Here is a 230686-nt window from a genome sequence, read left to right on the forward strand (position 1 = left end):
ACTTTAATTGCTTCCATGGCAAGCCTCATTTCCTATAAGGCCTACACCAAGGAATATAAGGAAAACACTGGAAAATACATGAAAACCTTCACGGTTTACAACCTTCTTTTCCTAGTAGTTTTAATTGCAACCTGGTTAGTCTTAAGATAATAATTTAAGATGCGTATTAAAAAAGAAAATAGAAAGAAAGTTAGAAAGAAAGGCAGGCCCGAATTGATTTGGGACTGCCTTTCTTTCTATCACATGTCATCACATTAAAGAATCGCATATTTTCTGGATTTCTTCAGAGAATATGCTTTTCTTTTGCCAAATAAAAGTAAAGTCATGTTTCATCTTAAAGTCTGAAAGCTTGATTTCTTCTAGCTTACCAGACCTTAGCTCCCCTTCAACTGCCGCCTTATAAAGAAAGGAAATTCCAGCATCAAGGTTAAGAAGTTGAATGATGGAGTGCATGTTTTCAACTTGAAGAAAATGTTTAAAGTCCGAGATCTTAAAATTTTCCAAGCTAAGATTTCGCTCCAAGATATTTCTAGTACCAGAGCCTGGTTCACGAATAATTAGGCGTTCCTCAAAAAGATCAGAAAGAATCTTTGGCTTTTTTCTAAATTTATGCTTAGACGAAGCTACAGGGATGAAATCCACATTTTCATAAACCTTATAATCGTACTTATCCTTAGGGAAATAGCCTTCAATCAAGGCAAAGTCTATCTTTCCCTCATCTAAATTATTTAGAAGTTCCTCGGTATTAGCAAAATGTATCTTGAAATTAGTTTCAGGGTTGGCCTTTAAAAAGTTGCTAATAGGCTTGGCAATAGCATATTCGCCAATAGTCATGGTAACTCCAAAGGAAATATCTTTTGTAAAAAAAGGACCTTTAGAATCAAGTTCGTTAGAAATAGTCTTGATTAATTTATCCTCATCGTTTTTTAGTTGTCGCATTTTTTCAAAAAGTAATTCTCCGGCTTCTGTTAAGATAAGCTTCTTCCCTTCCTGTCTAAATAAGCTAACTTTATAGGAATTCTCTAGAAACTTAATGTGCTGTGAAACCGCAGGCTGAGTGATATTGAGCTCATTTGCTGCATGAGTATAGTTCATATATTTGCAAACGGTCAAAAAAGTTGTAACTCTAAAATCTAACATAAGCCCTCCTTATCTCATGAAATGTATTATCAATCATATTATTATTATCAATCATATTATTTATCATAAGAAATTATTATGGTTACATTATAATATATAATTTTATTTTTGCCATTAACTCTAATATAATTTTTTAAGAAGAAAGGCAGATACAAGCTTTCTTAAGTTATATAGCATAATGCGTAAAGCTAAAAAGGAGGAAATTATGAAAATCAAAGATAAATTGTTAGGCTTTTTAATTTGCCTAGTAATTTCAATTCCATCGTGGTTTTTAGGAAAAGAATTTCCAATCATTGGTGGAGCAGTAATAGCAATTTTAATCGGCATGGTAATTGCCTTATTCTGGGACAACAAGGGAACAAAGGCACAGGAAGGTATTAAATTCACATCTAAATACATCCTTCAATTAGCCGTTGTTTTACTTGGTTTCGGCATGGATTTAGGAGTGGTAGTTAAGACAGGAAAGCAGTCTTTTCCAATAATAATCTGCACAATTTCCACATCCCTACTTATCGCCTTCATATTACACAAGGCCCTAAAGGTTAAGGGAAACACAGCAACTCTTGTAGGTGTTGGTTCATCAATTTGTGGTGGTTCTGCCATTGCAGCAACAGCGCCAGTTGTAGATGCTAAGGAAGAGGAAGTGGCACAGGCAATTTCCGTAATCTTTTTCTTTAACGTCCTTGCCGCCTTATTTTTCCCAACCTTAGGAAAACTAATCGGTTTTGATACAACATCAGGAGAGGCCTTTGGTATCTTTGCAGGAACTGCAGTAAATGACACATCTTCTGTAACAGCCACAGCTTCAACTTGGGATAGTATGTGGAATCTTGGCAGTCAGACCCTAGATAAGGCAGTAACAGTAAAACTTACAAGAACTTTAATGATTATTCCAATAACTCTTGTTTTATCACTAATTAGAGCTAAACAGGCTAAGAAAAACGGCGAGCAGACTAATGGCTTTAGCCTAAAGAGAGCCTTCCCAATGTTTATTTTATACTTTGTATTAGCCTCAATTATTACAACTCTTGCCATTCATTTTGGGGTTTCTGCAAATGTATTCGCACCCCTTAAGGAATTAAGTAAATTCTGCATTATCATGGCCATGGCAGCAATTGGCTTAAATAGTAATGTAGTAAAACTTGTTAAGACAGGTGGAAAGCCATTAGTTATTGGTGCAAGTTGTTGGCTAGGTATTACTGTAGTAAGCTTACTTTTACAGAATTTACTTGCTTTAATTTAATGCTTCTAAATTGCAATACATTGTAATATTTCACAAATTAACTAGCCCTCATTGCCGCAAATGCAGCATTTGAGGGCTTTTAAAATTGCACCTAAAATTCCTACAATTTGACCGATGATATAATCTTTGATAAAATGTATACAAATAGACATGTTTGTTTACAACTAAAGATAGGAGATTTTGTATGAAGACATTAGGCAAAAGTATGAAGATTGCGTTGGCTTATGTCGGCGTAATCGTTGGAGCTGGTTTATCATCAGGTCAGGATTTAATGCAGTACTTTGTTTGCTTTGGCAAGCGAGGTTTAATCGGTATATTGATACTTGTGGCTTTAAACATCATTTTCGGACGTATTATAATAGCGCTAGGCTGTTACTATGATTCTAATAGTCATCAAGATGTTCTTGAGCAAGTTGCTCATCCAATTATTAATAAAATAATCGACCTTACACTAATTGTGTCGGGTTTTATAATTTTCTTTGTTATGCTTGCAGGAGCGGGAGCTAACTTGCAGCAGCAGTTTAATTTGCCATCGGCAATCGGCGCCCTTATTTGTGCGCTTCTCGTAATTGTGGTTTCATTTTTGGATTTTGATAAGATTACAGCGGTGTTGGGAATTTTCACACCGATTATTATATTATTAATTATTGCAATAACCGCTTACACATTTATTGGCAAAAGCTACGATTTTGATAGTTTGTCAAATGTGGCAGAAACCGTCGCATCACCAATGCCAAACGTGTATTTTTCAGCCGTTAATTATTACGCCCTTTGTGCTATTACAGGGGTTTCCATGGCCTTCGTATTAGGCGGGTCCTTGGTTAGAATCGGTGTAGCCGAGAAGGGCGGAGCCATTGGTGGAGCCTTGATTGGACTTATCGTTTTATGTGCTTATGGCGTTTTATTTGCAAATGTAGACCTAGTTAAAAGTTCAGACATTCCAATGCTTACTATCGTAGCCCAGATTAATCCAGTGCTTGCCCAGATTTACACCTTTATAATTTTTGCACTGATTTTCAATACGGCCTTTAGTTTAAGTTATGCCCTTGCTAAGCGATTTGCAGGAGATGACATAAAGAAACTAAGAATGATACTTATTGCAGTGGTTGTAGTTGGTTATATTTGTAGTTTTGCTGGCTTTAAGCAGTTGATTTCAATAATGTATCCAATCCTTGGATATATTGGCTTATTACTTCTTTTAGTCTTACTTGTGGCATGGATTCGCGAAAAGCAGAATATCATGAAGGAGAAGAGACTTAGAAGAAAGATGATTAAGCTTGAAGCTAAAAAATATGACGACGATCAGGAATATACAGCTAAGGATAAGAAATTATTTAAGAAGTTAGCAGAAGAGTCCATTATTGATAATGCGGATATTAAGAAAGAAGTTAGAGAAGTGGTTAAAGAAGAACTAGCAGACACTAGTAGTGAGGAGACCAGTCAAAGCGGCAGCAGTAGCCATAAGGGAGGCGACAGCAGAGTCTAGTCAATAAGTAGGAACTTTGGCAAGTCCAGACAATAAATAAAAATATAATAAGTTATAATTCTTCGTAAAAAAGAACTAGGCAAGTATGAAAGGAAATCCAATCATCTTGCCTAGTTCTTTTTATATGGAATGTGTTTTGTAAGTAAAGCATATTCCGAATTAGCAAGTTTAGCTTGTGTGGAACTTGCCAACAGAGGTCTTTAAGTTATCTGAGTAAGAAGAAAGTTCGCTTGAAGATGCGGCACATTCTTCAGATACGGCTGAGTTACCATTTACAACATCAAAGATTGAAGTTGAAAGTTTGTCGATTTCTACCATTAATTCATATTGAGCTTTGCTTTGTTCATTAAGCTTATTAATGATTTTATCTACGCTTTCAGTGTTTGATGTGATGTCATTAAGAGAATCAGCGGCATCATTAACAATGTTTGTACCCTTTGCAATACTTGCAAGTGCTGTTTCAATAAGCTGTGCAATTGATTCTGTAGATTGACTTGTTTCATCTGCGAGCTTTCTTACATTTTCAGCAACAATGGCAAAGCCCTTACCGGCCTCACCGGCTCTAGCGGCTTCAATGCTGGCGTTAAGGGAGAGAAGACTAGTTTCATCTGTAATCTCGTTAAGAGACTTGATAATGTTTCTAATTTCCTCAGAAGCTGTGCTAATGTCAGCCATGGCGCGAACCGCTCTATCCATCTGTTCGCGAGTTTTTTCAACGCTATTTGAAGTTAAACCACTAGAATTTCTAACATCGTCAACGTAATCGTCAACCTTCTTATTTTCCTTTAAGGTAATCTGAATCTTCTTTCTTAAATCCTGTAGGCTGTCGGCCTGGCTAACGGCGCCCTCTGCAAGGGCCTGCGAGATTTTTGAAACCTCTACAGCAGAAGCTGCCACGTGGTCGGCTAAGGAATCCATGCTCTTAAACTCAGTAGAAAGCGAGTCTCTAATGTGGCTGATGTTGTTTTGAATAGGAATGTAGTCACCCATGTAGGTCATACCGCTTTCCGTAACTAAGTCACCATCCGCCATGAGATTTAGATTTTCCTCGATATCCTTTATATATGCTAAAATGTTGTCGCTCATGCTATTTAGCTGATTATATAATCTACCAATTTCGTCTTCTCTGTCATAGCTGATTTCCTCTGAAAGGTGGCCAGCTGCAAGAGAATCAAGATTTGTCTCAAGACTAGCAAGAGGTTCAACCACTCTTATATCAAAGAGTTTCTTAATATTTCTAAAGATTAAGAAGGCCACTATAAAGAAAGCGATTAAAACAAAATACATAAAGTAGGCAATTACATTAACCACCGATTGTGCATCGCTAACCATTTGATTAGTCATTTTGAAAAATGTTTCGCTATCTGCAATTAATGCACTTGAATCCCCAGTTAACTTATAGCTAGCAATATCTGTTTTAATTGTGCCATTCCAATAGTCGTCAACATCGTTTCGGCTAGAAACGAAATTTCCTACATGCATTGCATTTTTAATATTAGTAAGATTCGTATCTACTACGGAAACTCCTGCGGATTCATCGGAACCTGCAAGAACGAGTTTAACAACTCTTTGACTACCCCCTCGAACAATACCACCGTTATTAACAACAGATGTGTATCTTGTGAAAAGATATAGTGCGCAAGCTATAAATAAAAGGAACACCGCAACTAAAATCGAAAGGTTACGGATAGTGCTTTTAATTAAATAACTTATGGTCTGCTTGTTTTCTGTACCATTTTCATTACCCATTTGTTTTCTCCTTTATTAAATTATTACGTTCAAAAACTATAATAATAGTATAATATATTTTTATTAGAATAGGAAAAGAAAAAGGATAAAAGTTTACATTGTTAAAAATATATCAGCGCTATATGTCCTATAAATACAAAAAAGATTGTTAAAAATTCCTAAAAGTATTATAATAAGAGACAGTAGAAAACCTTGAAGGTGGCTAATCATAAGCCGTAATTTATATCCACCTTTATAGACTTATGAGACTTATCTTAAGATTTGCTACGTGTAAAAAGCATCTAAGGGGGTATTTTATATGGTAAGCTTTTTTATTTGTCTATTTATCTTAATTGCTGGCTATTTCACATATGGTAAATTTGTGGAAAGTACATTTGGTCCAGATGATCGTGAAACACCAGCAATCGCTTTAAATGATGGCGTTGACTATGTTGTCATGCCTCTCTGGAAACTGTTCTTAGTACAGCTTCTAAATATCGCAGGACTTGGTCCTATCTTTGGTGCCTTAACTGGTGCTGAATGGGGTCCTGTAGTATTTCTTTGGATTACATTCGGTACAATCTTTGCCGGTGGTGTCCATGATTACTTCTCAGGAATGTTATCAGAACGTAACAGAGGTGCTTCTATTGCAGAAGTTACCGGTATTTACCTTGGTAAGACTATGAAAAATGTAATGAGAGTATTCTCAGTAATCTTACTAGTTATGGTTGGTACAGTATTTGCAGTTGGTCCTGCAGGTTTAATTGTTGTACTATTCAAAAATAATGGAGTCTCAGGAATTCTTACAAGTGCACCTTTCTGGCTTGCAATTATTCTTATCTATTATTTCATCGCAACATTTATTTCAATTGATAAGATTATTGGTCGTATTTATCCTGTATTTGGTATTTGCCTTATTATCATGGCAGTCGGTGTTATTATCGGTACATTTGCAGGTGGATATCAGGTACCAGAAATTTGGTCACACTTTAGAAATATGCATCCATCAGGAACACCAATCTGGTCATTTATGTTTATCACAGTAGCTTGTGGTGCTATTTCAGGATTCCATTCAACTCAGTCTCCTCTTATGGCTCGTTGCTTAAAGAGTGAAAAACAAGGTAGATTTGTATTCTATGGTGCAATGGTAGCTGAAGGCATTATTGCCTTGGTTTGGGCAGCAGCAGGTTGTGCAATTTATGGTAGTGAAGGCCTTGTAGCAGCTGGTGGTGGAAATTCAACAACAGTTTATGCAATTTGTGCAAAGACAATGGGTTCAGTAGGTATTATTTTAGCTATGCTTGGTGTTGTAGCTTGTCCTATTACATCAGGAGATACAGCATTCCGTTCTGCTCGTCTTACAATTGCAGATTGGTTTAAAATTGATCAGAACAAGGTTAAGAATCGTTTCTTTTTATGCCTTCCACTTCTTGGTATAGGAGCTATCCTTGGATTTGGTAATACATTTGGATTCATTGATTACTCAATTATTTGGAGATACTTCAGCTGGACAAATCAGACACTTGCTATGATTGTTCTTTGGTCTGCATCTATGTATCTATTCATAAATAAGAAAAACTACTGGATTACAGTAGTTCCTGCAACATTTATGAGTGCAGTTTCTATTACATATTTTGTAATGGCTCCAGAATGCTTAGGTTTAATTCCTGCTCTAAAAAACAACACATTAGTTGCTTATCCAGCAGGTATTATTGTTGCAATCCTCTTCTTAGGATTATTTATTGCAGCAACAAAGAGAAGATCAAAAGCAGAGCAAAACCAGTAAAGGAGTGGGGTTATGATATTTACACCAAAAGCTCTAGGCTCTTCTAATTTAACAGTTGAGGAGTTGAAAGAGGATAAGAAAAATCTAGTTAAATATGGTCCTTGTGGACTAGGAAAAAAGGCTATATATCTTAATAGCTTCTATCTAGATAGGGTTTATTATGCTGATATGGCAAATGTATCGCGTGTTTATAAAAGAGTTGCAATGAGCAAAGGTGGATTTACGGGAAAGGGCTTATTTGGCTCAATTCCATATCTTGTTGTAGAATTCAAAGATGGTACTAAGAAAGTTTGTAATTTCAAATATGAAGAGCATGTTGATTTAATGCTTGATGCCATAAGCGAGGCTTATCCGAAAATGCCAACACATTCCGTTGAGGCTGAAAAAAGATTAAGAAAGGCTGAAGAAAAAGAACGTGCGCGTTTTGTAAAAAATTTATCTAAGGAAGCTATTCAAACAATTGATATCTTAGATAAAGCAAAGCTTGAACTTGAAAAGGATAGGGAATTAAGCACACGTTTAGCCTATGATGCTAAACAAAAAAGAACTCTTGATTCTATTAATCCAACATACAGAATTTTAGCCGTAGCAGTATTCTTAGCGGCAGCAGTATGTGCCGCCTTCGGAATTCATCTTGTAATGACAAGTGGAATAAAGACTGGTGGAGTTTATGTGCTTTTGGGATTTGCATTTATTTTCTTTGTAATATCATCTCACGTACTACCTACTGGTACTAATAATAAGCGCTATGGCGACAATTGTTACCGCAACACCCTTTCTGAGATGGAAAGTAAGCTTGAGAAAATAAGCAACTTCCCACTGCCTGCAATCTATGCTCACCCAATTGTGTGTGAACGAATGATTCGAGTAATCAGAGAAGGTAGAACAACTACAATAGATGGAGCTATGGAGCTAGTTAAAAAGGATTTAAAAGCTTTAAATCCAAGCGTTACTGTAACACAAAAAGAATACGACGAAGTCGTAGTCGTAAAGCCACTTTTTACAGTAGCGGATTATGCTTAAATAGACAATGAATGATGAAGGTGCTATTTACGCTTGCGTAAGTAGCATCTTTTTTTGTTTTTTAGCCATCGTGGGTGTAGTGTGGTCTGGGGTATTGTATATGTTACGGGGATCATAGTAACGGAAATTCGGCGCGCGAAGCCAGCGCCATCCCCGCCATCATCCCACTACAAATTCGCCTCGCCCCATCTTTTTAATTCCAACAATATAGGAATCATTGACTTAGCCTTTTCAGTTAGGGAATACTCCACTCTTACTGGCATTTCATCAAACTGAAGACGGTTTACCAATCCGTCAGCTTCAAGTTCCTTTAGGGACTGGGCAAGCATAGTGTTGGTGATGCCGTAAACGGAACGTCTAAGCTCGCCGTAGCGCACAGTCTCATTATTATCAATGACACATAAAATCATGATTTTCCATTTTCCGCCAACAATATTTAGTACTTTCTTTAAACCGCAGCCATCGCCTGCAATATCATCACATAGAGGTTCTTTTTTGTTTGCCATAATTAACTCCTTTAATCGCATTACATTTTCATTACTCAGTTTTTTCTTACCAGGTTAATATTTTTTGCGTACTTGATATATTTTTCTTACCACATATAATAAACTTATCTTGTACGAAAAGCAAGATAAAAATAAAAGGTTTGAAAGGAAGCAAGGATGGTTAAAAGAAAGGCAAAAGTAGACGTAAGCCATTGTGTAGCTTGTGGTGTCTGTCAAAAGCAGTGTCCAAGAGGCGCAATTAGCATCTTTAGAGGATGTTATTCAGTGGTTGATATGGCGAAATGTGTAGGTTGTGGTATATGTGCCAAGGTCTGTCCAGCGGACACAATAAGTATAGAAACAGTGGAGGTATCAAATGACAAATAGTAACAATGTAAAGATCAAGAAACCCAAAAGAAAGAAATCGTGGATGGATTATCTTTATATTTGGTCAATTATTTATTTTGCCTTAGGCTTTTTTAACATTTTGTTTGCTTGGCTAGGATTAATTGACTTTATTTTACCCCTCATAGTTGCAATTTTTGCGGGCAATAAATATTTTTGCAACAATTTATGTGGCAGAGGACAATTATTCTGGTTTTTAGGTAACAAATTAAAGCTATCAAGGAAGAAAAAGGCTCCAAAGTTTCTCTCTTCTAATTGGTTTAGATACGGATTTTTGGCCTTCTTTTTAACCATGTTTGCCAATATGGTATTTCAAACATATTTAGTATTTTCAGGAACAGATAGTTTAAGAAAAGCAATTAAGTTATTCTGGACCTTTAAAGTGCCATGGAAATGGGCTTATAATGGTAGTATCTTTCCTGATTGGGTAGCAAAATTTGGTTTCGGTTTTTACAGCCTAATGTTGACATCAACACTAATAGGCCTTATTGTAATGTTACTCTTTAAGGAGAGAACTTGGTGTAGTTTCTGCCCAATGGGAACTATGACTCAAGGAATCTGTAAATTAAAGGCAAAAAGAAAGGAATAATTATGACAATAAATGAACGTGCAGACTTAGCAGCAAGTCTTAAAGCATCAGGAAAATGTAATTGTACACAGGCAGTTTTAGCTGCATTCGAGGATAAATTCGATCTTTCAAATGAGCAGTTAATGACAGTTGGAGCAGGATTTGCTGCAGGTATGGGTTGCATGGAAAGTACATGCGGAGCCCTAATCGGAGCTGTAATGACAGCCGGCCAGCTAACAGGCGCTAAGGGAACACCTAGATATTCTAAGGAAATTTTAGCTAAGTTTAATGAAAAATGCGGAGCTACAATTTGCAAGGATCTTAAGGGAATTACTACAGGTCAGGTAGTCTGTCCATGTAACGATTGCGTAAGAAACGCAGTACTCGCCCTTTCAGAGGTCTGTCCAATCGAAGAATAATTGGCCTTGTGAAAATGTATCGCAAGATTAAAACTTAGACATGAGATATAGCGGCGCGCCTTGTGGTGTGCCGCTTTTTTCCTAGCTTGTTTTACAGCGAGCCACCCCCTCAGAAAAGCTGTCGTTTATCAGGCGAGCCGCCCCCTAAGAAAAAAAGCGAGCCGCCCCTGTAATTAAAAAATAAGATTGCATAATTGACTATCTTTTGGTGTTTATAAATGGTAAGATAATGATAATAAATCGAGATTAACAATACATATTTTTTGAGGAAAAGGTGGGATGAATTATGAAATTATTTCACGCAAGCAGTGAGCTAATTAAGCAACCTGACGTATTTCACGGCAGGAAAAATGCAGATTTTGGCCAAGGCTTTTATCTTAGTCCAGACAGAGACTTTGTAAATAAGTGGGCCGGAGAGAATTTTTATATAAATGAATATAAGTTAGACCTTGAAGGTTTAAAGGTCGTTGAGTTTGAAAGAAACCAAGATTGGTTTGAATACATTTTCAATAATAGACGCCGCAAGGACACGATTGAGGCAGACGTAGTGATTGGTCCTGTGGCAAATGATACGCTATACGATAGCCTAGGCATTATAACTAGTGGTTATCTAAGCAATGAAGAGGCCCTAAGCCTGCTAATGATCGGCCCTGAATATAGGCAGGTGGCTATTAAGACGATTAAGGGAATTAAGCAGCTTCACTGGGTTGATGCCATGAAGATTATTGATGTGACAAAGGAAAAAGAGCTTTTAAAGAAAGAGGAAGAGCAGTATAACGAGGATTTTGCTAAGGCAATGGAAAAATTCGATGTGTAGATTTGTGGGTGTGCTTTCCTAAGGACTTAATTTTTTTAAGTTTCTTAAGGACTTTAGATTATTAGTCACATTTTCAAAAAATACTTTAGAATATTAAATTGTTAAAAATTAGCTTGACACTAATAAGTTAAGTGTATACAATCATAAACATAAAGCAAAGGCGCTTAAGGATAGAGGATATCTTTAAGCGCTTTTTTCGTTTTATTCGGGGAATCTCCGATTAAGACGCTTTCGTCATTTATCTGGCTAATCCAGGTGCTAGATAAGTGAAGAAATTTGCTTTTATGAAAATGCAAACACAAACAATGAGTTTTTTACAGCAAAGGCGCTGTTAGAGTGTGACGTCCACTTTAACAGTGCCTTTTTATATTATTAGGGAAAGTGTGTGTTTGGAAATGGATGAAAATCCGAAGGAGGAAAATTATTTATGAATGAAGTTTTAGAAGCAGTAAACTCACAAGTCTTTGGCGTGTGGTTTTTAATAGGTGCAGCCTTAGTATTCTGGATGCAAGCCGGATTTGCTATGGTTGAAGCAGGTTTTACAAGAGCTAAGAACGCAGGTAACATCATCATGAAGAACATGATGGATTTCTGTATCGGTACAGTAATGTTTATCGTAATTGGTTTTGGTCTATTCCTTGGTGAAGACGCATTATTTGGTTTAGTAGAATTCCAAATTTTGACATTTTCACAAATTATGGAGAATTTGACTGGTCAGGTTTTGTATTTAACTTAGTATTCTGTGCAACAACAGCTACTATCGTTTCTGGTGCAATGGCTGAAAGAACAAGATTTATTTCTTACTGTGCATACTCAGCAGTTATTTCAGGTATCATTTATCCAATCGAAGCTCACTGGACATGGGGCGGCGGTTGGTTAGCTCAAATGGGCTTCCATGATTTTGCAGGTTCTAACTGTATTCACATGGTAGGTGGTATCGGTGCTTTAATCGGTGCTTGGATTCTTGGTGCTCGTATCGGTAAGTTCACAAAGGACTCAAAGGGTAAGATCACTAAGGTAAATGCATTCCCAGGCCACAACATTCCACTTGGTGCACTTGGTGTGTTCATCCTTTGGTTTGGTTGGTATGGCTTTAACGGTGCGGCTGCTACATCAGTAGAACAGCTCGGACACATTTTCGTAACAACAACAATTGCTCCAGCAGTTGCAACAGTTACAACAATGATTTTCACTTGGATTAAGTATGGTAAGCCAGATGTTTCAATGTGTTTAAATGCATCCCTTGCAGGTCTTGTAGCTATTACAGCTGGTTGTGATAGTGTAAATGCATTAGGCGCAATCATCATCGGCGCAGTAGCAGGTTTACTTGTAGTATTTGCAGTATGGCTTCTTGATTATAAGTTAAGAATTGATGATCCTGTAGGTGCTGTAGCAGTTCATATGTGCAACGGTATCTGGGGTACAATCGCAGTTGGTTTATTCTCTGATAGCTCAGTTCCAGGTTATGCTCTTGCTAACTCAGCAGGCGACACAATCTCAGGTTTATTCATGGGCGGCGGATTTGAATTATTAGGAATTCAGTTTATCGGTATGTTTGCTACAATCGCTTGGGCAACAGTAACACTCTTTATCGCCTTCAAGGCAATCGATGCAACTCTTGGACTTAGAGCTTCTGAAGAGGAAGAGCTTACAGGTCTCGATGTTACAGAACATGGCTTAACTTCTGCATATGCAGGCTTCTCTCTCATGGACGTAACTGGTATGGAGATGCTTGAAAATGAAAACACAGACCTCGGAGTTATCGACTACGAGAACGCTTCACAGACATTACGTGACGCATCAATCCCTGTAGTTCGTACTCCTGATTTTGAAAATGAAACAGCAATCCACAAGGTTGTTGTAATCGCAAAGCTTTCTCGTTACGACAAGCTTCGTAAGGCAATGAACGACTTAGGTGTAACAGGTATGACAGTAACTCAGGTTATGGGTTGTGGTATCCAAAAGGGCGCTGGCGAAATGTATCGTGGTGTTGAAATGGATGCAACTCTCCTTCCAAAGGTTAAGCTTGAAATTGTTGTAAGCAAGATTTCAGTAGATGAAGTTATTGAGACAGCTAAGAAGGCCCTTTATACAGGACATATCGGAGATGGTAAGATCTTCGTTTATAACGTAAGTAAGGTCGTTAAGATCAGAACTGGTGAGGAGGACGTTGAGGCTCTCGCTGACGTGGAATAAGAACGGACGCCGCTACGGTCTGGGGAGTGTATCCTCACAGACACGCTCCCGCTTCCTGTCTCTCGTAGCGCTACTAAGCTTCCCGCCCCCACAGTAGTGGGCGCGCCAAGCTAAGTGGCGACGGAGTCAGGACAGTCTGTTCGAATACATCCCCACTCCCTAGCGGCTGTTCTACACCACCGTGAGGAGATCCCCCCCTCGGGCAGGGATGCCCCACCGGGAGTGAGAGACTAACGGACGCCGAAAACGCTTCGCTGTTCGGCTGAGGAAGAATGACCAAACGGTAGGATTTCACCGTATGTAGTAAATTAATCTATTAATCTTTAAAGTAACGAGTTTTCGTTAATCATAAAATACATTTTTACTTTGTTTATGAACCAACATGCCAGTGGGTTCGAGAAAATTAGTTGTTACCCCCTTTGGAGTAACAAAGGGATTATAGGAAAGTCCCAATTGATAAGGGTTGTCGCCTGGCAACCGACTAGATTTGTTATCTATTATTAAATATAGATATAAACTTCATGTCTACATATATCATTTCAAAGCAGATCAAAAAAACTCCAATGTAGACAGAGGAAAACTCCAACGCAGGCATTTCCTTTCTTGGTGCCTGCATTTAAGACACACTACATAATTCCTATAGGAAAAGGACACTGTTTAGGCAGTGTCCTTTTTCTATATTTTAGTTTTGTGGGTTTTGGGGAAATGTGTCTCAATATTGAGGAAAAAAGAAAGACCCGTCCCACCCGCCATGTAATAGGCGGGTGGTTTGTAAAAGTCTCGGTGGGTAGAAAAGCCGCGGGAGGGGTGACTTTCCGGAGATGGGAGTGAAGGGGCGGAGTTAATTTTTCAGGCTATTCTAGCTGCGTTGGTCCTTGGATTTGCAGGGCAAATCCTTAGTACCACTACGCTGCTAGCTAAGCGGGAGCGTGCCTGAAAAATTAAGCTACCGCCCCGAAACGCCCTCCCGGGATTCATCCAAGCCTCCCGTCCTTTTTTACCCTCCGTTTTTTACATACCCTCCCGTGCGCATTTCCCCCCCTAGACATTTTCAAAATATAAGTCATAATAAAGATAACGAATATTAAAGGGGTTGAACAAATGGCATTAGTATATATTATCGAAGACGATGAAAATATTAGGGAAATCGAGGAGTATGCCTTGCAGACTGCGGGTTACACGGTCATGGGCTTTGCCTGCGCCAAGGATTTTTATAGGAAGCTTGCGGAGAGGCAGCCGGACATTTGCCTCGTGGACATCATGCTGCCTGACAAGAGCGGCAACGAGATTGTTAAGGAAATGCGCCGTAATCCCGACACCAAGAAGATGCCTATAATCATGGTCACAGCCAAGACTACGGAGCTGGATTTGGTGAGGGGCATTGAGGACGGCGCGGACGATTACATTAAGAAGCCATTTTCAGTCATGGAGCTCATTTCCAGGGTCAAGGCCTTGCTTCGCAGGTCTGCTCCGGAGGAAGTTAAGGAGCTGGTTTTGGACGATTTGCATCTAAACAATGAGAAGCACGCGGTGAGCATTAATGGTGAAAATGTAGAGCTCACCTTCAAGGAGTATGAATTGCTCTCCCTCCTTTTGCTAAACAAGGGCATCGTGCTTAGCAGGGATACTATTATGGAGCGAATTTGGGGCATCGACTACGAGGGCGAGTCTCGAACCCTAGACATGCACATAAAGACTTTACGAAAGAAGCTGCAGTCCTATGGAAATCGCATCAGAACAGTGCGCAACGTGGGCTATATTCTGGAATGATGAAGACTTGTAAATGTCTTGCAGCAATAATTGAAAAAATCGGACATGATTTAGGACATACTATAAATGGAAAGAAGTGTGATATTTTCATATGAAAACAAAAATTAATATAAGACTTATGATTATCGCGATTATCGCCATTGCCTTTACGGTGCTTGGAACGACGCTTGTTTATTACAATATTTTCCAGGGACAGGTGAAAAATGACTTGGCGGTTACGGCGAAACTTTTGAGGGATACGAACTATTTTGAATCCACTGACGGGGACCTTTCGAGCATGGATTTGTCGGCGGATGTGCAGGAGCTTCGAATCACTTGGGTGGACACGGATGGAACTGTGCTCTACGACAACGATGCTGAGGCTGCGGACCTCTCAAATCACTACGATAGGCCGGAGATTCAGGAGGCCTTTAAAAATGGATATGGCGAGATTACTCGTGTTTCAGACACCATGAACCACAACACCATATATTATGCGCTTTTGCTAGATAATGGCACTGTTTTACGAGTGGCAACAGATGTAAATAGCTTGTTTTCGGTATTTATGTCTGCAACCCCAGTAATAGTCGTGATTATCATGGCTTTGATTATGATTTGCGTCTTGCTTTCACATTTGCTTACAAAGCAGTTGTTGCGACCGGTTGAAAATATGGCCAAGAATTTCAACAATGTCAATTATGAGGCACCTTATAAGGAGCTTGAGCCGCTAACGGAGATTATCAGGGCGCAGCACGACGAGGTTTTATCGGCCGCCAAGGTAAGACAGGATTTTACTGCAAATATTTCTCATGAGCTAAAGACACCGCTAACGGCGATTTCAGGCTATGCGGAGCTTTTAGAGGGGGATTTTGTGGATGAAGAAAAGAGAAAACATTTTTACCACGAAATCAGAAAGAACTCTAATAGATTACTTGCCCTAATCACAGATATTATCAGGCTTTCTGAGCTTGATAGAAGTGATAGAGAACCTTCCTTTGAGGAGCTAAATCTCTACGAGATTGTTAGCGAGTGCGTGGAAAATCTTGAGTTTGGCGCAAAGCAAAGGGGCGTGGAGCTTAGCCTAAAGGGCGAAGCTTGCAGGCTCAGGGGCAACAGCCACATGCTTAGGGAACTCGCAGAAAATCTAATTCAGAACGCTATCCGTTACAACAATCCTGGTGGTAAGGTTGAGGTCGTTGTTACAGCAAATCCTGAAGCTTGCTTGATTGTGAAGGATAACGGCATTGGAATTCCAAAGGAAGACCAGCAGCGAATTTTCGAGAGATTTTATAGAGTTGATAAGAGCCGCTCGAAAGAAACCGGCGGCACAGGACTTGGCCTTTCAATCGTGAAGCATGTGGTGGAAATCCACAACGCTAAGATCGAGCTTGAAAGCGAACCGGGGGTTGGAACGACTATGAAGGTAGTGTTTTAGCGGGTTTGAAGGAATAGTGGAGTTGATGAGATAAGGAGTAGCTAAGTAGATGAGTTAAAGGAGCAGCGGGGCTGCTCCTTTTTTGATGGAGTGGGGGCTCTTTGTTCTGCGGTGGTAGGGTTTTGGATTTCGCCCCTTTTTTCTTGGGAAATGATGCAGGTAATTTGTGAAAAATACCAGTTTGATGTAATTTTGAAATTTTGTTTTTTTGTGGTTACAGTCAATCAGGAAAAATACTAGATTTACCTGTAAATTAGATTCCTTGATTTTTCAGACTTACATGCAATCAGTAAAATTTCATGAGTTGATGGTATGAGAAATCAACTTGCTAAAAAGCGGATTTTAGTTTCCTACATACAAATTTAAAATTTCTTGGAATTACCTGTAAGCTACTGCAATGAATTTAAATTAAGTTAAGTTTTAAAAACTTGGGTCTTACCATCAGTTCTTAAAAACTGTCGTTTTGATGGTATAGGCTGCTGAAATGAAATTTCTAAATACAGGTAATTTATCAAAAATCCCTCGTTGATTGTAACCCTCACGAAAAATCCCAACAACTTCCATTAAAGTTATGGGAACCCCTACAAAAATATGGGATTAATGCTATAATAAGCCTATTAAAGATAAGATTTAACGCAGTGTAAGCAACTCCTGCTTTACACGCAATGAAAGGAACACAATGGAAAAAATAGATGGAATTTGGTACATGAAGGGCAAGGCTTTCAACGATAAGTCAAGAATCAAGTCTTGGCAAGAGGTTGTGGAGTTAGTGAATAAGATAGGTTTTCTCCCATTTTTCGCAAATGAGGTGGAAGGCTTTTCATTAGAAGAGATGGTGGCAGCAGATTTCTGGTGGACCGGCATCGCTAGCGAGGATCCATGGGAATGGCGCGAAATCATCGCCCGTTCAAAGGAAGTTGCCTATGGCAAGTTCTTTGACAAGAGGGCAGGTTTTATCAGTAAGGAATGGCTTCCGATTTTTGCAAATGCGCGAAGAGACGGTTACGATTTCGACTCACGTTACGCTGATGGCAAGGCCAGCCGCAGAGAAAAGATGATCATGGATTTTTACATGCAAGAAGACGACGAGGGCGACATTGTCTGGAAAGAGGACGAGATTCTCTCAACAGAACTCAAGAAACTCGCGGGTTTTGGCAAGGACGGAGCCAAGAATTATCCTGGAATTATTACTTCTTTGCAAATGAATCTCTACCTTGTAATTTCCGACTTTAGAAGAAGAACCAACAAAAAGACAGGAAATGAGTACGGCATGGCAGTTTCCATTATGAAGCCACCAGAAGTTATCTGGGGTTACGATTTAGTAACAAGTGCCTATGGCGAAGATTCAACAAAGTCTTGGGAAAAGATTTATAATCAGGTACTCAAGCTAAACCCAAAGGCAGTAGAGAAAGATATCATAAAGATTATTGGCAAGAAGCCAAGCTAGATGGTCCAAGCTAGATGGTATGGCTAAAATTAAATTAGAAAGAATATAAGCAAGTTTGCAGGCATTGTGATTCCCGCACTTGCATATATAGAGGAAGATTATGTTAGAACTTATAAATATAGGTGAAGCCGATTTTGGTTGTGAAGAAAGAGCTGAAAATGCACCTTTAATGTGCGGCCTTACTTTCAAAGGCGAGCATGGCTACGTGTATAAGGAAATCTTAGATGAAAAAGTAGATGAGCTAGCTCTAGTAAAGGGAATGAAAATTTCTGAGGAAGAGTTGGAGAACTTGCTAAAGGGCTAGAGAGCAAGTTGTGGAAAGCGTGAGACCACGGGGCTTGTGGCCTAGTGGGAGGCGACCAAGAAATCAATAGGAATGCGATGACCGGCAAAGGCTTAACCTATCAAGGTTTTAAGCAAGTTGTGGTCGCAACCAAGAATTTAATATAAGACCGTTAGGTTTAGCTAAGAATTGGGGCTAAAAAAGGCTTCTTTTCTGAAAACTAGGACCTAGCGGTCTTTTTTTGTATGTTAGGTCAATGATTTAGAAAATTTGATTTTGAGTTTTAATCCCTATGGAATGAAAATTTCGCGTTGGGTCAATTGCCCCTAAATTTAAAGGTTGAAATGTAAGTTTGTAGTGACCTAATCCAGACTTTTTTGCTCGTAAGTATTACTTTTCAAAATATGAGCATTATAAATAGTGGGAAAGTAGGACTAAAGCAAGAAAATGAAGTTGCTAGGTCAACTCCCTCCGGCCAAACTCCCCCTCCGTTTCAGTAATAAAAGCAAGTTGTGTGTTCCAGGAAATTTACCATAATCCCAATAGCGAAAAAAACTACCGTTAGGTCAACTCCCTCCGGCAAACTCCCCCTCCGTTTCAGTAATAAAAGCAAGTTGTGTGTTCTAGGAAATTTCCATAATCCTAATAGCGAAAAAAACTACCGTTAGGTCAACTCCCTCCGCCAAACTCCCTCTCCGGAGCCAAAATAAAAGCAAGTTGTGTGTTCCAGGAAATTTTCCATAATCCAAATAGCGAAAAAACCTTCCGTTAGGTCAATTCACCTCCGACCACAGCCAGGAATTCAAAAAAAGCAGCCACCCTCCGGGAGCCCACGCCACAGCAAACAGCGAAGCGCCTTTGTGTCCGACCGCGCCCCGCTCCCGTCCCACAACAACACCTCGCTCCCAATCACTAAAAAAAGCCCCGCAGTCACCTGCGGGGCCTCATCAGCTCTAGCTTACTTTCTCGCTATGAAAGAGTTTAGTTAGTCCATAAGGGCTAGTAAGCCAGTGGTGCTGATTCCATTTTCTTTTAGAAGTTCATCTGGCTTAAAGTCTGAATGGAACTCCTTTGTTAAACCTAAGTTCTTAACCTTCATGTCGCTATCACCGTAGAAGGACGCGATGCGCTGGCCGTAGCCACCGTCAAGATAGCAATCCTCAATAGTAATAACAAGCTTGTGGTCTTCCTTTAGGGAGTCAAGAAGATCAGTATCAAGTCCAGTTAAAAATCTAGGGCTAATAACTGTGATCTCCTTACCAGTCTTTTCCTTGTAAGCCTTAGCTGTTTCAAGGGCAACTGGGACTAAGCAACCAACAGCTACGATAGCGATGTCGCTACCCTTGTTAATCACCTTAGCCTTATTTGTTAAGGAATAATCTGTGTTATCAGCTATGCCATCAGTCGTAAATTTACGTGGGACGCGAATTGCAACTGGATGTGCCTTCTGGCTTGTGGCATATTTAAACATTTGAACGTATTCTTCCTTACTTGTTGGGGCAAGATAAAGAAGATTTGGAACGTGGGCAAAGAACTGGATATCACTAAGTGCGATGTGAGTATCAGAGTTCATGCCGTACACTCCTGGGTTTAAAACTAGGATAGTAGCTGGGTTATTATTTAAACACAAATCGTGTGATAGCTGATCATAAGTTCTCTGAAGGAATGGAGCCATAGTACCAAATACAGCAGTAGCGCCATTTTTAGCAGCACCACTTGCCATAGCCATAGCATTTTCCTCGGCAATACCAACGTCAACGAAACGTCCGCGTTTTGCATAACCCTGTCTTTCTTCACCGATAAATCCAAGGGATGCTGGGGTAGCAGCGTTGAAAATAACGGCTTTATCATCTGTTTCTAATAGCTCTACCAAACTGTCGTGAACTGTTGTGTCCGCTGGCTTAGTAGGCTTATTCTTTGGTGATCCATCTTCTATGTTAAATGGGCCACCAGCGTGCCAACTTTCTCTGTTTTCTTCAGCATAAGAAAGTCCTTTACCTTTAATAGTATGCACGTGTACGACTATTGGATGATCGATGTCCTTAACTTTTTTGAAAACCTCTACGAGGGCAGGAATATTGTGGCCTTCGTCTATGTAAATGTAGTCGAGCCCGAATCCCTTAAAGAAATTGTTAGGTGCCTCGCCCTTAGTGTCACGTAATTTTTTTAGTGTCTTATAAATTCCACCATGATTTTCAGCAATACTTTGATCGTTATCGTTAACTACGATGATAAGATTTTTATCGTACTCACCAGCGTAATCCAAGGCTTCAAGGGCCTCGCCACCGGAAAGTGATCCATCACCGATAATTGCGACAACATTTTCAGTTCCATTATTCACGTCACGGCCTTTTGCAAGTCCGAGTGCGAGTGAAACCGAAGTGGATGTGTGACCGATCTTAAACTGGTCATGGTCGCTCTCATTGGGATTAGTGTAACCAGTCACATCGCAAAAATGCTCTGCATCAAGATAGGCTTCTTTTCTACCAGTTAAAATCTTGTGTGGATAGCTTTGATGAGAGACATCCCATACAAACTTATCTGTTGGCGAATTGAACACGTAGTGTAGTGCAACTGTTAATTCCACCACTCCAAGATTTGGGCCCTTGTGACCACCAATATTGCTGATTCTATTAATGACGGCCGCTCTTGTTTCATCTGCAAGTGTCTGCAAATTTTCTATGCTAATTTTCTTAACATCTTCAGGTCCATTTATATTTTCTAAAAACATAGAAACTCCTTTCGTATATCAAATTATAAGGTCATAAGGCTTTTGCTGCCCTTAAGCCCCTCCCTGCAAAGCTTAGTTCATTTATAGACTTTAAACGGGGTTCGGTCAATAGTTTCAAAAAAAATTTTGGAAAAAATTAATAAAGTTGAGCACAATTTTATATTACACTATTTATGTTATGATAAATAGCGAATATTATTAAGAAAATAAGCACTAAGGAGATTAAGAAAATGTCAAAAAAATTTGCAGTTATAGATACAGAAACAACTTGGAGCGATGAGGTCATGTCCATCGGCGTGGTTATCGCTTCGGAAGAGGATTTTAAGCCCCTTAGCAGCAACTATTGGATCATCACTGAGGCTGCAAAGAAGGGCGGCATGTACTCTAAAACTCTTGAAATTCCTGGTATCCCATCTATCAAGACGGACCGCGAAGGAGCCCTCTCCCAGATGAGAGCTTATTTATATGAAAATGAAGTCACTGACCTTTTGGCCTATAATGCCAATTTTGATAAGCGCCACCTTCCAGAGTTTCGAGATTTCACATGGCGCGACATTTTAAAGCTAGCCGCATACAAACAACACAATCAAGCAATCCCAGAAAACGCCGAGTGTTGCGGCACCGGCCGACTTAAAAGAAACTATAGAGTTGAGTGCATCCTCTCCATGTTTGGCGAGGTGGATTATAGGGAAATGCACAACGCCCTCACAGATTCCGAAGATGAGCTACGAATCATGGGATATTTGGGCAAGAGCGTAGGAGAGTATCCGGAAATTTAGAGCTAGGAGCGGTATATTTACATTTCCTTAATCTTCCAATATAATATAAGTAGATAATTTCGTGATAACAATTGGTCGTTTTGTAGAAATATTGCTTAGTCTAGGATATTTCTAGATTGGAGGCTCTATGGAAAATAATAAGAAGGCAATGTATAAATTAAGTTATGGACTCTTTGTCTGTACAGTAAAGGACGGGGATAAGCTCAATGGCTGTATTACAAATACAGCAATACAGCTAGCTTCCGATCCTAATTTGATTTCCGTTTCCCTAAATAAAGCAAACCTTACGCATGACATTTTAAAAAAGACAAAGGTTTGCAACATCTCAGTTTTAAGCCAAGAGGCGGACTTTGAAACCTTTAAGCATTTCGGTTTCCAGTCCGGTCGCGACGTCAACAAGTTTGCGGACAGCTACGACAAGTCCAATTATGTAATGGCGGATAACGGAATTCCTGTGATTACTAAGGGTGTCAACGCTTGCTTCTTGCTAGAAGTTAAGCAGATGATTGACTTGGGCTCACACACGCTTTTCATCTGCCAGCCAAGTCTTATGACGGTGCTATCAGAGGCGAAGTCCTGCAGTTACGAGTATTATCAGGAAAATATAAAGCCAAAGCCTGAGAAGGTTGGCGAAACTCCAAAGGGAGAAACTATTTGGAAGTGCACAATTTGCGGCTATGAGTATGTGGGCGAGGACATGCCAGATGACTTTATTTGCCCAATTTGTAAGCATCCAAAGGATGATTTTGAAAAATTTGTTAGATAAGCAGGGAAGTAAGTAATTGAGCGGGCTTTGTCCATTTGCTATAATAAATAAAAAAGTGATTGATTGGAGAAAATGCAACGATGAAGGCTTATTACCACCTACCGGGCTTGTTTGAATTTTATGATTTTTATAAGGAGTTTCTCTCTCTCTGGAAAAATCATAGAGAATTCTTTTATGATTGGTGCGAAATTGGCTCCATCTACGGCGCTCCGGCAGATGCCCTATGGGGCGGAGGTCGAGTAGGTTTTGGTGATGCAAATGCAACAAAAGTCGCACAACTTCTAAGAGAATACAACATCAGCGCCCGCCTAACTTTCAGCAATTCCAAGCTTCGTAAGGAACACTTGTCCGATTATGTTTGCAATAAGTTATGTGAGATTTCTGAAGAAAATGGACAAACTACAGAAGCTTGCGATGTCCGAAAAGTTCAAAATTCCCATGAGGATGAGAATGTCCAAAATTCTCGAGAGGCTATAGGCGTTCAAAACGGTGTCATCCTACACTCCGACCTGCTACTTGATTACCTAAAGGAAAAGTATCCTTCCCTTTATTTCGTGTCTTCTACAACTAAGGTCCTAACTGACTTTAAGGACTTAGAGGCAGAAGTTAAAAGAGAAGATTTCAAATTTGTGGTACCAGACTTTAGACTTAATAAGTCCTTTGATAAACTTGGCAAACTAGAGCAGAAGTACAAGGACAAGCTTGAATTCTTGTGTAATGAATGTTGCTATTTTGGTTGCACTGACAGAAAAGCTTGTTATGAAAACGTAAGTCTTAAGGCTCTTGGTGAGACGGAGGAAGATCATATTTGCAAGGCTCCCAATTCTAAGATTGGTTATCGCTTCTCCGATGCCATGAAGAATCCAGGATTTATCAGCCTTGATGACATTCAAAATGTATATATGCCTATGGGCTTTTCTCAATTTAAAATTGAGGGGCGTAGCCTTGGCAGCGCCATAGTTTTAGAGTTTCTATTATATTACATGGTAAAACCAGAATATCAGTTAAGAGTAAGAGAAGAGATGTATTTAGATAGTAGCCTAGATTTATTCTAGGCTACTTTTTTCCAATTAAATTTTATCAAATTATATATCCCACAAATCCCACCAACACTAGATTTCCCCAAAAATCACCTCTGTTAGTTAAAAAATTTAATACTGAAAAATCTCACAATCTTTGTTATACTATTATGCATGTCTAAAAATTAGATGTGATAAATAGATATTATTTAATGAAGGAAGAAGAGTATATGGAATTTACTAATACGATTTGGTCATTACTTCCACCACTTATTGCCATTATCTTGGCATTGATTACAAAAGAAGTATATTCATCACTATTTGTTGGTATTCTTACAGGTGGATTATTATTTGCAGGTTTTAATGTTTCCGTGGCTATGAAGCACATTTTCGTAGACGGAATGATTGGACAGCTATCAGATAGCTGGAACGTAGGTATTCTCGTGTTCCTAGTAATTCTAGGAAGTATGGTAATGCTTATGAATAGAGCCGGAGGTTCCTCAGCCTTTGGTAAATGGGCAGTTAAGCACGTAAAGACTAAGAGAGGTGCGCAGTTTGCTACTATTATTCTTGGTGTATTGATTTTTATCGATGATTATTTTAACTGTCTTACAGTTGGTTCCGTTATGAGACCAGTTACAGATAAGCATGGCATTTCTAGAGAAAAGCTTGCTTACCTTATTGATGCAACAGCAGCTCCTATCTGTATCATCTCCCCAATTTCTTCTTGGGCAGCAGCAGTTACAGGTTTCGTAGATGGAGCTAATGGACTTTCTCTCTTTGTTAGAGCAATTCCTTATAATTTCTATGCTTTACTTACTCTTGTAATGATGATTGTTATTACTAATATGAAGTTTGATTATGGTTCAATGAGTTTAGCTGAGTTAAATCATATGGTTGAGAATAGAAAGAACAAGAAGAAGGATGCAGCAAGTTTAACAGGTGCTGAAGATCAGCCACATCCTCCAATTTCACAAAATGGTAGAGTTATTCACTTGGTTCTTCCAATAGTATCTCTTATTGTATGTTGTGTAATCGGTATGATTTATACTGGTGGTTTCTTTAGTGGCGCAGATTTCGTTACTGCATTTTCAAATTCAGATGCATCTGTAGGCTTAGTTTACGGTTCGGCAGTGGCACTAGTTATTACAATTGTTTTCTTTGTGGCAACTAGAGTGCTTAGCTTTAATGATTGTATGAATGCAATCCCAGAAGGCTTTAAGAGTATGGTGCCTGCGATTTTAGTTTTAACTTTCGCATGGACACTTAAGGCAATGACAGATTCCCTTGGAGCATCAACTTATGTTGGCGGTGTTGTGGCAAATGTAGCAGGTAACGGTGCTGTAATGAGCTTACTTCCAGCGCTTGTTTTCCTTGTGGGAATTTTCCTTGCATTTGCAACAGGTACATCTTGGGGAACTTTCGGAATCTTAATTCCTATCGTAGTAAACCTTTTTGGTGGGGATATAAACAACGAGCTTATGATTATTTCTATTTCAGCTTGTATGGCTGGTGCTGTTTGTGGTGATCATTGTTCACCAATTTCAGATACTACAATCATGGCTTCAGCAGGTGCAGGTTGCGAACATATGCGACACGTAACTACACAGCTTCCATATGTTTTTACAGTTGCAACAGTTTCACTTGTTTCTTATGTAATCGCAGGTTTTGTAAAGAACTGGTTTATAAGCTTATTTGTTTCTATTGTACTTATGATTTTAACTTTAGTTGTAATTAAGAAAATCAGTCAAAAAAAGACTTCTAATTAATTAGTGTACTATTAAAAAATGGTAAAGTGTGAATGCGCACTTTACCATTTTTATATATATGTAATTTTTTATATATACATGAGCTAATGCATGTGCTATAATGATAATTAATCAAGATACGTGAATAATAATTGAATATAGCATATGGAGGTACTGAAGATGCAAAATACTAAGTCAAGTGATTCTGTGAAAGTAAGTAACAGTATTAAAACCAGATTAATGTGCATTATGGTTTCATTGGTTATAATTCCTTTAGTTATAGCTATTGTAATTAGCTATAATTCTGCAACTAATAAATCAAAAAATGATGCACTAGATTTATTACATGCAAATACGAATTTTGTAAAATCTGAGTTTGAGGCAGCAATTAATAATAATTTAGCAGTTATTGAAACTGTTACAACTGCACCGAGTACGGTAGCATTTTTAAAAACCTATAATACGGGCTCACCTATCATTTCAGTAGAAACAATTCAGAAACAGTTAGATAGTATTGATGCCATAATTAATGATGGTAATGCCTGTATTTTAACAGGATTAGATGGAAATCAGATTGCTAGAACTGATGGTGGTAAACTTTCTAATGTAGCAGATAGAGAGTATTTCACAACTTGTGTAAGCACAAAGAAGTATGCATTTTCTGATGTAATGGTAAGTAAGGGTACTGGATCAAGAATATCCGTAATTATAGTACCTGTTCTAGATGCCGCAACAGGTGAAGTAGTTGGTACTATTCAAAGAAATTTTGACCTAAATTATTTTCATGACATTTTAGCAGATAAAATTGAAATGGGTGTTATTGTTGATACAAAGGGTATTGTTGCAGCCGATGCCGCTCAGGAATTAACAGCAGAAGATGAGGAAATTGATAGAAGTAATGCTGAGTTTATGAAATCAAGCAGCTCAAGTGGTCAGTTTGAATCATACGAATCCATTCCTGGACAAAAGAGTGGAAAAGCTTACATTAGTTGGGCAAGAAGTGAGATTACAGGATGGACTGTGGTAGTAGTTGCTAAGGATTCTGATATCATGGCAGAAGCTGTAAAATCTTCTATAATAATTGTAATTGTAGGCGTTTTCTTAATTATAATTTGTGTAATCATTTCATTAATTTCAGCAAATGGATTTGTTAAGCCAATTATAGATATTAATAAATCAGTTTCTACTTTGGCTGATGGTCGATTTGAAGTTATTGATAATTATAGTGGCAAGAAAGATGAAATTGGATTAATTGTTCGTAATTTTAATAGCGTAATTAATAAATTAGATGATATCGTTAGAAAAATTAAGGAAACATCAAATACAGTTACCGACTCTTCAGAAAATCTTGCAGATATGGCAACTCAGATTTCAGGGGCAACTGATAGTGTTGCATATGCAGTGCAAGATATAGCAACAGGAGCAATACAGCAGGCTGAAGAGATTCAGGCTGCGGCTGAAAATGTTAACAGAATCACAGAGGCAGTAAATGGCGTAAAAGACGCAGCTAAGAGTGTTTCAAACGTAACAGTTCAGATGAAAAAAGCATCAGAAATCTCTAGCAAGTCACTTCGTTTCTTATATGATACAAGTACAGCAATGACAGGAAAGATCGACGAAATTGGAAAGACAATTTCAGCTACTAAAGATGCCGTTGCCAATATTAATGAAAGAGTAGATGGAATTGCAGATATTGCAACTCAGACAAATTTACTTTCTCTTAATGCATCAATTGAGGCAGCACGTGCCGGTGAGGCTGGTAAGGGCTTTGCAGTCGTTGCTGAAGAAATTAGAAAACTTGCAGATGATTCTAATTCATTAGCTCAATCAATTAGAGTTGAGATGGATGTTTTACTTAGTCAGTCAGAAGCAGCAGTTAATGCGGCAAATGAAGTAAAGGCCGGAAATGTAGAACAAGAAAGCGCAATCCAGGAAACACTTGAATCAGTTAATGGAATGTTAGAAGATATCTCAACAACTGTTGATGGCGTAAAGAATATTACAGAAGATGCAGAAGTTTGCGTAAATTCTAATAACGAAGTTTCTGAATCAATGACATCATTGTCAGCAATTTCCGAAGAAAATGCATCATCTGCCGAAACAACAGGAGCTTCAGTAGAAGAGCTCTCTGCCACAGTTTCAGATCTTGCAAAATCAGCTAATGATTTGAAAGACGTCGCAGAGCAACTCAATAATGACATTAGTTTCTTTAAGTAGAATCTGTGAAGCTGAGAGACTTAGTTTTAACATGTGACAAGTGAAATATTAGGAGAATAAAATAGAAAGACTCCCTCCCTATCTGGCCTGAAGGCTAGAAAGGGAGGGAGTTTTGTGCTGTTCCGGGGGTGTGCTGTTCCGGGAGTTTTGTAGTGTTCCGGGAATTTTACCACTGCCGGGATGGGCTTGATTTCTCTGTGCTGTTGGAGAGGTGCAGTGTGCCGGGGGGTTGCCACTGCCGGGATGGAGTTTGTTTCCTCCGGCAAGTACCATCTCTCCGGGGAGCTATCTCTTGATTGCCCTAATTCGATAAAATCAGGCAAAAAGGATTAGTTTTTTAGTTTTAAAAAAAGTCGTTTTTTCAAAACTAATCCTTTTTAATATAAAAGTGTTGATTAGGGCAATCAAAACTTGCTTTAAAGGGTCTTATTTCCAGGGGTGTAGGACTAGCGGAAAAAAAGATGCCGAAAGGGATTAAAAAGCAACTTGCTAAATCGGGGAAGCGTTGACCTAACGGGAGTAAAAGAAGCCGCTAGGGTCAATGAATCCCGGAAGAGGCATAGATACTGACTTTCAGGGAGGTAATCAATCCCAATGCAGTAAATAAGCAAGTTGGGGGCGCCCCAGAAGCTTGATTTTACCGAAAGAAATCCAGTTCCGGAAAGAAATAAGCTTAATAAAGCAAGTTGGAATTCTATTTCACTAAACAAAAGCAAATGTTATAATTGACTTTAGTAAGATATGTATAAATCGTAGGAGGCTTCCATGCAAGACATCACAACAAACTACTACAACACAAATGCCAAAGTCTTCATAGAAGGCACCATGGCAGCAGATGTAAGCAACCTTCGGGAAAGATTCTTAAGCTACATTCCTAAAGAAGGCTACATTCTTGATTGGGGATGTGGTAGCGCTAGAGATAGCCTAGCTTTCATAGAGCAGGGTTATAGGGTGGATGCAGTGGATAAATCCAAAGAGCTTTGTGAATTAGCAAGGCTAAATTTAGGACTTGCTGTGGATAATCAAGACTTTTTAGAGTTAGAGGCTGTTGATAAGTACGATGGAATCTGGGCATGCGCTTCTTTACTTCATGCAAGTAGGGAAGAGTTGCCGGAGATTTTTAGAATAGCAAAGAGAGCATTAAAGCCTGATGGGGTTATATATGCCTCTTTTAAATATGGAGATTTTGAGGGCGAAAGAAATGGTAGATTTTTTACAGATGTGACCTTAGAAGCCTTTGAAAAAATTTTACCTGACATTAATAGAGCGAATGATAAATATAAGCTAGAATTAATGGAAAACTGGATAACTTGTGATGTTAGAGAATCAAGAGGGGACGAGAAATGGCTGAATTTGATTTTGAAAAAAGTGGACTAAAAGTAAATCTTAAGGAAGAATATTATAACCATTTGGATATGGAAGCATTTTATCAAATGTTAAAGAATCCCTCTTATTGCTACAAATTCTACTGGTTAGAGGCTTGCGTGAAGTTGATCGCTGAAGATGTGGAAAGAACTACATTTTCAGAAATAATAGATGAGATGATAGCCAACGCTTGGTATACGGTTCTAGAGTATCACATTCACCTAAGCGGCGTGGTGCTAGGCGAGGTTAGAGATGGCCTTGAGAGGGCTGTGCTTTTATTAAAGGAGCTTAGTGATTTGCCCACAAGTGCATCAAAGATTGAGATTAAAAATGCGATTAAGGCCAATGAAACTGCCATGAGGGCGGTTAAGATTCAGCTAACAAAGATGGTGCCTTATAGGGCTTTGGCAGGATTTTTTAATAGATACGAGAAAAATCCAAATTGGGATAGCGTTGGCAGGTTGACGCTCTATATTGAAGAGGTCAACAAACTTAGAGCTTTGCCTTATATAATTGGCAGGGAGACGGGGCTTAACAGGGAAGTTGCTTTCAATTCTTTTTGGATTAAAATGATACAAGACAACACCGTTGCTATCCTTAGTTGGATTCAGTATGAGAAGGTGAAGTGGCTACAAAACAACAATCCGGAGGTGCCAAGTTTAGTTTATAAGCTAGAACCTATGGATGAAAATGTAAGAAAGCTCGCTCATGTACATAAGCTTTGGGATGCAATTATAGATCTAGGTCCTGTGATGGATGTGTTCAAGGATACTGTGATTGAGGATAAGGCTTATGATGTGGATCATTTTATTCCTTGGTCTTTTGTGATGAATGATGAGCTGTGGAATCTAATGCCTATGGATAGCTCGCTAAATTCTGCTAAAAGCAATAAGTTGCCGAAGTGGGATCCATTTTTTAAAAAATTTGCCAAGAATCAATATTTGATGTATCAGTTGGTAAATGATGAGAGCAAGCCAGAGATTAGAAGACTTTTTGAGGGCTGCTTTAGGGACAACTTGCATTCGATTTGGGCAAATCAGGAATTGTATCGCAAGGGAAATACAAAAGATGAGTTTTATGGAATTTTAGAAAAAAATATGCAGCCTGTGTATGATTCTGCCAAGAGGCAGGGCTATCAGGTGTGGTTATAGGTTTAGATGTTTTTTTAGGAGATGCCTATGGATGAATTGTATGAGCGTATAAAAAAGAAGCACTGGAAAGCTGCAATAAAGAGATTTATGCAAAGCTTAATTAAGCTTATACCATTATTTGGAGTTTTAATATTTATTTTGGCTATGGTGCTTTTGTCAGATAATAAAATTGATAGATATGTTAAAAAAACAGCCGAAATTGAGCAACTCATTCAGGAAAATCAACTTAGCGAAGCTAAGGAAAAATTGGATGAAATTGACAATAAATCAAATTATCAGCATAATTTGGAGATTTATATTGAGCTTTTGAATATGGAGGCTCAAGCTGCCGATCCTCTTAAAATCTATGAAGTGTGTAAAAACTTTAATTTCACAAAAACTGCGGAAGGCGACTTAGATGCCGCAATGCGTGAAAGCTACGATAAATACAATGAGCTTTATACTTCAATGAAAAAGCAAGAAGAAGATGAATCAAAAAAGGCTAGCGAGGAAAAAGAAAATGCCCAAAAAAAGATGTGGTATGATCAGTTTGGAGATAAGGCCATAAATGTGGGAATGCCGTCAAAGGCAGTAGACTATTGCAACACAGGCAAACCTACTTTTCATTATTTCTGTACGGAAACCGATAAAGAAACTAAAAAAAAGGTATATGTCAATATTTATTATTGGGCTGATTTAGAAAATAATCAATACAGCACAATTTATATGAAGGTGGTATGTCGTGACAAAAAAATATCGGAAGTAACTCGCTATGGTGGTACAAGATACTGGGGCGAGAACAATACTCCTTTATTTACGGTTCATAAGTGGGATGAAGATAATTACTTCACAAGAAGTCTTGATAAAGAATTAAATGTTTCAAAATATAAAGTTGGCGGTTATAGTCCTAGTAGTAGCGGAAGCAGTAGTGGAAGTTCAGGAAGTAGCGGAGGCACAAGCGGAAGCTCAGGCAAACGAATCTATAATGGAAATAGCTACGATCCCGATGATTACGACAGCCCAGAGGACTTCGCAGATGATGCATGGGGCAATGACTTCGATGATTGGGATGATGCCTATGATTATTGGGAAGACTGGTAGAATTGTGACGATGATGCAATTGAATATAATAGTATAAATCAAAATTGTAGAAGATAGAGAATTATAAAAACGGACACCACTCCCTAAAATATTCATATTGAATATTTTAGGGAGTGGTGTTATTATATATTTAAGGAGGAATACGATGAATATTTATCTTTTAAAATTTGGATTTTATGGTATTAAGAACATTAAGGAGAATATTGAATTAACATTTTATAAGAAGACTGTAGATAAGAGTTTTGACCCTTCTTTGTATAAAGTTAAGTCAATTTATGGTGAGAATGGTTCTGGAAAGACAGCAATTGTAACAGCATTTAGTATATTAAAGAAGTTAATAGTTTTTCCTGATTATTTATCAGATTCTAATGTGCAAGAAAAATTAAGACATATAGTTAATAAAGAAAAAAATGAATTTAGATTGTATGCTGATGTATGTGTATATTCGGAAGAAGTGCCAATAGTTTTCTCTTATGAAATTATGGTGAAGAAAAATCAGGATACAGAGATTTTTGAAATATATTATGAACATTTAAAAGCAAAGAAAGCTACATATGGAAAAGCATTATTCCATGATGTTTTTGTGATAGAAAATGGCGAATTTAACAAGCTTGAGACAGATGAGCACAATAAAGAAATTATAAAAATTAAGACTATGAATTTGCTAGCTAGAGGTTCTGGTATAGCAAAAATTATGGAGTTGATAGAGAATAAAAAAGTAAATTACGAAGCAGAGTTGTTTTATGATGTAATTTTAGTGCAGGGAATCTTTTTACGAACTTTGACATTTTTAAATGATGAGGATGAACATTATTTATTTTATACAAAGAAAAATTTCGAGAGAATTCGTGATATAAAGAATGCTACTAATGAAGGTCTTGATAAAGCTTTTTTCCAAATAAATGAAATTATAAGTTCACAGACAAATAAAGTGAAAAAGAATGCGATTAGTTCGTATGAGAATAAGATTAAGAAATTAACGAGGTTTATTCAGATATTTAAGACATCACTAAAAGATATTATGGTTGAAAAAAAGGAGATGGATGCAGATTACTATCAGGTTTCATTAGTTTTTGATTATGGTAGTTATAGTGTTGATTATGAATTTGAAAGTACTGGAATTAAGAAAATGGTGAAATTGTATGACGCTATTCAATCAGTAACAATGGGATTCATTGTGTTTATAGATGAATTTGATGCTAATATAAATCCTGTATTTTTCGACAAATTAATTGACTATGTTCGAGATTTTGCTGATGGTCAATTGGCATTTACATCACATAATACAAGCTCTATGGAATCATTAAAAGATGGTAAAGATGCAATTAATTTCCTTACAAGTGATAATCAAATCATTAAATGGACTAAAAATGGACATTATTCGCCAGATGTATTATACAGAAATGGAATGATAGAAAAAATTCCTTTTAATATTTATGGTACTGATTTTGTCGGTATTTTTGGAGAATATGATGAGTAAACAGTTGATTTTTTGTGTTGAGACTAATAGCAAAGCTTTAACGGACTCGATATATATAAATGAATATGTAAGAGAATATTATTTGATTAATAATGACATTAAGATAACATTTATAAAGATGGCATCAAAGCAGAAGTATAAATCTAAAGATGTATGTGCTAGTATTAAAAAATGTATATCTATGTTTCAAGGTGAAAGCTTTATTCTAATGTGCATAGATACAGATAATATTAATTCCAATCAAGTTCAGAAAAAGGAATTTTATGATATACAGAAATATTGTGATAATAACGGTTATCATATAATATGGTTTAATCTAGATATTGAAGATGTATTTTATGGACATAGAGTTGAAAAGAAAGATAAAACAAAAGAAGCGGCTAAGTTTCGCAGTAGGCATTTAATAAAAAATGTAAAAGAAGTTGATTTCAAGAAGAAAATAGAAACACAACACGGAAGTAACTTAGCTCTTGTTTTAGATGAGTTGCTTGAAAGAAAAGAATAAAGACCTAAGGGAGGACATATGTTAGTTTATTCTGGCTTAAAGAAAGATTTTCTAAAGTCTGTAGAAGAAGACTCTATAGCAGAAGAAATTGAAGAGACAATTTATAACAAGATGCATAAAAAAACAGCTCGTAATGAATTTCGTTCTTGGGAGAATTCATTAGAATATATGTATAAAGTGCTTAATGATGACACAATTCCAGAAAATTCAGGCATTGCTATAGAATATAATATTCCGCAAACTTCAAAGAGAGTAGATTTTATTATATCAGGATATGGTGAGAAGAAAGATCCTAATGTAATTATTATAGAGTTAAAGCAGTGGGACAAGGTAGATACAGTAAATGGGCAGGATGCTTTAGTTGAGACCTTTACAGGAGGCGCTGTAAGAAAGGTAGTTCATCCATCATATCAGGCTTGGTCATATGCAGCTATGATTTATGATTATAATCAAAATGTGCAGGAAGGTAACATAATTCTTCATCCATGCGCATTTATGCATAATTATAGAAAATCTAATCCAGAAAAATTAGAGGAAAATCAATATAAAGAATACGTTGAGGATGCTCCGATTTTTGGTCGAGGTGAAGTCTATAAATTAAGAGAATTCATCAAAAAATCTGTTAAGACAGGGGATAATAAAGAAGTCCTATATGACATAGATAATGGACGTATAAGACCATCTAAAAGCCTTCAGGATACGATAAATAGTATGTTAAAGGGCAATCAGGAATTTGTTATGCTTGATGAGCAAAAAGTTGTGTATGAGGAAATCTTAAGGGTGGCTAAGCAGTGTATGACAGATTTAAAGAAACGTACGGTGGTTGTAAAGGGTGGCCCAGGCACAGGTAAAACTGTTGTAGCCATTAATTTGCTTGCAAAGCTAACTAATGAAGGTATGTTTGTTCAGTATACATCTAAGAATAGTGCGCCTAGAGAAGTTTATTCTAAGAAACTTACAGGCTTTAAGAAATCAAGCGTTAATAATATGTTTAAGGGTTCAGGATCATATGTAGATGTAGACTCTAATACAATAGATGTTATTCTTTGTGATGAGGCTCATAGACTTAACGAGAAGTCAGGTTTATTCCATAACAAGGGAGAGAATCAGATTAAAGAAATTATTAATGCAAGTTTATGTAGCGTTTTTTTTATAGATGAAAGTCAGAGAGTTACTTTAAGTGATATTGGTTCTATTGGTGAAATCAAGAAATGGGCAGACAAAGAAGATTCTGAAATTCTTGAAATGGAATTGTTGTCTCAGTTTAGATGTAATGGTTCAGATGGCTATCTTGCTTGGCTTGATGATGTGCTAGAAATTAGAGAAACAGCAAATCATGATTTGAAAGATATTGAGTATGATATACAAATCGTTGATGATCCTAATGAAGTAAGAGAAATTATCATAGAAAAGAACTTAAATTCTCACAATAGAGCTCGTATGGTTGCAGGCTATTGTTGGGAATGGCTAAAAGATGGTAAAGCAGATACTAACGTGCATGATATTAAGATTGGCGATTTTGAGATGAGCTGGAATCTATCGGATTCTCAGCCATTTGCCCTTTCAGACACTTCAGTTAATGAAGTAGGTTGTATTCATACTTCACAGGGACTTGAGTTTGATTATGTTGGCGTAATTATTGGTGATGATATGCGTTATGAAAATGGACACATTGTCACAGATTTTACTAAGAGAGCCTCAACTGACCAATCTCTTAAGGGAATAAAAAAGCTTTATAAAGAGAATCCAGAGAAAGCTTTATCTGAGGCAGATGAGATTATAAAAAATACCTACAGAACCCTTATGACAAGAGGAATGAAGGGCTGTTATGTTTATTGTACTGACAAGAACTTAGCTAATTATTTAAGAGAGTGTCTAAAATAGAATAGTAAGCAAGAACTTACATTAACTAATAGTTGATGTAAGTTCTTTATGTTTTTATAAAGGAGTTTAAAATGAACCAAGAAACAATTAACCGTATTAGAAAATTTTCAGAGGACCGCGATTGGGATCAGTTCCACGCACCTGCAAACTTAGCAAAGTCAGTTGTCATTGAGGCAGCAGAGCTTCTAGAATGCTTTCAGTGGGATAATGACAATTACGATTTGCAAAGCGTTAAAGAAGAGCTTGCAGACGTACTTATATGTAGCCAGCAGTTACTAGATAAGTTAGGTCTTGATGCAGATGAAATTGTAAATATGAAGATGACACAGAATGAAGCAAAGTATCCAGTTGAGAAAGCTAAGGGTAAGGCTTTGAAGTATGACCAACTTTAAGAATGACATAATAGAATAACTTAGTTTACAAGAGACCAATTTACTACAATTAGTAAATTGGTTTCTTTTTAATTTCGACATCATCCATTTTAATTTCGTCATTTAGAGGTCAAATGACTAAATTGAATTTAAAATGACCTAATTGAAATTATAAAAGTCCGCTGAGAGCGGACTAATTCTGTAATTTAATTATATATAATTAGTTATGTTAAGATATATAACATTGTTAACGAAGTTAAACAAATTCAACAAATCCCTTGATAGACAACAAAAATAGTTTATATTTAAAACATGAAATGCATTTTAAAAATTAAATTAAAGCGATAGTAAACTTTGAGTTTTAGTTTTTATGTAAGGGTAGTTAAGGAGGTAATTATGGAAAGAGAATGGAATTATGCGAGTCATTCACACTATGTAAGTTTAAAAGGTGGACCAGAACAATATGAAAAGAGCCTTCGTAAGGAAGGTTATGATGTAGGATATTTAGAAGGACGTAATGAAGGATATTTAGATGGACATAATGATGGATATCAAGAAGGGGTAGTTAACCAAGCACAGCATGATACTAAATGTGTTATTGTTGGATTAGCCGTTGCAGCTATAGCGGTAGTAGGAAGAAAAGGTTATTGTTTTTTAAAAGATGAAAACAAAAGAAATGATATAAAACAATTTTTTAAAGATAAGAAGGAACTAGTAGTTAATAAGTTTACAAAGGAGAAAAGCAGTAACGATACAGAAGAATATAAAACAGATAATGAACTAATACAAGAATAATTTACTTCAAAAAAGGGGAAAACACATGACACAAATCAATCCAACATACCTAGCCTTAGGCCAGAAGATCATCAACTACAGAAACGACGCCAACATAAAGCAAGAAGAATTTGCCAAGATGTTAGGCATTAGCAGAACCACACTAAGCTTTATTGAAAATGGTACTCAGGCGCCAAATTTTGATGTGCTTATTAATCTAATCAGAATTACACACATTGATTTCCTAGATATTATTGGCTGCAAGCAGGAGAATTACATAGTATTAGACACTAACATTTTGCTTAATCGCCCTGAAATGCTAAATATAGTTTTAAAGGATTGCGACAAGGTTTACATTCCGGTGCCGGTTATTAAGGAGATTAATTACCAAAAGGATCACGGCAAGGATAAGTATCGTAGAAATGCTTCCCTCTGTGAAGACATTTTATTAAAGAAAAAGTCAGAAAAGCTAGATATTCACACGGATTCTAAGCTCGATGGCACTAACGATGACAAGATTTTTGACGTGGCTTTTAAGTTAGCTAAGAAAAATGCATCAAGTAACGTTTATCTTTTGACTAACGACAAAGATTTTAAATTAAAGGACACTAAGAATCTAGATAATCTAAAGGTTATAAGCTCGGTTCAGTATGGCAGCATATTTTCAGAAAAAGATGGCTTTAATGAGACTTTGTCCCAGAGGTTCTTTATGGCAGTTTTTAAGAAGAATCTAGAGGAAGCCAAGTCCTTAATTAAGGATAAGGAAAATGTAATCAATGTAAATGTAGTGGATGCCAGGTCAGGAAGAACCCCATTAATTGCGGCTTTGCTTAATAAAGATGAGCAAATGGTGAAGTTCTTATTAAGCCTGGATAGGATCGACGTAAACGCTGTGGATGAGAAAAAATACTTGTTTCCGCCGCTTTCCCATGTCATGCAGATGCACAACGAAAGGGATGCCATGAAGTTCGCCAGAATGCTTATTGATAAGGGTGCAAATGTAAATGAGCCCTCACAAAATGAGACTAACGCTTTCAATATGCCCCTTATGATTGCTTGCTGGCACGGACATTTTGAATGTGTAAAGCTCTTGGTGGAGAACGGCGCATTTATAAATCAGCAGGATCAAAAGAATGGCTTTACTGCCCTGATTAAGGCAATTTTTAAAAATTCAGATAAAGAGATAGTCAAGTATTTGCTAGATAAAGGCGCGGACATTGACATTCTAACTTATCAAGACAAAAAGACAGCTCTTGATTACGCCTATGACACCGGCGACAGGGCGTTGATTGATTTATTGAAAGAGAAAAAGGAAGAAAGAGATAATAGAAAAAATGATTAACAGGATTTGTATTTCGACTATTAATCGCTGTAACTTGGCCTGCAAATACTGCCATTTTCACGAGAAGAGCGAGATTAAAGAAGCGCAGATGGACATTTTCAAAATCCTAGACCATGTGAAGGATTATGTGAGGGAAAAGCAAGCTGAAACAAAACAAGTTGAGGAAAGTTTACCAAAGCCGCTGTTTAAGATTGGCTTTGTGGGAAACGGCGAGGCTTTTCTTGAGTGGGACAAGCTTAAGTCCTACATCGCTTACCTTGAGGATTTTCCCGAAATTAGCGCCTACACAATCACCAACGGCACCCTTAATTTGGCGTCTAAAGACTGGGAGTTTTTAGAGAAACACAGGATAAATGTTGGCTTTTCCATCGATGGCTACAAGGAACTCCACAACAAGAATCGCTGCAATTCCTTTGATAAGACTATGGAAAATGTAGAAAACTACCGAAAGGCTACAGGCCATTATCCAACCTTTAATGCCACCGTTGGTAGAGATAGTTTGGAAAATGCAGACAAGGTTATAGAGTTTTTTAAAGCCTTTGGGGTTCGCATTACATTTTCAAGAATGATAGGAAAATATGGCATTAGTCTAGCAGAGTATAGAGATTTTCTTAAAAAAGCTAGCAAAAGTCTAGAGGTTAGAAGCGGCGGCCTTGATTGCACCATGTATGGAGGCAAGTGCGGGGCTGGAACTAATAATTATTTCTTTGCCAATGGAAATGTGTATTTTTGCGGGAATTGCATCGACTTGCCGCCAGTTGCAAAAAGCGATATTTCTTTTTTTGACCTTGAGAAAATGTCTCTAGATTTTGACAGAAACTATTGCTATAAGGAGTCTTTATGAGAGTTGCACTTTACGGCTTGCCCTGCGCGGGAAAGTCTTATATCCTTGATAGAATCGACTTTCTAGAAGTGGTTCGTGGAAGCGAGATGTTAAGAAAACTTAATCCAGATTTTCAGAATCTAAAGGATGAAGAGAAGGAAGATTTAAGAAAAGAACTTACTAGAATTTTGAAAAAAAGAGACAACTTTATTGTGGATGGTCATTATTCTTTTGGGGATAAAATTGCTTTTACCAAGGAAGATGGTGAATTATATGATACATTTTTATATCTCTATATTTCACCTGAGATTATAAGACGTCGTATGGAATTGTCTGATAAAAACAAAAAATACTTGAGATATGATTCCGAGTCGTGGCAAAAGAAGGAAATAGAAGCCCTGCGTAAATACTGCCATCAGCAGGATAAAGACTTCTTTGCTTTAGATAATCCGCCAGATAATTTTTTTGAAAATATTTTACCACTAGTGGAATTTATCAAAGCTATAAAGAATGGTTTTAGCCCTAAAAACTTTGCAAGAAAATGTGCAAAGGAAATTTTAGAAATCGCAAAGTCAGATACCATAACCCTAATGGATGGAGATAAGACCCTTACGAAAGTGGATAGTTCCCATGAGATATTTTCTTATAACACAAAGATTTATGATGGAAATTTCTATACGGGATTTCAAAGCTGTAGACAGGAGAAGGAGTTTTGTGATATGGGGTTTGGAAGGGGAGAAGAAGGACCTGCGTTAGAGGAAACAGACATAGGTGGAACAGGCCTAGAGGGTGAGGCTCTAAAGACAGCTGTTCTGTCACTTCCTTTAAACAAGCAAGTCACATCCCACATCACCCTTGACACCTTCATTTTAACTTCAGGTCATGGTCTTGTTTGGGAAGCATTAGCTAATAAGCTTGGCGTGAAAGCTTATTATGGTTTTGAAATGTGCGCAGAAACAAAATTTTTTATAACAAAATTCCTACAAGAGGCAGGTAAGAAGGTCATTGCCTACGGCGACAGTTTAAACGATTATTATATGCTAAAGCAGGCAGATGATGCATTTTTAATAGCCAAAGAAGACGGAAAGTTAAGCAGATCACTTGCGGATAAGGATTTAGGAGGTATTAATATTGTACGAGCTTGAGAAAACAAAAGAGGTGGAGGAGTTAACTGCCATCACAAAATCCAATTCAGGAATATCAGGGCCTAAGCTTTGCGAGGCTCATTACGAGTTAGGAAAGCGCCTTGGAGAGGCAATTAAGCACGATTTAGAGTTAAAGGAAAATGGTCCAATAAATGCTCAAAACACTACAGTTATTGCGGTGCTTAGAGGTGGCATGTACATTAGCATAGGTCTATATGTGGCTCTTAACTGCCGCTTGGATGTCTATGATCCGAAGCATCCTGAGGACTTTAAAAGACCAGAAACGAAGTATGTAATTTACGCGGATTCGGTGATAAACTCCGGCAAGACCTTAGAAGCCTTGCTTGATGAAAATGTAATCATAGCTTCTATTGTTACAAATGAGAAGGCAGTGAAAAAGTTTGGCGATTATCTTTACACTGCTAGAGTATCGAAGAATTCCTTTAAAGGAAGCGCTATAAAGCAGCAAAAAGGGGATAAAGGGCCGGATACAACAATGCGGTTGTTTAATCAGATATAATTAATAGCTTTCATTCCGTCCATTTAATGCTATAATTAGCTTAATAGATAAATTTTTAGAGAAAAATGCGGACAGGGTAATCCGCTATATAACAGATTTTTCTTAGGGGGGTAGGCTTATGAAGGCTAATTACGAGAATTGGATGCCTAAAAATCTTATTTTTTCCAGCTTTGCAGCGTCCTTGATTTCGGCATATTTAACCTATGAGGGTTATATAAAGGAGATGAAGGCGTTGACTATAATTTTTGCCATAGTGACCTTGATTCTTTTGGGGGCGACTTGCTGGAGCATTTTACTTTATAGGGCATTTTCCTATGACGGCAAAAGACAGCTATCAAGGCAAATCATCGAGGGTACAGCAAGTTACCTAAAGGACATCAAGGGTGACATCTTAGATGTTGGCTGCGGTAGCGGCGCTCTTTCAATTGCAGTGGCGAAGAATAATCCCGAGGCCAATATTGTCGGAGTTGATAGATGGGGTAGGGAATATGCTGCATTTTCAAAAGCATTATGTGAAGAAAATGCAAAAATAGAGGGAGTTTCAAACACTTGCTTTAGTGAAGGCAATGCCGTGAGACTTCTCTATGAGGATGGTCGTTTTGATGCAATCGTTAGCAATTACGTATACCACAACATCACAGGAATTAATAAGCAGGAACTCCTACTTGAAAGCCTACGAACTCTAAAAAAAGGCGGAACTTTTGTGATTCATGATATTATGACAAAGAGGCGATTTGGCAACATGGAGGCTTTTGCAAAGAAGCTAAAGGCCGTGGGATATAAAGACGTAAGGCTTATTAGAACCGACGATGGCTTGTTTATGTCAAAGGCAGAGGCAAGACTTTATGGACTCAGTGGGTCCACAATCTTAATAGGGATAAAGTAACAAATTTTTTGATAAGTTGGAAATTGATACTTAATTGAGATTTGTACAGATGAATTAGAAGAATTTATATCAAAAGGGCTGGATAACAGAAAAATAAAATTTTAGCAATTGAATTATAAATACTTAGGGCATATCAAATATTCGATATGCCCTTATTTATATAACCGTGTTCGCTGTCAAAAATATAAAATCACTAAAAATTTTTTTGAAATTTATTGGTAGGCTTTACCGTATATTTCACTTTAATAAGTCCTCCATCATAGCATCAATATCAGTATAACCTTTATAATTCTCTGGATGAGCTTTCATCATTTTCACCTCATCCATTGCTTCGATAGTTTCTTTATTAGGTATATCCTGCGCTATTACATTCTGCATATACCTAATTAAATCACCCTTTACATTTCCACCATTTCTTACGATAATACTTTTATATTGATTGTATAAATCACGATTTATAGAAAATGAACAAGTTACCAAATCTGCTTTAGCCATAATAGTATCTCCTTCTTATACTTATCTTATTTAGTAAGTTAAGTTTACATCTATTACTTAGCTTTGCCAATAGCTTTACATTGCATGATTTGCAGTCTAAAATTATATACAGGTTTAATGAAACGGAGGAAAAACATGATAAAAATTATTTCTGATAGCACTTGCGATTTATCTGAAGAACTTTTGAATAAATACGACATTGACATTTTGCCACTCCATGTGGTTATGGGTGATAAGGAGTATATTGATGGTGTCAACATAAGCCCTGATGAAATCTATGTGTGGTCCGATGAACATAAGGAAACTCCTAAGACTTCCGCAGTAGGAATTGGGGAGGCAATCAATCTTTTTAGAAAATATATTGATGCCGGAGAGGAAATAATTGCCTTTGCAATTTCTGAGGATATGTCCACAACTGCCAATGTTATGCGTATCGCAGCAGAAGAGTTAGAAAAGGAAGATAAGATACATGTCATAGACTCTATGAATCTTTCAACAGGTGTGGGGCATCTTGTAGTGGAGGCTGCTATTATGGCTAAAAATGGCGAATCTGCCGAAACTATCGTGAATGAAATTGAAAAAATGCGACATCGTGTAAGAGCAAGTTTCGTAATCGACACTCTAGTTTATCTTCAAAGAGGTGGCAGATGCTCAAGCGTAGCAGCTATAGCAGGGGGCTTACTTAAGCTCCATCCAAAGATAATTGTGGAAAATGGAAAGATGATCGCTAGTAAAAAATACAGAGGTAGCATCGATTCTGCAATTTTAAAATATGTAGCAGACCTAGAAGAAGAGCTAGCTAAGGCAAAGAAGGATAGAGTATTTATTACACATTCAGGTTGTGATAAAGAGCTGATTGCTAAGGTAAGGGAGAAACTAGAAGCCCTAAATAGATTTGATGAGATACTTGTCACAAGAGCAGGAAGTGTAATCTCAAGTCATTGTGGTCCAGGAACACTTGGGGTGCTATTTATGGAGGAGGAATAGTCTTAATAAAATCTAAATTATTTTAGTATCCCTTGTGTTCTAAAAATAACGGTACTATTATATATATAGTTAAGTACAATCTAAATGCACACAATAAATTTTACTTTAGAAAGGGAGATAAACCAATATGCAGAATATCGAGAGAGTATGCCAATTTCTAACAGAAGCAAAGACTTATTATTTAGCAACAGTAGAAGGTGATCAGCCAAGAGTGCGTCCTTTTGGAACAGCTTTATTATGTAATGATAAGCTTTATATCCAGACAGGTAAGGTTAAGGACGTTTCAAAGCAGATTGCAGCTAATCCTAAGGTAGAACTTACAGCTTTTAAGGGCGGCGAATGGATTAGAGTTTGTGGAGAATTAGTAAATGACGATTCAAAAGAAGTAAAGGAAGCAATGCTTGAAGCAATGCCTAGTCTTAAGAAAATGTATAGTGCAGATGATGATAACATGCAGATGTTATATTTTAAAAATGCAAAAGCTACATTTTGTTCATTTACTAAAGAACCAGAAACAATTGAATTCTAATCAAAGATAAACAGCAAATGAGGACCTAATTCTAGAAATAGAATAGGTCCTCGAATTTTTTATCCATTGCTATACATAAAAGTAATGCAAGTTTTGCAGTTGGGTTAAATTGTCCTGTTTCAATGGAGCTAATGGTGTTTCTTGAAACACCCACCATCTTTGCAAGTGCGGCCTGAGAAAGCCCAAGCTCAGCTCTTGCCTCTTTAACGTGATTCTTTAATTCTAATTTATCATCCATATTAATGTTCCATAATGAAACGAATTATCGCCAAAACACAAAGTACAAACATTAAGATAGCAAAAAATAAATCGTCTCCCTTTCTAGTTTTATAATAACGGTATGCCATAGATGCACATACTGATCCACAAGTTACAATGATTAAGTCCGTAGTAGGTTGTCCACTCTGGCTTCTTAGGAATGTGAAAAATGCAGTTAACATTGCCATTACACCATATGCATAGCGTAAAGAATGGTCTTTAACAATTTCCTCTCTTTCATCAATATTTTCCCTTTGTGCTTTTTTAAAAATTTCTTCTTTATTCATAAATATCTCCTCCATAATGCCAAGTTTTCTTTGCAAGTTTGATTATAGAACTGCCAAGTTTACTTGTCAATTGTTTTGTATGAAAATATTATTGAATCGGATGTTTGTCTAGAAACTTATTATCCTCAAAAGTTGAAAGGTGAGGATAAAAACTATATAATTAATATATATAAATTCGTGATAATAGAATACTGAAATTTAGAACTTACACTAATTAAGGAGCATTTATGGCAAATTTTAAAATGGGAGATAAGGTGACACTTATTTCGGATAATAGCATTGAAGGTGCTGTAATTGGAATCTTTCAAGATCAAAAAGAAACAAAGTATACAGTTTATACCAAGAATGGTGATAAAACGTATTATGAATCCCAATTAGAGAAGATAGATTTAGAGTCAAAAAAAGATTATGTAGGTTTTAATACCTTTAATGCTAGGATAACTGCGTCTTTAATTAGAAATCCAGTGGTTTCTTCGCTTTATTCGCTTAACAGTGCAAAAATAAATATAATACCACATCAGTTTAGACCTGTTTTAAAATTTATAAATTCAGATAGACCTCGTTTATTAATTGCTGATGGCGTAGGTGTTGGAAAAACAATTGAAGCTGGATTGATTTTAAAAGAACTTGAGGCAAGAAGTAATATCAATTCAGTTTTGATTATATGTCCGCGTCCACTTATAGCTGAACGTAAGTGGGAATTGGAAATGAAAAGATTTGATGAATCATTTGAACCTATAGATGGTGATAAATTTAAGTTTTGCCTTAGTCAAATGGATTTAGAGGGAGAATGGCCGGAAAAATATAGTAAAGCAATTATTCCTTTTTCTTTATTTGATAAAAATAAAGTAGAGGGTTCAGATGAATATAAAAGAAAGACAAAAGCATTATTAGAAGTTGATCCACCTAAATTTGATTTAGTAATAGTTGATGAGGCACATCATATTAGAAATACAGAAACTTATGCTTATAAAGCAGTTGAAACCTTTGTAGATAATGCGGAGGCAGTAGTATTTCTTACAGCTACACCAGTACAGCTTGAAGCAGAGGATTTATATACACTTTTAAAACTTTTAAGACCAGATTATGTGATTGACAAAAATACTTTTCAACAGATGTCAGAACCAAACGTATTTATAAATTCTGCATCAAAAATAATAAGAGCTAGAGGAGATAATTGGCAGGAAGAAGCACTAGAGAATATAAATAAAGCGTGCAATACCGCTTGGGGAAGAAAAATATTTAGTGATAACCCTGATGTAAAGGACATTATATCAAAATTAAAAAGTAATGAAATTAGAATAGAAGATACCGTTAAGTTAATCACAGATGTTGAAAATATGCATACATTTTCAAATGTTATTAATAGAACGAGAAGAAGGGATATTGGACGTTATACAACGAGAGATTCGCAAACAGTTGAAATTCAATTTACATCTGCACAAAAAATGTTACATGATGCAATTTTGGAAATAATACATGAAATGTTATCAATAATACATATGACAGAGAATACTATGTTTATGATGACAACTGTACGACGCCAAGTAGCAAGTTGCTTATTTGGTCTTGTTCCCATGCTTGAAGAGTTATTAAGAAGGCATGAGAATGAATTAATTATTGAATTTGATGAAGACTATGATTCTGTTGATAATTCTTCAATTTTAAGCGACTTAGAAATTAATACAAAAATAAATCAGATTATTACTTTAGCTAAGAATTTACCGGAAGAAGATCCTAAATATGATGCAATGCTACAAATTATCGAAAAGAAACAGCAATCTGAAAAAAATAAGGTAATGATTTTTAGTAGCTTTAGACATACATTGAATTATCTTTATAAGAGATTAATTAGTGATGGCTACAGAGTAGGTTTAATTCATGGCGGAGTAAAAGATGGTGATAGACTAGAATTAAGAGAAAGATTTGATCCATCAATTACAGATATTAGTTCTTCAAACGCTATAGATATTATGTTATTTTCTGAAGTGGGTACAGAAGGATTAGATTACCAATTTTGTGATTGCATGATTAATTATGATTTGCCTTGGAATCCTATGAGAATAGAACAGAGAATTGGTCGTATTGATAGAAATGGTCAAACAAGTGAGAAAGTTAATATTTATAATCTAATAACTCCAGGAACAATTGATGCAGACATATATGATAGATGTTTATTAAGAGTGGGAGTATTTAAAGAATCAATAGGTGATTGTGAAGATATATTAGGTGGTGTTACTAAGGAAATAAATAAAATAGCTACTAATTTTAATATGTCAGACGAAGAAAGAAGAGCCGCCCTACAGCAAATGACAGACAACAGGGTTCGTATTATACAGGAAGAAGAAAAATTAGAAGAAAAACAAAGGGAACTTTTTGGAATAAATATAGATAGTGCAGAATTTGATAAGAAATTAGATAATGCTAAGAATTATTGGCTATCACAAGAAATGATTGAAAATTTAGTAGAGGAATTTTTAAATGAAATTTTAGAAAAGCCAGCAGAGTATCTTTTAGGTGAAAAGAATATAAAAAACCTTAGATTATCACAGGAAGCAAGAAAAGTATTATTAGATGATTTTAAAGGCAGGCATTATAAAAAGAATAAATTAGTAAGAGCATATGAGAAGTATTTAAAAGGTGAAGAGACTTTTTGGAAGGTTACTTTTAGTTCAGAAGCTGGTTTAGAGGATATGAATCTTAATTTGATTAATACAACTCATCCTATGGTTAGACAGGCAGCAGAATTTTTAGACAGCAATAAGAAAACTTTTTGTCGTATTAAAGTAACAACTGATGAAATAAAAGAGGGCGTTTATCATTTTATTCTATATCAATGGGTAATAGTTAGTGACAAGAAAGATATTGAGATTAGAGTTGTATCGGAAAACTCTGATTTAGACAATGCAATAGCTGATTTTTTAAAGAATTGTGAAGATGATAATGAAGAGTATGAAGAATCATTTGATTGGAAAGAATTAGAAGAGAAAAGTCATGATATTTGGAAAAATGAAATAGAGAAAAATAAAGCAAAAACAGAGGAAAGAATTAAGTATAGAGAAACAAGTCTTTATACTAGCACTATGGCACGTATTGCAATGCTTGAGGATCAAAAACTAAATTCTAACAATTCTGGTGAAGTATATTTAAGATTAACAGAAGGAAAAATAAATAAGGCAAAGAATGATTACAAGTTTCTTTATGATGAACTACAAGAAAAGAAGAAAAAAGCAGATATATTTTCGGAAGTATTATGTTATGGAATCTTAAGAGTTGAGAATAGTAAATGATAATGGTTTATGGAGTTGTCTATGGAATTTTATGAGCAATTAAGAAAAGAAAACATATTAGATTTTGGAAGAAAAGCGAGTGATACTCTTTCTTTGGCTGCAAACCAATATAGTGATAGAACTCATTTTCTATTTGAAATTTTACAAAATGCCGAAGATGCAATGGCTAGTAAAATTAAATTCATTTTGTACAAGGATAGATTTGAGATTAGACATGATGGTCGCCCATTTAATGAAAAAGATGTTATTGGTATCTGCGGTATGATGGCTAGTACAAAAACAGAAGATTACATTGATGAAGGCACTAAAATTGGACACTTTGGAATAGGTTTTAAAGCGGTATATGCTTATACAGAAACACCAGTAATTTATTCTTCTAATTATCATTTTAGAATTGAGGAATATGTAAAACCTTATGAGGTGGAAGCAGATCCTAATTTAGATGACTTAGAAACTAAAATTGTGTTGCCTTTTAATAAAGCAAGTGTACCTAAAGAAATTTGTTATGAAGAAATTCATAAAGGTTTAAAGAAGAAAATGAATTCTGATAGCTTATTGATTTTAAAAAATATTAGAGAGATACATATAGTTATAGATGGTACAGAAGAGGAAATTAATGTTGATAAGGAAATGAGACAAAAGGATGGCAGTGGAAATGTTTTCGATATCAATATTCGTACAGAAAATGTAGATGGTAAAAAGAATGAAGAGGATGAAAAGAATTATTTATTATTTACAGATGCGGAAAAAGAAGCTGTAACAATTTTATTTAGTGTAGATGGTAAGGAAATTAAGGAAATAAGAAATAGCTTAATTTATGCTTATTTTCCTACAGCTAAGGAGTCTCATCAAAATTTTATTATTCATGCACCATTTGATACAACACCAGCAAGAGATAACTTAATAGCAGTAACACAAGCAGCAAATAGAAACAAAATGTTTGTAAAAAATTTATCTAGATTAATTCAATTTGCTTTTATTTGGATGAAAGATAATGGATATTTAAATCTAGACGTTTTAAATAAAGTTTATCCAATATATAAGTATGATGAAGAAGATTTGTTTTATGACATTTATGTAAATTGTGTCGATTTTATTCAATCAGGAGAAAGAATTTTACCAACCAATAAAGAAGGTGTATTCAAAAATATAAAAGAAATTTTGGTACCTGAATCGCGTAGCATAGTAGATGTATTTGATGATGAAGATATGCATTCTTTACTTGGAGATAGAGAATTGTATTGGATGGCTAAAGATATAACTAGTAGCAGGTATTCAGATTTTAGAGATTATTTGAATGCAAATTTTAAATTTAGAGTATGTAGTTGGAAAGAATTAGTAGTAAATTTAAATGCTAAATTTTTAAAAACTAAAAATGTATCCTGGTTTGAAAATTTATTTTCATCCATAGAGAATATGTGCTATAAAACAGCTAATAAATCAATTTCAATCGATGCGCTAAGTATCCCTTTTGTCAGAACAAGCGCAGGTGAGCAAATTACAGCACAAAAAGAAGGCAAGTATCAGGTCTATTTAAATAATCCTGAGATAGCTAAATATAGAATTGATAGCAAGTTTCTTGATAATGATATTGTTTACAATTTTTACAATAGAGTGTTACACATTCCTGAATACAATATAGAACGTGAGGTTGTAGATAAAATACTACCTAAATATCTCTCTGGAAGTGTATCTTTTAATACAACTAATCACATAAAGGAAAATATAAACGATTTAGCAACTATAAAAGAGGCTTTAAAAAACAATATTGGACTTAAAGAAAAAATAAAAGAATATTATATTGTAACTGATGGGAATGAGTGGTTTAGACCGGAGGAACTTCATATAAAGTCCACAGATGTTAGAACGGGATATAAGCTTTTATCAGATTTACAAGATATAAAATATTTATCTAATAAATATTTTGATGATACTGTGTTAGAAGTAAATTTGGATGACAATTTTTTTAAAACATTGGGTTGTTTTGAAGGTCTGAAAAAAACAGAAATTGATAGAGAACATTATTTAAGATTAGTAAGACAATATGATGGTGCGGGAAAAATGAGAGAAATACAAACTAAGATTTTGTATAAGAATTATATTTCTAATGATTATTGGAATGTATATTATGATCAATTTGAGTTGCTGTTTAAGAACATGACTAAAAAAAAGTCAAAACTAATATTTGAATTTTTAAATGCCCACACTAATGATTTTTTAATAAAAGATAGGTTGCTTGGAGCTGATGATAGAAATTATGACGGTAGAAATGTTGATGCTATGGAAATATATTCAGCAGTGGGTTTAATTCTTAGTAGAGAAAAATGGATATATAAAGAGGATGAAGATAGAACATATTCACCTGAAGAACTTAATAAAGAAGAAATAGCAGATGAATATTCACGTTATAAAAGAATAATTGATGTATTACCTTTTAAAAAAGATAGCGAATTATTAGTACAGTCATTTAAGGCATTTGGCATTGATATTGAAACGAGTAAGCAATTTATAGAAATGATTATGAATGATAATGGTAGCCAAATAAAAGAAATGTTGCAAACGTATAATAAAGCTAAGGCTAAAAGAGATGCAAAAGCAAAAAAGGAATCCGATTTAAAAAGTTTACTAGGACAAGCAGATAAGTCTCAAAGGGATGTTTATAATGATGATACAGATTTTGAAGTTAGAAGTATTTCAGAACGAGGCTTAAAAAAGCGTGAAGCTAATTTGGAAAAAGAATTTTTGAATTCCATGAAAAATGAGGACTATCTTGGCAGAGGCGTTGTATTTACAAGAAGAGAATCCAATAAAGAAGAAAAACTTTTCTTGGAAAGTGAATATGGGGGATATTGTCAGATATGTAAAACAAGAATAAAGAAGTGGAATGGAGATTCGTATTTTGAAGCTATTAATATAGTAAAAGCAAATGATTTACAAGAGCATATGACTAAGAGTTTTAATTTGGGTTGGAATTCATTAAGTTTATGTCCTAATTGTGCAGCTAAATATAATTATTGTTCTAAGGTTATATCAGGATTATATTATCAAGTTATGCAGACTCAAATTGAAGTGGATTCTGATGAACCGATAGAAATAAAGGTGGAAATCCCTGAGGGAGAAGAAGTTGTTATTAAATATAGTCCAAGACATTTTCTAGCTTTAAAGAGAGCATTTGAAATATATGCAGGAGAGTAAGGTGTTGCTATGGGGTTAGTTTTTTTCACACAAAGGGATATAGATAATTTTGAGGTAAATAATATACCTGAAGAGTTTATTAATTATTTTAATGGGTTATCAAAAGAAAGACAGGAAGAGATAATTTTATCTCGTCCTGATTTAAGTGCTGCTTTAAATTATGCGCCACAAATTAATGAAAGTGAAATTTCTGAAGAAATAGATGTAGAAAATGATGATTCAATTTTTTCAGAAGAAGATTTTCCTGAAATTGAAAAGACTAATTTAGAAGTAAGCATTGATGAAGAACTAGAATTAGAAAATATAATTGAAAATAATCAAGAAGATTTTTCTAATAATCCATATAGTGAAATTGAAGATTTTAAAATGTATGAGGATAAAGAATTAATTCCCTTTGAAACTTTTACAATTGAAAATTCTGTTGATTATTGTTTAATTCATTCTATGAATTTAGAAAAGATTAATCTTAGATATAAAAAAGGTAAGTCTGTTTATGGAGTTGCTCCATTAGTATGTCCTAAATGCAAAAGGCTTTATTTAAAAGAAAAGGATGTAGCTATTGTAAAAGACAATATAGAAAAAATGGGATATGAGGTAAGAATATATTCCTTAGAGGAGACCAATAGATTTATAAATTTGAATCTAAAGCCAGAAGTTTTAAATCAAGATTCTATTATATATGTTGCATCAGAATGGGTAGAAGATAATCCCACATGTTCTGATGATAATACGAAACTAATGAAATTACCTTGTGAATATAAAAAGAATACTGCAAGACTTGAATTTGATGCTTATCTTTGTCCTAAGTGTAGAAAGATATTTGTAAGACGTTCTATAGCTCTAGACATTCAAGATAAGTGTCATAATTTAGGAATTACTCCACCAGAGTTAGTAGTACAAAAGCAAAGATCTTATAAGGAAGATAGAGATAATCAAAAGAACTATATTTTGAATTTTGTTGTTGAGAACGGAAAAGTAAAGAAAAGTACGGTTAAGTATTCTGAGGATGTAATTTGGCTAACTGAAAATGATATTGTTGTTGTATCAGAAGGGGCATATTGTAATCATGAATCACATTTTAATGAAGAATGCATAATTGCATTTTTTATTGTAAGAAAAGGTGATACAAAGAAGAGCTATGCTTTTGAGGCTTCATATTGTAGAGATTGTGAGAAGTTTTATATTAGTCAATTGGATTATGATGCAATCTATAATATTGGACGTCCAGATGTTTCAATAGTAGTTGATGTTTTAGATGGTAGTTATAATATCACATCTGGTGAAGTGTTTAATGAAGAAAAGAAACATTTAGAAGGTCTAGAAAATGAGCTTGAAAATCGTATAGATGATATTAAAAGTGAGAATGATTATGTAAGTCAGTATGCTACATTTTCAGGTGGCTATGATGATTCATTAACATACGCTAAATCTAATAGTAAGAGAAAGTATGAGGGTGAATTAGATTTATTATACAGTTATATGCCAAAGCCTTATAGATATAGAGTTGAGATAGAAAGTGAAGATGGCGATTCGAAAGTTTTTTATTTAGGAGCAAAAGATGTTGTATTAAATGGTGAGAAAAAAGTAATTTCATTTATGAGTCCTTTTGGTAGAGAATTGGTTAATGTGCAAACTCGTAAAGTGGAAAGAAATGGAATAGAGTATTCTATTAAACTTTCAAGAGAGTTTGATATTTATGATGCAAAATTGTATGGCTATAATAATTTGAAAAGTGATGAGGATATTATTTTTAAGAAAGGTATTACTGATCCATATTTAAGAAATGTGTTAGCAATAAGAAAGAAACAAAGAAATCTTGTGGATATTATTGCAACTATACAAGAAAATCAGAATTCTATTGTGGATGAATCTTACTTTAAAAATATTATTGTACAAGGTTGTGCAGGTTCAGGTAAAACAATGGTTTTACTTCACAGACTTTCCTCTTTAATATATAGACATCCAGAAATAGATGCTGATAAATACGTGATATTAACACCTAATGAAACTTTTAATCTGCATATTAGAGGCATAGCAGACGAATTGCAGTTAAGTGGGATTGAGAGAATGTCTATTGAACAGTATTATAAGTACTTTTTAGGAAAATATGACACTGTTTTCTTAGCAATTAAAAAAGTTGATGAGGATATGAAACAATCATCAAAATTCGTTGAATATGTATATTCAGATACATTTTTAAAGGATTTAGACAATGCATATAAAAAGGAGATAGAAAAAAGAAAAAAGAAATTTTTGGACTTACAAGAGATATCTGTCGAGTTTGGAAAAGCAGTAAAAGAGTTAAATGATGAAAATGAATTTACATATGCTTTTAATTTCAGGATGAAAGTAGAAGGATATAAAAACCTTATTGAAATTAATAAGCAAAATATTGAAGATGAGACCTTAAAACTTAGACAGGAAAATATAATTTTAAAGGCTAGGGAAGAAGCCTATCTAAAAGCTAATGAAGAATATGTAACAAGTATTCAAGAATTACCAGATAAAATTAAAAATGTAATTATTGAGAAAATAAATGAGAATCAAATAGAAGAAGAAAAGATTAATAATACAATTGCAGAATTAAACACCAAAGTTGAGAAAGAAAAAAGCGCATTTCTTAATATTGGTAGAGCAAGAAAGATACAGCGTATTCAAGAAAAAATTAATGAAAATCGTAATGAATTAAAGAAATTAGATAATGTAAAAAAACAATATGTAACAATGCTTAATTATGACTATGAATCAAAAACACTAGATGAAATATCAGCTATATGTGTTGTTATGTTAGACGCTTTAAAACTAGTTAAAGACTGTGAAAAGCTAAGTGAAAGGTTAGATAGAAGAATTAAGGAGTTGAACGCTTGTAAAACTAGAATAGAGAAAATATCAAATAAACTAGCTAATCTAAAAGAAAATGAAAAGAGCGAGGAGTTATATGAGAGAATAAATAAGCTATATAAAGAGTCTCTTGATTGGCAGGTTAAGAAAACATTTAATAACATTTTCTTAAAGGCAAGCAGAAAGTTTAGAGAAGAAAACAAAGTAGAATTAAAGGGTGGATTACATAGATATGATTTATATGTACGTTTATATCTATGTAAGAAATACTTTAATAAGACATATGGTAGTTATGAGTTTATCTCTATTGATGAAGGTCAGGACCTTGCTGTAAATGAAATTAAACTTATTATGTCAATGAACAAGAAAAAACCATATTTGAATATATATGGAGATATAAATCAATGTATATTTAAAGAAAGAGGGATAATGGATTGGTCTGAATTAAAAAACAAATATGAAGCAAATATGTTTGTGCTCAATGAAAATTATAGAAATACAAATCAAATTACTAAATTCTGTAATAAGAATTTTGATATGTCAGTACAACAAACTGGTGTTGATGGTGCAGTGGTAAGCGAACTTAATTTAAAACGATTAAAAGATACAATTAAAGCTATGTCATGTGATGATTTTAGAATAGCTATTATAGTTTCTAGAAAGCTTGATAAAAATTATGTTTTTTCAAAGAAAGATTTGAAAGAATTAAATAGAATATCAGAAGAAAGTACAGGTAAGGGTATAATATCATTTATGACAGTTGAACAAGTTAAGGGCATAGAATTTGATAAGGTCTTTGTTCTTCCAACTAAAATGTCTAAGAATGAGAAGTATATTGCTTATACAAGAGCACAATCAGAGTTAGTGATATTAGTAGATGATGAAGTTATGTATTAAAGTTATAAGAGTAATCTAAGGGGGTTAATTATGAAAAGATGTTTATTATTATCAATGGCAACTTTATTCGCTTTATCAGTTTTGGGATGTGGTAGCACTGGTAGTGAAAATAAAGAAATTGAATCAGCCGAAGTTGAAACTGCAACAGAAACAGTTGAAACAACTGCTAAAGAAACTGAATCGCAAAAAGATATAGAGAAATATGAGCTAAATAAAATTGAAGAATTTACAGATGATGCAGCTAAACAAAAATATACATTTACGTTTAAAGATTATTATTTAGATAATGAGGGATATCCTTATGAAGAATATATAGATGATTTACAGGATGTTAATAATACATTTTTTATATGTGAATATACATATTATTGCGAACCATTATATGAATACAAAGAAGAATATTTACCGCTTTATGATATGTGGTATATTTCTGACTATTTTAAAAATAATGATAAGATAAATGTAACATTGAATATTGATGGAACTGAAATAAGATGTAATGCTTTATATTTGTCGGATGATGGAATTATAACAACTCCTTTCCCAGATAAACAGCCTGAATTATTTAGAGATTATAACTTTGTTATATATACAGAAGTTGACAAAGAAATGATAGAGCAAGCTCAAAGTATAACTTTAACTCATAAATATTGGGAAGATATTCTATATACACTAACAATTAAATAAAACTTCTAGGGTGATATTAATTAATTTGATATCGCCCTATTTTATGACATTAATTGAAATTATTAATTTAGAAATAATATCACTAAAATAATCCATGTAGTATAATAGAATATAGTAATCAAGCAAAATACATAAAAGCGAGGAAAAATTAATGATTAACGAATTAAGAAAAGGCTTTGAAACTGCATATATTAACGGCTCTGCTGTTTCTAACGAAAGTTTCAGACCACAATTCGTGTCTAATAATTATAAAGAAGGTAAGAAAGTTATTGCATCTATCGAGAATGAACTTCGAGCTTGTGATAGCTTTCAAATCAGCGTTGCCTTTATAACTAGAAGTGGCATCACTCCTTTATTATCCATATTAAAGGAGCTTGAAGAGAAGAATATTCCCGGTCAGATTTTAACAACGGATTATCTTAACTTTAGTGAACCTAAGGCTCTCGAAACAATTCACCAATTAAAGAATATAGAACTTAAAATGTATCACGTACAGGACGGCAAAGAAGGATTTCACACTAAGGGATACATTTTCAAAAAAGAAGAAATATACAGAATAATCATCGGTAGTGCGAATCTTACAGGTTCGGCTCTTACTAAGAATATTGAGTGGAACACAAAACTTGTCTCGACTAAAGATGGTGAGATGACAAAGCAGATCATTGAGGAGTTTAATGCTTTGTGGAACTCGCAGGATAGCTTAAGCTTTGAGGATTTTATTGAGAATTATAAAGAAAAGTATCAAATCATAAGCAAGCAACGACAGATTGCTAAGGCTGAAGAATTGGTATCTTTGGAAAAATATAAACTTGAGCCTAATAGCATGCAAACTGGCTTTATAACTAATCTAAGAAAGATTTTAGAAAAAGATGAGGCTGATGGAAATAAAAAAACAAGGGCTTTACTTATTTCTGCAACAGGTACAGGTAAGACTTACGCTTCAGCTTTTGCCATGCGTGAGTTAGGTTTTAAGAAGGTTTTATTCTTGGTGCATCGTGAGCAGATTTTAAAGCAGGCAAGGAATTCTTATAAAAAAGTTTTGCCAAGTACGGTATCTACAGGGCTTTTGTCAGGTAATCATAAGGATTACCATGCCGATTATTTGTTTTCAACTGTTCAGACAATGAGTAGAGATGAAATTTTGAATAAATTCGACATCAATAGGTTTGATTGTATTGTGATTGATGAGACCCATAAGGCAGGTGCCCCAACTTATCAAAAAATTATGGAATATTTTAAACCACGTCTTTTTCTTGGAATGACAGCATCTCCAGAAAGAACGGATGGCTTTGATATATATAAGCTTTTTGATCATAATATTGCTTACGAGATTCGCCTTAATCAAGCCTTAGAAGAGGATTTATTATGTCCATTTCATTACTTTGGAATTTCAGATTTATCTATTGATGGAGAATTGATTGATGATAACACTGCCTTTAGTAAACTCACATCAAAGTCTAGAGTGGACCACATTTTAGAACAGGCAAATTATTATGGACATTCTGGAGAAAGGGTTAAAGGGCTTATCTTTTGTTCTAGAAATGAAGAGGCTAAACAGCTTTCTGTAGAATTTAATAGCCGAGGTTTAAACACTGTTGCACTTTCAGGTGAGAATTCAGAAGAGGAACGTGAGGCAGCAGTTGCAAGACTTGAGATGGATAATTTTGAAGAAAATGGACATAAGGCCTTAGACTACATTTTTACTGTAGATATCTTTAACGAGGGTGTTGATATTCCTGAGGTTAATCAGGTTATTATGCTTCGTCCAACACAGTCAGCGATTATTTTTGTGCAGCAATTAGGAAGAGGCTTAAGAAAAGCTGACAACAAGGAATATGTTGTTGTTCTTGATTTTATTGGAAATTATCAGAATAACTTCCTGATTCCAATTGCCCTTTCTGGAGATAGAAGCTATAACAAGGATACAATTCGTAAGTATGTAAGAGAAGGTTCAAGGGTGATTCCTGGTTGTTCAACAATACATTTTGACGAAATAACTAGAAAGCAAATTTATGAATCTATCGATAAGATGACAACAAAAAAGAAGATGCTTCAGGAGAAGTATTATCAGATGAAATATAAGCTTGGTAGGATTCCTTCTGTGTTAGATTTTTATGAACATGGTGAAGTTGATCCTATGCTTTTTATAAAATATTCTGGTTCTTATTATGAATTCGTTAAGAGCGTTGATAAGGATTATGTCATTAATCTTAATAAGGAGCAAGTGGATACAATTAGCTTTATATCTAATTTAATAGTTGATGGAAAGAGAATTCATGAGCTTTTAATGTTAAAGGCAATAATTGAAAAGGGAAATATTGAAAAGTCCGATTTTATCAAAAATCTGGAAGCCCAAAATGAAAAGTTTAAAGAAGCAGATTATGAATCAGCTTTAAGAATTATTACAGGGGAGTTTTTATCTGGTTCAGATAAGAAAAATTTTAAAGATGTTGATTTTGTTGATATGAAGACTTTCAATAAGGATTACCTAAAACGAGAAACTGCTTTTTATAATATTTTACATGATTTGTATTTTAAAAATGAGCTGGAAAATCTCATAGAATACGGCTTTAGACGATATGAGGATATTTATAAGAATCATGATGATAACAATTTAGTTCTCTATGAAAAATATTCCAGAAAAGATGTATGTCGTCTTATGAACTGGGATAAGGATGAGAGTTCAACTATGTATGGATATAGAATTAAGCATAATACTTGCCCTATTTTTATAACTTATGAGAAAAAAGATGATATCTCAGAAAGTACAAAATACGAGGATCAATTTATTAATCAACGTATATTTAGTTGGATGACAAGAAGTAGGGTGACTCTTGAAAAGGATGAAGCACAGAGTATAATCAACTATAAAGATAATAATCTTAAAATTTGTCTCTTTATTAAGAAGAGTGATGGCGAGGGTTCAGACTTTTATTATATGGGAAATGTAAAGCCAATTGATTGGCAACAAAAGACCATTAAGAATGACAAAGGTCAAGATTTGCCTATAGTGAATTTCTTGTTTAGCCTTGATAGAGAGGTTCGTGAGGATATATATGAATATTTGATTAGCTAATTAGCTTTGAATAAAAAGGACAGAATAAAATTAACTATAAAAACGGGAGGACATATGAAAACAATACGAGTTGTGGCAGCAGTCATAAAGGATAAAAACGCTAACGGTGATCCAATCATTTTTGCAACTCAAAGAGGTTACGGCGATTTAAAGGGCGGCTGGGAATTTCCTGGCGGTAAGATTGAGGAGGGTGAGACTCCTAAGGAAGCCCTTCGTAGAGAAATTATGGAAGAATTGGACACTAAGATTAAGGTGGGCGATTTAATCGATACAATCGAATACGACTACCCAACTTTCCATCTTTCAATGGATTGTTTCTGGTCTGAGATCGAAGAGGGAGACTTAGTTCTTAAGGAACATGAAGCCGCAAAGTGGCTAACTAGTAAGCATTTAGATGAGGTTGCATGGCTACCTGCTGATGTAACACTTATTGAAAAAATAAGACATGAATTAACAGCTTAAAAACATATTTTTTATTGTGACTTTGATTAATGAAATCGTATATAAACTAAGTTCATTAATCTTATAGTTAATAAAAAATTAAGAGAGGGGACATTTACTTATGAGAAACAAAAAAATTACAGGACTATTATTATGTGGAGCGTTAATAACTCTAGCAGCTTGTGGAAAAAATGACGCTAAAAGGGATGATAAGGTGGATAATTCATCTACTAATGTAAGTGTTGAAAGTACAGCCTCCGTAGAGGATGCAAAGACAAGCCAATCTAATGAGTCTGAAACTAAAGAGAAGGAATTAAATTCAGCATATAAGAAAATAGTGGATGATACATATACTTTTATTTCTGAATTTGATGGCTCGCAAACGATATCTGATGGACAAAATGGAATTGCTGAAATTGTAGGGAATGAAAGAGCCTATGGTAAAAGCGTTGATGACATAAAATCAGAAATTGGTTATATACTAGTTGATATTAATTCAGATGGTGTAGATGAATTGATTTTTGCAGAAAAGAATGATCTTCAGGAAAATAGTAGGATTCTTGCTATATATACATTAAAGAATAATAAAGCTGTTTTATTAGCTGATGGGGGAATTAGAGATTCTTATTATCTATTAAATGACAATACGATTTTTAATACAGGGTCAGGTGGAGCATCCTATACAATTTGGGGCTTATATGAGATTAATAGTAGTAATGATGCCTTAGAAGCAACGGACTTTTACTTTACAGAATACAATGATGCTAAGAATGACTGGTATTGGTATCACAATACCACAGGGGAATATGATAAAGATGCAAGTGAATGTCTATCCCTTGCTAGTGATAAAAATTCTCCAATCCAACAGAAGAATGAGGAGTGCTTTAATAAGGCTAAGAAGTTGGAATTGAAGTATTTTGATTGCTATAGTAAGTAGATTAGAAAAAGTGATATTGATATAAGCAGTAAAAAGTACTAATGATTATATATAATCATTAGTGCTTTTTTGTTATACATATTTATGAGGTGATAGTTATTCTAGATTGAAAAATAATAAATGTAATATATAATAAAGATTACATATTGGCGATATATAGTCAGATTAAGGAGGTTATATGTATTCTGTTACAAGTAAGATCGAATTAATAAGTCAACCAAGAGGTGGATATGCTAATATTAAAGATTTTGATGTTATAAAATTAGAAGATAATAAAGAATTGGCAATAAAAGAAAGTATAGCACCACAAACTGTCGGATTAGTTGTGGATTATATGACTCGTTTTATGATGGGGGCTAAGGCAGAAGATGCTTTTAAGATTTCGTTATTAGGAGCTAAAAATGCAGAAAAAAGTGAGATGCTAAAAGATGTGTTAATAGATCTAGATGTAGATTATGGCATAATTAAATTAGCTATAAGTTTTGTAAAAAGCATAAAGGGATTAGATGATAAATCAATAAATTATGCATGTATGTTAGCAACTTTTGATTCTTATTATAGAACATCTTTAAGTATTGCAGAAAGGTCTACTCAGTTTTTTGAAATTGAATTAGATAAGGATACTATAAATAATATTAGAATAATGGTTGAAAGAAGTATTAGTTTTTATAATACATATGGACCAGTAGTAAAAGACGGATTTACATTTGAACCTCAGTGGTATTTAGATTTATCTGACAAAGATAAAGAAGATCTTAAAAATCAATTAGTTTATAGAGTTATGAAAGAAGGAGAATTTGGAGGATATACACTTGAAGTTAGTTCTGGTGATGGCGATTTTTTAACAAATGATACTTTATGGGATTTTAAGGTTTCAAAATACAAGCCTAAGGCAAAAAATACAATGCAATTATTAATGTATTGGATAATGGGACAGCATTCCGGACAAGAAATATATAAAAATATTACGAAAATTGGCTTATACAATCCAAGATTAAATGTGATCTATAGATTGGATATAAATAAAATCCCTACAGAAGTAATAAAATCAATTGAGAGAAATATATTATGTTATCCTGAATGTCGAATAAAGGGAAAATATATATTTGATGGATTTTGTGAATGTAATAGTTCATATTATGGTTTTAAAACTGGATATGAAGATAGAAATGGATTTTGGGAAGTTTGTTGTAAATGTAATAAACGTGTTGAAAATAGTTACGAAGAGTACAAGTTTAAATCTAAAAATTAATATTTTAAATATTTTTTTATTGCAGATTTTACAGTTCGTTTAATCACTTGTTCTTTCCCTTAAATTTATGTTACGCTAATCACGTTAACAACAAGGAGGAAGAAGAAATGATTAGAAGAGCGCAATCTAAAGATTTAGAGACAATTCTAGATTTACTTTTACAAGTAAATTTAGTTCATCACAAGGGAAGACCAGATATCTTTAACGTAGGAACTAAGTATACTAAAGAACAGTTAGAGGAATTAATAAAGAACGATTTAAATCCTATTTTTGTTGCAGAGGAAGAAGGAAAGGTATTAGGTTATGCTTTCTGTCAGACACAGCAGCATATTGGAGATAACATATTAACTGATATAAAGTCTCTTTATGTTGATGATTTATGCGTAGATGAGAAGGCAAGAGGAAAGCATGTTGGAACAAAGCTTATCGACTATGTTAAGAGCTTTGCCAAGGATAATGGATACTACAATGTAACTCTAAATGTTTGGGCTTGTAATGAAAGCGCAATGAAGTTTTATGAGAAGAATGGATTTGAGTGCTTAAAGCTAGGCATGGAAATGAAGTTGTAAAGTTTAAGGGAGTTGCCAGTATGAACTGGCAACTCCCTTTCTGCATCACAGGGGGCTGTTCAAACTGGCAACTCCCTTTCTTGGGAATTTCTGAGGTTTTCTTGAAAATTCCGGCGACTTTTTGAGGAATTTCAGCCTTGCCTACAGGCAACAGCCAAGAAATCTAATTTTGATGGTATGAAGCTAACTAAATTAATTTAATATCGTACAGGTAAAGCTTAAGAATTCCTTTTTTGCTTGTATGCCTTGATTTGGCATAGCCTTCCCTGATTAAGCAAGTTACAGGCAATTCCCAGAAATTTATCATCTACCGGTATTGTAAGTTTTAAGGCAAGTAGGAGATTACCGGTAAAAACCAAGAAATCAAATATTACCTGCAACTTGTTGCAAACATTTAACTAGCTTCATACAGGTAATTATAAGAATTCTTCTGTGTGCCTGTATCAACTGTTGAATATCCGGATTTTTTCCCAAATCCTGTAATTTCACATACCATCAAAACACGGGAAAGTTCATCTTACCCGCAAAATCTCAGAATTCCAGTATGAAACCAAGTCCCAAAAGGCACCAAAGTCCCGTGCTATACCAAAATTAAACCCCAAAGTGCACCAAAGTCCCAGGCTATACCAAAACCAAACTCCCAAAGGGCGCCAAAGTTCCGGGAAAGTCCAACTTACCCCAACTCTCCATGCTTCTCGTAATTAGTCACACGAGTAGCCTTATTCTTCTCATCCACAAATACTACCTTTGGCTTATGTTCCTTAGCTTCTTCAGCGCTATAGCTTGCATAGCACATAATGATTACGTTATCGCCAACCGATACCTGTCTTGCTGCTGCCCCGTTAAGGCAAATCATGCCTGAACCTGGCTCGCCAGCAATAGTGTAAGTTTCAAATCTGTTTCCGTTTTGTACATCAACGATTTGTACCATTTCATATTCTAAGATTCCAGCAGCTTCAAGAAGCTCGCTATCAATAGTGATACTTCCAACGTAGTTTAATTCTGCTTGTGTAACTACAGCACGATGAATCTTTCCCTTTAGCATTGTTAAATTCATAAATTACTCCTTAATGTAACCGTTTTTACTATATTTCTATATTATCGCAGCTCGAAGCTTATCGTGGTTCAAAGCTTATCGCAGGTCAATGCTTATTGCTGCCATCGACCAAGCCATAAAAGTCGTTCACGTTCATGGCAGCAAAAGCCGTCAATCTGCTTTTTTTCTAAGCAAAGAAATTATCAATAAGTCTTGTCTTGCCAATATAAACTGCAATAGCGCAAAGGACTTCTCCTGTGATTTGTTTTACTGGCTGAAGTTCCTTAGTATCAACTATCTCTACATAGTCGATTTTAGCAAGAGGCTCGCTATTAATAATATCTGTAATAGCTTTCTTAATCTTGTCTGCGTCAAGCTCTCCTGATAAAAGAAGAGACTTTCCAGAAGTTAAAGCTTTGTTAAGAATAAGAGCTGCCTTTCTTTCCTCAGGATTTAAGTAAGTGTTTCTTGAACTCTTAGCAAGTCCATCATCTTCACGAATAATAGGGCAACCAATGATTTCGATGTTGTAGTTTAAGTCACGAACCATGCGCTTTACGATACAAAGCTGCTGTGCATCCTTTTGTCCAAAGTAAGCTCTGTTAGCTTCTGAAATGTTGAAAAGTTTAGTAACAACTGTGCACACACCGTTAAAGTGAATAGGACGAGTTTTACCGCAAAGATTTTCTGATAATACGTCTACTCCTACGTGAGAGTGGAAGCCATCAAGATACATTTCTTCTGGGCTTGGATTAAAGATTAAGTCAACTCCAAGACCTTCGCATAATTTACAGTCTGCAGCAAAATCTCTAGGATAGCTTTCTAAATCTTCGCCAACACCAAACTGAATAGGATTAACAAAATCACTTACTATAACAATGTCATTGTCCTCTCTAGCCTTCTTAATAAGACTTGCATGTCCTTCATGAAGATAACCCATTGTAGGAACAAGACCAATAGATAGACCTTGCTTTTTCCATTCTCTTACATGCTCTTTAACTTCTTTAACTGTCTTTGTAATTATCATTTTCCTAATTCTCCTCGATTTCCTTTAATATTTCCTCGTCTATTGCAAATGTATGCTCTTCACTAGGATATACTCCTGCCTTTACTTCCTCGTCATATTTAATAAAGGCATTCTTCATTTCCTCACCAACATTAGCAAAGTGCTTAACAAACTTAGGCTTAAGTCCATCAAACATATTTAACATATCCTGGTAAACTAAAACCTGACCGTCACAGCCAGCCCCAGCACCGATTCCAATAGTTGGAATGTGAAGCTTTTTAGATACAATGCTTGCAAGCTTTGCAGGTACACACTCTAAGACAACCATGAAAGCACCGGCCTTTTCTACTGCAAGGGCATCCTCAATTAACTGTTTTGCCTGATTAAGATTTTTTCCCTGTACCTTAAAGCCACCAAAGCTATTAATAGACTGTGGTGTAAGACCAATGTGGGCACAAACTGGAATATCTGCCTTAGTAATGGCCTCGATTTGCTCGCAAACCTTAGCACCACCTTCAAGCTTTACAGCCTGTGCATGACCTTCCTTAACTAAACGACCTGCGTTTAAAACTGCATCATAAATTGATGTCTGATAAGAAAGGAAAGGCATATCTGCTATTAAAAATGTATTGTCTAAGCCACGTGATACTGCTCTTGTATGATGTATCATGTCCTCCATAGTTACTGAAAGAGTATCCTTATAACCAAGAATTGTCATGCCAAGGGAATCTCCAATTAAAATGCAGTCGATACCGGCTTTTTCCATAATGCATGCTGTTGTGTAATCATAGCAGGTAAGCATACTAATTTTTCTTCCCTCTTGTTTAGCCTTAGCTAGGCTTGTTACTGTTCTTTTCATTTAAAGCTCCTTTATCTAGTTATTTATCTAAAAGCGAATTCATAATTGAATAATCTCTATCCGGATGTTTCTTACTTGCAATTAAAACTAATTGCTTTGAGAGGGCCTTGTAAGCCTCTTTATAGCTATCCTTTTGGGAAAGGCAGTCAAGGTGGGATGTTACTGTCTTATAATCATTTCTTTCAATAGGGCCAGTTAATGCATTTTCACAACCCTTATTAATTATGCTAGAAAGATTACTCTCTAAAATGTTAGATAAAGCCTGGTTGGCATTCTCCCTTGAAAAGCCACAATCAAGTAAAAGATTAGTTGCCATATCCACAAGGCCTATCATTAAGTTAGAGGCAAACACAGCGCTAGTGTGGTATTTAACCTTGTCCTTAGAATCGATGAACTGATAGCTGTTATGACAAGACTTAATGAGTTCCTCGATAATTTCCTTTTTTTCAAGTCCTAAAGGATTAGTAAGATTTCCTTCAATTGTAAAAAACGCTTTGGATAAATCCTGGTATGATGTGTATTTATCTGATATTGCCAGGAATGGATGAATCGAAAAAGTAAAGGCTCCTTTAGCCTCTAGTTCCGATAAGATTTCGTGATTAAAAGCTCCACTACAGTGACAAAAAATCTTTCCAGCAACAGGGTATTGGGAGATTTCTTGGGAGACAGTAGCTAATGCACTATCTGGCACTGTAAGGAAAATAATATCACTTTCACCTACAAGATTTTTAATGTTAGTAAATTGCTTAGAGTCCGTAAACTCTGCTGCCTTTAATGATGATGATAAGTTTTGACTATAATAGCCGGATAAAAAATGCTGGTTAAGTTTGAGATATTTTCCGAGAGAAAAACCAACTTTACCAGCACCAATAAAACCTATATTCATATAATCACCGCCTTTCGTACCCTTGCCTAAAAAGCTCATAGATTAGGTCTTGCATAGGATCAAAATTAAAGTGATATTTACTTATAATCAAAATAAAAATTTATCGGTACAGCTTCTTTCGAATACCATCCAATAGCAGACTATAGCACGAGTATGTGGGAGAGTCAATTATTGTTCATAATTTTAAGCAAACTGTATATCTTCTCATATATATCATTAGATGAAAAACAATACTAATTATGTTATAATATTTGTAACTGTAACGTGAACAAAGTGAGGAGAAAATGGATAAATACAAATTTCATGTGAATAAGTATAGTGTTTCCATGATTATAATTGGAATTATACTTAATTGTATGGGTAGAATTATAGCCACTAATCTATATTTGCCATTTTATATGGATGCTTATGGCACTTATTTAGTGAGTATAGTCTTAGGTCCTCTTGCCGGGGCATTGGCTGGTTTGGCTATGAATTTAATATTTGCAATAGGAAATCTCAGTGACTTATTATATGCCATTGTAAGTGTTGCTGGGGGAATTGTTGTGGGTAAAATGTTATACGATAGGGATAAGTCTAATTATCTTTTTACAGTAGTTGTAACTGGTTTGGCAGCTAGTTTTACAACCGTTCTTTTCTCCACACCTATAAATATGTACTTAAAAGACGGCATGACCGGTAATATCTGGGGAGATGCCTTGGTTGAAATGACTTCTTTTAGAATTAATGTTAAGGTGATTTGTTGTATTTTAGGTGAATCTATTGTCAATCTTCCAGATAAGTTAATCACTTTAATGTTTATGGTCACTGCAGTAGAGGCCTTTAAAAAAGAAGGAATTGTGCTAAATTTAGGACAGGATGAAGAATTTTTAGAGCAGAATAGTAAACGTAAGGCAGAGATAAGACATAAATATGAAGTAAAAAGATACGAAAGAGCTTTAAAGAAGAATAATTTAAAGAAGAATAAGAAAAAGTTAATAATAATCCTTATAATTCCACTATTGGCTTCCTATATGGCGGTGGGCTCTAACTTTGCAAAAAAAGTAGTTACTGCAAACTTAGTTGATAGCATAACTATAGATGCAGGAAGTTCTAGTACAGCGGTTAAGAATAATATTAATACTAATATAAATGTTAATTATACTGGCATGTGTTATGGTATTGAAAATGGCTTAAATACAGCGCAAATCAATGATATAGCACAAACTGGAGACGGCTATATTTATGTAGGAACTTATTCTGGCTTATATAGATATGATGGAATAAACTATTCCCTTTATGATTTAGATGATCGAATTTCTAATGTAAAAAAACTAATGATAGATAATCTAGATAGGCTTTGGATAGCAACTAATGATAGCGGTTTAGCTTATTATAATTACGAAAAAGATGAACTTAGATTTTTTACTACTGATGAGGGCTTATGTTCAGATTCCATAAGAGACATGTGTGATGATGGCAATGGACATTTATATGTGGCAACCGCCTCTTATTTAACAAAGATAAGTCTTGTATATAACAAGGAAAAAGTAACTAATTCTACAGATGATACATTTGTAATTACCAATATGGACAAAATCGAAGAGACTAGCTATGCGGATAGTATTTGCTCTTTTGGATCTGAAAAAATTTGCGGAGTCAATAAGGATGGAGAAGTCTTTGTTCTTGATTCCGATAATTTAGTGAGCCTATATTCTTCATCAAATCCAGAATATACATACATTTCTATTGAATATTCCTCTAATGAAAATTGCTTCTATATAGGCACTAGTTCTAATATTATTGAAAAGGCAAGGTTTGTAAATAACCAATTTACAACCTTTGAGTACATTAGTACAGGGGATTTAACTAATATCAATTACATAAACTATAGCACTGCCTTTGAAGGCTGCTTTATTAGTGCAGAAAATGGAATCGGCTACTTATCAGAAAGCAGTGTCTTTGAGGATTTATCTAGATCTGATTTTAATCATTCTGTAAGAGGAATGATAGTAGATAAACAAAATAATATTTGGTTTGCTTCTGCTACACAAGGAGTTTTAAAGTTATCTCTAAATCCTTTTGTAGATGTTTGCTCCTCAAAGGATGTAAGTACAGGTACGGTTAATTGTTGTTATGTAGATGGTAAATCTATTTATTTAGCTACAGATACTGGAATTATTACAGTGGATTCTAATGGAAATGTTATTGAAAACGAGAAGTTTGATATTTTTGATGGCATTAGGGTTAGACACATTTTAAAAGATAGTCATAAGACTTTGTGGGTAAGCTGTAATGGTGATTTAGGTCTTATAGCCATAAAGGATGATGGAAGCGTTATAAATTATAATTCAGAGGATTCTGGTGTTTTAGGTGAATATTTTAGATTTACTATGGAGCTATCTGATGGGAGAATCCTAGCGGCTTCTGATTTAGGTATTAGTTTTATAGAAGATGGAAGAGTTGTAAAAACCCTTGGAAGTGAAGATGGAATTGAAGTTACCAAAATTCTTTCTGCCTTTGAGGAGGTTACAGGAGATGAGGTTACAGGAGAGCAAGAATCTCGAATTTATATTGGAACAGATGGAGCGGGGGTCTATGAAATTAGAGAGGATACAATAGTTAATCACATTAGTAGGGAGGATGGACTTGCCTCTCAGATTATATTAAAGATAGTGGATTGCTATGATGGTCGTTTATATGTTACAAGTAATGACATTTATTATCACAAGAATACAGGGGAGATTAGAAGATTGAATAATTTCCCATATTCGAATAATTATGACATTTACATAGACAAGAATAGAAATGCTTATGTTAGTTCTAGCTGTGGTATGTTTGTAGTTAATGAACAGGATTTATTAGCTAATGAAGAGACTTACACCTATACCCTGCTAGATTATAAACGAGGTCTTGATACAAGTCTTGTTGCTAATTCCTTTAATTATATAAAAAACAACAAATTATATATTTGCTGTAATGATGGAGCTAGGGTTTTAAATTTAGACAGTTATGGAGATTTAGATACACATTTTACCATAACCATAAGTAAACTTAGCCAAGGAGACAATGAGGTTAGATTAGTTAATGGCGTTTACAGTATTCCAGCGGGAGTAGGGCAGATTTCTATTACCCCTTGTATATTAAATTACACAGTTTCTGATCCTTTAGTTTATGTTGAATTAGAGGGCATTGATGATAGTGGTGCTTATTATAGACAATCATCCATGGAAACCCTTAATTATGGATTTATTCCTTATGGATTACATAAACTAAGAATTAGGGTGGTTAGTGATTCCCTTGAAACTAGTTATAAAGAGGCGGTTTTCTTGCTTTATAAAAATGCTAAATTATATGAACGTTTCTATTATAAGGTTTACTTAAGTGTTAATACCTTGATGTTAGTTGCTATTCTTGCCTGGATTCTTTCAAAGATGGGCAATATGGCAGTTATTAATAGACAATATAATCAGATTCGTGAGGCTAAGGAAGAGGCGGAGCATGCTAATCAGACTAAATCTAGATTCTTAGCTCAGATGTCTCATGAAATAAGAACTCCAATTAATGCTATTTTGGGAATGGATGAAATGATTTTAAGAGAAAGTAATGAGGCAGATATTAGGGCTTATGCAGCGGATATTAACACTGCAAGTAATACCTTGTTATCCCTAATCAATGATATTCTAGATTCTTCTAAAATCGATTCTGGAAAAATGGAAATAGCGCCTATAGAATATGAACTTTCTAGTCTTATTTATGAACTTGTCAATATGATAAGCTGGAAGGCTCAGGCTAAGGATTTAAGCTTTACTGTAGAGGCAGATCCTAATCTTCCAAAGAAATTATATGGAGATGATGTAAGAATTAGACAAGTAATAACTAATATATTAACTAATGCCGTTAAGTATACAGATACTGGCGGAGTTTGGTTAAGAGTTAGCGGTAAGAATTTAGGGGATAAGTTAATACTTCACGTTGAGGTTGAAGATACTGGTATTGGTATTGAAGAGGAAAATATATCTAAGCTTTTTGTGGAATTTGAAAGACTAGACATGGGTAGAAACAGAAACGTAGAGGGCACAGGGCTTGGTATGAATATCACAATAAAGCTACTAGAGTTAATGGGCTCAAAGCTAGAGGTTAAAAGTATTTATGGCAAGGGTTCTAAATTCTTCTTTGACCTAGAACAGCCAATTGTAGATCACGATCCTATGGGAGATATTAATAAAACTAGAGTTATTGATAAGAAGGAGAGTACAGATAAGTTCTTTGTTGCTGAAAATGCCAGTGTTTTAGTGGTAGATGATAATGCCATGAATAGAAAGGTATTTAAGAGCTTACTTAAGAAAACCAAGATTCAAATTAGTGAGGCTTCTAGCGGTAAGGAATCAATTACAATGGCAAAGGCTTCAGATTATGACATTATTTTTATGGATCATATGATGCCAGGCATGGATGGAATCGAGGCAAAAAATCATATAAGAGAGCTTCCTAATTGTCAGAAGACTCCTATATTTGCCTTAACAGCTAATGCCATGGCAGGAGCTAAGGAAGAGTACTTATCCTTGGGCTTTGATGGTTTTTTATCTAAGCCTATTAGTATTGATAAATTACTAAAGACCTTAGAGGAATATTTGCCAAAGGATACTATTCATTATCTAACAGAAGAGGAACAAGAAGAAGAGGATATTATTCCAAGGGATAATCTTTCAGAGGAAATGCCAGCGGTGGAGGGACTTGATTGGGATTATGCCTATTTACATTTGCCAGAAAAAGAGATGCTTATGGAATCTATTGATTCCTTTTATGAGTTAATAGAAACTCAGGCTAAAAAGCTAGAGGACTTTTTTGATAGGCTCTTGTTAGCAGAGACTACAAGCACTCAGACAGAAAAGACAGACATCAATTTAAATGCCTTTACAGATTATAGGATACAGGTTCATGCTATGAAGAGCGCCGCCGCCATTATTGGTATTGTGCCACTTTCAGGTATGGCTAAGATTCTAGAGTTTGCAGCAAAGGATGGCAAGTTAAGCATAATTAAAGGTATGCATAAGATTTTCATAGAAGAATGGCTTTCTTATAGGGATAAGTTATCTTTAGTGGCAAACATTAATGAGCTGACAGGGGAACTAAAAAAAGGAGATTTAGCCATGCTTAATACTATGCTTGATATGTTAAATCAGGCTATGGAAAGTCTTGATATAGATACAGCAGATGAAATTATGTCTAAGGTTAAAAATTTTAGTTTTGGGGATGAAGTGGATGCTTTAATGCCAAAGTTGATGGTGGCAGTTAAAGATCTTGATGAGGACGCAGTACAAGAGATTGCAAAGGAAATGAAAAGCTTCTTGTAGAAAGGACATTTATGAAGAAAATTTTATTTATTTCAAAGACCAATAATGATTCTAAAAAGTTAAACGATTACCTTCAAAAATATTTTAGGATACAGTTATGCCTAGATAATTTTTCTAGCGTGGAGTCCATGCTTACGTTAGTTGAGCCAGATTTTATAATTTGCCTGCTTCAAGATATGACAGATGATGATATAAGAAAACTAGGAGTAATACCAAAGAATTATCCCCGAATCCCGCTGATGACAGTAGGCTCTGAAGAGAAAATTAAAAGCTATGAACACATTTGCAAAAACATGCAAAACTATAGGTTTGAAAGAGAAGTTGATGGAGAGCTAATACTTAGAAGTATTTGTAACATTTTAAAAATCAAGGTAGAAAATGTGCTAAAAGCAGGTACAGATGAAAAAAAGGAGGTATTAATCGTAGATGATGATGCCATGACTCTTCGTTCTATTAAAAAAATGCTAGACGATTACTATTCTGTATCTATTGCTAATTCAGGTATGAAGGCTATGACCTCAATTGGAAAAAAGAGACCAGATTTAATTCTCTTAGATTATGAAATGCCGGTATGCGATGGTAAACAAACTCTTGAAATGATTAAGGCGGATGATGATATTAAGGATATTCCAGTAGTTTTTTTAACAGGTGTTAATGATAGAGAACACATAGAGGCGGTTTTAAAGCTTTTGCCTAGTGGTTATTTATTAAAGCCAGTAAGTCAGACAAAGCTAGTATCTACTATAAAAAACATTATTGGATAGGAGTTTAGTATGGAGAAAAGGGGCAAAAGAAATAAATATTGGGAACAGGTAAAAATACCTGTGGTTATGATTCTGGTTGCTATTTTCATTAATTTGGGTGGAAAGCTAGTGGCTCTAAATCTTAATATTCCGCTGTATTTAGATACAGCGGGAACGATTCTTTGTGCCCTTTTATGCGGATATCTTCCAAGTATTTTTGTGGCTCTAGTTACAAACTTTATCTCTATGGTAATGAATGAAAAATCTATATATTATGATGCAATTAATATCTTAATTGCTCTTTCTACTGTGTTTATAACTAGATCCGGAATGAAAAAAAGCATTAAAAGTCACATGGTATTAATTGCTACGTATACTTTCTTAGGGGGTATTTGTGGTGGACTTATCAGCATTTTCCTAAATAATATGTCAGTTAACGTTTACAATAGCTTTATTATTAATTATTTCCAGAGCAAGGGCATGCCTTTTGAAACAGGTTGGTATATTTCAAATCTTTTTTATGAGCTTATTGATAAGACCATTTCTTTTTCTATAGTGTTACTAATATTTAATTTAGTGCCTCAAAGACTTTATTATAAATTTGCTTTATGTCTGTGGCTTCAAAGACCGATGCCATTACAACCTATTATCGATTACGAGAAGACTAAGATGTTTAAGTCTACTATTAGAAAAAAAACTGTATCAGTAATTATCTTATTCTCTACCTTTATAGCTATTGTTTCTGTATTTATTTATATGACTTTGTTTGAGGGCTATTTAGTTAATAATAATACAGAATTAGCAATTAATACTAGTAAAGTTGCTTCACTTTTAATAGATGGAGATAAGGTAGAGGACTATCTTGATAGTATTTCAAAGGATAACGATTATTATCGTACAGAGGAGGATTTAATTAGTCTTATTGATAATACTAGTAATTGCAAATATATTTATGTATATCAGTTCAAATCCGATGGCTGTCATGTAGTTTTTGATTTAGATAGTCAGACAGAAACCACTCAAACTCTAGGCTCAGTTGTTACCTTTGACCCGAATTTTTTACCAAATATCAATGACTTTTTAAATGGTGATGAGATTGAGCCCGTATTATCTAAGGTAAGTGGGAACTACACTATTACAGCTTATAGTCCAATTTATGATTCTAATGGAAAATGTGTTAGCTACGTAGCAGTAGACATAGTACTTGAAAATTATCCAAAACAAATCATGATTTACTTTAGTAGGTATTTAAGCGTGTTCATTGGAATTGTTATATTCTTTATTAGTTTTGGTATATGGATTTCAAATTATAATATTGTCATTCCTATTGACTCTATGACCTTAAGACTTAATTCCTTTGAATATAAGGATGAATATGACAGACAACAAAATGTGGAGAAGTTTAAGAAACTAGACATTAAAACTGGGGATGAAATTCAGGGCTTATATGAAAACATTCTTTCTCTTGCTAAGGAAAATGCTAAGTATTCTATGGAAAATAAAATGAAAATGGAAAATATTGAGCTAGCTAAAGAAAACATGGCTATCATATTGACTACCATTATAAAGTATCGTAATTATTCTTCCGTGGAAAGAGTTGAAACAAGAAAGAGATATGTGGAAATCGTACTTAATAAAATGCTAGAATTAGGTTACTATAAGGATATTTTAAATAAGAGTCTTGTTAATGATATTGTTATATGTTCTCCTTACTTTAATATAGGTAAAATCGGGATTCCAGAGGATATCTTATCTAAGGAGGGAAATTTAAGCCAGTTAGAAGAAGAGTTTATAAAAACTCATACAGTAATTGGCTATAATATTATGTCAGAGATTATGGAAAAATTACCAGATGCCAGCTTTTTGGCAGAGGCTAAAAATATTACTCATTATCATCATGAAAACTGGGATGGTAGTGGCTATCCAGATGGTTTAAAGGCAGAAAAGATTCCTATTTCTGCTAGAGTTATGGCAGTAGCAATTTATTATGATAAGTTAATTATTGGACATGAATCAGAGGATTTAGAATTCCATAAGGCTTTTTTTGAATTAAATAGACAGGCTTCACATATGTTTGATCCTTTAGTTGTAGATGCTTTTATTCAGGCTAAGGAGGATATAATTCAAGTATCAAAGGAAAGCGTAGATAAAACATAATGCTCTTCTTTTGCATATTTTGATGTGTTAGAATGAAGTTTGAAAGAATAGTAGAAATCCTTAAGGAGGACTTTTTTTGAAAAATATAATTATTGTGGGTTCTGGTTGGAGAGCATTTTTTTACTACAGAGTAATTAAGGCTTTGCCAGAGAAGTTTAATTTTCTTGCAATGCTTACAAGGTCAGAAGAGACAGCGAGCAGACTATCAAAGGAGCATGGCATTAAGGTTACAACTTCTAAAGAGGAGTGTATAAAGCTTTCTCCTGATTTAGTAGTGGTTGCAAGCTCTAAATCAAATATTGTAGAAACCGCTATGGAGTGGGCAGGACTAGGCTTTGAGGTATTAATGGAGACACCAGCTGGAATTAATGAAGAGCAGTTTAGTGCCTTAATAGATTTTCCTTTTAAGGATAAGATTCAGGTAGCGGAGCAGTATCATAGATATCCAAGATTTCAGGCTATGAAAAAACTATTAGATAGACATATAATCGGGGATTTAATCGATATGTATTTCTCTTTTTGTCACGATTATCATGGAGTTAGCATGATCAGATTTTTTATGGGAGATTTAAAAAATGTAAAAATAATTTCTTCTGTTAGCTACCCTTTTAAGATGCTAGAAACAGGAGCAAGAGCAGGCATAACCTACGCAGGTGACTTAAAGGAATATAAAAGAAACATCACTATTCTAGAACTTGAAAAAAATCGACATGTAATCTACGACTTTAGTGGTGTTCAATATCACACAGAAATTAAGTCATCTAGAGTAAGTATTCAGGGTAATTTAGGTGAAATGCTAGATGATAGATTCTCTTATGCAAGGGAAATTGCTAAGGGAGAGAAGCTAGATTCTAAGGATGTAGATTCTAAGGAGTTAGATTCTAAGGAGTTAGATTCTAAGAAGGTAAAATATAGCTTAAGCTCATCTATTTCTTCAGGTGCAATTGGTAAGGATAGTCTTTATGACTATAGCCCAGAGGGAAAACATAAATTTTCCTATGAAAGCGATAATCTAGTCTATCATTATGATGACAATAAGGATTTAGTTTCCATTAGTTTTAAGGGAGAAGAGCTTTGGACTAACGATTATTTATCTTGTGGTTTTAATAATGATGAAATTGGAATCGCAGATTTCTTATCTGGCAAGGCAAAATATAGCGTGGACCAGGCAGTAGAAGATGCAAGACTTGCAAATGAATTTGCATAATCAAAGTGATGCGCATCCTCGCGGAGCGTTTAACTCAGTTGGGGTACAGCTCCGACTGAGTTAAAAAAAGGGTCAGGTTAAAAGAAATTCCAAATTGGAAGTCTAATAACTTGACCCATTAATTTTTGGTTATTATTAAGTTTTATTTTTAAAAAATAATTTTTTATTTATCAATCTATGCAACTCCAGTAGTGCTAGCCTCTGTTTCTTCAGTACTATCCTCTTCCTTAATGCTTGAAGCACTGACGCTTAAGATGATAGCTTCTGGGTTTGTGTGTACTGTAAGTTTAGGATTCTTGCAAATATCAAGATCCTTAACCTTAAGGACTTCACCGAACTTAAGCTTTGAAGCATCAATTGTGATCTTATCTACTAAATCAGCAGGTAGAGCACTGTAAGAAACTTCTGTTAAATCTTCCTGAAGTACGCCAGATTGTACTTTATCTCTGTTTTCAATAACTATTTCTGCTACGGACTTAACAACTTCGTCCTTTAAAAGTTCCTGTAATGAAATCTCATTAATTACACCCTTGAAAGGATCGTAGTCGATAGATTTAATTAGAGCAAGGTGCTTCTCACCATCAATATCAAGTGTTACTTTAGAACCCTTGTTATTAGTTCTTAAGAATTTAGCTAACTCTAATTTATCCACTTTAAATAAAAGTGAGTCTTTTATCTCTTTTCCAAAAAGGCTTCCTACTACAAAACCTTCACGTCTAAGCTTTTTAGCTTTGTCGGCGATATCTCTGCGTTGTGTTTTTAAAGTATCCATTTGTCTTTTACCTCCAAAAACTCCTCGCTTAGCAGCCTTCAAATTCCGCAAAAAAGAATTAGGTATTGTTAAGTGATATTTTTTATTATTTAGTTTTAGTAAAACGTCTTACTGGTTCACATTATACACCCATGTTTTTTCTTTTGGCACGAATACATTAAAAACTTTATACTTTTTTTATAATTGAACTTAGCAAAGGGGATTGGGAATGTCCGTTTTAGGTTAAATTCTAGCTTTCACTATATTTAAAATTCTCATGTATTAGGTTAGAATATATGGGAGGAATCTAGTGTTTATGCTAGATATTAACTTAGGGAGAGTTTTATGAAAAAGAAAAATTTACTAGTTTTATTATGGCTATCTTTATTGCTTTTATTTACACCTGCTTGTCAGGCAAGCAATAGTGTGGATGGTCAAACAACAAGTTCTAGTCAGATTAGTTCTGAAAATGTATCTGATAGCACAAGTGAAGAAATCTTAAGTTCTGGGGAGAACATACAGGATAATTCTTCTTATGCTACAGGGCTTGATGCCTTTGATTTGGCAAATGTACCGGCTTATTCAGGTAGTCCTTATTGTGAGATTAACGGCAATTGTCCATTTTTTACAAATGAAGAAATGACTGCAGAGTGCTTTGAAAGTTACGGAGAGCTTGATAGCCTCGGAAGATGTCAGACTTGTATAGCATCAATTGGCACAGATTTAATGCCAACTGAGAAGCGTGGCAACATTGGTAACGTGCATCCAACAGGCTGGCACTTGGTTAAGTATGCTGGAATTGATGGTAATTACTTATATAATAGATGCCACCTCATCGGCTATCAGCTTACTGGTGAAAATGCAAACACAAGAAATCTAATTACAGGCACTCGTTATTTAAATGTGGACGGGATGCTCACCTTTGAAAATAAAACTGCAGACTATATTGAGTCTACAGGTAATCATGTAATGTATCGAGTAACACCTATATTTGAAGGGGATAACCTTCTTGCCTCTGGTGTGCTTATGGAGGCTAAGTCTGTGGAAGATTCAGGCGCAGGCCTTAGTTTTTGCGTATTTTGCTATAACGTGCAACCAGGCATAACAATAGATTATGCAACTGGTGATTCTAGTGGCCCAGAGTTTACGGGGAGTGGTTCTAGTAACTCAGGCAGCAGCTCTAGTAGTTCTAGTAACTCTAGTAGCGGCTCTAGTAGTTCTGGTAGCTCTAGTTCAAAATCAGCAGGCAGCACATATAATAGTTCAGGCAGTTCCTCAAGCTCAGCTTCTTCTGGGGCTGTGGCAGCAGGATCAAGTCCCTCAAGCTCGTATGTACTAAATACAAATACTAAGAAGTTCCACCGTCCAAGTTGTGGTTCAGTAAGTACAATTAAAGATTCAAACCGCCAAGATTATACAGGTCAAAGACAAGATTTGATAAATCAAGGCTATGAACCATGTAAGAAGTGCAATCCGTAAAGAATTCATTTATACCATATTTTTCATAAAATGTGAGAAAATCATAAAAATTGGCTCATAAAATGTGAGAAAAGTTTTAAATTTGCCTCATAAAATGTGAGAAAAGTTTTAAAATTGCCTCATAAAATGTGAAAGGAAATTTGAAGTACCTAAATCTTTATGCTAAAATAGCCTTGGAGGTGCTTTTATGTATTATAAAAGAAAAATTGATAATTTCCTTGAAAACTGGAAGGCAGATCCAGCTCATAAGCCTCTCATAGTAAAAGGGGCAAGACAGATAGGCAAAACAGAGTCTATTATGCATTTTGCTAAAGACAATTACGAGAATGTTGTATATATAAATTTTGTTCTAGATAAAAAGTTTTCAAATATTATAGTAGATGGTTATGATGTAGCAAGTGTAATTAAGAATATTACATTGGTCGACCCATCTATTAAATTTGTGCCTGGTAAGACTATTATTATTTTTGATGAAATTCAAGAGAACCCAGATGTTGCAACAACACTTAAGTCTTTTAAGATAGATGGTAATTATGATGTAATATGTAGCGGTTCTATGTTGGGAATTAATTATAAGAAGATACATAGTAATAGCGTTGGTGCTAAGACGGATTACGAGATGTATTCCATGGATTTTGAAGAATTTTTATGGGCAAAAGCTTATAATCAGGAGCAGATTGATTCTATTTTGAATCATATGATTGTTAATAAGCCTTTTAATGACAATGAAATGAAAATTTTTAAGGACTTATTTTTAGAGTATTGCGTGCTTGGTGGAATGCCTGATGTTGTAAAACAGTATATTGAAACAGGAACATTTTCAGGAACATTAGATATACAAAATCAAATTAGACTTGATTATGAAGAAGATGTTCGAAAATATGCCGAAGGTCTCGACCAAACTAAAATAATAAGCGTATATAGAAGTGTTCCAGCTCAGCTTGCAAAGGAGAATAAGAAGTTTCAATTTAACAAGATTGAGAAAAATGCAAGATCGAGAGAATATACGGGATGTATCGAATGGTTAGTTGATGCAGGAGTTATAATGGAATGCAATTGTTTACAATTTCCAGAATTACCTTTAAAGGGAAATATTGAAGAGAATAAGTACAAGTTGTATTACCCAGATACAGGACTTTTAGTATCGTCATTAGATGAAGAAGCTCAAGAAGATCTTAGAGTTAATAAAAATTTAGGTGTTTATAAAGGAGCACTTTATGAAAATTTTGTAGCTGAAGCATTTGTAAAACAAGGACTTGGACTTTTTTATTATAAAAAGGAAAATTCTTCATTGGAAGAAGATTTCTTTGTAAGAACACAAAATAATCTTGTTCCTGTTGAGGTAAAGGCTGGTGATGCCAAATCAAGATCTTTATCCTCATTAATAAAAAATAAAAACTATAGTGATATATCTTATGGAATAAAACTTGGTGATTTTAATGTGGGACATGCTAATGATGTATATACATTCCCATATTTTTGCGCATTTAAGATTAAGGAGTTTTTAAAAAATATAGATTCTAAAAAATAGAAGTAATTAGTTTTTTTAGGAGTTTAGTTTTGAAAAAATCAGACATTAAAATCATAAAGTCGAAGAGAAAAACATTTTCACTAGAAATGAAAAATGATTTAAGTCTAGTTGCTAGAGTGCCAATTGGAGCTAGTTCTAAGGCAATCAACGACTTTATAACAAGAAGTGATTCTTGGATAAAAAAGACAGAAGAAAAAATTAAAGAAAACAAATCTGAATTTGGAGACGCAGCTAAATTATCGAATAGAGAGTTAAGAGATCTTTACAAGGTGGCAAAGGAAGAGTTGCCCTTAAGGGTGGCTTATTACGCCAAGCTTATGAAGGTTTCTTATTATAGAATCACTATCAGAGCTCAACGTACAAGATGGGGCAGTTGCACAACAAAGGGCAATTTGAATTTTAACTGTCTGCTTATGCTTACTCCAAAGTGGGTGCAGGATTATGTGGTGGTGCATGAACTTTGCCACAGATTGCATATGAATCATTCTAAGGAGTTCTGGGCTGAGGTTGAGGGCGTTATGCCTAATTATAAGGAAGCAAAGAAGTGGTTGGCAGATAATGGAGGAAGCTTAATAGAGCGATTGCCGTAAATTTAATAAAGATATTGATGGCAGCTGCGCATGAATTTGCGTAGCTGTTTTGTGTGTGATGTGGGTTTGGGACTTTTGACTTTTAGGAGGGATATCACTGCTAATAGGCACAGAAGAATTCTTCTGTATGGCCCGGTAGCGTAGAATTTCCGGCTCCTGAGCCTCACTTTTTGACTTTATTGTTTAATAAAGCAAGTTATAGCCACTGTTTTTGAAGTCTTGAAAAAATTGCTTGTGACTTTTTTGAAATGAGGTATCTAGAAAGGCACAAAACCCTGTCTATAAATGGGGAAAGGCTGGCTCTTCTTTTAAATTCTTGTGGCTAAAATTAGATTTCTTCTTGCTTTATAGGCACATCGCGTCTTTTTACTCTAATTTTACCTGTGGCTATAAGAGACCTAATTTGAATTCTTAGCTACATTCCCCCAAAAATAAAGCTCCGGAAGAGAGCAAAAGCCCCAAATTAGTGAGAATCCAATGAGAATCCCCACAAATCAAGAGTCCAGGAAATCCCAAGAATTTCCGCAGACTCCTTACATTCCCCCCCCACACTTTAGCAAGCTACATCAATAACTTGATTTTTATTTTTAGTATGATAGAATACCCTACGTAGACAAGGGAGTCGTTAGCGAATAGCTTGCGACTCTTTTTTATTTGAAGGGATGATGTTGCTTAGAGGCTGCTTCAAAGAAACTTTTTAAAAAGCAGAAGAGAAGTAACACTTAGGAGACTTTATGAATATTTTTGATATTATGGGGCCAATCATGGTTGGACCTTCAAGTTCACATACAGCAGGAGCTGCAAGAATAGGTTATGTTTCAAGGCAGCTCTTAGGAGAAGATTTAAAGAAAGCAGAAATTTTACTTCATGGTTCCTTTGCCAAAACAGGTAAGGGACATGGAACTGATAAGGCTATTGTTGCTGGACTTATGGGTATGATGCCAGATGATGAGAGAATTCCAGATAGCTTTGACATTGCCAAAAGTCAAGGAATCGAGTTAAGCGTTGGTGAGGCTTTACTAAAGACAGAATATGCCAATGCTTGCTTACTAAATCTTGAGTCAGTAAATGGCAGAAGCTTAAGCATTATGGCTGCATCTCTTGGAGGCGGTAGAATTTCCATAGAGCAGATTGATGGGATCGATACACATTTTTCAGGCGATTATCCAACACTTATAGTCCACAATCTGGATCAGCCGGGTCATGTAGCTGAGGTAACTTCAACCCTTGCACACAAAAGTGTTAACATAGCAACGCTTAATCTTTACAGAGATAAGCGAGGCGGATACGCAGTTATGATTATTGAAACTGATCAGGATATTCCAGAGACAGCTATTAAATGGATTGAGCATTTAGAAGGCGTTATAAAGGTAACTTATATTAATATCGAGAAACAGAAAGAGGCTTAATATGGCTTATACAAGTATTGTTGAATTAATTGATAATAGCACAGATGTGGAAGAACTTATTGATAGAATCATTGCTAATGATGCCAATGAACGTGGCATTAGCTGTGAAGCTTCTTTTGAGCAAATGAAAATTTTATGGGAGGCTATGCTTGCTTCTGTAAATAATTATGACGGTTATTTAAGGTCCAATAGTGGTTTGTCTGGTGGCGATGCCAAGAAATATGAGGATTTTAGAAGAAATGGTGGTGGGGTAGTAGGAGATTTACTTGCTAATCTTATTACAAATGCTCTAAAGGTTTCAGAATCTAATGCTTGTATGAAGAGAATTGTTGCGGCACCAACTGCCGGATCTTGCGGCGTAATTCCAGCAGTTTTGATTACTCTTTACAATCATAGAAAGGCCAATTTAGCTAGCTTTCAGCCAATCCTTATTAAGAATGAAAATGTATCAAAGGACGATTACAATTTCACTCTTGATGATAAAATCGTACGAAGCCTTTATCTGGCTGCAGCAGTGGGGGAAGTAATTGCTTATAGAGCTTCAATTGCTGGTGCTGAAGGTGGTTGTCAAGCAGAGATAGGAGCAGCAAGTTCAATGGCAGCTTGTGCTTTTGCTTATCTTAATGCAGGAAATATCCAGCAGATCATGCATGCCGGTGCCCTTTCTCTTAAGGCTTTACTCGGACTTGCTTGTGATCCAGTGGGCGGTTATGTTGAAGTTCCATGTATTAAGAGAAATGTTACTGGTGCTGCAAATGCAGTAACTTCTGCAGAGCTTGCTCTTGCAGGAATTGAAAGTAGAATTCCTTTTGATGAAGTTATAGATGCAATGGGTGAGATTGGCCGAAAGATGGACATCTCCCTAAGAGAAACAAGTACTGGTGGTCTTGCAATGACACCAACAGGAAGACAGTATTTACCAAAGCAGGATTAAAAAAGATGGTCAAAGCGCTTAGCACTTTGGCCATCTTTTACTATAATCTCTATTTTTTATCACAATTATCACTATCCTAGTGCCACATCAAGCACCATCATTAGGCCGAATCCTATTGCAAAAGCAAGAGTGGACCAGTTTGAGTGCTCCCCTTCGGAAGCTTCAGGTAAGAGTTCTTCTACAACTACGTAAATCATTGCGCCAGCTGCGAAGGAAAGCAGATAAGGTAGAATTGGAACCATAAGATTAGTAAGTAAAATTGTAATGATTGTTCCAATAGGTTCTACTACACCTGAACCAAAACCATAAAGGAAAGCCTTGGATTTGCTCTTTAATTCATGTCTTAAAGGAAGGGAAATAATTGCGCCTTCTGGGAAGTTCTGAATTGCAATACCAATTGCTAGGGCAAGAGCACCTGAAAGAGTAATAGCGCTAGCGCCTGAAATATAGGCGGCAAGGGCTACACCAACGGCCATGCCTTCTGGAAAATTATGCAAAGTAACTGCAAATACAAGCATTGTACTTTTTGGTAAGTTTGCATGTAAACCCTCAGGTTTATCACTGTTTGCGTGAAGGTGAGGAATAATAAAATCGATTAAAAGTAAGAATAAGATACCTAACATGAAACCTGTTAATGCTGGGGCAAATGCAAGCTTACCCATTGGTTTACATTGCTCCATAGCAGGAATTAACAAAGACCAAACCGAGGCTGCCATCATAACACCCGCTGCAAAACCTGACAATATCTTTTGAATAAGTGGGTTCATGCTATCGCTCTTAAATAGGAATACCATTGCAGCACCAAGTGTAGTTCCAAGAAATGGAATTAAGATGCCAATAGTTAGTATGTCCATATTATTTGCTATCATATTGTTCACCGCTTTCATTTAATATATATGATTACAATACAATAGTATATAAAAAAAATCAATGCACATTTATCTTATAAACAAATAGCTATTGAGAATTTTTCGCAAATCTTGTAGAATTGGAAAGATATTATTTTTATTTTAAGGAGATTTGTAATGAGAATAGCTGTAACATATTCAAATGGCAACGTTTTCCCACATTTTGGTAAGACAGAAGAATTCAAGGTTTATGAAGTTGAAGATAAAAAGATTCTTTCAAGCGAAGTAATTAGCTCAAATGGCGAAGGTCATGGTGCACTTGCTGGCCTACTTAAGAATCAGAATGTTAATGTTCTTATTTGTGGCGGCCTTGGTGGCGGTGCTCTTAATGCTTTAGAAGAAGCTGGTATTGAGGTTATTGCTGGTGCAGAAGGTAATACAGATGCAGCAGTTGAGAGCTACTTAAAGGGCGAATTAGTTTCAACAGGTGTTAATTGTGATCACCATGATCATGAGAATGCTAGTGAAGAACATGCATGTGGTGGTTGTGGACATCATTCTGAAAATGATAATGAAGAAAGCGGGTGCAACTGTGGTGATTCTGAGGAAGAATGCAGCGGTTCATGTGGAAGCTGTTCAGGATGTTCTGGTGAACCAGAAGTTATCTATGAAGGTAAGAATGCTGGTAAGACTGTAAGAGTACATTACAAGGGTACATTAAATGATGGTACACAGTTTGATTCATCTTATGATAGAGGAGAACCTCTTGAGTTCTTAGCTGGTGTTGGTATGATGATTAAGGGCTTTGATAAGGCTGTAGTTGATATGGAAGTTGGAGACAAGGTTTCAATTCATCTTTCACCAGAAGAAGCTTATGGTATGCCAAGCGAAAGCAACATCATTAAGTTAAAGATTGCAGACCTTCCAGGTTCTGAAGAATTAGAGGTTGGTAATCAGGCTTATTTACAGAATGCATACGGCGGAGCTGTAGCTGTTAGAGTAACAGAGAAGACTGAGGAAGAAATTACATTTGATGCTAACCATGAATTAGCAGGTAAGGAACTTAACTTCGATATCGAATTAGTTAGCGTTAAGGAAGACTAATCAGGAATTTGTCTGCAGTAGGAACATCAGCCATTAGAATTTTGCTTCGCAAAATTAGGCTGACGCTAAGTAGCAAACACGGAGTGTTTGCTACATCTGAAGCAGACCCGAATCCGGCGCGCAAGACTCGCGAGCGAGTCTTGACTTTCATATATTAAAAAAGCACTCAAGAAATTGATATGTACCCAGAATCCTGGACATATATCAAATTTACTTGAGTGCTTTTTATTTATTCTTATCTATAGCTTACAAGTTCTGGCTTATCTATTACAAGGTAATATCGCTCCATAGTGCTTAATTTATCGCAATCTTCCCAGGTGTAATAATATTTTTTTAGGGCTTGATCCAATCTTTGATAAATTCCAAAACATTCAGGATCTAAGCCGATTTCTCGAATTAATCGTGCCTTATTTACTTTAAACATAAATAAATAGTTAATATAGCTGTAACCCATAATGCCAAGAATTTTTCTTAGAAGCTTTTTTCTTTTTGGGCTATTTTCAATCTCTGCATTAGTCATGTCTTTTAGATAATAATTATAGGAGTTAAGCCTTTTAACGTTTTCTTTTTGATAGTTAATGCGTCGAAGTTCATAGGCGGCACGAAAATCATTTTTCTTTTTAATTTCGGCCTTTTCTTTGTTGTAAGCATCAAGGTAAGCTTTATTGTAGGAGTTAGCATTAGTTGCATCATCCGCCGCATCTGGTAAAGAAAACATCCAGTCATCATCATCGTCGTCATCATCAAAAATGCTATTTGAACCTAGATTATGAGTACGTCTAAATTCCTTTTCAAAATCTTCTTCATAGAAAGCTCTCTCTTTTCTATCTATGTGACCATCACGATTATAATCATAACCAGCACGTTTCATTTTATCTTCTTGAATTTCAAAAAAGGTATCCCAAAAGCCCATAGGACCTCCTATCCTGCAATTTCTCTTGCAACAAAGACGCCACTAGCGGATGCATGTGATAATGAGTGAGTAATTCCGCTACCATCACCGATTACATAAAGTCCCTTGTAGTTTGTTTCTAAATGTTCATCCACGGATACTTCCATGTTGTAGAACTTAACCTCAACTCCGTAGAGGAGAGTGTCATCATTTGCAGTACCAGGAGCTACCTTATCAAGAGCGTAAATCATTTCAATAATGCCATCTAAGATTCGTTTTGGAAGCACAAGACTTAAATCGCCTGGGCTTGCATTAAGGGTTGGTGTTGTAAAGGACTCATCTATGTCTGATTGAGAACTTCTGTGTCCCCTAATTAAATCGCCAAATCGCTGAACGATTACGCCACCACCTAGCATGTTGCTTAGCCTTGCGATACTTTCGCCATAGCCGTTGGAATCTTTGAATGGATCAGTAAAATGTTTAGCTACAAGTAGGGCAAAATTAGTATTATTAGTTTGTTTTTTAGGATCCTCGTAGCTGTGACCGTTAACAGTAACAATGCCGTTAGTGTTTTCATTTACCACAGCGCCCCTTGGATTCATGCAAAATGTACGAACTAAATCTTCGTACTTTTGAGTACGATAGACAATTTTGCTTTCATATAATTCATCAGTAATGTGGCTAAAAACCTCAGCTGGAAGCTCAACTCTAACACCTAAATCCACACGATTAGATAGTGTGCTGATGTTTAGCTCCTTACATACCTTTTCCATCCACTTACTGCCGCTTCGACCTACGCTTATGATACATTTTCCACAAGTATAGGAAGCCTTAGGACAGACAATTTCGTAACCGTTCTCTAGAGCTTTAACTGTTTTGACAGCTGTATCAAAGTAGAAGTCTACCTTGTCCTTTAAATAATCGTAAAGATGTCCAAGAACAACGTAGTTAATATCTGTTCCTAGGTGTCTAACAGAGGCATCAAGAAGATGAAGTCCGTTTTGAATGCAGAGCTTCTTAAAACCTGTGCCTGCAGTAGAGTAGAGCTTTGTGCCCTCTCCGCCGTACTCAAGATTAATCTTGTCCACGTATTCCATAAGCTCTAGGGCCTTGTTTTTACCGATGTATTTGTAAAGAGTGCCACCAAAGTCGTTAGTGATGTTATATTTTCCATCTGAAAATGCGCCAGCCCCTCCAAATCCACTCATAATAGAGCAGCTATTGCAGTGGATGCAGGACTTAATTTTGTCCCCATCAATAGGGCAGTGCCTCTTTGATAGTTCGTGGCCTTCTTCAAAAACTGCCACTTTTAAGTTAGGAGATAGTTTAGTTAATTCGTAGGCTGAGTAAATACCACCAGGACCAGCTCCAATAATGATTACATCGTAATTCATACAATCACTTCCTTCCTTTGGCTTTAAACATGTGAAATAGCCATTTGCATAAGATGTAAGGGCGTATTTCAATACTATCTAAATTATATCATAGATTTTTGGAAATAATAAGATTTTAACCCTTTAGTAGGTTCAAATAAAAAACCCCGACTAGAAATCTCTAGCCGGGGCCGTGAAAAGAAAAAAGTTAATATGATAATCTTAAAGAGCTGTGTAACCACCATCAACTGGTAAGATAAGTCCATTAACATATGAGCTGCACTGAGATGAAAGGAAAATTGCTGCTGTATCAAGCTCGCCTTCCTTACCATATCTTGATAAAGGAATCATTGTTTTAGCGTATTCCTGGAAGTATTCTGAATCAAGAGTCTCTTTTGTAAGAGGAGTTTCAAAGTAACCTGGACAAATAGCATTTACATTAATGCCCTTCTCACCCCATTCAGCGGCAAGTGCACGAGTTAAGTTGACTACGCCACCCTTTGCTGCATGATATGGTGAGGCTGGTGCAATTTTGTTACCAACTAAGCCATACATTGATGAGATGTTGATGATTCGTCCATACTTAGCAGGTAACATTGCTTTCTTAGCAACAGCTCTTGCCATCTTGAAAGAGCCAAATAAATCGATGTTAAATTCTCCTTCAAACTGTTCGTCTGTAATTTCTTCGGCGGGTGCAACTGCGCCTGTACCTGCATTGTTTATAAGAATGTCGATACGACCAAATTCCTTGCAAACCTGGTCAACGGCTGCTTCTACTTTACTTGTGTCTGTGATATCGCAAGGGATTGCAAGTGTCTTAACACCGTATTCTTCAGCAATTTCCTTAGCTACCTGATCGATTAATTCCTTACGACGTGCTAGAGCAACAATATTAGCCCCTTGGTTTGCGAGAGCCTTTGCAAGTTGTACTCCTAAACCAGTTGAGCAACCTGTTACAATGGCAACTTGACCTGTGAGGTCGAAATAATTTGTCTTCATAAATTCCTATGCCTCCTATTTAATTAGTAAACTATAAATATTGATTATATTATACTATATATTATTTAAATTTGCTGATAAAATTTATTAAATAAAGTACATTTTGTTACTTATTTCCTATACTTATAAATAGCAAGTACTAATTCTGCTTTACAAGGCAATAATATAGTGTTAGACTAGCAATAAAATGTTTTTTAAACTTTTTGCAAAAATTTGCATCATAGTATATAATGTTTTTATACTTTTCGTATACAACAAAATACAATATTAGGAGCGATGGGGTTTATGAAGGGATTTTTTATTTCTGTACTTAACGGCCTAAAGACTAAGTTAGGGGCGAGTGCCTTAAGCCATACTATTGCAGGCGTCGCAGGATCCAAAGTGGCGATTGCTTCAGCATTAGTTATTACCACAAGTGTGGTGGCTGTAGGTGGCACTGTTGCAGCAATTACAGTAAACAACCAAGCTAGAAAAACAAAAGCAAGTACAAGTGAAGTTGCAGCAGAAATGGATAGCAAGGACTTATTAAATGTTGTATTGCCTTATTCTACAGACGATGCTGATACAACTTTTAATGATGAAGTTTTTGTTTCAAAAGAAGAAATTAATGATGAAGCAATTCTTGATATGATTCAGGATACTTCTCAGCCCGTTAAGATTATTTCTTACGAAGATTTGGAAATCGTAGAAGATGATTCTACTAATGCTCAACCAGCAGGTGAGGTTGTTGAACAAACTGCCTCTAATTCTACTAACATTTATGAAACTAGCGGTATTGTAAAAGGTATCGATGTTTCTAAATGGCAGGGAGATATTAACTGGTCACAGGTAGCAGCCTCTGGTGTTAAATTTGCAATTATAAAATGTGCAGGTCGTTCAACATCCGCTGAAGGTGGCTTGTATGAGGATTCAAAGTTTGAGAAGAACATTCAGGGCGCTATAGCTAATGGAATACAAGTTGGTGTTTATTTCTTCTCACAGGCTTTAACAGTAGAAGAGGCTTTTGAAGAGGCTTCAATGACTGTGCAGTTAATTAGTAAGTATCAAATTACATATCCGGTTGCCTTTGACTGGGAATCAGCAAGTGGTTATAGAGTATCGGGAAGACTTGGTAGACAACAGTTAACTGACATTTGTAATACCTTTGCTAGTGTAGTTTCAAGCTACGGATATACTCCAATGATTTATTTTAATCGTAATGATTGGAGAAATGCAGTTAATACATCGGAACTTACAAGTAAATATAAGACTTGGTTAGCAACATATTTTAGTGACTATTATTACACATCTACAGCTTGGGATTATGGTAATTCTGTACCTGAGTATCCAGATATTCCTTATGATATTTGGCAGTATGGTGTTACTGATACTGTTCCAGGTATTAATGGTTGGTGTGATATGGATATTGCTTTCTTTAGCTATGGAAATTATCAGGTTCAGGGTATGCAAGATCCTTATATAAGTTTACGAACGGAAAACTTTAGTTTATATGAAGGCTGTGACATTAATGGAAATAGCTTGCCGGCAAATAATGACGGTGGCGATTACGCAGCTTATTTAAGAGAGAATGCAACAGGTAAAAACTGTATCGGATATGATGCTAATCTATCTATGGTAATTACGAATTCTTTTGGAAATGAGGTAGATTACTGGACAGCGATTCATTCTCCTGGACGCTACACAGTTACTTATAGCTTTGTAGATCCTAGGAATGGATATATAACAAAAGCGGCAACTTTAGTCGTCACGACTAAACCTACAGAGCCTGAAACAACGACAGAGAGCCCATCTGAGAACGAAAGTGAAGGTCAGTCTGAAACAGGTAGTGAATCTGGTTCTACGGATGTAGAGACCACTAGTAGCGAGGACGGCAGTACAGAAAGTGGAAGCACTGAAGCAGAAAGCCCAGCAGCCGGCAGTACAGAGGGCACAAGCACAGAGGGTAATACTAGCGGTTAACATATTAAGCGTTAGTTAAGCAACTAAAGTTCATAAAATTTTGAGGCGGTAAACAAATGAGTTTACCGCCTCTTTTTTTGATTATTATTTGTCAAGACTCGCTCGCGAGTCTTGCGCGCCGGATTCGGGTCTGCTTCAGCAGACAAATTCCTGTCCGAATCCGTGCGCATCCTCGCGGAGCGTTTAACTCAGTCGGAGATTGTACTCCGACTGAGTTAAAATTAGTAGTCATCTGATAAAATCACCTTTCTCTTATCAGACATTTCTTGCAGCTGTTCAATGATTACCTCTTTGTTAATGGATTCTAGCTCTTCTGCTTTCTTTATGAGGTAAGCTAACTTTTCATCATTGTTTGTTTCTATATATAAACTTGCTAGGTCATAGTAATTTGACTTAATATCTGTTCCTAGTTCAATTCCTGTTTCTAAATAAATAGCCGCTTTATCCTTAAAACCTAGATTTATTAATTCGTGTCCTATAGTGGATAGATTTTTAATAAGTGTGGTGTAATTGTCATCATAACTTGATAATTCTGTTAAATTAGCGGCTCCGTACTCTATTTTCAAATCAGTATTAGAAATAGAGGAGAGATTAAGTATCTTTTTCTCTCTTAAACTTTCAAGTTCCTCAAATCTTCTCATTAAAGTTTTATTTTCAGACACCGCTAGGTCAAATTGGACATCCCCCTCATTTAATTGTGGAAGATTATTAGGAATTGTTATATAATTTAACTTGCTTATGTCTTGTTTTCGGGTAAGATTCGCTTTTGATTCCTTATCCCAAAAGGCTTTGGTACGCTGTTCTTGTTTATTAGAACCGCGTCTAAGTAAAAAATTAAAGATTACAATCATTACGAAGATGTATGGTAGTAATAATTTCATAAATGTCACCTCGGAGGTAGTATGATAAATTTTAATAATAAGAAAAATAAAAAAATCCTAGTAATTGTCGTAGTAATACTCGTTCTTGCAATGATTATTCCTATGCTTTACTCGTTGATTCCTTAAAAGGTCATCGCATCATTTTTTTAAGTATAGCATACAAATATATTAACAATCAACGATAAGTGGAGGGAACATGGATTTAGGAAGAATTAAGAGTTCTATTTTTGATAGATCTGTTTTTAAGCTTATAAAAGACCGTCAGAGTAAGGAAATCAAAAGAGCTTACTTAGGTCAGCAAGCAGCAACTAAAAAATTAGATAATGCAAATGTAGTAACAAGTCTTAGCTCTAAGCCAATGGCGGTTTATGACGTGGCCAATAAGTTGGCGGCAAGCGGTGCTAAGCTAGATTATGTAACTGTGAATATAGTAATGGATGCTGCATCTAGAGAGATTAGATTAAAGGAAATCATTAATGATCTTGAGGAGCAGTGCAGACATTTTAATATAACTATTGCCCAGACAGATGTCAGGGTGAGTGCACGAGCGATTAAACCAATAGTGACAGTCTTTGGTTTAGGTCATGCACAAGTAGAAACTGATGATAGTTTAAAACTTACTGAAAGCTATAAACCAAAACCAGAGGATGTAATTGTGGCTATTGGTGTTATAGGACTAAGTGGTATCAGACGTGTGATTAAGGAGAAGGAAGAGGAAATCCTTAAAAGATATACAAGAGACGTTCTTGATAAGGCTCTAGCTAGATTAGAGGAATTAGATACAACTAGTATTTCTGATTTAGTATATGAAGAGTTTAGAAAAGAAGGTATCAAGGGAAATGTATACTCTTTATCTGAGGGTGGCGTTATTGACTGCCTTTGGAATATTGCCGAGAAGAATCACATTGGATTTGAAGTTGATATCAGAAAAATTCCTGTAAGGCAAGAGATAATCGAGATTTGTGAAATGTTTTCTATTAACCCATATGAGATGGAATCCATCGGAAGTTTGTTAGTGACATATTCAGGAAATTGTGGTATAGTAAATATATTAAACGAAAAGAATGTGAAAGCTTTTGAAGTTGGTTGCTTTAAAAGCGATAACAAAAAAATATTAAGAAGCCTTTCAGATGAAAGATTTGTTGAAATGCCAGGACAGGATGAAATTTATAAAGTGATTAATAACTAGATTATCTAGTTTTTAAAGTTATAAGAGAAGGATGTAAATTATGAGAGACAAGATTTTAAATATGCTAGAAAAGAATGGTCGAATTGACATTCATGACATGGCAATTATGTTAGGTTTATCAGATGCAGAGGTTGCAAATGAAATCGCAGACATGGAAAAAGAACATGTTATTTGTGGTTACAATACTTTGATCAACTGGGATAAGACAGATGATGAGAAGGTTACAGCTCTTATTGAGGTTAAGGTTACACCTCAAAGAGGCTTAGGTTTTGATAGTATTGCAGAAAGAATCTATAACTACGAAGAAGTAACAAGCGTTTACTTAATGTCAGGTGGTTTTGATTTTACTGTAATTATAGAAGGTAAGTCTATGAAATCGGTGGCACAGTTTGTTCATGCGAAGCTCGCCCCTATGGAATCAATTCTTAGTACTTCAACACATTTTGTATTAAAGAAGTACAAGGATTATGGAACAGTATTTGAGGCAGAGAATAAGGACGAAAGGATGTTAGTGACACCATGAGAAACCCACTTTCAAACAAGATAATGGGCATCCAGCCATCAGGAATTAGAAAGTTCTTTGATATTGTTAGTGAGATGCCGGATGCAATTTCATTAGGCGTAGGCGAGCCTGATTTTGATACTCCTTGGAATGTAAGAGAAGAGGGTATCTATGCATTAGAGAAAGGTAGAACCTTTTACACATCTAATGCAGGTCTTAAGGAACTAAGAATCGAGATTTGTAGCTACCTTAAGAGAAAATATAACTTATTATACGATCCAATTAATGAGACTATGGTCACAGTTGGTGGTAGTGAAGCTATTGATGTGGCACTTAGATGTATGGTGGATCCAGGAGATGAAGTTTTAATTCCACAGCCAAGTTATGTATCATACTTACCTTGTGCTGTTATGGCAGATGCAAAGCCAGTAATTATCAATCTTAAGGCAGAGAATGACTTCAAATTAACTCCTGAAGAGTTAGAGGAAAATATTACTAATAAAACAAAAATTTTAGTTTTACCATTCCCTAATAACCCAACAGGTGCTATAATGAATAGAGATGAATTAGCGAAACTTGTCCCATTAATAATTAAACATGACTTATTTGTAATTTCAGATGAGATTTATTCTGAGCTTACATACGGAAAAGAAAGACATGTTTCTATTGCAGAATTCCCTGGAATGAAGGAAAGAACAATAGTTATTAATGGATTTTCAAAGGCTTTTGCCATGACTGGTTGGAGACTTGGCTATGCATGTGGACCAACACCTATTATTAATCAGATGATTAAATTACATCAGTTTGCTATTATGTGTGCGCCTACTAATAGTCAGTTCGCAGCTGTGGAAGCTTTGAAGAATTGTGATGAGGATGTAGACAAGATGGTGGAGGCTTACGATCAGAGACGTAGGTATCTTGTGAATGCATTTAAGGAGATGGGATTGGAATGTTTTGAACCATTTGGGGCGTTCTATATATTTCCTTCAATCAAAAAGTTCGGTATGACATCAGATGAATTTGCAACTAAGCTTCTTATGAAGAAGAAATTAGCAGTAGTGCCAGGTACAGCCTTTGGAGACTGTGGTGAAGGTTTCCTTAGAATATCTTATGCATACTCAATAGACAACTTAAAAGAAGGCTTAGGAAGAATTAAAGAATTTATTTCAGAATTAGAGTCTAAGTAAGTTAGGGTCTGAGCTTGGATGAATGATTTACTTGGATTTATTTTGAAATAAAGTAACAAGAGAATCAAATTAATCCGAAGGAGGATATATATATGGCTGATATTAACGTAGATTACATCAACCCTTTTCTTATGGCAGCAGTAAGCATTTTTAAGGATGCCTGTCAGATGGAGCTTAAGGTAGGAAAACCATATGTAAAGACAACCGAGTTTGAGGGTGATTCAGTTATTATTATGATTGGTGTCACAGGGGAAATGAGAGGTCAGGTGCTTATTGCTCTTACATATCAGAAGGCTTTAACAGTAGCTTCAAAGATGATGATGGGCATGCCAGTATCTGAACTTGATGATATGTCTACAAGTGCGATTTCAGAGCTTGGTAATATGATTATGGGTAATGCAGCAACAATTCTTTCTACAAAGGGTATTGGTATTGATATTACACCACCAACTCTATGTAGAGGTGCAATGAAACTTACTCAGAATTATACAAAGAATATATGTATTCCACTCAGCTATGATAACGATACAGCCATGGAACTTGATATTGCTGTAAAGACAGAATAACTTAGATTTCAATTAGTTTATTTTAAAGCCAAAGTTAGTAAAATAGCTTTGGCTTTTTTGTTATTTGCGAGTATAATTTCATGTGGGAATAAATTTTAAGGAGTTTTTAATGTTAAATATAGTACTACATGAACCAGAAATGCCTGCAAATACAGGAAATATTGGAAGAACTTGCGTGGCTATTGGTGCCCGCTTGCATTTAATAGAGCCTCTTGGCTTTATTATCAATGATAAAACTTTAAAAAGAGCCGGTCTTGATTATTGGGACAAGCTTGATGTCACAGTTTATAGAGATTATCAGGATTTTCTAGATAAGAATCCTAATGCTAAGATCTATATGGCAACTACAAAGGCACATAAGACATATACACAGGTAAAGTATGAGGAAGATGCCTATATTATGTTTGGTAAGGAAAGCGCTGGAATTCCAGAGGAAATCTTAGTTGATAATGAGGACACTTGCGTAAGAATTCCAATGTTTGGGGATATTAGATCTTTAAACCTTTCTAATTCAGTTGCTATTGTTGCCTATGAGGCCATGAGACAGCAGGGATTTACTGATTTGAGTTTAGAGGGCGAACTTCATAGACTTCATTGGAAAGAATAATTGAGGCGGCCTTTAAGTTGTGATACAATTATTTATATATTTAAAAAATGCTTCGGAGGCCGTATGAAACATATTTTTATTGATCTTGAAATGAATAATGTGGCTAAGGAACATAAAGACTTTATTAAGATTAGCAGACAGGAAACCATTGAAATTGGTGCTGTTAAATTAGATGATAAATATGAGCTTGAGGACGAATTCAAAGAATACGTAAAGCCTCAGTATAATACCATTATAGAGCCGAAATTTGTGCATTTAACTGGCATTACTACTGCTGACGTTTCGGGCGCAGATACATTTGCTAATGTACTAAGAAGATTTATAAAGTGGTGTGGTTCCGATTATAAGATTTATTCGTGGAGTGATTGTGACAAGGCTCAATTACTCCACGAAATAAAAGCCAAAGGATTAGTTGAGTTTGACACAGATCCAGGACTTAACTACATGTATGACAACTGGATAGATTATCAGAATGAATTTAAGAAGGAGCTCCATTTAAGCCATATCATGTCCTTATCAAAGGCTGTGGATTTAAGTGGCCTTGCCTTCCAAGGTAAAGCCCATGATGGTTTAATTGATGCTAGAAATACCGCGCTTTTATTTAGAGCTTCGAGAAATTCAGAGGATTATGCGAAGATGCGAAAGGCCTTTACTGAAGCCTTTACACCTACAGTATTTACAATGGCAGATTTAATTGATTTTAGTCAGCTTAAATTTGACGATGAGGATAGCAGTTCTCAGACAAACAATTCAATAACGAATAGTAATGAATAATGGCGCAATTTTGTGCCATTATTTTTTTAGCCTTATACTATACACTTGTATCTATCAATCTATTTGCATAAAAACAATTATAGATATATAATAAACTTAGTCTTTTGAGAGAATTTAATAGAATTAAATAGAGGCGATTAGGAGCATTAATATGGGAATCGTGAAGTTTAAAGCAGGTGATGTGATTCATGATGTAGGCGATAGCATTTCCACAATGGAGATTGTAACTAAGGGGAGTATTAAGGTTACGGATTGTAATGAAGGTAATTTCGTCATTAAGGCCGGCAGTATTATTGGCATTGGTGAAGAAATTGCAAAATGCTACAAATTCCGCTACGTAGCCCAAACTGAGGGCAGTTACTATTCTTACAATTACAGCAGTCTAGCAGATGTGGAAAGGGTTTTAGATGCTAACGAAAAGATATTGCCTATCTTAGCAAGAACTGCTATTGATGCGGTTTTACTTTCTGCAAATGTAGTAACTAAGCAGTATGAGAGAGTTAGCACGGAATACACACAGCTTATGGACAATTTAAAAGAATACCCTAAAATCTGTAAGCAGCTAGGGCAGGAGCCAAGAGATTTTACGGATTTGGGAAAGATTGCTGCACTAGCAAAGGAAGTTAATGCTAATAGTTGGCAATATGATTTTATATACGCTCTAGCAAGGCATAAAGAGGAGCTAAACGATAGCTTTTTTAGCCTTGATCCTAAGTTAGCAAAGGGTGTTATCTTAATGGCGGATGAACTTTTAATTAAGTTTTCTCATGAGATGGAGGATTTAAACCTCTATAATGAGGCGCTTGTTAGACATGCTCTAAGTTTTAGACAGGAATTTGTCCTACTTCGTTCTCGATTTGAAGAGAGTAAGCGAAACGAGGCCGAGGATATTGAAAATGCACCAGCAATTAAAAATGCCCTAGACACAATCCTTCACTATTCTGGCCTAGATGCTGAGATTGCTGGACGTTTTAAGGCAAATGTAAATAACTATAAAGAAATTGAAAATAAATTCGAATCTTCAGATCACATAAGAAAATTAAGAAAAGATATTGGAAGAGATTATCTTGATTTATATAAGGCTGTGCTTCTAAACAGCTTAATTACCGATATGCCAGTGGAAGCAAGAATGTTTTTATACTTTGGCTTTGTGGACGAAGACTTAGCAGGAGAGGATAATACAAAAACTCTTTATAAATTTGCTAAGCTTTGGGAGGCAGATGAGAAGGGCAAGTATTTAACCGCCTATGACTGGCTTGTAAAGGTATATAACGGTGAAGTGCCACCTTCAAGAAACGACTTTGATTTGGACTTTGAAGGGGACTTAAAAGAGAAAAAGAGAAGCGGAGATATTGATGAGAAGGAGTATAATAGGCTTTTAACTAGTAATGAAGCTAAGTTAGACTTTGAGATTAGAAATATGTTTGCTTCTGGTAATAGAGTAACTTATGGAAGAGTTACAACTTATATTCCTATTTTTGATAAGGCAAATATAATAAAGCCCCTAGATTTAGCCTATGTGGACGTGGCTACAATTACTAAGGCAATAAATAAGGTTAGAGAGACGGATTATAGCGTCTTTTATAGGGAAAGAGTATATGCCAATGCAGACCTTGGCATAACTAAATTCTTTGTGGACCAAGAGATTATTCCTTATGTAATACTTATGCCAAACCTAGGCAGTAGAGGCTTTTTGTGGCAGGACATTGAAGGCAGGAAAAGGGATACTCCTGGCAGAATGCTAATATCCATCTTTCATATGGTGGATTTAGAGGATACAGTTTTAAAACTTTGTGGAGAATTTAGATGGGAACTATGTAAAACCGTTCAGGGCGTTTATTGGAATAACGTTCAGGACCCATCGCTTACTTCGGAGTATTGTGACTATCTTCAGTTTTATAAAAAGAATTCTAGTCTTTCCTCTGACCATAAGGAGAAGGTTAGAACTGCCCTTAAAAAACATAATAATAATTACCGAGAGGTTTTTATAGCAGACTATCTTTCTTATATGAAGTATGAAAGAAATGGCTCTCTTAGATTAAATAAGGTGGCAAGAGGCATAATTGCCAACTATTGCACATTTTCAAAGGAAATAAGAACGGGCCTAATGTCGAACCCTCAATATGCAGAGAGCATGAAGAGGTTTGCAATTGCACATAAAGATAAAGTAAGTCAGGTAGATAACCTTATTAGAAAACTAGATTCTAAGGGGCTTGAGATACCGACGGAGGTTTATGAACAAAGAGATTATCTAAACTTTTAAGAATGTAAAGGAGACTGATTTATGAAATTAGCCATTGTAGGTAACGGAAAAATTGTAACGGAGTGTTTATTTGCATTGCAGGATGTGCCAGAAGTAGAAGTGGTCTCTATTTGGGGCAGACCAACAAGTCTTGATAGAACTAAGTCCTTAGCCGATGATTACGGTATTATGGAGGTTTATACAGATTATGAGAAGATGTTAACAGAAACTAATGCAGATACAGTTTATATTGGAATTATTAATAGTATGCATTACGACTACGCTAAGCTTGCCTTAATTGCTGGTAAAAATGTAATTATGGAAAAGCCTTTTACAGCTACCGCAGAGCAGGCAAAGGATTTAGCTTCGATTGCACTAGATCACCATTTATTTATCTTTGAGGCAATGACAGTATTTCATAATGAGACTTATGCAAAGGCAGTAGAGACACTACCTTGGCTTGGAAGAATCAGAATGGTTCAGTGTAATTTTTCACAGTATTCTTCAAGATATCAAAAATATAAGGAAGGGTATCCATCACCATCCTTTACACTTGAGGCTTACGGTGGCGCACTAATGGACATTAATGTTTATAACATTAATTTTGTTGTTGGTTTATTTGGCCAGCCAGAAGATGTTTTATATGTAGCTAATAAGGGTTTTAACGGCATTGATGTGTCCGGTACACTTTTACTAGTTTATAAGGATTTTGTGGCTGAACTTGTAGCATGTAAGGATTCAGATAGCGAATCATTTCTTATGGTTCAAGGTGAGGAGGGATATTTCAAGGTTCCGGATAAAGCAAATACTTTAGGTGGTCTAGACATTTTCATAGGACATGGGGAAAATATCGCGAAGGAAGAGTTTAGACCTAAGCCAGTTCATCACAGAATGGTTCAGGAATTTAAAGACTTTATTAAGGCAATTGAAGAGGATGACTACGATAAGGTTAATAAGTCTTTATCCCATTCTATTTCAGTTTGCGACATTTTAGAGCGTGCGGCTGAGTCTGCAGGCTTAAGATATGGGGAATAAGTATAAGTAAAAATGTATTGGTGGATGAGTAGGGAAAAATAGAAGCGTGAAAGTGTGATAATTATGGAGAGAGTAAAAAGAACACATGCGCTATTAGGGATAGCTATTTTTCTTCTTGTTAGTATTTATGGAGCTACTAGAGTTTATGCAACAGAGGGTGAGACTATAATTATTGATATGGAGTCAAGCGCCTCTGAGACGACTGGGGAGTCGACCTATGCAGAATCTAGTGCGGCAGAGACATCAAACATTCAAGAATCAAGCTCAACTACAGGGGAAACAGGAAGTAAAAATAATGGCAAAATCAATATTAATGGCGTTTGGTACAACTCATTTGCTGAGTTTTATGAAGCTAGTGGATACATTTATATTGAGAAAAGCGATTTAATCAATGTACTAAAGAATCAATATGCAAATGGCGGAACGGTTAATGAAAGCTATTTTTATGTGGATAGCGCGGGGGAAAATTTAGTTTCATATCTAGTTAATAGGTCTGGACTTTACAGCTCTTTTGCTAGTATTGCATATAAGTACACAATTAGAACAACAGCCGGAAATGCAACGGTTGGCGGCTATCAGGTTATGTGCTTTGAGACTGACACCACAACTCAAATGTATCTAACAGATAGCGAAAGAAGCGCCGTTGACGAGAAGGCTAATGCGATTCTATCAAGCTGTAGAGCGGGTTCTAATACGGAGACTGTTAAAAATGTATTTAACTGGTTTAAGAATAATGTTAGTTATGATTATTCTTGCACTAGGGGAAATGCCTATGATGCCTTGATTACAAATAACTGCGTCTGTGCAGGTTATGCATCGGCTTTCCAGTATATTATGGAAAAAGCGGGTATTCCTTGCTACATTGTAACAGGTCTTACAAATACAGGAGTTGGTCATGCTTGGAATGCAGTTTATGTAAATAATAGCTGGTATTATGTGGATTGTACCTATGGTGCCGGTTATAAGAGTGATAGTTGGTTGTTATTTGGAACTAATATGTTATCAGATATTTACGGAATTGGCATTTCTTCAAATAGTTACGACTCAGCTCATGCAGGAACTGCAGCAGATGTAGAAGCAGCAGAGAACAAGTATTATTCAGGACATTTAGGAGGTGTGACTACAACTAGTTCCATGGCAACTATTGTGCTTGGTAGTGATACAAATGCTAGCACCATTTCAGACACCACAACTGGAAATGTGGCAGCAGACCAGGAAGCAGTAGCTACTGAGGCAGAGCTTGTAGTAACTAATGATGCAAGTGATGAAAAGTTATTAGCACAGGAAGAAAGGCTTGAATTAGAGCTAAATGATAGTTTGGTAGACCTTAAGTATAAAAGTGGCAATGCAACTACAGCTAAGGGAAAGTATGCCAAGAAAAAAAGTGCTAGCTATAACAAGCAGGCAGCAGTATCTGCCCTTATAGGTCTTTTAATATGTCTTGCATTAGGAATTGGACTGATAATCAAGAGAATTACTCAAGATAAGCTTTTCTTTAAGAGATTAAGATATAAAAGAATCCATAAGGAAAAGTAGATGTAACTAATGTAGAGGTAATAAATTTTAGCTAATTAGATAAAGGAATAATCCCATGCTAGCCATTGCTAACATGGGATCTTTTTAAGTCCTTTTTTTAAAATATGCATTGAATCTTCATGTATTTCTCTAACGGTTCTTGTAATGATCTTAGAAATTGTAATCATTACATCGATTTCATCTTGGTTCCAAAGGCGTTTTTCCTTTGAATTAGCCCCTAGAAATCCTATAACCCTATCTTTATCATCAAAGATAAGAACCTGTAAAAATGATGATGTATGCTTCTTTAAAAACTCTGTTCTAAGAGGCTCATTAATCTTTTTGACATCTGAGCAAAAGAAGATACATTTTTCATCGAAATTCTTAACAAAGTCTTTCTTGCTTAAAGAAAAATCTGTCTCTACTGTCATGCCTCGACTAGTATCTCTTGAATAGCAGTAGGAAGTAAGTAATCCCTTTCCATCTGGATAAAAGCAGTTAGCATAAGCACAGTCGGTTTTAAAGAAATTAACAATAAGTCTTGAAGTCTCCTCAATCTTATATTTAGGATCTATATTTTTATTGTTGATTTCTGTAATTGCTGTAATAAGAGGCAAGTAGTTAGTTGTTGAACTAGTTCTTGTCTCAGTATTAGTAAAAGCATCTCTATTATCTCTGTTATCGTAGAGATAATTAATGCTTGTTATGTCCATATACTTATGGGCTTCCATGCTTGTGTCATAAATCTTATAGGTATTCTTGCCGGAATTCTTAGCGGCATAAGCTGCCACATCCGCATGGTTATATAGCTTTTGAAATGGCATTGGCTCTGTTGTAATAGCAATACCAGCACTAGCTGATATTCCAAAACGGTTGCCACCATATAGCAATACATTTTTAATAAAGCCATTAACACTAGCAATCAATTCTATAATGTTAGTCATAGAATGACAACAGACTAAAAACTCGTCTCCGCCAATTCGAGAAATAAGGCTATTCTTATTAAAATTATCTGTTAAAATCTGGGAAATGTCACGTAAGACCTCATCCCCCACTAAGTGTCCGTGCGTATCATTGACTAATTTGAAATTGTCTAGATCAATCATAATTAAGGCTGTGATTGAATCCTTAGATGTATTAGCTAAAATGTCATCTAATTGCTTCTCAATTCCTGACCTGTTATAAAGGCCTGTAAGTGAGTCAGCATCTGCCCTCATTATGAATTCAATGTTGCGGCAAAAGCCTAAAATTTCATTATTCTCTTGTAAATAAAATGTCTTTACGCAAAATGTCTCGTATTTGTCCTCATGTGTAAGTAGCGATAAATTTTGTGATACTATATGCCTCTGGCTACAAGTGTCCTTTAAAAGTTTTTCAAAACCCTCTTTTGAATCTCCCTCTACCAATGGATTAGTACTTATGGTCTCTACAAAATGCTCGTAGTGTCGCTTGGCGTGAAGTCTATTATTGTAATTACCAGTAAATTCTAAGGTATCATTCGCTAAATCGTAGATGAACAGTGAGTTTGCTGACATCCTTGCTAGAACTTCGAACTTATCCATAAACTAAACCTCTTTAATTGTTTCATCAACTGTATGCAATTTTACAATGAAAAAAATTTTACGTCAAATAGTAAATATAGATTGTGTATAATATTTCTGTCTCTTTTAGGCTATATGTGTGGGGATTTTGACTTGTGTTTTTTATAAAAACAATATAATAAAAATTAAGCTGATTTAGGGCAATAAAAAAACAAGCTGCTTACGTCCGCACTGTAAGTAACTTGCTTTTTTATCTAATGTTTAAATGAGGGGGAGGATTAGCTTATCTAATAAGCTAATCGTTGTAAGATGGTTTAAAAATGTGAGGGGGGAGGTAAACCATCTTACCAAAAAATAAATTTTTTTATGAAAAAGATTTATATAGGAAAGTTCACGTTGTTAGAAGACGAAAATGAGGGGGGAGTGTGTCTTCTAACCTCTCCTAATTAACCACTAAGTCAAGCGCTTGCTTAACTTATGCTTATATAATAATGTCCTAATGTGACGACTTTTTGTATTAAATCGTAACATTCTGTGAAAAATATAAAGAGAAAAGAAATTTCTAATAGTAGAAATAGTCTAGTAATTTAATACTTTCGCATTAGTTTTTGTGAAATAAAAACTAAAAAAATAGGACTTGCGAACTATTTTTTTAAAGCCTATCCTTTATTAGGGTGATGAATATTTATAAATATAGGGATAATATATATTCATAATCGAAACAGGATAGGCGTGAATAAAAGATGGAGTGGGAATCCATCTGAAATTGAAGAAAAGAGTTTAGAAACAATGGTATCGTTGTAGTTTTAGGGAGGTTAACGATATGGGTAGAGATGAACAGGCACAGGTAAATTGGAGAGTAGAAGATATTAAGAAGATGTTATATGAACTTAGAATTCCAGCTACAGAAAGCAATATTGATAAGGCATATAACACGGTTCTTAAACATAGAAAGCTTATACAAGCAAGAATTAAGGAGAAGAATTTTAGCGCATGAATCGTGCAACAAAGATAGTACAAACAAGTATAATTGGAATAATAGTTAATGTCATTTTAGCAGCAATCAAAGCAGTTATTGGAACAATGGTTAATTCAATTGCCATCACACTAGATGCAGTGAATAACCTATCAGATGCCCTATCTTCGGTTATAACAATTATTGGCACTAAGTTATCACAGAAAGCTGAAGACAAGAAACATCCTATGGGTTACGGAAGAGTGGAGTATTTAAGCACTACCGTAATTAGCGTAATTGTTTTATATGCAGGCGTGACATCTTTAGTAGAAGCTGTTAAAAAGATCTTTGAACCACAGGCAGCCGATTACTCAGTAGTTTCCTTAGTCATAGTGGCAATTGCTGTAGTAGTTAAGATATTGTTAGGTCTTTATTTTAAGGGGGTCGGTAGCAAAGAGAAATCTGATGCCTTAATAGCATCAGGACAAGATGCCTTATTTGACGGGGTTATATCTACAGCAACACTTATTGCTGGAATTTTGTATTTAACAACAAATATAGGTATCGAGAGTTACCTTGCAGGAGTTATCTCTATTGTAATTATTAAGTCTGGTATAGAAATGCTTAGTGATACAATCAGTAAGATTCTAGGTGAAAGGATAGAATCTGAAATTTCAAAAGAGATTAAAAGATGCGTAGCCACTGTCGACGGGGTGCAAGGCGCCTACGATTTAGTGCTTCATAATTACGGACCTGATAGAACCGTTGGCTCTATTCACATAGAAGTAGACGACAAGCTAACAGCAAGTGAAATTGATGAGATAACAAGAAAAATTGAAAGAAAGGTATACAAAGAGTTTAATGTAAATATCGTTGGGGTTGGTATTTACGCCGTAAACACAGGCGACGATGAGGCAGCTATGATAAGAGCTGATGTAAACCGCATCGTAACAGCCTTTGAATACGTAATTCAGATGCATGGATTTTACATCAAAATGGATGATTTATATATGCAATTCGATGTAATTGTTGATTTTGCTGCACCAAGTATGAAGGAGGTTTACCACGAGGTAATCAGTGCAGTACAGGAACATTATCCAGACTATAAATTACAGGTAATATTAGATAGAGATATTTCAGATTAGGTAATATTTAAGCCTTGATAAGTGGCTGCTTATCAAGGCTTTTTTTATTATTATGAAAATGTATCAAGACCGCTAAAACTACTCTTTAATAGCATCTTCGTATTCCTTTAATACAGTGCCAATTTCCTCACTTATTTCCTTACTTAGCTCTTCAAACTTACTAAGTTTAATTTCCTCTTCAAGGACTTCTTTTTCTATTTTCAAAAATAAGCTAATGCCCACATTGATTCTATAGGGCCTCTTTGCTCTGTTATTATTAATATCTCTAACCACAATTTTAACTCTAGCAAGCTTCCTCTCAAGGATTGGTATTACAATATAGAGCATTCTATCATCCTCAATAGTTAGATTACCAAGAGTAACGCCAGTATTTGTCTCCACTTGAAGGCGGTTATTCTTTAGTTTAGATGGATATAAATTATCGCCCAGTCTAAGGGAGTAGAGACGCTTATAATAATCATCCACCCCAACAGTAGCTAGATTTGCCTTAATCTCATAGATTCTATCCCCGTTCTCATCCTTTTGATTTGCCTTTAAAATCTTTCTTAAAGAAAAGATGGGATTCACATAGTCCTTAGCTAAGAGGTGGAAAAGTCTCATTCTAAAGAAATTCCTTGTTGATTCAAGATTAATATCCTCATTAAGCCTGTCTCCAACAGCAAGCTCTACATCCTTTAGTAAACTGTCAGATTCAAGAATAATAGAGTGAATAAAGCACTCAAAGTCCTCTTTATCAGGTTCCCATAAGAATTTTCCTCTAGCAAGCTTAATAAAGCCATCAGTTCTAATGACGCTATCCTTTGGAGATTCGAAAATGTCACGACTAGTGTAGGCATTATTAATAGTCTTACCTCTAAAGTGGTGGCTTTCATCCGCTTCACTGTAGTAGTCATATTCATAGAAGTTAGAAAAGTCCTTATCAGTAGAATAAGTCTTTCTAGCCCCAGAATTAGCACCAGAATTGGCACCGTAGCCTCTAGTTCCCCTTGGATGCTTTTTCTTATCCTTCTTTATAAGATCAAAAGCCTCATTTATTAACTGAGCCTTCTTAATGGAAGCCTCGTCATTATCAGAGGAGTCTGGATGATGCTTAAAAATCAGCTCGCGGTATTTAGTTTTTATAACCTTGTTAGTATCATTTTCACTAACACCTAGTAATTTATAGGCCTCGTTTAAGTTCATAGCGCTCCTTCTAAATTTACTCAATTTATCAGATGAATCTCAAAAATTCACCCCTAACAAGCCTATCTTATCAAAAAATCCTTTTCTAAACAATTGCCCTAAACAATTGCCCTTTCACTTTACGAAATTAGATATTTAATATATTATAATAAAAGAGTGATGTTTCGTGAAATTTATATTTGAAAGGGATAGTATAATGGTAACTTACGAATTAGAAATAGAGGGTAGAGAACTTTATATTGCAGATTGTAATAACGAGTTAAATAGCGGCCCCTTCGTGTTCTGGCCCATTGACCCTGTGGAGGATGAGTCTTGGGAAAATGTAGCAAATCTCGTACATGAAATGACACCGGATAAGGACTTCACCCTTATAGGTTTTAAAGTAAATGCTTGGGATTATGAAATGAGCCCTTGGCCTGCCGAAGTTTTCAAAGGAAGAAAGTTTGAAGGCGGGGGAGAGTCTGTTCTTGAATGGTTGGTAAATAGCTGCATTCCAGAATTAGAGAAGAAGTTAAATGTGGCCTATATCTTAAGCGAGGCTTGGAGTATGACCGAGGATAATCCTAAAGAACAAGAAGAGTGGTATAGGGATTACTATATTGCTGGCTATTCCCTTGCGGGTCTTTTTAGCCTTTGGACTTATTTTGAATCCTGCGTATTTAGCGGGGTTGCCTCAGCTTCTGGTTCTCTTTGGTATCCGGGCTTTATTGAGTATGCAAGTAAACATGAGCTAATTGATGATACTAAGATATATCTAAGTCTAGGTAATAAAGAAGAAAAGTCAAAGAATAGGTTAATGGCAAGTGTTGGCGATATTACAAGACAGTTATCAGTGCTTTTTAACCATGCCGCAAAAGAGGGAACGCTACTAGATTTTAAGTATGAAATAGAAGAAGGCAACCACTTTAATAACCCACAATTGAGGTTAGCTAAAGGGATTGCCTGGTTGTTAGATTCTAACGTTAAGTTTTAGCGCTAAGCTTTAGTGTTAACTTATCGTGTAAATTCTTTTTGAATTTGGAAAAATGTTTTTAAGCCTCTTGGCTTAATCTCGCATTATTTATACGCACCGCCACCATCTAAATTGTAAGCCGTTGTACAACCGTAGTCCTGCATAATAGTTGCAAGCTCATATAAACTAATTCCTGGGCGCTAATTTCATTTTCATAAATAATTCCAAAGCTACCGTCTTTGTAAATGACCAAATCACCGTTCTCATAGTCATCTCTTACGCTGCTTCGATAAACTGTACCGTTCTTAATAACGTAACCGGTTTTGTTGGCACCATAGTAATCACCATTGATGGCCAAAATTGCATTAACGGACTCGGCAGTGTCAGAAGTTGTGGCTGTGACATTGGTGCCGTAGGCGTTATTTGCTAGGGCTGTCTGTAGGTATTCTGGTGAGGAAACCTCTACGTCTGCAACATAAATTGTGGTATTGTACTTCTCAATAGTAGTAATAGTTACCTTGATGTTGTCGTCCTCATAACTTGTGCTTGTAGTTGTAACGTTACCCGTATTTGACGTTTCAGTAGAAGCACTTGAACTAGTAGTCGAGCTGGTATCTGAATTGTCGCTCGTATCAGTAGCTGCCGAAATGTAATGAGGTATTACAAATACATCAAGTAATGAATAAGTTGTGCATGCAATAAGTACTATTGAAAATATAATTGCATAAACGTAAGGTTTTGTTAAAAAACGTATTATCGCATTTTTCTTCATATAACCTCTTTTCTTTAATAATTATCCTATAGTGTTTTAGTAATTCCTTGGTGTGATGTTACTATAACTTTTATTTGTGAAAAAAATTTGTTTAATCAGTGACAAAAGGATTAACTTTTGTTGGTCTGCCGCCGATAAATAATGTATAGTATAAGTAGAAGGATACGTGCGCCGTTTTGACAGAGCTTGAGGCATGTCAAATTGGCAAACTGAATAAGAGGTGCTTTTATGAGGATTAATTTTGATTTGATTAAGGAAAAATGTAGAAGTCTCCCGGTATTTATTGCACTAATTACAGGAGCCGTTACATTTGCAGCCATATTAATAATTGTAGGAGTTAGTAAAAATGCGTCAAAAGATGCAGGCAGCGACGTTAGCCTAGAGGACACTTATCTTAAGGATGCTAACAGTAGTTATCACAATAAGACTTGGGGGGATGTTGCTGGAGATACAGATAGTGCAAGCTCTCAGGCAGCAAGCGAAGTGGTTACAAATTCAGATTCAAATACAGGAAGTTCGGATTTAACTAATTCGGACTCTAGTTCTGCGTCAAGTTCTGGGGATGCAGGAAACACAGCTAATAGCGGAAGCGGAAGTTCTGCTGGCACAGGAAGTAGCGGAAGTTCTAGCTCAGGAGGGTCTAGCTCTGGTGGTAGTGGCTCAAGTGGCTCTGGCAACAGTGGCAGTACAGGAGGCAACAGCGCAGCTAGTAGCGGTTCAACAGGCGCATCATCTACAAACTATTCAGATACAGGAGCAGCCACAAGTAATGCAGTGCCTTCCTATAATGACGGAAGTTCTGCTAGTATAGCGGGTTCAAATTCTGCTGCAGGATATGCCATTAATGCAGGCTTTCAGCAACTATATAGCAATGGCTCACCGGTTACTAACATCTATTATTACGAGGAAAATTCAGTCTATTGCGGACAGATTGTTACATATAGTAATTACACAATCATTTACTTGATTTCAAGAACCTCAAATTTTGATGCAAGTGTGAAAAATGTATTGTCAAATCTAGTGGGAAGTTATGCAGATACTGTATGGCAAAAGTTTATTACGGCTAGAGTTTCCCAGTCTTTTTACATCGGAGAAGATAACCGTTTAGTGCGCATAGTAGTGCCTAATGTTGATGGCCATTACCAAATTGTAATATACAATTAATTTAAAATGTGTTATAGTATTAGCGAATATAAATTTTTTTGAGGTGAATGGTTTTGCTTAACGAAAATAAAGTTAAAATGATGACTAAGATGGCTATTTACGAGAAAAATGAAGGTAAGGACATGGTAAAAACTGCGAAATACTATAAGAGTGATTATGTAGCTCTTGGAGTATTAAAGAGTTTAATTACTACTACTTTAGCTTTTATTATGATAATGATTTTATATGCATTTTGTAATGCGGAAGGCATAGTAGCCAACATCAATGATTTAGATTATGTAGCACTTGGAAAAAAGGTAGCGGCTTATTATATAGGACTTATAGTTGCTTTTTCTATTATTTCCGGCTTTGTTTATAGCTACAAGTATGAAAAGTCTAGAAAGGGTCTTAAGAAGTATTTTTCAAGACTTAACAAGCTAGACAGATTTTACAATGGACAGAAAAAGAAAAAGTAAACTAGGAGGAATATATGGCTTTTTTGTTAGAATTAAAGGATAGATTTAAAAAGTTCTATAATAAGTATGATACTTATTTTGTACCAGCAGTTAAGTTTTTAGTTGCCCTCGTGGCATTCATGATTTTAAATGTAAGTATTGGCGAGAGCTCAAAGCTTGGTAACCCAGTATTTGCTTTTGTGGCAGCAGTTATTTGTGCCTTCATTCCAAATGGAGGAACAATTCTTCTTTTATCAGTATTTATGTTAGTTCATTTATATTCGATATCAGCAGAGTTTGCATTAATTGCTCTTTGCGTAATTATCATTATGTATCTTTTATACTTTAGATTTACTCCAAAGTCAGGATACATTGTAATCATTACAGCAGTTCTTTGTATGTTAAAGCTTCCATATTTAGCTATTGTTTCAATTGGCTTATTATCAAGCTGGTTAGCATGCATTCCAGTTTCTTTTGGTGTAATTATTTACTATATCATTAGAACAGCAAGTCAGTATGAATCAGCTATTTCAGATGCTTCATTAACTGATTCTGTAGAACAGATTTCATACCTTAGCCAGAGCTTATTTGGTGATAAGGGTATGGTAACATTACTTGTAGCCTTTACTGCTACAATTATTGTGGTTTATGTAATTAGAAGACTTAAGATTGATAATTCATGGGTTTATGCAATTGCATTTGCTAGTGCAGTAGAATTTATTATTCTTGTTGTTGGCCAGATTGCTTTAAATGCTAAGCTTAATATCGTCTTAATTGTTATTGGTGTTTTACTTGGTGTGGTTGTTGCCTACATTTGCAAGATTGTATTCTTTGCTCTTGACTATAAGAGAACAGAGTATGTTCAGTATGAAGATGATGAGTATTACTACTATGTTAAGGCAGTGCCAAAGATTAATGTTTCAGCAACAGATTTTAAGATTAAGACAATCGATGCTAAAAGAACTAAGGAAACAACTAATTTAGAGGATATAAGATCTCAGATGAAATCTAGTCAGAAACTAAATCAGGATGAAGATGATATCTCTATCTATGATGATAATGAAAGATAAATTGTAATTGATTCATGAATAACAAAGCGTGGTAACATGCTTTGTTATTCCTATATTTAGATAAAATTAGATTGGGGTGAATAAGATGTCTTTAGAAAAATATTTGTCGAGTCTCTATATACCAAGAATATCTTGGTCAGACATAATTGAGATTATAATTATTGCTTTCGTAATTTATAACGTATTAGTTTGGATTAAGAATACAAAGGCCTGGGCATTACTTAAAGGCATCATCATAGTAGTCGTATTTGCTCTATTTGCTTACGTACTTAATCTTAAAACCATTTTATGGATTGCAAGTAAGACTATTAGCGTTGGCATTATCGCCCTGGTAATTATTTTCCAGCCAGAATTAAGAAGAGCACTAGAACAGCTTGGTAGAAAGAGACTTGTTACTAGCTTCATTAATTTTGGTGAGAGAGCTAAGAATGAAAGATTTAGCTCAGATACAGTGAATGCTATTGTTAGAGCTTGTTACGAGATGGGCGCAGTTTATACAGGTGCCTTAATTGTAATTGAGCAGGATATGATACTTGATGAATATGAAAGAACTGGTATTGAAGTTGACGGTATTGTTACAAGCCAGTTACTTATTAACATTTTCGAACATAATACGCCTCTTCACGATGGTGCAGTAATTGTGAGAGGAGACAGAGTAGTGGCTGCAACTTGTTATTTGCCACTTTCTGATAGTACTAATATTAATAAAGCTTTGGGAACTAGACATAGAGCTGGTCTTGGTATAAGCGAGGTTACAGACAGTATTACCTTAATTGTTTCTGAGGAGACAGGTAAGGTATCAGTGGCTGTAGGTGGCGAGCTTATTCATGATATTGATGAAGACTCTTTAAGAAATAAGTTAGAGTATACAAGAAATAGAAATATGGACGTAAAATCATTCAGACTATGGAGAGGAAGGCTAAGGAATGAAGGAAAAGATATTTAAGAATTTCACATTAAAAATCCTTTCTATAATCGTTGCTTTGATTCTCTGGACGGTTATAGTAAATATTTATGATCCAAGTACTAGCTACACCTTCAGTAATGTAACGGTTACCCTTTTAAATACTGAGAATTTAACGGATAAGAACTATTCTTATGAAGTGGTTGAGGGCAGTAAGATTTCCGTTAGCGTTAGTGGTCCAAAGAGTATTATTACTGATATTACAGCTAGTGATATCGTTGCGACAGCAGATCTTAGTAATGTAACTGCATATTCTGATTATGTGGATATTAAGGTGTCTGTTGTAAAGGATGGCAATGTAGTGGAGGGCGTTGAGGCAACTCCAAAGACTACAGCCATTAAATTAAGTATTGAGAATAGAACTACTACTACATTTACATTGGAATCCCAGACTACAGGTAATTTGGCTTCTGGTTATGCTTTGTCAAATGTAACACTTAGCCCTACTTCAGTAGATGTTACAGGGGCTTCTTCAGTAATTGAGTCCATTGCTCACGCAGTGGTATCAATTGATTTAACAGATGCAAGCTCTAATTTGACAGGAGATTCTGCCATAACACTTTATGATGAGGATTACAATGTAGTAACAGATGATACTATAGAATTATCACAGGCTAGCGCAAGTTATTCGGCAGAGATTGGTAAGACAAAGGTTGTGCCAATTAAAGTGGAGACTACGGGAACTCCGGCAACGGGATACATTTTAGTAGGTGTAACTCAAAACCAATCGGAGGCAACTATTGCCGGTTCTAGCGAAGATATTGAAGGTGTAGATGCAATTGTGATTCCTTCTGCTAATCTTAATATAGAAGGTTTCTCAAATAATAGAGAATATAAGTTTAACCTATCGAATTATGTAAGCAATGATGTTACAATAATATCAGATGGAACACTTATAGTTACTGTGGATATTGAGCCACAGGAATCAAAAGTAATTACAATGGATAAGTCAGCTATCGTGGTGAAAGGTTTATCTGATGACCTTAGTTTAACTTATAGTGATTCAGGCACATTTGACATAACCATAACTGGGGCAAGCGAGGTGCTAAATAGCGTGTCAGCTTCCAATATTGCTATGTCGATTGATCTTTCAGGATATCAAGAGGGTACATATAGTGTGGCAGTGACTATAACTTTGCCGACAGGTTGTAGCCTGCAGGGCTCTTATACCGTATCCATTAGTTTGAAATCAGATACAGAGGCAACCACAGCAAGCGGCTAGATATTTTTGGAGGGAATGATGGTTGAGAAGGATATTGTGATAACGAGTAAGTTAGGGATTCATCTACGCCCAGCAGGAGCAATGAGCGATGAAGCAATGAAGTATGAATCACATATCACATTTGAATATGGAGAGTATAAAAGAAGAGCAAATGCTAAAAGCATCATATCTGTTCTTGCATCAGGAGTTAATAGCGGTGACGTTATAAAACTTAGAGCTGAGGGTGAGGATGAAGAGGAAGCATTGGAAAATGTTACAAATGCTTTCGTGAAATCAATGAATGAGAATTGATAAAAATTTAATAATGGGGTATAATCGTTTTTGAGTCAGAGCCTTGGCTGAAAATGGTTATACCCTTTTTTAGTTGAGGTTAACGATATAAAAGACGACTTGGGTGTCTTATTATATTGTTCCCTGCTAGGCAGGGTAAGAGGGAAATAAATATAAAAAAAGAAAGAGGTATAAGTTAATGAGTTATTTAGAGACTTATAAGGAATGGCTCACTAATGACTATTTTAGTGACGAAGCAAAGGCCGAATTAAAGGCTATTGAAGGAGACGAGAAAGAAATCGAAGACAGATTCTATAGAGACTTAGAGTTTGGTACAGGTGGTCTTCGAGGAGTAATTGGTATTGGTACTAACAGAATGAACATTTACGTTGTTAGTAAGGCTACCCAAGGACTTGCTAATTTCATTTTAAAGGAAGGAACACAGGACAAGGGCGTTGCTATTTCTCATGATAACAGAAGAATGTCTAGAGAATTTGCAGAAGCTACAGCTCTTTGCCTTGCAGCTAATGGCATTAAGGCATATATTTATCCATCACTTCGTCCTACACCAATGCTTTCATTTGCAGTAAGAGAACTTGGTTGTACAGCAGGTGTAATGGTAACAGCTTCTCATAACCCACCAGAATACAATGGTTACAAGGTATACTGGGAAGACGGTGCTCAGATTACAGCACCTAAGGATAAGCAGATCATTGAAGAAGTTAATGCTATCAATGATTGGTCAACAGTAAAGACAATGCCTAAGGATGAAGCTGAAGCACTTGGCCTTTACAATACAATTGGTTACGATATTGATGAGAAGTACTATGCAGCACTTAAGACACAGTGCATCAACGGTGACATCATTAAGAGCGTAGCTGATGATATTAAGATTGTTTACTCACCATTTAATGGTACAGGTTCTATTCCAGTAAGAAGAATCTTAAAGGACTTAGGATTTAAGCATGTTTATGTTGTAGAAGAGCAGAAGGATCCAGATCCTAACTTCACAACACTTGAATATCCAAACCCAGAAGATCCTAAGGCTTTCACATATGCATTAAAGCTTGCTAAGGAAGTTGATGCTGATATCATCCTTGCAACAGATCCAGATGCTGATAGACTTGGTATTTACGCTAAGGATACAAAGACTGGCGAATATATGGCATTTACAGGTAATATGTCAGCTATGATTATTGCTGAATACTTACTTTCAGTTCGTAAGGAAAAGGGAATGCTTCATGACAATGGCGCATTAGTTACAACAATTGTTTCAACTAATATGGCTGCTCCTGTTGCTAAGGAATATAACTTAGAGCTTATTGAAGTATTAACAGGATTTAAGTTCATTGGTGAACAGATTAAGTTCTTTGAGCAGAACAACAACAGCCACTTTTATGAATTCGGTTTCGAAGAGTCATATGGTTGCCTTGTTGGTACACATGCTAGAGATAAGGACGCTATCGTTGCTGTTATGTCACTTGCTGAAGCAGCAGCTTACTATAAGTCAAAGGGTATCACTCTTTGGGATCAGATGATGAACATCTTTAACAAGTACGGTTACTTCAAGGAAGGCCAGAAGGCTATTACTATGAAGGGTGCTACAGGTGCTGAGAAGATTCAGGAATTAATGAATAGCTTAAGAAGCAACCCTCCTAAGAAGTTTGGTGCTTGGGATGTTAAGGAATTTAGAGATTATAAGATCGATGAGAAGACAGATATTGCAACAGGTGCTAAGTCTAAGACAGGTCTTCCAAGCTCTAACGTTCTTTACTTCGACTTAACAGATGATGCTTGGTGCTGTGCAAGACCTTCTGGTACAGAGCCAAAGATTAAGTTCTACATGGGCGTTAAGGGTACATCACTTGATGATGCTAACGCTAAGTTAGAGGAGCTTACAAAGGCTGTTATGGACATTGTTGAGGCTTAATTAGGAATAAGATTGAACACATAATCTTAATAATAGAAACACAATTAAGACACATTTCGTTGCTATATTTAAAGCATAGCAACGATGTGTCTTTTTTAACTTAAAAAGTGGAAATGTTGCTAAAGAGATTGGATAGAGGAAGACCCAATTCATTCTAAGAACAAAGAAGATAAGGAGCTGATAAAAATGTACAACAATGACGATTCACAGTATCGTATGAGTGCTAGCGACATTAATCAATCTGACAATGCAGGACAGAACACAACTGCTAATACATCAGAGACAAGTGCTAACACAGGTTACACAAACACAACAAATAATTTTGGAGCTGATACAACTAACACATATAATCAAAACTATGGAACAGGAACTTATAATAATAACACAGCCTATGGTTTTAACTCAGCTACAGGACAAAGTACGCAGGGCTTTAACACATACAACCAGTCAAATATAAAGGTTGAGAAGCCAAAGAAGCCAAGAAAGCCTATTAAGTTTACGGGAAAGTTTTTAAAGAAGGCTGCCTGCTTTGTAATGATAGCTATTCTTTTTGGCGGTATTGCAGGATCTGTTATGTATAGCGTTAACTACTACGCTAATAAGTACATTTCAGATACAAGCTCATCTTCCACAGAGAAAGCTTCAATAGCAACAGTTTCAACTGTATCATCAGTTTCATCAGATTCAGATACGGACCTTTCATCTGGATCAACAACAATTGATACAGAATCTATTTCAGAAGCTCTTTTACCAGCAATGGTTGAGCTTAATGGAACAACAACAGTAACAAGTTCATCAAGCTTTGGAATTGGAACACAGTCTTATGAGGCAACTAGTGCAGGTACAGGTATTATTATTGGTCAAAATGATAGCGAAATCCTTGTTGTAACTAATGCCCATGTAGTAGATGACATTGATAACTTAACTGCAGTATTTGTTGATGGTACATCAGCTTCTGCAACAGTTAAGGGTTCAAAATCAGACCAGGATATTGCAGTAGTTGCAATTAACATTTCAGATCTTTCAAGTGACACAATTAGTGCCATTGCCATCGCTGAGTTAGATTATACTTCAGAGATTAAGGTTGGACAGCAGGTAGTAGCTATTGGTAATGCCCTTGGTGAAGGACAGTCAGTAACAACAGGTATTATCTCAGCACTTGATAGATCAATCACAGTAGATAACACAGAATTTACTGGCCTTATTATGACAAATGCAGCAATTAATTCAGGTAACTCAGGTGGTGCTTTAATTAATTCAGACGGTAAGGTTATTGCTATTAACTTTGCTAAGACAAGTAGTGATGGTGTAGAGGGTATGGCCTATGCAATTCCTATTTCAAATGTAGTTGACTTAATTAACTCACTTATGAATAAGGAAACACGTACTAAGGTATCAGAAGATGAAGCAGCATATCTTGGTATTGCAGGTGTAGATATTACAGACTACTATGCATCAGTATATGGTTATCCTACAGGCGTTCTCATTAGAACGGTTCAGTCAGATTCAGCAGCTGAAAAGGCTGGTCTTGAAAGCTATGATATTATTGTAGGCTTTGATGATAATACAATATCAAGTATGTCCGGACTACAAAGCTTGCTGCAATATTATAGTGCAGGTGAGACAGTAACCATTGAATATTATCACCTAGAAGGTTCATCATACGTATTAAAGACAGTAGATGTAACTTTAGGTTCTAAGAACTAATTGAAGTACAATTGATATATTTATAAAAAATCTTTGGAGATAATAATCTCCAAAGATTTTTTTATGCTTATTTTATGGGTTTAAAATTAACGCTATGATATAATATCAAAGGAATAAGTTTAGATTTACGTGATATTGGAGGTTAATTCATGAGTAATGATGATTATAAAGAAGTAGATACATCTACTAGTGATAATTCTGAAACTAAGGATGATAATAATTCTAATGATACTAATAAAAGAGGCTATGAGAAGTTCTGCGTTATCTGTAGAAGATCAGAGTCTCAGGTTAAGGGTAGAATGATTGATTTACCTAATAACATTACAGTTTGTGATGACTGCATGCAAAGAACTTTTGACCAGTTAAATAACTATCCATTACCTAATGACTATTTAAATGGTTTTGGTATGAATATGTTTACAACTAATAATGAGAATCAGACAAAGAAGGGTAAGGTTAAGAAGAAGGAAGAAAAGAAGAAGGACTTCCCTGAAATTGATTTAGCACATTTGCCTGCTCCTCATGAAATCAAGGCTAAGCTTGATGACTATGTTATTGGTCAGGACTATGCAAAGAAGGTTATGTCTGTAGCTGTTTATAATCACTATAAGAGGGTTGCAACAGATACTCAAAAAGAAATTGAGATTGAGAAGTCTAACATGCTTATGATTGGACCAACTGGTTCAGGTAAGACATATTTAGTAAAGACACTTGCAAGAATCCTTCAGGTGCCACTAGCTATTACAGATGCCACATCTCTTACAGAGGCGGGATATATTGGAGATGATATTGAATCTGTATTATCAAAGCTTTTAATGGCAGCAGATAATGATGTAGAGAAGGCAGAGAAGGGTATTGTCTTTATTGATGAGATAGATAAGATTGCAAAGAAGAAGGAAGTAAGAAGTAGAGATGTATCTGGTGAGTCAGTTCAGCAGGGCTTACTAAAGCTTCTTGAAGGTAGCGAGGTAGAGGTACCAGTAGGTGCAACTAGTAAGAACGCTATGGTGCCACTTGTAACTATGGATACAAGTAACATTTTATTCATCTGTGGCGGAGCCTTCCCAGATCTAGAAGAGATTATTAAGAACCGTCTTACAAAGTCAGCTTCAATCGGCTTTAACGCTGATTTAAAGGATAAGTATGACGAGGATACTAACATTTTATCTAAGGTAACTACAGAGGACTTAAGAGAATACGGTATGATTCCAGAATTCCTTGGTAGATTGCCAATTGTGTATAGCTTACAAAAGCTAAATGAAGAAGCTTATATTAAGATTTTAAAAGAGCCAAAGAATGCTATTCTTGCTCAGTATCAAAAGCTCCTTGCCCTTGATGAGGTAGAGCTTAAGTTTTCTGATGATGCCCTAGAAGCTATTGCTAAGAAGGCCATTAAGAAAGAAACCGGTGCTAGAGCTCTTCGTTCTATCATAGAAGAGTTCATGCTTGATATTATGTTTGAGATTCCTAAGGACAGTAATATTGGAACTGTAACTATTACAAAGGACTATATCGAGAACAAAGGAGCACCTCTTATTACAATGCGAGGTCAGGATTTACTAGAAGCAAAAATGTAAATCATATTGTAAATAATGAAATTATATGATAAATTTAAGAAAATAGGAGTTTTTCTCCAGTTAGGATTTAGTTATGAAATATAAAGCACTTGCCCTAGATTTAGATGGGACATTAACAGATAATAATAAGGAATTGCCAGAGAGAAATAAGGAGGCAATTTTTAAGGCTATTGAGAAAGGAGTAAGTGTTATCCTAGCATCAGGAAGACCCTTATTTGGTATTACGCCAATAGCCGACGCCTTAGAACTAAAGGAGAGAGGCGGTTATATACTTGCCTATAATGGTGGTCAGATTATTGACTGCAAGACAGGAGAATGCCTTCATAAGCGCATACTTCCAAGAGATTGTATGGAGGATGTGTGCAGATTTGCCAGAGACAATGGAGTTTGGGCACTTACCTATGAGGACACAACTGTGGTTTGCGAAAGTGATGACGACATTTATGTAGTTCGTGAGGCGAAATGTAATTACACAACAGTTAAGAAGGTAGATAGCCTTATTGATTACGTGGATTACGAGGTTTCTAAGTTTTTAGTAGTAGGTGAACATAAAAAACTTTTACCAGTTAGAGATGCAATTCTTGCTAAGTACGAAGGTAAGGTAGATGCCTTCTTCTCAGAGGATTACTTCCTAGAAGTGGTTCCTGCAAATGTAGCAAAGGACGAATCTCTTAAAATATTACTTGAAAAGATTGGCCTTACAACTGATGAGCTAATTGCTTGTGGAGATGGCATGAATGATATTCCAATGCTAAAGGTAGCAGCTTTATCAGTGGTTATGGAGAATGGCTATGACGAAGTAAAGAAATATGCCGATGTAATTGCACCATCCAACGAGGATTGTGGTGTTGCAGCAATTATTGAGGAGTATTTGCTTTAATTAAACCCTTAGATTACTAAGAGTAAAGACAGTTAAAGAGGGGATAAGAGGGATGTTATTATTAAAAAAGAGAATTGATTATTCGATGACGGATTTACATATCCACGTTTTACCGGAGACAGATGATGGGGCAGCAGATATTAAGACTACTGTGCAAATGCTAGAGCTTGCCCATGAAGATGGCATAAAGACACTAGTTTGTACGCCTCATTATCATCCGATAAAATGTAGATTGCCACAGGCAGAGATAGAAAGAAGAGTTGGAGAAATTGAAAAAATTGCCAAACAGCTTTATGATGACTTTAAGCTATATGCTGGTAGAGAAGTTCTATATAGCCAGGATATTCCTAAGTCTATTAAGGCTAGGGGCATGACAATAAATCACTCTAGGTATGTTTTAGTTGAGTTTGACTATAGGGATAGCAGACAGACAATTAGAAACGGAGTGGTAAACATTTTAAACGAAGGACTAATTCCAATACTTGCTCATATCGAGAGATATCCAAGTATTATGCTTAATGAGGATTTAGCAGAAGAGCTAAAGAGAAAAGGTGCAATCTTACAGATTAACGCAGATGCCCTAGTTGGAGAAGAGGGCGCTGATGCAAAAAGGCTTGCGAAACATTTGCTTAAGAGAAAATTAGTAGATGTTATAGCTACCGATGCTCATACCGCAGGTAGAAGATGCCCAATTATGGGTGATGTGGTGCAATGGGTGTCTAATAAATATGGCTATGACTATGCTAAAAAGATTTCAAAAGATAATCCTGATAGAATTATTAGGGATGAATTTATTGATTAGAGGGGTTTTAAATGGATAATAATAAAGCAGGTGAAAGAGAAATAGACCTTGGTCGCCTTTTCTCTATTCTTTGGGACAAAATAATTTTAATTATCTTTACAGGAGCCTTATTTGGTGCGGCGACTTTCCTAGCATCGAAGTTTTTTATAACTCCAGTTTATAATTCAACTACTCAACTTTATGTTCTTAATAGAGCTGATGATTCCACAACCACTTTAACAGATTTGCAAACTTCAACACAGCTTACAAAGGATTATATTATCCTTGTACAGTCAAGACCGGTTCTTGAGTATGTTATTGAGGATTTAAGCCTTGATATGACTACTTCTGAACTCTCAGATATGATTTCTGTTACTACAATTTCAGATTCAAGAGTTTTGCAAATTTCTGTAAAGAATCCAGATCCTTATAGGGCTAAGGAAATTGCCGACTCTATTGCTCAATTTTCAGCAACACAAATCTGCGAGATTATGCATATTGAAGATGTAGAGATTATTGAAGAGGGCAATATAGCTACAATTCCTGAGTCTACAGGCATTAAGAGAAATACAATCATTGGTGTTTTGCTAGGAATAATTTTTTCTTCGGGAGTAATTATTGTTAAGTCACTTTTTGATGACACAATTAAGACTAGTGATGATGTGGAGAAATACCTTGGAATTAGTACACTTTCGATGATTCCTCTTTGTAAGGAAATGGATGATGGAAGAAGTAAGTTATCTAAGAAAAAGTCAAAGAAAAGAGGGAAGTAGATATGCAGACTATAAATATTGAGCGTTTGATTAAGTTAGACTACAGGGCAAATGAATCTTATAAAAATCTACGTACTAATATTCAGTTGTGTGGTTCTGATATTAAGACGATTATGTTTACTAGCACTACACCAGGCGAGGGAAAATCTACTGTTTCCTTTAACTTAGCTGTTTCCTTAGCAGAGGCTGGTAAAAAGGTAATCTTTATTGATGCAGACTTAAGAAAATCTGTCCTTGTAGGTAGATATAAGATTAATAAGTCTGTAAAGGGTTTGACACATTTTCTATCAGGAATTAATAAGTTTGAGGATGTGATGTATGGAACTAATGTGGACAATTTAAATGTGGTCTTTTCAGGTCCGGTTCCACCAAATCCTACAGAGCTTTTAGGCAATAAGGTCTTTAAGACACTGCTTAAGGTTTTAAGAGACCTTTACGATTATATAATAATTGATACACCACCTATTGGTAGCGTAATTGATAGTGCTATTGTAGCTCAGGAGTGCGATGGAACTGTGGTTGTTGTAGGTTCTAATATGGTGGGCTATAAATACGCGCAAAAAGCCATAGAGCAGCTTAAAAAGACTAATACAACTATTCTAGGGGCTGTGCTTAATAAGGTTGATGTAAACGATAATAAGTACTATGGAAAATATTATGGAAAATACTACGGTAGATATTCAGATGCCGGAGAAGAGTAAGCAGCAAAAACTAGCAGTAAATATAAACATAATATGCTGTTACGAGAAATAACAAAAATATAAAAAATGACGTTAGAATCTTAATTTTTATTGCATTTTGTGGTAAATTATAGAAATGCTATTTAACTGCTAAATGGCAACGTTATGGAAATAAACTAATAAGGAGACCATCATGGCAGGAATATTTACAAATACGAAAAATGATATGCGATATCTTTTTGCAAAAAAAGATGGCTTAACAAAAAAGGAACGACGAAGAAAAAGGAGAGCATGGGGAACTGTTATAGGCTTGATTTTAGTTTTGATTCAGTTCGTACTAACAGTGCTTGTATTAAAGAATGCTATAACGCTAGACATTTTACCTTTAAGGTATATGCTTGCTATAACACTATTCTTGGTGTTTGTGCTTTTGTTTGACTTTATTACACAGTTTAGCAAAAGTAAGTTAATGGGAAAAATATTAGCGATTGCCCTTTCAGGCTTGATGCTATATAGTTACATTTTCTCAGCAAAAGTTGTAGATACTTTATCGAAGATATCCGGAGTTACAACTCGTACAGACGTCTTTGATGTGGTTGTACTTGCAGATGACAAAGCGGAGTCTATTGCAGATACAGCAAATTATACTTACGGATATTGCAATATGATAGATGCTGATATTTATGAATCAGCGATGGGAAAATTAGAAGAGGAAGATAAGATTACTCCTGAAACTAAGATTTACAGTGATTGGGATACTGTAGTTAGTTCATTAGAGAAAAATAATGACATTCAGGTAGCTTTAATCTCAGAGGATAGTTTGATTTCCTTACAAGAAAATTATGTGAATTTTTCTTCAGAAATAAAAATCTTAGGTCGTGTGGAAGTGGTATCAGAAATCGAATTAGAGAAGTCTAAGAAAGTAGATGCCGATGATCCGTTTGTAGTTTATCTCTCGGGAGATGATGCATTTGGTAGAGCAGAATATACAGGACGTAGTGATGTTAATATCATAGCGGTTATAAATCCTGATACAAAGCAAGTTTTGCTTGTGACAACACCTAGAGATTCTTTTGTAACTATTACAACAGATGATGGAAGATCAGGTCTTGATAAATTGACACATGCTAGTAATGCGGGTCTTGATAATTCAATTATAGCCTTAGAGAATATCTATGAAGGATTACATATTGATTATTATTTAAGACTTAACTTTACGGGTTGTATTGATGTGGTGGATGCTCTTGGAGGTATTGACGTAGATTCAAGTGTAGAATTTACTAATGGTGATGATGCTTGGTTTGAGCATTTTCATTATAACGAAGGCATTAATCATCTAAATGGTGAGCAGACACTTGCCTTTGTTAGAGAAAGACATGCTTTTGCTCGTAGTGATTTCCAGAGAGCAGAAAATCAGGAAGCCGCTATTAAGGGCATTATTAATAAGGCAACTTCAAAGACAATACTTACAAGATATGGTGAGGTATTAGATGCAGCAAGTGATATGATACTTACAAATATGCCAACTTCCTTTATTACCGATTTGGTTAAGGGACAGTTATCTGACGGTAAGGGTTGGAATGTTCAAAGCTATGCTGTAACAGGAGTTCCTTCAGAAGATGGAAAGGGAGAAACAGGAGAGGTATATAATATTAAGAATATGTCTGTAGTATATCTTGATGATTATAGTATTGCCATGGCTAATGATTTAATGACTAAGACAATGAATGGCGAAGTATTTGACGTGGATGAATACGTAGCTGCACATATTGATGACTACAAATAAAGAGATAGACTTTATTTTTTTATGATTATGTGATAAATTTATAAGTGCTGTTTAACCGCGAAATGGCAGAGTTGTGGATAAAAAAGAAATTAAAGGAGGCCATTTATGGCAGGATTCTTTACAAGATCAAAAAATGACATGAAATATCTTTTTGCCAATAAAGATGAGTTGTCAAAGAAAGAACGTAGAAGGAAGAGACGTGGTTGGGCTACTGTTATAGGACTTGTATTAGTTTTAGTTCAGTTAGTTTTAACAGTATTAATGCTTAAGAATGTATTTGTATTAGATATATTACCAACAAAATATATGGTGGCGTTGACAGCATTCCTTGTATGTGTATTACTTTATGATTTTACGTCGCAGTTTACTAATTCGAAATTTATGGGAAAGATATTAGCAGTACTACTTTCCCTTGTAATGTTATATTGTTACATTTTCTCAGCAAAAGTTGTAAGCACCCTTACCAAGATTACGGGAGTATCATCAAGAACTGATGTTATGGATGTAATTGTTTTATCTGATGATGAGGCAGAGTCAATTGCAGACACAGCTAAATATACATATGCTTATTCTGATATAACAGATTCTGATATTTATGAAAGTGCTGTTAATCAATTAGAGAAGGAGAATGGTATTCATCCATCCCTAAAGACTTATGACAATTGGGATACTACTATTGATGAACTTCTAGATAATTCAGAAGTACAGGCTGTATTAGTTTCTGAGGAAATGTTAGCTTCGCTTGAAGAAGCTGATGATACATTATCTACTAATGTTAAAGTAGTCGGTACAGTTGAAGTTGTAACATCAATTACAGTTGCAGAGGCGGAAAAGGTAAGCGCAAGTGAACCATTTGTTATCTTTGTTACAGGTAATGATGATTATGGCACAGTTAAATATAATGGACATAGTGATGTTAATATTTTGGCTGTAGTTAATCCTGAAACAAGACAGATTTTACTTGTTTCTACGCCAAGAGATTCTTATATAACTATTGAGACAGATAGTGGTAAGTCTGGACTTGATAAATTAACACATGCTGGTAATGCAGGTGTTGATAATACAATTAAGGCATTGGAAAACCTTTATGGAATTGATATTAATTATTATGTAAGACTTAATTTCTCAGGTTGTATCGGTGTTGTAGATGCCCTCGGTGGAATTACAGTTAATTCAGAGGTTGCATTTACTAATGGTGATAATGCTTGGTATGAGAACTTTACATTCAATGAGGGTGAGAATGAACTTAATGGTGAGCAGACACTTGCTTTTGTTAGAGAGAGATTGGCTTTCGGAGATGGTGATTTCCAAAGAGCACGTAATCAAATTGCAGCTATTAAGGGTATTATTAATAAGGCAACTTCAGCAACAATACTTTCTAATTATGCAACAGTACTTGATGCAGTAAGTGATATGATTCTTACAGATATGCCAACATCATTCATTACTCAATTAGTTAAGGAACAGTTATCGGATACAACAGCTTGGAATATTCAAAGCTACAGTTTATCTGGCACAACAGGTCCAGCTAATGGTCAGGTTTATGGACTTTCAGGAATGTCAGTTGTATTCCTTGATGATGATAGTGTTAATACAGCTATTCAGCTTATGAGTAAGATTATGAATGGTGAGACATTTGACGTTGATGAGTATGTTGAGAGCTTATCAACAACAGCAGAGTAAGATTAATAATCTTTAGTCTGAGAGCAGACAACTTAATATATTAAGCTTTGTCATAAAGTTTTTGCTTAAGGCTCCAAGGAAAGAGGTGACTAACTCTTTTCTTGGAGCTTTCTTTATTAGTTTTAGATAGGGCCATATTTAAGAATCTAAAGGCTTGTTTATGAAAATGTGACACATTTGTTAGACAACGTTAAATATTTGTCATACAACGCTTTATATAATTAAGCTAAAGACCATCTAAAAGCATAGTTCAACCAAATTAAAATTAATATTTTTCGGATTTTCTAAAATTATTTAGGTAGCACCCTAAATCAACTTGTCAAAATTAAGTTGGTAAATTATAATATGCAAGGTAGAGATATAAAAGAGTTTTAATTCTTTTATACACAGCTTTTAAAACCTATAAAAGCTATGCTAGCGCTACGTGTTAGATACATTTTTTAAGAAATGAAGGAAGCTTAAAGAATGTGACGTAGCCTACATCTATAAAAATATCTAAAGGAGTTTGAAATTATGGGATATGTAGATGAAGTTTTAGACTTAGTATCAAAGAGAGATGCTAGCCAGCCAGAATTTATTCAGGCAGTAACAGAGGTTCTTAATTCATTAAGACCAGTTGTAGAGAAGAATGAGGAGCTTTACAGAAAGAACGCTATCCTTGAAAGAATCACAGAGCCAGATCGTCAGATCATGTTTAGAGTACCTTGGGTTGATGACAATGGTCAGGTTCAGGTTAACAGAGGTTTTAGAGTACAGTTCAATAACGCTATTGGACCATACAAGGGAGGTCTTAGACTTCACCCATCAGTAAACTTAGGTATTATTAAGTTCTTAGGTTTCGAGCAGATTTTCAAGAACTCACTTACAACACTTCCTATCGGTGGTGGTAAAGGTGGTTCTGATTTCGATCCTAAGGGTAAATCAGATAGAGAAATTATGGCATTCTGCCAGAGCTTCATGACAGAGCTTGCTAAGTATATCGGTGCTGACATCGATGTTCCTGCTGGTGATATCGGAACAGGTGCTAGAGAAATCGGCTTCATGTTTGGTCAGTATAAGAGAATCAAGAACCTTTACGAAGGTGTTCTTACAGGTAAGGGTCTTACATACGGTGGTTCTCTTGCAAGAACTCAGGCTACAGGTTACGGCTTATTATACTTAACAGAAGAGTTAATTAAGTGCCATAGCGATAACATCGCTGGTAAGACAGTTGCTGTTTCTGGTTCAGGTAACGTTGCGATCTACGCTATCGAGAAGGCTCAGCAGTTAGGTGCTAAGGTTGTTACTTGCTCAGATTCAACAGGTTGGATCTATGATGAGTCAGGTATCGATGTTGAACTTCTTAAGGAAGTTAAGGAAGTTAAGAGAGCTCGTCTTACAGAATATGCTGCAGCTAAGCCATCTGCTCAGTACTTCGAAAAGAAGAACGGTGAGCACGGTGTATGGCAGTATAAGGTAGATGTTGCACTTCCATGTGCTACACAGAACGAACTTGACATTGAAGATGCTAAGGCTTTAGTAGCTAACGGTGTTAAGTATGTTTGTGAAGGTGCTAACATGCCTACAACAATTGATGCTACAGAATACTTCCAGGCTAACGGCGTTTGCTTCGTAGGTGGTAAGGCTGCTAATGCTGGTGGTGTTGCTACTTCAGCTCTTGAAATGAGCCAGAACTCTGAAAGACTTAGCTGGACATTCGAAGAAGTTGATTCTAAGCTTAAGAAGATCATGGTTGGTATCTACCACAATATCGATGAAGCTGCTAAAGAATACGGCATGGAAGGCAACTACGTAGCTGGTGCTAACATTGCTGGTTTCAAGAAGGTAGTTGAAGCAATGCTCGCTCAGGGTGTTTGCTAATCATAGATTAGAAAGTCTTAAATTATAGAGTTTAGTTTTTTATAAATATTAGTTCATACGATTGTTAAGCGTATAAAAGAGATGTTTGTTTTTTACAGATATAGCTTTTATACGCTTTTCTTTTGTTCTTTTTTGTATTAAAATTATTTAAGATAGCAATTTTGTGGGATAGAATGAATTCCTGCATTTTTTGGATACAAAGTGGAGATACATTTTCCGCATAATAAATAAGGAGGGGCTTATATGATAAGCAAGACTTTACAGACTAGATTAAAGAAAATGGCACTATTAGGTTTAGTTTCAATTAGTGTATTTTCATTGGCTGCCTGCGGAGGTAAGAAAAAGTCTAAGGGTACAACAAACAAGAGTACAGAAATGACAGAAGTGGATTCTGAAGGAAATGTGGTAAATCTAGGCAACCTTTACGAGGGAACAGGTTACACAATTTCTGCTCCAAGTAACTGGGCAGATGCAAAGACAAGTAATGAAAGTCTAGATTTAATGATTTATGACACTAATATAACTGGGGATTTTGCAAGAAACCTTAATATTATCATTGAAGATTTATCAGCATATTCTTCAATGGATGCTGATAAGTATTTAGATGCTGCAAAGACTAAGCTTGTGCAGTCTGGCTATGCAGTTGAGGATGGAGAGAATAAGGATATTAACGGAGTTTATACAACTTCTCTTATATATAGCTACACAACTAATGGCTATGTGGTGAAGGGCCAGCAGACTTACTTCTATAATGAAGGGGACAAGAAGGTCTATATTGTTACCTTTGCTTGCGCAGAAGAGGAGTTTGAAACTTATAAGGAAGTAGGAAACGAGATTATTAATACATTTCAGTTTGACTAGAGCCTAAAGGGGATTGGCTTAAAGCTTTTGAGAGGATAGAATTATGGCTAATATTGTAAAGCTTATGAATTTACTTGATGATAATGAAATAAGAATGCAGATAGCGCTTTTTGATGGGGTAAATATGTCTAGCGTGGCAAAGGAGGCGGGAAATCGCATCTTGTCTGGCCTTGCGGATGTGGCAAATGCATTTTCAGAAACCTTTACAAGTAAACAGGTGATAAATTACAAATATAAGACAAGTTCTGACGAGGTCATGGATAGGTATGTGGAGCTTTCAAAGATATCTAGAAAAGAGCTTATGGAGGACATGTATAAAAAGCTTTTGCAGGCTTACAAGGAGATTAATGGCAAGGAATATGAAGGGGATGTCGAAAGTCCGATTTTTACAAAAGCCTTGGTGGATATTGCGGCTTACGGCTTCAATATAAATCTTTATAAGCCAGTGGGCTCAAAGATTGATGAGATTGCTGCAAATTACGAGAAGCTTTTAATTAACTCCTTTTATTCGCATTTGCAAAACCTATCTGAGGATGACCTAAAAGAAACTATTAAGCTATTAGACAGGGCTCTTGCTAGACTTAGCCTTGAAAATAAGCGAAAGCTTCAGGAGGCTATTATGCCCACAGCCTTTAATGCTAAGGGAATTATCCTAGCTCTAAGAAAGAGAAAGGATGTGGAGAAGCTAAAGCTTAGCTTAGAATTACTTGGGGAGGATGCCTTTAAGTTTCTAGATGTGGATTTAAGTGTGGTTTTCCAGACTATTAGAGGACTTGGAAGGGTTTCTAGAATCTTGATAGCGAGACTCATTTTCAAATTAAGTAGGAGCTCTGGCAGGAAGTTTTCCTATGGTAATGAGAAGCTGCCATCAGGGGCTAGTGACACGATCCTAGAGGAAGAAAAAGAAAAGGACAGACTTTTTAGAGAGAGTCTAAAGGGTGAGATTACTGTTCAAAAAAGGATAGATGAGTTAGAAAAGAAAAGAGATAGTCTTGAGACCACAGCTCTTAAGCTAGATGAGGAGATTAAAGAGGTCATGGAGGGCTTTTATGAGGCCAAGGAAGAGTTTGATCTGCTTGATGCAAAGAAGGCTGACTATCTTGAAAAAAAGCGACCTCAGCCAGAAACAAAGGTCTATTATAATAAGGTGAATGAAACAAAGCGTAAAATGGATAGAAGCTCGGATATTGCTGAGAAGAAGTCTAATAAATTGCTTCAGACAAAGGAACAGATAGAGGAAAATAAAAAGAATATTGATTTGGAAAAAGAGACCCTAGCAGGCCTTAAAAAGAAGAGCTTTTCTGAGCTTAGTCTTAGGGCGGATGAGCTTATGGGGAAGTGGAGTAAGCGTTTTAATAAGCTTAAATTTGACCCAAGCATTTTCCAAAATCTAATTATCCGCTTTAGCTTTGAGGAGAGGCTTGAAATTGAGAGGATGCTTCTTGAAATTGAGCAAGAGGATAATTACTATGATTTATCTCTTGAAGAAAGGGAGATTAAGGTTTATATTTCCATAAGGGAATATGCCACTATAAAGATAGAAAATTTTCTTTGCAAGGATATTATCTAGCCTAAGCTTTCGCAGATTGAAGAAATTCGACATAAGCTAAAGGACAAAACTTGTAAGATTTAGAAAGAGGACTTGTAATGCAATTTAAGGATTATGAGAGTGCGTGTAAATATTTAGACGAGCTAGGACAGTTTGCTAGTAAAACTGGAGTAGAAAGAGAGACTAGACTTCTTAAGAGTCTTAAAAATCCAGAAAATTATTTAAATGTAATTCACGTAGCTGGAACTAATGGAAAGGGTTCTTGTTGTGCCTTTCTAGCTAGCTGTTTAAAGGAGCTAAATTATAAGGTGGGACTTTTTACTTCTCCACATTTAGTTAAGATTAATGAGCGTATTAAGATAAATAATATAGATATTTCTGATGAGGACTTTTTGGCCTGCTTAAACACTGTAATGCTTGCCGCAAAGGATGAGGAGTATGCCTACTTTGATTTACTTATGGCGGTGGCTATGGTGTATTACAAAAGGAATAATGTGGATTTTGTAGTATTAGAAACAGGTCTTGGTGGAAAACTTGATGCAACTAATGCGGTTAAAAGTCCGATTTGTTCAATAATTACGGGAGTAAGTCTTGAGCATACAGCCATTCTTGGAGACACAATTGAGAAGATTGCCACAGAAAAAGCAGGAATTATTAAGGAAAATGTGCCTCTAGTCTTTAATTCAAATGATCCGGTGGTTACAAAAGTAATTCGAAACAGATTTAATGTAGTAAATTCTAACAATAATTTCTTTAAAATCTACAGTGTGAATAAAGAGATGTATCGTATTAAGGAAATATCTTTGGCAAATATTGATTTTTTCCTTGATAATGATTATTATAAGAATGATTGTTTTTCGATAGGGTCTAATGGAATATATCAAGTTTTGAATTCTTCACTGTGTTTAACAGCGCTTGCAGTTTTAGCACGTGAGAAAGTGATAAATTTTGATCGAGAAGCATTTAAAATAGGCATTAAGAATACAAGATGGCCAGGCAGAATGGAACTAGTAAAGAAGAATGTCTTCATTGATGGAGGACATAATCCAGAGGGTATTGCTAGATTTATTGAGTCTGTTAAGGAGATTATCAAGATAAGTGATAAGAAGACTAAGTTGCTTTTTTCAGTTGTTAGTGATAAGGACTATAGCCAGATGATTCGTGAACTTGTAGAATCAGCTTGTTTTGATGAATATTACATAACAGTAGTTGGAGGCTTAAGGAAAGTTTCTAAGGAAATTATTATTGATACATTTTCAAAATATACCAATAAGGAAATTAGGTCAGTAGATAATGCCGGTGAGTTTATAAATTCCTATGATGGAGAGGAACTCCTTTTTGCAGTGGGTTCTCTTTATTTAGTGGGAGAGATAAAAGAATGTGTTAATTAAGAATTGGAGGATAAATAGATGATAGATTTTGATGAAGAAATTCAGAAGTTTCAGCCTAGTTTAGAGGTAGAGGATGCTGAAGATGCAATTTATAATAACGATATACCAGATATTACAGATTTAATGAAGAATATCATTTCAGGCGACAGAAAGGACAAGTAGTTATTATGAGATGTTTTAAATGTGGAAGTCTTCTCACAGCTAATAATACATGTCCTAAGTGTAATGAAGATGTAAGAATCTACAAAAAGACATGCCAGGCTTCAGATAAATATTATAATCTTGCACTTGAGAAGGCTAAAGTTCGTGATTTAACTGGTGCAATTGAGACATTAAAGATTGCTTTAATGATTAACAAGTATAATACTAATGCAAGAAACCTCTTGGGTTTAGTTTACTGCGAAATGGGCGAAGTTGTTGAAGCCCTTACACAGTGGGTAATTTCTAAGAATTTTGCAATCGATGACAATGTGGCTAGTGACTACATCAAAAGAATTCAGTCAAATCAGAATAGATTTGAGATGGTAACAGGTACTATTAAGAAGTTTAATCAGGCTTTAAAGTATGCTAAAGAGGATAATACTGATTTAGCAATTATTCAGTTAAAGAAGATTACACTTTCTAATCCTTCATTACTTAAGGCGCAGTTGCTTCTTGCTCTTCTCTATCTTAAGAATGATGATGATCAGAGAGCACAAAAGTGCATTAACTATGTATTAAAGGTGGATAAGAATAACACAATTGCCTTAAGATATGATGCTGAAATTAAGCGCAAGCAGGCATTAAAGAAAGAGGATGTTTCTAAGTCTTTCTTACCAAAGCGTAAGAAGAATAATGTAGAGAATAAGCCTCTTAACGGCAATGATGTTATTATTCCAAGATCAACATATAAAGAACCAAGTAATGGAGGTATTACAATTATTAACATTTTAGCAGGTGTAGTAATTGGTGCAGCTCTAATTTGGTTCCTTGTTATGCCAGCAAGAAATAAGGGCTTAACAAGTGATTACAACAAGACATTATCGGATTATTCTGAACAGCTCTCATCAGCTAATATTGAGGTTACATCCCTTCAGACACAGTTAGATGATGTAACCGCTCAAAAGGAAGCTCTTGAAACACAGCTTAGTGGAGTTACTGGTACAGATGGTTCTAACGCATTATTAGTTTCATTGGTTGCTAGTGCAAACTCTTATATTTCAGGAGATACAACAGCAGCAGCTGAACATATCATTGATATTGATGTTAGCTCCCTTCCATCAGAAGAAGCTAAGACTTTATATAATACAATTGCTAGTGCAACACTTTCTAGTGCAGGTTCTAGTTTTTATCAAAGCGGTAGAACAGCCTACCAGAGTAGGGAATACGAAACAGCAGCAGATTATTTTGTTAAGGCATATAAGTGTGATAGCACTAATGTAAATTATGTATATTATGCGGCCCTTAGCTATGTAGCTTTAAATGATACAGAGAATGCTAAGAAGTATTATCAGATAATTGTTGATGACTTCTCATCAAGTAATAGTACATATTATAGAGAAGCAAGTGAATATGTGTCATCACATTAATTGGAGTTTTTAAATGGCAATGACAGAAATAGAAATGCACTATAATAAATTTAACGAAGACAAGAGATTGTTATCAAGACATGGTCATGTTGAATTTGTTACAACTATGAAATATGTGCATGTTTATTTAGATGAGATTTTAAAAGGTGTCACTTCAAAAAGTGACATCAAGATTATAGACATTGGAGCAGGGACAGGTGCTTATAGCGTTCCCCTAGCCAATGAAGGTTATGACTTAACAGCAGTAGAACTTGTAAAGCATAACCTAGGTCTTTTAAAGGCTAAGGGTGCAAATGTAAAGGCATATCAAGGTAACGCTCTTAAGTTAAAGCGTTTTGAGGATAATAGCTTTGATATGGCACTTCTATTTGGACCAATGTATCATTTATTTTCAAAGGAAGATAAGTTAAAGGCTCTTAGCGAAGCTAAGAGAGTTGTAAAGCCAGGAGGATATATCTTGGTTGCCTATATTATGAATGAATATAGCGTTATAACTTATGCCTTTAAGGAAAAGCATATAATGGAATGCCTAGAAGAGGGAAGATTTGATAAGGATTATAAGACAATTTCTTCTACTAAGGATTTATATGACTATATGCGAATTGAGAACATTAATGAATTAAATGAAGAACTAGGACTTAAAAGAGAGAAGATTATTTCTCCTGATGGCCCTGCAAATTATATTAGACAATTCCTTAATGCTTTATCAGAAGAGGAGTATGAGGAATTCATTAAATACCATCTATCAACCTGTGAAAGACAGGATTTAATTGGAGCAGGTGGTCATACCCTTGATATTTTAAGAAAATAAAGAAATTAGACTGGTAAGTAAATTGCTTACCAGTCTATCTTTATATTAGAGATTTAATTCTAATTAATTATTGCTACTGTTAGCGCTGTTGTTGCTCTTGTTTGAGCTGTTTGAACTACTTGAACTTGAAGATTTCTTAGTAGTTGTTTCTTCTGTAGAAGATTCTTCTTCAGAACTTTTTGTTTCTTGTTGAGTGTTAGTGCCTGACGAACTTGTGCTTGAGCTACTAGTACCCGTCGACGTTCCATTTGAGTCCGTCGTCGTGGCTGTATTTGAATGAATTGTACAGAAATCCGTCAATTGAGCAGCTGTTATAGAGTATGCTGCATCTGCCGTTGTGTAATTTGATGCGTCATCTGATGCACCAAGTGGTGTTGTTACAGATTCCTTTAATGTAAGGATTCTAGTTGTTGTAGATGTACAACCAGCTACTGCAACTGCACCAGAGTCGTTACAAATTGTAACCTTAACATGTGTACTACATGTCTCTGTTGGAACATTGTCTTCTGAGAAGTACTCACTAATAATAGTGCTTCCTCTCTCATCCTGTGAACAAAGATCAGATGGTAAATCACCTGACTTATTACAAACCTCTGCTTGAACAATTCCATCTGGCTGTTGGTAACTTCCCTCAGCATCACCGGTGTAATCATTAATTGCTGACATTATCTTGCCCCAAATTCTAGTATGGTTTACATTGTTAACCTTTGTTGAGTTATCATCGTAACCAACCCAAATTGAAGCAGCGTAGTATGGTGTGTAACCACAGAACCACTTATCTGTATCATTCTGTGTTGTACCTGTTTTACCACAAACTGGCTGACCTGAGAAGTTAGCAGCTGTTGCAGTACCGTTTGTTACAACTGAACGAAGGGCTGAAGTTAATAACCATGCTGTTGTTTCTTTTAATACTCTATGAGTATTAGATGTAGTATTATCAATTAATACATTTCCTTCACTATCAAGAACCTGTGTGTAATAAATAGGTTCTGTGTAGACTCCGCCATTAGCAATAGCTGCATAGGCTGCTGTCATATCGATATTACAAACACCTCGTGTCATACCACCAAGAGCTAATGACTGAACCACATCGTGGTTTCCATTAATTGCCTCGGATGGTGAGACAAGTGTTGAAATACCAAATTGTTCCAAATAATTATAACCTACCTGAGGAGTTATAAGTGTAAGAACTTTAACTGCAGGTACGTTTTCTGAAATAGTAATAGCTTCTCTAACTGTCATTAAGCCTCTGTAAGACTTATCGTAGTTAGTTACAAGCTTTGAATCTGAACCGCTGTAGTAGTATGGAGCATCATCAATTGCTGTTGCAAGTGTGATAGCACCAGTATCAAGGGCTGGTCCGTAAGCTACTAATGGCTTAATTGAAGAACCAGGCTGTCTAGTAACATCATCTGTTGCTCTGTTAAGAGTTCTGTTACCAGTTTTATCACCTCGACCACCAACCAAGACTTTAACATATCCTGTAGACTGTTCAATCATTGAGAAGGATACCTGTGGCTGAATTACGAAATCAATTGATTCGTAAGAAAGTGTACCGCCATCTGCTAACATAGCCTCTTCATATTCCTTAATTAAGGAATTGGCTTTATCCTCACTTGTCTGTGTTAATGAAAATGAAGAATCGCCCTTAGTCTGAGTAAACCAAGTATACATCGTACTATGTGAGTAGTAGTGGTATGTGCCATCCGTCTCCTTAACTGTGAAGGATAAGTTAATTGAGAATTGTGTTGAACTTGGCCAGTTCGATGTATCGTTAATGATATCATCTGCAATCTCTTGCATATCAGTGTCTTGGGTTGTATAAATCTGTAGGCCGCCACCATAAATTAGGTTAGAAGCCTGAGTTTCTGTATAACCATACTGCTCCATTAAATCATCTGTGAGCTGTTCAATAACCTCATCAACAAAATAAGAATAAGTTGAGCTTGATGTTGTAATTGTAAGACCCTCAAGTCTTGCATAAACATCGTCTGCAACAGCATCGTCATATTGAGCCTGTGTTATATAGCCCTGTTCTAACATATTAGATAGAACCTGTATCTGACGAGATCTGTTCTTATCCGGATAGTTGATTGGGTTTAATCCCTGTGGATTCTTAGTGATTGATGCAATTACTGCACATTCACTTAGCGTTAATTCGGAAACATCTTTATTAAAATAGCCTTCTGCGGCTGCTTGAACTCCATAATATCCATTACCTAAGTTAATAGTATTTAGATAATTCTCTAAAATGTCGTCCTTAGACATTACCGTTTCTAGTTTAACTGCTAGATATTGTTCCTGTATTTTACGCTTTATCTTCTCGATTGTAGTTTCGTTGTATGCATTAAATACATTGTTCTTTAGCAACTGCTGTGTAATTGTTGAGGCACCCTGCGATAGACCTCCGTTAGTTACAGCAATAGCAGCAGCTCGTATAATACCTTTTACATCAATACCGTTGTGTTCATAAAAACGTTCATCTTCAATAGCAACAAAGGCTTCTTGAAGTTCAACTGGTATCTGATCAAGGGTTACATAAGTTCTGTTGGCGCCTGAAGAGGCTAAAGTTTGAATCTCTTCACCGTTACAATCATAGACTTTAGTAGCATACCCATTAGGGGATACATCAATAGTAGATATATCAGGGGCACTTTCGATAATACCCTGAAATGCACCAAAGACTAGACATGAACCACCAACAACAATAGCGATAGCAAATATAAGAAGAATCTTTACACAAAATACCCCAAGCTTAGTTTCAAGCTTAGTGGCAGATGAGTTTAGAAGCTTCTTCTTGTCAATAATGCCTCGTCCACCGTAATTCATATATTCACCTCATTTTTCTTGTACCGATTGTACATGGCATGATATTATATCAGGTGTGTGCTGGAATAGATATGAAATAGAAAGTAAACAATGTGAATTGCTTACTTAAGCTAAATATACTTCGATTGAAATAAACTTAGCTAATCTCCCAGCGACCACATAGTTTACGTATAGATGTAGATGTGTAAACTTTAGATGTCTGACTGATATGCGTCTAAATTATATCATAAAAGAGATATAGGAGCAATTAAAATGAAACTGGTATTAGAAAAGGGAATTGGTGAAATTATCGAGAAAAAGTCTCGTTTTATAGCCCACGTTTTATATATTGAAAATGAAGAGCAGGCCCAGGAGTATATTAATAAATTAAAGAAAAAATACTGGGATGCAAGACATAACTGTTATGCTTATGTATTAGGAGATAAAGGAGAAATCCAGAGATTTTCAGATGATGGAGAACCTTCAGGTACTGCAGGTAAGCCTATACTTGATTTAATTACATCAAGAGAGCTTACAAATTGCCTTGTGGTTGTAACAAGATACTTTGGTGGAATCTTACTTGGAACTGGTGGACTTGTAAGAGCTTATCAGGGTGCAACTATTGAAGGACTTAATAATAGTGTACTTGGTAATCTTATAGATGGAATTACAGGGGAAATGGACTTTGAATATGGCAATCTCTCTAAGGTGCAATACATTTGTGATAACTTTGGAATAGATATTCAAGAAACAGAATATACTGAAAAAGTGCACATGAAGTTAGTTATCGAAAACGAAAAAATTGATGATTTTGTGCAAAAACTCCAAAACGAATTCTCGGGTGAAATTCAAATTGTTAACATAGTGCAACAAAAAATCTGTAAAAGGATATAGCAGACCAATATTTACAGTAGTAAATTATGAATAAAAAATGAAGAGTAGTAAAAAGTTACAATACAAAGGTTAAATTACAAATAAAACCCCAATTTATTTGTAAAAGTAGTGAAAAATAATCAAACATGTCAAAATGATTTGTGCATATTTTACATAAAATTAGATTTCTGAAAACTATAATTTAAGTTGTTAATTTAAAGTTTTGATAAAGATTTAACAAAAATGAAGAAATTGTAAACATTTAAAACCCGCATAAACACTGACATTCATAAAAAATCCAAAAAAAATACAAGAAATGTTAAAAATAGCCTTGTTAAAATATTACAAAAATGATAATATAGCCATGTTGGAAATACCAACAAAAGGGGGTTGTTCCCCAAAACCAATTAAGGAGGGTTTTAAGGTTTATGAAAAAGACAATTAAAAAGCTTACTGCTGTAGGTTTAACACTTACATCAGTAATGGGTCTTGTTGCTTGTGGTGCTTCAAATTCATCAAGCGACGACTCTAAGTCTAAGTCAGTGGACTGGAGTTCAGTTGAAAAGCCAGGAACATTTTCAGTAATGGTCGATGGTACAGTTGTAAAGGATACTAACGGTGGTCAGGCATTCTATGATTATCTCGCTGAGTTAACAGGTCTTGACATCGAATGGATCCGTCCAGAACACAGTGCTTATTATGATCAGGTAGCAAGTACATTCGCATCAGGTGATATTCCTGATGTAGTTCTTCTTTCATCTGATTACTTAGCACTTTACGCTAACAATGGTTACCTTTGGGATATGACAGATGCTTGGGAAAATTCTGAAACAAAGAATTCAGGCAGACTTATCTCAGCTGCAGAGAAGATCGAAGCAGCTAACGTAGTTTTAGGTGCTGATGGCGAATATGCTATGTATGGTTACTCACCATTCCGTGGTAATGGTTGCTGTACATACATCAAAGCTTCTTGGTTAAAGGCAGCTGGTTTATCAGTAGATGATGTTAAGGATAAGACTCTTACATATTCAGAGTACTATGACATCTTAAAGAAGATGAAGGCTGCTGCAGCTTCAGATTACGTAATTTCAGCTCCAGGCTGGATCGGAACAGAAGCTCCATATACTAACTATTTACCAGAATTCTATCAGGATGCTGAATATACATTCTATAAGAATGCTGATGGTGAATATGTTGATGGTTTCTCAGAAGAAGCTATGCAGAACGCTCTTCAGAGAATTCAGGACGCTGTTAAGGATGGCATCATTGATTCTGAAACAGAAGGTCAGACAACTTCACAGGCTCGTAACAAGTTCTACTCAACAGATCCTTCAACAGAATCTGGTGTATTCACATACTGGGCTGGTACATGGGCTGATACATTAGTAACTAACCTTGCTAATAAGGGTCTTGACTCAGAATTAGTTGCTATTTACCCAATCGAAGAACTTGGTACTTACACAGAAAGACTTTCAACAGCTTGGTGTATTACATCTGCTGCTGCTGATGCAGGTAAGGCAGAAGGTATTTACAAGTACTTCATCGATACAATGCTCGATGGTGGCGATGTACAGATGGCTTGGGAATACGGTGCTAAGGGAACTCACTGGGATGATAAGGCAGAAACTGTAACACTTGCTACAGCTAAGGAAGGCGATGCTGTTAAGTCTTACACATACAGCGAAGGTGAATTCCACTTCTTACCTTCTCCAGAAGATCCAACAACTCTTATGAAGAAGAATCACATTGATCCAGTTCTTGCTATTGCATCATTCAATGGTACAGATCCTGGTGCTAAGTCATTAACAGAAAACGTTACTGAAAACTTCGAGATGTTCTCTTCTCATTCAGATGTGGCTACTCCACTTCCAATGACAGAGACTCTTGGTAACAACATTACAGATATCAACACAGCTAGAAACGAAGTTATCTCTAAGGTTGCTCTTAACCAGATGACAGTTGAAGATGGTATGAAGTACTACAAAGATACAGTAGGTTCTAAGGTTGAAGCTGTACTTAAGTCACTTAACTCTTTAGGTGAATAATCCGAATTAGAAATAATTCAGCTAGCATAAGCTAGATTTGTGGCGACGCCACATCATAAGAATTCATGTCGGGGGTTTCCCCCGATGTGGATTCTATATTTTAGTTATCAAGTACTGATGATAGCTATGAAAAAATATAGGAAAGAAGGTATAAAGATGCAGTGTAAATCTTGCAACTCAGAATTACCTAAGAACGCTAAGATTTGTCCAAAGTGTGGCGCACAGGTAAGCAAGCCAGCAGGTAACCTTAAGGTTATTTCTATTTTTGGTTTCGTAATTATGCTTATTGCTTCTATGCTACCATTCGTACAGTCTGGTGAAGAAGTTCTTGATGGTTATGTACCAAAGGCTTTTGCATTCAGTTTTATGAACATTTCAGTGCCAGTTATGTGGTACTTATTTATCTTACTTTTAGTAGTAGGTGTGCTTCTCGTTGTAGCTAAGAAAGAAATCTTCTCAATCTGCGCATCAGTTGCAGCTATGATTGTTTGGGTAATTTCTTACTTTGGCTTCACTTATGAAATCGTTGTTGGTAAGACAACAGGCGGTGGGCTTAGAAAAGAATATACAACATTAATGGATATTCTTAACAACGGATATGATGGAAATACATATCATATTGGCGTTGGTGTATACGTAATGGTTATTGGTTTAATCGTTGCTATCGCTGGTGTATTCATCGATGTTTTAAAGCACTTCAAGAAGGATCTTGGAGTAGATTCAAAGTATTTATCTAACTCTATTAATCAGAGTTTAGGTTTAAAGCTTTACTATTATAGAGGTTTCTACCTCATGTATTTACCAGTATTAATCATGATTCTCATCTTTAACTACTGGCCAATGCTTGGATGTCGTTATGCATTCACAAGATATGTAATTGGTAATCCATATTACATTGGTTTATATCATTTCCAGACAATGTTAACAAACGATACATTCTTCTGGAGAGCATTTAGAAATACTCTTATCCTTTCTATTGTTAAGTTAATTCTTAATACAGGATTTGCAGTTATTATTTCTTTACTTCTTAATGAAATTGTCAATATGCCATTTAAGAAGACAGTACAGACTATTGTATACCTCCCTCACTTCATGTCATGGGTTGTTATCTTCTCTGTATTTAGAATGATTTTATCAGTTAATAGTTCAGGTGTAATTAACGGTTTCTTAATTAATGTAGGCCTTATTGATTCACCTATTTCATTCCTTGCAGACACTCGTTACTGGAGAGGAACTTTCTACGTAATGAACCTTTGGAAGGATACAGGTTGGGGAACTGTCCTCTTCCTTGCTACATTATCTGGTATCAGCCCTGATTTATATGAGGCTGCTCAGATTGATGGTGCTAACAGATTTAAGAGATTGATTTACATCACTCTTCCAGCACTTGCTAATACAATTATTACTGTATTCATTCTTAACCTTGCTAAGGTTATGAACCTTTTCGAATCAGTATTCGTAACTAAGAGTTCGGCTGTAGACTCAGTTGCATCTGTTTTACAGACATATGTTTATGATAAGACATTCGCTGGTGGTAACTCAGATTATGGTTATACAACAGCAGTTGGTTTATTTAAGTCATTTGTTGGTATGATTCTCGTACTTGGCTGTAACTATGCATCTAAGAAGGTCCGCGGACGTGGAATTGTATAAGGAGGCAATATAATGAGTGATGATAAGATTGTAGTTAGAAAGAAAAAGAAGAAATTCAAGGTCTTCCCACTTGTTAATGGACTTATCTTTATTTTAATTTCATTAATAATTATTATTCCTATTTGGAAGGTACTTTGTGATTCATTAGATGCTCGTTCAGCTTATGGTCTCAATTTACATCCAGTAGAATTTACACTTGGTGGTTACCAGGCTATTATCAACAGAACAAGTTTATATATGCCATTCGTAATTTCAGTAGTAACAACTATTGTTGGTACATTCTGTGGTTTATTACTTGTTACTCTTGGTGGTTATGTACTTATTCAGTGGGAAATGCCAGGAAGAAACTTCTTTGCATATATGTTGTTATTCACAATGATTTTCGATGGTGGTATGATTCCAAAGTACCTCGTTATTAAGGAATTAGGCTTAATGAATACTCTTTGGGCTGTTATCTTACCTATGTCAATCAATGTTTATAACTTAGTTCTTATGAGAAACTTCTTTGAAGGTATTCCAGAATCCTTATTTGAAGCTGCTCAGATCGATGGATGCTCTCCAATGGGTATCTTCTTCAAGATCGTCCTTCCATTATCAAAGGCTGCTCTTGCTTCAATCGGTTTGATGTTCTCAGTTTCATTCTGGAACGATTATACAAACTTCAAGTTATATATTTCTAAGAACAACTTATATAACTTCCAGATCAGACTTCGTTCAATGGTTTCTGATAGTGATATTCCTAATGATTCATCAGTTTCACCTGAGACAATCTCAAGTGCAGCTACTATCGTTGCGGTATTACCATTCGCTATCATTTATCCATTCTGTCAGAAGTACTTCGTTCAGGGTGTTAATGTAGGTGCCGTTAAGGAATAATTTCCTTTAAGGAATTTTATAGGGGTCGCTATCCTTGGGGTAGCGGCCCTTTTTTTACCGAAGCAAAATTATATGTAAAACATGTCCTTAATTGACTTTAATAAGTAGAATAGAAATCTTTTGTATGATACAATGTTAAAAGATTTTGATGCAAAAGGGGTAGGCAGTATGGTCAGGTATACATTAGAAGATGCAATTTATCTAGAGAATTTACCAGCAATTAAAGAGATTCTTGAAGAAGAACCTAGCTTAATTGATGGCCTTGATAAGGATGGCGTAATGATGCCATTTCTTGCAGCTAAGACAGGTAATCTAGATATTGTTAAATATATAGTTGAGTATTCTAGGGCAAGTATGAACATTTACGATGATAATCATAGAAGCATTTTGCATTATGCAAGTATGTCGGGAAATGTGCCAACTTGTCAGTATTTGGTAGAAAGAGTTGGAATGTCAATTGTTGAGGGGGATAACGACTTAGTTACACCTCTTGATATTGCCCATGACAATAAGTATTTTGATTTGGAAGAGTACTATGAATCAGTTCTTGGAGTTGGTTTGGAGCAAATGTATAAAAACCCCATAAGAACTGGCTTCTTCCCAGATCCATCAATATGTAGGGTTGGCAATGACTACTACATGGTTAATTCATCTTTTATCTATTATCCATGCATTCCAGTATCCCATTCTACAGATTTGGTGCATTGGAGAATAATAGGTTATGCCATAACTAATCCAGCTTGGGCCAATTTAGATGAGCTTGAAGGCGGAAGAGGTTATTGGGCTCCTGATATTTCTTACTATAATGGTAAATTTTACATAACCGCCACATATAGACTTAATGATGATGGAAATGTATATAGAAAGCAGATTGTGGTTAGTTCTACTAATCCAGAAGGCCCATATAGTAAGCCGGCAATTATTGATGAAGACGGAATTGATCCATCAATTTTTAATGATGATGATGGAAGAAGATATATGCTTCTTAATAGAGGTGCTAGAATCTTTGAATTAAGTGAAGATGCAACAACACAGATTTCAAAGGCTAAGTTGTTATTCTATGGGGATAATAAGAGAGCACCGGAGGGACCACATTTGCTTAAGAAAGATGGTTATTACTATCTCTTTGAAGCAGAGGGTGGAACAGGACCAGGACATAGAATTACTGTTTCAAGAAGTAAGGAACTTATGGGAACTTACACACCATGTCCTTACAATCCTATTATGAGACAGACTAATGAGTCCGCAATTATTCAGCGTTGTGGCCATGGTAAGCCAGTTCAGACACAAAATGGCGACTGGTATATGGTTTATCTTTGTGGTCGAAAGATTGGTGAGGGTTATTCACTTCTTGGTAGAGAGACAGCCCTTGATCCTATAACTTGGACTGAGGATGGCTGGCCACTTGTTAATAATCTTAAAGGCCCTTCAAACCTACAGAAAAAGCCGGATTTACCAGAAACTGTCTGGGAAAATGAATATAAAGACGACTTTAAGGAGTCTTATTTAAGTACAGAGTGGCTTTTCTCAAGAGTACCAGAGATGGATGGAATAGTACTTGAAAACTCTTATGTAAAAATTAAGGGAAGTGTTTATGATCTTGATTCTATCAAGGCAAAAAACATTTTACTAAGAAGACAGACTTCCTTTAAATTTAGTGCTGATACTTGCCTTAGAATGCCAAAATTAAAGGCAGGACAGAATATGGGTATGACTTGTTATTATGATGAGAATACCTATCTTAAGTTTGGTGTTTATAGACTTGAAGATAAGAGCGAGAGATTTGTCTTAAAGGTGGAGGAACGTATCGGGGATGATTATATTTCTTACCCAGATATCGAGCTTGACGAGACTAAATCCTTCTTGTATTTGCGAGTGGATACACATTTTCTTAAAAGAAGCTTTTCTTACAGCTATGATGGACGTCATTATACAAAATATCTACATCTTGATAATGTTTATTATCTATGTGATGAAGGTATTAAGAAGGGAAAGCGATTTACAGGTGCTATGCTTGGACTTTATGTCTATGGCGGGGAGCATCAAAAGAATCTAGATACTAGATTTGAGAAGCCATTATATGGCGAATTTGATTACTTTAATTACAATCCAGAAATGTAAATAAAAGGAGAAGAGAAGATATGGCTAATTATGATGTAAATAGCATGTATGAAGCAGCGATTAAGTTAGCAAAGTCAGTGGACTTAAAGGGTCTCGAGGCTGATGAGGCTGGAAAGTATCTTAATGCAGTTGCTTACGGCGCAAAGGATTTTGGCAAAGACTTTAAGGAGCTTTTAGAAAATGGCTTATCTGCCGCAGTGTCAGAAACAGGCCTTAACTGTGCAAAAACAGGCGATGTTGAAAACTTCCTTGCAGGTAATGCAGCTTATATGGCAGCAAGCCTTACAGGTGAAGAAAAATACACAGATCTTGCTTGCGCTATTGCAAAGACACTTGATGAGGTTAAGAAGTCAGATAAGGGTTATTTCCTTAATAGCAATGGCAAGGAATGCTTATGTGTAACATTTAAGGCATTTTCTTTCTATATGAATTATGAAACTAAGAATGGTGGTAAGGAGCGCTACAACGACATTATCGCTCAGTATAAGGCCATTTTTTCAAATATGTTAGGAGATACTGTACTTGACTTAAAAAACGGCAATAAGAAGGAATTAAAGCCTTTAGTTTACTTCGCAGCAGCCTTAGTAGATACACTAGAACTTATGGACCAGGCTCTTTATGAGATTTGGGCTAAGCTTAGAGAATTCTACAAGGAGACTATTAAGGCAATCCTTAATTCTGCTAGATTTACACTTGGAAAGAACAAGGAATACGACTTAATCTTTGCTTATGCAATTTTTAAGGGCTGTAGAATGAACCTTATTCATACAGAAAAGTATGAGTGCGAGGCAGCTTCACTCTTTGATTTAGTAAACGAAAATCTTGAATCTTTAATGGATGCTAGTGCAAATGTAAAATCTGCATACATTTTAGCAGCAACAGAAAGCATCAAGAATAGAGAATATCAGGATTATGGCCGTTTAAAGGGAGGCGTATTATGGAGTTAAAATTAGTTAATAAGACATCAAGAAGCATCGTTATTGAATTAGACGATGGTGGAAAATATTACACAAAGAAGAAGTTTACAGTTTTAGTAAACGGTGAAGAATATCAGGAATCTAAGCAGGTTATTACATCAATCTATGGTTTAAAGCCTGATAAGGATTATGAAATCGCAGTTAACTACGAGGGCGAGAAGGTTGATAAGCTCACAGTTCATACAGATTATGAATTCGTTACATTAAATGTTAGAGAATTTGGCGCTTATGGTGATGGAGAGCATGATGATACAAATGCTATCCAGTGCGCAATTATGGCTTGCCCAAAGGATTCAAGAGTATTGGTTCCAGAAGGCGTTTATAAGATTTCAAGCATTTTCCTTAAGGATAACTTAACTCTTGAGCTTGCTAAGGGTGCCGTTCTTTCAGCTTACACAGATAGAGAGAAGTTCCCAATCCTACCTGGTATGATTGAGAGCTACGATGAAGAGACTATGTATAATTTAGGCTCTTGGGAAGGTAACCCACTTGATACATTTTCAGCAATTGTTTGTGGTATAAATGTATCAAATGTTGTAATTACTGGTGAAGGTACAATCGAGGGTAACACAAGCTTTGAAAACTGGTGGAATAACTGCAAGATTCGTAACATCGCTTGGAGACCAAGATTATTCTTTATTAACCACTGTAGCAATGTGACAATGCATGGTATTACTGTTCAGAACTCACCTTCTTGGACAATTCATCCGTACTTTAGTAAGCACTTAAAGTTTATTGATGTTAAGATTAAGAACCCTGCAAATTCACATAACACAGATGGTCTTGATCCAGAGAGCTGCGAGGATGTATTAGTACTTGGTACATACATTTCAGTAGGTGATGACTGTATTGCTATTAAGTCAGGTAAGATTTACATGGCTGAGAGCTTAAAGACACCTACAAGCAACATGACAGTAAGACAGTGCTGCATGAGAGATGGCCACGGTGCTGTAACTGTAGGTTCTGAGATTGCTGCAGGTGTTAAGGATGTTCACATTAAGGATTGTCTCTTTATGAACACAGATAGAGGTTTAAGAGTTAAGACAAGACGTGGTAGAGGTAAGCTATCAGTTCTTGATGATATTAGCTTTGAAAATATTGATATGGACAACGTAATGACTCCATTTGTTGTAAACAGCTTCTATTTCTGCGATCCAGATGGTAAGACAGAATACGTTGGTTCAAAGAATCCTTTTCCAGTGGATGATAGAACTCCATCAATTAAGAGATTAAAGTTTAAGGACATTAAGGCAACAAATTGCCACGTTGCAGGCGCATATATCTGCGGTCTTCCAGAGATGAAGATTGAAGAATTAAGATTTGAAAATATTGACTTTAACTATGCTGAGAATGCAAAGTCTGGTGTAGCTGCTATGATGCTTGGTTGTGATGAGGCTAGCAAGCAGGGCTTAGTAGTAAGCAATATCAAGAAGCTTATTCTTAAAAATGTAAACATTACAGGTAATGAAGGCGAAGCAATTGTTGCAACAAATGTTGATGAAATTGAGAGAAACTAATAAGTGATTTTTTAGGCCTTGGTGTGAAAGCATCGAGGCCTAGTGTTTTAAGGGGGCAAAAAATGAATTTAAAAGCACCAAAAGGAATTGATGTGGAAAGTTGGTTCATTGAGTGCTACAGAAGGCATAAAGGTCATCCGCTCTTTATCCTTTTTAGACTTTATAAGGGTAATTACAACAAGTTCCTACTTGCAGTAATTTTCTTTTTTATAAAGCATGCACCAGTGTGGGTTTTACCAATTGTAACAGCCAATATTATTAACGATGTTACAGGAAACAGCCCAAATCTTCATACAAGAATTATTATTCAGGCTGTTATTATGATAGGCCTTATCTTACTTAATGTACCTATGAATTATCTCTACACAAGGTATAAATCCCTTGCCACAAGATATTGTGAAACAGGTTTACGTAAGGCCTTAGTTAGAAAACTACAGCAGCTATCCATTTCCTATCATAAGGAAACCATGGCTGGTAGATTACAATCAAAGATCATGCGAGATGTAGAAGCAGTAGAAACTCTTTCAACTCAGATGTTTCTAAGTATTCTAAATATCGCACTTAATATTACCATTGCTCTTTGTGTAACAATTTCTAAGAGTATGTTGGTTTTTAGCTTCTTTCTTATAACAACACCTATTGCTGCAGCAACTATGGTTTTCTTTAGAAATATTATGAAGAAGCGTAACAACGAATTTAGAAGAGAGATGGAAGAGACTTCTGCAAGAGTTATGGAAATGGTGGAGCTTATTCCTGTTACTAGAGCCCATGCCCTAGAAGAGGAAGAGGTTGAAAAAATCAGCGGCCAGCTATTTACTGTAGCAGAAAAAGGCTACAAGCTAGATATTATCCAGTCTTTGTTTGGTTCTGTTGGTTGGGCCATTTTCCAGATATTCCAGGTGGTTTGTCTTGCTTTTACAGGCTTTCTTGCAATTAAGGGCACAGTCCTTCCTGGTGATATTACCCTTTATCAAAGTTACTTTGCAACTATTGTTAATCAGGTATCTTCACTTATGGCCTTAGTCCCTACAATTGCTAAGGGTATTGAATCCGTTAACTCTATTGGCGAGGTATTACTTGAGGAAGACATTGAGGATAACGAAGGCAAGTATGCCCTTGAAAATGTATACGGAGAATTCGATTTTAAAGATGTTAAATTTGGATATAACAACTCCGAAAGTCATGTGTTAAAGGGCCTTAACCTCCATGTTAATAAGGGTGAGACCATAGCTTTAGTGGGTGAATCGGGAGCTGGTAAATCTACAGTTTTAAACCTTGTTATTGGCTTTAATTTCGCTTCTGAGGGTATTGTTAGTGTTGATGGACATAATCTAGAAGAAATCGATTTAAGGACCTATAGAAAGCATATAGCGGTGGTTCCGCAGACCTCTATTATTTTCTCAGGAACTATAAGAGACAATATCACTTATGGTATGGAGGATGTAGATGAGGAGACTCTATCAAAGGTAGTAGATGCAGCAAATCTTCGCGAACTTATTGATAGATTGCCGGAAGGCCTTGATACAATGGTGGGAGAGCACGGTGGTAAATTATCTGGTGGTCAAAGACAGAGAATATCCATTGCTAGAGCCCTTATTAGAAATCCAGAGGTTATTGTATTTGATGAGGCTACATCAGCCCTTGATAGTATTTCTGAAAAGCTTATTCAGTCCGCTATTAATAACCTAACAAAGGATAGAACTACATTTATTGTAGCCCATAGACTCTCAACTATTAGAGATGCTGACAAGATCGCCGTTATAGCTGATGGAAAATGTATTGAGTACGGAAGCTTTGATGAGCTTATGGCACTTAAGGGACATTTCTATAAGATGAAGTCATTACAAAGTTAGTCTAAGAGCCTTAATGCAGGGAAGAGTGTAGGGAAGGTTTACAGTTAAGCTTTTTTGTGACATTTTCATAAATAAAAAATAAGAGGTTAAATTATCTACATAGGGGGATGATAATTTAACCTCTTTTATTTATATTCACTATTTACAAGAATATGTGATTAAGCCCAAATTCTTAATGTAGAAATAAGCTTTTCCTTCTTGTCAGTATCAAGCTTCTGAACTAACTGAATAATTTCGTTGTCAAGAGCTGTCTTCTGATATTCCTTATCTACAGAACCTGCTAAGTAATCAAGTGAAACTCCTGTAAGTTCAGCATAGTATGAAAGCATTCTTAATGTCATAAGATTACGTCCATTCTCTACGTTACTGATATAACCAGGTGTTACGTCTAATGCCTTAGCAACATCTTCCTGTGTAAGACCGTGGGAAATTCTTAACTTCTTAACCTTTGCACCTAAATCGTTTTCCATGTTTGCAACCTCCAAAAAAAATAAAATAAAACGTGATGCAATGTTTCTAATAATTTTAAAACATTACCATTTAGTGTAGTACCTAAAGAATATACTACAAATCTTCTGAGTTTAAAAGTGAAAAATTTTAAACTAAATCCAATCTTTAGCTAAGAACAAATTGGGGATCTCTTAAGCTAAAGGCGCGAAAATTGGGGAATAATCGCGATTATATTATCAAATCAGAAGGGCAATAATGCCCTCTGATTTAGATATTAAAATTTGCTAAAACTAGATTTAACTTTCTATAATCTAGCATAAATAAATGTGTTTGAAAAGCAAGTAGATGAAAAATTACTTCTTGTTAGCTCTATATCTTGCTGTTGAATCAAGAATCTTCTTACGGATTCTTAAGTGAGTAGGAGTTACCTCAAGTAACTCGTCTGTATCGATATAATCAAGAGCCTGCTCTAAGCTTAATACCTTAGGTGGTACAAGTCTTAATGCTTCATCAGCACTTGATGAACGAGTATTAGTAAGATGCTTTGTCTTGCAGACATTAACTTCGATATCTTCTGTACGAGGGTTCTCACCGATAATCATACCAGCATAAACCTTCTCACCAGGTCCAACGAATAATGTACCACGATCCTGAGCATTAAATAAACCGTATGTAACTGTTTCACCATCTTCATAAGCGATTAATGAACCAGTCTTTCTATAAGAGATATCTCCCTTATATTCTTCATAACCTTCAAAGGATGAGTTAATAATACCGTTACCCTTTGTATCTGTCATGAACTCACCTCTGTAACCGATAAGACCTCTTGCAGGAATGTTAAACTGTAATCTTGTGTAACCACCGTTAATAGGTGTCATACCAAGAAGTTCACCCTTTCTCTGGCTTAACTTCTGGATTACTGAACCAGAGAATTCATCTGGAACATCGATATAACATAATTCCATAGGCTCGAGCTTCTTACCACGCTCATCAGTCTTAAATAAAACTTCTGCCTTACTTACAGCAAATTCATAGCCTTCACGACGCATGTTCTCAATAAGAACTGAAAGATGTAATTCACCTCTACCAGAAACCTTGAATGAGTTTTCTGAACCTGGGTTTTCTTCAACTCTTAAAGAAACGTCAGTGTTAAGCTCTCTAAATAATCTATCTCTTAAATGTCTAGATGTAACGAACTTACCTTCCTTACCAGCAAGTGGAGAGTCATTAACCATGAAATCCATAGAAAGTGTTGGCTCTGAAATCTTCTGGAATGGAATAGCTACAGGGTTATCTACTGAACATAATGTATCACCGATGTGAATATCTGCAATACCTGAAACAGCAACGATTTCACCAATTGTAGCTTCGTTAACCTCTACCTTGTTAAGACCCTGGAAAGTATAGAGCTTTGTAACTCTAACTCTCTTATGAACAGAAGGATCATGATGGTTAACAATCATAACCTCCTGATTTACCTTGATTGAACCGTTATCAATCTTACCAACACCGATTCTACCAACGAATTCGTTGTAATCGATTGTTGAAACAAGCATCTGTGTATCAGCATCTGGATCTCCTTCTGGAGCTGGGATGTTATCAACGATACACTGGAATAATGGTTCCATATCCTTCTTTTCATCATTTAAATCAGCCATAGCATAACCTGACTTAGCTGATGCGAAAATAAATGGGCAATCAAGCTGGTCTTCATTAGCGTCTAAGTCGATGAATAATTCTAAGATCTCATCGATAACTTCGTTTGGTCTAGCTTCTGGTCTATCAATCTTATTGATACAAACAATAATTGATAGTTCAAGTTCGAGTGCCTTCTGTAAAACGAACTTTGTCTGTGGCATAACACCTTCAAAAGCATCTACAACGAGAATAACACCATTAACCATCTTTAAAACTCGCTCAACCTCACCACCGAAGTCAGCATGGCCTGGAGTATCTATAATGTTAATCTTTGTATCCTTATAAGTGATAGCAGTGTTTTTAGAAAGAATTGTAATTCCTCTTTCACGTTCAATATCGTTAGAATCCATGACACGTTCTGCAACTTCCTGGTTAGCTCTAAAAGTACCACTCTGTTTTAAAAGCTCATCAACAAGAGTTGTCTTACCATGATCTACGTGGGCGATAATAGCGATATTACGAATATCTTCACGTTTTGTCCTCATTGTTTAGTCCTTTCTTCTTTATAAATACGAAATCTAATTTATTAATTAGCAAGTAGGGCTTAAAAATTAAGCCTGTTGTAATAGCAACTTTTTAATTCTATCATAATATTTTCAAATTACAATAGTCTAAAAATAGAAAATATTGTATCTTAATTAGTACAATAGTTAAACTAAAATTTTAAAGAAAAATTGTGTATACAATATTTTAAATGTATGCTATATTTAAGTAAATTTTACATAAGAAAATTCTTAATAAATAAGATAGTTATTAGTAAAAAAATGTATTTTGAACACAAAATCTACAAAGTTTTATTTTACACTATCTTTTAGTCAAGCAACAGAGAAAACAAAAGACGAGCTGTTGTTGATACTTTTTTTGGGATAAAGGAAGGAGAAAACGAGAAATGTTAGAGAAAATCGCAGAGAATAACAAAGTCAGAATAGTAGGAAAGGTTGTTTCGGATTTCCAGTTCAGTCACGAAAGCTTTGGTGAAGGTTTCTACATATGTAATGTAGCAGTTTCAAGACTTAGTGATATGGAAGATATTATTCCTATTATTGTTTCAGACAGATTATTTGATGTGCATTCAGATTGTAAGGGTAAGGATGTTGTTATTTTAGGTCAGTTTAGATCATATAACAGACATGAAGAGACAGGTAGAAAGTTATTATTATCTGTTTTCGTAAAGGAAATTATTTTTGCAGAAGAATTAGAAAATCATGATGAATTCAATGAATACTATGATTTATATGCAGCTGAGAAGCAGGAAACTGTAAAGGCAGAGGATGAGGAAACAGAAGAGCATCCACATAAGATTCCTTCTAATCAAATTTTCCTTGATGGTTTCGTTTGTAAGCCACCTGTTTATAGAAAGACTCCACTTGGTAGAGAAATCGCAGATTTATTAGTAGCTGTTAACAGACAGTACGGTAAGTCAGATTACATTCCATGTATTGCTTGGGGCCGTAATGCAAAATATGCTTCAGATATTAAGATTGGTGCTAACATTCAGGTTGTTGGTAGAGTACAGTCTAGAGAGTATTCAAAGAAGATTTCTGAGGACAAAACTGAGATTAGAGTAGCATACGAAGTTTCAGTAAGTCAGATTAAGAAAATTACAGAATAAAATATATACATTTAACTAGTTGTAATTGGTTGACATCGATATTTTCAAGTGCTATATTGACACTTGTAAATAAGAAGTTATTTACAATATAATTTAATAAGTGATAGGAATTTTATTTCTATATAAGGTAGAGGTTGCGTGATTTATTAGTAGCTATTAGGAGGACCCGGAGTCCTAAGAATAAGAGTGAAAGGAAATTTCGCCGAAGTGTAGATATGCCGGAGTATCTATGCTGGGAGTATGGTCAATAACCATGCGACTGTCATCATAAGATGGAGGGCTACTTAAGGATTAATTAATATTTAGGAAGATTCTTTAGGTGCCAGTCTATTTGACTGGCATTTGTTTTGCCTTAACCTTTACCTAGGTAATGAACTAGAACTTTTTAAATATTAAGTAGCCGCAAATGGCAGAAAGAGGAAAGTTATGTCAGTATTTACTGGAGCAGGTGTAGCAATTATTACACCTATGAAGGACAATGGTGAAGTTAATTATGAGAAGCTTGGAGAATTTCTCGATTTCCAGATTAACAATTCTACAGATGCTATTATTATCTGTGGTACAACTGGTGAGGCTTCAACATTAACTAACGAAGAACATATTGAAGCTATTAGATTTACAGCTGAATATGTTAATAAGAGAGTTCCTGTTATTGCAGGTACAGGTTCTAATTGCACAGAGTCAGCAATTTATTTATCTAAGGAAGCTCAAAAAGTAGGTGTAGATGGTTTATTAGTTGTAACACCTTACTACAATAAGACTACACAAAAAGGTCTTTATAAGCACTACAGTGCCATTGCTAAGTCAGTAGACTTACCAATTATTATGTACAATGTTCCAAGTAGAACAGGCTGCAATATTCAGCCAGAGACAGCTGTTAAGTTAGCTAAGGATGTTGAGAATATCGTTGCTATTAAGGCAGCTACAGGTAATCTTACACAGGAAAGTAAGATGATGGCATTAGCTGAAGGTAGACTTGATATGTATTCAGGTGAAGATGGACTTATTGTCCCACTTATGTCTATTGGAGCTAAGGGTGTTATTTCAGTATTATCTAATGTAGCACCAAAGCAGACACATGATATTTGTGCTGAGTTTATGGCAGGTAACGTTGAGAAAGCTAAGGAATTACAGTTTAAGGCTCTTAATTTAGTAGATGCATTATTCTGTGAGGTTAATCCTATTCCAGTTAAGCACGCTCTTAATTTAATGGGTTGGAATGTTGGTCCACTTCGCGCTCCTTTATGCGAAATGGAAGATGCTAATCTTAAGAGACTTGAAAGTGCCCTTAAGGAATACGGCGTACTTTAATAACTAAAGTATAATGATATAAAAGAGGTAGTAAATGACAAGAGCAATTATGCATGGCTGTAATGGCCATATGGGTAGAGTTATTACAGGAATTTGTGATAACGATAAGGACATTGAGATAGTTGCAGGTGTTGATCCATTTGATGATGGACATAACACATACCCTGTATTTAGCTCAATTAAGGATTGTAATATTGAAGCTGATGTAATTATTGATTTTGCAGCAGCAAAGGCTATTGATGCCTTACTTGATTATGTAGAGGAAAAGAAGGTTCCAGTAGTAGTTTGTACAACTGGTTTATCTGATGAACAGATAGCAAGAATTAAGGATGTTTCAACACGTGTAGCTGTTTTAAAGTCAGCTAACATGTCCCTTGGTATTAATACAATTTTCAAGCTTTTAAAGGAAGCTGCAAAGGTATTCGCACCAGAGGGTTTTGATATTGAAATTGTTGAGAAGCATCATAATAAGAAGATTGATGCACCATCTGGTACAGCACTTGCTCTAGCTGATTCTATGAAGGAAGTCTTAGATGATGATTACTTCTATAGATATGATAGAAGTCAGCTTAGAGAGAAGAGAAATCCTAAGGAAATCGGTATTAGTGCTGTTAGAGGCGGTACAATCGTTGGCGAGCATGAAGTATTCTTTGCTGGCGAAGACGAAGTAATCGAAATTAAACATACTGCTTATTCAAAGGCAGTCTTTGCAAAGGGAGCAGTTAGCGCTGCTAAGTTCCTTAATGGCAAGGGCGCTGGCCTTTATGATATGGGCGATGTAATTGCATAGAAATTAACTTGGCTGGCTGCTTTAAAGCCAGCCTTTTTATATAGCTTACAAGCTGGAATGTTAGTGCTAGTTACATTTAGAATTAGAGGCAAGTCATAATTAGAAAAATGTTCTTCTAAACAGTCATAAAGCAAAGCATAGCCTAGTCCTAAATTTCTCTTATTTTCATCAACAAAAACTCCGTAAATTGTAGCGTAAGATTTTTCAAAACTAATATTAATCACGGCAGCTGGTTCTTCCTCGTTAAAGCAGGCATTAAGAATCTGAACATCTTCATCTTCAATGCCATAGACCTCACTAGATTCAGAGCTTTCATCAGGTTCAAGAGCTTCACCAGATTTAGAAGCATCTTCTGCTGATAAATATAGATAATAATGTTGGTGATCTTCTGTAAAGGCGCAGTAGTGGTCGATTTTTAAGCTGTCCTTTGAAAGCGTCTCCTGATTAGTCACAAAATCCTCTTTCTTTAAAACATAGAGATACTCTGAATAAAGATAGTCAGAAACAAAGCTAGCATCCTTAAACTCATCCTCTAGTGGCATAATAAAGTTTGAGCTATTCTGCCAGTCAGAGATACACTTTCCAAGCAACTTAGTAAAACAGCCCTTGTGTCTATATTCTGGAAGGGTAAGAGCTGAGATTTCGAAAATGTTTTTGCTAGCCTCATCTAATTCTAAATCAGAAGTTACTGGCTTTTCAAAGTTAATTAAAAGGGCTCCAAGGTAGCTAATGATAGTGTCACCTTCAAAGAAAGCATAGCCTAGAAACTTAGGGTTGTACTGGTTTGAGTAGTAAGGCTCGTAGTCACTACATTTTCCTAAGAAGTCATTAAAAGCGGCTGAGATTGTTTCATCTATATAGTCTAATTTTTTGATTTCCATTATTGTTCCTCCAAAAATGTTTTTTATATGAATATTTGTCGCGCATTTTTAGAATTTAGCGGAAATTTTTACAGGTCAAATCACGACAAGTGGTTTTAAATACTAGGTATTGAGGCCTAGACCTTTCAAAACTTTTATTTACAAAATAGTTTAAATGCATTATGATTATATCATTGCCTAACAATAGGTTACAAGTTATAAGCAAGTTTGATTTCTTGGAAAAAGTTAAGCTACTTACTTGGTAGCTTATTTATATTTAAGGAGGACTTATGAGCAAAGTTGCGATTGTTACAGACAGCAATAGTGGTATTACACAAAAAGAAAGTAAAGAATTAGGAATAAGAGTAATTCCTATGCCATTTTTCATTGATGGTAAGGAATATCTTGAAGATATTACATTAACACAGGAAGAATTTTACATAAAGCTTGAAGGAGATGCTGATATTTCTACATCTCAGCCATCAGTTGGTGAATTACAGGATACATTTGATGAGGTCTTAAAGGATTACGATGAACTTGTATTTATCCCAATGTCTAGCGGTCTTTCAGGCACATGCCAGACAGCTACAATGCTTGCTGAGGATTATGATGGAAAGGTTTGCGTTGTTAACAACCAGAGAATTTCTGTCACTATGAGACAGTCAGCTATTGATGCACTTGAGCTTGCAAAGAAGGGTTATTCAGCTAAGGAAATCAAGGAAATCCTAGAGAAGCATAAGTTTGATTCAAGTATATATATCACACTTGAGACTTTAAAGTATCTTAAGAAGGGCGGAAGAATCACACCTGCAGCTGCAGCAATTGGTACAGTTTTAAACTTAAAGCCAGTTTTACAGATTCAGGGCGAGAAGCTTGATGCTTACACTAAGACAAGAGGTAAGGAAGCTGCTAAAAAGAAGATGATTGAAGCTATGAAAAATGACTTCGAGAATCGTTTTGCTAACTTCGCAAAGGAAGGTAAGCTTCATCTTGAGGCTGCATATTCAGGAAATCCAGAAGAGGCAGCAGAGTGGAAGGAATTATTATCTAAGGAATTCCCAGGATACGACATCCACATGGATCCATTATCCCTTAGTATCTCATGTCATATCGGTAAGGGCGCACTTGCAATAGCTGTGTCAGCTTATTTACCTGAGCTTGAGGCATAAAACTATTTTTACTTGCAATCAACATACATAGCATATATAATTGACTAAATTGTACGTGAATCTGGACTTATAGATTATACATTTTTAGGATTTGTGTATGGTTTATAAGGAGTTGTGTAGATGAAAATTGCAGTTAGATATTTTAGCAAAAGTAAGAATGAGAATACTAGAAAGCTTGCGAAGGCTATGTCAGAGGCCCTTGGAGTGGAAGCCCTTGATATAAGCCATCCAGTGGACAAGGACACAGACATTTTGTTTCTTGGAAACTCGGTTTATTACGAGGATGTAGATCCTAATGTGAAGTCTTTTATAGATAATCTTGAATTAGAGAAGGGGACGATTTATAATTTTTCCTCTTCCGCTATTAGAAAGTCCACTCACAGTCAGATAAAAAAATGTATAGAAGAGAGAAAGAGAAAGGGTGAGACAGGCCTAAAGCTTTCAGATAAGGAGTTCTTTTGCAAGGGTGAATTTGGCCTGATGCATAAGGACAGACCGAATAGTTGTGACTTAATGAGCATTAAGGATTTTGCTAAAAATGTAGTTGCAGCTTATAATTAAGAGCATTTCCAAGCAGGTAATACTTGCTTGGATTTTTTTATTTTAAGCTTTTGTTTAGCTAATGGGAAATTATGATGAATAAAAGAATTTACTCATGAGAATACATTTGTTAAAATAGTTAAAGTCAAAGGAATGGGAAAGGAGAAAACTATGGCACTTAAGGAACGTAAGGAAATTAATGATAAATATAAGTGGGCAGTTAATGACATATATGCTAGTGATGCTGCCTGGAAAGAGGATTTAGGGGAACTTGAAAAGTTAGTGGCTATCCCTTGCCAATATAAGGGCGAGATTGCCAAAGGCGTTGAAAATCTATACGCTGCAATTAAGGAATCAGATGAGGTGGATTATAAAGTCGAGAGAGTTTATGTCTACGCATTTATGAAATATTACGAGGACACATCAAATGCCCAGTATCAGGAGATGTCCGGAAAGGCCCAGGCTATAGCTGTAAAGATGGCAGAGAAGTACTCATTTTTAGAGCCTGAAATCTTGGCCATTGATGAAGAAACTCTTCGTGGCTACATAAAGACAGAGCCAATGTGTGAATACGCTCATTTAATAGAGGATATGCTTGCCACAAAGGAGCACTCTCTTTCAGATAAAGAGGAGGCGATTCTTGCAAAGGTTGCTAACGTAACTGGCGTCAGTGGTGACATTTTCTCAAAGTTTAATAACGCAGATGTGAAGTTTAAGAAGGTTACCGATTCAAAGGGCGAGGAGCACGACCTTACAAATGGCCGCTACGGAGCTTTAATGGAGAGTCAAGATAGAGAGCTTAGAAAGTCGGCTTTTGAGAACCTCTATGCTTCATATAAGGATAACATAAACACCATTGCAGCCATGTTTTATGGAAATGTAAAGCAGGCCGTATTTTATGCTGATGTAAGAAAATATAACTCAAGCCTAGAAAGATATCTATCCGGTTCTTTCATCCCTACTGATGTTTACAAAAGTCTCATAAACACAGTAAATGAGAATCTTGACTTAATGCATAGATATGTTTCTCTTCGTAAGAAGGAGCTTAACCTATCAGAGTTACATTTTTACGACATCTACGCTCCAATGGTGAAGGACTTTAACTGGGAAGTTTCCTATGAAGAGGCCAAGGAGATGGCTCTAAAGGCCCTTGCACCAATGGGGGAGGACTATGTTGAAATTGTTAAGTCTGGCTATGAGAATGGCTGGGTTGATGTTTATGAAAATAAAGGCAAGCGTTCAGGGGCTTTCTCTTGGGGCTGCTATGGAACACATCCATATATTTTCTTAAATTACACAGATACTTTAAATGATGTCTTTACTTTAATTCACGAGACAGGTCATGCAATGCACACTTACTACTCAAATAACACACAGCCTTATGTTTATGCGGGTTACAGAATTTTCGTAGCTGAGGTTGCATCAACTGTAAATGAGTCACTTCTTATGCAGTATCTTCTAAAGAATTGTACTGATAAGGAGCAGAAGAAGTATTTGCTAAATCACTATTTTGAGCAGTTTAAGGGCACACTTTATAGACAGACTATGTTTGCTGAGTTTGAAATGAAGGCTCACGAAATGGTGGAAAATGGCGGGGTTCTCTCAGCTAGCAATCTTTGCGAACTCTACAAGGGCCTTAATGAGAAGTACTTTGGCAAGGACATGATAATTGATGATAACATTGCCTATGAGTGGGCGAGAATCCCTCATTTCTACACACCTTTCTATGTTTACCAGTATGCAACAGGCTATTCTGCTGCAATCGCCATCTCTTTAAAAATCTTAGAAGGTGACAAGGAAGTTCTAGAAGGCTACAAGAAATTCTTAAAGAGCGGCAGCAGTATGCACCCAATCGAGCTTCTAAAGCTCGCCAAGGTAGACATGACAAAACCAGAAGTGGTCAGTGACGCCCTTAAGGTATTCAAGGATTTGTTAGATCAGTGGGAAGAGTTGTAATTAAAGGTTTTACAGTCTTTAAGGAACAAAAATTAATAGACTATAGATTAGTGGGAAAGCTGGCGCGAAAGCGCCAGCTTTTTTGCGGTTGGGGGGATTGTGCTGTATAGCCGGTTTGGCATGCTGTGAACCCGGGGATTTCTGCTGTTTAACGGGTTGGGTAGTCTGCAAACCCGAGGATTGTGCTGTTAACCGATTGTGCGTTCTGCAAACTGGTAATTTCTGCTGTATAGCCGGTTTGGCATGCTGCAAACCTAGGGATTGTGCTTAAAAACTATATTTAGCTCGATAAAAGGCACAGGCCCTTTTCTTGATTTTTGAATAAAAAAGACATGGTGTGCCTGTAATAAGCTTATATCCTCAATAAAAGCACAGGAATTTCAAGCTCTCATTAGTAAGAAGAGTAATCTTGTGCTTCTTTTTTAATAATAGCGGGAAAAAGTCACAAGAAATTTTTGGAGCTATAAATATAGAAGAAAAAATTGTGCTTGTGGAGCGAAATAAAAGAAGATATAGGCACAAACAAGCCTTTTTAGAATAGGAAAGCAAGTAGGAATCCCCGTAAAGCAGTGCCTGTAAATAAAGAAATCTCTCATAAAAGTCCAAAAAGTGAAATTGAAGAGCACGCGACTGGGGTCGCGAGGTTCGCCCCCGTTCACAACACAAAAAAAGAACAGAATCAAAGATTCTGTTCTTAACTGAAGAGCGCGAGACGGGGATCGAACCCGCGACCCCCTCCTTGGCAAGGAGGTGCTCCACCACTGAGCCACTCGCGCATGTCTTAGATTGTTGTGCTCTCAAGCACGAGTTATATATTACACAATATTAGATTTTTTGTCAACCATTTTTTTCAAAAAAATTCAAAAATACTAATAATATACAAACAATATGACGAAATATTAGTATAGGGGATTAACTTAGGGGTTATAATAATAGGTCATTCACTCCCATTTTAACTCAGTCGGGGTACAAGCTCCGACTGAGTTAAACGCTTTGCGAGGATGCGCACGGATTCGGACAGGAATTCGGGGCTGCTTCAGCAGACCCGAATCCGGCGCTAGACTTACGAGCGAGTCTTGACTTACAGAAAAATCATAAATAAAACACTTATATAGTAAGTTTCAATACATTTGTATAATTATTATTGACTTGCATGGAAACTACTCTCAAGTGTGCTAAAATTGTCTTGACTTTATTATTTTATAATCTACAATCTTATATGTGATTATAATAGAACGGAGTGTAAAATATGGCTTTTAACCCAATGAATATGTTGAAAATCAAGGATGCTTTGTCTAAATTTAGCGGCAATCATCCTAAATTTGTAGCGTTTATGTCTGACACTTTCTCAAGTGGCATTCCTGCTGATTCAATCATTGAATTAACAGTAACAAAGCCTGGTCAGAAAGCGGTTACAACTAATATCAGAGTTACTCAATCAGATTTAGAACTCTTAAATGAGCTTAAAGAATTAAGTAGATAATTAGTTTGAAAAGAGAGGCATTGTCATGAGCATATTTAAGAACCACAAGGAAGACCATAAAGGTTTAAATATCATTGTTGTGGGCGCAGGTAAGGTAGGCTCTACACTAGTGGAGCAGCTTTCAAAAGAAGGACATGATATTACGATTATAGATAAGAACAAGACAAGAGTTGAAGCTTTGTCAGGAATGTATGATGTTTTAGGAATCATTGGTAATGGTGCAAGTCTTACAGTACAAAAGAGTGCTAATGTTGCCGATGCGGATTTACTAATTGCTGTAACAGGTTCTGATGAGCTTAATTTGTTATGCTGTACAGTGGCTAAGCACGTTTCAGGTTGCTCAGCTATTGCAAGAGTTAGAACTCCAGATTACAGCGAAGAAACAGAATACTTAAGAAGTAAGCTAGACCTTGCTATGGTGATTAATCCAGAGTTTGAAGCAGCAAGGGAAATAGCAAGATTACTATATTTGCCAACAGCCTTGGAAGTGGATACATTTGCAAGAGGCAGAGCCGATATGATTAGATTCAAGGTACCTAAGGAAAGTCCAATGGTTAATAATCAGATTGCCAATATTTGCGGCGATTCAAAGACTGTGGGCTTGATTTGTGGAATTGAGCGAAACGACGAAGTTATTATTCCATCAGGTGCGGATGTAGTTTTAGCAGGAGACGTAGTTTCCTTTATTAGTTCAAGAGAAGAGTCTAAGCATTTCCTAAAGAAGTTTGGTTTTGAGACACGATCTGTAAAGAACACAATGATTGTTGGTGGCGGTCGTGCCTCATTTTATCTAACAAAACAGCTAATTTCTGCAGGCATTGAGACTAAGATTATTGAGAACAATGTTAATAGAGCCAAGGAACTTACTGACCTTTTACCAGAGGCTACAATTATTAACGCCGACGGAACTGATATGGAGGTTTTAAAGGAAGAAGGTCTTGAATATGTAGAATCCTTCGTGCCTTTAACTGGTATTGATGAGGAAAATGTTATGCTAACCCTTCATGCAAGACAGGTTAGTAACGCCAAAGTTATCACTAAGGTTAACAGAACAGCCTTTAAAAATGTAATCAATAGCCTAGACCTTGGTAGCGTAATTTACCCAAGATACATAACTAGTGAGGCTATTATTGCCTATGTTAGAGCCTTAAAGGAATCTATGGGAAGCGAGATTGAAACCCTTTATCACCTCTTTGATTCAAGAGCTGAAGGTATTGAATTTAATGTACGTGAGAATTCGAAGCTTACTAACAAGCCTTTAAAGGACATTAAGCTTAAGAAAGGCTTACTTATTGCCTTGATTAGTCGAAAGGGTAAGATAATTATTCCAACTGGTAATGACGAAATTATGGTGGGAGATTCAGTAGTTATCATTACAACTCATACAGGCTTTGATAGAATCGAAGACATTTTGGCATAAATTAAGAAAATGAATGAAATCGGAGTTTAATTATGAATAGTTCCATGATACGAATTGTGTTGGGAAATGTATTAAAAATCGAGGGAGTTTTAATGCTTATCCCAGTAGTGGTGGCCTTGATTTATGGAGAAAGTACAGTTCCTGCCTTTCTTATATCAGCTGCTCTAGCTATTGTAATAGGACAATTAATGGTAATAAAAAAGCCCAAAGATACCGTCTTTTATTTAAAAGAGGGTTGTGTTTCCACTGCTCTTAGCTGGATTTTTATGAGTATTTTTGGTGCCTTACCCTTTACAATAAGTGGTGAAATTCCTAATTATGTAAATGCGCTTTTTGAGACAGTTTCTGGTTTTACTACAACTGGTGCCTCAATTTTACTTGAGGTTGAAAGTCTTTCAAAAAGTATTTTATTTTGGAGAAGTTTCACTCATTGGATTGGCGGAATGGGAGTTTTAGTATTCCTTCTTGCCATTTTACCTATGACTGGTGGTTCTAATATCAATCTTATGAAGGCAGAAAGCCCGGGGCCTCAGGTAGGAAAGCTGGTTCCAAGAATTGGAAGAACAGCAAGAATCCTTTATGGAATCTATATCGGACTTACAGTAATTGAAATTATTATTTTACTTTTTGCAGGTATGAGTTTCTTTGACTCAATCTGTACATCAATGGGTACAGCAGGTACTGGTGGTTTCGGTATTAAGAATACAAGTATTGGTGGTTACAGCCCACTTATTCAGTGGATTGTAACAATCTTTATGATTTTATTTGGTGTAAACTTTAATGCTTATTACTATCTTTTATTTAAGCATTTTAGACAGGCCTTAAACGTAGAAGAAGTTAAGGTTTACATTGGAATTATTGTTGCAAGTACACTTGCTATTTGCATAAATATTGCCCATATGTTTTCAAATTTAGAGCAGGCCCTAAGAGCATCAAGTTTTGCGGTTGCCACAGTTATTACAACAACTGGTTATTCAACAGTGGATTTTGATACCTGGCCGGCTTTCTCAAAATTTATATTGGTAATACTTATGTTTGTAGGTGCCTGTGCTGGTTCCACAGGTGGTGGCATTAAGGTTTCTAGATTTATAATTAGCTTTAAGACTATTATTAAGGAATTCCATTCCTATATTCATCCAAAGTCTGTTAAGGCTATTAGAATCGAGGGAAAGACAGTAGAACATGAGACCCTTAGATCAGTTAATGTTTATTTCATGACTTTTATTTGCGTTTTCACGGTGTCTTGCCTTTTGATTTCCCTAGAGAATCAAGACCTAGTAACTACCTTCACATCCGTAGCTGCAACAATTAATAATATTGGTCCTGGTCTTGCAAATGTAGGACCGACCTGCAATTTTGCATCCTTTAGCGTACTTAGTAAATTCGTTTTTATCTTTGATATGTTAGCAGGAAGATTAGAGTTATTCCCAATGTTAATGCTCTTTAATCCAACAATTTGGAAGAGCACTTTCACATCTAGGATTAATCCTAGAAGAAGAAATTGGGAAGATTGCGATAAGGTTAGAAAATAATTTCACTGTAAAAACTTTTCTCAATATGCTAAAATTAAGTGCGGTAATTTCTCGTAGGAGAGACTTGAATTTATAGAAATAAGGTGCTTAATATGGATTTAGTTAATATTTTAGTGGCTGTCGTTTTACTAGTTGTTATAGTAGGAATGTTTTTGGCAGTGTCATATTTTCATAAAAAAGATGGACTTAGAGATGTCTGTAGCGGTAACTGTGCGTCTTGCGCTATGGCCGGACAGCATAATAAGGAGTGCGACAAAAAAGAAGAATAAAATTGGTGCTAGGAGGTAATTCAATCATGTATGAAGTTTTTAGAACTGATCATGGAGTTTTATCACAATTAGAACAGCCTAAGGAAGGTTGCTGGATCAACATGGTTGGCCCTACAAGCAGAGAGCTAAACGAAATTGCTGAAATGTACGAAATCGATTTAACCGATTTAGCTACAGCTCTTGATGAGGAAGAAAGCTCTCGTATCAGCCTTGAAGATGGATATACTCTTATCTTAGTGGATATCCCAACTCCAGAGGTTAGACATGAGAAGAAGATGTATACCACAATTCCTTTAGGTATTATTTTGAAATCAGATACGATAATTACGATTTGTAAGGAAGAAACACCTATTCTTACTTATTTTATTCGAAACAAGATAAAAGAATTTAGCACTAAAAAGAAGATGCGTTTTATCTACCAACTTCTTTATCGTTCCGCAGCAAGTTATCAGATAAACCTTCGTTTAATTGATAAGAAGCGAATCGAGATAGAAGAAAGAGTTATGGGAAACACAACTGATATGGATTTAATCGAGCTTCATGAATTAGAATCTACATTGGTTTATTTCGCCACATCTCTTAGGTCAAACAGCATCGTGTTAGAGAGACTTAGAAGATACAAAAGAATTGAACAATACCCAGAAGATATGGAATTACTTGAAGATGTAACCGTCGAGTATCAGCAGGCTATCGAGATGACCTCTATTTATCGAGATGTCATCGATGGTACAAGACAGCTTCTCTCATCAGTAATTGACAATAGACTAAATAATGTAATGAAGCGACTTACATCCCTTACCGTTTTAATGGCCATTCCAACCATTATTTCAGGATTATGGGGAATGAACACTGCAGAGAAATATATGCCATTTGCCACAGTTCCTTACGGCTTTGCCATAATCTGTATAGGCATCGTGGTGGTTTGTATTTTTGTAATTTGGTATATGAAGAAAAAGAAGATGCTTTAGCATAGATAATAAAAAAGACCTTAAGTTTAGTGAGTATAGAAACATCACGAAGACTTAAGGTCTTTATATTTTTATGAAAATGTATTGCGGCAGCAGCCCTTATTATTTTATATCTTAGTATTATAAGCCTATTACTTTAAATAAGGCCTGTCCTCATCAGCAATCAGCACATTTATTAGATATGCTGCAATTAGGCTAGTTTGAATCTCGTATTCTGCCCACTTTTGTGGAGCGTTTCCTACCTTATCAATGGTTAGAAGGCCGGTAATATTATTCATATCATTTCCAAGAACAATTTGAATTGTACATATAACATTTCGCTGATGCATAGCCTCACTAAATTCTGGTGCTACATCTGCAACTCTGCCAACAAAGCTAGATTCAAGAAACATTTTCTCACAAAGCATGCTCTTAAAGCCCGGACTCTTTGCGTAGAGGGCGTTAGAAGAGTTATCAAGAACCTGACCGAAAGTCCTGTAAAGCTCTAAATTCTCTCCTCTGTAAATGTTTACGCTATCCACATTAAAGGTCTCTTGTATGTGAGTTAAGAGGTCAGATATAGCTTGTCGTTTATTCTTTGCAAAATGCTCGATAACCTTAGAAATATAGCGTAATTCGTTAACCTCACGGCCGGAAACATTTTTCTTATCCGCACTTGTAATACTCTTAATATATGCCTCTTCGTGAATCTCTTTTCTATAGAAAACGTATCTATCGCGGCCCTTTTCCTTTGCAATATAGAGGCAAAAATCGGCTATTCTAAAGAGTTCGTCGTAGTTACTTGCATCCTTTGGATAGATGGAAGAACCAATAGAACAGGTTATGTTAAAGTCTGCAAAATCATTAATAAACTCCCATTTTATCTGGGTTCTAACCGCTCTTAGATAGCCTCGCAAAAGATTTTCATCAGTAATATCAAAAAGGATTATTAAAAATTCATCGCCGCCGATACGTCCAATAACTCCGCCATCACCAATGATTTCCTTAAGTTTCCTACCAATCCTTGCCAAAATCTTGTCACCATACATGTGACCATAAAGGTCGTTTACCTTCTTAAAATTGTCCACGTCAAGAATGAGAATGGCTAGATTTGTAGGATAGGCGTCCATGTAATTGTCGTGTTTGTGGTCATTATTAGCGGAAATCAGGCTCTTTGCATACTCTGTAATAGTCTTTTTGTTATAGACACCAGTTAGAGCATCGTAGGAAAGGTCGCTAATCATTTCGATAAGATTGCTATTTGTGTGAGCATTTTCATCAGTAAGAATCCTGCCGATAACAATCTTGTCGCCGTTATACTTGTTATAGACCATGCCTGTGAAAATGAGCTTCTCCATGATCTGCTTTTGGGTACGCATACTAGTTGTAATCTTTGCGCTAAAACTCTGTTCGTAGGATAGAATCTGCCCTACGAGGTTTTTAAATAGGCCGATGTCAGATTCTGCTATAAAGCCTTCATTTATCATGAATTCGCGCCACTGAATCAGGCTCATTTTATAGAGGGTGTCTTTTGAAAATATGTCATAACGGCACATTTTAAAAATGTCGTCAGTCATATCATAGGTGAAGGTGTATTCCTTTGTTAGGCCAAAGAGAGCCCGCCCCTTCTTAATGTCATCAAGTATAAGCTCATTAATATTTGCAAGGCTTTCAACATCGACCATTTCAATGTTTATCTCGCTTCTAGCAGATGAGGTCTTTTGGGCAAATAAAGTAATGAGATTTAGGCGCATTTCTCCCTTGTAATTTTTAAAGTGGAAAATTCCCTTTAATTCTTGTCCTTCATAGCTGTCTATAAAATCCATGAGATTAATTTTTTCTTCCTCGGCAACAAATTCTGTCAGGTTAGAAAATCTAGTATCACCAAAGTATTCTGTGAATGGCTTATTAGCTACAATAGCTAGATAATAGGCATCAATAGTAGCGATACGTCGATTCAATCTGTTGGATCTTTCATAATCATCAACGTAAATAGTATTATCACTCATTGATTTTCTCCTTTATAGAGTTTTGTTATATTTTGTTCACATTTCTATAATCACATTTTCCTAATATAATTATATAATATTGCAGCAATTAAGACAATAATACATTAATTGTTCGACAATTATATTAAAAAGTAGTAAATATCTTGGGGGTATATAGTATGGCATTAGTCCTTTGGTACCAATACTAAATATAGTGTTTATCTTTGACATGAACCGTGATATAATACAACATATAGGGAAGGCATGTGAATAAAATAAGACTATTACTTGATTTTGCAGACACAAGATGTAGTTTTATGCGCCTTTTATGACAAAAAAACTAAGAATAAAAAATCGGGGGTAAATTATGGAACGAGTAAAGTACAACAAAGTAGAAGTAAGACATGGTGATAGCCCAAAGCTTTTCCCAGTATATGAAATCTACTTAGATGGAGTAATTGTAACTAAGGTATCTTCTCAGGTAGAGGCAGAAGAGATGGTTTCTCGTTGGTCAGAAATTTATAAGTAAGAAAGTTTCATTTTGATTATGTTTCATAGCAAAAGTAGCTGCTAAGAATGCTAGATTAATTTAGCATTTGTGGCAGCTATTTTTATGTACACACAACATATAGTATTTTGCTATTGACTAAAAGCACAATATGTTGTACTATAATAATAGCTTAAGCAATACGAAGATTTGTCAAGAATGTTTTTAATTTAGATATTCTTGTAAGATGGTACCTAAAAAATAAACGATGTGATATTATAGAAAAGATGTCGTAAAGACAATTTTCGAGACATAAAATTATAAGGGGAGAGCAATTATGAAGATTATTAAACGTAGTGGTTCAGAAGTTACATTTGATATTGAGAAGATTGTTAATGCTGTAACTAAGGCCAACAATGAAGTCGTACATAGCGAACGATTATCATCAGAACAGATTCGTACTATTTCAGAGAATGTAGAACAGATATGTAATGAAATGGGTAGATCTCTTAATGTAGAAGAAATTCAGGATTTAGTTGAGAACCAGATTATGAATTTAAGAGCTTTCGCCGTTGCAAGAAAGTATATCACATACAGATATAAGAGAGCGTTGGTAAGAAAGTCTAATTCAACAGATGAACAGATTTTAAGTTTGCTTGAATGTAACAACGAAGAAGTTAAGCAGGAGAACTCTAATAAGAACCCAACTGTTAACAGTGTCCAGAGAGACTACATGGCAGGTGAGGTAAGTAAGGATATTACTAAGAGATTACTTCTCCCACAAGATATAGTAGAAGCTCATGAGCAGGGCTTAATACATTTCCATGATGCTGATTACTTTGCTCAGCATATGCATAACTGTTGCTTAGTTAACCTTGAGGATATGCTTCAGAATGGAACTGTAATTTCTGAGACTATGATTGAGAAGCCACATAGTTTCTCAACAGCATGTAATATTGCAACTCAGGCAATTGCTCAGATTGCTAGTTCACAGTACGGTGGACAGAGTATTTCACTTGCTCACCTTGCACCATTTGTACAGGTTAGCCGTGAAAAGTTTATTAAGCAGGTAAGAAAGGAACTCGCAGATACAGGGGTTGAAGCTTCAGAAGAGAAGATTCGTGAGATCGCTGAAATCAGAGTTCATGAAGAAGTTAAGAAGGGTGTTCAGATGATTCAGTATCAGGTAATCACTCTTATGACTACTAACGGACAGGCTCCTTTCGTAACAGTATTTATGTACCTTGATGAAGTTCCAGAAGGCCAGACAAGAGATGATTTAGCTCTTGTAACTAAGGAAGTTCTTCGCCAGAGAATTCAGGGCGTTAAGAACGAACAGGGTGTATGGATTACACCAGCTTTCCCTAAGCTTATTTATGTATTAGAGGAAGATAATATCCATGAAGGTTCTAAGTATTGGGATTTAACAAAGCTTGCAGCTGAATGTACAGCTAAGAGAATGGTTCCTGATTATATTTCAGAGAAGATTATGAAGCAGTTAAAGGTTGATGCTAATGGCGATGGTCAGTGCTATCCATGTATGGGTTGTAGATCATTCCTTACAACATACTTAGATGAAGATAACAAGCCTAAGTACTACGGTAGATTTAACCAGGGTGTTGTAACAGTTAACTTAGTTGACGTTGCTTGCTCATCTAACAAGGATGAAGAGAAGTTCTGGAAGATCTTAGACGAAAGACTTGATTTATGTAGAAGAGCACTTATGTGCAGACATTATAGATTAAAGGGTACACCATCAGATGTAGCTCCAATTCTTTGGCAGAATGGTGCGCTTGCAAGACTTAAGAAGGGTGAAACAATTGATAAGCTTCTTTACGGTGGTTATTCAACAATTTCTCTTGGATATGCAGGTCTTTATGAGTGTACATACTACATGAAGGGTACTAGCCATACACAGGAAGGCGGTAAGGAATTCGCCCTTAAGCTTATGAACTATCTTAATGATACATGTAAGAAGTGGGCTAAGGAAACTAATATCGACTTCTCATTATATGGAACACCACTTGAATCAACAACTTATAAGTTTGCTAAGTGCTTACAGAAGAGATTTGGTAAGATTCCAGGTGTAACAGATAGAAATTATATTACTAACTCATATCATGTACATGTAACTGAGGAAATCAACGCATTCGATAAGTTAAAGTTCGAATCAGAATTCCAGAAGTTATCTCCAGGTGGAGCTATTTCATACGTAGAAGTTCCTGATATGAATAATAATATTCCAGCTGTTCTTTCAGTTATGCAGTACATTTACGATAACATTATGTACGCAGAGCTTAATACTAAGTCTGACTACTGTCAGGTTTGTGGTTACACAGGTCAGATTCAGATTATCACTGATGATGATGGTAAGCTTGTTTGGGAATGCCCTAACTGTAAGAATAGAGACCAGGACAAGATGAATGTAGCAAGAAGAACTTGCGGTTACATTGGTACACAGTTCTGGAATCAGGGTAGAACTCAGGAAATTAAGGAAAGAGTTTTACACTTATAAGATTAGTGTTGGAAGAGTCTGCAAACCAGACTAGAATCCTAAATTAATAGATAACGCAATAAACTAAAAAGCTCCTAGTCAGAAGATATGTAATCATATATTTGATAAGCATATAAAAGGCTAGGAGCTTTTAATATTTTACAGGGACTATTTTAACAATGGTTTTGCAAAATTACCTTGTTTCACCTATATATTTCGTTTATTATATATATTGGGTTTAGCAAAAAATTATGAAGGTTTGATATGAAAGAATTACAAGATTATAACTATGAGCAGGGGATTATAGATCAGATTGAGCTTATGGATAAGATTAGATTTGAGAATCCCTTAAAGACAATTGAATTAGCGTGTGATTTTAAGAAGATAGCAGAGAAGAATTCTGATATTAATCTTATGGGTTATGCTGACTTTTATATAGCCGATGCCTATTTAACTCTTGGGGAGTTTGATAATGCCATTAACTATTTTAATAAGGCAGCAAGAGAGTTTGAAGCAGTAGATAATATCTATAAGAGAGGTGGCTGTCTTAATAGCCTAGGGATTCTCTATGCCACAAGAGGCGAGATTGTTTATTCTCTAGATAACTTTAAAGAAGCAGCAAGTCTTGCAGAGAAATCAAAGGATGATTTCGTTGCAGCCCTTGCCTATGAGAATTATGCCGAGATTAGTGATAATATCAAGGATTCTAACATATCAATGGAATATGCTATGAAGGCTTATAAGCATATTTTAAAATGTAATCAAAACCCACGACAAAAGACTATTGAGATAATTATTCTAACCACACTAGCTAAGCTTTATTATAGATTTGGTCTCTATGATGATACCAAAAAGAAGATTGACCAGATTGAGGATATTGTAAGGAAACATCCTGATGAGAAGCTTTGCGTGGATTTTTATATTACAAAGTTAATCTATACTAACAAGGTATCTTCTTCTGAAGAGGAGAAGGAGGTCTGTCTTAAAGAGGCGGTTAAGGCCTACTATGATACAGAGTATAAGGTAGATTACTTTTTGTACATTTTCGACTTTTTACATTTTCTAAAAAGGACGGATAGAAAGGACATCCTACTACCTTTAGTGGAGGATTTTGATGAGTCTGTTAAGGGCATGGATTTCCCATATATTCAGACTAGAATCTTGGATTTTAAGATTTCCCTTTACGATGAGGAGAAGGACAAGGATAAGCTCTATAAGGAGCTAATTAGATATAGAAGATATAATAACAGCTACAAGATGCTTACTACTAATTCCATTAGAAAGTACATTAGCATTCAGAACTCCCTTGAGGATTCAAAGAGGGCTAATGAGCTTTTAAAGGAGCAGGTAGGAATTGATGAGCTAACAGGTCTTTCTAATAGATGGAGGCTTAGCTCAAAGGTGGAGGCACTGCTTACTAGAGCAGTAACGGAGAAGAAGAATTACGCCGTTGAGATGTTAGATATCGATCATTTTAAGCAGATTAATGATGAAAATGGACATCACGTTGGAGACCTATGTCTTATAATTGTTGCCACAGCCCTAAAAGCAATCGAATCAAATGATATTTATTGCTTTAGATACGGGGGAGATGAATTTTTAATATTCTATTTAGGATATTCCGATGAGAAGATTCTTGAGATGGCCAATAATTTAAGAGATTCAATCTTAGAGATGTCAGAATTAAGAGATTTGCCTTATGTCTATATTTCTCAAGGTATATGCAGTGGAATCCCAGAGAAGAAATCCAAGGTTTGGGATTACTCTTCAAAGGCAGATACAGCCATGTATTCAGCTAAAAGAGGCCTTGGCAAACATATTAAATTAGTAAATTGCACAGAATAAAAATGACCTTTCAAAGCCCCTAAGGGCCTTGAAAGGTTTTTCTTTTATCTTAAAGTATCCAGCAATGATTAAAGGTCGATTTGTGAAACTAGGGAAGCGCCTCCATTTTCATGAAGATAAAAGCCGCTCTGTCGAAGTCTTGCCTGGCTTTCATTAGCTTCGTTAGTAAATCTAAAATCGTTGTTTGTTCTTCCCAAATATATAGCACCAACGTCTGCCTCCTTCAAACTAAGCAAACGTGATTGTCCATCCTCATCCATAACCCAGACTCTTAATTTCTGGTAAATTTCGTCGGCCTCGTCAATCCATGCATTTCCGTCTGAGTCATATTTTGCAAGGTCTGCAAAGCCGTCGCCGCTGCTAGCGCCAAAAAGCTCACTAGCGTCTGTAACTTCTCCATCTTCATTTAAATCAAGTGCTAAAAAGCCCTGATTTGAATTTAATCTGTTGTGTTCTTCTGCTATTCCGTCCCCATCTAGATCAAAGTAAAAATGTTTGTCGCTAATCATGTCAGGGTTGTCATCTAGACTTATAACAAGGGGGTCTGTAAGTATTTTGTCAAAGGTTTGTAAGCTACTAAACTGGCTAATTTGCTGAAATTCTCTGCTGAAACTAACATCTAGATTAAAGGAAATGTTACGCCCGTCCTTTGTAACTGCACTTCCCGTTGTTGAAAAGCTTACAGCCTCTTTTTCGTAGTAGCTGTAGCTTTGGTTAGTTTCAAGGGTCCAAACCTGATAGCCCTGATTAAATGAAAGATTTAGGTAATTCGTATCTAGTTGGCTTGTACTCTTGCTGTTTAAAGTACTGTCATTTCCTATAGTTTGGTTTGAGGAAAAGCTATCTCCTGTAAAGCCCTCGCTAGTAATTGAATCAAAGTCCCTGTAAAAAAGACTTCTTAGCATAAATTCGTGAAGGTAGGCTAGTAGGCTTTGATAGATTTTCTGCTCTGAAATTAAGTAACTCTCATTTAACTTTGTTTGGGCATTTAGCCTGTTAGTGTTTTTAACTTTTGTGTCTGATTCTACATTTTCTTCCACAGTTTCTTCGGAGTAATTGTGTAGGTTATTTAGCTCATTCTTTGTGTAATTAGCATATTGATCTAGACCGTTACCACAGTAAGCCGACTCAGCTTCATTTCTTAAAAAGTAATCATAGCTTTCGCTAAAACAAGTTGTCTTTGTAGCCATTTCAACCGTTGTCTTGTGAGTCTTTGAATAGCCCTTCTGGTCTAGATAATTCCTATTGGATGCCATAGAAATGTTGCTCTGGGAAATTATCATTTGTATCCACCTTTCGTAAGAGAATTGCAATGAACACAAACTCGTCTTACCTAATATATATCGGCTATTTTGACCTAATATTTACTTAAAAAAATCTGTACTTTAAGAAAATATATTTATAAAAGATGTGGTAAAAACTCCCACGGTATTGTAATATAAGTAGGTAATAATGGTAAAAATTGGAGGTAGTGTTTTATGTGGATGGCTGATTTAGGAAATGGGAACTATAAGAATCCCATTCTATATGCAGATTATTCAGATCCTGATGCAATAAGAGTAGGAGAGGATTTTTTTATGATAGCGTCAAGTTTTTCTAACGCTCCAGGACTCCCTCTACTTCATTCTAAGGATTTAGTTAACTGGAAGGTGGTAAATTACATTCTTCCTAAGATTCCTGAGTTTAGATACAGAAACCCTATTCATGGTTGCGGTGTGTGGGCGCCAGCAATTAGATATCATGAGGGAACTTACTATGTATGCTTCCCAATGCCAGATGAGGGAATCTATATGACAACTGCTAAGGATCCATTTGGAAAATGGACTGAGCCCGTTAATATTAGACCAGGAGCTGGCTGGATTGACCCATGCCCATTCTGGGATGAAGATGGCAAGGCTTATTTAGTAGCAGGGGTTGCTAAGAGTAGAATTGGCTATAAGAGCGTTTTACATATGGTTGAGATGGCAGCAGACGGAATGAGCCTTATTGGTGAAGAGAAGGTAGTTTTTGATGGTAACTTAAATGACCAGGTTACAATTGAAGGCCCAAAGATGTATAAAAGAAATGGTTATTACTACATTTTTGCACCAGCAGGTGGCGTAAAGACTGGTTGGCAGACAGTCCTTAGATCTAAGAATGTCTATGGCCCTTATGAGTACAAGATGGTTTTAAGACAAGGGGATACAGTTGTAAATGGACCTCATCAAGGGGCTTGGGTGGATACTCCAACAGGCCAGGATTGGTTTATTCATTTCCAGGATGTTTATGCTGCAGGTAGAATTACACATTTGCAGCCAATGACTTGGTATGAGGATTGGCCAATTATTGGTGAGTATGAAAAGGATGAGAATGGCAAGCCATTAAAGGAATATGGCACACCAGTTCTTGAATATAAGAAGCCAGATATGGGCGTTTCAGATAAGGACTTAGCTGATAGTAATAAGTTCCCAGTTTGCGCACCAGACCTTGATGATGAGTTTGATAAGGACAGTCTTGGCATGCAGTGGCAGTGGAATGCTAATCCTGAAACAGACTGGGTAGAGTTTATGCCAGAGAAGTCAGTGATTAAGCTTAATGCCGTTGATAGTGCTAATCAAAGACCAGTTTGTGATTACAGAAATCTTCTTCTTTGCAAGTGGGCAGAGCCTGAATTTAGCTGTGTTACTAAGATCAGTCTTAAGGATCTTGAAAATGGAGACTTTGCCGGCTGTGTAGCACTTGGCCAGAACTATATCGCTCTTGGAATTTACAAGGATTCAGACGGTTACTACATTAGAAAGGTTACAGGTAATCAAAACTTTGATTGTGATGTTTCTTATGCTAGTGAAAATGTAACAGATACAGCACTTAGTAAAGATGTTAAGGATTTCCATTCCTTTAAGTCAGAGGAGAAGGAAGTTTATATTAAATATAGCGTTAAGAAAATTGGCTATCAGGACCACATTGAAGGTGGCCTTAAGGTAAATAATGCACCTCGTGAATTACAGTGCCTTGAGATTAGCTTCGATTCTAAAAACTACTCTTATACACTAGCTTGTGAAGCTAAGGCTGGACGCTGGGTAGGTGTTAAGAATGGTGTCTTTGTTTCTCATAATAGTTTAATCAAGAATGAGAATAGAGGTAGCATTTTAGTAGATTATATTAGATATAACTAGCATATAAGAATAAATTGTTTATATACGAAAAGGGAAGGAGTTTTAAATTAACTCCTTCCCTTTATCTCTTTTAAGTATTATCATTGTAAGTCAAATTAATTTTGCTGTTGGATATTCTTCATTGCCCAAAGCTGTAGAGCCTTAGCATTATTAGAAATATCCTCTAAAGAATTAAGAATTGCCTGAAATTCTTCAAGCTCTTCAATATCAACCTTTCCATCTGCGGAAATGTTAATAATAGATCCACGTAATTCTTCTATATCATTAAGAGAACCAAGAATCTTTAATGAAAGTCTATCAAAAGAGCTAATCTCTACGGATTTCATTGTAAGTCTTCCGATTGGACAATCATTTGAACAGAAATTATAAGTAAGCTCTGGAGCATTGTAGTGCTTAGCCATAAGTAATACTTCCTCTGGATATGGCTCAACATTTCCAAGCTCGATTCTTGCAAGTCTTGTTCTATCAATTCCAAGAACTTCAGAAGTAGTCTCTCTACTTTCGAAGTCTGAGTTTGTCTTTGCTGCATTATATCTAGCGATATAATATTTGTTGTCTGATGCTTTAGTTGCCTTCTTCATTTATTTCCTCCAAGGATTAGTAAAATACATGATCACCAATTACTGTTCCACCAGTATCTACAGAAGGTCTGTAAACATGGAAATATAGGGCAGTAGTTGTAAGGTTGCCATTTAAAACCTCATAGGCTGCAGAAACACACTCCGAAGATGCGCCTCTTGCTAAAACAATGGCAAATCGACCACTAGCAACAGGACTAAACTGGCCTGATGCATAAATAACTGATGTAATAGAATCTCCAAATCTAGGATTTAAAACTCTATTAACAATAACACTTCCTACAGCTAACTTACCTTCGTAAGACTGATTACCCGCCTCACATTCAATAATAGCTGCAAGCATTGCAAGGTCTGTAGCTGTATAATCAAGCTTAGTGCCTGAGTAACTTACCTCATCCCCTGCCTGCATAGCTGCAATAGCAGCAAGCTGCCTTTGGATGTTCTCTTCTTGAATCTTCTTCTCATACTCTAAACAAAGAGCCTCAGTTTGCGCAATGGAATCTGAGGTTGTATCAAGTTCAGATTGAATATCATAAATGGACTGCTTAAGATTAGCTGTCTCTGAATTAAGACTAGTCTTTAAAGTCTCAAGTTCTTTTAAATCTGTTTGAAGATTAGCCATAGCATCATTACGGCTTGTTATCTCTTCATTAAGCAAATCCAACTGTTCTCTATCATAGTTTGAAAGCTCAACAATGTATTCAGATTTCACAAGGAAATCTGCCATTGAGCCTGACTCCATCATAGATTGAAGTAAAAGATTCTCTGTACCGTTTTCATACATATATCTTATACGTAATTTCATAGCCCCATATTGTTCATCAATGGATGAATTGAGAGCATCGATTTCTGAGTTTAAGCTATCGATTTCATCTTGTTTAGTTTTAATCTGCTCGTCAACAGCAGTGACCTTCTCTGCTGTTGCTGTCAAACTATCATTAAGGTCACTGTACTGTGAAGATAGACTTGACTGAGCTTTCTTTAATTCTTCTAGTTCTTCATTAGCTTCATTTAAATCAGATTGCGTATCTGCATAAGTACTATATGGCAAAAATGTCACAATAAGTCCACTTGTAGCAATTACAGCAATTAAACAGATTATTGCGCTAGCTTTTGATAATACTTTAAGAGAAGACGTTTTATCTAATGTTAAAAAGATATTAAACCTCTTCATGGAACCTCCCATTATCATAAATCTAAAAAATATATGAAAAAACAAAATAAGTATAAATTGTTTAAAGCTAAATTGCAAGTAGGCTTTATTAGTGCTACAATCACATATAGCAGTGAGAAAATGAGGAAAATATATTAAAGGAATATAAAATTTTTATATTATAAACACACATTGCACACAAATTAATAGCGTGAAATTAATTAGGAGGATGATTATGTTAGAGCTCAATCATATTCGTAAGGATTATGTCAGCGGAGACATGACTGTTACAGCCCTAAAGGACATTAACCTAAGATTTAGAGATTCAGAGTTTGTCTCTATTCTTGGTCAGTCGGGTTGTGGTAAGACAACAATGCTTAATATCATTGGTGGTCTTGATAAGTACACAGAAGGTGACTTAAAAATCAATGGTATTTCAACAAAGGACTATAAGGATAGAGACTGGGATGCATACAGAAACAATTCCATTGGTTTCGTATTCCAAAGTTACAATCTTATTCCTCATCAGACTATTTTGGCAAATGTAGAGTTGGCCTTAACTTTATCAGGCGTTTCAAAGTCTGAGCGAAGACTTAGAGCTAGCGAGGCTCTTGAAAAAGTAGGTTTAAAGAAACATTTGCATAAAAAACCAAACCAGCTATCGGGTGGTCAGATGCAGAGGGTTGCCATTGCAAGAGCTTTGGTAAACAACCCAGATATCTTACTTGCAGATGAGCCAACAGGTGCCCTTGATACAGAAACTAGTGTACAGATTATGGAGCTTTTAAAGGAAATCTCAAAGGATAGATTAATCATTATGGTTACTCACAATCCTGAGCTTGCTATGAAGTATTCCACAAGAATTGTAAAGCTTCTTGATGGTGATATTACAGACGACTCTAATCCATACACTTATGAAGAGGCCCATGCTGATGCTGAAAAGAAGAGACTGGCTATAAAGGAAGCTAAGGAGAAAGCTAAGAAAGCCAATAAAGCTGAGAAGAAGGCTGAAAAACAAAGAAAGAAGGCTACAAAGACTCACATGTCTTTAATGACAGCTCTTTCTCTAAGTTTTAATAACCTTATGACAAAGAAGACTAGAACTCTTTTAACAGCCTTTGCAGGAAGTATTGGTATTATTGGTATTGCCCTAATATTATCTATTTCAAATGGTATTCAGTTATACATTGATAGAGTGCAAAGAGAGACTCTTGCAAGTTACCCAATTCAGCTACAGGCAGAAACAGTGGATGTAAGTAGTCTTATTAGTTCCTTTATGGGTGAATCCTCAAATTCATCTGATGGAGATTCATCAGGAGAAGAAAAAGATGAGAACACTGTTTATAGCTACAATATCATGTCAGATCTTCTTAATACTATGGTTTCTGAGGTTACAAAGAATAACCTTAAGGAATTTAAGGAATATATTGAAAGTGGCGAGTCAAATATTAATGACTATGTACAGGATATTCAGTATAAGTACAGCGTGCCTTTAAACATTTACTTATCAGATACTTCAAAGGGTGTTACACAGTTAAACCCTAACACAATGTTATCTAGCTTCTATGGTGGAACAAGCACAACTACAAGTCAGTCAAGCCTGAACTCAAGCACAAGTATGTTTAGTGTATCTTCAGAGACTTGGGTGCAGTTACTTGAAGACCAGGATGTACTTGATTCCCAGTATGAAATGCTTGCAGGTAACTGGCCAACAGCCTATAACGAGGTTGTTTTAGCAGTTAATGAGAACAACGAAATCGATGATTATACATTATATGCCCTTGGTTTAAAGGATATGGATGAGTTTGATGAACTTTATAAGGCAGTAATGTCAGGCGAGGAGTACACAACTGAGAATACAAGTTATAGCTATGATGACTTACTTGGTCTTTCATATAAGTTAGTACTTCCAACAGATTATTATAATTACGATTCTGAAACAGGCACATGGAAAGATATGTCTGAAGATGATGTTTATATGACAAATGTAGTCAATAACGCAGCGGATATTAAGGTGGTTGGTGTGGTTCGCCCATCAGAAGATGCAGTAAGCACATCTATGACTAACAATATTGGTTACACTAAGGAATTAGTGGAATACGTTATTAATCAGGTAAATGATAGCGAAATCGTTAAGCAGCAGCTTGCAAATCAGGATGTAGATGTATTTACAGGCATTGAATTTAATGCAGGTGAAGACGAAGAGATTACAATGGAAAACGTTTATGCCTATATTGCAACTCTTTCAGAATCAGAGGCAGCAGCAACAAATGCCATGATTTCGCAGATGACAGAAGAGCAGGTATTAGAAAGCTTTAAGTCAGTTTTAAGCCAGACAACAGATGCTACATTTGAAGGAAACAAGTCAATCCTTGGTATATGCGACCTATCAAGCCCATCGGGAATTGATATTTATGCAACAGGTTTTGATGCTAAGGAAAAGATCGAAGATATAATTACTGATTACAATAATATGCAGACAGATGCTGGAAATGAAGACAACACAATTAGCTACACAGACTATGTAGGAATCATTATGAGTAGCGTAACAACTATTATTAATGCCATTTCTTACGTATTAATTGCCTTTGTTGCCATTTCCCTTGTGGTATCTTCAATCATGATTGGAATTATTACATACATCTCAGTTCTTGAAAGAACTAAGGAAATCGGTGTACTTAGATCAATTGGTGCCTCAAAGAAGGATGTATCACATATCTTTAATGCAGAAACACTTATTGAAGGCTTCGTATCCGGCGCACTAGGTATAATTATTACACTTATCCTTTGCATACCGGCCAACGCCATTATTTACAATTTAACATCTATAAAAAATGTTGCTCAGCTCCCAGTTACTGGTGCAATCGTACTTATCATAATCAGTATGATTCTTACATTAATTGCCGGTTTAGTTCCAGCTAGAATCGCAGCTAAGAAAGATCCAGTTGTAGCTTTAAGAACAGAGTAGTATAATATATATAGTAATGATAAGCTTTAGGTTCATTATGGGCCTAAAGCTTTTTTAGAAGGTGAACAATTTGGGAGTGGGGGATTTATGAATAATAGGTATTTGAAAATAATACAGGCCTCGATTCTTTTATTTGCAGCAGTTTTGGTGATTTATGTTTTCACAAAACTAGGGGAGACTAATTCTTATGAAAATGAAACACAGCCCGCTGAAACTGTTGTATCAAAACTAGATAATCCAGAGAAGCTAACAGGAGAAAATATAGAAAATCTCGACAACATTTTAGCAAAGGTTAAAGAAGAAGAGACCTATGATCCAAGTAAGCTTATTTCTAGTGATAATCAAAGGGCAGATTTAGATATAGCCAATGGTACTGGTAAACAGGTAAGTGAGGTTGCAGCAGATAGTGATAGTGACAACGATTATGAAAGTAGTTATGAGTTTAGTGCAGCAATTTATCCTTATAGGGCCATGCTATCAGAGGATGAAGCTCTTGATTATGACCAGATTTATGAGGCTATAACTAAGCTTGAAACTAGTGTTACATTAGTTAATAGCGTTACCATTTCTAGCATTAAAAATATAATGATTGCGGTATTTTCAGACCATCCGGAGTTATTCTACATTAACACTAATTACACCTATTGTTATACAAGCTCCGGTAAGGTTTTATCTGTGGAGCTAGAATATAACACTACAGCAAGCTCGCTACAAACTAGTAGGACTAAGTTTTTAAAGGCGGCAGCAGAAATTATAAATGAAGCCTCTGCCTTAAAGACAGACCTTGAAAAGGAACAGTATGTTTACGAGCAGCTCCAAAAGAATTGTAGTTATGTAAATGATTCTGAGATGAATCAAAGTGCTTATTCTGCATTGGTGAATAAAGAAAGCGTTTGCGCAGGTTATGCTAGGGCTTTTCAATACATTTTAATTCAGCTAAATATACCTTGCTACTTTTGTTCAGGTTACGTTGGCACAGGAAATCACGCTTGGAATATTGTCTATATAAATGGGGAATATTATAATGTGGATTTATCTTGGGATGATGCCCTAGGAGAGGTAACAGGGGCTTATTCATACACTTACTTTAATATTTCAGACACAGCCATTGGCCTTGATCACTCAAGAAGAGACTTATCTGTTAAATTGCCAGAATGCAAGACCAGTTTAACTCAGTCGGAGTAAAAGCTCCGACTGAGTTAAACGCTCCGCGAGGATGCGCACGGATTCGGACAGGAATTTGTCTGCAGTAGCAGACCCGAATCCGGCGCGCAAGACTCGCGACGAGTCTTGACAGTTAGAATAGTATACTTTAGTGCTTGAAAATTTTAATCAGATGGTTTAGAATTCATGTCGGGAATTTTCTAAAGTAAGAATTAAATTCAGGAAAAACTCTTTACTGTAAAACTTTAGTGTGATAAAATTGTAAAGTAAAAGACATTTAGTTTAGAGGAATTTATAATAATGAAATGTCTGTTTTATTGTAGTAATTGACTTGTATGAATTAACTATAAAGGAGACTATCTGATGAACAATAAGTTAAAAACACCAGAGGTTGAGCAATTATTTAACGCAATATTAAGCCTTAAGGATATGTCAGAATGTTACGAATTCTTTGAAGATATCTGCACAATTAATGAATTACTTTCATTATCGCAGAGATTCGAGGTAGCTAAGATGTTAAGAGAACATAAGACATATTTGGATATCGCCGAGAAGACTGGTGCATCAACAGCAACAATTAGCCGTGTGAATCGTTCCCTTAATTACGGTAACGATGGCTATGATATGGTCTTTGATAGATTACACCTATTAAATGACGAAGAATAATAGTTAATAATAAAGCCCTATAATAGATAATCTATTATAGGGACTTTTTTTATTTATTAATTATTTACTTTCTTTCTTAGATTCCTTCTTGGCTTCTTTTTTAGCTTCCTTTTTCTCAGCCTTAACAGCCTTCTTTTTCTTTGATTCCTGCTTAGCATTAAAATCATCGATTAAGTTCTCAATGATGTTCTTCTTCATATAAACATCAAAGCTTAAAAGGCATACTAAAGAGAAGAGCTGTAAGAATTCTCTTTCATCCTCGTCCTCAACATCCTTAAAAGAATCATTGGCAATTTCTGACTTCTTAATAACATCCTTTGATAAGTAGTCAATCTGAGTCTTCTCAAGTAAGTAAATCTCATTGTAAATAGTCTCAAGATCTGGCTTTGAATCAGTATCAAAGAACTTATCTGTCAAAGGATTAAGTATCTTTTGAATATCACTTATAAACAAGATGTTCTTGAAATAATAAATGAAAGTAAGGATATAAATGTGTTCCTTAGAATACTTCTTCTTAACAGGGGCAGGTAATAAGTTGTTCTTAGTGTAGTTGTTAATCATAGTCTTTGTAAGAATCTTATCATCCTCATGGCGCTTTACATCGCTTAAATGCTCGTCCATGAAAGTTGTCACCTGATCCATATATAGATTGATGTTAGGAACATCATTTGGCTTTATATAATTAAGTTTTACTAATTTCTTTAAAAGTGCGTTAATAAACGCTTTATTATCATCATTCATAGTTATATTTATGAACCTCTTTTCAGTATTTAGTATTGAATAGCTTAAAATGCGTTCAAAGTTTATTATATAGAAAAAAATTTTATATAGCAAGTAGTATTGAAAACTAGATGACATTATTAATAATATTTTTTAGAAGTCATAAAAAGTGTTTGAAAATGCATAAAATAAGTCTTAAAGTGCAGTCTTTTACCTTTGTAAAATACCAGATTTGTGATAAATTTAAATTGCCTAAGGAAATAGAGATAGGTGACAAGAATTTAAATTTATATTATAATGAAACAAATTAAATTTGTTTTACCCTTGTAAGGGAGATTTGGAGGAAAACATGGGAATTTTAACAAGATTTAAGGATATTATGAGTGCAAATATTAATGCATTACTTGATAAGGCTGAAGATCCAGAGAAGATGATCGATCAGTATTTAAGAAATCTTGAGAAGGATTTAGCAGAGGTTAAGGCTGAAACTGCTTCAGTTATGGCAGAAGAGGCTAGAACTAAGAGAGAATTAAATGAATGTAACGAGCAGATCGCTAAGATGCAGTCATATGCTGAGAAGGCATTACTTGCAGGTAACGAAGCAGATGCTAGAACATTCCTTGAAAAGAAGCAGGTATTAGTTTCAAATCAGGCTTCACTTACACAGCTTGCACAGACAGCTGAGGCAAATGCTACAAAGATGCGTCAGATGCATGATAAGTTAGTTAAGGATGCTGCTGAACTTGAAGCTAAGAGAGATACAATTAAGGCTAAGGTTAAGGCTGCAAAGGCTCAAGAAAAGATTAATAAGGTAGCAAGCAAGGGCATGGGCGCAAGCTCTAATATGGCTGCATTTGAGAAGATGGAAGCTAAGGCTGACAAGATGCTTGATGAAGCTAATGCAATGTCTGAGCTTAACAAGCTTGAAGAAGACAATAACATCGATAGCTTAACAGCTAAGTATGATGCAAATCCTACAAATCAGGCAGTAGATGATGAATTAGCAGCTCTTAAGGCTCAGATGGGTCTATAATAAAGAGCTAATAGTCTTTTATTACTACAAAGGCGTAGGAAATATATTTTTAAAGAAATTCTAAGGAGACAAAATGGGTATTTTTGGTGGTCAATTTGCCAATGTTGTGGAATGGAATGAGCATAGAGATGACATCATTTTCCACAAGTGGTCAAACAATGAAATAAAAAAAGGTTCTAAACTTATTCTTAGAGCAGGACAGGACGCTATCTTTATGTATAACGGAAAGATAGAGGGTGTCTTTAAGGATGAAGGTGAATACAATATTGAAACTGATATTATTCCTTTCCTTTCTACTCTAAAGGGTTTTAAGTTCGGTTTTAACAGTGGTTTAAGAGCTGAGGTTTTATTTGTTAACACTAAAGAGTTTACTGAAAAGTGGGGCACTAAAAACCCAGTAGTTCTTGCCGCACCACAGCTTAATTTACCAGGCGGTCTTCCAATAAGAGCCTTTGGTAATTATTCTTTTAAGGTGGATGATTACATTACTCTTATTGATAAGTTAGCTGGAGTTAAGACAGAGTATAGAGTAGAGGATGTTAAGCTTAGAGTGTCTGCTGTGGTTGATCAATTACTTATGAAATGGATTGCTACGGAAGGTAAAGACATTTTCAATCTACAAGCTTACAGCTTACAGATTTCAGCAGGTATTAAGTCAGATCTTGATATGGAATTATGCAAGTTAGGCTTTAGTGTTACAGATTTTAACATTGCTAGCGTTTCATATCCAGAAGAAGTTACTAGAATGCAGAACAAGGCAGCAGCTCAGGCCATGGTTGGAGATATGAATAAGTACACTAATATTTCTATGGCTGATGGAATGTCAAAGGGCGGTTCAAGCCTTGCTGGTGATATGGTTGGTGCAAGTATGGGAATGGCTCTTGGCTCACAGATGGTAAATTCAATGAATAATGCTAATCAGGGAGCTAATGCAGGTTTTACAAATCCTACATTAAATGGTCAGATTCCAAAGTTTTGTCCTAATTGTGGCACACCAACAACAGGAACTAAGTTTTGTGGAAATTGCGGAACAAAGTTAATTTAGTTAAATGTGATAATAAAACCAATATAAAAATATTTGTTATAAAGAAATCCTAGTGTTAAAGCCTATTGGCATAATGCTAGGATTTCTTTTTTCGAAAAAATGTTCTTTTTAAAATTCATTTATGCTATAATGTTTTTTGTTTGAGATTTAAGAAGATTATTGAGAGGTAAATATGAATTTAAGTGGACTTAATAGAATGCAGAAGAAGGCTGTTGAGACAACTGAGGGCCCATTGCTTATTATTGCCGGAGCGGGTTCTGGTAAAACTAAGGTTTTAACAAGCAGAATTGCATATTTAATAGATGACTGTAAGGTAGCCCCTTACAATATTTTAGCCATTACCTTTACTAATAAGGCAGCTAAGGAAATGAAGGAAAGAGTGGATTTAGCTGTTGGAGAGAATGCAGGTAAGGTTTGGGTTTCAACTTTCCACTCAACTTGCGTGCGTATTTTAAGAAGATATATAGATAGAATTGGATATGATAACAACTTTACAATCTATGATACAGAAGATCAGAAAAGTGTCATTAAAGAGATTTGTAAGAGATTTAATATAGATACTAAGATGCTTAAGGAACGTTCAATTATGAGCGCAATTTCTAAGGCTAAGGATGAGTTACAGGCTCCTGCTGATTATGAACTTTCAGTAGGCGGAGACTATAACGGAAGAAGAATTGCTCAAGTTTATAGAGAATACCAAAAGCAGCTTCGTCTTAATAATGCCCTTGATTTTGATGATATTATTTTTAAGACTGTAGAACTTTTTGAAAAAGATGATGAAGTTCTTAATTACTATCAGGAGAAGTTCCAGTACATAATGGTAGATGAGTATCAGGATACTAATACATCTCAGTTTAAGCTTATTAGTTTACTTGCTGATAAGTATAGAAATCTTTGCGTAGTTGGTGATGATGATCAGTCAATTTATAAGTTTAGAGGTGCTAATATCACTAATATCTTAAGCTTCGAGACTACCTTTGAAGGCGCTAAGGTTATTAAGTTAGAGCAGAATTACCGTTCAACTCAGACAATTCTTAATGTGGCTAATGCTGTAATTAAGAATAATAGAGGCAGAAAGGATAAGGCCCTTTGGACAGAGAATGGAGAAGGGGATTTAGTAAATTTTGCTCAGTATGATTCAGGCTTTACAGAGGCTGAAGGCGTTGTTTCTATGATTGCTGAGAAGGTTAGAGATGGATGGGATTATAATGACATTGCCATTCTTTATAGAACTAATGCCCAGTCCCGTGCCCTAGAAGAAAAGCTACTTATGCGTAATATTCCTTACAGAATCTATGGTGGTGTAAGTTTCTATCAGAGAAAGGAAATTAAGGATTTACTTGATTATTTAAAGACTATTGATAATGCTAATGATGGTCAGGCAGTTAAAAGAATTATTAATATTCCTAAGCGAGGAATTGGCGATACTACAATTAATAACATTCAGGAATACGCTGATAATAATGAGATTACTTTCTGGGATGCCTTAACTGAAATTGATAGCATAGATTCTATCAAGCGTGGTGCAGGTAAGGTTAAGCCTTTCGTAGATTTAATTGAGAAGTTTAGAGAAAGACTTGATTATATTTCTCTTCATGAATTAATTGAAGAAATCTTAGAGGAAACAAGATATATTGACAGCTTACTTGAAAAGGAAGAAAGAGAAGAAGTTGATGCTCGTAAGGACAATATTAACGAATTGATTTCTAAGATAGTAAGTTATGAGCAGACTTGTAAGGAAGAGGAAGTTGAGCCAACTCTTTCAGGCTTCCTTGAAGAAGTTGCCTTAATTGCAGATATAGATAATTTAGATGAGTCAGAAAAGCAGGTAATGCTTATGACACTTCATTCCGCTAAGGGTCTTGAATTCCCTATAGTATTTATGACTGGTATGGAGGATGGTCTTTTCCCAAGTTATATGACTATTACAAGTGATGACCCAACTGAGATTGAAGAAGAGAGACGTCTTTGCTATGTAGGTATTACAAGAGCTAAGAAGGAACTTTATTTATCTGCAGCTAAGATGAGAATGATTAGAGGAGAGACTCAGAGTTGTAAGGTTTCTAGATTTATTAAGGAGATACCTGATGAGTATCTTAATATAGAGAATAACTGCACAGGTTATAGTAATAACAAGAATATTAGTTACGGTGGGGATGAGGATTATTCTTCAGGTAACAAGACTAATTTTAGAGCAGTTGGAAAGAGTATTTTATCAGCTTATGGTTCTGGTAAAACTAAGGAATATGAAAGCAAGAGAGTTCCAATAGGTAAGAGCTATTCTTCAAGTTACGGTGGCAATGCTTATAAATCAAGTTATTCATCTTCTGCAAGTGCATATACAACTAAGCCTAGCCAGAGTAATTCAGGCTTTAAGACTAATAATACTAAGGTAGGTTTTGGTAAGGAATTTCCAATGGATCTTTTTGATTTAAAGAAGGGAACAAAGAAAGATTCAGCCTTCAAAAGAAGCACTAATGTAAGTGCTTTTAAGACTAGTAAAGAAGGCCCTAGTACTGGACTTGGCGGAATAGAAAGTCTCGGCTATAGAGAAGGGGACACAGTTATTCATGCTAAATTTGGTGAGGGTATTGTCAAAAAAATAGAGGAGTCTCCGAGAGATTATATGGTCACAGTAGATTTTGAGGAGTTTGGAATTAAGCGCATGCTTAGTCAATTTGCAAATCTTAAGAAAAAGTAAAGTTTATTGCAACATTAAAATTACTATGATATAATTCTAATTAAAGATTGACCGTGATTGAAAGGAGAGGGCATATGAGTAAGGACAAAATTGAAGAAATCATTGCTGCTACAAAACTTAATGATATTCTACATAAGAAGGAAGTAGAAGTTAAGAAGAGTAAGAAGGTTAATATTGTTGTTATCGTACTTGCTGTTTTAGCAGCAGTTGCAGCAATTGCTGCTGTGGCATATGCAATTTATAGATATTTCACACCAGATTATTTAGATGATTTTGATGATGACTTTGATGATGATGACTTCGATGATGATTTTGATGATGATGATGATTTTGAACTTGAGAATTAGTCAGATTCGCTGACTTACTAGTTGTGTCATTTATTTTGATAAGAATTTAAGTCCTTTCTATCTTAAGATAGAAAGGGCTTTTTTAGTGTTGAAGGAAATATATTTTTTATGATAATATGATTAGGCTATTTATTGGATAAAGATTGGAGAAAGAATTTGAAAAAAGGTGAAGTTTATACAGGTAGAGTTTTATATGCAGATTTTCCTAATAAAGCAGTAGTTGAGCCAATTGCTAAGGTGGATAAGGGAGATTTATCTGCTAATGATGTGGTTATTGCTAATGCTAGTTTCATTCCTATGGGGGAAGAAGAGCCAAGTAGAGTTATAGTTAAAAACTCTATCCCAGGTCAGGAAGTAAGCTTTATGGTAAATAAAAAGAAACATGGTAAGTGTGAAGGTAGATTATTAGAGGTTATTAAGAAAGCTGATAGTGAAACTAACGAAGCCTGTCCACATTTTGGTAATTGTGGTGGTTGTGTGTATCAGACAGTTGATTATAATACACAGCTTGAAATGAAGAGAGAACAGGTTAAAAAACTTATTGATGCTGTGGCTAAGACTGATTATGAATTTGAAGGAATTTTAGGCAGCCCTAAGTTTGAAGAATATAGAAATAAGATGGAATTCTCTTTTGGAGATGAATTTAAAGGTGGTCCATTAGCCCTTGGTCTTCATAAGAGAAACAGCATGTATGACATTGTTAATGTATCAGGTTGTAAGATTGTAGATAAGGATTATTCTAAGATTCTTGACTGTGTTAAGGCATGGGCAGGTAGTAATGATCTTAAATTTTTAGGAAAGAATAGTCATGAAGGCTTCTTAAGACATTTACTTGTACGTAAGGCTGTTAAGACAAAAGAAATCCTAATTGATTTAATAACTACAACACAAGAAAACCATGATGCTAAGATTAAGGAATTATCTGATGCCTTATTAAAGCTTGATTTAGAAGGAAAGATTGTTGGTGTATTACATACACTTAATGACTCTATTGCTGATGTTGTAATTAATGAGGGCACAGAAATTATCTATGGTCAGGATTTTATTACAGAAGAACTTTTAGGTCTTAATTTTAAGATTGCTGCATTTGCATTTTTCCAGACTAATTCTCTTGGAGCTGAGGTTCTTTATTCAAAGGCAAGAGAGTATGTTGGTGAGACTAAGGATAAGGTTATTTTTGACCTTTATTCGGGAACAGGTACAATTGCTCAGATTTTGGCTCCTGTTGCTAAGAAAGTTGTTGGTGTTGAAATCGTTGAAGATGCAGTTAAGTCAGCTAAGGAAAATGCTAAGCTTAATGAACTTGATAACTGCGAATTTATTGCAGAAGATGTATTAACTGCCCTTGATAAGATAGAAGATAAGCCTGATTTTATCGTTCTTGATCCACCAAGAGATGGTATTAATCCTAAGGCTCTAGAAAAGATTATTGATTATGGCGTGGATTCTATGGTTTATATTTCATGTAAGCCAACTTCTCTTCAAAGAGATTTAGTAATGCTACAGGAGAGAGGCTATAAGATTAAGAAGGTCTGTCTTGTGGATATGTTCCCTGGAACTGTGCATTGTGAAACGGTATGTTTGGTGTCGAAGAAAGCTTGATTTTACGCGGGGCTCAGGTCTTTTTTTAAGAATATGTACCTGAGTCGAGCACTGTAAATATCCTGTTAAAAATGAATTGGTTCTTGTGTATGAAGTAATGGAGAAAGAATTGATAACGAATAAAACAAGAATTGTACGAAGAATGGCAGTGGCTTAATGGAGATTGTACATCTGGTAAATCAATTGTTGTTGAGCAGTAAATGAGATATTTATTTGACCAGACAAATCCTGGTTTGGTGAAACAGACGTGATTGCTTGCAAGGACATTTTAACTTGTATTTCGGTGCGAAAAATGATACAATATCCGAAAATACGGAAAAATGAAGAGCAGGAGTTGTATCATGAATATATATGAAAAAATCTTTGCCAGACTTGAAGAATTACATATGAGCCAGATTGAGTTATCACGAAGAACTGGTATTGCAACCAGTACAATTAGCGACTGGCGAAAGAAAAAGATCAATCCACAGGCAGATAAATTGGTAGCCATTTGTAAGGCACTTGATATGTCACTTGTGGATTTGCTTTGTGATGAGGAAGATAAGAAAAATGAGGTCTTGACTGCAGATTGTATTACCGATGATCAAATAATAATCGAGAGCATTCAATTATCGTCTGTTGAAGTGAAAAGAAGAATACTGGGCTATTTAGAACAATGGATATTGAAAGAGCATATCAAAGTACCAAATGGAAATGTATCTATTATTGCTGATGTAGATGGAAATAAGGTAGTTGTAATAAATGATCTTAGATTTAAGCGAAGCAAAAAGGTTGATTGGAATACTGTAGAGAATTATTTAAAAGAGTATATAGGAGATTGTGCTGAGATTCTAGATACAAATGAAATGGTTTATATTGGAAGTGATTTTCCAGATGAGTATGCACATTCAAAAGATACCAAGGTTCTAAGAGGTCCCAATGAATATGCGAAGGCAAATGCATCTAGTGCAATTAAAGAATTAATTCAAATTGCATCCAATAAAGCATTTACTGAAAATCATAAAGATAAGCATAATAGTAAAGCTAAATATGGATGGTATCGTTATGATACTAGGTTTGCTGTTCCAAAGTATGATAATGATGGTGAGTTGGCAGGATACAATATTTTCAAGGGAAGACTGGTAATAAGACATGCCCAGGATGGAAAGCTTTATTTATATGATATTTTGAGAATAAAAAAAGAAACGAGTGAGCCGCTTGAGTAAAAACTGTACGGTTGTAAAACTCATTTCTTATTAATGATAATACAACTAAATGGTTAAGTTGTCAATCCGAATATTCGAAATATTTGCGCAGATTGCGGGTATCGAGACTGTCATACTTTTACGGGGGTAAAAAATATAATGTGCCCCAGAACGTACGCGAATGTTAATGCGAAGTAATGTTTCAATGCATGTAGAGACGGTTTGTTTGGCGTCAAGGGTCGAAGGAAAATAGGAGGAAGCGTTATAGCTTTTGATTACAAAAAGGAACTGTAATTCTCTACCCAATCAAACAAAAGCAAGTAAGACAAATCAGGGCTCCCCACACTGCCATCATCGGCGGCGGGGGCTGAATGAAGGAGATATGGATTTATGAAAATTCTTGTGTTGAATGGTAGTCCAAGACCGAACGGTAATACAGCCGGAATGGTAAAGACATTTTATCAGACCGCCAAAGAACATGGCCATCAGGTTAAAGTATTCAATGTATGTAAAATGAATATCAAGGGATGTCTTGCATGTGAGTATTGTCACGGAAAAGGACACGGTCAGTGTGTCCAGAAGGATGATATGCAGGAGATCTATGCGGAACTGAACGATACGGAAATGCTGATACTTGCGGCACCGATTTATTACCACGGAATATCAGGACAGCTGAAATGTGTGATAGACAGGTTCTATTCTGCACTTTATCCGACCGCACCTGCCACATTGAAGAAGGTTGCTATGTTCCTCAGCTCCGGAGATGACAATATGTACGATGGAGCAAAGTTCTCATACGATGGAGATTTCCTCGGCTATCTGGGCTTGGAGGGAATGGGCATTTTTACAAATCATGACAAGAACGTGATGAGTAGAATAAAATATATGGCATCATCTCTATAAAGTCGTTATCAGAGATAATAAAGAACAATTCAAATAGATGTTGAAAGAATTGCAAATAACAGAGGCTCTCACACTGCCATTATCGGTAGTAAGAGAGCCTTTTTATGCTACGATTTCGATTGTAATCCCGGACTTGTCCTGAAAGAATATCTTTTCTTCACTTATTTAGAAAAAGCACCCCACACATGTATTGACTTCAATGGCCTTTTGAACAAGGTTGCGAAACTCCTTTGCCAGTTCAAGAAATTCCTCATTATCTGAATTGTTAATCATGCGATTAGTTATCTCAAGAGTTTCTTTCAAATTATCTCCTTCTATCCACTCCTCTTCATACATATTGATCAACAGATTACATTCTGCGTCTATGAAATTAAATAAGTATTTCTCCATAAGATAAAACTTGTCTTCGTGAAATTTCATAAACCAGTAAATATCTCTTATATCACCTTTATTGTCATCCCATACTTTATAGTCACACATCTCATTATATGCGTTTTCATCCTTAGGAACTACAATGCCATACCATTTGTTCAAATCGAGATATCTTGTATATCGAGTGCCATCTACAATACGTTCGTCTTTTCCTTGAAAAAAATCTCCCATATCACACCGTTCCTTTCTGAATATGTGATGTTTGCAAACTCACAACATTATTATAAATTGCAGTTATGCAATTGTTAATCCTCTATTTGAGATTATTTAATTTGTATCCTCTTTGATAATCCTTTCGCTCATCCTCTATCCCGATTTCTTCAGCAACCCTGTTGATGCTGTCCACTAGATCCTGCCGCCATTTCTTCACATTCGCCCTTTTCATCTACACTATCGTGAATGGCATAGGAAATTCTAAACTTGATTTAGAGGATCGTATTTCATTCATGCGTGAAAAATTGGAGGCAGAGACTATCATAAAAGAATTTAATCGTCAAGTATTTGAAAGTATAGTGGATTATGTCATTGTGGAAGGTTATAATGAAGAAGGAAATGCTGATCCGTCGATGATAACTTTTGTTTATCGGACTGGATTCAAGGATTGAAAAGATGCTAATCACTTTAAAACCGAAAGACTTAATGAGTCCAAGAAAAAAACGGTTCTGATAGTCATACCAAAGAGGTTTGCCAGAGTGGTTGGAAGAGAAATAATAAATCATAATTCAGGAAGGTGAAGCGACATGAAGAAACTGTTTACTGCTATAAGAGCATCTGACTTTGAAATGGTAAGGCAAATCATTGAAAAGAAACCAGAACTGGTAAATTGTGTTGCGAAGAAGCCGCCTAAGAAGGATGACGGACAATCGCCTTTGCAGGTCGCGCTAAAAACGGGAAATACCGCAATTGCCAATTATTTACTGGATATGGGTGCGGATGTGAACTTTATCGAGGATGAGACCTGCTGCAACGCATGGAGAACACCTGCGCTTCATGATGCAATCAACTGTGCTGTGATGTCATGCAGGTGGAATGTAGATGACAAATATATGGGCTTCAGGGAGTTCTCAACAAAAGAGAGAGCAGTTGAAGCTCTCGGTGTCCTGAAGAAGATGCTTGATATGGGAGCAGATGTAAAAGCACTTGATTCATATGGCAATTCAGGATTAAACCGTTTTGCACTACAGGCAAAGCAGATATTGCCTTCATACAATTATGTGGAACATCGTGAAGGGAAAGATCGTATCTTTACAGAAGAATTGCACGAAGATCTCAGAAATGTGTTGCAGGCATTAAAAGATGCCGGAGCAGACGATTCTTACAAAGCTCCGAATCTCGGTTATTCCGTCAGAGAATTTTGCAGCGAAGGATCCATTTCAATCCTGTTTGATGAAGTGTTTGGATGAGATATAGAAAATGAGACGATATAGATAGAGTCGACAAAATTCAGCTTGTAGACTTATTCGGTTGAGCGCTCTCAACTATGATATATTCAGTTGTACTGTTGACCTCAATGTCATTGTCTCCAGGCATGTTGAGACGGTCTGTTTGATGTCAAGGGTCTAAGGGAAATAGGAGGAAGAGTTATGGCTTTTGATTATAAAAAGGAGTATAAGGAATTCTACATGCCAAAGAATAAACCGTCCATTGTGACGGTTCCAAGCATGAATTATATAGCGGTTCGCGGACACGGTGATCCGAATGTTGAAGATGGAGAGTATAAGCAGTCTATCGGGATGCTCTATGGCATTGCCTTCACAATCAAGATGAGCAAAAAAGGTGACCATCAGATTGATGGTTATTTCGATTATGTAGTTCCTCCGTTGGAAGGCTTTTGGTGGCAGGATGGTGTCGCTGGAATTGACTATGCTCACAAAGAAAATTTCGAGTGGATTTCTATCATTCGGTTGCCCGATTTTGTTAAAAAGGCTGATTTTGAATGGGCGGTTGAGGAGGCTACCAAGAAGAAAAAGACAGACTTCTCAAAGGTCGAATTCCTGACTTATGATGAGGGCTTGTGCGTTCAGTGCATGCACATCGGTTCTTATGATGATGAGCCTGCAACTGTTGCACTGATGCATGAATACATGGAACAGCAGGGCTATGTTCTGGATATTACAGAGCAGCGTTTGCATCATGAAATTTATCTAAGTGATGCCAGAAAGGTTGCGCCGGAGAAATTGAAAACCGTAATTCGCCACCCAATCAAACAAAATATTCATAGGAGGCGATAATTATATCAACGTATGTTATTTCTGATATACATGGGCAATACGATATGTTTATGGAATTGCTTGAAACGATAAATTTTAAAGAAACAGACACTCTATATGTTTTGGGTGATGTGCTCGATCGCGGGCCGCATCCTATTAAAGTATTAAGGAAGCTCATGGAAACACCAAATGCCATATGCATGGTAGGAAACCATGAGCTTATGGCGGTGAAATGCCTGGAGTTTCTTATGAAAGAAATTACAGACATGTCCATAGAAGAATTGGATGAAGAAATGCTGGATAATCTAGTGAATTGGCAATACAACGGAAGCAAGTCAACAATAGATGAGTTTGGCGAGCTAAGTACCGATGAAAAACAGGATGTATTAGATTTTATAAAGGAGTTTTTAATATATGAGGAAGTCACGGTTTCTGACCGGGACTATCTTTTAGTTCATGGGGGATTAGGGAATTATTCTCCGGAGAAGGATATTGAAGATTATTCGCTACATGAATTAATCTGGATGAGAGCAGATTATGATGTGCAGTATTTTAAGGATAAATTTGTAATAACAGGACATACACCAACACAGAGTATTGTGGATAATCCTAGACCGGGATTTATATATAGGAAAAATAATCATATAGCAATTGACTGTGGGGCGCACTATTCAGGCGGCAGGCTTGCGGCAATTTGTTTAGAAACAGGGGAAGAGTTTTATTCATCTCCGAACGAAAATAAGTGAATGGGAAAAGAGAAAGACCAATCCTACTGTAGAAAAGATAATGGATATTTGTAATGTTTTACCGCACTCAACCAGCGGTAGAGTGCAGGAAATCAACCTACGGTTCGTGTAACAATATGATGATATCGGCTATGCTTAAGCTATGAAAGGAGGTGCCCGATATGGATCAAATCAAAATTGGAAAATTTATAGCAACTTGCAGGAAGGAACAGGGCATGACTCAGGCAGTTCTTGCCGAGAAGCTCGGAATCAGTGACCGGGCGATATCAAAATGGGAAACCGGAAAGTCTATGCCGGATTCCGGGATTATGCTGGAACTTTGTGATCTTCTGAAAATTAATGTCAACGAACTCCTGTCGGGCGAAAGAATTATGGCAGAAGCATATGACAAACAGGCAGAAGAAAACCTTCTGGCAATGAGGCGAGAGGTTGAAGAAAAGAACAGGCAGATGCTCAGGACGGAATACTGGGTTGCGTTTCCTGCCGTCATTTCCGGACTGGTCATGGTGTTTGTGGCGTCATTTATAGAGATGCCAGTCTGGCTGAGAATCGTACTTATCGTATTCGCTCTCGTGATGATATTTACGGTTGCTTTTATCGCTGTGGGAATTGAGCAAAAGGCCGGATACTATGAATGCCAGAATTGCCACCACAGATATGTTCCTACATACTGGCAGACAAATCTTGCTATGCATATGGGACGGACAAGATATATGAAATGCCCGAAATGTGGAAAAAGAAGCTGGCAGAAGAAAGTTTTGACCAACTTGTAGTTATTTGCGAAGCAAATCACTACTCGTGTGCGAGCACGTCAAGAGAAGAGTAAGCAGACCAAGGTTCCTCGCTACTGATTAGGTTCAGTGGCGAGGAGCCTTTTTTATGCATATAGGCATTGACATATCGCGAAAGATAGATATAATAAAGTTGTGGATAAGATTGAAGTATTTAAAGCATTATCAAATGAAACACGGCTTAGTATTATTGAGTGGTTGAAGGAACCGGAGAAAAATTTCCCACCGCAAGGAGGTCATTTTGAAGATGCGGTGGATCTCAAGGGCGGAGTGTGCGTTGGAAGCATCCGCGACAAAGCCGGAATATCACAGTCAACAGTATCTCATTATCTTGATATGTTGCAAAAAGCAGGTTTGCTTCTATCCGAAAGACACGGAAAATGGACATATTACAGACGGAATGAAGAGATGTTGGCTGCACTGTCAGACTACTTCGGACATGAAATTTAAGTTGTGTATAAATTAGACGGGATGAGAATCCCGTTTAATTTAAGGTTTTATATATCGACAAAACGAGATATATGAATATATATAGAAACAAGGAGGAATTACTATGCATTTTTCAAGTGGAATTGTCAGACCGCCCTATGAGGCAGGTTCCTCATTTTTACAAGTAACATCGGGGTGCTCGCATAACAAGTGCCGCTTTTGTACATTTTACAAGGAAGCACCGTTTTCTGTATCTCCTGAGAGTGAGATACGGGAAGATCTTCAGGAAATAAGAGATTCTGGATGGAAGGTAAAGCGGATTTTTCTGCAGGGAGCGGACCCGTTCCTGCTGAGCTACGACAGACTTAAAAGAATCATGGACTTGATCAAAGAATATCTGCCTTGGGGCGTTTCCGTTGGTGGATATGGCCGTGTTGACAGCGTAAAGAACAAGTCTGTGGAGCAGCTTAAGTCACTGAAAGAAATGGGATATGACATGATCGTATTCGGAATTGAGTCAGGTGATGATACGGTTCTCGATAAGATGAATAAGGGTTATCATGGAAGTGATATTGTAGAGCAGCTCTCCAAGCTGGATGAAGCAGGAATGCATTATTCCGTCATCTTCTTATACGGACTGGGAGGCCATGATTATGGTATGGGGCATGCCATTAAAACGGCAGAAGTGTTGAACCATCTGTCGCCTGTCAGGGTGATGGCTTCCGGACTCTCTATCTTCCTTGATACGCCGCTTATGGAAGAAGTGAGAAGGGGTGAGTTTGTAGAAGCTACAGAGACTGAAAAGATACAGGAACTATATACCTTTGTGAAGACGCTTGAAATCCACACGCTGCTGGATGCAACAAATGTCTCCAATATGATGCCGGTATATGGACATCTTCCGGATGACAAAGAGAAGATATTGGCGATGCTTAAACAGGGATTGAATGAACAGGGTGAAAAGCAGCTTCGTATGCGAAGAGACAGCATGAGAAGCCTGTGATTAGGACAAAAATCTTTGAACCGATTACGATCAACAAGACGGAAGGAGCTTTACAAGGTCTTAGAACATTTTGACGATATTTACTTCAAGTTCCCGATATATTATGATGGTAAAGAGGGTAGAGCAATTTGGTTGTTCAACGAAACAACAGTCGAAACTGTAATTTAGATGTCAAGGACTATAGGGGGTGCTTATTATGGAATACATTAGGGTAACAAAAGAAAATTTGGAGAAGGAGCATATCTGCTGCGCCATTTCAAATAACAAGGATATTCAGGTTTCTTCCAAGAAGGCATGGCTTGCAGACCGGTTCGACGAAGGACTGGTGTTTTTGAAAAGTGTGGAACGCGGTAAGTGTTTCATTGAGTATCTTCCTGCTGAGAATGCGTGGAATCCAATCGAAGCGGATGGATATATGTACATCGACTGTCTGTGGGTCTCTGGCTCTTTCAAGGGACACGGATACTCCAATGATCTGCTAGGTGCTTGCATTGAAGACAGTAAGAAGAAAGGAAAACAAGGCCTTTGCATCCTTTCATCAGCGAAGAAAAAGCCATTTCTTGCCGACCCTAAGTTTCTAAAATACAAAGGTTTTACTGTTTGTGACGAAGCTGATAACGGCATTCAATTGTGGTACTTGCCTTTTTCTGCTGACGTTTACCAGCCAAAGTTTAAAGACTGTGCTAAACATCCTTATGTTAATGACGCAGGCTATGTGCTGTATTACACCAGTCAGTGTCCGTTCAATGCAAAGTATGTTCAAATCGTGGAGCAGACTGCAAAAGAAAACGGCATATCCTTTAGGGCAGTCCATATAGAGAGCAAGGAACAGGCGCAGAATGCTCCTACACCGATTACGACATATGCGTTGTTCTGTGATGGAGAATATCTGACAAATGAGCAGCTGAATGATACAAAGTTTTTGAAGCTGGTTCGTAGAGCGTCACATCGAAGCATCTGTTGATGAAGTGTTCTCTCTTGATGAGGTGAATGACGCACTGCAAAAGGTAGCTGCAGGAAAATCAAAGGGAAAGACAATTTTTAGCATGCCATGAAACAACTTTTTTTATTCCGAATGTCAGCTTTACAATTACTTGAAAGTCTTTTTTACCTGCTCTAGAAACTTTTCAGCAATAGGAGTAAAGGTCTGATATTTATTCCATATGAGGTATAGTTCTGACTTTAGCGCTGGTGAAAGAGGTCTGAATACTATGTCAGTTCCTTCAGTATTTATCAGATTTTTAAAAGTGAGAAGAATTCCAAGATTTTCTTTTGCAAATACAGAGCCATTATAGGAAAGTCTAAAGGAACCCTCAAGCTTAAGTTCCGGATATTTGTCTTTGGCCCATGCTTTGATTTCATTGTTCCAACTCTGCTCTGAGACAAATAGAGGCTGCCCTATCAGGTCAGAGACATGGATGACTTTTTTCTTTGCAAGGGAATGAGATGAAGAAATGATTGCTCCCCAAACATCAGCTTCCGGAAATTTTATATATTCATATTTATTACTGTCAGGTGTTTCACATAGTACGGCAAAGTCTAAAATACCCTTATCAAGCTTTTCAGTAACTTGCTCTGTGTCTCCACTGGTTATATGATAAGTGAGATTAGGGTATTTTTCTTTTAATTTATAAATCTCTCTGGCAAGGTATCTGATCTGATAGCTTTCTGCTAGTCCAAAATATATATCTCCACCTGTTATATCATCTAAGGAGTTAAATTCCTGTTCGATTTTATCTGACATAGCCACAAGATCCTGGGCGCGGTCACGAAGAAGCATACCTTCATCAGTAAGTGAAATACTGAAGCTGTGTCTGACAAACAATTTTTTTCCAAGTTCTTCCTCTAGTGCTTTTAATGTCTTTGAAAGAGTAGGTTGTGATACATGAAGCTGCTCAGCAGCTTTTGACATGTTTTCTTCCCTGGCAACTGCAAGAAAGTATCTGAGATTTTTTATTTCCATGAAACCCTCCATAAAGCTTACCGTTTATATGTTATTCCAAAAGTAAATATCATGATATTTATTATATTCATTTGCGAAAATCAGGTCAAGGCTTTAATATAAAATAGGAAGGAGAAATAAGATGGATTTTATGGAAAAGACAAGAAAGAGATTTCATTTGCTAGATGCCTATAGAGGCTTTGTAGTTCTTAATATGATAGCCTATCATTTTTGCTACGACTATTTTGTATTATTTAGTGGAGAGGGTAATTGGATATTTAATAAAAATGTATATATATGGGAGCAGTACATTTGCATATCCTTTATCTTCTTATCTGGTTTTGTTTGGAATTTTAATACTAATCACAAGTTAAAGAGGGGCTTGATTGTTAGCTTCTTTGGTGTTTTGATAACTCTTGTGACAGCTAGCCTTGGACCAGATATTGCAATTTATTATGGCGTGCTATTTTTATTAGGTGCTTCTATGCTTATTCTTATTCCACTATCTAAGTGGCTAGATAAATTGCCGTCTGTTGTAGTTTTTCTAGTTGCTTTATTTATGTATCTATTTACATTTTCAATACAAGCAAGACATGTGGGCCTTCATAGACTAAAGTTAATTAAGATGCCAGATTACTTGTATGAGCATCAGTTTTTAGTACCCTTTGGATTTTTAAAGGAAGGCTTTGTATCAGCAGACTATTTCCCTATAATGCCTTGGTTTTTCCTTTTTGTAGCTGGTTATGCTTTTAATCGAGTTTTAAAGGATAGAGGCTTTTTTGAAAGAGAAGAATTTTTAAAGATTGCAACAATTAAAGTACCAATGTTAGATTTTGTTGGTAAACATAGTTTGTTTTTCTACATTATTCACCAACCTATATGTATAGGAATATTAACTATTATTTTTTGATTAAGAGGTTTATATAATTTTCAGATTTTAAAGGTTGACTTAAAGTTAACTTTAAGTCTTATCCTATTATAGGATTATCTTATAATATAAGATGATTACTTATTAACTTTGTTGAAATCAATACATTTTATCAATTCGTTTGATAAATGGAAATACACAATTAAATTTTACAAAATCAATTATTGGTGGTATAATGAAAAAACTGACATGATACGTATTTCCACATAAATATGATTGATTAACATAACAAAGAAATTATAGTTTGTTTGGAGGAATTTAATAATGAAAGAGTATAGACAGCAGTTTTTTAAGGGTGAAAGAGCGCTTTATGCAGAGAATGACGCAAAGATTTATGATTGTATTTTTGATGAAGGAGAGTCACCTTTAAAAGAAAGTAAGAATATAGAAGTCTATGATTCGCAATTTAAGTACAAGTATCCATTATGGTATTCTGACAATATTAAGATTGATCATTGTAATTGGCTTGAAATGGGTCGTTCAGGCGTTTGGTACACTAATAATATTAAAGTTAAGGATTCTTTAATTACAGCTCCTAAAAATTTTAGAAGATGTGATGGTGTAAGTCTTGAAAATGTTCAACTTACAAATGCAGAAGAAACATTTTGGAATTGTAAGAATATTACTTTAAAAAATGTATCAGCAAAAGGACATTATTTTGCAATGAATTCAGAGAATATTGAAATTGATTCTTTGAAATTAGATGGTAATTATTCATTTGATGGTGCAAAGAATTTAACTGTAAGAAATTCTGTATTGCTTTCAAAAGATTCATTTTGGAATGCAGAAAATGTTACAGTATATGATTCATACATTTGTGGTGAATATTTAGGATGGAATTCTAAGAATTTAACATTTGTAAATTGTACAATTGAGAGCTTACAGGGTTTTTGTTATATAGATAATCTTACTTTAAAGAATTGTAAGCTTATTAATACTACTTTAGCATTTGAATTTGTTGAAAATGTAGATGCCCAAATAACAACTAAGATAGATAGTGTATTTAACCCAATTAGCGGAATTATTAAAGCTGATGAAATTGATACACTCATAGTTGAACCAGATATGGTTGATCCAAGTAAGACGGTTATTACTTGTAAAGCAGTAGGTCGAAAAGAAGAAGTTGTTGAGTGGCGAAGAAATAAGTAATCACAAAAAGGAGATTGCATGGGTAAATATAATTTTGATGAAATAGTAAATAGACGTGGTACAGATTCTATTAAATGGGATGTGGCTGATAATGAACTTCCTATGTGGGTTGCAGATATGGATTTTCAAACTGCACCAGAGATAATTGATGCATTGATTAAACGTGCCAAAGAAGGTGTATTTGGCTATACTGATGTCAATGACGAATGGTATGATGCATATATTAATTGGTGGAAGAATAGACATGGATTTGAAATGAATCGTGAGTGGTTAATGTTTTGTACTGGCGTAATTCCAGCGATTTCATCAACTGTACGTAAATTAACAACTCCTAACGAAAAAGTTATAATTCAGACTCCAGTATATAATATATTTTTTAATAGCATATTAAATAATGGCTGTCAGGTTTTAGAAAGTCCACTTCATTACGAAGATGGTATTTATAGCATTGATTTTGATGATCTAGAAGAGAAAATGTCTGATCCTCAAGCAAGTCTTATGATACTTTGTAATCCTCATAATCCTGTAAGTAAGATTTGGTCAAAAGAGGAATTAGCAAAGATTGGTGAATTGGCAAAAAAGCATGGTGTTACAATTATATCTGATGAGATTCACTGTGATTTAACTATGCCAGGAAAGGATTATATTCCATTTGCAAGTGTATCAGAAACATGTAAGGATATAAGCATTACTTGTATAGCCCCAACAAAGACATTTAGTATTCCAGGAATACAAACAGCAGCTATTAGTGTGCCTAATAAATTTTTAAGACATAAAGTTTGGAGAGCAATTAATACAGATGAAGTTGCAGAACCTAATGTATTTGCAGCTCATGCAGCAATTGCAGCATTTAATTATGGAAAAGATTGGCTTGATGAATTAAGAGAATACATTTTCCTTAATAGAAAGCTTGTAGAAGATTTTATTGATCAAAATTTACCAAGCCTTCATGTAGTTAGAGGCGATGCTACTTATCTATTATGGATAGATGTAAGTAAATTGGGAATCTCAAGTGATAAATTAGCAGCAATTATTAGAAAAGAAACAGGACTTTATCTATCTTCAGGTACAGTATATGGTGATTGTGGAAAGGATTTTCTTAGAATGAATGTGGCTTGTACAAAAGCTAATTTAGAAGATGGCCTATCAAGACTTAAAAAGGCGATAGATAGTCTATAAAGGTGTGAAAAATTTACTATAGGAAATAAAAAAATTTTCTGCTATATTATAAATGTATCAGGATAATATTTTTATTGGAGTAATAAGTAAAGTGGAAAAATTACATTTTAAAAAGGTATTATTGATTTTTGTTATAGTACTATTTTTTTTGATAACGCTTTTAATTACGACTATAGTGAAAACTAAAATTTATAATAAAGAAGTTCATGTAGAAAAATATAGTGCAAGTGAATATCTTAATACGAAGGTTGTAGGGAAATATCTTGTTATTCAGACCTTACCAAGAGCTAGTACTTGGGGAAAGATTTTTGATTTTAATAATGAAGGTATAACAGAAAATAATTATAAGGCCTATACTTATGATTTTACAATTATGAATAATACTAATGATAGGGTTTCAGAATTTAAATTTGCTTTGTATTTTGATCAAGAAGTATATATATCATCTGCATGGAATGGAGCTCTTGAAATTCATCAAAATATTAATGGCACAGAATACGTAGCAACTGTTCCTGATATGCGAGAATTTAATAAGGATCTCTATGACTTTGATACCGTAACTGTGGATGGCGAGGATTTTATTAGACTTGAGCCAGGAGATTATTTGGTTTATTATCCTAGTTCGACAATTAATGCTATGGAAATGCCAATAGGAAGTCATGAGGCTACAACTCCGGGAATTATAATGTATGTTCCAATGGAGGATGAAATTATTGATTCGAGCTTTGAGATTCAATATAAATTTCATAGGGTAATAGTTGCGGATCCTATGTTTTGGATTTCTTTTGTTGGTTTCTTATTATGGTGTGTGACTTTAACAGTTTATATTGTTATTTATTTACAAATAAGTAAATATGAAGAACAACACAAAAGAGATAATCGAATAATAGAGGAATCCATTGAGACATTTACAAGATTTATAGATGCAAAAGATCCTTATACTAATGGACATTCTAAAAGAGTGGCCAATTATACAAAAATTATAGCCAAGGAATTGGGGTTTTCAGGTGAAGAATTAGAGTATATTTATTATATTGCGCTTCTTCATGATTGTGGGAAAATTGGTGTTCCTGATAACATTTTAGATAAACCTAGTAAGTTAACAGAAGAAGAGTTTGAAATAATTAAGGCCCATACAATTATGGGTGGTGAAATCTTAAAGCAATTTAAGAGCTTAAAAGATGTAGAACTTGGTGCATTATTTCATCATGAACGTTATGATGGAAACGGCTATCCTGTAGGATTAGTGGGAGAAGAGATACCTTTAATTGCAAGAATTATATGTCTTGCAGATGCATATGATGCCATGAATTCAGATAGAGTTTATAGAAAACGATTAGATAAAGAAGAAATAATCAGACAAATTGAGAGTAATAAGGGTAAACAATTTGATCCTAATATTGCTGAAGTTGTTCTTGAACTAATAAGAAATGATAAATTAGAAGGTACTAAGTAGTACAATTATATGGATAAAATAAAAGATTAAACCTGCTTGATGCATATAGAGGTTTTGTTGTTATAAAACCTGACCGCAAAGGTATAGTCACTTTGTAAGATAAACTTATAAAGTAAATACTATCTTTGTTGGTCAGGTTTTTTGTGCTTGAGAAAATGTTACTATTTATGTAAAATAGAAAAGCATTTTTTTAGACAAAACACATTTAAGGAGTAAGTAAAATGGAAAATGATAAAAAAATAAAGGCTAATGGATGGGCATTAATTCCAATAGCTATTTTTTTAGTCTTATATTTAGGTAATGGTATCTTTTTTGAATATATTTGCCCAGTTGAGGGTCAGATGGGCTTTTATGTGGTATCAGTAGTTTTGGCCTTTAGTATATCTTTAATCTTTGCTTTTATACAGAACAGAAAACTAAGCTTTGATGAGAAAATACATCTTTGTGCAACTGGAATTGGAGATGATAACATTGTGATTATGTTATTCATTTTCATATTAGCAGGTGCCTTTAGCGGCATTGCATCCGCAGCAGGTGGAGCAACAAGTACAGCGAATATGCTACTTAATATTATTCCGAAGGGCTTTGAAGTTCCTGGACTTTTCTTTATTGCTTGCCTTATTTCAATGGCTATGGGAACTAGTGTAGGTTCAATTACAGTTCTTGTACCAATTGCTGTGGCAATTTCTTCTAATGGTGGTTTATCTTTACCATTATGTGTGGGCGCAGTTGTAGGTGGTTCAATGTTTGGGGATAATCTATCTTTTATTTCAGATACAACAATTGCTGCTACTAAAACTCAGGGTGTGGCAATGAAGGATAAGTTTAAAACTAATATAAAGGTTTCACTACCTGCAGCAATTATAACTTTTGCTATTTTGGTGATTTATTCCTTTATGAATAAGGGTGAAACACTTGGAAACTTTGACTTTAATATATGGCAGGCTATACCATATTTTTTAGTACTTATGTTATCTATTATAGGTATAAATGTATTTTTGGTTTTAATAATAGGAATTCTACTTTTTGTTTTAGTAGGAATAATAACAGGAAGTCTAGTATATGCAACTGCTCTTTCTTCTATTGGAACAGGTATTTCAGGAATGTTTGAAACAATGATAGTAACAATATTAGTTGCTTCTATAACTTCTCTTATTCGAAATAATGGTGGTTTTGAGGCTATTTTATCTTTTATTAGAAAAAGAGCTAAAAGTAGAGTGGGCGGAATGTTTGGTATATTCTCCCTTACAGCTTTTATGGATATTGCCACAGCTAATAATACTGTTGCTATTGTAGTGGCAGCACCTATTGCTAAGGAAATTGGCGATGAATATGGTGTTGAGCCAAAGAAGGTAGCTTCTCTACTTGATGTAAGCTCATGTATTATGCAGGGAATTATCCCTTATGGCGCACAGTTGCTTGTGGCATCAAGTATTGCAGGAATTCCAAGTTTTAATTTTATTCCATACTTGATTTATCCATTTGTATTATGCTTATTTGTTATAATTTCAATTGTGTTTGATAGAAAGAAGAATTAAACAGCTTATTAGGAAACAGAGGCAAGAGATTGCCTCTGTTTTTTATAGGTGCGCCTAGTGGCGCACGTTTCTAAAGGGTTAAAGTCCCGAATCTGCCCGGTAGTGGGAATTTTTACAATCAATTACCAAAGTTTGCTCTTTTACCTGTAAATTAAAATTGTATTTTAAAAGAACATACGGTCAACTGGATGCTTTTTTGAAACTGATGGTAAGTTAAAATTGTTTTTTATTTATACATACAGGCAATCAAGCAAGAAAAGCAAGATTGATGGTATAAGGTAACTTAAAGGAATTAAGTAGGTTACAGGCATAACAGAGATATATACGAATTGACGGTATAGTTAGTTTCATGGGGTTGTGTAAAAGTGATTTAACTTACAGTCAAATAGGATTTTTGAATAGTTTGACTGTATGACTCGCTGAACGGAATTTTTTGGCTTACAGTCAATAAGAAGATTTCTTGGAATTACCGGTAGCTTGTGAAAGATATTTAAGAACAACGATACAGGTAAATGACTAAAAAAAGAGGATTGCCCGTAACAGGCCCGAAAATCTTGGGGAGAAACAGAAAAAAGTAGAGTAATATTATGTAGAATAATGTAATTAAACTATGATATATTCTAAAAAGTATATGATGAAGAAAGGACAATAAATGTAAAATAATATAAAGGAGGCTTTTATGTCAGTTAATGTTAATGATTTTATAATTTCAAAGGAAAAAATATATTTAAAAGACGAGAATGATAATATAATTGCATATGTTGATTTTCCTGAGTTTGAAGAAGGAAAGGTTGAAGTTACACATACAGTTGTTGATCCTTCTTTAAGAGGACAGAGAGTTGCAGGAATATTAATGGAATTATTAGTCAAGGAACTAAGAAAAAGAAAGGCTAAGGCAGAACTCACTTGTTCTTATGCAGTAAAGTGGTTTAATAAAAATAAGGAATATAGTGACTGCTTAATTGATCCAGAGGCTGAAGCTAGAAAGGCTTTGGAAATGACAGGAAATGAGGCATGCGCTATTCCTAAACATAGAAAGTAAAGTAACTAGAAAAAGAGGAAGAAATATTATGTTTAAAGAGATTTTTGAAAGTGTAAAGACTAAGGGGGTTCTTGTACATAACAATGGAGTGTTATTCCTTAAATTTGAATAAAATTATTAGCCCTAAAGATTAGATAAATTCTAGTCTTTAGGGCTTTTATTTTTTGATTTTAAGACTTTAAAAGAAGTGAATTTAATTATAAAATATAGACAAAAGGAGGGTTATATGAATATAAGGGAGTATAAAATATTATTATTAGATGATGAGAGTGAAATATTAAATCATATAGAGAATGGTTTAAAACAAGAAGGGTTTTATCGTATTTTTAAAACTTCTACAATAGAAGAAGCCAAAAAAACATTTTTAAAAGAAAAACCACATATACTTGTTTTGGATATTATGTTACCTGATGGAGATGGATATGAATTATTAAAATATGTCAGAAGCTCTTCAGATATACCAGTTATCTTTTTAACTGCAAAGGATGAAGATGTTGATAAATTAATTGGTTTAGGATTAGGTGCAGATGATTATATAACTAAGCCATTTATTATGAAAGAATTAGTGTTTAGAATAAATGCAATATTAAGAAGAAGTTATAAAATTAAGTTACAGGAAACACAAAAATGTATTTTGGGCGATGTAATAATCGATTTTTCACAAAATGTTGTAATAAATAATGATAAAAGTGTAAACCTGACAGCCATGGAAAGAGAAATTTTGAGTAAACTATATGAGAATAAAAATAGAGTGTTAACAAAAGATGCAATAGCGGATGCTATATGGGGAGAGGATATAAGTGGAAATGAACAAAGCTTGATAATGCATATACGTAGAATTAGAAATAAGATAGAAGAAAACCCGTCAGAGCCTAAATATTTAAAAACAATTAAAGGAATAGGGTATAAACTTGTAGTTAATTAGTGAGGAAAAAATGAGGGAGATAATAAAAAAATATATAAAAGCAATTGTTATTGTTGTAAGTGTTTTGATGTTAATAAATATGATAAGTTTGAAATTAGTGCTAGATTTTTTAACTCAAACACAAAATATAACGGTTGATAAATTTATAAATGGAATAGAAATAAAAGATAATGTTTGCACAGTAAATGAATATGTTGATGAATATTGTGACAAAAACTTTAAGTGGTATATGGTTTTAAATGAAAGTGGTGAGATACTATATTCGAATGATTTACCAGATGAATTAAATAAGACGTATACAGTATCAGATATAGCAAGTGCATCGAAATGGTATTTATCAGGTTATTCAGTTGATATTATACAAATACCAAATGGACTTGCAATTTTAGGAAATGATGGGGAATTTTATTGGAAAAAAAATTTGAAAATTAGTAAAAATACTATGCTTACATGTATTATAATTGCCATTATTAATAATATAATTACAACTGTTTTATTTTCATTATTGTTTGCTAAAAAAATTATTATAAAAATCAAGAAAATAACAGATGGTATAATGAGTTTATCAAATGGTGAACAAGTTATTTTAGAAGAAAGTGGAGATTTAAAAGATATATCGAAAGCGTTAAATATTGTATCAAAAAAATTAGATATGCAGAAGAAAAAAATTCAGGAAAACGAAAAGATAAAAAAAGATTGGATGTCAGGTATAACTCATGATGTTAGAACTCCTTTAGCAGTTATAATAGGAAAATGTGAAGAATTAAAAGAATTAGATTCTAATAAAATCGTAAATATGAAGATTAAAACTATACAGAATCAATCATTTAAAATTAAATACTTGATAGATGATTTATCACTATTAAATAATCTTGATATTAACAATATAATTATAAAAAAGGAAAGGACAAAACTAGATCAAATTATAAGAGAGTGCGTGGCAGATATTATGAATATGTATGATGATAGTGATTATACTATTCAACTAGAAGCTAATGATAAATCAGATGAATTATATATGGAAGCAGATGAGCATTTGTTAAAAAGAGCTTTTACGAATATTTTATTGAATAGTCTTGTACATAATGAATATAAATGTTTTATTAATATTGTTATAGAGAAGCAAGAAGAGGGAATAAGTATTATATTTGTTGATGATGGAATAGGAGTAGATAATAAAGAATTAGTTGTATTAAACAATAGGGAAGGCAATAACTCAAGTTTACATGGTTGGGGGACTATAGTTGTTAAAAAAATTATTGAATTACATAATGGTAAAGTTGAATTTGAGAATGCAAAAAAAGGTATGAAAGTGTGTATATTATTGCCTTTGAGATAAAAAGTTAGTTTAAAGTTAGGAAAAAATTATCCCCTTGTTATAAGCTATTGCTATTATTAAGAAAGGGTAAGAGCATTTCACAAGGGGAGGATGTTTTATGAAGAGAAAGATGATTAAAATAGTAGCAAGTATAGTAGTGACTGGAATTATATTATTTCCACTTGCGGTTTTTGCTGAAAATGTAGAAAATGGAGAGTTGATTTTTACAGGAGGACAGAACTCGCAAGTAGTATATTCAGATATAAGAGATGCAAAGCCAGATAATGATTTTAGATATAAAGTTTTGGCTATAGTAAAAGTAGGAGGAACTAAGTATACAAGTGGCTGGAAAGATGATCAAGCATATGTAGAACATAGAAGACATTGGTACACTAATGAAACAGCACATTATGATTGTTATTTAAGATAAATAAAAACTATGCTCTTACCTGCCATTTATAGGGAGGTAGTTATTTATGAAAAAATTTATGCTTTTATTTATTATTGGCCAGCTATTTGTGTATTCTTTTATATTTAGCAAATCTTTTTACGATGTTTATATATTAAATAATATGACAAATAGTAATTTAAATGCATATTATATAGATGATGTTACTGGCAATAATTTAGAGCGTATTTATAACAGTTTGGTTGTATATAATGCTGAAATAGAAATTGTTAAAGAGCCAGTATCTAATAATTCAATTCAAGAATATAGAGTGCTATATTCTAATAATCTTAAAATTTCAAAAAAAGTCCCAATTAATAAAGATAAAAAAATAACTTATGCAGAGTTATCAAAAGATGATTTTGTTGATTCTATTGGTGTATTTTATACAGATTTAAATCGTAACGACATGAATAAAATTTCTGAGAAATTAGAATTGGAGATAAAAGCATATGGAGAAAAGCAAATAGATTATATTCAAATTTTAAAGAATAATGGCATTAATTTTACAATTTTATTGGTAATAACTCAAGTTATACTTTTTATATATACATGTACTCGTATAAAAATAAATGCAATAAAAAAGTTAAATGGATTTAGTGCTTTTAGGATGGTAAAAGATTCTTTATATGAATTTCTAAAGTTAGAAATATTATCAGTTATTGTTATTTTGTTTTTAAATGTAACTTATACATGTGTTATAAAAAGATTTAGTTTTAATTATGTGGTTTTGTTATTATTTTTTATTGCTATTGTTGTTTTAATAACAGTTATACAATTAATGTTAACTCAAATTAGTATAAGATTTATAGATATAAGTGATATGATAAAAAATAAAACTTTTAGACCTGTTTGGTCTTTAGTAATGAATTTTACAAAGATAATTTTGTTAGTTGCAATTACGTTATCAATCACATCATTAAGTATTCAATTAGATAATTATAATGAAACTTTAAACAATATTAATAAGTATAGACAATTAAATACGTATTTTACATCTAATGGTTATAATGCTCAGGAATATGATAAGTGTTTTTCAAAAAAAGAAGAGATAATAAAAATATCTGATGATATGAAGAGAATGTATGAAGAAAATGAAGAATTAGCCTTGTTAATAGATGCCAATATAACAACGTATTCTACAGATGCATATTATAATTTATATAATATTAGTTTTAACGATTTATTAAATTCATATCAAGATAATTATGTGGTAGTTAATAATAAGTATTATAAAACTTTTATGCAATTAAAAGATGAAAATGGAGTATTTATAGACGAATTACCGGATAAAACTATATTGATTCCTAAAAAATATAAGAATGATTATAAAGTTATTGATTATTGTAAGGAAAAATATTCAGAGCTTTACAATTATGATGTTTATTATAAAAATGAAAATGAAGTCGAAATAAGAGATATTAATATTATATTTATTGATGATAACCAGAATATACCTATTTTGGATGAATATATAATGGAATCTAATCAGAAAATAACTAACTCTATTATATATGTAGATGATTCTAATTTAGCAGGCACCTGGTATTTGGAAGAATTAGCTAAAGGAAAACTATCATTTAAATTACCTGATAGATCAGAATATCAGAAAATGTTAGTTAAATATTCATTAAATGAAATGCTGTCATCAGCAACTTTATTAACGCCTTTATCAGATGATATAAGATATTTTGAGTTTATTGTAGATCAAGCAATAGTATTTGTAATTTTATTTATTGCAACACTAATACTAATAGTGTATTTTTCTTGCTATTTAGAGATAATGATAAATCGTAAAAAATACGCAATTAAATATTTAATGGGCTTTTCTAATTTTAAAATTCTTCAATCGCAGTTAACTTATGATTTGTTGTTGTTTATAATAACGTTTTTTTTGCTTAGTTTAAAACAAAATATATCTGCAATAATTATAGGAATAGTAGCTGATCTAATATTTATAATAATGATTTTTAACAAGGAAATAATTAAGTCTATATCAGATATAATGAAAGGGGAATGATTAATGAATGAGATTTTATTATTAAAAGGAATATCAAAAAAATATGATAATAATGAGGTATTATCAGGAGTAAATTTATCTGTTATGAGTGGAGATATGATTGCAATTGTTGGTGAAAGTGGAAGAGGAAAGACTACTTTGTTGAATATATTAGGTTTAATAATTAATCCATCAGAGGGTGAATATCTAATAAATGGAAAACAAATAAAAAATGTTGATTCAAGAGAAGCTATGATGATTAGAAGAAATTATATTGGGTATTTATTTCAAAATTATGGTTTAGTGGAAGATGAAACAGTAGAATGGAATATAAAACTGGCATTCAGTTATAAGAAAATGAAAAATAAAGAAAAAAATGATGAGGTTTTATTTTATTTACAAAAATTTGGGTTGGAGAATAGTCTAAAAAAGAAGGTTTATCAACTAAGTGGTGGAGAGCAACAACGAGTAGCTTTAATTAGATTAATGATAAAAGATACACCGATAATACTTGCAGATGAACCGACGGGATCACTTGATAAAAATAATAGAGACTTGATAATGGAGGAATTAATAAAATTTAATAAAATGGGTAAGACAATTATAATAGTTACACATGATAATGAAGTTGCAAATATGTGCAAAAGAAAAATTGATTTAAATTAGATAATTTTCCCTAGATTAGAATAAAAATATTAGCCCTAAAGATTAGATAAATTCTAGTCTTTAGGGCTTTTTTATGTTTGCAATTTAAAATAATTTTTGAATTGCTTTGACAAAGGAGAATTATTTTGTTTATTATGAAATTAACGCAACAGTTTTTCAAGAGTTAGTTATGTGGATTAGTCAATTTAAAGGAGAGTAAGATTATGAAGAATAATGTAATTAGAAAAATTATGTGTGTATTAGCAGTTGTTAATTTAGTTGTAATGGCTGTGTTAATGAGCTTTTTACCTGAAAAGATGCCTATGCATTATGATTTAAATGGAGTTGTGGATAGATGGGGAAGTAAATATGAGAATTTCATTTTCCCAATTATAATTATTGTAATGGGGATTTTTTGGATAGCATTTTCAATGTATTTTGAGAGGAAAGCAACTAGAAGCACAGAAGATAAGGAAATTAAGTCATTACTTGCTAATGCTAAAGTGTTAGATATTGTTGGCTTATGTGAAACTATCTTTTTTATATTTACGGAAGCTTTTAGCCTTTATAAAGCTATTAACTTAATAAATACGGATGCTACAACAATGTCAGTGGATAGTATTAAAATTGAAATAATTGGAACGGGAGTGTTAATAATTGTTTTAGCAAACTTTATGACTAGGACTAAGATGAATAAGATAGTAGGAATAAGAACCTCTTTTAGTATGTATAATGACAGAACTTGGAGAAAATCTAATAGATTTGGCGCCTATGCACTTATGATTAGCGGACTTTTAACTATTGTTACAGCCGTGTTTATAAGGCAATCAATTGTTGGAGTTTTTCTAATGCTTGCTTATATATTAGTGGCAGTTATAGTAACTATGATATATTCTAAAAAAGTATATGATGAAGAAAGAACAATAAATGTAAAATAATATAAAGGAGGCTTTTATGTCAGTTAATGTTAATGATTTTATAATTTCAAAGGAAAAAATATATTTAAAAGACGAGAATGATAATATAATTGCATATGTTGATTTTCCTGAATTTGAAGAAGGAAAGGTTGAAGTTACACATACAGTTGTTGATCCTTCTTTAAGAGGACAGGGAGTTGCAGGAATATTAATGGAATTATTAGTTAAGGAACTAAGGAAAAGAAAGGCTAAGGCAGAACTTACTTGTTCTTATGCAGTAAAGTGGTTTAATAAAAATAAGGGATATAGTGACTGCTTAATTGATCCAGAGGCTGAAGATAGAAAGGCTTTGGAAATGACTGGAAATGAGGCATGCGCTATTCCTAAACATAGAAAGTAAAGTAACTAGAAAAAGAGGAAGAAAAATATGTTTAAAGAGATTTTTGAAAATGTAAAGACTAAGGGAATTCTTGTACATAACATCACAAATTATGTTACAGTTAATGATTGTGCCAACATAATACTAGCAATAGGCGCATCCCCTGTTATGGCAGATGAAAAGGAAGAGGTTTGTGAGATAACTTCCATTGCTAGTGCTCTAAATATCAATATTGGTACATTAAATAAAAACAATATAGAGTCTATGTTTTTGGCCGCTAAAAAGGCTAATGAATTAGACAAGCCAGTGCTTTTAGATCCTGTGGGTGCAGGAGCTTCAAGGTTAAGAACTAATACAGCCAAAGATTTAATTAGTAAAAGAAAAATTAGCGTTATAAGGGGTAATTTATCTGAAATTAGAGCAGTTATGGATTTTGAGTCTAAAACTAAAGGTGTAGATGCAGCTAAAGAGGATTCCATAAATCTAGATAATTTAGAGGAAAGAGTAGCATTTGCAAAAAAATGTGCCAAGGAAACTAAGGCAATAATTGCAATTACAGGTCAGATAGATATTGTGGCTGATGATAAAAAGGCTTATTGTATATATAACGGAGTTAAGGAAATGTCTAGAATAACTGGAACAGGTTGTCAGTTATCTGCTATGACTACTGCCTTTCTTGCGGCCAATAAAGATAAGCAATTAGAGGCTGTGGCAGTTTCTGTGATGACTATGGGACTTGCAGGAGAAATAGCTTTTAATAGACTCTCTGATTTAGATGGTAATGCAAGTTTTAGAAACTATATAATAGATGCAGTCTATAATATGACTCCCCAAATTTTAGAAGAAGGTGCTAGATATGAAGTGCGATAAGAAAAATATGTTGCTATATGCAGTTACAGACAGAGCCTGGACAGGTAAACAAAGTCTTTATGAACAGGTGGAGGAAGCCCTTAAAGGAGGAATTACTTGTCTTCAGTTAAGAGAAAAGAATTTATCAGACGAGGAGTTTTTAAAGGAAGCCATTCAAATAAAAGCTTTATGCAATAAGTATAAAGTTCCATTCTTTATAAATGATAATGTGGAAGTTGCGATTAAATGTGGAGCAGACGGAATTCATGTTGGACAAGATGATATGGCAGCAGGAAGAGTAAGAGAACTTGTGGGAGACAAGATGATGATAGGAGTTTCAGCTCATTCTGTTAAAGAAGCGGTTGAAGCTGTTAAAAATGGCGCAGATTGTTTAGGGGTAGGCGCTATATTTTCAACATCAACTAAAAAGGATGCTAGTGTGCTTGACTTAAATGTTGTATCTGATATCTGTAAGGCAGTATCTGTGCCAGTTGTAGCAATTGGTGGTATAAAAAAGGATAATATATCTAAGCTAAAGGGTACAGGAGTAGACGGAGTTGCTTTAGTTAGTGCAATTTTTGCAGCTGATGATATAAAGGCTGAATGTGAGGAGTTAAGAAAGCTCGCAGCTGATATGATAAAGTAAATAATAGTCTTTTGGGATGATTATAAATAAAAAAGCTTGCTAGATTAGGAATAGGTTTTTCCTGCTCTAACAAGCTTTTTCTTAATTTGTAATTTCCACCTGATTCTTAGTATTTCCATTCATAAGCTTTAGGCAAAGGCCCTTAATCTTATATCTATAGGCAAGTAGCATTGAAAGAATTGCACCAAGATATGTCTGTGTAATTTCATAAGGCATAGTAATAATTGCATATTCCTTAGTACTATAAACAAAGGCCTTACCAAGTGTGTAGCCAAGAACCATAACAAGGCCACCAACAATAACAGCAATAGCTGAAGCAAGCTTAGGCTTGTTTTTAAGTGTGTGGTGTGCAATTAATGAAATAACGAATGCCTGTAAACCGTGAGTTACTAAAGAAACAAACATTGTTAGGGGATAGAAAATCATATCTCCAAAGAATGAACCTACACCACCAACAATAAAAGCCTCAACAGGATTTAGTATTAAAGCAGCAAGGCAAATTACAGCATCACATAGATAAACATGTCCTCCAGGTACTGGTAGACCAAAGGAAGACATAATAATATTTAGAGCCATAAAAAGTGCGGTCATTGTAATTCTAATAGTTGTTATCTTAGTTGTATTTCTAGTATTTGTAGTCATTTTCCTTTAACTCCTTTACTTTTTGTTTCTGAAAGGTTACCATTAAACTGAATATATAGAAATAACCAGAAAAGGAGTTTTTAATATAACCAGATGAATATAAAAATAGATTTTAATTTGGAAACACCAGCATATATTCAGTTATATGAGGGGCTTGTAAAAAGTATAGTTGATGGAGTTTATCCCTATGGCAGCAAGTTACCATCTAAGAGGATAATTGCTGCAGATACAGAAACTAGCGTTATTACAGTAGAACATGCAATAACTCTTCTTAATGAAGAAGGCTATACAAAATCAAAGGAAAGAAGTGGTGTCTTTGTTATTTTTAAGGATGAAGATTTTATTAGTAATCAGACCAAAAGAAGAGAAAGTACAAAGATTATTAAAGATAAAAGTAATAGTGAGATTTTTAATGATACAGATTTTGGAAAAGATATGGAAAATGAAGAAAAGAAGGGAAATTTTCCAATTTCTGTATTAAATAAAACCATAAGAAAAATATTGCTTGATTATGGTGATAAGCTTCTAATAAAATCACCTAATTATGGATGTATAGAGCTTAGAAATGAAATATGTTTTTATTTGGCAAGAAGCAGAGGAATACATATACAAGCAAATCAAGTTATAATTGGTTCTGGAGCAGAATATTTTTATGGCTTAATTGCGCAGTTTTTAGGACATCAAAAATATGTAGCAATAGAAAATCCATCATATAATAAGATACAACAGGTATATGAATCCTTTGGTTTGGTTTGTGATATGCTTGATTTATCGGATAATGGAATATCATCGGATAAGTTGGAGAAGACAAAGGCTAAATTATTACATGTAACCCCTTTTAATAGTTATCCATCAGGTGTAACAGCTGATATTTCTAAGAAAAATGAGTATTTAAATTGGGCTAGAAAAAGAGATGGGATAATTATAGAAGATAATTTTGATTCAGAATTAACAGTTTCAAGAAAACTAGAAGAACCCTTATTTTCTATGGCAAATGATGTAAATGTAATCTATATAAATACATTTTCACGAACAATTGCACCGTCTATGCGTATAGGATATATGATATTACCTAATAATTTGATTGAAGAATTTAAGAAAAAATTAGGCTTTTATTCATGTACAGTACCTATTTTTGAGCAATACTTAATTATGGAATTATTAAAAAATGGAGAGTTTGAAAGACATATAAATAGAGTTAGAAGAAAAAAGAGAAATGAATTATAATAAAATGAAATGAAATGAAAAAGAGGAGATAAAATGAAAGGAAAAAGAGAAATAGCTAGTTTTTTATATTTAACAATAGGTGCGATTTTTGCAGCATTTGCAATTGAAGAATTTTTAGTACCAGTCCTTGTATTAGATGGTGGAGTTGTAGGCGTAAGTATGATTATCTCCCAATTGACAGGAATAAAACTTGGAATACTTACATTTGTACTTAATATACCATTTCTTATAATTGGGCTTAAAAATATGGGAAAGGGATTTTTTGTATCAGCAATTTATTCTATGATTCTTTTTTCAATAGCACTTTCAGTTTTTACTGTTTTAAGGTATGTAACAGAAGAGGCTCTACTTGGAGTAGTATTTGGTGGCGTTTTGTTAGGACTTGGAGTAGGTTTTGTACTTCGAGGTGGAGGCTGCCTTGATGGAACAGAGACAATAGCACTTTTATTAAGTAAAAAAACCTCATTTTCTGTAGGACAAGTTGTTTTTATTATTAACATTTTTATTTATGCAACAGCAGGAATTTTGTTCGGATGGGACAGAGCACTTTATTCGCTTTTGACATATTTTATTTCATTTAAGATTATTGATATGGTAGAAGAGGGCTTAGATCAAGGAAAAGCTGCGATGATAATAACTCAAAACGGAGAAGAATTAGCAGATGAAATCTATAAAAAACTTGGTAGAACATGTACGCTTATGGATGGACAGGGACTTATTTCATCTGATAAGAAATGTATATTATATTGCGTAATAACAAGAATTGAAGTGGCAACTCTAAGAAAAATTGTAAGTGAATCTAATGAATCTGCATTTGTTACAATTACAGATGTATCCGAAATAGTAGGTAATCACGTAAAAAAGACACCTGGTGATGATACTGAAGCAATTTTACATTGAAATTAAAATCTGTTATTATATGCTTTACTATTTAAATATAGAAAAGCGTTTTCAGATATATCTTAGGGAAAGGCGGTAAATCTATGAATCCAATGGATGAAATTTTTAAGAATAAGAAAGATGAGGATCTTGATGAAATCGAGAAACTCTTTAAGTATGCTAAATTAGATGATGCTCCAGATGAGGACAGAAATTCTAAGAGTTATAACCCATTTAGTCATTTGGATGACGATGTTGAAGACTAATAAAGATTAATAAAAAGGACTTAGGAGATGTATTTTTAAGACTCGCGAGCGAGTCTTGACAATCTTTATACATCCCTAAGTCCTTTTTGTCGTTTTTATTCAATTATAAATTGTCGTTTTTATTCAAAGACCATTAAGAAAGTTTTTCTACAATTTCTTTAGGAGCCTTTGTGCAAAAGCTCACGATTACATTTACAATTAAAGCAATAATAAATGCTGGTAATAATTCGTAAATTGCAAATGCACCACCAAGTCCACTAATAACATATTTCCAAAGGAATACAACAATTGCGCCTGTAATCATACCAGCAAGTGCTCCTTCCTTAGTTGAACGTTTCCAGAAAAGTGCAAGTAAAACTACTGGTCCAAAAGCAGCACCAAAACCTGCCCAGGCAAAGGAAACAATTGAAAATACAGAACTATTAGGATCTCTTGCAATAAAAATAGCAATTACGGAAATTAAAACTACAGTAATCTTTGCCACCTTAACAGAAACTTCGTCAGATAATTTTTTTCCAAAGAATGTTTGAATTAAATCTGAAGAAATAGCTGAAGCAGAAGCTAAAAGTTGAGAGTCAGCTGTGGACATTGTCGCAGCAAGAATACCTGCAAGGATAAGACCTGCAATAATTGCTGGGAATAAACCATAACTACTCATTAAATTTGCAATATGAATAATAACTCTTTCTGAGTCGGCTGTATTATTAAATGTAGGAATAACGCCTGTTGCACTCATTCCTAGACCTACAATACCAATAAGAAGTGCTACTGCCATGGAAATAACTACCCATACGCTAGCAACTCTTCTTGAAGTTTTAATCTTATTAACATTTCCAATAGCCATAAATCTAATAAGGATATGTGGCATACCAAAATAACCAAGTCCCCAAGCAAGCATTGAAATTGCAGTGATTGCTGAATAAGGTGAGGCGCTGTTAGTAGTAGCATCATGAACAGATGTAATACTAAAGAAACCTGGTAAGTCCTTAGCATTATCAATTACTGCATCAAGACCACCGGCCTGATTAATACCAAATAAAATAACAATTAATAGGGCAATTGTCATACAAATACTCTGAATAAGGTCTGTAGTACAAACGGCCTTAAAGCCACCCATTGTACAATAAAGCGCAATAATAATTGCACTAACAACCATGGCGAGTAAATAATTTACGCCAAATAATGTGTTAAAAAGCTTACCGCATGCGGCAAAACCTGATGCTGTATATGGAATAAAGAAAACAACAATAATTAAAGCTGAAATACAAGTTAAGATATTTTTCTTATCTCCAAAACGCTTTGAGAAATACTCGGGAACTGTAATTGCTCCAAGAATTTCAGTTTGCTTTCGTACCTTCTTTGCTACAAAGAGCCAGTTAAGATAAGTACCTAGGGCTAAACCAAGGATTGTCCAAAATGGATCTGCAAGACCTGAAATATATGCAAGTCCTGGGATACCCATTAGTAACCAACTACTCATATCAGAGGCCTCGGCGCTCATGGCAGTTACAAAGGGGCCTAACTTTCTACCACCTAAGTAGAAATCGCCAGTGTCTTCGTTACCTTTTGAGAAAATAATTCCAACTACAATCATCATTACAAGATAGAGGGCAATTGTAATTATCAAACATACTTGTGCTGTCATAAGTATAAGTCTCCCTTCTTAAATTAAATAATGTATATATAATGTAACTTTACTTATTGATGAGTAAAGCTATACTATGTCATAGTAACGTGCTAATAAGTCAAAGTCAATAAATTAATATTGTATTTAACTAAAGTATTGAAAAAAATACGTTTTACCTTGGATGAAAGTATGCTATAATACCTAAAGCCTATAATTATAATTAAAGGAGGATAATATAATAATGGCAGATATTTGTGAGAAGATGGAAGAACTTGGTGTTATTCCAGTCGTAGTATTAAATGATGTAAAGGATGCAGTACCTCTTGCTAAGGCATTAGTTGAAGGTGGTATCCCATGTGCTGAAGTTACATTCCGTACAGCAGCAGCTGAAGAATCAATCAGAGAAATCAAGAAGGCATACCCAGAGATGTTACTTATCGCTGGTACTGTTCTTACAACAGAGCAGGTAGATAGAGCTGTAGCAGCAGGTGCAGAAATGATTGTTGCTCCAGGTTTTGATCCAGAAATCGTTGATTACTGTTTAGAGAAGAAGATCCCTGTTTGCCCAGGTATCGTTACTCCTTCTGAGCTTGCTCAGGCAGTTAAGAGAGGTCTTACAAGAGTTAAGTTCTTCCCAGCTGAAGCAGCAGGTGGACTTAAGATGATTAAGGCTATGACAGCAGCTTACACTAACGTAAGAATCATGCCTACAGGTGGTATCAACGCTAAGAACATTACAGAATATCTTGAATGCGATAAGATCTTCTGCTGTGGTGGTTCTTGGATGGTTAAGGGCGACTTAATCAAGGCTGGCGAATTCGATAAGATTAAGGAAATGACAGCTGAAGCTAAGGCAATCGCTGCAAGCGTACGTTAATTAGTATTTTTGTCGTAATAGAACATTAAATATGTATAAATTAAACCAGTCGCTAGTGTATAATTACACTTGCGATTGGTTTTTTATTTTGGAGGTTTTGTTATGATTACTAATTTTGGATTTATGCCAGATGGCAAAGAAGTATTTTTAGTAGAGATTAAGAATGAACATTTTAAGGCCAAGCTTATAAGCTACGGCGCAATATTAAATAGTTTCGAGACAGTAGATAATAAGGGGAATAAATTAGATATTGTCTTAGGTTTTGATACATTAGAAGATTATATTTTACAGGATAAGTGCTTTGGCTGCATCGTTGGTAGATGTACTAACAGAATTTCTAACGCTAGCTTTAAGCTTAATGGTGAAACTTATCATTTATATAAGAATAATGCCGGAAATTCTAGCCACGGTGGAAAGGTGGGCTTTGGAAAGAAGGCTTGGGATATTAAGGAGCACACTGAGGATAGCGTAACATTTCATATTACAAGTCCTGATATGGAGGAAAACTATCCCGGTGAACTAAGCTTAGATGTGAAATATTCTCTTACAAGCACAGGCCTTAAGCTTGAATATTTAGGATATACATCTAAGGACACAATTGTGAATATAACTAATCATGCCTATTTTAATTTAAATGGTCATGCCGCAGGCACTATTGAGAAACATTTACTAACAATCAATGCCGATAATTTTGTTTGGGCAAATGAAAAGACAATCCCAGATGGAAGAATCCTTCCAGTAGCTAACACTCCTATGGATTTCAGAGAAGCTACTGAAATAGGAAAGAATGTCAACTCAGATTACGATCAGATTAAGTGGGCTAAAGGCTTAGATAGAAACTGGTGCATAAATGGCAATTTGCATGAACTTAATAAAGCTTGCGTATTAGAAAGCAAGGAAAGCGGAATAAAGCTAACTATTTCAACATCACAGCCGGGACTTCAGGTCTACACAGGAAACTATCTCTCTGGTAGTCGTCCTGCTAAGGAAAATGTTAATTATATAGATAGAGCAGGCGTGGCCCTAGAATGTCAGGGTTATCCAGATGCTATTAATCATGAGAACTTCCCATCAGTGGTTTTAAGGGCCGGGGAAGAGTATAGAGAAGAGACTGTATACGAGGTTGAAGTAAAGTAGTGTCTTATTATTTGTAGTGATGTAAAATCACTACAATATGCAAATAATTCGCAAAAATTATTGACAATAAAAATGCTCGGTGTTAAAATGCAAAAGGTTTGCAAATTATTTTTTATGTATTATAATATTATTTGCGGCGATAAAACACAGTCGTATATTATAACATAAAGGATTACAAGCGTAAGCTTGATCTAATGAGGAATAGAATATGAAAGAATATAAAACAAAAGCAAGAGATTGTATCTTGGATTATTTTAAGAATCATTGTGATGAAAGGGTAACAGCTGCAGAAGTTTACCAATTTTTAAAGGATAACGGTAATAACGTTAACTTAGCAACAATTTATAGAAACTTAGATAAGATGAGTGAAAAGGGAGAACTATTAAAATCTAAGAATGTCTCAGATGGATGCGCCTTTTATTCATACACTGAGAAGGGGGATTCTTGTTGTAAACATCTCCACTTACAATGTAAGATTTGTGGCCATGTTATACATTTAGAGGAAGATCTAATGAACATTTTATATAGCTATGTTAGTGATAAGATGGGATTTAGCCTCGATTGCAAAGAATCGGTTTTAATGGGAGTTTGTTCTAATTGTAAAGCAGAAGCTGAGATAGAAGGCATTTATGCTTGTCATAATGAATTAGAACATAAAGCAGGTATTTGTACCTGTGATCATCATGCTAGTCACTCATAGAAAGGGAGTTAAGACATGAAATCCATTTTTAAGAATATTGTAACATTAGTTTTAGTTCTAACACTTGCAGTTAGTTCATTAGTAGCTTGCGGTAGTGTTAAGAATTCACATTTACAGTCTTCATCTAATGAGGATGCTAAGTATGAGATCGTTTGTACAATTTTTCCAATTTATGATTGGGTTAAGAATATTGTAGGTGATAATGATAATGTAAATGTAACACTTCTTTTAGATCAGGGAACTGACATTCATAGTTTCCAGCCAACAACAGCAGATATCGCATTAATTTCTGACGCAGATATGTTTATTTATGTTGGCGGAGAGTCAGATGAATGGGCAGAAGATGCAGCGTCTGAGGCGGTAAACAAGAAGCAGATAGCAGTAAACTTAATGGAAATCTTAGATGATGAAGTGGTTGAAGAAGAAATCAAAGAAGGAATGCAGGCTGAGAAAGAAGATAGTGAAGAGGATGAAGTTGAATACGATGAACATGTTTGGTTATCTTTAAAGAATGCACAAACAATAGTTTCTCAATTGACAGATAAGATTTCTGAAATGGATGAAGCTAATCAAGAAACTTATGTGCAGAATAGCGCTATGTATATGGCACAATTAGCAAGTCTTGATGCTGAGTATCAAGCAGTAATTGATATTGCAAGTCAGAAGACATTATTATTTGGTGATAGATTTCCATTTAGATATTTAGTTGAAGATTATAATTTGGATTATTACGCTGCTTTTGTTGGTTGTTCAGCAGAAACAGAAGCAAGCTTTGAAACAATTGCATTCTTAGCAGAAAAGTTAAAGGAATTAGGACTTAGCAAAGTTCTTATAATTGAGAATTCTGATGGAAAGATTGCTGATACAGTAATAGAGCAGTCAGGAACATCAGCTACTAAGGCAGTACTTAATTCTATGCAGTCTGTTACAGCGAATGATGTTAAGGATGGAATTACATATATTTCTATTATGCAAGACAATTTAGAAGTTTTAAAGGAAGCTCTAAATTAATACATTTTGTATAATAAGGACATGAAAGGAAGTATAATATGTCTATTATTAAGGTTGACAATTTAGCAGTAGGATATGAGGGCAAGGCAGTTGCAACAGGACTTAATTTTACTGTAAATGAGGGGGATTATCTATGTATTATAGGGGAGAATGGAGCAGGTAAAAGTACTCTTATGAAGACTTTGCTTCATCTTATTAAGCCTATTTCAGGTGAAGTATCATATATGGATGGCCTCATGCCTTATGAAATAGGATATTTACCACAACATACTATCGTTCAGAAGGACTTTCCTGCCTCAGTTGAGGAGATAGTCCTTTCTGGACTTTTATCAAAGAGTGGATTACGTCCATTTTATACAAAAACTGAAAAGAAGATTGCACAAAGAGCTATGGAAAAAATGGACATTTTGGATTTAAAGAAAAAATGTTATCGTAACCTTTCAGGTGGACAAATGCAAAGAGTATTACTTGCTAGAGCTTTATGCGCAACTTCAAAATTACTCGTGCTTGATGAACCTGTAACAGGGTTGGATCCTAAGGTTACAGAAGATTTTTATAAGCTTATTAAACAACTAAATGATGAAGGCCTTACAATTATTATGGTAAGTCATGATATGCCATCGGCAATTCGTTATTCTAGTAATATTTTACTTGTTAACCAAACACAGAAGTTTTTTGGCAAAACAAAAGATTACATTTCTAGTACAGCAAGAAAAGAATTTGATGGCGAATTATGTGCCTATGAAGTAGATGATCAAGGAAAGGAGAAAGATAATGGAATTAATTAATACACTTTTATATTATCTAAATTTTTCCTTTGTAAGATATGCGATTATTGTTGGAGTTTTAATTGCACTATGTTCATCACTTCTTGGTGTAACACTTGTATTAAAGAGATATTCTTTTATAGGTGATGGTCTATCTCATGTAGCTTTTGGAGCTATGGCAGTGGCATCAGTAATGAAATTATCTAATAATAATATATTGATTTTGCCAGTGACTATTATTGCTGCGATTCTTTTACTTAGAACAGGACAGAATGCTAAGATAAAGGGAGATGCAGCCATTGCAATGTTATCAGTTTCATCCCTTGCGATTGGTTACTTACTTATGAATGTATTTTCAACTTCTGCTAATATTTCAGGAGATGTATGTACAACACTTTTTGGCTCTACATCTATTCTTACATTAAAACAGTCAGAAGTTATTATGTGTATTGTATTATCAATTGTTGTAATACTTACATTTGTTATTTTTTATAATAAAATTTTTGCAGTTACTTTTGATGAAAATTTTGCAAAGGCAACAGGCACTAAAACAGACCTCTACAATCTCTTAATTGCAGTTTTAATTGCAGTTGTAATTGTTATAGGAATGAATTTAGTAGGTTCTTTACTTATTTCTGCATTAATTATTTTCCCGGCTCTTTCTGCAATGAGAGTGATTAATCAATTTAAGGGAGTTGTAATTGCATCTGCTATTATTTCGGTAATCTGTGCCTTAGTAGGTATATTTGCATCTATTCTTTTATCAACTCCTGTAGGTGCAACAATTGTTGCAGCTGATTTAGTGGTTTACTTATTTGCAATTTTAGTAGGGAGAATAAAGTAATGGGAAGATTTGAAAGAACTAAGAATTTAGTTGGTGCTACAGCTTTTGAAAAATTAACTAATGCAAAGGTACTTATCTTTGGTGTTGGTGGAGTTGGTGGCTTTGTTACTGAAGCACTAGCTCGTTCAGGCATAGGCTATATTGAAATTGTCGATAAGGATGTAGTTAGTGAATCAAATATTAATAGACAGATTATAGCTACAACAAAAACTATAGGACAAAGTAAAGTAGAAGCATTTAAGGAAAGAATTATGGATATTAATCCTGATTGTACTGTAGTTGCAAGACAGTGTTTTTATTTACCTGATAATAAAGATGAATTTGATTTTAGCCAATATGATTATGTGATAGATGCAGTTGATACAGTAACTGCCAAGTTAACAATAATTGAGGAAGCCAAAAGAGTCAATGTCCCAATAATTAGTGCCATGGGAGCAGGTAATAAATTAGATCCAACTAAGTTTGAAGTTGCAGATATTTTTGAAACTTCTGTATGCCCATTAGCTAAAGTAATGAGACGTGAACTTAAAAAGAGAGGTATAACCAAATTAAAGGTAGTCTATTCTAAAGAAGAGGCTAAAAAGCCTGAGGTAGATGAAGCTTATTTGCAAAAGGAATATGAAGAGACAAAAAAGAGACCGGTTGCTGGAAGTATTGCTTTTGTACCTTCTGTTGCAGGCTTAATTATGGCTTCTGAAGTTGTAAAAGATCTTTGTAACTAGCAAAATTTAGAATGTTTGATTTACTTCATATAAATGTGTAAGTTAAAAAACATGCCCCCTGTTTCATTGTATATTTTATTGACGAATGGTATAATTATTTTACTATATTAAACGTGATGACAATAAAATATATATGTGAAATAGGGGGGTTTTTCTATGAAGTTTAAACACATTAGTACCAAATTACTGTGCCTTCTTATACCAACAATTATCTTGGCAATGATTATACTTACAATAGTAAGTGCTAATTTAGCAAGATCGGAATTAATTAAAAGTAATGAGGAATTAATGGAAACAGCTTTAAATGGAGAAGCTTATAATATTAATACTATCCTTATGGAAATTTCTTCAACAGCTAATGCAGAAGCAGCAATAGGACAGAATTTATATCAAACAGCTTCGGCAGAAGATTTAGAGCAGTCTTTACAGACCCATATTATGATGCAACAAGTGGAATGATAATGATGACTTGTGCAGCACCTATGTTTGATACTAATAATCAATTTATAGGATGTGTTACAGTAGACGTTGAGATTTCTGATATTAAGGAAATTGCAACAAATATTAAGGTCGGTGAGACTGGCTATGCAATGCTTCTTACATCTTCAGGTGTATTTATGGGATATAAAAATGATGCGTATATTTCAAAGGCAACTAATATTGTTAATGTATCAAATTCTTCTATGGCAGAAGCAGGTAAGGAAATTTTAAGTTCTGCTACAGGTACATCGGAATTTACTGATGATGATGGTGAAGATGTAGATCTTTATTGGAAGACAATTGATAAGACTAATTGGAAATTGGCTGTAATGATTAATCAGTCAGAATTAGAAGAACCAATTATTGGCTTGATTTTTAAGATTGTTATCATATGTATTGTAGCAGTAATAGCTGTAGCTGCAGTTATATATTTGGTTGTTAAGCAGATTACTAATTCAATAGTAAAGGTAAAGAAATTTGCCGTTGATTTATCAAACGGAGATTATACAATTCCTTCATTGAATGTTAAAACAAAAGATGAAGTAGGAGATTTAGGTAATTCTCTTAATGCTATGTATGATACCTATAAAGATATTATAGGTGCTATATCAGAACATTCTGAATCCCTTGATAATTCATCACAAATGCTAAATAATGCTACTACAGAGCTTACAAATAAGTTTGATATGATTAAGAGCAATATGTCTGAAATTAATGAAGCAGTTATGTCTTCATCAGCTGCTACTCAGGAGGTTAATGCATCTACTGAGGAAGTTAACTCATCAGTAACAATTCTTTCTGAACAGGCAGCTAAATCAAAGGATATGGCTAAGGAAATTATGTTACGAGCAAGCGATGTTGAAACAAGAAGTAAAGTTGCTTATGACAATGCTATTAGCCTATCAAGAGAATATGATGTATCTCTTAAGAAGAGTATAGATAATGCAGGTATAGTTGAGTCAATTGGAACTCTTGCAGGAACTATCTCAGATATTGCAGAGCAGATTAATTTGCTTTCTTTAAATGCTTCAATTGAAGCTGCTAGAGCTGGTGAACAAGGCAAGGGCTTTGTAGTAGTTGTTATTGAGATTGGTAAGTTAGCAGGAGATACAACTGAAGCAGTAGGTAAGATCCAAAATACAGTAGAAGATGTTCAAAGAGCCTTTGAAGAATTAACAGCTGATGCTCAAAAGATTCTTGCATTTGTAAATGAAACTGTTACACCAGATTATGACCAATTTGTAAAGGTTGGTAAACAATATGGTGATGATGCACATAATATTGATGAAATATCAGAAAGTATTTCTGAAATGTCATCTACAATTGAAAGAACAATGGGTGAAGTAAGTTATGCAATTAATAATATTGCAGAATCAACACAGGTTACAGCTGCAAGCTCAGCTGATAGTGTAAAGGCAGTAAGTGATGTTGCTGATGTAGTTGCAGAGGTAGTTGAAATGTCTGCAAAAGAAGAAGTGATTGCTAGTGACCTTAGTCAGGCAGTTAGTGGATTCACACTTGAATAAAGGTTAGTTGTCTTTTAGACTTCTAATAAATGTAAGCAAGCTTACAAAAGATAAGGGCATCATAGATAAGTCAGGTCCGATTATCTATGATGCCCTTATTATTTTTATACATGTAGTTTTTAAAACCACATAACAAGACTTGTTAGACTATAAGTCGCAATATCTATGCTATTTTCGTTGACAATTGTATACATCTAGATTACAATAATCTTTGATAATAAAATTAAAGTAAGAGGGAGGATAAAGAAGGAAAATGAGAAAAACCATGTATTATACAAGCTATGAAGATGATTTAGTAGATAGCACTAATCAAGATTATAAGCTTAAGGATAATTATAAATGGGTACATAAGAATCCTTTTTATGTATTTTTTGCCTGGCTTTTATACATTTTCTTAACAATTCCTGTTGGACTTATCTATACAAAGCTGATACTTAGGGTCAGCTATAAGAACCGCAAGGCTTTAAGAAGGTCCAAACTTAAGGGATATTTTTTGTATAGTAATCATACACAAGCCTTTGGTGATGTGGTTATGCCAGCAATCGCTGCGCTTCCAAAAAGAATCTATACAGTGGTAAGTCCTGCGAATTTCGCTTTACCAGTTATAGGTAGAATTCTTACAATGATAGGGGCACTTCCAACTCCTGATTCAATTAAGGGGTTTAAACAGTTTAGAGCTGCTTATACAAGAAGAATTAAGATGGGACACCCTGTTATTATTTATCCGGAAGCACATCTATGGCCTTATTACACTAAGATAAGACCTTTTAAGGATACGTCCTTTAGATTTCCTGTGGAATTAAAGACAGCAGCCTATGTGCAGACAGTAACATATCAGAAGAGAAGATTTTCTGATAAGGCTAAGATTACAATTTATTATGACGGACCTTTTTATCCTGATGAGACTTTATCAACTAAAGAGGCACAGAAGAAATTACACGATGAAATTTATAATACTATGCTTGAAAGAGCCAAGAATAGCAATTATGAGTATTATAACTATATGCCAAAGAATGAAAGTGATATTAGACAGGGTAAAGGGGAACAAAAAGCAATATAAGGGAGAGACTTATGAATATATTATACTGTGGTGACCGCAAGATGGAGCGAGGACTATTAATGTCTACCATCTCACTATTAGATAATAGTACAGAGCCGCTTAATATCTATGTTTTAACATTAGAATTAACTATGGCAGGAAAACAATATAAGGCTGTTTCTAATGAATTTATTGATTTTTTGTCAGAGTATATTAAGACTAGAAGAGATGGCTCAACAATTAAGAAGATAGATGTATCTGCTTTCTTTGCTAAAGAAAAACCTGAGGCTAACTTAGGTACAAGATTTACACCTTGCTGCATGCTTAGGTTATATGCAGATGAGATTGAGGAAATACCAGATAGAATACTCTATTTAGACACAGATGTACTAGCAAAGAAGGACTTTAGTGAATTCTATCATCAGAATATAGATAATTATGAGTTTGCTGGTGTACTTGACCATTATGGTAAACATTTTTTTAGAAGAAAACCCAAACTACTAAAGTTTGATTACTTTAATTCCGGAGTTTTGCTTCTTAATATGACTAAGATTAGAGAGACAGGCTTATTTAAGAAGAGTCGTATGAGATGTATTTCTAAGCAAATGTTAATGCCAGATCAAAGTTCTTTAAATAAGCTTGCAATAGCTAAGAAGAAATGCGAAAGAAAGTATAATGACCAAAGACGAGATCATAACGATACGGTTTTTAGACATTTTACAACTACCTTTAGATTCTTTCCAAAGTTTAGACAAGTAACGGTTAAACCTTGGGACATGGATAGAGTTCACGAGGTATTAAAGCTACACGACTATGACGAACTATTTGACAGATATAGTAGTTTGCTTAGTGAATATCAGAGTAGAAAGATTAATGATAATTGTTTAAGAGGAAGGGAATAATAATATGAGACAGACAGTACCTATATTTTTTGCTATTGATGATAATTATGCGCCATTTTTAAGTGTTGCGCTTTGTTCTTTAATTGAAAATGCATCAAAGGAGAATAATTATAAAATACATATAATTCATCAAGAATTAAGTGAAGTAAATAGAAGAAAGATTGCATCTCTTGCAAGAGAAAACTTTGAAATCGAATTTTGTAAGATGAAGGATACAATTGAAGATTTACAGGTAAATATGGGCCTTAGAGAAATCTATCAAACAATTACTATTTACTTTAGACTATTCTTGCCTGATATGTTCCCTGAATATGATAAGGGAATTTATATTGATAGCGATATTATTGTGCCTGGTGACATCTCAGAACTTTATAATATTGACCTAGAAGGTAATTTAATTGGAGCTATTGCAGATACTTCTACTTGCAATATTCCTCCTTTTAGAACTTATATGGAAGAGGCAATTGGAATTAAGCCAGCAGAAAAATATATTAACTCTGGTGTACTTTTAATGGATTTTAAGAAATTAAGAGAAGTGGAGATGGGATCAAATTTCCTTAGACTATATAACAAGTATCACTTCGATACAATTGCTCCTGACCAGGATTATATTAATGCTATGTGTCATGGCAAGATTAAGTATTTAAGTGATGTTTGGGATGCTATGCCAACAGAAGGTAAGGCGGTCTTAGAAAATCCTAAGCTCATCCACTACAACTTAACAGACAAGCCATGGCAATACGATGAAGTTCAATATGAAAGCTATTTTTGGGAATATGCAAAAAAGAGCGAATATTATCAGGAAATCCTAAATTATAAAGCTGCTTATGATCAAACAAAGAAGGATATTGATGCTAAAGAGACCAATGAAATGCTTGAAGCATCTATAAAGATTGCAAATTCTGAAAAGGCAACTTTTAAGAAGGTTTATGAATCAGGAGAAAAAGTTAGATTATTAGCTTAAAAGAGAGGGAACTTTATGGCAGTAGGAGATAGCAAGAAGATTGTAATTGAAAATATTATTAAAGCGGCTAGAGAAGGTCGTTTTAATGATAAGGTTGAAATAGATGATGCAATTCTTTCAAGAGAAGAAAGAAAGTACATATTAGGCAAGTTTGTTAAACATAGATGTAGCATTTCATATATTTACAGAAACTTTATTGCAAGAAGAGTCGTAGATATAGCTACTGATCTAGTAAATGCAAAAACTGAGATAGTTGGCCTTGAGAATATTAAGGACTACAAGGGTGGTGCTATTGCAACAAGTAATCACTTTAATCCAGTAGATACAACAATTGTAAGATATGGCCTTAAAAAGGCAGGTAGACATAAGATGTTTATTGTAAGTCAGGATACGAATCTTTTAATGAAGGGAATCTTGAAATTTCTTACAAATTATGCAGATACAATTCCTATTAGTCCAGATAAAGACTATATGAATAGACATTTTCATAGAACTCTTAATCATCTTTTAACTAAGAAAAAGGAAATAATTTTGATTTATCCTGAGCAAGAAATGTGGTATAACTACAGAAAGCCTCGTCCACCTAAGAGAGGTGCTTACTTTTATGCGGCAAAATTTAACGTACCAATTCTTTCATTCTTTACAGAGATGATTGATGAACCTGGCACAGGAAAGCCGGGTGCTGAATTTGATAATGTTAGATACAGACTCCATGTTCTTCCAGCAATTTATCCTGATCCTAACTTAACAGAGAGGGAGAATAGCGTTCTTATGATGCAAAAGGATTATGAGCAAAAGAAGACAGCTTATGAGAATGCTTATGGGAAAAAGTTGGAGTATGAATTTGAGAAAACCGATATAGCGGGTTGGAGGTTGTAAAAGCTTAGGGAGCGGCTTAAATTTTTTTACTAGTTGAGGTGTTATATGTTTCCAAATGAGAAAAAAAGAAATTTTTATGTTAAATGGGGCAGTAATTTAAAGATTCCAAGGATTGCTTTTAGTGCTGTTGGCTTTATTTGTATTTTTGCTGGAATTGTTTTATTGACTATGTCTTTTAATGATCCTTTTTACACTAATGCATACATTAATGGAGTTGCTACTAGTGTTAATGGCTCTTTTTATATCAGTTGTTTTTTATTGCCTTTTGGTCTTTTATATTTAATGATTGGTCTTGTCTTCTTCCCTGTTGTTGAGAAAGGTATTCACAAAGGCGAGTATCAATATCCTGTAAATAATGTTATATATTCTATTAGTGACTTATATAATGACGCTAGATTTATTGATGATAGATTTATTGTTAGGGTTTATGGTAACTGGATGGATGTTAGTTTTAACTGGATGAATACTAAGTATTTTAGAGGTCTTGGTGCTTCTAGTTGTAATGATGTTTTTACTAAAATGTATCGAATTAATAATGATCGTACTTATAATGAACTTGATTTATATACTAGTATTAATGGAGATTTAAATAGAAGAGGAGTTAATCTATCTAAGAGTTTTAAATGTGGTCGTTTTAGAGGCAGAAAGTTTAACATGAATTTTGGATATGATGAGACGGGCTTTGGTCCTCACATTTATACTCTTGATACCCTTTATATTACAAATTATATGCACAAGTGGTTTGCAGATAGGGGTTATGTGGAGAAACGATAATCAGTAAAATATAGAAAAGTAACGAAGTGTAAGTAGCTTTATTGTTGTCTTGGGGCAGCGGTAGAGCTACTTTTTTGATGCCAAGTTGCAACAGGTAGGGAAAGCCCACATAAGAATTTGCTTCGCAAATCGGTGGGCGTTAGGTTGCAATATGAAATTGCAACAGGTGGGGAAAGCCCTTGACATATACCCCGTGGGGGTATATTATATGAAATAAATCAGGTATACCCCCATGGGGTATTATATATCTTAGAGTAGACTTAAAGTTAAAGGAGTGTTTTTATGCCAGATAATGCAGATAAGATAAATAAAGAAGCAGATAAGCTTGTAGAGATTTCAGCAGATGAAGTCTGTTGTCATTGTGGCAACAGAACTAAGGAAAGATCTGATAAGGAATATAAGGATTTAATTAACAGACTTAGTAGAATTGAGGGCCAGATTAGAGGCGTTAAGAAGATGATTGAGTCAGATGCTTATTGTATAGATGTACTTAATCAGGTAAGTGCTGCAAGTTCAGCCCTTAATAGCTTTAGTAAGCTACTACTTGCTAATCATATTAAATCTTGTGTCATTAATGATATTAAAGAGGGTAAGGATGAGTCTGTTGATGAATTAGTTAGAACTATTCAGAAATTCATAAAGTAAGGAAGGAAGATTATGGAACAGTATAATATTACAGGTATGAGCTGTGCTGCATGCCAGGCCAGAGTCGAGAAGGCGGTTAGCAAGGTAGATGGCGTGGAGTCTTGTGCAGTCAGTTTACTTACTAATTCTATGGGTATTACAGGAACTGCCAAGGAAGAAGACATAATTAAGGCCGTAACTAATGCAGGTTATGGAGCTAGTAAAAGAGATGATGGAAGCGCAGATGCAGAAGCTAATGGAAGTGACAAGACAGGAGCTAGCACTCATCAAGCATCAAGCCAGACAAGAGGAATAGAGGATAGCTTAGTAGATAGAGAAACTCCTATTCTTATTAAGAGATTGGTAAGTTCAATTGTATTTTTATTAGTGCTTATGTACTTTAGCATGGGACATATGATGTTTAAATGGCCGCTACCTGGCTTTTTAGAAGACAATATAATTGCTATTGCGCTAATTGAGATGATTCTTGCAACTATTATTATGTATATCAATAAGAAGTTCTTTGTTAGTGGTTTTAAATCAGTGATTCACGGAGCTCCGAATATGGATACTTTAGTTGCCCTAGGTTCTGGTGTTTCATTTGCATGGTCATTAATCTTAGTTTTTGCAATGACAGATGCTATGACTTTGGGTGATATGGAGAGAATGCATTCTTATGCACATAATCTTTATTTTGAGTCAGCAGCAATGATTGTTACACTTATTACAGTAGGTAAACTATTAGAGTCCATTTCAAAGGGTAGAACGACCGATGCTCTTAAGAGCTTACTTAAGCTTGCAGCTAAGAAGGCTAATGTAATTAGAGATGGGGTTGAAGTGGAAGTCCCTATTGAAGAGGTTATGGTAGGAGACGTGGTAGCAGTTAGACCAGGTGAGAATGTACCAATTGATGGCTTTGTTTTAGAGGGAAATACAAGTATCGATGAATCAGCTCTAACAGGAGAAAGTATTCCAGTGGATAAGGAAGTAAATGATACAGTATTTGCAGCTACAACTAATAAATCAGGCTTTATTAAGGTTAAGGCTACTAGAGTAGGTAGAGATACTTCTCTTTCTAAGATTATTCAGATGGTTTCAGACGCAGCAGCAACTAAGGCTCCTATTGCTAAGGTAGCAGATAAGGTTTCAGCAGTATTTGTGCCAATAGTAATTGGAATTTCTATTATTACTTTTATTGTTTGGATGCTACTTGGTGAAGATTTAGCATTTTCTCTAGCAAGAGCAATATCAGTTCTTGTAATTAGCTGTCCTTGTGCACTTGGTCTTGCAACACCTGTAGCTATTATGGTTGCAAGTGGTGTTGGAGCTAAGAATGGCGTTATGTTTAAAACTGCAGTTTCTATTGAAGAGACAGGAAAGATGCAGATTGTAGCTCTTGATAAGACAGGTACTATAACTAAGGGTGAACCAAGTCTTACAGACATTATTATTAATACTAATGCAAATGTTAATGAGGCCTTAAAACTTATTTATTCCCTTGAGGCTAAGTCAGAACATCCTCTTGCTAAGGCAATCGTAGACTATGCTAAGGAAAGAAATATAGAAGCGCTGGAAATCACTGACTTTATGGCGGTTTCAGGTAACGGCTTAAAGGGTAAATTAAATACTGGCGAATACATTTTTGCAGGTAATGAAAGTTTTATAAAAAAACAAGCTCCTGTTTTTAAGGAGTTTAGCGATTATGCTAAGAAATTATCTAGTGAGGGTAAGACAGCTATTTTCCTAGCCAAGGATAAGGAGCTTTTAGCAATACTTGCTGTGGCAGATATAATTAAAGAGGATTCAGCTAGGGCTATAAAGGATTTAAAGGAAATGGGCCTTAGAGTTGTAATGATCACAGGAGATAATGAACTTACAGCTAAGGCAATCGGTAAGGAAGCAGGCCTTGATGAGGTTATTGCTGGAGTACTTCCAGAGGGAAAGGCTAAGGTTATTAACGAGCTTAAAACCAAGGGCAAGGTTCTTATGGTAGGAGATGGAATAAATGATGCTCCAGCTCTTGTATCAGCTGATATGGGCTTTGCAATTGGTGCAGGAACAGATGTGGCTATTGAGTCAGCAGATGTGGTGCTTATGAAGAGCAATTTATCGGACGTAGTTGCTGCTATTAAATTATCTAAGAAGGCGCTTAAGAATATTTATGAAAATTTATTCTGGGCTTTTATATATAACATAATCGGAATCCCTCTTGCTGCGGGAGTTTATATTCATTTATTTGGTTGGAGCCTAAATCCTATGTTTGGTGCAGCAGCCATGAGTTTATCAAGCTTTTGTGTTGTAACTAATGCTTTAAGACTTAATTTATTTAGGATGCGTAAGGATAATCAAACACAATTAAGCAATGAAGTAAGTGCTAAATTTTTTGAGGTTAAGGTTAAGAAACTAGACCTTGACCTTGAGAGTTTGCAAAATAAAGAATTAATTAAAGGAGTAAATACTATGAAGAAAACAATTAAAATTACAGGTATGATGTGTGGACATTGCGAGGCATCTGTTGTTAAGGCTCTTGAGGCTCTTGATGGAGTAGTCAAGGCAACAGCTAGCCATGAGGCAGGAGAGGCAGTAGTTGAGTTAACAAGTGAGGTTTCTAATGAAACATTAAAGGCAGCAGTTGAAGCTAAGGATTATACAGTAACTGCTATTAACTAATGGTATTATTTTGATTGAATTAGAATGATAAAGGTGCTATAATTTATCTAGGTATTTTCGTGATATAAGTTCATATTTAGGAGGATCAAGATATGTTTAAGCACCTTAACATTAGACGTAAGCTTATGCTTATGGTTATTCCATTAGGCTTAATTGGGCTTTTTTTAACAGGCTATTTTGCAAGTATGGTAAAAACCACTACTAAGGATAGTGAGAAGCTTTATTATGAGCAGCTATATACAGTTAGTTCAGAGGTACTATCTGCAGATAGAGATCTTTGTAGAGCTGCTACTGTAGAATTGTATTTTATAATTTATGCTTCTTCACGCTCTGATAAGGGAGCGCAATTAATCGAGAATTTTAATAGTTATCTAAAGACAACTGAAGAACATATTGGTAATGTTGAAAGCTTGATTGATAAGTATCCAGAAATTGGAAGCCATGTTTATGAAGGAACTAGTATTAATAAAGCCATAGAAGCCTTCTGGGATTATTATAATACTGGTAATGATGCTTACGATTTCTCAACTTTTACAGGAGATATATCTCTTCAGATGAATAACTTAATAGCAGCAAGGGATGAACTTGAGATTATACAAGATATTATTAGTGATTATGCAACAAATTCAAAAACAGATAATGAAGCTTCGATTGCAAAATCTATTTTTGCAGCAGGTGTAGTTGCAGCTATCCTTTATATAATTGTAATTATTATGGATACCT

196 protein-coding genes, 1 tRNA gene, 1 pseudogene and 1 riboswitch (2 of these 199 only partly in view) are annotated in these 230686 nt (G+C 35.2%); of the genes and pseudogenes, 164 read left to right on the forward strand and 34 right to left on the reverse strand.

Annotated features, from left to right (window positions below):
• On the forward strand, window positions 1–150 hold the 3' end of the coding sequence (locus G600_RS0100280; RefSeq protein ID WP_027430140.1) for an SLC13 family permease. It extends 1044 nt beyond the left edge of the window; only the last 150 of its 1194 coding nucleotides appear in the window; the start codon falls outside the window, past its left edge; the stop codon is at window positions 148–150.
• 99 nt (window positions 151–249) lie between these two features.
• On the opposite strand, the gene G600_RS0100285 is transcribed toward G600_RS0100280, so the two are convergent.
• On the reverse strand, window positions 250–1140 hold the full coding sequence (locus tag G600_RS0100285) for a LysR family transcriptional regulator (RefSeq protein WP_027430141.1): 891 nt from the start codon (window positions 1138–1140) through the stop codon (window positions 250–252).
• Window positions 1141–1345: 205 nt separating this feature from the next.
• Here G600_RS0100285 and G600_RS0100290 point away from each other — a divergent pair, with 205 nt between their 5' ends.
• Both G600_RS0100290 and G600_RS13305 read left to right on the forward strand, forming a co-directional pair.
• Window positions 1346–2383 carry a YeiH family protein gene (locus G600_RS0100290; protein ID WP_242826333.1) on the forward strand — a complete coding sequence of 346 codons (1038 nt, stop codon included), beginning with the start codon at window positions 1346–1348 and terminating at the stop codon, window positions 2381–2383.
• Window positions 2384–2567: 184 nt separating this feature from the next.
• Window positions 2568–3869: a YkvI family membrane protein gene (locus G600_RS13305; RefSeq protein WP_051195286.1), complete on the forward strand. Its 1302-nt coding sequence runs from the start codon at window positions 2568–2570 to the stop codon at window positions 3867–3869.
• A gap of 168 nt (window positions 3870–4037) precedes the next feature.
• Here G600_RS13305 and G600_RS0100300 read toward each other — a convergent pair whose 3' ends face one another.
• Window positions 4038–5618, reverse strand: coding sequence for a methyl-accepting chemotaxis protein (locus tag G600_RS0100300; protein WP_027430143.1), 1581 nt, complete (start codon window positions 5616–5618; stop codon window positions 4038–4040).
• A gap of 298 nt (window positions 5619–5916) precedes the next feature.
• Here G600_RS0100300 and G600_RS0100305 point away from each other — a divergent pair, with 298 nt between their 5' ends.
• Window positions 5917–7383, forward strand: a complete 1467-nt coding sequence (locus tag G600_RS0100305; RefSeq protein ID WP_027430144.1) for a carbon starvation CstA family protein — start codon at window positions 5917–5919, stop codon at window positions 7381–7383.
• 12 nt (window positions 7384–7395) lie between these two features.
• Window positions 7396–8406: a hypothetical protein gene (locus G600_RS0100310; protein ID WP_027430145.1), complete on the forward strand. Its 1011-nt coding sequence runs from the start codon at window positions 7396–7398 to the stop codon at window positions 8404–8406.
• Window positions 8407–8573: 167 nt separating this feature from the next.
• Here the strand turns inward: G600_RS0100310 and G600_RS0100315 are convergent, their stop codons facing one another.
• Window positions 8574–8912, reverse strand: a complete 339-nt coding sequence (locus G600_RS0100315) for a winged helix-turn-helix transcriptional regulator (RefSeq protein WP_027430146.1) — start codon at window positions 8910–8912, stop codon at window positions 8574–8576.
• A 156-nt stretch (window positions 8913–9068) separates the two neighbouring features.
• Here G600_RS0100315 and G600_RS0100320 point away from each other — a divergent pair, with 156 nt between their 5' ends.
• From G600_RS0100320 to G600_RS0100365, 9 genes and pseudogenes are all read left to right on the forward strand, one after another.
• Window positions 9069–9278, forward strand: coding sequence for a 4Fe-4S binding protein (locus G600_RS0100320; protein WP_027430147.1), 210 nt, complete (start codon window positions 9069–9071; stop codon window positions 9276–9278).
• Window positions 9268–9885: a 4Fe-4S binding protein gene (locus tag G600_RS0100325; RefSeq protein ID WP_051195287.1), complete on the forward strand. Its 618-nt coding sequence runs from the start codon at window positions 9268–9270 to the stop codon at window positions 9883–9885. Before G600_RS0100320 ends, G600_RS0100325 begins: the two co-directional genes overlap by 11 nt.
• A 2-nt stretch (window positions 9886–9887) precedes the next feature.
• Window positions 9888–10283 (forward strand): C-GCAxxG-C-C family protein, encoded by a 396-nt coding sequence (locus G600_RS0100330; protein WP_027430149.1) that lies wholly within the window; start codon window positions 9888–9890, stop codon window positions 10281–10283.
• A gap of 286 nt (window positions 10284–10569) precedes the next feature.
• Window positions 10570–11100, forward strand: coding sequence for a DUF3990 domain-containing protein (locus G600_RS0100335; RefSeq protein WP_027430150.1), 531 nt, complete (start codon window positions 10570–10572; stop codon window positions 11098–11100).
• A 427-nt stretch (window positions 11101–11527) separates the two neighbouring features.
• Window positions 11528–13296 (forward strand): annotated as a pseudogene (locus G600_RS16020) (ammonium transporter).
• 1101 nt (window positions 13297–14397) lie between these two features.
• Complete coding sequence (locus G600_RS0100350) at window positions 14398–15066, forward strand: response regulator transcription factor (protein ID WP_027430151.1); 669 nt, start codon at window positions 14398–14400, stop codon at window positions 15064–15066.
• A 91-nt stretch (window positions 15067–15157) separates the two neighbouring features.
• Window positions 15158–16480: a sensor histidine kinase gene (locus G600_RS0100355; protein WP_027430152.1), complete on the forward strand. Its 1323-nt coding sequence runs from the start codon at window positions 15158–15160 to the stop codon at window positions 16478–16480.
• 679 nt (window positions 16481–17159) lie between these two features.
• The gene (locus G600_RS0100360) at window positions 17160–17927 is read left to right on the forward strand and encodes an AlkZ-related protein (protein WP_027430153.1); all 768 of its coding nucleotides are present in this window, start codon (window positions 17160–17162) and stop codon (window positions 17925–17927) included.
• A gap of 100 nt (window positions 17928–18027) precedes the next feature.
• Window positions 18028–18231 carry a hypothetical protein gene (locus G600_RS0100365; RefSeq protein WP_027430154.1) on the forward strand — a complete coding sequence of 68 codons (204 nt, stop codon included), beginning with the start codon at window positions 18028–18030 and terminating at the stop codon, window positions 18229–18231.
• A gap of 964 nt (window positions 18232–19195) precedes the next feature.
• Here G600_RS0100365 and G600_RS0100375 read toward each other — a convergent pair.
• Window positions 19196–20941 carry a 1-deoxy-D-xylulose-5-phosphate synthase gene (locus tag G600_RS0100375; protein WP_027430155.1) on the reverse strand — a complete coding sequence of 582 codons (1746 nt, stop codon included), beginning with the start codon at window positions 20939–20941 and terminating at the stop codon, window positions 19196–19198.
• A 230-nt stretch (window positions 20942–21171) separates the two neighbouring features.
• Between G600_RS0100375 and G600_RS0100380 the strand changes: the two genes are divergently transcribed.
• From G600_RS0100380 to G600_RS0100465, 18 genes are all read left to right on the forward strand, one after another.
• Complete coding sequence (locus G600_RS0100380; protein WP_034245050.1) at window positions 21172–21720, forward strand: 3'-5' exonuclease family protein; 549 nt, start codon at window positions 21172–21174, stop codon at window positions 21718–21720.
• A 127-nt stretch (window positions 21721–21847) separates the two neighbouring features.
• Window positions 21848–22486 carry a flavin reductase gene (locus G600_RS0100385; RefSeq protein WP_034245053.1) on the forward strand — a complete coding sequence of 213 codons (639 nt, stop codon included), beginning with the start codon at window positions 21848–21850 and terminating at the stop codon, window positions 22484–22486.
• Between the two features lie 80 nt (window positions 22487–22566).
• Window positions 22567–23541, forward strand: coding sequence for a hypothetical protein (locus G600_RS0100390; RefSeq protein WP_027430158.1), 975 nt, complete (start codon window positions 22567–22569; stop codon window positions 23539–23541).
• Window positions 23542–23735: 194 nt separating this feature from the next.
• Entirely contained in the window at window positions 23736–25274 is a 1539-nt protein-coding gene (locus tag G600_RS13315; RefSeq protein ID WP_034245056.1) for a Na+/H+ antiporter NhaC family protein, read from the forward strand.
• A 159-nt stretch (window positions 25275–25433) separates the two neighbouring features.
• Window positions 25434–27470: a methyl-accepting chemotaxis protein gene (locus G600_RS0100400; protein WP_027430159.1), complete on the forward strand. Its 2037-nt coding sequence runs from the start codon at window positions 25434–25436 to the stop codon at window positions 27468–27470.
• 765 nt (window positions 27471–28235) lie between these two features.
• Window positions 28236–28847, forward strand: a complete 612-nt coding sequence (locus G600_RS0100405) for a class I SAM-dependent methyltransferase (RefSeq protein ID WP_027430160.1) — start codon at window positions 28236–28238, stop codon at window positions 28845–28847.
• Window positions 28814–29986: an HNH endonuclease domain-containing protein gene (locus tag G600_RS15895; RefSeq protein WP_027430161.1), complete on the forward strand. Its 1173-nt coding sequence runs from the start codon at window positions 28814–28816 to the stop codon at window positions 29984–29986. Before G600_RS0100405 ends, G600_RS15895 begins: the two co-directional genes overlap by 34 nt.
• A gap of 27 nt (window positions 29987–30013) precedes the next feature.
• The gene (locus G600_RS0100415) at window positions 30014–31066 is read left to right on the forward strand and encodes a hypothetical protein (RefSeq protein ID WP_027430162.1); all 1053 of its coding nucleotides are present in this window, start codon (window positions 30014–30016) and stop codon (window positions 31064–31066) included.
• 145 nt (window positions 31067–31211) lie between these two features.
• Window positions 31212–32546 (forward strand): AAA family ATPase, encoded by a 1335-nt coding sequence (locus G600_RS0100420; protein ID WP_027430163.1) that lies wholly within the window; start codon window positions 31212–31214, stop codon window positions 32544–32546.
• Window positions 32539–33051, forward strand: a complete 513-nt coding sequence (locus tag G600_RS0100425) for a hypothetical protein (protein ID WP_027430164.1) — start codon at window positions 32539–32541, stop codon at window positions 33049–33051. Before G600_RS0100420 ends, G600_RS0100425 begins: the two co-directional genes overlap by 8 nt.
• A gap of 18 nt (window positions 33052–33069) precedes the next feature.
• Window positions 33070–34935, forward strand: coding sequence for a DUF2075 domain-containing protein (locus G600_RS0100430; RefSeq protein WP_027430165.1), 1866 nt, complete (start codon window positions 33070–33072; stop codon window positions 34933–34935).
• Between the two features lie 71 nt (window positions 34936–35006).
• On the forward strand, window positions 35007–35327 hold the full coding sequence (locus G600_RS0100435) for a nucleotide pyrophosphohydrolase (protein ID WP_027430166.1): 321 nt from the start codon (window positions 35007–35009) through the stop codon (window positions 35325–35327).
• 375 nt (window positions 35328–35702) lie between these two features.
• Window positions 35703–36101 carry a hypothetical protein gene (locus tag G600_RS0100440; protein WP_027430167.1) on the forward strand — a complete coding sequence of 133 codons (399 nt, stop codon included), beginning with the start codon at window positions 35703–35705 and terminating at the stop codon, window positions 36099–36101.
• A gap of 25 nt (window positions 36102–36126) precedes the next feature.
• The gene (locus G600_RS0100445; protein WP_027430168.1) at window positions 36127–37422 is read left to right on the forward strand and encodes an ankyrin repeat domain-containing protein; all 1296 of its coding nucleotides are present in this window, start codon (window positions 36127–36129) and stop codon (window positions 37420–37422) included.
• Window positions 37415–38266: a radical SAM protein gene (locus G600_RS0100450; RefSeq protein ID WP_027430169.1), complete on the forward strand. Its 852-nt coding sequence runs from the start codon at window positions 37415–37417 to the stop codon at window positions 38264–38266. Before G600_RS0100445 ends, G600_RS0100450 begins: the two co-directional genes overlap by 8 nt.
• Window positions 38263–39390 carry an AAA family ATPase gene (locus G600_RS0100455; protein WP_027430170.1) on the forward strand — a complete coding sequence of 376 codons (1128 nt, stop codon included), beginning with the start codon at window positions 38263–38265 and terminating at the stop codon, window positions 39388–39390. The genes G600_RS0100450 and G600_RS0100455 overlap by 4 nt, the downstream gene beginning before the upstream one ends.
• Complete coding sequence (locus tag G600_RS0100460) at window positions 39377–39910, forward strand: type I phosphoribosyltransferase (protein ID WP_027430171.1); 534 nt, start codon at window positions 39377–39379, stop codon at window positions 39908–39910. Before G600_RS0100455 ends, G600_RS0100460 begins: the two co-directional genes overlap by 14 nt.
• 118 nt (window positions 39911–40028) lie before the next feature.
• Window positions 40029–40796 carry a class I SAM-dependent methyltransferase gene (locus G600_RS0100465; RefSeq protein WP_027430172.1) on the forward strand — a complete coding sequence of 256 codons (768 nt, stop codon included), beginning with the start codon at window positions 40029–40031 and terminating at the stop codon, window positions 40794–40796.
• A 237-nt stretch (window positions 40797–41033) separates the two neighbouring features.
• Here the strand turns inward: G600_RS0100465 and G600_RS0100470 are convergent, their stop codons facing one another.
• Window positions 41034–41291 (reverse strand): hypothetical protein, encoded by a 258-nt coding sequence (locus tag G600_RS0100470; protein WP_027430173.1) that lies wholly within the window; start codon window positions 41289–41291, stop codon window positions 41034–41036.
• Between the two features lie 135 nt (window positions 41292–41426).
• Here G600_RS0100470 and G600_RS0100475 point away from each other — a divergent pair, with 135 nt between their 5' ends.
• Together G600_RS0100475 and G600_RS0100480 are read left to right on the forward strand one after the other, a co-directional pair.
• A complete protein-coding gene (locus G600_RS0100475; protein ID WP_027430174.1) occupies window positions 41427–42278 on the forward strand; it encodes a DegV family protein in 852 nt (283 codons plus the stop codon).
• Between the two features lie 136 nt (window positions 42279–42414).
• On the forward strand, window positions 42415–42807 hold the full coding sequence (locus tag G600_RS0100480) for a pyridoxamine 5'-phosphate oxidase family protein (protein WP_027430175.1): 393 nt from the start codon (window positions 42415–42417) through the stop codon (window positions 42805–42807).
• 31 nt (window positions 42808–42838) lie between these two features.
• Here G600_RS0100480 and G600_RS0100485 read toward each other — a convergent pair whose 3' ends face one another.
• Window positions 42839–43045 (reverse strand): helix-turn-helix transcriptional regulator, encoded by a 207-nt coding sequence (locus G600_RS0100485; RefSeq protein WP_027430176.1) that lies wholly within the window; start codon window positions 43043–43045, stop codon window positions 42839–42841.
• A gap of 1 nt (window position 43046) precedes the next feature.
• Window positions 43047–43352 (reverse strand): DUF6442 family protein, encoded by a 306-nt coding sequence (locus G600_RS0100490; RefSeq protein WP_027430177.1) that lies wholly within the window; start codon window positions 43350–43352, stop codon window positions 43047–43049.
• Window positions 43353–43579: 227 nt separating this feature from the next.
• Between G600_RS0100490 and G600_RS13325 the strand changes: the two genes are divergently transcribed.
• From G600_RS13325 to G600_RS0100535, 9 genes are all read left to right on the forward strand, one after another.
• Window positions 43580–46642, forward strand: coding sequence for a DEAD/DEAH box helicase (locus G600_RS13325; protein WP_051195289.1), 3063 nt, complete (start codon window positions 43580–43582; stop codon window positions 46640–46642).
• 21 nt (window positions 46643–46663) lie between these two features.
• On the forward strand, window positions 46664–49837 hold the full coding sequence (locus G600_RS0100500; RefSeq protein WP_027430178.1) for a sacsin N-terminal ATP-binding-like domain-containing protein: 3174 nt from the start codon (window positions 46664–46666) through the stop codon (window positions 49835–49837).
• Window positions 49838–49846: 9 nt separating this feature from the next.
• The gene (locus tag G600_RS0100505) at window positions 49847–53575 is read left to right on the forward strand and encodes a helicase domain-containing protein (protein ID WP_027430179.1); all 3729 of its coding nucleotides are present in this window, start codon (window positions 49847–49849) and stop codon (window positions 53573–53575) included.
• Window positions 53576–53605: 30 nt separating this feature from the next.
• Window positions 53606–54262: a hypothetical protein gene (locus tag G600_RS0100510; RefSeq protein ID WP_027430180.1), complete on the forward strand. Its 657-nt coding sequence runs from the start codon at window positions 53606–53608 to the stop codon at window positions 54260–54262.
• A gap of 151 nt (window positions 54263–54413) precedes the next feature.
• Window positions 54414–57338: a DUF3427 domain-containing protein gene (locus G600_RS0100515; RefSeq protein WP_027430181.1), complete on the forward strand. Its 2925-nt coding sequence runs from the start codon at window positions 54414–54416 to the stop codon at window positions 57336–57338.
• Window positions 57339–57392: 54 nt separating this feature from the next.
• Window positions 57393–57800 carry a (deoxy)nucleoside triphosphate pyrophosphohydrolase gene (locus G600_RS0100520; protein ID WP_027430182.1) on the forward strand — a complete coding sequence of 136 codons (408 nt, stop codon included), beginning with the start codon at window positions 57393–57395 and terminating at the stop codon, window positions 57798–57800.
• A gap of 100 nt (window positions 57801–57900) precedes the next feature.
• Complete coding sequence (locus G600_RS0100525; protein ID WP_027430183.1) at window positions 57901–58716, forward strand: hypothetical protein; 816 nt, start codon at window positions 57901–57903, stop codon at window positions 58714–58716.
• A gap of 178 nt (window positions 58717–58894) precedes the next feature.
• The gene (locus tag G600_RS13330) at window positions 58895–59968 is read left to right on the forward strand and encodes a hypothetical protein (RefSeq protein ID WP_051195290.1); all 1074 of its coding nucleotides are present in this window, start codon (window positions 58895–58897) and stop codon (window positions 59966–59968) included.
• Between the two features lie 107 nt (window positions 59969–60075).
• Window positions 60076–60537 (forward strand): GNAT family N-acetyltransferase, encoded by a 462-nt coding sequence (locus G600_RS0100535; protein ID WP_027430184.1) that lies wholly within the window; start codon window positions 60076–60078, stop codon window positions 60535–60537.
• Window positions 60538–61210: 673 nt separating this feature from the next.
• On the opposite strand, the gene panD is transcribed toward G600_RS0100535, so the two are convergent.
• The 4 genes from panD to G600_RS0100555 form a co-directional block, all read right to left on the reverse strand.
• A complete protein-coding gene (panD, locus tag G600_RS0100540) occupies window positions 61211–61594 on the reverse strand; it encodes an aspartate 1-decarboxylase (RefSeq protein WP_027430185.1) in 384 nt (127 codons plus the stop codon).
• Window positions 61595–61760: 166 nt separating this feature from the next.
• On the reverse strand, window positions 61761–62600 hold the full coding sequence (panC, locus tag G600_RS0100545; protein WP_027430186.1) for a pantoate--beta-alanine ligase: 840 nt from the start codon (window positions 62598–62600) through the stop codon (window positions 61761–61763).
• 4 nt (window positions 62601–62604) lie between these two features.
• A complete protein-coding gene (gene panB, locus G600_RS0100550; protein ID WP_027430187.1) occupies window positions 62605–63438 on the reverse strand; it encodes a 3-methyl-2-oxobutanoate hydroxymethyltransferase in 834 nt (277 codons plus the stop codon).
• Between the two features lie 19 nt (window positions 63439–63457).
• The gene (locus G600_RS0100555; RefSeq protein ID WP_027430188.1) at window positions 63458–64324 is read right to left on the reverse strand and encodes a Rossmann-like and DUF2520 domain-containing protein; all 867 of its coding nucleotides are present in this window, start codon (window positions 64322–64324) and stop codon (window positions 63458–63460) included.
• Window positions 64325–64608: 284 nt separating this feature from the next.
• Here G600_RS0100555 and G600_RS14830 point away from each other — a divergent pair, with 284 nt between their 5' ends.
• From G600_RS14830 to G600_RS14835, 4 genes are all read left to right on the forward strand, one after another.
• Window positions 64609–69660 carry a hybrid sensor histidine kinase/response regulator gene (locus tag G600_RS14830; protein ID WP_051195291.1) on the forward strand — a complete coding sequence of 1684 codons (5052 nt, stop codon included), beginning with the start codon at window positions 64609–64611 and terminating at the stop codon, window positions 69658–69660.
• A gap of 11 nt (window positions 69661–69671) precedes the next feature.
• Window positions 69672–70424 (forward strand): response regulator, encoded by a 753-nt coding sequence (locus tag G600_RS0100565; RefSeq protein WP_027430189.1) that lies wholly within the window; start codon window positions 69672–69674, stop codon window positions 70422–70424.
• Between the two features lie 9 nt (window positions 70425–70433).
• The gene (locus G600_RS0100570) at window positions 70434–72560 is read left to right on the forward strand and encodes an HD-GYP domain-containing protein (RefSeq protein WP_027430190.1); all 2127 of its coding nucleotides are present in this window, start codon (window positions 70434–70436) and stop codon (window positions 72558–72560) included.
• A 76-nt stretch (window positions 72561–72636) separates the two neighbouring features.
• Complete coding sequence (locus G600_RS14835; protein WP_051195292.1) at window positions 72637–73767, forward strand: Gfo/Idh/MocA family protein; 1131 nt, start codon at window positions 72637–72639, stop codon at window positions 73765–73767.
• A 175-nt stretch (window positions 73768–73942) separates the two neighbouring features.
• Here G600_RS14835 and G600_RS0100580 read toward each other — a convergent pair whose 3' ends face one another.
• Window positions 73943–74539: a hypothetical protein gene (locus G600_RS0100580; protein WP_027430191.1), complete on the reverse strand. Its 597-nt coding sequence runs from the start codon at window positions 74537–74539 to the stop codon at window positions 73943–73945.
• Between the two features lie 324 nt (window positions 74540–74863).
• Between G600_RS0100580 and G600_RS0100585 the strand changes: the two genes are divergently transcribed.
• From G600_RS0100585 to sdaAA, 5 genes are all read left to right on the forward strand, one after another.
• The gene (locus tag G600_RS0100585; protein ID WP_027430192.1) at window positions 74864–75997 is read left to right on the forward strand and encodes a DNA/RNA non-specific endonuclease; all 1134 of its coding nucleotides are present in this window, start codon (window positions 74864–74866) and stop codon (window positions 75995–75997) included.
• Between the two features lie 187 nt (window positions 75998–76184).
• Window positions 76185–77528 (forward strand): ATP-binding protein, encoded by a 1344-nt coding sequence (locus tag G600_RS0100590; protein WP_027430193.1) that lies wholly within the window; start codon window positions 76185–76187, stop codon window positions 77526–77528.
• A gap of 29 nt (window positions 77529–77557) precedes the next feature.
• Window positions 77558–78118 carry a M48 family metallopeptidase gene (locus G600_RS0100595; protein ID WP_027430194.1) on the forward strand — a complete coding sequence of 187 codons (561 nt, stop codon included), beginning with the start codon at window positions 77558–77560 and terminating at the stop codon, window positions 78116–78118.
• A 734-nt stretch (window positions 78119–78852) separates the two neighbouring features.
• On the forward strand, window positions 78853–79527 hold the full coding sequence (gene sdaAB, locus G600_RS0100600; protein ID WP_027430195.1) for an L-serine ammonia-lyase, iron-sulfur-dependent subunit beta: 675 nt from the start codon (window positions 78853–78855) through the stop codon (window positions 79525–79527).
• Between the two features lies 1 nt (window position 79528).
• Window positions 79529–80461, forward strand: coding sequence for an L-serine ammonia-lyase, iron-sulfur-dependent, subunit alpha (sdaAA, locus tag G600_RS0100605; RefSeq protein ID WP_027430196.1), 933 nt, complete (start codon window positions 79529–79531; stop codon window positions 80459–80461).
• A 71-nt stretch (window positions 80462–80532) separates the two neighbouring features.
• Here sdaAA and G600_RS0100610 read toward each other — a convergent pair whose 3' ends face one another.
• Entirely contained in the window at window positions 80533–81315 is a 783-nt protein-coding gene (locus G600_RS0100610) for a ZIP family metal transporter (protein WP_027430197.1), read from the reverse strand.
• A 171-nt stretch (window positions 81316–81486) separates the two neighbouring features.
• Between G600_RS0100610 and G600_RS16120 the strand changes: the two genes are divergently transcribed.
• Window positions 81487–82413 (forward strand): FKBP-type peptidyl-prolyl cis-trans isomerase, encoded by a 927-nt coding sequence (locus G600_RS16120; RefSeq protein WP_027430198.1) that lies wholly within the window; start codon window positions 81487–81489, stop codon window positions 82411–82413.
• Window positions 82414–82648: 235 nt separating this feature from the next.
• On the opposite strand, the gene G600_RS0100620 is transcribed toward G600_RS16120, so the two are convergent.
• From G600_RS0100620 to G600_RS0100630, 3 genes are all read right to left on the reverse strand, one after another.
• Window positions 82649–83326, reverse strand: coding sequence for a hypothetical protein (locus G600_RS0100620; RefSeq protein WP_027430199.1), 678 nt, complete (start codon window positions 83324–83326; stop codon window positions 82649–82651).
• A gap of 8 nt (window positions 83327–83334) precedes the next feature.
• Entirely contained in the window at window positions 83335–84699 is a 1365-nt protein-coding gene (locus tag G600_RS0100625) for an NAD(P)/FAD-dependent oxidoreductase (protein WP_027430200.1), read from the reverse strand.
• A 201-nt stretch (window positions 84700–84900) separates the two neighbouring features.
• Window positions 84901–85677 (reverse strand): SDR family oxidoreductase, encoded by a 777-nt coding sequence (locus tag G600_RS0100630; RefSeq protein WP_027430201.1) that lies wholly within the window; start codon window positions 85675–85677, stop codon window positions 84901–84903.
• 285 nt (window positions 85678–85962) lie between these two features.
• Between G600_RS0100630 and G600_RS0100635 the strand changes: the two genes are divergently transcribed.
• Window positions 85963–87636: a GH25 family lysozyme gene (locus G600_RS0100635; RefSeq protein WP_027430202.1), complete on the forward strand. Its 1674-nt coding sequence runs from the start codon at window positions 85963–85965 to the stop codon at window positions 87634–87636.
• 221 nt (window positions 87637–87857) lie between these two features.
• Here the strand turns inward: G600_RS0100635 and G600_RS0100640 are convergent, their stop codons facing one another.
• A complete protein-coding gene (locus tag G600_RS0100640; protein ID WP_034245065.1) occupies window positions 87858–88517 on the reverse strand; it encodes a hypothetical protein in 660 nt (219 codons plus the stop codon).
• 196 nt (window positions 88518–88713) lie between these two features.
• On the opposite strand from G600_RS0100640, the gene G600_RS0100650 reads away from it, so the two are divergent.
• The 9 genes from G600_RS0100650 (at window position 88714) to G600_RS0100690 (ending at window position 98155) form a co-directional block, all read left to right on the forward strand.
• Window positions 88714–89706 (forward strand): AIR synthase related protein, encoded by a 993-nt coding sequence (locus G600_RS0100650; RefSeq protein WP_027430205.1) that lies wholly within the window; start codon window positions 88714–88716, stop codon window positions 89704–89706.
• Between the two features lie 40 nt (window positions 89707–89746).
• Window positions 89747–90229 carry an Lrp/AsnC family transcriptional regulator gene (locus G600_RS0100655; protein ID WP_027430206.1) on the forward strand — a complete coding sequence of 161 codons (483 nt, stop codon included), beginning with the start codon at window positions 89747–89749 and terminating at the stop codon, window positions 90227–90229.
• Window positions 90226–91395, forward strand: a complete 1170-nt coding sequence (locus tag G600_RS0100660) for a pyridoxal phosphate-dependent aminotransferase (RefSeq protein ID WP_027430207.1) — start codon at window positions 90226–90228, stop codon at window positions 91393–91395. Before G600_RS0100655 ends, G600_RS0100660 begins: the two co-directional genes overlap by 4 nt.
• Window positions 91396–91487: 92 nt before the next feature.
• Entirely contained in the window at window positions 91488–91961 is a 474-nt protein-coding gene (locus G600_RS0100665; protein ID WP_027430208.1) for a chemotaxis protein CheX, read from the forward strand.
• A gap of 109 nt (window positions 91962–92070) precedes the next feature.
• Window positions 92071–92568, forward strand: a complete 498-nt coding sequence (trmL, locus tag G600_RS0100670; protein WP_027430209.1) for a tRNA (uridine(34)/cytosine(34)/5-carboxymethylaminomethyluridine(34)-2'-O)-methyltransferase TrmL — start codon at window positions 92071–92073, stop codon at window positions 92566–92568.
• A 63-nt stretch (window positions 92569–92631) separates the two neighbouring features.
• Window positions 92632–93342, forward strand: coding sequence for a 3'-5' exonuclease (locus G600_RS13345; RefSeq protein ID WP_051195293.1), 711 nt, complete (start codon window positions 92632–92634; stop codon window positions 93340–93342).
• Window positions 93343–93493: 151 nt separating this feature from the next.
• Window positions 93494–95605, forward strand: a complete 2112-nt coding sequence (locus tag G600_RS14840) for a hypothetical protein (protein WP_051195294.1) — start codon at window positions 93494–93496, stop codon at window positions 95603–95605.
• A 21-nt stretch (window positions 95606–95626) separates the two neighbouring features.
• Window positions 95627–96619, forward strand: a complete 993-nt coding sequence (locus tag G600_RS0100685; protein WP_027430210.1) for a Gfo/Idh/MocA family protein — start codon at window positions 95627–95629, stop codon at window positions 96617–96619.
• A gap of 63 nt (window positions 96620–96682) precedes the next feature.
• Entirely contained in the window at window positions 96683–98155 is a 1473-nt protein-coding gene (locus tag G600_RS0100690) for a transglutaminase domain-containing protein (RefSeq protein WP_027430211.1), read from the forward strand.
• Between the two features lie 68 nt (window positions 98156–98223).
• Here G600_RS0100690 and G600_RS0100695 read toward each other — a convergent pair whose 3' ends face one another.
• Window positions 98224–99696: a sensor domain-containing diguanylate cyclase gene (locus tag G600_RS0100695; protein ID WP_027430212.1), complete on the reverse strand. Its 1473-nt coding sequence runs from the start codon at window positions 99694–99696 to the stop codon at window positions 98224–98226.
• Window positions 99697–100498: 802 nt separating this feature from the next.
• Here G600_RS0100695 and G600_RS15575 point away from each other — a divergent pair.
• Entirely contained in the window at window positions 100499–100672 is a 174-nt protein-coding gene (locus tag G600_RS15575; RefSeq protein WP_155885902.1) for a hypothetical protein, read from the forward strand.
• Window positions 100669–101775 (forward strand): cation diffusion facilitator family transporter, encoded by a 1107-nt coding sequence (locus G600_RS0100705; protein ID WP_027430213.1) that lies wholly within the window; start codon window positions 100669–100671, stop codon window positions 101773–101775. The genes G600_RS15575 and G600_RS0100705 overlap by 4 nt, the downstream gene beginning before the upstream one ends.
• A 78-nt stretch (window positions 101776–101853) precedes the next feature.
• Here the strand turns inward: G600_RS0100705 and G600_RS14845 are convergent, their stop codons facing one another.
• Window positions 101854–102957 carry a J domain-containing protein gene (locus G600_RS14845; protein WP_051195295.1) on the reverse strand — a complete coding sequence of 368 codons (1104 nt, stop codon included), beginning with the start codon at window positions 102955–102957 and terminating at the stop codon, window positions 101854–101856.
• Between the two features lie 196 nt (window positions 102958–103153).
• Here G600_RS14845 and G600_RS0100715 point away from each other — a divergent pair, with 196 nt between their 5' ends.
• Window positions 103154–103930: a hypothetical protein gene (locus tag G600_RS0100715; RefSeq protein WP_027430214.1), complete on the forward strand. Its 777-nt coding sequence runs from the start codon at window positions 103154–103156 to the stop codon at window positions 103928–103930.
• 83 nt (window positions 103931–104013) lie between these two features.
• Here the strand turns inward: G600_RS0100715 and G600_RS16195 are convergent, their stop codons facing one another.
• Window positions 104014–104073 (reverse strand): hypothetical protein, encoded by a 60-nt coding sequence (locus tag G600_RS16195; protein WP_408605544.1) that lies wholly within the window; start codon window positions 104071–104073, stop codon window positions 104014–104016.
• A gap of 836 nt (window positions 104074–104909) precedes the next feature.
• On the opposite strand from G600_RS16195, the gene G600_RS0100725 reads away from it, so the two are divergent.
• From G600_RS0100725 to G600_RS0100830, 22 genes are all read left to right on the forward strand, one after another.
• Window positions 104910–105845 (forward strand): hypothetical protein, encoded by a 936-nt coding sequence (locus G600_RS0100725; protein ID WP_027430215.1) that lies wholly within the window; start codon window positions 104910–104912, stop codon window positions 105843–105845.
• A 53-nt stretch (window positions 105846–105898) separates the two neighbouring features.
• Window positions 105899–106300 (forward strand): hypothetical protein, encoded by a 402-nt coding sequence (locus G600_RS0100730; protein ID WP_242826335.1) that lies wholly within the window; start codon window positions 105899–105901, stop codon window positions 106298–106300.
• Between the two features lie 14 nt (window positions 106301–106314).
• The gene (locus tag G600_RS0100735; RefSeq protein WP_027430217.1) at window positions 106315–107349 is read left to right on the forward strand and encodes a hypothetical protein; all 1035 of its coding nucleotides are present in this window, start codon (window positions 106315–106317) and stop codon (window positions 107347–107349) included.
• A gap of 85 nt (window positions 107350–107434) precedes the next feature.
• Window positions 107435–108295: a diadenylate cyclase CdaA gene (cdaA, locus tag G600_RS0100740; RefSeq protein WP_034245068.1), complete on the forward strand. Its 861-nt coding sequence runs from the start codon at window positions 107435–107437 to the stop codon at window positions 108293–108295.
• Entirely contained in the window at window positions 108276–109535 is a 1260-nt protein-coding gene (locus G600_RS0100745; protein ID WP_027430219.1) for a CdaR family protein, read from the forward strand. The genes cdaA and G600_RS0100745 overlap by 20 nt, the downstream gene beginning before the upstream one ends.
• 18 nt (window positions 109536–109553) lie before the next feature.
• Window positions 109554–109826 carry an HPr family phosphocarrier protein gene (locus G600_RS0100750; protein ID WP_027430220.1) on the forward strand — a complete coding sequence of 91 codons (273 nt, stop codon included), beginning with the start codon at window positions 109554–109556 and terminating at the stop codon, window positions 109824–109826.
• 178 nt (window positions 109827–110004) lie between these two features.
• Window positions 110005–111735 carry a phospho-sugar mutase gene (locus G600_RS0100755; protein ID WP_027430221.1) on the forward strand — a complete coding sequence of 577 codons (1731 nt, stop codon included), beginning with the start codon at window positions 110005–110007 and terminating at the stop codon, window positions 111733–111735.
• Between the two features lie 186 nt (window positions 111736–111921).
• The gene (locus tag G600_RS0100760) at window positions 111922–113442 is read left to right on the forward strand and encodes a S1C family serine protease (protein ID WP_034245072.1); all 1521 of its coding nucleotides are present in this window, start codon (window positions 111922–111924) and stop codon (window positions 113440–113442) included.
• A 149-nt stretch (window positions 113443–113591) separates the two neighbouring features.
• The gene (clpX, locus tag G600_RS0100765; RefSeq protein ID WP_027430223.1) at window positions 113592–115019 is read left to right on the forward strand and encodes an ATP-dependent Clp protease ATP-binding subunit ClpX; all 1428 of its coding nucleotides are present in this window, start codon (window positions 113592–113594) and stop codon (window positions 115017–115019) included.
• A gap of 73 nt (window positions 115020–115092) precedes the next feature.
• Window positions 115093–115899, forward strand: coding sequence for a Cof-type HAD-IIB family hydrolase (locus G600_RS0100770; RefSeq protein WP_027430224.1), 807 nt, complete (start codon window positions 115093–115095; stop codon window positions 115897–115899).
• Window positions 115900–115951: 52 nt separating this feature from the next.
• Complete coding sequence (locus G600_RS0100775) at window positions 115952–116701, forward strand: CpsB/CapC family capsule biosynthesis tyrosine phosphatase (protein ID WP_027430225.1); 750 nt, start codon at window positions 115952–115954, stop codon at window positions 116699–116701.
• 11 nt (window positions 116702–116712) lie between these two features.
• Window positions 116713–117453, forward strand: coding sequence for a YveK family protein (locus G600_RS0100780; RefSeq protein WP_027430226.1), 741 nt, complete (start codon window positions 116713–116715; stop codon window positions 117451–117453).
• A 2-nt stretch (window positions 117454–117455) separates the two neighbouring features.
• Window positions 117456–118154, forward strand: coding sequence for a polysaccharide biosynthesis tyrosine autokinase (locus G600_RS0100785; RefSeq protein WP_027430227.1), 699 nt, complete (start codon window positions 117456–117458; stop codon window positions 118152–118154).
• A 172-nt stretch (window positions 118155–118326) separates the two neighbouring features.
• Window positions 118327–119919, forward strand: coding sequence for an LCP family protein (locus tag G600_RS0100790; RefSeq protein ID WP_027430228.1), 1593 nt, complete (start codon window positions 118327–118329; stop codon window positions 119917–119919).
• A gap of 105 nt (window positions 119920–120024) precedes the next feature.
• The gene (locus tag G600_RS0100795; RefSeq protein WP_027430229.1) at window positions 120025–121602 is read left to right on the forward strand and encodes an LCP family protein; all 1578 of its coding nucleotides are present in this window, start codon (window positions 120025–120027) and stop codon (window positions 121600–121602) included.
• 513 nt (window positions 121603–122115) lie between these two features.
• Entirely contained in the window at window positions 122116–123462 is a 1347-nt protein-coding gene (gene gdhA, locus G600_RS0100800; protein ID WP_027430230.1) for an NADP-specific glutamate dehydrogenase, read from the forward strand.
• Between the two features lie 243 nt (window positions 123463–123705).
• Window positions 123706–124323 carry a hypothetical protein gene (locus tag G600_RS0100805; RefSeq protein ID WP_027430231.1) on the forward strand — a complete coding sequence of 206 codons (618 nt, stop codon included), beginning with the start codon at window positions 123706–123708 and terminating at the stop codon, window positions 124321–124323.
• 43 nt (window positions 124324–124366) lie between these two features.
• Entirely contained in the window at window positions 124367–125893 is a 1527-nt protein-coding gene (locus G600_RS0100810) for a hypothetical protein (protein ID WP_027430232.1), read from the forward strand.
• Window positions 125894–125970: 77 nt separating this feature from the next.
• Window positions 125971–127263 (forward strand): bifunctional folylpolyglutamate synthase/dihydrofolate synthase, encoded by a 1293-nt coding sequence (locus G600_RS0100815; RefSeq protein ID WP_027430233.1) that lies wholly within the window; start codon window positions 125971–125973, stop codon window positions 127261–127263.
• Between the two features lie 18 nt (window positions 127264–127281).
• Window positions 127282–127425 (forward strand): hypothetical protein, encoded by a 144-nt coding sequence (locus G600_RS15875; protein WP_169449133.1) that lies wholly within the window; start codon window positions 127282–127284, stop codon window positions 127423–127425.
• Between the two features lie 5 nt (window positions 127426–127430).
• Window positions 127431–128831 carry a tetratricopeptide repeat protein gene (locus G600_RS0100825; protein WP_027430234.1) on the forward strand — a complete coding sequence of 467 codons (1401 nt, stop codon included), beginning with the start codon at window positions 127431–127433 and terminating at the stop codon, window positions 128829–128831.
• A 19-nt stretch (window positions 128832–128850) separates the two neighbouring features.
• Window positions 128851–129642: a class I SAM-dependent methyltransferase gene (locus tag G600_RS0100830; RefSeq protein ID WP_027430235.1), complete on the forward strand. Its 792-nt coding sequence runs from the start codon at window positions 128851–128853 to the stop codon at window positions 129640–129642.
• Between the two features lie 63 nt (window positions 129643–129705).
• On the opposite strand, the gene G600_RS0100835 is transcribed toward G600_RS0100830, so the two are convergent.
• The gene (locus tag G600_RS0100835) at window positions 129706–132471 is read right to left on the reverse strand and encodes a transglycosylase domain-containing protein (RefSeq protein ID WP_027430236.1); all 2766 of its coding nucleotides are present in this window, start codon (window positions 132469–132471) and stop codon (window positions 129706–129708) included.
• 252 nt (window positions 132472–132723) lie between these two features.
• Between G600_RS0100835 and G600_RS0100840 the strand changes: the two genes are divergently transcribed.
• The 8 genes from G600_RS0100840 to G600_RS0100875 all read left to right on the forward strand — a co-directional run bounded on the left by G600_RS0100840 (window position 132724) and on the right by G600_RS0100875 (window position 144365).
• On the forward strand, window positions 132724–133344 hold the full coding sequence (locus G600_RS0100840) for a YigZ family protein (RefSeq protein ID WP_034245077.1): 621 nt from the start codon (window positions 132724–132726) through the stop codon (window positions 133342–133344).
• 407 nt (window positions 133345–133751) lie between these two features.
• Complete coding sequence (locus G600_RS0100845) at window positions 133752–135368, forward strand: type 2 periplasmic-binding domain-containing protein (protein ID WP_027430238.1); 1617 nt, start codon at window positions 133752–133754, stop codon at window positions 135366–135368.
• A 156-nt stretch (window positions 135369–135524) separates the two neighbouring features.
• Complete coding sequence (locus G600_RS0100850) at window positions 135525–137021, forward strand: ABC transporter permease subunit (RefSeq protein WP_034245079.1); 1497 nt, start codon at window positions 135525–135527, stop codon at window positions 137019–137021.
• Window positions 137022–137033: 12 nt separating this feature from the next.
• Window positions 137034–137897, forward strand: a complete 864-nt coding sequence (locus tag G600_RS0100855) for a carbohydrate ABC transporter permease (protein ID WP_034245082.1) — start codon at window positions 137034–137036, stop codon at window positions 137895–137897.
• Between the two features lie 168 nt (window positions 137898–138065).
• A complete protein-coding gene (locus G600_RS13365) occupies window positions 138066–140018 on the forward strand; it encodes a family 43 glycosylhydrolase (protein WP_051195297.1) in 1953 nt (650 codons plus the stop codon).
• Window positions 140019–140038: 20 nt separating this feature from the next.
• A complete protein-coding gene (locus tag G600_RS0100865; RefSeq protein ID WP_027430241.1) occupies window positions 140039–140965 on the forward strand; it encodes a hypothetical protein in 927 nt (308 codons plus the stop codon).
• On the forward strand, window positions 140956–142512 hold the full coding sequence (locus G600_RS0100870) for a glycoside hydrolase family 28 protein (protein ID WP_027430242.1): 1557 nt from the start codon (window positions 140956–140958) through the stop codon (window positions 142510–142512). Before G600_RS0100865 ends, G600_RS0100870 begins: the two co-directional genes overlap by 10 nt.
• Window positions 142513–142574: 62 nt before the next feature.
• Entirely contained in the window at window positions 142575–144365 is a 1791-nt protein-coding gene (locus G600_RS0100875; RefSeq protein ID WP_027430243.1) for an ABC transporter ATP-binding protein, read from the forward strand.
• Between the two features lie 158 nt (window positions 144366–144523).
• On the opposite strand, the gene G600_RS0100880 is transcribed toward G600_RS0100875, so the two are convergent.
• Both G600_RS0100880 and typA read right to left on the reverse strand, forming a co-directional pair.
• Complete coding sequence (locus G600_RS0100880) at window positions 144524–144835, reverse strand: helix-turn-helix domain-containing protein (protein ID WP_027430244.1); 312 nt, start codon at window positions 144833–144835, stop codon at window positions 144524–144526.
• 333 nt (window positions 144836–145168) lie between these two features.
• Window positions 145169–146998, reverse strand: coding sequence for a translational GTPase TypA (gene typA, locus G600_RS0100885; RefSeq protein ID WP_027430245.1), 1830 nt, complete (start codon window positions 146996–146998; stop codon window positions 145169–145171).
• A gap of 404 nt (window positions 146999–147402) precedes the next feature.
• Here typA and G600_RS0100890 point away from each other — a divergent pair, with 404 nt between their 5' ends.
• The 3 genes from G600_RS0100890 to dapB all read left to right on the forward strand — a co-directional run bounded on the left by G600_RS0100890 (window position 147403) and on the right by dapB (window position 150226).
• Entirely contained in the window at window positions 147403–148125 is a 723-nt protein-coding gene (locus tag G600_RS0100890) for a single-stranded DNA-binding protein (RefSeq protein WP_027430246.1), read from the forward strand.
• 120 nt (window positions 148126–148245) lie between these two features.
• Window positions 148246–148416, forward strand: a riboswitch (Lysine riboswitch).
• Window positions 148417–148551: 135 nt separating this feature from the next.
• The gene (gene dapA, locus G600_RS0100895; RefSeq protein WP_027430247.1) at window positions 148552–149436 is read left to right on the forward strand and encodes a 4-hydroxy-tetrahydrodipicolinate synthase; all 885 of its coding nucleotides are present in this window, start codon (window positions 148552–148554) and stop codon (window positions 149434–149436) included.
• A 34-nt stretch (window positions 149437–149470) separates the two neighbouring features.
• A complete protein-coding gene (dapB, locus tag G600_RS0100900; RefSeq protein ID WP_027430248.1) occupies window positions 149471–150226 on the forward strand; it encodes a 4-hydroxy-tetrahydrodipicolinate reductase in 756 nt (251 codons plus the stop codon).
• Here the strand turns inward: dapB and G600_RS0100905 are convergent.
• Window positions 150199–151107, reverse strand: coding sequence for a GNAT family N-acetyltransferase (locus G600_RS0100905; protein ID WP_027430249.1), 909 nt, complete (start codon window positions 151105–151107; stop codon window positions 150199–150201). The two genes, dapB and G600_RS0100905, sit on opposite strands and share 28 nt — an antisense overlap.
• Before the next feature lie 269 nt (window positions 151108–151376).
• Here G600_RS0100905 and G600_RS0100910 point away from each other — a divergent pair, with 269 nt between their 5' ends.
• The 3 genes from G600_RS0100910 (at window position 151377) to pepF (ending at window position 154751) form a co-directional block, all read left to right on the forward strand.
• Window positions 151377–152255: a DegV family protein gene (locus G600_RS0100910; protein ID WP_027430250.1), complete on the forward strand. Its 879-nt coding sequence runs from the start codon at window positions 151377–151379 to the stop codon at window positions 152253–152255.
• Between the two features lie 120 nt (window positions 152256–152375).
• Window positions 152376–152816: an NADPH-dependent FMN reductase family protein gene (locus G600_RS0100915; protein WP_027430251.1), complete on the forward strand. Its 441-nt coding sequence runs from the start codon at window positions 152376–152378 to the stop codon at window positions 152814–152816.
• Window positions 152817–152966: 150 nt separating this feature from the next.
• Window positions 152967–154751, forward strand: a complete 1785-nt coding sequence (gene pepF, locus G600_RS0100920) for an oligoendopeptidase F (protein WP_242826336.1) — start codon at window positions 152967–152969, stop codon at window positions 154749–154751.
• Window positions 154752–155455: 704 nt separating this feature from the next.
• Here the strand turns inward: pepF and G600_RS0100925 are convergent.
• Window positions 155456–155527 (reverse strand) — tRNA-Gly (locus tag G600_RS0100925).
• A 473-nt stretch (window positions 155528–156000) separates the two neighbouring features.
• On the opposite strand from G600_RS0100925, the gene G600_RS0100930 reads away from it, so the two are divergent.
• From G600_RS0100930 to G600_RS0100950, 5 genes are all read left to right on the forward strand, one after another.
• The gene (locus G600_RS0100930; protein WP_034245087.1) at window positions 156001–156234 is read left to right on the forward strand and encodes a hypothetical protein; all 234 of its coding nucleotides are present in this window, start codon (window positions 156001–156003) and stop codon (window positions 156232–156234) included.
• 25 nt (window positions 156235–156259) lie between these two features.
• Window positions 156260–157654 carry a Trk system potassium transporter TrkA gene (gene trkA, locus G600_RS0100935; RefSeq protein ID WP_034245090.1) on the forward strand — a complete coding sequence of 465 codons (1395 nt, stop codon included), beginning with the start codon at window positions 156260–156262 and terminating at the stop codon, window positions 157652–157654.
• Window positions 157655–157686: 32 nt separating this feature from the next.
• Complete coding sequence (locus tag G600_RS0100940) at window positions 157687–159186, forward strand: TrkH family potassium uptake protein (RefSeq protein WP_027430255.1); 1500 nt, start codon at window positions 157687–157689, stop codon at window positions 159184–159186.
• A 92-nt stretch (window positions 159187–159278) separates the two neighbouring features.
• Window positions 159279–159455 (forward strand): FeoB-associated Cys-rich membrane protein, encoded by a 177-nt coding sequence (locus G600_RS15580; protein ID WP_155885903.1) that lies wholly within the window; start codon window positions 159279–159281, stop codon window positions 159453–159455.
• Between the two features lie 26 nt (window positions 159456–159481).
• Entirely contained in the window at window positions 159482–160423 is a 942-nt protein-coding gene (locus G600_RS0100950; RefSeq protein WP_027430256.1) for a magnesium transporter CorA family protein, read from the forward strand.
• Between the two features lie 131 nt (window positions 160424–160554).
• Here G600_RS0100950 and G600_RS0100955 read toward each other — a convergent pair whose 3' ends face one another.
• The gene (locus G600_RS0100955) at window positions 160555–162411 is read right to left on the reverse strand and encodes a GGDEF domain-containing protein (protein ID WP_027430257.1); all 1857 of its coding nucleotides are present in this window, start codon (window positions 162409–162411) and stop codon (window positions 160555–160557) included.
• A 346-nt stretch (window positions 162412–162757) separates the two neighbouring features.
• On the opposite strand from G600_RS0100955, the gene G600_RS15585 reads away from it, so the two are divergent.
• The 3 genes from G600_RS15585 to G600_RS0100970 all read left to right on the forward strand — a co-directional run bounded on the left by G600_RS15585 (window position 162758) and on the right by G600_RS0100970 (window position 167216).
• Window positions 162758–162919, forward strand: a complete 162-nt coding sequence (locus G600_RS15585; RefSeq protein WP_155885904.1) for a hypothetical protein — start codon at window positions 162758–162760, stop codon at window positions 162917–162919.
• Window positions 162920–163214: 295 nt separating this feature from the next.
• The gene (gene nrdD / locus G600_RS0100965) at window positions 163215–165392 is read left to right on the forward strand and encodes an anaerobic ribonucleoside-triphosphate reductase (RefSeq protein ID WP_027430258.1); all 2178 of its coding nucleotides are present in this window, start codon (window positions 163215–163217) and stop codon (window positions 165390–165392) included.
• A gap of 243 nt (window positions 165393–165635) precedes the next feature.
• Entirely contained in the window at window positions 165636–167216 is a 1581-nt protein-coding gene (locus G600_RS0100970; protein ID WP_027430259.1) for a GGDEF domain-containing protein, read from the forward strand.
• Between the two features lie 68 nt (window positions 167217–167284).
• On the opposite strand, the gene G600_RS14850 is transcribed toward G600_RS0100970, so the two are convergent.
• On the reverse strand, window positions 167285–168499 hold the full coding sequence (locus G600_RS14850) for an SMP-30/gluconolactonase/LRE family protein (RefSeq protein WP_051195298.1): 1215 nt from the start codon (window positions 168497–168499) through the stop codon (window positions 167285–167287).
• A 195-nt stretch (window positions 168500–168694) separates the two neighbouring features.
• Between G600_RS14850 and G600_RS0100980 the strand changes: the two genes are divergently transcribed.
• Window positions 168695–170371, forward strand: a complete 1677-nt coding sequence (locus G600_RS0100980) for a glycoside hydrolase family 43 protein (protein WP_027430260.1) — start codon at window positions 168695–168697, stop codon at window positions 170369–170371.
• Between the two features lie 95 nt (window positions 170372–170466).
• On the opposite strand, the gene G600_RS0100985 is transcribed toward G600_RS0100980, so the two are convergent.
• Window positions 170467–170952 carry a hypothetical protein gene (locus G600_RS0100985; protein WP_027430261.1) on the reverse strand — a complete coding sequence of 162 codons (486 nt, stop codon included), beginning with the start codon at window positions 170950–170952 and terminating at the stop codon, window positions 170467–170469.
• A gap of 16 nt (window positions 170953–170968) precedes the next feature.
• A complete protein-coding gene (locus G600_RS0100990; RefSeq protein WP_027430262.1) occupies window positions 170969–172123 on the reverse strand; it encodes a cell wall hydrolase in 1155 nt (384 codons plus the stop codon).
• A 214-nt stretch (window positions 172124–172337) separates the two neighbouring features.
• Between G600_RS0100990 and G600_RS0100995 the strand changes: the two genes are divergently transcribed.
• The 3 genes from G600_RS0100995 (at window position 172338) to G600_RS0101005 (ending at window position 176900) form a co-directional block, all read left to right on the forward strand.
• The gene (locus tag G600_RS0100995; protein WP_027430263.1) at window positions 172338–175070 is read left to right on the forward strand and encodes an ABC transporter ATP-binding protein/permease; all 2733 of its coding nucleotides are present in this window, start codon (window positions 172338–172340) and stop codon (window positions 175068–175070) included.
• Window positions 175071–175157: 87 nt separating this feature from the next.
• The gene (locus tag G600_RS14855; protein ID WP_027430264.1) at window positions 175158–176255 is read left to right on the forward strand and encodes a transglutaminase domain-containing protein; all 1098 of its coding nucleotides are present in this window, start codon (window positions 175158–175160) and stop codon (window positions 176253–176255) included.
• Between the two features lie 342 nt (window positions 176256–176597).
• The gene (locus G600_RS0101005; protein ID WP_027430265.1) at window positions 176598–176900 is read left to right on the forward strand and encodes a YerC/YecD family TrpR-related protein; all 303 of its coding nucleotides are present in this window, start codon (window positions 176598–176600) and stop codon (window positions 176898–176900) included.
• 60 nt (window positions 176901–176960) lie between these two features.
• On the opposite strand, the gene G600_RS0101010 is transcribed toward G600_RS0101005, so the two are convergent.
• On the reverse strand, window positions 176961–177641 hold the full coding sequence (locus tag G600_RS0101010; protein WP_027430266.1) for a DUF1836 domain-containing protein: 681 nt from the start codon (window positions 177639–177641) through the stop codon (window positions 176961–176963).
• Between the two features lie 328 nt (window positions 177642–177969).
• Between G600_RS0101010 and G600_RS0101015 the strand changes: the two genes are divergently transcribed.
• The 7 genes from G600_RS0101015 (at window position 177970) to G600_RS0101045 (ending at window position 186435) form a co-directional block, all read left to right on the forward strand.
• The gene (locus G600_RS0101015; protein WP_027430267.1) at window positions 177970–178653 is read left to right on the forward strand and encodes a PspA/IM30 family protein; all 684 of its coding nucleotides are present in this window, start codon (window positions 177970–177972) and stop codon (window positions 178651–178653) included.
• A 73-nt stretch (window positions 178654–178726) separates the two neighbouring features.
• Complete coding sequence (locus G600_RS0101020) at window positions 178727–179698, forward strand: SPFH domain-containing protein (protein ID WP_027430268.1); 972 nt, start codon at window positions 178727–178729, stop codon at window positions 179696–179698.
• Between the two features lie 172 nt (window positions 179699–179870).
• Window positions 179871–182399 carry an ATP-dependent helicase gene (locus G600_RS0101025; protein WP_027430269.1) on the forward strand — a complete coding sequence of 843 codons (2529 nt, stop codon included), beginning with the start codon at window positions 179871–179873 and terminating at the stop codon, window positions 182397–182399.
• Window positions 182400–182473: 74 nt separating this feature from the next.
• Window positions 182474–182746, forward strand: coding sequence for a hypothetical protein (locus G600_RS0101030; RefSeq protein WP_034245096.1), 273 nt, complete (start codon window positions 182474–182476; stop codon window positions 182744–182746).
• Between the two features lie 156 nt (window positions 182747–182902).
• Window positions 182903–184348: a 23S rRNA (uracil(1939)-C(5))-methyltransferase RlmD gene (gene rlmD, locus G600_RS0101035; RefSeq protein ID WP_027430271.1), complete on the forward strand. Its 1446-nt coding sequence runs from the start codon at window positions 182903–182905 to the stop codon at window positions 184346–184348.
• Between the two features lie 341 nt (window positions 184349–184689).
• Window positions 184690–185553, forward strand: coding sequence for a helix-turn-helix domain-containing protein (locus tag G600_RS0101040; protein ID WP_027430272.1), 864 nt, complete (start codon window positions 184690–184692; stop codon window positions 185551–185553).
• Window positions 185554–185922: 369 nt separating this feature from the next.
• Window positions 185923–186435 (forward strand): flavodoxin family protein, encoded by a 513-nt coding sequence (locus G600_RS0101045; protein ID WP_027430273.1) that lies wholly within the window; start codon window positions 185923–185925, stop codon window positions 186433–186435.
• A gap of 165 nt (window positions 186436–186600) precedes the next feature.
• Here the strand turns inward: G600_RS0101045 and G600_RS0101050 are convergent, their stop codons facing one another.
• Window positions 186601–187038: a hypothetical protein gene (locus G600_RS0101050; protein ID WP_027430274.1), complete on the reverse strand. Its 438-nt coding sequence runs from the start codon at window positions 187036–187038 to the stop codon at window positions 186601–186603.
• Between the two features lie 569 nt (window positions 187039–187607).
• On the opposite strand from G600_RS0101050, the gene G600_RS0101060 reads away from it, so the two are divergent.
• The 8 genes from G600_RS0101060 to G600_RS16200 all read left to right on the forward strand — a co-directional run bounded on the left by G600_RS0101060 (window position 187608) and on the right by G600_RS16200 (window position 193101).
• Complete coding sequence (locus G600_RS0101060) at window positions 187608–188270, forward strand: ankyrin repeat domain-containing protein (protein WP_027430275.1); 663 nt, start codon at window positions 187608–187610, stop codon at window positions 188268–188270.
• A gap of 180 nt (window positions 188271–188450) precedes the next feature.
• Window positions 188451–189098 (forward strand): GyrI-like domain-containing protein, encoded by a 648-nt coding sequence (locus G600_RS0101065; RefSeq protein WP_027430276.1) that lies wholly within the window; start codon window positions 188451–188453, stop codon window positions 189096–189098.
• A 17-nt stretch (window positions 189099–189115) separates the two neighbouring features.
• The gene (locus G600_RS0101070; protein WP_330361967.1) at window positions 189116–189823 is read left to right on the forward strand and encodes a fructose-bisphosphatase class III; all 708 of its coding nucleotides are present in this window, start codon (window positions 189116–189118) and stop codon (window positions 189821–189823) included.
• 161 nt (window positions 189824–189984) lie between these two features.
• A complete protein-coding gene (locus G600_RS0101075; protein ID WP_027430278.1) occupies window positions 189985–190596 on the forward strand; it encodes a helix-turn-helix domain-containing protein in 612 nt (203 codons plus the stop codon).
• Window positions 190597–190749: 153 nt separating this feature from the next.
• A complete protein-coding gene (locus G600_RS0101080) occupies window positions 190750–191064 on the forward strand; it encodes an ArsR/SmtB family transcription factor (protein WP_027430279.1) in 315 nt (104 codons plus the stop codon).
• 103 nt (window positions 191065–191167) lie between these two features.
• Window positions 191168–192046 (forward strand): radical SAM protein, encoded by an 879-nt coding sequence (locus G600_RS0101085; protein ID WP_027430280.1) that lies wholly within the window; start codon window positions 191168–191170, stop codon window positions 192044–192046.
• Between the two features lie 196 nt (window positions 192047–192242).
• On the forward strand, window positions 192243–193010 hold the full coding sequence (locus G600_RS0101090; protein ID WP_027430281.1) for an N-acetyltransferase: 768 nt from the start codon (window positions 192243–192245) through the stop codon (window positions 193008–193010).
• A gap of 4 nt (window positions 193011–193014) precedes the next feature.
• Window positions 193015–193101, forward strand: a complete 87-nt coding sequence (locus tag G600_RS16200; RefSeq protein ID WP_242826341.1) for a hypothetical protein — start codon at window positions 193015–193017, stop codon at window positions 193099–193101.
• A gap of 35 nt (window positions 193102–193136) precedes the next feature.
• Here G600_RS16200 and G600_RS0101095 read toward each other — a convergent pair whose 3' ends face one another.
• The gene (locus G600_RS0101095) at window positions 193137–194009 is read right to left on the reverse strand and encodes a LysR family transcriptional regulator (protein ID WP_027430282.1); all 873 of its coding nucleotides are present in this window, start codon (window positions 194007–194009) and stop codon (window positions 193137–193139) included.
• A gap of 121 nt (window positions 194010–194130) precedes the next feature.
• Here G600_RS0101095 and G600_RS0101100 point away from each other — a divergent pair, with 121 nt between their 5' ends.
• The 15 genes from G600_RS0101100 (at window position 194131) to thiE (ending at window position 209406) form a co-directional block, all read left to right on the forward strand.
• Window positions 194131–194898: a DUF1624 domain-containing protein gene (locus G600_RS0101100; RefSeq protein WP_027430283.1), complete on the forward strand. Its 768-nt coding sequence runs from the start codon at window positions 194131–194133 to the stop codon at window positions 194896–194898.
• Window positions 194899–195180: 282 nt separating this feature from the next.
• A complete protein-coding gene (locus tag G600_RS13380) occupies window positions 195181–196065 on the forward strand; it encodes a DUF3737 family protein (protein ID WP_034245100.1) in 885 nt (294 codons plus the stop codon).
• A gap of 18 nt (window positions 196066–196083) precedes the next feature.
• The gene (locus tag G600_RS0101110; protein WP_027430284.1) at window positions 196084–197244 is read left to right on the forward strand and encodes a MalY/PatB family protein; all 1161 of its coding nucleotides are present in this window, start codon (window positions 196084–196086) and stop codon (window positions 197242–197244) included.
• Window positions 197245–197419: 175 nt separating this feature from the next.
• Window positions 197420–198700, forward strand: coding sequence for an HD-GYP domain-containing protein (locus tag G600_RS14860; protein ID WP_162141488.1), 1281 nt, complete (start codon window positions 197420–197422; stop codon window positions 198698–198700).
• Between the two features lie 221 nt (window positions 198701–198921).
• Window positions 198922–200238 carry a Na+/H+ antiporter NhaC family protein gene (locus G600_RS0101120; RefSeq protein WP_027430285.1) on the forward strand — a complete coding sequence of 439 codons (1317 nt, stop codon included), beginning with the start codon at window positions 198922–198924 and terminating at the stop codon, window positions 200236–200238.
• 679 nt (window positions 200239–200917) lie between these two features.
• Window positions 200918–201280 (forward strand): GNAT family N-acetyltransferase, encoded by a 363-nt coding sequence (locus G600_RS13390; RefSeq protein WP_081669363.1) that lies wholly within the window; start codon window positions 200918–200920, stop codon window positions 201278–201280.
• A 226-nt stretch (window positions 201281–201506) separates the two neighbouring features.
• Complete coding sequence (locus G600_RS0101135; RefSeq protein ID WP_027430286.1) at window positions 201507–202205, forward strand: response regulator transcription factor; 699 nt, start codon at window positions 201507–201509, stop codon at window positions 202203–202205.
• Window positions 202206–202215: 10 nt separating this feature from the next.
• Window positions 202216–203544 carry a sensor histidine kinase gene (locus tag G600_RS0101140; RefSeq protein WP_027430287.1) on the forward strand — a complete coding sequence of 443 codons (1329 nt, stop codon included), beginning with the start codon at window positions 202216–202218 and terminating at the stop codon, window positions 203542–203544.
• Window positions 203545–203641: 97 nt separating this feature from the next.
• Window positions 203642–203953: a hypothetical protein gene (locus tag G600_RS0101145; RefSeq protein ID WP_027430288.1), complete on the forward strand. Its 312-nt coding sequence runs from the start codon at window positions 203642–203644 to the stop codon at window positions 203951–203953.
• A gap of 46 nt (window positions 203954–203999) precedes the next feature.
• Window positions 204000–205991, forward strand: a complete 1992-nt coding sequence (locus G600_RS0101150) for a hypothetical protein (protein WP_027430289.1) — start codon at window positions 204000–204002, stop codon at window positions 205989–205991.
• 3 nt (window positions 205992–205994) lie between these two features.
• Complete coding sequence (locus G600_RS0101155; protein WP_034245105.1) at window positions 205995–206636, forward strand: putative bacteriocin export ABC transporter; 642 nt, start codon at window positions 205995–205997, stop codon at window positions 206634–206636.
• A gap of 203 nt (window positions 206637–206839) precedes the next feature.
• Window positions 206840–207553, forward strand: coding sequence for an SdpI family protein (locus tag G600_RS0101160; protein ID WP_051195300.1), 714 nt, complete (start codon window positions 206840–206842; stop codon window positions 207551–207553).
• A gap of 16 nt (window positions 207554–207569) precedes the next feature.
• On the forward strand, window positions 207570–207932 hold the full coding sequence (locus tag G600_RS13395; RefSeq protein WP_081669364.1) for a GNAT family N-acetyltransferase: 363 nt from the start codon (window positions 207570–207572) through the stop codon (window positions 207930–207932).
• Between the two features lie 27 nt (window positions 207933–207959).
• A complete protein-coding gene (gene thiM / locus G600_RS0101170; protein ID WP_027430292.1) occupies window positions 207960–208781 on the forward strand; it encodes a hydroxyethylthiazole kinase in 822 nt (273 codons plus the stop codon).
• Window positions 208768–209406, forward strand: coding sequence for a thiamine phosphate synthase (thiE, locus tag G600_RS0101175; protein WP_027430293.1), 639 nt, complete (start codon window positions 208768–208770; stop codon window positions 209404–209406). Before thiM ends, thiE begins: the two co-directional genes overlap by 14 nt.
• An 81-nt stretch (window positions 209407–209487) precedes the next feature.
• On the opposite strand, the gene G600_RS0101180 is transcribed toward thiE, so the two are convergent.
• A complete protein-coding gene (locus G600_RS0101180) occupies window positions 209488–210048 on the reverse strand; it encodes an ECF transporter S component (RefSeq protein ID WP_034245108.1) in 561 nt (186 codons plus the stop codon).
• Window positions 210049–210165: 117 nt separating this feature from the next.
• Here G600_RS0101180 and pdxR point away from each other — a divergent pair, with 117 nt between their 5' ends.
• The 3 genes from pdxR (at window position 210166) to G600_RS15600 (ending at window position 212420) form a co-directional block, all read left to right on the forward strand.
• The gene (pdxR, locus tag G600_RS0101185) at window positions 210166–211275 is read left to right on the forward strand and encodes a MocR-like pyridoxine biosynthesis transcription factor PdxR (RefSeq protein WP_242826337.1); all 1110 of its coding nucleotides are present in this window, start codon (window positions 210166–210168) and stop codon (window positions 211273–211275) included.
• A 33-nt stretch (window positions 211276–211308) separates the two neighbouring features.
• Entirely contained in the window at window positions 211309–212175 is an 867-nt protein-coding gene (locus G600_RS13400) for a YitT family protein (RefSeq protein WP_034245111.1), read from the forward strand.
• An 83-nt stretch (window positions 212176–212258) separates the two neighbouring features.
• Complete coding sequence (locus G600_RS15600) at window positions 212259–212420, forward strand: hypothetical protein (RefSeq protein ID WP_162141489.1); 162 nt, start codon at window positions 212259–212261, stop codon at window positions 212418–212420.
• A 133-nt stretch (window positions 212421–212553) separates the two neighbouring features.
• On the opposite strand, the gene G600_RS0101200 is transcribed toward G600_RS15600, so the two are convergent.
• Entirely contained in the window at window positions 212554–214065 is a 1512-nt protein-coding gene (locus G600_RS0101200; RefSeq protein ID WP_034245114.1) for a sodium/proline symporter, read from the reverse strand.
• A 223-nt stretch (window positions 214066–214288) separates the two neighbouring features.
• On the opposite strand from G600_RS0101200, the gene G600_RS0101205 reads away from it, so the two are divergent.
• The 17 genes from G600_RS0101205 to G600_RS0101285 form a co-directional block, all read left to right on the forward strand.
• Window positions 214289–214924 (forward strand): bifunctional 4-hydroxy-2-oxoglutarate aldolase/2-dehydro-3-deoxy-phosphogluconate aldolase, encoded by a 636-nt coding sequence (locus G600_RS0101205; protein WP_027430297.1) that lies wholly within the window; start codon window positions 214289–214291, stop codon window positions 214922–214924.
• A 102-nt stretch (window positions 214925–215026) separates the two neighbouring features.
• Window positions 215027–216061 carry an aldose epimerase family protein gene (locus G600_RS0101210; RefSeq protein ID WP_027430298.1) on the forward strand — a complete coding sequence of 345 codons (1035 nt, stop codon included), beginning with the start codon at window positions 215027–215029 and terminating at the stop codon, window positions 216059–216061.
• Between the two features lie 208 nt (window positions 216062–216269).
• Window positions 216270–216761: a Fur family transcriptional regulator gene (locus tag G600_RS13405; protein WP_051195301.1), complete on the forward strand. Its 492-nt coding sequence runs from the start codon at window positions 216270–216272 to the stop codon at window positions 216759–216761.
• Between the two features lie 15 nt (window positions 216762–216776).
• Window positions 216777–217772, forward strand: coding sequence for a metal ABC transporter substrate-binding protein (locus tag G600_RS0101220; RefSeq protein ID WP_027430299.1), 996 nt, complete (start codon window positions 216777–216779; stop codon window positions 217770–217772).
• A 38-nt stretch (window positions 217773–217810) separates the two neighbouring features.
• Window positions 217811–218560: a metal ABC transporter ATP-binding protein gene (locus G600_RS13410; RefSeq protein WP_034245118.1), complete on the forward strand. Its 750-nt coding sequence runs from the start codon at window positions 217811–217813 to the stop codon at window positions 218558–218560.
• A complete protein-coding gene (locus G600_RS0101230) occupies window positions 218547–219383 on the forward strand; it encodes a metal ABC transporter permease (RefSeq protein ID WP_034245121.1) in 837 nt (278 codons plus the stop codon). Before G600_RS13410 ends, G600_RS0101230 begins: the two co-directional genes overlap by 14 nt.
• Entirely contained in the window at window positions 219383–220105 is a 723-nt protein-coding gene (locus G600_RS0101235; RefSeq protein WP_027430301.1) for a tRNA threonylcarbamoyladenosine dehydratase, read from the forward strand. Before G600_RS0101230 ends, G600_RS0101235 begins: the two co-directional genes overlap by 1 nt.
• A 156-nt stretch (window positions 220106–220261) precedes the next feature.
• Window positions 220262–220564 carry a hypothetical protein gene (locus G600_RS0101240; RefSeq protein ID WP_027430302.1) on the forward strand — a complete coding sequence of 101 codons (303 nt, stop codon included), beginning with the start codon at window positions 220262–220264 and terminating at the stop codon, window positions 220562–220564.
• 2 nt (window positions 220565–220566) lie between these two features.
• Complete coding sequence (locus G600_RS0101245) at window positions 220567–222111, forward strand: methyl-accepting chemotaxis protein (RefSeq protein WP_027430303.1); 1545 nt, start codon at window positions 220567–220569, stop codon at window positions 222109–222111.
• Between the two features lie 253 nt (window positions 222112–222364).
• Entirely contained in the window at window positions 222365–223171 is an 807-nt protein-coding gene (locus G600_RS13415) for a lysophospholipid acyltransferase family protein (protein WP_051195302.1), read from the forward strand.
• An 11-nt stretch (window positions 223172–223182) separates the two neighbouring features.
• Window positions 223183–224052: a glycosyltransferase gene (locus G600_RS0101255; RefSeq protein WP_027430304.1), complete on the forward strand. Its 870-nt coding sequence runs from the start codon at window positions 223183–223185 to the stop codon at window positions 224050–224052.
• 4 nt (window positions 224053–224056) lie between these two features.
• Complete coding sequence (locus G600_RS0101260) at window positions 224057–225016, forward strand: glycosyltransferase family 8 protein (protein WP_027430305.1); 960 nt, start codon at window positions 224057–224059, stop codon at window positions 225014–225016.
• Between the two features lie 15 nt (window positions 225017–225031).
• Entirely contained in the window at window positions 225032–225895 is an 864-nt protein-coding gene (locus G600_RS0101265) for a lysophospholipid acyltransferase family protein (RefSeq protein WP_027430306.1), read from the forward strand.
• Between the two features lie 45 nt (window positions 225896–225940).
• Window positions 225941–226669: a hypothetical protein gene (locus G600_RS0101270; protein WP_027430307.1), complete on the forward strand. Its 729-nt coding sequence runs from the start codon at window positions 225941–225943 to the stop codon at window positions 226667–226669.
• Between the two features lie 282 nt (window positions 226670–226951).
• The gene (locus G600_RS0101275; protein ID WP_155885911.1) at window positions 226952–227314 is read left to right on the forward strand and encodes a metal-sensing transcriptional repressor; all 363 of its coding nucleotides are present in this window, start codon (window positions 226952–226954) and stop codon (window positions 227312–227314) included.
• Window positions 227315–227326: 12 nt separating this feature from the next.
• A complete protein-coding gene (locus G600_RS0101280; protein ID WP_027430309.1) occupies window positions 227327–229963 on the forward strand; it encodes a heavy metal translocating P-type ATPase in 2637 nt (878 codons plus the stop codon).
• 92 nt (window positions 229964–230055) lie between these two features.
• A protein-coding gene (locus G600_RS0101285; protein WP_027430310.1) for a methyl-accepting chemotaxis protein crosses the window boundary here: on the forward strand, window positions 230056–230686 show its start. 1097 nt of this gene lie beyond the right edge of the window; only the first 631 of its 1728 coding nucleotides appear in the window; the start codon lies at window positions 230056–230058; the stop codon falls past the right edge of the window.

The sequence above is a fragment of the Lachnospira multipara ATCC 19207 genome (assembly GCF_000424105.1).
GTDB lineage: Bacteria > Bacillota > Clostridia > Lachnospirales > Lachnospiraceae > Lachnospira > Lachnospira multipara.

Bases quoted from the DNA above. Each gene is read 5' to 3' on its own strand.
- G600_RS0100285 (WP_027430141.1), bottom strand. From the start codon at position 1,140: ATGTTAGATTTTAGAGTTACAACTTTTTTGACCGTTTGCAAATATATG.
- G600_RS0100290 (WP_242826333.1), top strand. From the start codon at position 1,346: ATGAAAATCAAAGATAAATTGTTAGGCTTTTTAATTTGCCTAGTAATT.
- G600_RS13305 (WP_051195286.1), top strand. From the start codon at position 2,568: ATGAAGACATTAGGCAAAAGTATGAAGATTGCGTTGGCTTATGTCGGC.
- G600_RS0100300 (WP_027430143.1), bottom strand. From the start codon at position 5,618: ATGGGTAATGAAAATGGTACAGAAAACAAGCAGACCATAAGTTATTTA.
- G600_RS0100305 (WP_027430144.1), top strand. From the start codon at position 5,917: ATGGTAAGCTTTTTTATTTGTCTATTTATCTTAATTGCTGGCTATTTC.
- G600_RS0100310 (WP_027430145.1), top strand. From the start codon at position 7,396: ATGATATTTACACCAAAAGCTCTAGGCTCTTCTAATTTAACAGTTGAG.
- G600_RS0100315 (WP_027430146.1), bottom strand. From the start codon at position 8,912: ATGGCAAACAAAAAAGAACCTCTATGTGATGATATTGCAGGCGATGGC.
- G600_RS0100320 (WP_027430147.1), top strand. From the start codon at position 9,069: ATGGTTAAAAGAAAGGCAAAAGTAGACGTAAGCCATTGTGTAGCTTGT.
- G600_RS0100325 (WP_051195287.1), top strand. From the start codon at position 9,268: ATGACAAATAGTAACAATGTAAAGATCAAGAAACCCAAAAGAAAGAAA.
- G600_RS0100330 (WP_027430149.1), top strand. From the start codon at position 9,888: ATGACAATAAATGAACGTGCAGACTTAGCAGCAAGTCTTAAAGCATCA.
- G600_RS0100335 (WP_027430150.1), top strand. From the start codon at position 10,570: ATGAAATTATTTCACGCAAGCAGTGAGCTAATTAAGCAACCTGACGTA.
- G600_RS0100350 (WP_027430151.1), top strand. From the start codon at position 14,398: ATGGCATTAGTATATATTATCGAAGACGATGAAAATATTAGGGAAATC.
- G600_RS0100355 (WP_027430152.1), top strand. From the start codon at position 15,158: ATGAAAACAAAAATTAATATAAGACTTATGATTATCGCGATTATCGCC.
- G600_RS0100360 (WP_027430153.1), top strand. From the start codon at position 17,160: ATGGAAAAAATAGATGGAATTTGGTACATGAAGGGCAAGGCTTTCAAC.
- G600_RS0100365 (WP_027430154.1), top strand. From the start codon at position 18,028: ATGTTAGAACTTATAAATATAGGTGAAGCCGATTTTGGTTGTGAAGAA.
- G600_RS0100375 (WP_027430155.1), bottom strand. From the start codon at position 20,941: ATGTTTTTAGAAAATATAAATGGACCTGAAGATGTTAAGAAAATTAGC.
- G600_RS0100380 (WP_034245050.1), top strand. From the start codon at position 21,172: ATGTCAAAAAAATTTGCAGTTATAGATACAGAAACAACTTGGAGCGAT.
- G600_RS0100385 (WP_034245053.1), top strand. From the start codon at position 21,848: ATGGAAAATAATAAGAAGGCAATGTATAAATTAAGTTATGGACTCTTT.
- G600_RS0100390 (WP_027430158.1), top strand. From the start codon at position 22,567: ATGAAGGCTTATTACCACCTACCGGGCTTGTTTGAATTTTATGATTTT.
- G600_RS13315 (WP_034245056.1), top strand. From the start codon at position 23,736: ATGGAATTTACTAATACGATTTGGTCATTACTTCCACCACTTATTGCC.
- G600_RS0100400 (WP_027430159.1), top strand. From the start codon at position 25,434: ATGCAAAATACTAAGTCAAGTGATTCTGTGAAAGTAAGTAACAGTATT.
- G600_RS0100405 (WP_027430160.1), top strand. From the start codon at position 28,236: ATGCAAGACATCACAACAAACTACTACAACACAAATGCCAAAGTCTTC.
- G600_RS15895 (WP_027430161.1), top strand. From the start codon at position 28,814: ATGGCTGAATTTGATTTTGAAAAAAGTGGACTAAAAGTAAATCTTAAG.
- G600_RS0100415 (WP_027430162.1), top strand. From the start codon at position 30,014: ATGGATGAATTGTATGAGCGTATAAAAAAGAAGCACTGGAAAGCTGCA.
- G600_RS0100420 (WP_027430163.1), top strand. From the start codon at position 31,212: ATGAATATTTATCTTTTAAAATTTGGATTTTATGGTATTAAGAACATT.
- G600_RS0100425 (WP_027430164.1), top strand. From the start codon at position 32,539: ATGAGTAAACAGTTGATTTTTTGTGTTGAGACTAATAGCAAAGCTTTA.
- G600_RS0100430 (WP_027430165.1), top strand. From the start codon at position 33,070: ATGTTAGTTTATTCTGGCTTAAAGAAAGATTTTCTAAAGTCTGTAGAA.
- G600_RS0100435 (WP_027430166.1), top strand. From the start codon at position 35,007: ATGAACCAAGAAACAATTAACCGTATTAGAAAATTTTCAGAGGACCGC.
- G600_RS0100440 (WP_027430167.1), top strand. From the start codon at position 35,703: ATGGAAAGAGAATGGAATTATGCGAGTCATTCACACTATGTAAGTTTA.
- G600_RS0100445 (WP_027430168.1), top strand. From the start codon at position 36,127: ATGACACAAATCAATCCAACATACCTAGCCTTAGGCCAGAAGATCATC.
- G600_RS0100450 (WP_027430169.1), top strand. From the start codon at position 37,415: ATGATTAACAGGATTTGTATTTCGACTATTAATCGCTGTAACTTGGCC.
- G600_RS0100455 (WP_027430170.1), top strand. From the start codon at position 38,263: ATGAGAGTTGCACTTTACGGCTTGCCCTGCGCGGGAAAGTCTTATATC.
- G600_RS0100465 (WP_027430172.1), top strand. From the start codon at position 40,029: ATGAAGGCTAATTACGAGAATTGGATGCCTAAAAATCTTATTTTTTCC.
- G600_RS0100470 (WP_027430173.1), bottom strand. From the start codon at position 41,291: ATGGCTAAAGCAGATTTGGTAACTTGTTCATTTTCTATAAATCGTGAT.
- G600_RS0100475 (WP_027430174.1), top strand. From the start codon at position 41,427: ATGATAAAAATTATTTCTGATAGCACTTGCGATTTATCTGAAGAACTT.
- G600_RS0100485 (WP_027430176.1), bottom strand. From the start codon at position 43,045: ATGGATGATAAATTAGAATTAAAGAATCACGTTAAAGAGGCAAGAGCT.
- G600_RS0100490 (WP_027430177.1), bottom strand. From the start codon at position 43,352: ATGAATAAAGAAGAAATTTTTAAAAAAGCACAAAGGGAAAATATTGAT.
- G600_RS13325 (WP_051195289.1), top strand. From the start codon at position 43,580: ATGGCAAATTTTAAAATGGGAGATAAGGTGACACTTATTTCGGATAAT.
- G600_RS0100500 (WP_027430178.1), top strand. From the start codon at position 46,664: ATGGAATTTTATGAGCAATTAAGAAAAGAAAACATATTAGATTTTGGA.
- G600_RS0100505 (WP_027430179.1), top strand. From the start codon at position 49,847: ATGGGGTTAGTTTTTTTCACACAAAGGGATATAGATAATTTTGAGGTA.
- G600_RS0100510 (WP_027430180.1), top strand. From the start codon at position 53,606: ATGAAAAGATGTTTATTATTATCAATGGCAACTTTATTCGCTTTATCA.
- G600_RS0100515 (WP_027430181.1), top strand. From the start codon at position 54,414: ATGATTAACGAATTAAGAAAAGGCTTTGAAACTGCATATATTAACGGC.
- G600_RS0100520 (WP_027430182.1), top strand. From the start codon at position 57,393: ATGAAAACAATACGAGTTGTGGCAGCAGTCATAAAGGATAAAAACGCT.
- G600_RS0100525 (WP_027430183.1), top strand. From the start codon at position 57,901: ATGAGAAACAAAAAAATTACAGGACTATTATTATGTGGAGCGTTAATA.
- G600_RS13330 (WP_051195290.1), top strand. From the start codon at position 58,895: ATGTATTCTGTTACAAGTAAGATCGAATTAATAAGTCAACCAAGAGGT.
- G600_RS0100535 (WP_027430184.1), top strand. From the start codon at position 60,076: ATGATTAGAAGAGCGCAATCTAAAGATTTAGAGACAATTCTAGATTTA.
- panD (WP_027430185.1), bottom strand. From the start codon at position 61,594: ATGAATTTAACAATGCTAAAGGGAAAGATTCATCGTGCTGTAGTTACA.
- panC (WP_027430186.1), bottom strand. From the start codon at position 62,600: ATGATAATTACAAAGACAGTTAAAGAAGTTAAAGAGCATGTAAGAGAA.
- panB (WP_027430187.1), bottom strand. From the start codon at position 63,438: ATGAAAAGAACAGTAACAAGCCTAGCTAAGGCTAAACAAGAGGGAAGA.
- G600_RS0100555 (WP_027430188.1), bottom strand. From the start codon at position 64,324: ATGAATATAGGTTTTATTGGTGCTGGTAAAGTTGGTTTTTCTCTCGGA.
- G600_RS14830 (WP_051195291.1), top strand. From the start codon at position 64,609: ATGGATAAATACAAATTTCATGTGAATAAGTATAGTGTTTCCATGATT.
- G600_RS0100565 (WP_027430189.1), top strand. From the start codon at position 69,672: ATGAAGAAAATTTTATTTATTTCAAAGACCAATAATGATTCTAAAAAG.
- G600_RS0100570 (WP_027430190.1), top strand. From the start codon at position 70,434: ATGGAGAAAAGGGGCAAAAGAAATAAATATTGGGAACAGGTAAAAATA.
- G600_RS0100580 (WP_027430191.1), bottom strand. From the start codon at position 74,539: ATGGATACTTTAAAAACACAACGCAGAGATATCGCCGACAAAGCTAAA.
- G600_RS0100585 (WP_027430192.1), top strand. From the start codon at position 74,864: ATGAAAAAGAAAAATTTACTAGTTTTATTATGGCTATCTTTATTGCTT.
- G600_RS0100590 (WP_027430193.1), top strand. From the start codon at position 76,185: ATGTATTATAAAAGAAAAATTGATAATTTCCTTGAAAACTGGAAGGCA.
- sdaAB (WP_027430195.1), top strand. From the start codon at position 78,853: ATGAATATTTTTGATATTATGGGGCCAATCATGGTTGGACCTTCAAGT.
- sdaAA (WP_027430196.1), top strand. From the start codon at position 79,529: ATGGCTTATACAAGTATTGTTGAATTAATTGATAATAGCACAGATGTG.
- G600_RS0100610 (WP_027430197.1), bottom strand. From the start codon at position 81,315: ATGGACATACTAACTATTGGCATCTTAATTCCATTTCTTGGAACTACA.
- G600_RS16120 (WP_027430198.1), top strand. From the start codon at position 81,487: ATGAGAATAGCTGTAACATATTCAAATGGCAACGTTTTCCCACATTTT.
- G600_RS0100620 (WP_027430199.1), bottom strand. From the start codon at position 83,326: ATGGGCTTTTGGGATACCTTTTTTGAAATTCAAGAAGATAAAATGAAA.
- G600_RS0100625 (WP_027430200.1), bottom strand. From the start codon at position 84,699: ATGAATTACGATGTAATCATTATTGGAGCTGGTCCTGGTGGTATTTAC.
- G600_RS0100630 (WP_027430201.1), bottom strand. From the start codon at position 85,677: ATGAAGACAAATTATTTCGACCTCACAGGTCAAGTTGCCATTGTAACA.
- G600_RS0100635 (WP_027430202.1), top strand. From the start codon at position 85,963: ATGAAGGGATTTTTTATTTCTGTACTTAACGGCCTAAAGACTAAGTTA.
- G600_RS0100640 (WP_034245065.1), bottom strand. From the start codon at position 88,517: ATGAAATTATTACTACCATACATCTTCGTAATGATTGTAATCTTTAAT.
- G600_RS0100650 (WP_027430205.1), top strand. From the start codon at position 88,714: ATGGATTTAGGAAGAATTAAGAGTTCTATTTTTGATAGATCTGTTTTT.
- G600_RS0100655 (WP_027430206.1), top strand. From the start codon at position 89,747: ATGAGAGACAAGATTTTAAATATGCTAGAAAAGAATGGTCGAATTGAC.
- G600_RS0100660 (WP_027430207.1), top strand. From the start codon at position 90,226: ATGAGAAACCCACTTTCAAACAAGATAATGGGCATCCAGCCATCAGGA.
- G600_RS0100665 (WP_027430208.1), top strand. From the start codon at position 91,488: ATGGCTGATATTAACGTAGATTACATCAACCCTTTTCTTATGGCAGCA.
- trmL (WP_027430209.1), top strand. From the start codon at position 92,071: ATGTTAAATATAGTACTACATGAACCAGAAATGCCTGCAAATACAGGA.
- G600_RS13345 (WP_051195293.1), top strand. From the start codon at position 92,632: ATGAAACATATTTTTATTGATCTTGAAATGAATAATGTGGCTAAGGAA.
- G600_RS14840 (WP_051195294.1), top strand. From the start codon at position 93,494: ATGGGAATCGTGAAGTTTAAAGCAGGTGATGTGATTCATGATGTAGGC.
- G600_RS0100685 (WP_027430210.1), top strand. From the start codon at position 95,627: ATGAAATTAGCCATTGTAGGTAACGGAAAAATTGTAACGGAGTGTTTA.
- G600_RS0100690 (WP_027430211.1), top strand. From the start codon at position 96,683: ATGGAGAGAGTAAAAAGAACACATGCGCTATTAGGGATAGCTATTTTT.
- G600_RS0100695 (WP_027430212.1), bottom strand. From the start codon at position 99,696: ATGGATAAGTTCGAAGTTCTAGCAAGGATGTCAGCAAACTCACTGTTC.
- G600_RS15575 (WP_155885902.1), top strand. From the start codon at position 100,499: ATGGGTAGAGATGAACAGGCACAGGTAAATTGGAGAGTAGAAGATATT.
- G600_RS0100705 (WP_027430213.1), top strand. From the start codon at position 100,669: ATGAATCGTGCAACAAAGATAGTACAAACAAGTATAATTGGAATAATA.
- G600_RS14845 (WP_051195295.1), bottom strand. From the start codon at position 102,957: ATGAACTTAAACGAGGCCTATAAATTACTAGGTGTTAGTGAAAATGAT.
- G600_RS0100715 (WP_027430214.1), top strand. From the start codon at position 103,154: ATGGTAACTTACGAATTAGAAATAGAGGGTAGAGAACTTTATATTGCA.
- G600_RS0100725 (WP_027430215.1), top strand. From the start codon at position 104,910: ATGAGGATTAATTTTGATTTGATTAAGGAAAAATGTAGAAGTCTCCCG.
- G600_RS0100735 (WP_027430217.1), top strand. From the start codon at position 106,315: ATGGCTTTTTTGTTAGAATTAAAGGATAGATTTAAAAAGTTCTATAAT.
- cdaA (WP_034245068.1), top strand. From the start codon at position 107,435: ATGTCTTTAGAAAAATATTTGTCGAGTCTCTATATACCAAGAATATCT.
- G600_RS0100745 (WP_027430219.1), top strand. From the start codon at position 108,276: ATGAAGGAAAAGATATTTAAGAATTTCACATTAAAAATCCTTTCTATA.
- G600_RS0100750 (WP_027430220.1), top strand. From the start codon at position 109,554: ATGGTTGAGAAGGATATTGTGATAACGAGTAAGTTAGGGATTCATCTA.
- G600_RS0100755 (WP_027430221.1), top strand. From the start codon at position 110,005: ATGAGTTATTTAGAGACTTATAAGGAATGGCTCACTAATGACTATTTT.
- G600_RS0100760 (WP_034245072.1), top strand. From the start codon at position 111,922: ATGTACAACAATGACGATTCACAGTATCGTATGAGTGCTAGCGACATT.
- clpX (WP_027430223.1), top strand. From the start codon at position 113,592: ATGAGTAATGATGATTATAAAGAAGTAGATACATCTACTAGTGATAAT.
- G600_RS0100770 (WP_027430224.1), top strand. From the start codon at position 115,093: ATGAAATATAAAGCACTTGCCCTAGATTTAGATGGGACATTAACAGAT.
- G600_RS0100775 (WP_027430225.1), top strand. From the start codon at position 115,952: ATGTTATTATTAAAAAAGAGAATTGATTATTCGATGACGGATTTACAT.
- G600_RS0100780 (WP_027430226.1), top strand. From the start codon at position 116,713: ATGGATAATAATAAAGCAGGTGAAAGAGAAATAGACCTTGGTCGCCTT.
- G600_RS0100785 (WP_027430227.1), top strand. From the start codon at position 117,456: ATGCAGACTATAAATATTGAGCGTTTGATTAAGTTAGACTACAGGGCA.
- G600_RS0100790 (WP_027430228.1), top strand. From the start codon at position 118,327: ATGGCAGGAATATTTACAAATACGAAAAATGATATGCGATATCTTTTT.
- G600_RS0100795 (WP_027430229.1), top strand. From the start codon at position 120,025: ATGGCAGGATTCTTTACAAGATCAAAAAATGACATGAAATATCTTTTT.
- gdhA (WP_027430230.1), top strand. From the start codon at position 122,116: ATGGGATATGTAGATGAAGTTTTAGACTTAGTATCAAAGAGAGATGCT.
- G600_RS0100805 (WP_027430231.1), top strand. From the start codon at position 123,706: ATGATAAGCAAGACTTTACAGACTAGATTAAAGAAAATGGCACTATTA.
- G600_RS0100810 (WP_027430232.1), top strand. From the start codon at position 124,367: ATGGCTAATATTGTAAAGCTTATGAATTTACTTGATGATAATGAAATA.
- G600_RS0100815 (WP_027430233.1), top strand. From the start codon at position 125,971: ATGCAATTTAAGGATTATGAGAGTGCGTGTAAATATTTAGACGAGCTA.
- G600_RS15875 (WP_169449133.1), top strand. From the start codon at position 127,282: ATGATAGATTTTGATGAAGAAATTCAGAAGTTTCAGCCTAGTTTAGAG.
- G600_RS0100825 (WP_027430234.1), top strand. From the start codon at position 127,431: ATGAGATGTTTTAAATGTGGAAGTCTTCTCACAGCTAATAATACATGT.
- G600_RS0100830 (WP_027430235.1), top strand. From the start codon at position 128,851: ATGACAGAAATAGAAATGCACTATAATAAATTTAACGAAGACAAGAGA.
- G600_RS0100835 (WP_027430236.1), bottom strand. From the start codon at position 132,471: ATGAATTACGGTGGACGAGGCATTATTGACAAGAAGAAGCTTCTAAAC.
- G600_RS0100840 (WP_034245077.1), top strand. From the start codon at position 132,724: ATGAAACTGGTATTAGAAAAGGGAATTGGTGAAATTATCGAGAAAAAG.
- G600_RS0100845 (WP_027430238.1), top strand. From the start codon at position 133,752: ATGAAAAAGACAATTAAAAAGCTTACTGCTGTAGGTTTAACACTTACA.
- G600_RS0100850 (WP_034245079.1), top strand. From the start codon at position 135,525: ATGCAGTGTAAATCTTGCAACTCAGAATTACCTAAGAACGCTAAGATT.
- G600_RS0100855 (WP_034245082.1), top strand. From the start codon at position 137,034: ATGAGTGATGATAAGATTGTAGTTAGAAAGAAAAAGAAGAAATTCAAG.
- G600_RS13365 (WP_051195297.1), top strand. From the start codon at position 138,066: ATGGTCAGGTATACATTAGAAGATGCAATTTATCTAGAGAATTTACCA.
- G600_RS0100865 (WP_027430241.1), top strand. From the start codon at position 140,039: ATGGCTAATTATGATGTAAATAGCATGTATGAAGCAGCGATTAAGTTA.
- G600_RS0100870 (WP_027430242.1), top strand. From the start codon at position 140,956: ATGGAGTTAAAATTAGTTAATAAGACATCAAGAAGCATCGTTATTGAA.
- G600_RS0100875 (WP_027430243.1), top strand. From the start codon at position 142,575: ATGAATTTAAAAGCACCAAAAGGAATTGATGTGGAAAGTTGGTTCATT.
- G600_RS0100880 (WP_027430244.1), bottom strand. From the start codon at position 144,835: ATGGAAAACGATTTAGGTGCAAAGGTTAAGAAGTTAAGAATTTCCCAC.
- typA (WP_027430245.1), bottom strand. From the start codon at position 146,998: ATGAGGACAAAACGTGAAGATATTCGTAATATCGCTATTATCGCCCAC.
- G600_RS0100890 (WP_027430246.1), top strand. From the start codon at position 147,403: ATGTTAGAGAAAATCGCAGAGAATAACAAAGTCAGAATAGTAGGAAAG.
- dapA (WP_027430247.1), top strand. From the start codon at position 148,552: ATGTCAGTATTTACTGGAGCAGGTGTAGCAATTATTACACCTATGAAG.
- dapB (WP_027430248.1), top strand. From the start codon at position 149,471: ATGACAAGAGCAATTATGCATGGCTGTAATGGCCATATGGGTAGAGTT.
- G600_RS0100905 (WP_027430249.1), bottom strand. From the start codon at position 151,107: ATGGAAATCAAAAAATTAGACTATATAGATGAAACAATCTCAGCCGCT.
- G600_RS0100910 (WP_027430250.1), top strand. From the start codon at position 151,377: ATGAGCAAAGTTGCGATTGTTACAGACAGCAATAGTGGTATTACACAA.
- G600_RS0100915 (WP_027430251.1), top strand. From the start codon at position 152,376: ATGAAAATTGCAGTTAGATATTTTAGCAAAAGTAAGAATGAGAATACT.
- pepF (WP_242826336.1), top strand. From the start codon at position 152,967: ATGGCACTTAAGGAACGTAAGGAAATTAATGATAAATATAAGTGGGCA.
- G600_RS0100930 (WP_034245087.1), top strand. From the start codon at position 156,001: ATGGCTTTTAACCCAATGAATATGTTGAAAATCAAGGATGCTTTGTCT.
- trkA (WP_034245090.1), top strand. From the start codon at position 156,260: ATGAGCATATTTAAGAACCACAAGGAAGACCATAAAGGTTTAAATATC.
- G600_RS0100940 (WP_027430255.1), top strand. From the start codon at position 157,687: ATGAATAGTTCCATGATACGAATTGTGTTGGGAAATGTATTAAAAATC.
- G600_RS15580 (WP_155885903.1), top strand. From the start codon at position 159,279: ATGGATTTAGTTAATATTTTAGTGGCTGTCGTTTTACTAGTTGTTATA.
- G600_RS0100950 (WP_027430256.1), top strand. From the start codon at position 159,482: ATGTATGAAGTTTTTAGAACTGATCATGGAGTTTTATCACAATTAGAA.
- G600_RS0100955 (WP_027430257.1), bottom strand. From the start codon at position 162,411: ATGAGTGATAATACTATTTACGTTGATGATTATGAAAGATCCAACAGA.
- G600_RS15585 (WP_155885904.1), top strand. From the start codon at position 162,758: ATGGAACGAGTAAAGTACAACAAAGTAGAAGTAAGACATGGTGATAGC.
- nrdD (WP_027430258.1), top strand. From the start codon at position 163,215: ATGAAGATTATTAAACGTAGTGGTTCAGAAGTTACATTTGATATTGAG.
- G600_RS0100970 (WP_027430259.1), top strand. From the start codon at position 165,636: ATGAAAGAATTACAAGATTATAACTATGAGCAGGGGATTATAGATCAG.
- G600_RS14850 (WP_051195298.1), bottom strand. From the start codon at position 168,499: ATGATAATTTCCCAGAGCAACATTTCTATGGCATCCAATAGGAATTAT.
- G600_RS0100980 (WP_027430260.1), top strand. From the start codon at position 168,695: ATGTGGATGGCTGATTTAGGAAATGGGAACTATAAGAATCCCATTCTA.
- G600_RS0100985 (WP_027430261.1), bottom strand. From the start codon at position 170,952: ATGAAGAAGGCAACTAAAGCATCAGACAACAAATATTATATCGCTAGA.
- G600_RS0100990 (WP_027430262.1), bottom strand. From the start codon at position 172,123: ATGAAGAGGTTTAATATCTTTTTAACATTAGATAAAACGTCTTCTCTT.
- G600_RS0100995 (WP_027430263.1), top strand. From the start codon at position 172,338: ATGTTAGAGCTCAATCATATTCGTAAGGATTATGTCAGCGGAGACATG.
- G600_RS14855 (WP_027430264.1), top strand. From the start codon at position 175,158: ATGAATAATAGGTATTTGAAAATAATACAGGCCTCGATTCTTTTATTT.
- G600_RS0101005 (WP_027430265.1), top strand. From the start codon at position 176,598: ATGAACAATAAGTTAAAAACACCAGAGGTTGAGCAATTATTTAACGCA.
- G600_RS0101010 (WP_027430266.1), bottom strand. From the start codon at position 177,641: ATGAATGATGATAATAAAGCGTTTATTAACGCACTTTTAAAGAAATTA.
- G600_RS0101015 (WP_027430267.1), top strand. From the start codon at position 177,970: ATGGGAATTTTAACAAGATTTAAGGATATTATGAGTGCAAATATTAAT.
- G600_RS0101020 (WP_027430268.1), top strand. From the start codon at position 178,727: ATGGGTATTTTTGGTGGTCAATTTGCCAATGTTGTGGAATGGAATGAG.
- G600_RS0101025 (WP_027430269.1), top strand. From the start codon at position 179,871: ATGAATTTAAGTGGACTTAATAGAATGCAGAAGAAGGCTGTTGAGACA.
- G600_RS0101030 (WP_034245096.1), top strand. From the start codon at position 182,474: ATGAGTAAGGACAAAATTGAAGAAATCATTGCTGCTACAAAACTTAAT.
- G600_RS0101040 (WP_027430272.1), top strand. From the start codon at position 184,690: ATGAATATATATGAAAAAATCTTTGCCAGACTTGAAGAATTACATATG.
- G600_RS0101045 (WP_027430273.1), top strand. From the start codon at position 185,923: ATGAAAATTCTTGTGTTGAATGGTAGTCCAAGACCGAACGGTAATACA.
- G600_RS0101050 (WP_027430274.1), bottom strand. From the start codon at position 187,038: ATGGGAGATTTTTTTCAAGGAAAAGACGAACGTATTGTAGATGGCACT.
- G600_RS0101060 (WP_027430275.1), top strand. From the start codon at position 187,608: ATGAAGAAACTGTTTACTGCTATAAGAGCATCTGACTTTGAAATGGTA.
- G600_RS0101065 (WP_027430276.1), top strand. From the start codon at position 188,451: ATGGCTTTTGATTATAAAAAGGAGTATAAGGAATTCTACATGCCAAAG.
- G600_RS0101075 (WP_027430278.1), top strand. From the start codon at position 189,985: ATGGATCAAATCAAAATTGGAAAATTTATAGCAACTTGCAGGAAGGAA.
- G600_RS0101085 (WP_027430280.1), top strand. From the start codon at position 191,168: ATGCATTTTTCAAGTGGAATTGTCAGACCGCCCTATGAGGCAGGTTCC.
- G600_RS0101090 (WP_027430281.1), top strand. From the start codon at position 192,243: ATGGAATACATTAGGGTAACAAAAGAAAATTTGGAGAAGGAGCATATC.
- G600_RS0101095 (WP_027430282.1), bottom strand. From the start codon at position 194,009: ATGGAAATAAAAAATCTCAGATACTTTCTTGCAGTTGCCAGGGAAGAA.
- G600_RS0101100 (WP_027430283.1), top strand. From the start codon at position 194,131: ATGGATTTTATGGAAAAGACAAGAAAGAGATTTCATTTGCTAGATGCC.
- G600_RS13380 (WP_034245100.1), top strand. From the start codon at position 195,181: ATGAAAGAGTATAGACAGCAGTTTTTTAAGGGTGAAAGAGCGCTTTAT.
- G600_RS0101110 (WP_027430284.1), top strand. From the start codon at position 196,084: ATGGGTAAATATAATTTTGATGAAATAGTAAATAGACGTGGTACAGAT.
- G600_RS0101120 (WP_027430285.1), top strand. From the start codon at position 198,922: ATGGAAAATGATAAAAAAATAAAGGCTAATGGATGGGCATTAATTCCA.
- G600_RS13390 (WP_081669363.1), top strand. From the start codon at position 200,918: ATGTCAGTTAATGTTAATGATTTTATAATTTCAAAGGAAAAAATATAT.
- G600_RS0101135 (WP_027430286.1), top strand. From the start codon at position 201,507: ATGAATATAAGGGAGTATAAAATATTATTATTAGATGATGAGAGTGAA.
- G600_RS0101140 (WP_027430287.1), top strand. From the start codon at position 202,216: ATGAGGGAGATAATAAAAAAATATATAAAAGCAATTGTTATTGTTGTA.
- G600_RS0101145 (WP_027430288.1), top strand. From the start codon at position 203,642: ATGAAGAGAAAGATGATTAAAATAGTAGCAAGTATAGTAGTGACTGGA.
- G600_RS0101150 (WP_027430289.1), top strand. From the start codon at position 204,000: ATGAAAAAATTTATGCTTTTATTTATTATTGGCCAGCTATTTGTGTAT.
- G600_RS0101155 (WP_034245105.1), top strand. From the start codon at position 205,995: ATGAATGAGATTTTATTATTAAAAGGAATATCAAAAAAATATGATAAT.
- G600_RS0101160 (WP_051195300.1), top strand. From the start codon at position 206,840: ATGAAGAATAATGTAATTAGAAAAATTATGTGTGTATTAGCAGTTGTT.
- G600_RS13395 (WP_081669364.1), top strand. From the start codon at position 207,570: ATGTCAGTTAATGTTAATGATTTTATAATTTCAAAGGAAAAAATATAT.
- thiM (WP_027430292.1), top strand. From the start codon at position 207,960: ATGTTTAAAGAGATTTTTGAAAATGTAAAGACTAAGGGAATTCTTGTA.
- thiE (WP_027430293.1), top strand. From the start codon at position 208,768: ATGAAGTGCGATAAGAAAAATATGTTGCTATATGCAGTTACAGACAGA.
- G600_RS0101180 (WP_034245108.1), bottom strand. From the start codon at position 210,048: ATGACTACAAATACTAGAAATACAACTAAGATAACAACTATTAGAATT.
- G600_RS13400 (WP_034245111.1), top strand. From the start codon at position 211,309: ATGAAAGGAAAAAGAGAAATAGCTAGTTTTTTATATTTAACAATAGGT.
- G600_RS15600 (WP_162141489.1), top strand. From the start codon at position 212,259: ATGAATCCAATGGATGAAATTTTTAAGAATAAGAAAGATGAGGATCTT.
- G600_RS0101200 (WP_034245114.1), bottom strand. From the start codon at position 214,065: ATGACAGCACAAGTATGTTTGATAATTACAATTGCCCTCTATCTTGTA.
- G600_RS0101205 (WP_027430297.1), top strand. From the start codon at position 214,289: ATGGCAGATATTTGTGAGAAGATGGAAGAACTTGGTGTTATTCCAGTC.
- G600_RS0101210 (WP_027430298.1), top strand. From the start codon at position 215,027: ATGATTACTAATTTTGGATTTATGCCAGATGGCAAAGAAGTATTTTTA.
- G600_RS13405 (WP_051195301.1), top strand. From the start codon at position 216,270: ATGAAAGAATATAAAACAAAAGCAAGAGATTGTATCTTGGATTATTTT.
- G600_RS0101220 (WP_027430299.1), top strand. From the start codon at position 216,777: ATGAAATCCATTTTTAAGAATATTGTAACATTAGTTTTAGTTCTAACA.
- G600_RS13410 (WP_034245118.1), top strand. From the start codon at position 217,811: ATGTCTATTATTAAGGTTGACAATTTAGCAGTAGGATATGAGGGCAAG.
- G600_RS0101230 (WP_034245121.1), top strand. From the start codon at position 218,547: ATGGAATTAATTAATACACTTTTATATTATCTAAATTTTTCCTTTGTA.
- G600_RS0101235 (WP_027430301.1), top strand. From the start codon at position 219,383: ATGGGAAGATTTGAAAGAACTAAGAATTTAGTTGGTGCTACAGCTTTT.
- G600_RS0101240 (WP_027430302.1), top strand. From the start codon at position 220,262: ATGAAGTTTAAACACATTAGTACCAAATTACTGTGCCTTCTTATACCA.
- G600_RS0101245 (WP_027430303.1), top strand. From the start codon at position 220,567: ATGATGACTTGTGCAGCACCTATGTTTGATACTAATAATCAATTTATA.
- G600_RS13415 (WP_051195302.1), top strand. From the start codon at position 222,365: ATGAGAAAAACCATGTATTATACAAGCTATGAAGATGATTTAGTAGAT.
- G600_RS0101255 (WP_027430304.1), top strand. From the start codon at position 223,183: ATGAATATATTATACTGTGGTGACCGCAAGATGGAGCGAGGACTATTA.
- G600_RS0101260 (WP_027430305.1), top strand. From the start codon at position 224,057: ATGAGACAGACAGTACCTATATTTTTTGCTATTGATGATAATTATGCG.
- G600_RS0101265 (WP_027430306.1), top strand. From the start codon at position 225,032: ATGGCAGTAGGAGATAGCAAGAAGATTGTAATTGAAAATATTATTAAA.
- G600_RS0101270 (WP_027430307.1), top strand. From the start codon at position 225,941: ATGTTTCCAAATGAGAAAAAAAGAAATTTTTATGTTAAATGGGGCAGT.
- G600_RS0101275 (WP_155885911.1), top strand. From the start codon at position 226,952: ATGCCAGATAATGCAGATAAGATAAATAAAGAAGCAGATAAGCTTGTA.
- G600_RS0101280 (WP_027430309.1), top strand. From the start codon at position 227,327: ATGGAACAGTATAATATTACAGGTATGAGCTGTGCTGCATGCCAGGCC.